Below are 223680 nucleotides of genomic sequence, written 5' to 3' on the forward strand. Positions count from 1 at the left end.
AAGCGGAACGCCTCACGGCTCCCCGGGTGCATCTGGCTATGAAGCAGCGCAAGGCGGGCCCGTCCGTCCATCGGCTCCGAGGGAACGCCCAGTCGCTTAAAGTTTCCCATGACATCGGCCTCCACACGCTCCAGACGGGGCCGTGCCTCCGCAATCCCCTCGGCGGGTATGCCAAAGGTGATGTATTTTGAGCGTTCAATGCCGTTATTGCTTTTGGCAATCTGATTTTTCAGCATCCCGGTAAACTCATCCCGGACGCTGTTATAGTTGTCATCCGCTTTCGGGATATTGACTTGATAGCGGCTGCGGGAATGGGAACGACGGTTGATAAAGGAAAGCTGGAACGGCAGCGAACTGTCAAAGTAGTTGAGAAATGAACTCCATCCGCTGAATATGGCAGTCTGATCCTCGGTGGATGCCACGGAGTAATTGATGTCCTCATATTCCACAGTTTTTGTATAGAGCCCACCCGGGAGCTTGCACACACCGTCCGGGTGCATGGACAGATACGGGATTGTCTGTTGGGCAGACAGGGCCGCCCGGCCTTTACCCTTGGCGGCGGCTCCGTTTTTTTTCTTTGCGTTTTTCAATCACATCCTCCTTTCCAGCGCCCGGCCCGGCAAAGGGCGCATAAATGTTTTCGGTTCGGTAGGCCCTGATCCCCGACCTTAGAAACTTGGCCCGGATGATATTCCGCACCACCTTTTCAAATGGTAAGCCGTCCTTTTCATACATGGCCAGCAGGAACGCCGGGAGCATAATTCCCAGCATGAGAAACATCGCCCCGGTATTGCCGAGGGTGCCACGGGTTAGCAGATAGGCCGGAATCCCCACTGCGCCCGCGCTGCCGAAGCAGACAAGCTGGCGTTTGGTGAGGTTGAAAGCCATCTTTGTTTTGATTTTGGATAAATCGTTTGGTACGTTTACATAGGGCATAGATCACACTCCTTTCTGTACTTCGGGACAATGTGTCCCAAAGTCCGGGATGGTTGGTGTTACTTCATTTCCCCATACAGCCCAGCCGGGCGGGGTCTGCCTGGCAAAGAGCTCCACGCGGGGCAGATCGCCCATCAGGGAAATGATTTTGGCGCGGGCCTCGTCCGGCTTTTTGCTATGGGCTTCAATCGGGGAAATGATGAATTGATGAATGTTGGCAGCCTGCCGCTTTGGATGTCCCTTGGTTGCCAGCAGGCAGATTTCCGCGTTGCCCCTTGTCCAGAAGCCAAGGCCGTAAAACCAGCTATCCGCCTTCTTGTTCTTTTTCAGCCAGACGAAAGCAACGCTTTTGTAGGTGAAGCCCCAAGCCTCGATCAGCCGGAGCGCCTCCGGGAGCTGCGGGAAAGTGGCCCATAAAAAGAGTGCGCTGTCCGGGGCTGCAAGATCAGCCACAGGCAACGCACATAACTCCTCAATGCTCATAGTGGGATAATGATTTTCCGCCGCGCCCTGTACTTTCTTAGCCGAGTAGCGCCAAGGGGGATCGGCGTAAATGATAGAATACTGCTGGATAATTACACTCCTTTCTCGCCAGAGCTTTTTACTGCCTGCGCCGCACGGATGCGCTCACTGGCGGCGGCATAAAAGGACGGGGCCGTTTCAAAGCATACAAAGCGGCGTTCTGTGTTGATGGCTGCAATCGCGGTTGTGCCGGAGCCAACGCAAATGTCCGCGACCAGTTCTCCGGGGTGGGTATAGGTGCGGATCAGATACTCGCAGAGCTCCACGGGCTTCTGCGTGGGGTGGATGCCGCCGGACACCGTAGGCACAAAAAGTACATTTCCGGGATAGCGGCGGCCATCGTTGGACTCCGATCCCTGCCGTTCAAATTTCCCATAGTTGGAGCTTGTACCGCTTCGGGAATGTACGCGGGTATAAGGCTTGCCATAAGTAAACTGCGGATTGTAGACCGGGGACTTCTGGTAAAACACCAAGATATTCTCGGACTTTTTCAGTGGAGCCCGGTTTGCATTGAGAAAACCTGTTCCGCGCTCCTTGTACCAAATCCACTCATAGCGGAGCATGGCGAGGTTGGATGCGCCCAGCACCTTGTCAAAGGGGCACTGTGCGAAGAACAGCACCGCGCCATTCGGCTTGACCGCCCATTTCACCGCTTCCCACAGCTCTGGGAGCGGCAGGGGCACATCCCAATAATTCCGGGTTGTGCCGTAGGGCGGATCGGTCAGCAGCATATCCACGCTATGTTTTGGCAAAGACCGCAGGCCCTCGATGCCATCCATGAGAAACAAGCCCTCCTTCGGGACACTTTGTCCCAAAGTGCGGCTATCGGTCATTGCGGGCCTCCTTTGCCTTGGCAGGCGCAGGCCGGGCGGCGTTTTCCTTTCCTGCCTGTTTTGCGGCTTCGGCCATCTGCTCTTTGATCGGGGCAGGCCGTACCGCCTGGGCCCGTGCAACAAGCTGTTCCACCGCTGCATGATACGCCTCCACACCAGCCGCATTGATCCGTTCCTGTGTGGCGCGGTCAGAAATCCGAACCGTAGCCCGGTATCCCGTCCGGCTGGCGGGATCGGGCTTAGATGGAGCACCGAGGAAAATCCCGTTTTTCCCGTCCACAACCTTAAAATCGTCGATGACCACACCGCCAAAATTGACGCTGGCGAAGCCGATCAGTTTTCCCTGCGGCTCAATCGGGCGGACAGATACCGTGATCGGAACAACCGCCTCCTGCAAGACAGCATCTGTCCGCATTTTTACTGCCTCATCAATGCTAACACCCTTGACTTCTGCAAGCTCCGCGATGGGAGCATCAAACAGCCAGCGCCGTTCCTCCGCAGCAATCTGCTCCGGGGTCAGCAATACATCGTCTTTCTTACTCAGATAAAATTCCTCCTTTCCGCTTGCCGGAGCAGGCTGGGCGGGGTCGTCCATCAACTCTTTTCTTTGCAGGACGGCCTCTGTTTCCGCCATAAAGCGGTAAGCGTCTGCCTCAGTAAACTCCTCCGGCGTTTTTCCATTCCATAAGCGCGTTCCGTCTGCCCCGTATCTTCTCGGCATAAGCACCACCTCCTGTTAATGAGCGCCAAAGATACGCTGGGCAATGCTCCCGGTCTTAAAGAGCATGAAGCAAAGCAGAACCGTGTAGCCCACAGTTCCCCAAATCGCCCCAATGGGATCGCCGCCTGTTGCGATGCCTTGAATGAGCACTGCGTAAATTGCAACACATACAAGAATCAGCAGTCCTTGAAAGCCCACGGCAAACAGGGACTTGATGTAGTTTTGCCCGGTGCTGCCAAGCTCCCGGTTGGAAAGCGTAGCAACGGGGATGGGGGCCAGACTGGTCAGCAGATAGATTTCCAGCATCCTGCCATACACCAAAACGAAAATGATAATCCCCATCGCCTTCATCGTAAATCCAATGAGCGCAGACTGCAGCCAAAGCCCCAAAAGCGGCCCTAAGTCCATCGCCTCCAGCGAGGTTTCCAGTTCGGCAAGCATATCCGCCGAAACATCGGTAGAGCCTTGAATGAGCCCGCCTGCCTGCGCGATAACGCTCTGCGACACATCGAACACAGCCATGACGATATTGAATGTATTTGACAGGATTAAGATTGCACAGGCCGTTTTGAACATCCATTTATAGAGGTTCGCAACGTCAACCTCGTGCATATTGTTCTTTTCCAAAAGCATCTGTATGAGCTCATAAGTGGCAACAAAGGTCAGCACCATTCCGGCAATCGGCAGGATTACCGTTTCGGAAAGCTGTCGGATCAGGGAGAAAACCCCGGCGTGCCACGCCGCCGGGGTAGTCCCTACCTGTGCCGCAATCTCTCCGACTTGGGTATTGACGGTATCAAAAAGCCCTTCGAGGTTTCCCATGATCCCGCCAATCAGAAGCTCTTTGAGCCAGTTTGTGAGCCAGTCGGTGAGAAAATCCATAAGCGCCTACCTTAAAACAGGCCAGACAGCAGAGGGATCAGTGTGGTGCCAATGACGATGATGCCGCCGCCCGCCATGAGCTGCTTCATGCCCTGGGACTTGGAGCCCGGGTTATCCGAGCCGTAGCCCTCCAGCAGATTGACCACACCCCATACGCCAAGGCCAGCGCCGAGCGCGATAACGAGGGTCTGTAAAGTGTCGATTGCAGATGAGAAAAATGCCATATAAGCCTCCATTTCTCCGGGATTTTCCCGGTAACAAAAAAGCCGCCCATGCAGGCGGCAGGTTACAAACTTCGGGACACTTTGTCTCGAAGCGTTTATGCAAAGGCGTCTGGATCGTCGATGTCATCATAGTTGAGGATGTCCTCGTCCTCTTCCGTGAGTGCATCGTCCGGCACAGCCACCTCATACATCGTACACGCCTCGTTCAGCCCGGGCCGCCTGCGGCGGTTAATGAGCCTGTCGAGGTCAAAAGCGTTTTTCTGTTTATCGGCCTCCGCCGTATAACGGTAGTTCGGATGCCGTTTCAGATCATACTTGGGAGAGAAGAACGGGGGCAGGCCCCGAAGCTGCAAAATACATTTGTCTCCCGGCATGGTTGCAAGCTCGGCTGGGGTCATCAGTTCCCGGCCCAGCCGCTGGGTGTTTTGGCTGTAGCTTTCCGACTGGCCACGGGAGCGGCTGTCGGTCTGCATACTGATTGTGGCTTTTCCCAGCCAGTTCTCGGAGATTTCCTTGATAGTGCTGGCTTCGCGGCCACCGAGGAACACCACGCTGTCCATGTTGCCGAGGATTGTCTCGGCGTGCTTATCGTAAATGGCCTTGCACTGTGCCAACTGTTGATACAGCAGGCAAAGACTCACCTCGCGGGAGCGGATAACCGCGACCAGCTTTTCGAGCTGGGGCACCTGTCCCGTGTTGGCTGCCTCGTCCCACAGCACCCGTACATGGTGCGGCAGGCGGCCACCGTGAACATTGTCCGCCCGTTCACACAGGAGGTTGAACATCTGCGAAAATGCAAGTGCCACTAAAAAGTTGTAGGTCTGCGTGGTATCGGAAATAATGAAGAATACCGCCGTTTTCCGATCTCCGATGCGGTCAAGCTCCAATTCGTCATAGGCCATGACCTCACGAAGCTGCGGGATGTCAAAGGGAGCCAGTCGCGCACCGCAGGAAATCAAAATGCTTTTTGCCGTCTTGCCGCTGGCCAATTTGTACTTTTTATACTGTTTGACCGCGAAGCAATCCGGCTTGCGCTTTTCGAGCCCGGCAAACATATAGTCCACCGCGTTCATAAAATCCTCGTCATCCTCCTTGACCTCCATGCCAGAAATCATATCCACAAGGGTGTTCATGTTCCGATCCTCGGCAGGCCCCTCGAAAATGATGTAGGCAATCAGGGCGCAGTACAAAAGCGTTTCCGATTTCGTCCAGAATGGATCGCCTTCCTTGCCTTCGCCCTTTGTGTTGGAAATCAGGGCATCCACGAATTTCAGAATATCGGCCTCATTGCGGATATACGCCAGCGGGTTATAGTGCATGGATTTTGAAAAATCTATGCTGTTGAATACCTTGATTTTGTACCCGCGTTTTTGCAGGAAACCCCCGACCTGTCCCAGCACACCGCCTTTGGGATCGACCACCACATAAGAGGAATGAGCCTGTAAAAGCTGGGGCGTGAGCCAGAAGCGGGTTTTGCCGGAGCCGGACGAGCCGATAATACAGCAATTCAGATTTCGGGCATTTGCGGGAATTTTCGGGCGGGTATTCATCGTGAGAAACTCCGTCCCGGTCAAAATCACGTTGTTTTCAAACTTCGGATCGACAAACGGTTTGATGTCTTTTTCCGTTCCCCACCGGGCGCTGCCGTATTCTGCATCCCGCCGGAACTTCTTAGCGTTCTTGCTTTTGAAATAGATCAGCAGCCGGAAACCAACGGCTCCTACAATACCGATAAGCCAATCCAGTGGGGCAAGACCGGGTGCAAAGTCAGCAAAGGCCGGGCCAATCGTCTGGCCCAGCCCGATGAGCTTATGTGCAAAATCGTTACCCGCCGCCAGCCGGTAGGCCGTTCCCAGCTTGAGGAACGCCCACAGGATGAACAGATAGGGAATGTTCAGAATGAGATATTTTCTAATCTTATCTGTCCTCATGGGCCACCTCCTTTGCATGTTCTTTCTGTTTCGGCTTTTCTTTGGAAAGCTGATCCGCCGCCTGTTGCAGTTGTTCTCGGATGGGAACTCGGTTCGATTTTGCTTTGCTTAACACCTTCCGGGAATACTCAGAAAAGCAGGCGGTCATTGCGTCTGCCTGTCCAGCCTTGAAAAACAACAGGTATTTGTCCGGCCCGGTTTTATAGAACGCATAGTCTACATTCCATTTCCGGGCCACACGGTCAAAGGACTTGGCATCCCCGGATAGCTCGATGCTGTTTGTGGATGTACCGTGTGCCATGAGCTTTCGCACACTTTGCTTGCCGTGTGGTGTTTGCCGCCCACGGTATGCCTTGCGGATCTTCCGCCCCACCATACCCAGCACATACGCCAGTCCCCGCGCCGTCAGCTTGGTTGTTTTTACGGATATGGCTATCGTGCGCCGGGAAATATCTTCATCAATCAGTTACACCGCCTCCTTCCTTGGGACAATTTGTCTCGAAGTACCGTCACCGATCCCCACGGTCTTTTTTCTGCATTTGACGGTAGCCCTCCAGCGAAGAACCGTCTATGATTTCCTGATAGGCGGCCATTTGCTCCCGGATAGAGAGCTTCGGGAAAGAGAATACCTTATGTTCCTTGGGAATATCCTGCAAGCCGTGATATACTTCCACGAAATGATCGCTTTCTTTGACAACATAGCCGCCCGGGGCAAAATGGCCGTTTTCGTGGATGCAGGCATCCCGGCCATACGCCTCATAATCGAAATACGGTTTTACCTGATCCGGCACATCCAACATTTCCAGATCGTCCACATAAATGCGCCCCAGCGTTTCCTCATCGGATACGCCGGGGTAAAAGCCGTAACAGTCCAGATTTTGTGTCAGATTGATGATGTCCCGCACCGAAGAACAGTGATCGCCGCTGTCGAGGACGGCCTCCAGTGTTTCCAGCTCCGATGAGGTAAGCTCGGAAAGCAGGCAGGCCAGATGATTAAGCTCGTCCAGATTTTCATACTCGCTCAAATGGTCATAGAGCCCCAGCACATCCCCATCGAAAGAGGTAATAAAAATTTCCTGATAGCGGACGCCATCCACGCCGATCCGTTTCAAAAGAGCCTCCACCTCCTGGGCGGTTGTGGGAAATTTCAGTGTTTCACCCACAAGCTGGCCCTCGCTGTACTTTCCGGCGTTGGTAACGTAGGCTTCAAACAGGGTTGCCATTAGCGGCGGCCCTGTCCCTTGACGGTCAGGATGCCCTCAAGGGTTGTTGCCGTAATTCCCAGCCGCTGGGCCACGGCAATATCATTTTTCATGGCTTCGGTCATACTGTGCCCGCAAACAACCAGCACATGAGAACGGCGGAGCAGGTCACGGCTCATGTCGATGCCGCTTTTATGCTCCTCGGGAACAGCATCATTGAGAAACAGGGGCAAGTACAAAGGCGGACAAATAGGAGAAAAGCCTGCCTCATACACGGTGCGGCAATACTGCGCCGCCAGTTCTGCGTTTTCGCTATCGCCGCCGAGCCATGCAGCGGTGATATAAGCAAGGGGTCGTTTCATCGTTCATACCTCCGATATTTTAATAAGAAAGTTCAACCCAAACCCCACGCCCTTTCCCAGTCTTGGGAAAGGGGGCGGCTCTGGAGGATATACCCCCGCCGCTTGCCGGGGAAATAGCACAGCCGGGGGCAGACCGTCAAGGGCGAGCCGCCGAAAACGGCGGTGCGCTGCACCCTTGACGGCCCACTCCCGGCTGTACTAAAAAACAGGCGGCGACGGGGGATATATACCACCAGAGCCTCTGCGCGAGGGCGGGGTCCTCGGGACAAAGTGTCTCGAAGTTGTTACTTGTCAAGTTCCTGCTTTTTCGGGGCTTTTGCCAGCTCCGGCGGCTGTTTTTCTTTCCAGTCATCCAGCAGGGACATAATCTGTTCTTTCATTTTGGCGGGAGTGACCTCCTTGCCAAAATACTTTTCCAGTTCCGCAGTAGAAATAATCACGCCTCGATCCTCCTTTTTCTGTTCTGATAAGATACCGTCAATGACATCGCCGTTGAGCTTGCCTTCCTTATCCAGCTTCCGGAGCCGTTTGGCCTGGGCCAGCGAGGGCGAAGCCTGCTCCCCGTCAATGGAAACAGCAATAAGCCTCTGATTTTTCGGTTTGATGTAGGAAAGCTCCACGGCAGGCATGAAGCCCATCTTTTTATCGTCTACCTTATCCAGAAGCTCCGGCACAAGGGAGTTGAGCCGCAAGTAGCGCATGACCTTTTTATAGTTCATTTCATGCGCCTCGCCTACAATCTCAACCGAGCGTTTCCCGACATCGCCTTCCGCAACACCTTTCAGCCGCCCGCCCTGATGCTTGATGTCCTCAACCTCGAGTTCCAGCAGCGCGGCCAATTCGCTGGGGAGCATCCCGTCACGCTGCTTGTTGCTGTCCTTCATGGCCTGTACCGCTTCGTGGTCGGTCATTTCACGGACGATAAAGGGCATTTCCTCCAGTCCAGCCAGCTCACTGCCGTGGGTACGGCGATGGCCCGCTACAATTTCATAGCCGTTTCCATCTTTCTCCGGGCGGGCAAGACCGGGAACCATTACACCGTTTACGCGGATAGAAGCAACGATTTCCTGCATCTTCGCATCGTCCCGTACCTTAAAGGGGTGCGGACGGAATGTGTGAAACGGATGAACCTCGGAAAGTTTCAGATAAACCAGCTTGCCTTCCTCAACCGGGCGGGGCGGTGTAGTCGGCTCGGGAGCCGTCTGTTCCACAGCAGCAGTTTCCTTCAGTGCCGTATCCTGTGCGGGCTTAATGGGCTCCTTGGCATCCGGGGCCTTTCCATCGCTTCGGGACACTTTGTCTCGTTTGGACGGCTTGGGCTTGTCAGGGGCCGCCTTATCCGCCTTGGGTGGGCGGCCCTTGCGGGCCCCAGCCGATTTCTCCGCTTTCTGATTTTCAGTCGCAGCCTTTTCCGCTTTCGGCGGACGGCCACGGCGCGGCTTTTTCGGTTCCTCCGTATTGGCGGGCTGCGGTGTTTCTCCGGGGGCTGCCGCCTCCGGCGCTTCGGGGGTTTCCGCCTTTTCGACTTCGGCGCGGGCGTTCTGTCTCTTTTCTGCCATAAGCTCATTGATTTTGTCAAAGGACACAACCACATCGCCGGGCTCAGGTATGGCAGGCCCGGTCTGTTCCTGCTGGGGTTCAGATGCTGCGGCCTGTTCGAGTGTGGCGATAGGCTCGGCGGCCTCCGTGAAAATATTCTCCGCAGGGCCAGTATTCAATTTTTCATCGGCCATTTACGATCCTCCTTTTCGTTAAAGTTGCACAAATTAGAGCGCTAAAATTTTGTAGTTATTTTTGTGCCTCCTTTCCGTCTATCCACGCAAAAAAGCCGCCCGTTTCTCATGCCGGACGGCTTTTTGCGTAATGTGATAGATCAAATATTATTTTTTCTGGTTTGCAGGCTCCGAAAAGCCTTGTATTTACAGTGTTCCTAATAGGAAGTAATCATATGCTGATGGTAAGTGACCCCTGCGGGTCAGCGTCCACCAGTAGGACTTTTTTACCTTCCATCGCCAGCCCGATGCCTAGATTTTCACAGGTGGTGGTCTTGCCAGTGCCGCCTTTCTGGTTGACGATGGCAATTGTGGTTGCTTTCTTTGAAATTTTTATCACCCCCGCATCGCTAAGTCGTGATTAGTTTGGTTTTGATAGGAAAGCTGCATCGTGGTGGGTGCGTTGTACAGAGAAGCGAGCAGGTATTGTTTCATGTTTCGGATCGGGCTGCTGTTCTCTGCAAGGCACTTCAGCACAAAGCGGATATGGTCAGCGTTCAGCTTCATAAAGCGACTGCGTACCACCTCGGCGGGCTTATCGTCCCCGGCAATGCGTAGCGTCTTGCGGTTGGTGGCACAGGTGTCCACCAGCAAATCTACGATCTGATAGATGGTATCCTCATCGTCCGGGCAGAGCCGGAGCAGAAGGTCTACCTCCAAAGACTGCGAAAAATATTCTTCCAGTTGGGCGCGTTTGCTCATCCAGTCGTTTTCATCGGAATAGATAGGATCAGTATCGCTTACCTCTGTATTATTTCTCTCAGTCTTATTACATCGTAGTTTGGCCGGGTCTTGAAGCGTATTCTGGACGGTTCCAGAATCGTCATTATCACGATTCATGTAGAGCGTTTTTGACGATTCTGACGAAAAATTCTTCACATAGATGAGGTCGGGCTTGCCCAGCCCCCTCCGTTTGCGTTCAATCAGGCCGTACTCTTCCAGTTCTCGCAGCAGCTTGGTGGCCTTTTTATCGGCACAGCCCAGTGAATCCTGCACCTCCTGCACAGTATAGATGATGAACACCCGCCCAGCTTTGTCCAACCAACCATTCCGGGCTGACAGGCTCATGCGGTCCAGCAGGATACCGTACAGCGTTTTGGCATCTGTGGAAAGCGGTTGGAAGCGGCTATCCTGAAACAACAGCTTGGGAATCCGGTAGAAGGAGAACAGCTCGCTGGACTGCCCATAGAAGTAATCAAGGTCTGCGGTTCTTGTCGGCTTTTTTTCGGGCATAGAGAATATCCCATTTTTCAGGTGTGGAACGGAATACATTGACCTGCTTCTTATAAGGGCAGTGGGCATACAGGCAGGTGCGGAATTTGAAATCAGGCCGATAGTACGGACACAGCTTGCAACTGTCCGGGGCACGGTCGGAACCTTCGCCAGCGGCGATCACATGGTGCATGGAGTGCTGAACATGGCGCAGAGCTTCGTTTCGCTTGTGGCTCACTTGGCATCACCTCGTTTCTCCAGCGGTGCCATCAGGTCTTTGTAGCAGGGAATCAGCACACAGGGCTTTGCCCGCTTGTAGGGGCACCCTTCGCACTTGCTGGGGCCTTTGGGCGGCTCGATCAGATAGTAGCAGTTCTCTTTGCCGAGAACGCAGCCCTTCTTTCGGTTCTTCCAGAAGAAGCAGTGCCGGCAATCTGCCGGGCGGGAAGCATGGTAGCGGATACCGTCCATCGTGACGGTCAGAACTTTTTTCATTGGTAAACCCTCCTTTGATGGATTCGGGAAGTTCAGCCCGAAAACAAAAAAGCGCGTTCCTCTTTCTGTTCCGAGAGAACAGCGAGTGAACGCGCTATGTATGGAGAAAAGTGTTTTGCACGGTTTCTGGTAGGAATGTGAAAAATAGATTTACACAGTTTATCTTGTATTTACATGGATTTACAGGAAAGCGGCTACCAATTTTAGCAGAGAGCCGGAAAACGGAGTTCAAAAGGTGCTTTATGGGGCTTCATTAGCTGGAAACCGGATTTTATTAGCTGAAACCGAAAATTCTGCTAATGGCATTAGCTGGCTAATTTTGGTGATAGGTTCAAAATGAAAAATGCGAAGATCGTCTTTCACATGGAAAAATGACCTTCGCATTTCTTAAAAGGATGTCCCTACCCGGGTTCGAACCGGGGGCGTTTCGCTTAGGAGGCGAACCCTCTATCCAGCTGAGGTATAGAGACATATATGTATTATCGTTGATTTTTGACTTTTCTGCACTTTGTATGGAATGCTTTTCACAACGAAGTGACCGACTGCGTTGCAACCGGAACGGTGTTAAACTTGTTGCATCAAAAATTGTTGAGAAAACTTCGATTCCCGGTCTTGCTTTTGATTAGAGCAATCACTTCTGCCCCCAAGGTATCAGGTTGACCGAATTCTTAGGAGGCGGACGCTCTATCCAGCTGAGCTACGGAGACATGGGTCTGCATCCTTAGGGCACAGAAAAGCCCCCAAAAATACAGTACCATATTATAATACCGCAACCAGGCTATAAAATCAAGTTGAACCTGCGGGCAAAATGGTGTATGCTATAAGGGAATGCAAAGCGGCTGCGTGCTGCGCAGGGAGGATGCTATGGAAAAGATAAAAAATATCCGCAAAAAGCTGCGGCACCAGAGGTCGGTCCGGCGGAGAAAGCTGGGACTGAGCACCCCGACCCAGATCATCTGCGTCAGCTTTATTATCGTGATCGCGCTGGGCACGCTGCTGCTCACCCTGCCCATTGCCAGCAGGCACGGACGTCTGGATGTGCTCAACGCTATGTTCACAGCAACCAGCGCCACCTGCGTCACCGGTCTGGTGGTGCGGGATACATGGACGCAGTTCACATGGTTCGGGCAGGCGGTGGTGCTGCTGCTTATTCAGGTGGGCGGCCTTGGCCTTGTTACCCTTACCAGCTTTTTTGCGCTGGCCATGCGCCGGCGCATGGGCTTTCGGGATCTGCGTCTGCTGGGCGAGAGCGTCTCGGCAGACGGCTACGATCAGGCCAAAAGCGTGCTGAAGATCGTGGTGGGGCTGGCAGCGATGTTTGAAGGCATCGGCGTTCTGCTGCTGCTGTTCGCCTTTGTGCCGCAGTTCGGGCTGGAGGGCGTCTGGATCAGCGTGTTCACCGCCATTTCGGCCTTCTGTAATGCGGGCTTCGACCTGTTCGGACGGTTCGGCGCCTACTCCTCGCTGGTGCCCTATGTTAACAACTACTATGTGCAGGCGGTGATCATATTCATGATCATCTCCGGCGGTCTGGGCTTTATGGTCTGGGTGGAACTGTGCCAGTGGTACAAAAAACGCCGCCTGTCCCTGCACGCCAAGGTGGTGCTGTCCTTCTCGGTGATCCTGTGGCTGGGCGGCGCGCTGGGGCTGGGACTGATGGAGTGGAACAACCCCGCCACACTGGGCGGGCTGTCGGTGCCCGGCAAGGTGATGGCTTCGCTGTTCCAGTCAGTATCCACCCGTACCGCCGGCATGAACACCGTGGATCTGGCCTCCTGCGGCACCCTGAGCAAGCTGCTCATGAGCGTGCTGCAGTTCATCGGCGCAGCGCCCGGCTCTACCGGCGGCGGTGTGAAGGTGACCACCTTCGCGGTCATCATCCTGACCATCCGCAGCGTGGCGCAGGGGCGCGACGATTGCGTGATCGCGGACCATCATATCGAGTCCAAGACCGTCTACCGTGCGCTGACCATTATCGTGCTGGGCGCTGTGGCGGTCATCGGCTCGGCTATCGTGGTGTACTACAACACCTCGGACGTCGTGTCGGTGGTGGATGCCATCTTCGAGTCCTGCTCGGCCTTTGGCACGGTGGGTCTTTCCGTGGGCGTGACCAGCCAGCTGAACAACGGGGCAAAGATCCTGTATATGCTGGTCATGTTCATGGGCCGTGTAGGCCCGGTGGCCTTTGCTATGAGCCTGACCGCAAAACCGGACGACAACAAGCGCAAGATTATGCCGGTGGGGCATATCAATGTAGGTTAAATGAAAAAGCGGCGGCTGCACAGTGCTTTGTGCAGCCGCCGCTTTTATGTTATAGGGACAGACCGTTTTCACGCAAAAAGTTTTTCACGGAAAAAGGCGAATTACTCTGCGTACAGAGAGATGATATTCAGCACGATCTCGGTGCAGCGGTCCATCCGCTCCACGGTGGTGCACTCGCACACGCCGTGGAAGTTGAAGCCGCCGGTGCCCAGATTGGGGCAGGGCAGACCATTCCAGCTGAGGGTAGCGCCATCGGTGCCGCCGCGCACGGGCACCTCCACCGGCTCCAGACCGGCCATGCGCACAGCCTTGCGGGCGGTCTCGATGAGGTGGAAGTGGGGCTTGATCTTTTCCAGCATATTGCGGTAGCTGTCCTTGATCTCCACTTCCACGGTACCTGCGCCGTACTTGCCGTTCAGGTAATCGGCAATGTCCTGCATATTGTCCTTCTTGAACTGCAACTTGGCGGCATCGTGGTCGCGCAGGATGTAGCCCAGCTTTGCGGTGGTAACGTCGCCGTACATCTGGCACAGGTGGTAGAAGCCCTGACGCCCCTCAGTGGTCTCGGGACGTGCCATCACGGGCAGAGCGCCGTGGAACTCCATGGCAACGTTGGAAGCGTTGATCATGGTGTCCTTGGCGGAGCCGGGATGCACCGAGAAGCCGTGGATGGTCACGGTGGCGGCAGCGGCGTTGAAGTTCTCGTACTCGATGTCGCCGGCATCGCCGCCGTCCACTGTGTAGGCAAAGTCTGCACCAAAGCCGGGGATATCGAACAGGTCGGCACCCTCGCCGATCTCCTCGTCCGGGGTAAAACCGATGCACAGCTTGCCGTGGGGGCGGCCCTCGCGGATGACGGTCTCCACAGCAGTCATGATCTCAGCCACACCGGCTTTGTCGTCTGCACCCAGCAGGGTGGTGCCGTCGGTGGTGATCAGGGTCTCGCCCTTCATGGAGGCAAGGAAGGGGAAGGCGGAGACCTTCATCACCTTGCCGGTGGCGGGCAGTACCACATCGCCGCCGTCGTAGTTCTCGTGCAGGATGGGGTTCACGTTCTCGCCGCTGGCATCCGGGGCGGTGTCCATGTGGGCAATCAGACCCAGTGCGGGCTTTTCCTCGCAGCCGGGGGTGGCGGGCAGGGAACCGTAGACGTAGCAGTGCTCGTCCACATGGGCATCCTCCACGCCCAGAGCCTTCAGTTCCTCCACCAGCTTGTGAGCCAGATCAAACTCCCGCGCAGCGGAAGGATGGGTACCGGACTCCGGGTCCGAGGTGGTGTAGACCCTGACGTAATCAAGCAGTCGTTCATAGGCGCGCATAACAAAGCACACTCCTTTAGCAGTATTAAAGGATCACAGTTTTGCGATCCATCTCCTATCATACCCTGTTTTTCCTGTTTTGACAACCTTTTTTGCGCACATGGGGCAGAAAGCACCGCTTCAACAACAAAATGAACAAAATTCACTATGAAAAAGCTGTCCTCCATCCGTAAACGTGCTACAATAAAGACATACTTACAAAGATGCAGGTTGCGCCGCACAGGCACGCATTCCGGTAAAGAAGGACCAGGAGGAGAATTTTATGGCAGTCAAAGTGTTTTTCTATACTCTGCGCCCCTACGATGAGCAGGGCATCTTGGAGGATCTGGCAAAGCAGCGGGGCATTGAGTACGGCTATACCGAGGCGTATCCTACCATGGAGAACGCCCAGTTGGCCGCAGGCTACGATGCGGTATCGCTGACACCCTGTGATATGAGCGCACCCATGCTGCAGCGCTTTCATGACCTTGGGGTGAAGGCCATCTGCTGCCGCTCCATCGGCTACGACCATGTGGATCTGGAAAAGGCGCGGGAGCTGGGCATGAAGGTTTCCAATGTGGATTATCCCCCCAACGGTGTGGCGAACTTTGCCATTATGCTCATGCTGATGAGCCTGCGCAAGGCGGGGCATATCCTCAAGCGCGGTGAGCTGCAGGACTACTCCCTGAAGGGCAAGATCGGCCGGGACATCTCCAACTGCACCGTGGGCGTTATCGGCACGGGGCGCATCGGGCAGACCGTGCTGAAGCACCTGTCCGGCTTTGGCTGTGAGCTGCTGGCCTACGACCTGTACCAGAACGATGAGGTGAAGAAGATCGCAAAGTATGTGCCGCTGGAGACCCTGATCGCGGAGAGCGATGTCATCACCCTGCACACTAACGCTACCGAGGAGAACCACCATCTGCTCAACGCCGATGCCTTTGCCAAGATGAAGCCCGGTGTGACCATCGTGAACACCGCCCGCGGCAAGCTGATCGACAGCGACGCTCTGCTGGCTGCGCTGGAAAGCGGGCAGGTGGGTGCTGCCGGTCTGGACGTGCTGGAAAACGAGAACGGCCTGTACTACTACGACCGCATGGGCGATGTGATCCCGAACCCGGAGCTGGCTGCCCTGCGCGCCATGCCCAACGTGATCCTGACTGACCACACAGCCTTTTACACTTACGAGGACGTGAAGAGCATGGTGCGCGGTGTGCTGGAAAGCGCCGCCGCCTTTGCCGAGGGCTCGCCCAGCCGGCACGATGTGACCAACCGCTGAGGAAGCATGAAATGCAAAAATCGGACAGACCACGGTCTGCCCGATTTTTGTTTGCGATGATTTTTGCCCTAAAGCAGCAGCTTACTCAGCCAGAGCGGCGGCAACAGCTTTCAGGAAAAATGCCGTCCTCTGCCTGTAAAAATAGGACACAGGGGCAACTATGCTGCTCCGGTGTCCTGAACAGATCGATAAAAAACTCAGCCCAGACAGACGCCCATGCGGCGTGCCACGCTCAGCAGCTCGCAGTTTTCAGGCACATTGCGGGTCTTACCGGCAATGTCTGCCAGACGGTTCTCGGTCACCCGGCGGTTCACCATGGCTACGGTCACGCCGTAGCGCTCCACTTCTACCAGCTGTGCGGCATAGCTGCCGAACTGGGTGGCCAGCACACGGTCGTAGGCGCTGGGGCTGCCGCCGCGCTGCATGTGACCCGGGATGCACACGCGGGTCTCCATACCGGTCTTTTTCTGCACGGCTTGTGCAATGCGGTTGGTGGCGGTGGTGCCAAGACCGGCTTCGGCACGTTTGGCCATCCAGTCCTTGCGCTTCATGCGAGCTTCCTCGGTGTTGATGGCACCTTCGGCCACGGCAAGGATGGAGAAGTTGGAGCCCTTCTTGGCACGGCGCTCCACGGCCTCGCATACGCGGTCGATATCGTAGGGCAGCTCGGGCAGCAGGATGATGTCGGCACCGCCGGCAATGCCGGAGTACAGGGTAAGCCAGCCGGCCTTGTTGCCCATGATCTCGATGCACATCACGCGGCTGTGGCTGCCGGCGGTGGTGTGGATGCGGTCGATGACATCCGTGGCGATATCCACGGCGGTGTGGAAACCGAAGGTCACATCGGTGCCGTAGATATCGTTGTCAATGGTCTTGGGCAGGCCGATGATGTTCAGCCCTTCCTGCGAAAGCAGGTTGGCGGTCTTGTGGGTGCCGTTGCCGCCCAGACACAGCAGACAGTCCAGCTTTGCCGCCTTGTAGGTCTTTTTCATGGCGGCGACCTTATCAATGTTGTCGTCCTCCACCACACGCATCAGCTTGAAGGGGGTGCGTTTGGTGCCCAGAATGGTGCCGCCCAAGGTCAGGATGCCGCGGAAGTCGTCCTCGTTCATCTCACGGTAGTCGCCGTTGATCAGGCCGCTGTAACCGTTTGCGATGCCCACGATCTCCACGTTATCCCCCATGCGGGCGTACAGTGCTTTTGCAACGCCGCGGATGGTGGCGTTCAGGCCCGGGCAATCGCCGCCGGAAGTCAGGATACCAACACGTTTTTTCATTCAAATACCCTCTTTCATTATCATTCAGGCAAAGCCGAACGGTCCGGCAAAGGGTGCCGGGCTGACCGGGGTCCTACCTCTTTATAGTATTAGAGTATTCCGAAAGGGGAGTGCTGTCAAGAGAAAAACCAAAAATTTACAAGCCTGTGTGCAACGGAAAGCTGCTGTAAAAACTTTTACAGAAAAACTGAAAAAATGGTTGACAAGCGGCCTGATGGCGTGTATAATATCCATTGTCAGCGACGCACGGCGCGGCTGACAAAACCGAATATTGGGGATTTGCATAGTGGTAGTGCGGTAGACTCTGACTCTACTTGTGGGAGTTCGATTCTCTCATCCCCAACCAGTTACCGCAGCCGAATAAGCTGCGGTATTTTCGGGGCATAGCGCAGTTGGTAGCGCGCCTCGTTCGGGACGAGGAGGCCGTGGGTTCAAATCCCGCTGCTCCGACCAAAAAGACCAGTACACATTTGTGTACTGGTCTTTTTTTGCTTTTGCGCGAACAGGCTGTAAAAACAAGTGGCTCAGAAACGCCGACAGGTATTTCTGAGCCACTAATATTATATCGTTTCCAGCAATGCGGGCAGCTGGGCGAGGTCGTCGATGACGTAGGGACTGGCCTTTTCCAGCCGGGCGCGGGACTGATGCCCGCCGGTGTACAGCACACAAGTTGCACCGATGGCAGCAGCCACTGCGGCATCGTGGTCGGTGTCGCCGACCATCACGCAGGCAGCCGGATCGATGCCGGTGCGGTGCAGATAGTCGGTGCCAAGCTGTACCTTGCTTACGCCGTAAATGTCCGCAAGGCCGAGCAACTCGGTAAAAAAGCCTTGCAGACCCCGGGCGGATACCTGCTCGATCAGGTAATCACGGCGGGAGGCGGAAAGCACAGCCTGCTGCCAGCCCATGCGGGCCAGCGTTTGCAGGGTGTCAACGGCGTGTGCCGTTACAGCGCAGCCGGGCACACCGGCGTTGTAATGCTCCATAAAGCGGGCGGCAAGCTCCGGGTAGGGGTGCCGCGCAAAGTCGAACCCGGCGCAGCGGTAGTAGTCCTCGATGGGAAAACCGAACAACTCCCGGTAGGCAGCCAGATCGTACCGCTGGGGGTAGCCGTGGGTCTCCAGCATCCAGTTCAGGCAGTTGTGGGTAAAGTCCACATCGTCCATCAGGGTACCGTTCCAGTCCCAGAAGATCATACCGTTTGGCTGCATGGAAACCTCCTTGTGTTATTCCGCTGTAAATACCTTGCGCAGTGCGGCGTTGCTCTCGATCAGCTTTACCAGCGCAACGCCCAGCACCGTGCAGCTGATCAGCTCGCCGATGCCCACCGAGATGCCGTTGGTGATGCAGGCCAGCCAGATGGGTGCGCTGGACGTGGGGTCCGGGAACATGACGGCAATTTCAATGCCGATGATCACGGCGTTGAACAGCACCGGAGGCAGGCTGGCAGCAATGGCCAGACCCTTGAAGCGCACATTGCGCAGCTTGTAGGTGACAAGGCAGGCCAGCAGGGTAGCCAGCGTGCCAAAGATCACATCCACGATGGTGGAGCCCAGCAGGTTTGCAAGGAAGCAGCCCAGCACAACACCCACGATGTACTCTGCACCGAACACGGGCAGCAGGCACAGAGCCTCGGCCACGCGCACCTGCACAGCACCATAGGAAAGGGGCTGCAATGCCAGACATAGCACTACATAGATAGCTGCCACTACACCGCAGTGCACCAGCTTACGGACGGAAGAATTCTGATTCATGATAATACTCCAGCGGTTTGATTTTGACCGCACAGGAACCGCCAGCTCCTGTGGGTTTTGCCCGGCACCGCTCGAGTGGTGCCGGGGAGCCTAAAATCCTAAGTTGCTCTAAAGGAGCTGTGAAAAAACACAGCACAAGGGAGTATATCATAATTTTGGGCGGATTGCAATGAATTATTGTAGAATTAGGAACAGATGTAGGGTTTGGCTTGGACCCTTCCGGTAAAAAAGAGGTTTCGAAAAGCCCGCAGGCTTTTCGAAACCTCAAAGTAAAAATAGAATTACCGCTGAAATAGCCAGAGCGAAGCGGAGGCTATTAAAATCGTGTGTTACCCTCTGGGGTGACCGGTATATGTCAGCGCTATGGTGTCGGGGCCGGTGTTAGCAGAGACCACGCCGCCCAGCTCAAACACGGCCAGCGGCGGCTTGCCAAAAGCCTTGCGGCAGGCCTTTTCCAGATCTGCGGCCTGCGGGATGTTGGTGTGGCCGATCATATACTCAAAGTCCTCCACATCCCCGGCACGCTTCTGGCACAGATCCACCATGGCGGGCACGACTTTTTCATCGCCGCGCACCTTGGCCTCTACCTTGGTCTTGCCGTCAATCAGGGTAATGATGGGACGGATGCCCATCAGCTCGCCCATGACGGCTGCGGCGGCGGAGATGCGGCCGCTCTTTTTCATCTGCCTCAGGCTGTAAGGCCCCAGCACGACCTCCATGCAGTTCATCTGCCGCTCAAACTCGTGGATGACATGGCGGATCTCTGCGCCGTTCTGCAGCTTGCGTGCCATCTCGCACAGATACCAGCCGAACACCATAGAGTAGGTGTGAGGGTCCAGCAGATGGATGTTCAGATGGTGCTCCGGGCGCTCCTCCCGCAGCATACCCTGCGCCATCAGGGCATTGTTGTAGGTGGAGGAGCCAGACTTGTTGATGGGCACATGGATGACATCCGTGTAGCCCTCGTCCACATACTGGCAGTACTTTTCACAGAACTGGATGGGCGTAATGGCGGCGGTAGAGGGCACACCCTTTGCCGCACGCATCTTGTCGTAGAACTCGGTGTTGGTGCAGTCCACACGCTCAACATAGTCCACATCATCCAGCAGGATGTGGAAGCTCATGATATCAATGCCGTACTTTTCGGCCATCTCCTGCGGGATATCGCAGGAGGAATCGGTCAGAATTGCAATCTTGCTCATAGTGTCCCTCATTTCCATTCATAATCTCGTAGGTGGCCGTGGTCCAGCAGCTCCGGAAAATCCCACTGCCGCAGCACCTCGTACACGCCCACCGCCACGCTGTTGGAAAGGTTCAGGCTGCGGCAGGTGTCCCGCATGGGCATGCGGATGCAGTGCTCCTGATTTTCCGCAAGCAGCGCCTCCGGCAGACCGGCATCCTCGCGGCCAAATACCAGATAAGCCCCGTCCGGGTACTGTACATCGGTGTAGCGTTGGGGTGCCTTGGTGGTAAAGTAGTAGTAGGGGCCGTTGTTGCGGGCAAAAAAGTCCGCAAGGCCATCGTAATAGGTAATGTCCAGATAGTGCCAGTAGTCCAGCCCGGCGTGTTTGAGCTTTTTGTCGTCAATGGCAAAGCCCATGGGGCCTACCAGATGCAGACGGCAGGCCGTGCAAGCACAGGTGCGCGCCACGTTGCCGGTGTTCTGGGGGATGCGGGGCTCTACCAGAACGATATTCAAAGTCGGTTTGTCCATCATAAGATGCCCTCCGGTTCCTCCCGCAGGGGGCACAGGCGGGGCAGCAGCGGCTCGAACCACACGCCGAAGCGGGTGTCCTGCGTGCAGGGCGTGCCCTGAATGGCCAGCGAAACAAACTCTGCGGCGTTATCGGCAGCAGCGCTCAGGGCGTTGCCCTGCAGCAGCGAGCCGATGAGCACAGCGCCGTACAGATCCCCCGTGCCGGGGAAGCTGCGGCTGATGTGCAGCTTTTTGATGACGAAGCGGTCTGCGCCGGTACCGGCACAGCCGATGTACTTACCCAGCGGCAATCCGGTGACCACCGCGTTGGGGGCCAGCGGCTGCAACGCATCTGCCAGAGCCTGCGCAGCGGCATCGTCCAGCTGCTCGGTGACGGGCTGCTGCTGCAAAAGCAGCTGCGCCTCGGTGTAGTTGGGTAAGATCAGGTCTGCCGCACGGCACAGGCTGCGGATGCGCTCGACCAGCGCCGGGGTGACGGTGGAGTAGGCCTTGCCGTTATCGCCCATCACAGGGTCCACCACCTTGTAGGCGGCAGGCCACAGGGCAAAGGCTTTTTCAGCCAGCGCTACCTGTGCTTCGCCGCCCAGATAGCCGGTATAGATACAATCAAATTGCAGCTCCAGTGCCTGATAGTGCTCCAGCGCGGCCATGCCGTAGGCACTGCCGTCCATCCGGGCGGGGGTGCCAAGGCCGCCGGTGTGGGTGGAAAGCACCACCGTGGGCAGTGCCACCGGCTGGAAGCCCATGACCGACAGTACAGGCAGGATCACCGCAAGGCTGCACCGGCCCACGCCGGACAAGTCGTGGATGCAAAGGATCTTTTTTGGTTCAACGGGTTTTTGCAAATAGGAAAACCTCCTTGCTGAAAAGCCGCACGCAGCGGCTTATAAAAAGCATCATGCAACAGTATACCACAAATTGCTGCATAAAAAAAGCGTATACCAGATTCTTTTACGGAAATAATAGCACTGCAAGCCCTGTCATGACAGACTGAAAGGAGAAATTCAGAATGAAACAGCGAGAAAATTCCGCCGCAGGCATGGTAGTGGGCATGGCCGCCGGTGCAGCCCTCGGGGCTGCCGGTGCCATGATGGCCACCCAGAGCAAGCGCCAGATGCGCCGCAATGTGCGTAAGGTGATGAAGGGTGCGGAAAATGCGGTGATGCAGCTGGATAAGATGGCCACCGACTTTGTGGAAAAGCACATCGACTGCTGAACAGCAAAAAGCGCCGTCCCGGGTGGAACGGCGCTTTTGATATTGTGCGTCTTATTTTGCCCAGATGCACATCCGGGCGGTGGTGTTGATCTCGCCCAGCAGGCTCAGATCCATCTGGATGTTGCAGGTCACGGTCAGCGACTTATTCACATCGCTGCCGGTCAGCACCGAGGCAGGCAGGTTCTTGATGGTCAGGATGCCGTTGCCCTTTTCAATCTCGCCGGTCAGGGTGCCGGTGTAGGTCACATCGCCGATGGTCAGGCCGGACAGGTAGCCGGTCACATTGAGCTTGGTCACCTGCTTGACGGGCAGCGTCAGGGTATAGGTGCCGTTGGACTGGCGGGTAAGGGAGGCCTCTCGGTCGGAATCAATGCCGGAGTTGGCCATGGATTCCTTATCGGACTTTTCCTTCCAGAATTTGACCCCCACGGGAGTGTTAGCGGCGGCAGAAGCACCCAAGGTGAGCACACAGAACATCAGCAGTGTCAGCAGGGCAGCGCCGGTACGTTTTAAGGCAGTAGTCATGTTTTATCCTTTCTGCCGCAATTGCGGCATGACGAAACAGAGTATATGATGCCCCATAAGGTACTGATTTGTCAATGCTAACATAACATGACCGGACGGCCTTGTCAATGCACCTTGGCAGTCTTTCACAAAAATGTTTCGAATTCAACACAAAATGTGGAAAGTATGATAAAAAGGACACTGCTGCACGCCTTGCGGTTCGTGCTGAAGGCTTCCCCCGGACGGGGGAAGCTGTCACCGCAGGGGACTGATGAGGGCGCTGCTGCTTGCCTGCACCCTCATCCGGCGCTGCGCGCCACCTTCCCCCGACTGGGGGAAGGCTTTTACTCCGGCAAACTTTCAGCCAAGAGCAAAAACGTCTACAATAAAAACTGCTGAGTGGAATCAAAAAAGGGGCTGCTGCGCAGTGCAGCAGCCCCCTTAGAGGGTCAGGTTACAGCGGCTCAGACCTCAAAGTTGGGGTCGTCCTTCAGCATGTGGATGTTGGACATAAAAGCGCTCTGCTCGGGGTCGGTGAACTCGGCATCTTTCACATACTTGTTCAGCACAGCTGCGGTGCGCACAGGATCGGCAATGGTACCGGCACCGCCGATGCAGCCGCCGGGGCAGCCCATGCCTTCCAGCAGGTAGCCGTTGTACTTGCCGGCCTTGGCCAGCATCAGCAGCTTCTTGCAGTCGGCCAGACCCTGTGCGGAGGCGATCTTCACCTCCATGTCGGGACGCCATTCCTTGATCTTGTCGGCAACGGCCTTGGCAACGCCGCCGGACTGTGCAAAGCCGCGGCCTGCAGCAGAAGCGTAGCACAGATCCATCTCGGCGGGATCCACTTCCAAACTGTCCAGATCCAGATCCTTTGCCTCGATGATACCGGCCAGCTCCTCAAAGGTCAGCACGAAGTCAACGTCAGAGCGGACGGTGCGGCGGGAGGCCTCCAGCTTCTTGGCGGCGCAGGGTCCGATGAAGCACATACGGGCCTCGGGGTCGGCCTGCTTCATCATGCGGGCGGTGAACACCATGGGGGTCATGGTCATGGAGATGTTTTTGGCAAGGCCGGGGAAAGCGGTCTTTGCCATCATGCTCCATGCCGGGCAGCAGGAGGTAGCCATAAAGTCCAGCTTCTCGGGCACTTCCTCAAGGAAGTCGTGTGCCTCGTCCACGGTGCACAGGTCGGCGCCGATGGCAACCTCCACCACGTCACAGAAGCCGATGGCCTTCAAGGCAGCCTTCAGCTTGCCGGTGGAAGCCAGAGAGGGGAACTGGTTGATAAAAGCGGGAGCGACCAGTGCATAGATGCGGTCGCCGCGGTTGAAGCCCTGAATGAGCTGATAGATCTGGCCCTTGTCGGCAATGGCACCGAAGGGGCAGTTCACCAGACACTGACCGCAGGATACGCACTTGCTGTAATCGATCTCGGCACGGCCCAGCTCGTCAGAGTGGATAGCGCCCATGCCGCAGGCAGCGGCGCAGGGGCGCTCGGTCTTGACGATGGCATTGTAGGGGCAGACAGTGACGCAGCGGCCGCACTTGATGCACTTATCCTGATCGATGGTGGAACGTCCGCTCTCCCAAGTGATGGCCTTCTTGGGGCACACTTCCATACAGGGGTGTGCAAGGCAGCCCTGACACAGGTCGGACACCTTGACCAGCTTTTCCGGGCAGCGGTTGCAGGCAAACTTGATCACGTTGACCAGCGGGGGATCATAGTACTTATCGGCGATGGAGGCGTCCTCCAGACCGGAGACCACGCTGTTGTGCTCGTCCATGCGGCGGGTGGGCAGACCCATAGCCAGACGCACGCGCTCCTCAACGATGGCACGCTCGAGGAAGATATCCTTGCGCAGTTTGCCCTCCTCACCGGGGATGATGGTATAGGGGATCTTGCGCATCAGGTGGTTGGCCTGCTCGCCCTTGACGTTGGCGTAAGCCATGCGGGCGACCTCGGTAAACACCTGACGGCGGATCTGGATGACCGTGGTATTGATTCCTCTGAAACTCATTCCAATCTCTCCTTGCTCAGAAACAGCCAAAAAACGGAGCCGCCTGCCCTGTGTGCAGAGCATAAAAACGGCGCTATACGGGCGCGGATGGTACCGTGCTGGTTGCTTACAGCACGCCGGACCCGATAAATCCATCTTCATTTTAACATAAAGACGTGCGTATGAAAAGGGCAAAACACAAAATTTGTTAAAAATTTATTGTATTCATTCGGATGCACAGAATGTATAAGTAAAATGAAAAATTTTCAGCAAAGTGCTGCACGCACCCGCTCGCCGTCGTAGCGGCCAAGTTTTACCCGCACGATCTGCCCGCTCTCGCAGCCTGGGGCAGAGACCACCACCGGGATGTACAGCCGGGTGTAGCCGGTAAACAGCGTGCCGGACAGGGGGGTCTCCAGCAGTACCTCGTCCTCGGTGCCCTCAAAGGCGGCCAGCGTCTCGCAGCGCACCTGTTCGGCTACGGCGTTCATGCGGCGGCTGCGCTCCTGCTTTTCCCGCTCGTGGATCTGATCCGGGAAATCATAAGCCGGGGTGCCGCTGCGGCGGGAGTAGGGGAACACATGCACTTTGAGGAAGCCGATCTTTTTCAGAAATTCGCAGCTTTCCTCAAAGTCGTCTGCTGTCTCGCCGGGGAAGCCGCAGATACAGTCGGTGGTAAAGCTGACCGGTCGGCTGCCGTAGGCGGCGCGGATCTGCTCCACCACCTGTGCATACTCCTGCGCGGTGTACACCCGGCGCATCCGGCGCAAGGTGGCGGTGCAGCCGCTCTGCAAACTCAGGTGGAACTGGGGGCAAAGCTTGTCCACCGCTGCCAAGCGGGAGATGAATTCCGGGGTGAGCATATCGGGGTCAAGGCTGCCCAGACGGATGCGCTCGATGCCCGGCACCTGTGCGCACTTTTCCACCAGCTCCACAAGGTTCGTGCCAGTGTCCAGCCCGTAGCTGGGCAGGGAGATGGCGCTGAGCACCACCTCGCGGTAGCCTGCAGCGGCCAGCTGGTGCAGCTCGGCCAGAATGCTCTCCTCGGCACGGCTGCGCACCGGCCCGCGGGCGCGGGGGATGACGCAGTAGGCGCACTGCCGGTTGCAGCCGTCCTCTACCTTGATAAAGGCGCGGGTGTGGGTCTCGAACCGCTCCACCGGCAGCTCCTCGAACTGCTCGCCGCGCTGGTGCGGGGCGATGGCCACAATGCGCTCGTGGCCGTCCAGCAGCTTTTGTACGTTCTCCAAGATGGCCTTGCGGTCGCCGTTGCCGCACACAAGGTCGGCTTCCATGAACTGTGCGGCCTCCTCCGGGAAGGCCTGCGGGTAGCAGCCGGTCAGCACCGTCACCGCACCCGGATTCTCGCGCTTTTTGCGGCGCAGCCACTTGCGGCTCTTCTGGTCGCCGAAGTTGGTCACGGTGCAGCTGTTCACAATGAACACGTCCGCTGCTTCGCCTTCCTGCGCAATGGTAAAGCCGTGGGCGCGGAACAGCTGTTCCAGCGCGCCGGTCTCGTTCAGGTTGACCTTGCAGCCCAAGGTATAAAAACAAACTCGCATGAGAGGGGTTCCTTTCCACAAAATGGGATAAAATAGGGTCTACTCTTCATTATATAACAAAACAACGGCAGCACGCAAGACCGGAATTGCACCGCCCGGCGGCAGCGGGTGGAAAAACGGCAGCAAAAAAGGGATGGACAAATGTCCATCCCCGGGAAAACCAGAATATCAGCCCTTGAGGGCAAGCAGCGCAATGGTAACCTTGCCATTTACGACGGTCAGGTTGTCGGTATAAGCCTTATCGATCTCAAGCTTAACTTGATTGTACGGCGGGTAGTTCAGCTTACTGTTGGCCAGCTCCAGTGCATCCTCTTCGGGAATCTTCGTCACGCCATTGGGGAACTTCTGCTTGCCGGAGCTGACGCTCTTGCCGTTAACCAATACTTCGTAATCGACCTCGACCATGGCAAGCTTGACGGCGATGATCAGGCTCTCCTTGCCGGTCTTTTCGTCTTTGATAAAGGTGAGGGAGTTCGGGTAGCTGCTGTCAACAGACACATCGGCGCCGCGGTAATCCTCGGGGCCGTACTTCTTGGCCAGATCCAGAGCCAGATTGATGTTGCCCTTTACAAAGTTGACTGCAATGCGAGGCAGAGTCTTGTGGAAAACCTCGTTATAGGTTTTGCCATCATCAACGCTGCCCATGATCACCAGCTCAATATTATCAAACCAGGAGCAGCCAGTCAGCATAGAAGCACCGGCGGTGGCAACCGCAGTAGCGCCAGCCAGCTTCAGGAAAGAACGGCGAGAAATCGTGCTCATAAAAATCCCTCCAAAATAAAATCAATACATCCAAAATGCAGAAGGTCTCTGCTACATACAGAATACCGCAGAATAAAGCGTTTTGCAACGGACGTGTTCACACTTTGTATATAAACACAGAATTCATGCGCCAAAACTGAACAAAATGCCTAGCGGCATACCGGCGCGGGCGGCGGCATACACTGCAAAAAGAGAGTTTGCGCGGGGAGGTATGAGGAATGGAACGGAGAAATCTGGCGCTGCTGTGCGCGGGGGTGGTCTGCTTCTGGTTGTTTGCACTGGCCTTTGGCACGGCGCAGGGCAAGGGACTGCGCATCCAACCGGCGGTGCAGGCGCAGGCGGAACCGGCAGTGCAGACCCTGACAGTCACCCCGCCGCAGCTTACCCTGCCCTGCCGCGCGGCGATGCTCATTGACCAGACCAGCGGCGCGGTGCTTTACGAGATGAATGCAGACCAGACTATGCCCATTGCCTCCATTACCAAGGTGATGACCCTGCTGCTCACCTTTGAGGCGGTGCACGCCGGGCGGCTGACTATGGACACCGCCGTGCCGGTCAGTGAGCACGCCTACCACATGGGTGGCAGTCAGATCTGGCTGGAGCCCGGGGAGCAGTTCACGCTGGACGAGATGCTCAAGGCCATCTGTGTGTCCTCGGCCAATGACGCAGCGGTGGCGGTGGCGGAGCTGGTGGGCGGCAGCGAGCCCGCCTTTGTGCAGCAGATGAACGCCCGCGCCGCAGAGCTGGGCATGGAACACACCACTTTCCGCAACGCCTGCGGGCTGGACACCGAGGGACATCTTTCCACCGCACGGGATGTTGCCATCATGAGCCGCACTATCCTGAACACCTGCCCGGAGGTGCTGCACTATACCGGCATCTGGACGGACACTTTGCGGGGCGGGCAGACCCAGCTGGTGAACACCAATAAGCTGCTGCGGCGTTACAACGGCATCACCGGGCTCAAGACCGGCACCACCGGCGGAGCGGGCGTGTGCATTACCGCCAGCGCCACCCGGGACGGGCTGAACCTCATCGCCGTGGTGCTGGGTGCACCTTCCAGTAAGGAACGGTTCGAAGCCGCCACCACCCTGCTGGACTACGGCTTTGCGGCTTACCGCGCCGCACCGGTGCCCCTGCCGCAGGAGCGTCCGCTGCAATTAAAAGTAAAGGGCAGCACGGAGGAGACTGTTCCGCTGGATTACGCTGCCCTGCCGCAGACCGCGTTGCTGCCCGCCGAAAGCGCCGGACAGCTGACCGTGCAACTGGAATTGCCCGACACGCTGGAAGCCCCGGTGACCCGGGGGCAGACGGTGGGCAAGGCACAGCTGCTGTGCGGCGAAGCCGTACAGGGGGAGTACCCGGTGTGCGCCGCCGCCGATGCGCCGTGCATGGATTTTGGCACCGCCTTGCGGCTGCTGTGGGACAGCCTGCGGGGAACAGCAGCCTGACCCTGCACCGAAAAAGGCGCTTCAGCGCACAAAAGTGCGCCGGACGCCCGGCGGGACTGTTGGATACCTGAACAAATCTGGATGAAGAAACAAAAAAACACTATTAAAATTGTATGAAATCTAAGGAATTTGACCTTGACTTTACCCGGAGGGAACGGTACACTTATACCAAGATATTTCCTCGCAGGGCAAAGGCCCGGCAGATCGTTTGGAGGTTTTAATAAAATGAGTGTCGCACTGAACACGAAACACCTCTCCAGCTTCATCAGCGAAGAGGAATATGCAGCCATCTACCCGCAGGTGGAAGCCGCCCACAAGCAACTGGAAGCCAAGAACGGCCCCGGCAGCGATTTTCTGGGCTGGATGACCCTGCCCCGGGATTACGACAAGGAAGAGTTCGCCCGCATCAAGGCAGCTGCTGCCAAGATCCGCGAGGACTCCGACGTTCTGGTCGTGGCCGGTATCGGCGGCAGCTATCTGGGCGCACGCGCTGTTGTGGAAGCCGTTAAGGGTATGTACCACAATGAGCTGGAGGATGGTCTGAAGATCTACTTCTGCGGCAACAGCATCAGCCCCACCTACCTGAACAATATCATCAGCCTGTGCAAGGGCAAGCGCTTCTCCATCAACGTCATCTCCAAGTCCGGCACCACCACCGAGACCTCTCTGGCCTTCCGTGTGCTGCGCGAGCTGCTGGAAAAGGAGATGGGCGTGGAGGAAGCCAACAAGCGCATCTACGCCACTACCGACCGTGCCAAGGGCACCCTGAAGCAGCTGGCTGACGCACAGGGCTGGCCTACCTTTGTAGTTCCCGATGACGTGGGCGGCCGCTACTCCGTGCTGAGCGCCGTGGGTCTGCTGCCCATCGCCGCTGCCGGCATCGACATCGACGCTTTGATGCAGGGCGCTGCCGACGCTATGGAGCGCTTCTCCGTACTGAGCCCCGACAATGACGCCTACAAGTACGCCGCTATCCGCAACATCCTGTACCGCAAGGGCAAGGCTGTGGAGATCCTGGAGTGCTACGAGCCGGACTTCACCCTGATGAACGAGTGGTACAAGCAGCTGTTCGGCGAGAGCGAGGGTAAGGACAACAAGGGTCTGTTCCCCGCAAGCTGCATCTTCTCTACCGACCTGCACTCCATGGGTCAGTTCATTCAGGAAGGTGCCCGCATCATGTTCGAGACCATCGTGGACGTGAAGAAGCCCGCACAGGATCTGTTCATCGACCCGCTGGAGGGCAATTTTGACGGCCTGAACTTCCTTGCAAACCAGAACATGAGCGTGGTCAACCGCAAGGCTATGGAAGGCACCATTCTGGCACACACCGACGGCGGCGTGCCCGAGGTGCTGATCGAGGTGGACGACCTGTCTGCCTATAATGTGGGCTACCTGATCTACTTCTTCTGGCGTGCCTGCGCCTGCAGCGGCTATCTGCTGAGCGTGAACCCCTTCAACCAGCCCGGTGTGGAAAGCTACAAGAAGAACATGTTCGCCCTGCTGGGCAAGCCCGGCTACGAGGGTTTGACCGCAGAGCTGGAAGCAAAGCTGAAGTAAAAGCTGAACGTAAAAAATGATCTCCCGCCGCAAGGCGTGGAAAATACAGGAGGACTGAACTATGATTAAACTGATTGTTGGTACCAAGGGCTCCGGCAAGACCAAGGCTATGATCGACCAGATCAACGACGCGGTCAAGACCTCCAAAGGCAACGTGGTCGTCGTGGAAAAGGGCATGAAGCTCACCTACGACATCGCTCCTGCAGCACGTCTGATCGATCTGGACGAGTACAAGATCTCTGGCGGCGAAATGCTGTACGGCTTTGTGGCCGGCCTGATGGCAAGCAACTACGACATCACCGACCTGTACATTGACGGCATCCTGAAGGTGCTGGATCACGATATCAACCGTCTGGGCGTTGTACTGGACGAGATGGCAGCCATTGCCGGCGACAGCGTCAAGGTCACCGTGACCGTCAGCGCAGACGAGGCCGCACTGCCCCATGATGTGAAGAAGTACCTGTAATTTGATAAAAGAACAGGGCTAAAGGCTTTTCCAACAGGCAGAAGACCGGAGAAAAATAAATTTTTTCGGTTTTCTGCCTGTTTTGGTGTTGACAAAGGGTTGCTTTGGCGCTATACTAACAAAGCAGCCTTTTCAGAGGTGTACTATGCAATTTGACCTGAGAAAGTTTATCACGACCGGCGTAAAACCGTACCATGCAGAGTTTCAGTGTGATTTATCTGCGTACGATTATGCCGGTGCAAGGATCCCGCAGCCGGTCACAGCCGTCTTTGATGCGCAGACCGATGGCGACGAGGTCCAGATAACGTTGCGGGCAAAGGCATCGGTGCACGGAGAGTGCGCCCGCTGTCTGGACCCGGTCATCCGGGAAGAGACAGTCGATACGGAGTGGATCGTCAAGGAGCGGGATCTGGATGACCCGGATTTCGATCTTCCGCTGGATGAAAAAGGGCGTTTGGATGTAGACGAATGGCTTAATCAGGAGTTTATGTTCCAGATCCCTACGGTGCTGCTTTGCAGCCCCGACTGCACAGGGCTTTGCCCGCAGTGCGGTAAGAAAAAAGCGGAATGCACCTGCCCACCGGCAGAGCAGACCGATGCCCCCGTAGACACTAGGCTCGCGATCCTTAAATCACTGCTGAACAGATAAACCCATCAAGGAGGTGCAAAAATATGGCAGTACCTAAGAGACATCTTTCCAAGGCCCGCCGCGACAAGCGTCGCAGCAATGTTTGGAAGCTGGAGGCCCCCGCACTGGTGAAGTGCAGCAACTGCGGCTCTCTGAAGCTCCCCCACCAGGCATGTGGCAACTGCGGTTACTACAAGGGCGAGGAAGTCATCAAGAAGGCCTAATTTGCGCGTAATTGGTGGCATAATGGTGTTATGTACAGAAGGGGAGGGCGCAAAGCCTTCCCCTTCTTGTGCTTTAAAGGAGGTGGATGCAGATGGCGATTCGGATCGAGCAGGTGGATGCCGGCAGCGAGGCCGAGGCTCTTGGCCTTGCCCCCGGTGACGAGCTGCTGAGCGTGGACGACAACGAGCTGAACGACACGCTGGATTACGATTTTTATACCGACAGCAGCAGCTTCCACCTGAAAGCCCGGGTAGCGGACGGCATCCGGGAGTGGGAGGTGCAGCGGCCGCAGCGCGGCCCCTTTGGCTGCGGGTTCAAGACCTATCTGGGCGATGCAAAGCATTCCTGCTCCAACCACTGTATGTTCTGCTTCATCGACCAGCTGCCCCCGGGTATGCGCGAGAGCCTGTATTTCAAGGATGATGACGAGCGGCTGAGCTTTTTGTTCGGCAACTACATCACCATGACCAATATGCAGGATCACGAGATCGACCGCATCATCAAGATGCACATCTCGCCGATCAACATCTCGGTGCACACCACCAACCCCCAACTGCGGGTGCGCATGCTGGCCAATAAGCGCGGCGGCGAGGTGCTCAAGTACCTGCCCCGTCTGGTGGAGGGCGGCATTGCCGTCAACTGCCAGCTGGTGCTCTGCCGCGGCGTGAACGACGGCAACGAGCTGCGCCGCACCCTTGCCGACCTGCTGGAGCTGACCCCCATGGTGCAAAGCATTGCAGCCGTGCCCTGCGGCATTACGGATTACCGCAAAAATCTGTACCCGCAGGTGCCCTACGATGCAAAGACCAGTGCCGAGGTCATCGACATTATGGAAGAGTTTGGCGATGAATGCAAGCGCCGCCACGGCAAGCGCATCATCTACCCCAGCGATGAATGGTACCTCAAGGCAGGCCGCCCCATCCCTGCGGCGGCGTTCTACGAGGACTACGACCAGCTGGAAAACGGCGTGGGCATGATGCGCCTGTTCGAGGAAGAGTTTCTGGCAGAGCTGGACAAGCCCCACCGGATCTACGGCACCAAGGAACTGGACGTGGTCACCGGCACCATGGCAGCGCCCCTCATCACCCGCATGATGGAGGAGCTGCACCGGCAGTACCCCATGATCACTGTGCACGTCCACACCATCCAGAACCGCTTTTTCGGCGGCAATGTGGGTGTGACCGGCCTGATTACCGCCACCGATATCATCGCTCAGTGCGATGGCAGGCTTGCCACCAAAACGCTGGGCATCCCGGCTGTGATGCTGCGGGAGGAAAAGGATACCTTCCTTGACGATATCACGGTGGAGCAGCTGGGAGAGCGGCTGGGCGTAAAGGTGGAGGTGCTGCCCACGGCAGGCGGGGACGAAGCCCGCGCCTTGCTGCGCAGCGGCCTGCACATTGCCCGCAGAAGAAAGAGCGGCAGCTGATAGCGCCATTTTTGTTGTATTTTACCCCTTTTAAGAAAGGAGGAGACCCCATGAGCAAACCGATCGTAGCAGTGGTGGGACGCCCCAACGTGGGCAAATCCACCCTGTTCAATAAGCTGTGCGGCCAGCGCCTTGCCATTGTGGAGGATACCCCGGGCATTACCCGCGACCGCATTTTCGCCAACTGCGAGTGGAACGGCCACGAGTTTTTGCTGGTGGATACCGGCGGCATTGAGCCAAAGGCTACCGAGGGCATTCTGGCCCACATGCGTGAGCAGGCGCAGATCGCCATTGACACCGCCGACTGCATCATCATGGTCACGGACGTGCGCAACGGCCTGACCGCAGCGGACGAGGATGTGGCGCACATGCTGCGCCGCAGCCACAAGCCCATCATTCTGGCTGTGAACAAGTGCGACAAGGTGGGCGAGGCTCCCATGGAGCTGTACGAGTTCTACAACCTCGGCTTTGACGAGGTGATGCCCATTTCTTCCGTGCACGGTCACGGCACGGGTGATCTGCTGGATGCCGTGTGCGCCCATCTGGACTTCAGCGAGACCGTGGTGGAGGAGGATCGCATCCCCGTTGCCATCATCGGCCGTCCCAACGTGGGCAAGTCCAGCCTGACCAACCGCATTCTGGGCGAGAACCGCATGATCGTGGCTAATGAAGCCGGCACCACCCGTGATGCCATCGACACCCCGGTGGACAACGCCTACGGCAAGTTCATCTTTACCGATACCGCCGGTCTGCGCAAGCGCAGCAACATCAGCGATGGTCTGGAGCGCTACATGGTGGTGCGTGCACTGGCCGCTGTGGAGCGCAGCCGCGTGGCGCTGATCCTTGTGGATGCCACCGTCGGCTTTACCGAGCAGGACAGCAAGGTGGCAGGCTACGCCCACGAGCAGGGCAAGGCCTGCATTATTGTGGTGAACAAGTGGGATGCCGTGGAAGGCAAGGAGACCAACACCATGGAGCTGCAGCGCCGCGGCTATGCCGAGTGTTTCAGCTTTATGGGCTACGCACCCATCATCTTCATCTCTGCCCAGACCGGCTACAATGTGAACAAGCTGATGCAGCTGATCCGGGATGTGGATGCCGAGAACGGCGCCCGCGTGCCCACCGGCGTTTTGAACGAGATGCTGGCCCGCGCTACCGCCCGGATGCAGCCCCCCAGCGACAAGGGCCGCCGCCTGAAGATCTACTACCTGACGCAGGCCTCCACCCGTCCCCCTACGTTCGTGGCCTTCGTCAACGCAAAGCACCTGTTCCACTTCAGCTATCAGCGGTATCTCATTAACCAGATCCGCGAAAACTTTGGTCTGGAGCATACGCCCATCCGTCTGGTCGTGCGGGAGCGCGGCTCCGGCGAAGTGGGTGCCAAGGACGTATAACACGTCAGGGAGGCTCAGATGATGAAATCTGTTCTCATCGCGGTGGTGTCCGCTGTGCAGGCGTATCTGCTGGGCAGCATCGACACCGGTATCCTCGTCAGCAAGTTTTTGTACCACGATGACGTGCGCAAGTACGGCAGCGGCGCTGCAGGCATGACCAATATGCTGCGCACCTTCGGTAAAAAGGCAGCGGCACTTACCGCCTTTGGTGATGTGCTCAAGGGCGTGCTGGCGGTGTGCATCGGTCGTTGGCTGTTCACCCAGATGCCGGAAAGCACCACGCTCTCGCCGTATCTGGCGGTGTACCTTGCCGCCATCTTTGCCATTATCGGCCATTTGAAGCCCCTGTATTTCGGTTTCAAGGGCGGCAAGGGTGTGCTGGTGGCGGGCGGCACCATTCTGGCCATCCAGCCGGTGCTGATCCCCTTTCTGGCGGTCATCTTTCTGGCCTGCCTGCTGCCCACCGGCATGGTATCGCTGGGCAGCGTGACCATGGCAGCACTCTACCCGGTGCTCACCATCCTGTACGGTGTGTTCCGGGGCTACTCTGCCGCCGACCTTACCGTGTGCACCATCGGCTCGGTGATCATGGGTGCGATGGTCATTTACATGCACCGCTCCAACATCCAGCGCATCCGCGAGGGCAAGGAGTACCGCTTTGGCCGTCACGGCAAAAAACAGGACAAATAACACAAAACAACAAACCACCCTGCAACAGCCTTTTACCGGCTGCTGCGGGGTGGTTTTTGTATATGCTTATTCCTTTGTCTCGGTCTCTTCCTCAGGCTTTGCTTCGGAATGCCGCCGACGGAACCAGTCGGCGGGGATGCCGCTCTGGGCGGGGGTAAGATCCGGCGCAGGATGACCGTCCGGCAGGTGCGCGCCAAAGGCCGGGACAAAGAAGAACTTGCGCACGATGAAGATCAGCGCGATGGCGCCCACGCTGAGCAGGTTCTCCACGGCGGAATCGTGTCCCACCACCAGATGGCGGGCAATGGCGTAAAGCAGCACCTCAAGGCTGCTGCCGGGGCTGTGCTTGGCCAGCATCTTGATGAACTCAATGCCGATCACAATGTCCAAGCTGCGCTCCAGAAAGGTGCGGATCTCTGCCTCGTTGCCATCGAACAGCAGGCCGGGCATCCAGCGGATCAGAGGCACAACGCTGAGCAGCAGACCAATCAGCACCAGCCCGGATAACAGCACTTCCAGTAGACTGGAAGCCTGAATAATGCGGTTGCGCAGGGAGGTACGCCAGTGGCTTTCTACCGGGTGAGAGGGATGTTCCATAGTAAGACCTTCCTTTCGGCATTCTGCTAAACAGGATTCGACAAACTTCTGGTTAGATTGTAGCAGAATGCGGGCGGGCTGTCAATTCATGGAAAAATCAATTCTCCTTGGCGGCAGACTGTGCCGGAACGTACCCGGCCTTCTGGATGCAGGCGATGCCGTCAGCGGTGTCCAGCCAGTCGTACAGGCGGCGCTCCGGGCTGTCGGCGGCGGTATCCGGGTGGATGACGGCGTAAAAATCGTTGCACAGGGGGTAGCTGCCATCGGCAAGGGTGTCGTTGCTGGGGGTCACGCCGTCCACCGCCAGCAGCCGCAGCCCGGGCTTGGAATACATCTGGTCGATGTAGTAATACACGGAAAAGCCGATGGCGTTGGCGCTGTTGTTGTAATCGGCAATGCTGTCCACCAGCTCACCCATGGCAGCAGGTGCCAGCTCAGAGGGCGGGGTCATCAGTTCGCCGCCCTGAATGAGCAGTTTTTTGAACAGGGTCTGACTGCCAGAGTCCTCGCCGCGCTGGAAGGCAACGATGGCCTGATCTTTGCCGCCCACATCCTTCCAGTTGGTGATCTTTCCGGCATAGATGTCCCGCAGTTGCTGCCGGGTAAGCGCCTGCACGGGGTTGTCCTCGTTGACGATGAACACCAGCGCGTCCACCCCGATGGGTTTCTGTTCCAGCTGCACATTGGCCTTTTGCAGCTCTTCCTTTACATAGTCCGGCGCTTCGTATACCACCAGCATCCGGGTGGTGGTGTCGTACAGGCCAAAGTTCTCCCATGCGTAGGCGGTGGTGCTCACCGTAATGCTGCTGCGGGCTTCCTCCAGGTCCATGCCAGTGGTATCGGCCAGCATCTGCGCCATCAGCGGGATGCAGGCGGTGCTGCCGTCCAGCGGGGGAAACTCCTCCACGGTCAAAAACGGCTCTGCCTGCTGCACAGCCGAGGATGCCGCAGAGGATGCGGGCTGTTCTACCACAGAGGAAGCGGTGCTGCCGGAGGGCGCATCCGTGCCCTTGCAGGCGGTCAGCACCCCGGCAGCGGAGCAGGCAGCCAGCCCCAGCAGAAAGCTGCGGCGGGAAATTTTAGTGTTTTTCATAAAAAAGCCCTCCTAACTCAATAGCCGTAACTCGGTTCATCGTCCGCAGCGGCAGACGAGAAAATGCTCTGGCAGTACAGCCAGTTGCCGCTTGTGTCCATCCAGCCCACATAGAAGCCCCGTTGTGCGGCAAACACATGGTCGGGCAGGGCGTTCAGGCTGTTGGAATAGTACCCGGCGCAGCTGGCAAGTCCTTGTAATACTACCTTGCCGTCTGCATCCAGCACATCGCATACGTTGCCGTAGGCGCTGCCCGCAGCATCGCGGCTGCCGTAGAACATGGGTCTGCCGTCAGGGTCGGTGGTCAGGTAGTTGACGTAACTGTATTTGCCTTGCAGGGCGGTCAGGTCACTGACAAGCCCCTGCGGGCCGTACAGTCGGGTGGCGGTGGTCTCGTAGCGGTCGTTATCCTGCAATTTCAGCCAGACATAGCCACTGCCGCAGTTGCTCATCCGTACCCGCTGCTGGTGCTCCACCGGCTCTACGGTGGTTTCGGTCAGCAGCTTGCCGTTATCCTTGCTGTAAACCCGCAGGCTGCCGTCCAGCGCGTAGACGGCTATGGTGCTGTCGGTGGCGTCCACATCATACAGCGGGGTCTTTGTACCGGTCTCCAGATCATAGAGTTCGTAGCCATGATCCTCGCCGCTGTGCCATGTTACCACATAGCCCGGGAAATATTGGCTGGGCTGCTCGTCAAAGGCGGCGATCAGCCCGCGGTCCTCGGTGGTCATATCCCGCAGCTCGTACCGGCCGTCGCCGGTGGAAAAGCTGACAAGACCGCCCGGGTAGACCTGTAAAAAGCCTGTGCACTGCTCGCCGGTCAGGACGTTGTACAAAATCCGGTCGGTGGTTTCTTCCCCGGTGGCAACGTCCAGCTCCACCCAGTCGCTCAGGGTGTCGCTGTCGTAGAAAAGGCGGTAGGCCGAGGCGGCATCGGCGCGGTAGACAGGGGTGCCGTCCTTTTCCTGCACCACCACCCAGCTGTTCTGTTGGTAATCCGTATCCCAGTCGTAATCGTCCAGCCCTTCCGGGCGGGCGTAGCAGCTGAACACCAGTTTATCGCCGCATAGGGTGCAGCTGTATGCGCCCTCCGGCACCGGCAGTGCTGCGCCGGTGGCAAGGTCGATGACCTGACAGGTGCCGTAGCCGGACTCCGGGACGTATCCGCCGTCGATCAGGCGGCTTTCCTGCAGCACCAGCAGGCCGTTTTGCAGGGTGGCGTTCTGCTCGCCCTCAAAGGACATCACTTCGGTGCCGGTCTTATCGTACAGGGCGGTGCGGCGCCCGCCCCGGCCGGTGGGGTCGGACCAGCTGCGCAGCCAGTAGTCTGCGGTGCCGGTAGTGCTGTCCTGCACCAGCGAGACGTTTTCGCTGCGGGCAGACTGGTGCAGCGGGGTGCTGCCGCACAGGATGGTGGTGCTGCTCCCGGAACGGCCATAGCAGTACAGCACCCGCAGACGGCCATCGTTCAGCACGGCGGGGTCGTACAGGGGCTTGCCGCTGTCGTCCGTGGGCACGGAAACGGCAGAGCTTGCAGCGCCCGGCACGCCGGTGGCGGGCGGCAGCAGGGCACAGCCGCAGCCTAAAGTAAGGGCAAGGGCTGCGCAGGCCGCCCCGCAGCCGATACGCAAGACAACACGCTTCATAAAAAACACTCCTTTGCAAAAACAGGGAGGAAAATTTTTCCGTTCACTCAGAATACGAAACAGCCGCATTTTTCATTGCAGAGTTTGCAGAAAAATGCGGCTAAAAATGGTTACAATTGCATTACAGCTGTGCCGGGGCATGGGACGCTTCTGCCTTGTTCATCTGCTCCAGCTGCCGCAGAAAGGCCAGCAAAAAGGGCAGAGAAATGAAGAAGGTGAGCGCATCCGCAATGGGCTGGCAGAGCTCCACGCCCACAAGACCCAGCACCCGGGGCAGTACAAGGATCAGCGGGATAAAGCACACGCCCTGCCGGCAACAAGCCAGAAAGGTGGCGCGCCCGGCCTTGCCCACGCTTTGAAAGGTCATATTGGCCACTACGATCACTGGCTGCAAAAGGACGGCAAAGCACTGGTAGCGGAAGGCAGGCAGCGCCACGGCGGTGACTTCCGGGTCGTCCCGGAACAGCCGGATCAGAGCCTCATCGTTCCACCAGCACACCGCGATCAGCACCACCAGCAGCGCAAAGGCGGCTTTCAGGGTAAAGATGGCAGCCTGCCGTACCCGGTGGTATTTGCGTGCACCGTAGTTAAAGGACGCCACCGGCTGCAAGCCCTGTCCCACGCCGATGGCCACCGAGAGGATGAACATAAAAATGCGGGACACGATGCTCATGCCCGCCACGGCGGCATCGCCGTAGCTGCGGGCGGCAATGTTCAGCAGCATCCCGCCGATGCTGTTCAGCCCCTGACGGCCAAAGCTGGGCGCGCCGCCTGCAAGGATCTGCAAAAACTCGCGCGGCTCCCGGGTGACGGCAGAAAGCCGGAACTGGCTGACCGTTTTGCCCCGCAGGAACATATACAGCAGAATGCCAAAGCTGATGGTCTGGCTGAGGGCGGTGGCAATGCCGGCACCGGCAGTGCCCAGCCCTAAAGCGAACATGAACAGCGGGTCCAGCGCGATGTTCAGCAGTCCGCCGGTGACCAGCCCGACCATGGCAAGGTTCGCCTTGCCCTCATACCGCAGGATGTTGTTCATCACCAGACTGGAGATCATCAGCGGGGCGGCAAGCAGGATAGGCCGGGCGTAGGCGCAGGCGTGGGGCAGAATGGTCTCGGTGCTGCCCAGCAGCATCATGAAGTCCGGCAGGGTGGCAAGACCGACCACTGCCAGCACTACGCCAAAGGCCAGCGCCGTAAAAAAGCTGGTGGAAGCAAAGCGGGTGGCGGCGTGGGTATCCTGACTGCCCAAGCGGCGGCTGATGATGGTGCCGGAGCCGTGCCCCAGCATAAAGCCCAGCGCCTGTATGATAGCCATCAGGCTGGAAACGACACCCACCGCGCCGGAAGCGCTGGTGGAAATGCGCCCCACAAAAAAGGTATCGGCCAGATTATAGATGCTGGTGATCAGCATACTTAAAATCGTGGGCGCGGCCAGACTGAGGATCAGCCGGGGGATAGGGGTCTCGGTCATTTTGTGATACTGCACCGCAGTGCGGTCCTGCTGGGTCATGGGCAAATATCCTCCTTCAAAAACGAGAAAGCCGCCCCTTCCAGAGCGGCAGATAGTCCTGATAGAAACAGTATAACGCAGTTGCGGCAAAATGTCGAGAGAAAGAAAAAACGGCCTTTCTCCCCTGCGAAGGGGCGAAAAAGCAGGCGAAAACAGGGTGCTTTCTATATAAAATGCTAAAGAATTGTCGAATTGCTTGTGAAAAATCACGATATGTGGTATTCTTTATAAGAAGGAATTGGAAAAATCTGTGCATTTTATGATTGGGAGGGATTTATACATGAAATCCGTAGCACAAACCGTGATCGAGGCCGACCGCTTTTATACCATTGCCGCACACACCGGCAATGTCATTCAGGCAGTGGAAGGCAGCAAGGACGGCGGTACTGTCCGTCTGGGCAAGTATGACCACAAGCCCGAGCAGGAGTGGAGCTTTGTCCGCGAGGGCGATGGTGTGTACCGCATCCGCAACCGTGCTTCCGGCAAGTTACTGGATCTGACCATGACCGGCACTGCCAACGGCACCTGGCTGCACCTGTGGGAGGACGTGGGTGGCACGTCCCAGATGTGGAAGGTGGAGCACACCCCGGAGGGCACTGTGCGTCTGCGCTCCTCCTGGGCAGGCGGCAAGTGCGTGGACACCGTGGGCATCGGTGCTGAGGTGGGCGCTGTGCTGCAGATCTGGCAGGAAGTACCCGGCGGTGGCGACCAGCTGTGGGTCATCTCTGAGGTAAAGGATCGCGTAAAGCGTGCTGCTAAGGTCGAGGAAGCACCCGCTGCTGAGACTACGGCAGCACCGGCCAAGGAAGCCGCTCCCGCCAAGAAGCCCACAGCCCGCAAGCCCAGCACCACCAAGAAGGTGGAGGAGAAGCCCGCTGCGCCCGCAGTAAAGGCCGCAGAGCCGGTCAAGGAAGAAAAGCCCGCTGCGAAGAAGGCTGCTAAGGCAAAGGCTGAGCCTGCTGCCCCCGCCGCAGAGGTGAAGGCTGCCCCCGCCGTGGAGACCAAGACCGAGACTGCTGTCCCTGCAACTAAGGCCGCACCTGCCGCCGCAAAGCCCAAGGCAAAGCGTGCACCCTGCAAAAAGACCGCAAAGAAGTAAAAAGCTTTAAACAGCAAAAAATCGGACAGACCGCAGTCTGTCCGATTTTTTGCGTTTATAGAAGCTTTTTATGCAGCAGGGGCGGCAGCATCGTCGCTCTGGGCGGCGGTCTGCACGAACTGCACAATGCTCTCGATGGTCTTGCGCAGCTGCACAAGGCTTTCCACGTCAGAGTCCTGCATCCGGGAGGTGGGCGCGGTCACCTCGGTTTGGGCGGCAGTCACGGTGCCGGAAAGCTCCGCATGGATATGGTGGGCGGGCACGTCCAGAAGGATGTGCACCTTAGGGGACTGGGTCTTGAGCAGACCCTGCTTTTCGATGCCCAGAATCAGCTGCGGCGCATCCTCACCGGCGGCGAGGTTCGGCAGCTGAAGGTAAAGGTAGCCTTCCTTGGCGTTGGCGGGCTGCACGGTTTTGAGCTGCTTGAGATCCAGCTGAAAGTCGTTTACCTGCTGCAAGCTGGTGGCAGTGGGGTCTACCCCCAGCAGGGTAGCCAGCTGGTCTTGGGAGATGTAGCTGCCCAGCGACCAGCCCGGCAGCAGCAGGCTTGCCAGCGGATACTCGGCTACAACCGTGCTGCGCAGCTTGTTGTACAGCTGTCCGGCGTCGTACAGGGTCTCTTCCTCGCTGATGTACATCCGGGTCAGAGGGGCATCGTTGACGGTGCTGGTGCCCGTTGGGTACAGCGCCAGCTGCACCGCCCGGGGGGTGTACTGGCCGGTCAGACTGCCGGTGGTGCCGCCGAACTTGTCCAGCAGGGCGTAAAGGGCAGGGGGCTCGGCCTCGGTGGAGGTGATGGTGTAGTCCAGCGCAAAGCTGGCACCGCTCTGGAATGCCTTGATCTTGCGGCTGACGAAGCTGTACAGCACTGCCGCAACCACCGCGCACACCAAAACCAGACACAGCAGAACGATCAGCGCCGCCCGCAGACCAGTGCGCTTTTTGTGGGAAGATGCCATGGGAAACCTCTCCTTCCGGTAAAACGTATTTGTTTCAGCATAACGGAACTGCACGCAAATGTCAAGCGCCGCAAACTGCGGACAAAACAAAAAACCTGAAACATTTCTGTTTCAGGTTTCTGGCGGAAAGATGGGGATTCGAACCCCAGAACGCTTTTGACACGTTACACGATTTCCAGTCGTGCGCCTTAGACCAACTCAGCCATCTTTCCACATCTTTTGTTCTGCCTTTGGGCGGGTGCCCTTGGCGCTCCACTATAATACCTGAAAGCAGGCTTTTTGTCAAGGATTTTTTTGAAAAAAATCAGACTTTTTTAAAAATGACGAAAAAACGCGAGAAAGTATTCTGCCGCATGGATGGAAAGCACAAAAAGCCCTTGACGCACCTTAAAAATAGGTCTATATTGAGGGCAAAGAGCACTGCGGTGGGTCATTTTGTGCCGCAGCGGCGGGAAATATAAGGAGGATGCTTTTATGACTTATCCTGAAGTGCTTGCCAATGCCCGTACCTGCATTGGTCAATACTGCAAGGCCTGCCCGGTGTGCAACGGCGTGGCCTGTAAAAACCAGATCCCCGGCCCGGGTGCCAAGGGCGTGGGCGATACCGCTATCCGCAATTATAATAAGTGGGCCGATATCCGGGTGAACATGGATACCCTGTGCCCCGGCGGTGCACCGGACACTACGCTGGAGCTGTTCGGCAAAAGCTTCCGCTATCCCTTCTTTGCAGGCCCTGTGGGCGCAGTGAACCTGCACTACTCCGATACTTACACCGACATGACCTATAATGACGTGCTGGTGCGCGCCTGTGCCGAAAACGGCATTGCGGCCTTTACCGGCGACGGCACCAACCCCACCGTGATGGAGATGGCTACCCGCGCCATCGGCGCTGCGGGCGGCTGCGGTGTGCCCACCATCAAGCCGTGGAACATCGACACCATCCGCGAGAAAATGGCACAGGCCAAGGCCAGCGGCTGCTTTGCCGTGGCTATGGATGTGGATGCGGCGGGTCTGCCCTTCCTGAAAAACATGACCCCGCCCGCCGGCAGCAAGAGCGTGGAGGAACTGACCGAGATCGTGCAGTTGGCCGAGCGTCCCTTCATCGTCAAGGGCGTGATGACCGTTAAGGGCGCACTGAAGGCGAAGCAGGCCGGTGCCGCCGCCATCGTGGTGTCCAACCACGGCGGTCGTGTGCTGGATCAGTGCCCCGCCACCGCCGAGGTGCTGCCAGAGATCGCCGCAGCCCTCAAGGGCACCGGCGTGAAGGTACTGGTAGACGGCGGCATCCGCACCGGTGTGGATGTGTTCAAGGCGCTGGCGCTGGGCGCAGACGGCGTTCTGATCTGCCGCCCCTTCGTGACCGCAGTTTACGGCGGCGGCGCAGAGGGCGTGAAGTGCTACATCGATAAGCTTGCCGGGGAACTGACCGACACCATGCAGATGTGCGGTGCCCATACGCTGGCGGAGATCACCCCGGATATGGTGCGGGTCTGAGCGTTCTATTGTAAGTAACAAAAAGGAGATGCCCTGCAGGGCATCTCCTTTTTGTTACTTCAAAGTGCCGTCCAGCACCTGCTGGTAATACCACGGCTTCGGGGCGTGGAAGGTCTTGCCGCTGAGGAAGGCAAAGTCCGGCTGGGTGAAGCGGGGCATGGTCAGCTCCCATGCGCACAGCGCCTGATACTTCAGCTTCAGCTCCCGGTTGGCGCTGTTATTGCCGTACTTGCTGTCGCCAAGGATGGGGCAGCCGATGCTTGCCATGTGGGCGCGGATCTGGTGGGTGCGTCCGGTGATCAGCTGCACCTTCAGCAGGGCCAGACGGCCGGAGACGGCGATGGTCTCGTACCGGGTCTCCACCTCCTTGGCACCGGGCTGCTTGTCCTCCACGATCTTCACGATGCCGCGGTCAGCATCCTTCAGCAGATAGCCGCCCAAGGTGGCGTCCGGCGGCATGGGACGGCCAAAGGTGACGCAGAGGTAGGTCTTTTGCACCTCGCGGTTCTTGATGGCAGAAAGGAACAGCTCCTCGGCCTCCGGGGTCTTGGCAATGATCACAAGGCCGCTGGTGCCGGTGTCCAGCCGGTGGCACAAGGCGGGGGTGTACAGGTCGTTCTCCTTGTACTCGCCCTGCTTGTTCAGGTACAGCAGCGCACGGTTCAGCAGGGTGTCGTCCTCCGGGCCGTCCACCGCAACGCCGGCGGGCTTGTTCACGATCAGGATCTGCGGGCAGTCGTATACCACCTGCGCCGGGGTGCGGGCGTTCTTCCACGCGGGGCCTTCCACCCGGCGGTCGGCGTCCAGCACGTCATCCAGAATGAACAGCTTGATCTCGTCGCCTGCCATCACGCGGGTGGAAAGCGGCTGCTTTTTGCCGTTCAGCTTGATCTTGTTCTCCCGCAGTGCCTTGTTCAGGCGGCCGGGGGTCAGGGCGGGGTACTGCTGGGTCAGATAATTGTCCAGCCGGGTAGGGGCAAGACACTTTACTTTTAAAATTTTCACGGGAAATTCCTCTCTATACGCGATAATAAGAATAAGCTTTACGTTGTTTTTATTGTAACGGAAGTAAAACCGCGCGTCAAGCACAGAAAATCTTATTTTTATGGCAGAACAGAAAGGGGGTAAAAAGCAACAACGAAAGCTTGAATGAAAAAATACAGTAGTAAGGTCAGCAACTCCGCTAAAGGGCAACTGCAAGACAAAAAGGAGAAACAAAAATGATTTTTAAACAGGATACGGAAAAAAATGAACTGAATCTGATTTTTACGGAAACGGATGAAGTGGGCACTGTGAAGCTTGTAGAGGATTTCTGCGATGGAATGGCATGGTTTTTTATCATGTTTGCGGCGAGAGTGGGCTGTCAGTCTGAAAATGCAAAGGTACTGAAAAAAGTTTGCATGGAACAGATCGAAAAGACTGTTGATGCTGTCATCGATGACGGAAATCTGGAGAAGTTGCAGAAAGTGCTGGAGGAAAGCATCCCGGAGGAATATGCTGAACTCGCGCAGAAGATGGAAGAGGAAGGCTTTGATGAGGACTGGATTCGGGGAGCGATCCGTTTGGCTCAAGAATGCGGCAGCGTGGAGAATGCAATCGATTTTCTGAAGGATGAGTTCGGAGAGCTGGGGTGTGAAGATGATGAATGACCGCGATGCGGCGTGTTAAACAGGTCTTGACAAACGTTTTGCGTATGCTATAATTTAGCTGTACGCAAAGAGACATTGTGTCTGCTTTGCGGAATGTAAAATTATGACAGATGGCAATGATGGGGTCAGAAATGCACACACCACCGTCCAGAGAGAGCGCCCACGGCTGTAAGGTGCTCCGGTCGGGATCATTTCGCGCCACCCCGGAGCTTCCGGCGAATGTAAACCGGACGCTGCGCAGCGTTAACGCGCCGAAAGCGGCAGGGGACACGTAATCCTTTGCAATTTGGGTGGTACCACGGAGTTTGATGCACAAGCAGCCTTCGTCCCTTTTGGGATGAGGGCTGTTTTTTGTTTTTTCTCCGTGCCGCCCCTCTGCCATAACAGCATAAAAACGGCGCCTGAGCGCCAAAGACGATTGAGGAGAGAAAGATCTATGCAATGGACCGGTTTGAATGAACTGCGCGAAAAGTACCTGAGCTTCTTTGAAAGCAAGGGTCATCTGCGTCTGGACAGCTTCCCCCTGGTACCCAAGAACGACCCCAGCCTGCTGCTGATCAACAGCGGTATGGCACCCATGAAGAAGTGGTTTCTGGCACAGGAGGAGCCGCCCCGTCATCGCGTGACCACCTGCCAGAAGTGCATCCGCACCCCGGATATCGAGCGCGTGGGCATCACTGCCCGCCACGGCACCTTCTTTGAGATGCTGGGCAACTTCTCCTTCCAGGATTACTTCAAGGAGGAGGTCATCCCTTGGGCATGGGAGTTCCTGACCAGCGATGAGTGGATGGCGATTCCCAAGGATCGTCTGCACATCTCTGTCTATGAGGAGGACGACGAGGCCTACGATATCTGGACCAAGAAGGTTGGCATCGCCCCGGACCACATGGTGCGTCTGGGCAAGGAGGACAACTTCTGGGAGCACGGCTCCGGCCCGTGCGGCCCCTGCTCCGAGATCTACTTTGACCGCGGCCCCGAGTACGGCTGCGGCAAGCCGACCTGCGGCGTGGGCTGCGACTGCGACCGCTATATGGAGATCTGGAACCTCGTGTTCAGCCAGTTCGATGCCGATGGCAAGGGCCACTACGAGCGTCTGGCACGCCCCAACATTGATACCGGCATGGGTCTGGAGCGTCTGGCCTGCGTGATGCAGAACGTGGGCAACCTGTTCGAGGTAGATACCGTGCAGAGCGTGCTGCACCATGTGGAGCATATTGCAGGCAAGACCTACAAGCAGGACCCCAAGACCGATATCTCCATCCGCGTCATCACTGACCATATCCGCAGCTGCACCTTTATGGTGTCTGACGGCATCCTGCCTTCCAACGAGGGCCGCGGCTATGTGCTGCGCCGTCTGCTGCGCCGTGCCGCCCGCCATGGCCGGATGCTGGGCATCGACCACCCCTTCCTCGTGGATCTGGTGGAGACCGTCATCCAGTCCAGCGAGTCCGCTTACCCCGAGCTGCGCGAGCATGACGCCTACATCAAGAAGGTCATCGGCACCGAGGAAGCAAACTTTGCCCGCACCATCGATGCCGGCATGAACATCCTGAACAACATGATCGACCGTCTGGAGAAGGCACACCAGAAGCTGCTGAGCGGCATGGACGCCTTCAAGCTGAACGATACCTTCGGCTTCCCGCTGGATCTGACCAAGGAAATCGCCGCCGAGCAGGGTCTGGAGATCGACGAGGACGGCTTCCACGCAGAGATGAAGAAGCAGAAGGAGCGCGCCCGTGCTGAGCGTCTGAAGAAGAACATCTCCGGCTGGAGCGAGGATCTGTTCGGCGCACTGGAAGCCGAGCCTACCGTCTTTACCGGCTACGACACCCTGACCGACAAGGGCACCGTTGTGGCGCTGAGCGATGAAGAGACCCTGACCGATGCCATTGCCACCGATGAGGAGGCAAAGGACGGCGTGCTGGTGGTGCTGGATAAGACTCCCTTCTACGCCGAGATGGGCGGTCAGGCTGCCGACCATGGTGTGCTGAACGGTGCTGAGTGCAGCCTGCGCGTGCTGGACGTGAAAAAGACCCCCAAGGGCTACTACGTCCACACCTGCGTGCTGGAAAGCGGCATCGTGAAGGTTGGCGATGTGCTGACCGCACAGGTGGACAAGGGCTACCGCATGGCCATTGCCCGCAACCACACCGCTACCCACCTGCTGCAGGCTGCCCTGCGTGAGGTTCTGGGCGACCATGTGCATCAGGCAGGCTCCTATCAGGATGCCTCCATCACCCACTTCGACTTTACCCACTTCAGCGCCGTGACCCCCGAGGAGCTGGCACGGGTGCAGAAGATCGTCAATGATAAGATCTTCGACTCCATGAACGTCACCGTGCAGGAGATGCCGGTGGAGGAAGCCAAGAAGCTGGGCGCAATGGCTCTGTTTGGCGAAAAGTACGGCAAGGTGGTCCGCGTGGTGGATATCGAGGGCTGGTCTACCGAGTTCTGCGGCGGCACCCATGTCAAGAACACCGCCCAGATCGGCGGCTTCAAGATCGTCAGCGAGTCCTCTGTGGCTGCCGGCATCCGCCGTATCGAGGCTGTCACCGGCCGCAACCTGCTGATCCGTGCAAACCTGCAGGAGGCCATGCTGCATGATGTGGCCAGCACCCTCAAGGCCAACAACGTGGCTGCTCTGCCCGCCCGCGCCGAGGCTGTGATGGCTGAGAACAAGGCCATGAGCCGCGAGCTGGAGGAGATGAAGGCCAAAATCGCCGCCTCCAAGGTGGACAGCCTGTTCGACAATGCCGAGGAAGCAGACGGCGTGAAGATCGCTTCTGCATACTTTACCGGTACCACCGGCGACACCCTGCGCGGCATGTGCGACAGCATCCGCGACAAGGCCGTGAACCCCGTGGTGGCTGTTCTGGTGGGCAAGGCCGAGGATAAGATCACCATGGCTGTTACCGTGAACAAGCTGGCACAGGAAAAGGGCCTCAAGGCCGGTGTGCTGGTCAAGGAATTGTCCGCTATCGCAGGCGGCAAGGGCGGCGGCAAGCCGGACTTTGCAATGGCCGGTCTGAAGGACGAGACCAAGATCGACGAGGCACTGGCTGCTGTGAGCGCCATCGTCAAGAAGGCTCTGGGCTAAAAAAGATCCATGTCCCGCGCCCGGTGCCGGATGCGCGCCGGGGCGGCGGGCTTTTGTAGAAGCAGGAAGGAGTGTTTCCCCCATGGAAGATTGTCTGTTTTGCATGATCGCAGAGGGCAAGATCCCCTCTAAAAAGCTGTACGAGGATGACCAGGTAGTGGCATTCTACGACATCAATCCGCAGGCAAAGGTGCATTTCCTTGTGGTTCCCCGCAAGCACATCTCCTCTGCCGCTGTGCTGACCGAGGAGGATGGTGCCCTGCTGGGCCACATCTTTACCGTTATCGCAAAGCTGGCCAAGGAGCAGGGACTGGAAAACGGCTACCGCATCATCTCCAACGTGGGCGAGGACGCAGGCCAGACCGTGAAGCATCTGCATTTCCATGTTCTGGGCGGCGAAAAACTGCCTGTCTGATTCCAATACGAAAGGGAGATTTTGATTATGGCTGAAACTTATACCCTGCATGTTGCAGGCCTGACCCGTGAGCTGACCATCTGCAAGGTGAACGACCACATGGACATTGCCGCATTCATCATGCTGGGCGATGCCGAGCTGACCGTAGCTGCTGCTGCGGAGCTGCTGAAGAAGTGCCCGGATTTTGATATCCTGCTCACCGCCGAGGCCAAGGGCATTCCGCTGGCACACGAGATGAGCCGCCAGAGCGGCAAGCCCTATATCTGCGCCCGCAAGGGTGTCAAGCTGTATATGCCGGACCCCGTTGTGGTGGAGGACCAGTCCATTACCACTGCCGGTAAGCAGAAGCTGGTCATCGACCGCAAGGAGCTGGAAAAAATGAGCGGCAAGCGGGTGCTGGTGGTAGACGATGTCATCTCCACCGGCGGCTCTCTGAAGGCGCTGGATGCGCTGGCTGAAAAGACCCAGTGCACCATCGTGGGTCAGGCCGCTGTTCTGGCCGAGGGCGACGCTTCTGAGCGCAAGGATATCATCTTCCTTGAGCCGCTGCCCCTGTTCTTCCACTAAGCTGGGATGCGCCGCCCGCTCTGCGCGTTCTGCGCCGGAATGATGGGCCTTAGTTTCCTGTGGACTTTTTTGCCGCAAACGGAGCTTTTTATGCCGTTTGCGGCATTTTTTGTTGCCTTTTTGCTGCTGCTTTGCATCCCGCGCCGCAGCCGCAAGCTGGCGGTCCGCCTGCTGCTGGGCGCGCTGGCCGGACTTTGCGCGGTGTACACTACAAACGCCCGGCTGGAGCGTACCCGGGCAAACTACGCTGGGCGCACCGTGCTGCTGACCGCCGAGGTGGAGCGCGCGGACAGCACCTATTTTTCGGACACAGTGGACGCGACCCTGTGGGTGGAAAGCGTGAACGGTAGCCCGGCGGGCTTCCGCATCACCTGTGCAGAACTGCCCACCTGTGCGGCAGGGCAGCGGGTGCAGGGCTGGTTCACGCTGCAACACCCGGACATGGAAGAACGGACGGCGCAGTACGCTGACGGCATCGCCTTGCAGGCAGAGCCCTTGGCCGAAAAGCCGCAGCTCACCGTACTGGGCGAGAGCGGCAGCTTCCGCGCCCGCACCCACCGCTTGCAGCAAAAACTGAGTGAGAGCCTGCGCCGGGAGATGCACCGGGACACCGGCGGCGTGCTGGCTGCCATGACGGTGGGCGACCGCAGCGGGCTTTCGGCGCAGCTGCGCAGCGCCTACCGGGGCGCAGGGCTTTCCCATGTGCTGGTGGTCAGCGGCATGCACGTTTCCATCCTGTGCGGGGATATCCTGAGCGTTTTGCTGCCCTATCGCTGGGAGCAGAGCTACCGCCGCCGCAGACGGCGCACAGTCTGGAAAAGCCTGCTGGCGCTGGTGCTGATGGGCGTGACCGGCTTTACGCCCTCGGTGCGCCGCGCCGCCGTGGCGGTGTGGGTCAGCGCCTTGGGCGTGTGGGTGTGGGGACCTCCGGACGCCCTCACCTCGCTGGCGGCGGCAGGTATCCTGATGACTGCTGCCAACAGCTATGCGGTGTGGGATATCGGCTTTGAACTCTCTTTTGCGGCAGTGGTGGGCACGGTGGCGGGTTCTGCCTGCATCCGCCGGATGCGGGACGCCCGGGACAGGCGCTTCTGGGGCAAAGCAGGGGAGAACCGGCAAAGGCCGGTCAGACGTCCGTGGTACAGCAAATTGCCGAAGGGGGTGCAAGGTCTTGCAGAAAGCGCCTGCATTGCCGCCTGCGCCTCGGCAGCTACCTTCCCGGTGCTGGTGCTGCGGGGGTTGAGTGTCAGTGCGTGGGCGGTGGTTTCCAGTATCGCAGTGCTGTGGATGGTGCAGCCGCTGCTTTTGCTGGGGCTGGCGGTAGCTTTTGTGGGACTGGTGCCGTGGCTGGCACCGGTGCATGGGGTGCTTTCCCGGGCGGCAGACCTGCTCACCGGGCTATTGAATGGCTGGGCGGTCTGGCTCAGCACAAAGCCCGGGGCGTCCATCTACTTTGACACCGCCTACGCGGCGCTGGTCTGTCTGCTGCTGTGCGGGCTTGGGGTGCTTGCCTTCCGCTGGCGGGTGCGTCTGCGGGTGGCAGTGCCGGGCATTCTGCTGGCAGCAGCGGTGGGCATCGGGCTGGGCAACGCCCTCAGCCGGGACGTGGTGCACATCGACCTTGTGGGCAGCGCACAGGCACCTGCGGTAGTGGTTGCCCAGAACGACCGGGCAGTGGTGCTGTTCCGGGGCGGCAGCGCTGCCCGGCGTGCGGTGGAAAACCAGCTGGCGCGGCGGGGCGTGCGCACCGTGGAGCTGGTGGTAGACCTGCGCATGAACGCAAAAACCGCCTGCACCCTGCCCGCGCAGCAGGGTATACGGGCAGAGCGTCTGCCGGTCAATGCCAGCCGTAAGCTGCGCTGCACCCCGGCGGCGGTGGAGCTGCTGCGCACCCGGGAAGGGTGTCTTGTACGGCTGAGCATTGGCAACCGGCAGTTTGTGACCTTAAGCGGAAAGGCAGAGCTGGTACAGCCGCTGCAAACGGAGTGGCTGATTGCCACACCGAAAAAGCCGGAGGTGGTGCAGTACCAAAAGCTGCTGGCGCTGCGCAGTTACAGCTGGATGACGCCGGAAACGCAGTACACTGCCTCCCTCAGTCTGCGCCGCACCGGCGGTGAAAGGCTTGAGTGATGCTTTGCAATCCAAGCCGAGTGTGGTACAATACAAGGAGCAATTTATAACAGGAAAGGGGCATTTGCATGGCCACGGAAGCAAAACTCCGGCAGCTGGCCGACAAGGGCTGCCCGGTCTACTATTTTTATTCCAGCGAGCGGTATCTGGTGCGGCAGGCAGTGGCGGCGGCGGTGCGGGTGCTGTCGGCAGACAGCGACGAGGACGCTACCATCCTGGACGGTGCCGCCCCGGAGCTGGAACAGCTCATCATGGCAGCGGGCACCATCTCTTTTTTCGGCACCCGGCGCGTGGTGGTGCTGCCGGAAATAGACCCCGCTGCCTACGGCAGCAAGGATTTGGACGAGCTGTGCAGCACCCTTTCCAGCTTGGAAAACGCCGTGGCAGTGCTGGGCAGTGTGTTCCCGCTGGAGCGCAGCAAGCTCAAGCTGGGCAAGCAGGCGCAAAAGCTGCAAGCCCAGTGCAAGGCCATTGGCTACACGGAAGAACTGGCAAAGCCTCGCCCCTTTGAACTGAAAAATCTGATGATGGAGCGCGCAAAGGCGCAGGGCGCAACCCTGCCGGACGGCGCAGCCACCGCATTGCTGGAGCGCTGCGGCGAGGACCCGTTTCTGCTGGAAAACGAGGTGGACAAGCTCTGTGCTCTGTCCGGCTACCAGACCGTGAGCGCCTCCATGGTGGCAGAGATGGGCACGGTGAGCCTTGAAGCGGATGTGTTCGAGATGATCCGCATGATCACAGCCAAAAACGCCACCGGAGCCTGCAAAAAGTTACAGACTCTGCTGCGGCTGCAGCAGGAGCCCATTGCCATTACAGCGGCGATGATCGGCAGCTATGTAGATTTGTACCGGGTCAAATTGGGGGTGGCAAAACGGAAAAATTACAGTGCAGTGCACAAGGATTTTGGCTATAAGGGCAGTGACTACCGGCTGAAGCGCTCGGCAGAGACTGCCGCCCACTACACCCTGCCCCAGCTAGAGGCCTGCTTGCAGGTGCTGCTGGAGCTGGACCAGAGCCTGAAAAGCCAGCCTGTGGCGGCGCAGACACTGCTGGAAACAGCACTGTGCCGTCTGGCGCTGGCGGGGAGCGGAAGATGATGCAAAGCGAGATGATCCATACCGACCGGGTGCTGATCGTGGAGGGCAAATACGATGCCGTCCGTCTGGCGCACCTGACCGATGCCATGATCCTGCTGACGGATGGTTTTGGCATTTATAAAGACAAACAGCGCCAGCAACTGTTCCGGGCGCTGGCGCAGAAAAACGGCCTGATCTTGCTCACGGATTCAGACGCGGCAGGCTTCCGCATCCGCAACTACATCACCAATATGGTGGGCGCGGAGAACGTGGTTCAGGCCTATGTGCCCGCCATCCACGGCAAGGAAAAGCGCAAGGCGCAGCCCGGCAAGGAGGGTCTGCTGGGGGTAGAGGGCGTGGATGACGCCCTTGTGCGGCAGGCACTGCTGGACGCCTTGGGCGCAGAAGCCGGAGCCGCGCCGGTGCGCCCGGCGGGGCGGCAGATCACCTATACCGATTTATACGAGTGGGGGCTTTCCGGTAAGCCCGGCAGCGCCGAGCGCAAGACTAGACTCTTGAATGCACTGGGGCTGCCGCCGCGCCTTTCCAAAAAGGAACTGGTGGAGGCCTTCAACCGGCTATACACTTTTGAACAACTGGACGAATTACAGTTGAAAATTTTGCGGGAGTAAAACCTAGCCGTTTTTGCCCCACGCTTGCCGTAGCAGTTCCAGCGCGTGGGTCTCCAGCCGGGAAACATAGCTGCGGCTGATGCCCAGCAGCCCGGCGGTCTCCAGCTGGGTCAGGGGCGGCTGCCCTGCCAGCCCGTACCGCAACAGTAAGATCTGCCTCTCCCGGGCAGGCAGAGTGTCCAGCAGCTGCCGAAGCCGTCGGACATCCTCCTGCCGCTCACAGCTGTCCTCCATGCAAAAGCCGTCCTGTATTACGTCCGCTAAGGTCAGCGCCGAGTCCCCGTCTGCCTCCAAGGCTTCTTGCAGGGAGACGGTCTGCCCGCTCTTGCGCTCCCGCCGGAACTGCATACGGATCTCGTTTTCAATGCAGCGGCTTGCATAAGTGGAAAACCGCGCCTTGCGTGTGGCATCAAAGGTATCTACCGCTTTCATCAGCCCGATGGTGCCGATGGAAACAAGATCCTCTTGGTCGCCCGGCAGGGCGTAATATTTTTTTACGATGTGCGCCACCAGCCGCAGATTGTGGCGGATCAGCTTTTCCCGGGCGGCGGCATCTCCGGCGCGCAGGGCGCTGAAGGCGGCGGCTTCCTCCCGGGCTGTGAGCGGACGCGGAAAGCAGCCGCTTTCCAGATGGAGCGCCAGAAACAGAAATTTTGTGGCGAAAAATTGCAGTAAGGTCAGCAGCACACGATATCCCTCCCGGTACATAGTTGTTAGATTGTATGAGCCGGGGCGCGGATAGTTGCCGGAGAAGCCTTTTGTGCGCAGCAGCTTTTCTGCGAGGGAAAAGCGTGGTATACTGAGGGGGATAACTCGGAAGTTATGGAGGTACTTTATGAACGAGAGAGAAAAAATTATCCGATTATGGTTTGATATGTGGATTAAGAAAGCAGATTTAGGAATTGACAATATTTTTACAGATGATGTTGTATATACTGAGAGTTGGAGTCCTAAATATGAAAACCGCAAAACGGTAAAGCACTGGTTTGACGAATGGAATACACGCGGAAGTGTTCTTGTTTGGGAGATTAAGCAATTTTTTCATCAAGGCAATCAAACAATCGTGGAGTGGTATTTTAAAAACAAAATGAATAATGGAAATGTTGAAGAATTTGACGGAATATCTTTAATTGTATGGACACAGGATAACAAAATAAAATCATTAAAAGAGTTTGGTTGCAATCTTCATAATTACAATCCATATCGAGATAGTGATATTCCCGTATTTCAAGAAGAAAAAGCAAATTGGTTTTGAGAGGACTATAAATTCCCATTTATCGAGTGACGAAAACAATACATCCTTCTGCGGACAACCCCAAAACGGTTGTCCGCTTTTTTATACGCTGAAATCCGAAAAAAGACAAAATGCCAAGCAAAACTGAAAAATATCTCATCCTTGCCCGTTACTTTTGGTAGCACAACATGCTTTTAAATATGTACGTTTTTCAATGAATGCAAAGTGAGCAACAATTTCTCACTCTAGTTGACTTGTCCACCGATGCAAAGACGCTGTACGGCATCCTGTTGGACCGCATGGGGCTGTCGGTGAAAAACGGATGGCTGGATGAGCAGGGAAGGGTGTATATCATTTTTCCTGTGCAGGAAGTGATGGATGCACTGGGCTGCGCAGACAACAAGGCAACCAAACTGTTCCGGGAATTGGAAAAGTTTGGACTGATTGAGCGCAAACGGCGCGGGCTGGGAAAACCCAATCTGATTTACGTCAAAAACTTTGCAGACCCACGATGCCGCAATCGTGGAAAGAACGATTCTGGGAACGCTGATTCCGAGGTACAGGATGCGGCAAAACAACGAAGAAATAAGACTGAGTGGAATAAAACCGAGGGGAGTGAACCTGATCCTTTCTCTTCCGACGCGGAGGACGAACCGGATGAGCGCACACGGCTGGAAGCGTATTTTATGCAGTCGTTAGAGGTGGGCTTGCTGCTCCGGGTCTGCCCGGATGAGGAGGACACTATCGATCAAATCGTGAATCTTCTCTGGACGAGGCTCAATAGCGGGATTTTTTGCAGGCCATGGACGAGACCCAAAACGCGCCGTCCCTGTCGCAGGCGCAGCGAATGAAAAAGCTGGCGCAGGAAGGAAAGCTCACCTATGAAGCCGCCTTTGCCATTATGGGGGAAACCAAAAAGGATGAACTGGACAAGGTGGTCATCAAAAACGATACCCTGAAAAAGTATTTTCCCCGCAGCTACACGCCCCGGCAGATGGAAGATGTCATCATCAAGCTGCTAGAACAGTGGCAGCGCAGACAACAGCGTCAGAACGAACGCTGACAAAATCGGAACCGGAAGACCCATGAGGTCTTTTCTTTTTTGCAAAATTTTGGAGGACAACGACTATGAATACCACGATTGATTTCAAGACCGCAAAGACCATTGAGAACATGAGCCGCAAAATCGACGGCATGGAGCGTGCCGTTTCCGGCTTCTTCAACAAGATGAGCGACATTGCAGAGCGCAAGTACGGTGACCCGCAGGTTTATCTGGCGGCAGTCGGCCCGGCGAGGGACCTGAGCGCCATTCTGCTGGAAGAAGCGCCCGGCATTCTGCCCTGCTTTGACGAGACGGATGACACCTTCGGCATTTCCAAGGAGCTGCCCGTGGCGGGCTGCTACAACCCCAAGCAGGTGCTGGAGCTGTCGGGCAAGCGCTACCTGACCGGTCCGGTCGTCTTCGTCCGCTTCAACATGGAAGGCGGGTATGTCTCCCTGACGATGGGCGACCTGCACTGCATTCAGGAGTATCTGGAACAGCACAGCACGGCGCTTATGGCCGACGGCAAGAACCTGAACTGCATCTGCCTGGACTGAGGAGGCCGCAATGATGAGCTTTTTTGTGGGCTTTGCTTTCTTTGAACTGGGCGTTTTCTGCGGTTTTTTTGCCGCTTCCCTGATGCAGGCGGCACGAACCGGAGAAATTGTGATTACGGTAAAGGAGGATACGGATGGAACAGGAAAAGAATACCCTTTCGGTGCTGCAAATCGCACCGGGGCAGCATCCGAAGCCGATTGAGATTGACAATGACCTGAAAGCGCTGCAGCAGGCGGTTGGCGGCTCGATTGGTGCAAGCTATCCCTTTGAAGACCCGGTGGCTATCGTTTACAACGATGACGGCAAGCTCATGGGGCTGCCGCTGAACCGCGCTCTGCGGGATGAAAGCGGCGAGGCCTATGATGTGGTTGCCGGAACGTTTCTGGTGGTGGGTCTGGGCGAGGAGGATTTTGCATCCCTCTCCCCGGAGCTGACGCAGAAATACGAAGAGCTCTTTCATCAGCCGGAAACTTTTATGCGCCTGGGCCGTCAAATGCTGGTGCTGCCCGTTCCGGACGAAAATGTGCGGACGGAAACGGCAAAAGCAAAGCCCCCGGCGGCGCACGAACGATGAGGAGATATTCCTGCAGAGGGGGTGGTATAAATGCAGGAGGAAGTTGAACACAAGACAGTCAACTTTGCCATTTCAACCACAAAGCTGACGGCCCGGACTTTCCTGAAAGGTGCGCAGTTTCTGCTGCGGCAGTACGACAAGAATGCTTCGCAGGGAAAACAGAGCATGAAGCGCCTGATTCGGCAGAACCGGGGTGTGACCAATGTGGAAATCGAGAAAACCGGCATCAAAGGCTTTGCGAAATATGCCAAGCGTTGCCACATTGACTATGCGGTTCAAAAGGATATTTCCTGCACACCGCCCCGCTATATGGTCTATTTCAAGGCGCAGGACACGGATGCGTTGAGCGCGGCATTCAAAGAATATTCGGCTTCGGTTTTGAACAAAACCAAGCGGCCTTCTGTGCTGGCAAAACTGCAGGAACTGGTGCAGGCGGTGGCGGCGATTCCCGATAAAGTCCGCAACAAAGATCAGGAGCTTGGCCTATGAAAAAGAATTTTTCCAAGCTGCTGGCTCTGTATCTGCCCTACCTTCTGCTGGGACTTGCGGCAACGAATTTCGGTGAGGCATGGCGGCTGGCTGAAGGCAAAGAGATGGGAGATAGGATTCTGTCTCTGATGGGCACGATTCCGGTGGCCTTTGCAAATCCGCTGCCGAGCCTTCATCCGCTGGACATTCTGGTGGGCATCTGCTGCGGTGCCGGGCTTCGGCTTGCAGTTTACCTGAAAAGCAAGAATGCAAAGAAATACCGGCATGGCATGGAGTACGGTTCAGCCCGGTGGGGCAATGCCAAGGACATTGAGCCGTTTCAGGCTCCGAAGTTCGAGGACAACATCATTCTGACGAAAACTGAACGTCTGATGATGAGCAACCGTCCGCCCGACCCCAAGAATGCGCGGAACAAAAATGTTCTGGTAGTGGGAGGTTCCGGCAGTGGTAAGACGAGATTTTTTATTAAGCCGAACCTGCTGCAGTGTGATTCCAAGGCCTTTCCGGTTTCATTCGTGGTTACGGACCCGAAGGGTTATAATTATCGAGGATAAAGCAAAGATGCGTTTACAAAATCAGAAAAGTATCGTATCTTTGTTACATATCGTATTCCTACTAAAAATAAAAGAAGGTGAAACTATGGCAAAATCCAACCAAGGAAAAATCACGGCACTGTACGAAAGGCTTTCCAGAGATGATGAGCTGCAAGGTGAATCTAACAGCATTCTGAATCAGAAAAAGTATCTGGAAGATTACGCTCGCAAAAACGGCTTTAACAACATCCAGCATTTTACGGACGATGGATACAGCGGAACGAATTTCAATCGTCCCGGCTTCCAGTCCATGATTGCCGAAATTGAAGCCGGGCATATTGCAACTGTCATTGTAAAGGACATGAGCCGCTTTGGAAGAAACTATCTGGAAGTTGGATTTTACACGGAAATTCAGTTTCCATCAAAGGGTGTTCGGTTCATCGCTATCAACAATAATGTTGACAGTGCCAATCCCACGGACAATGACTTTACTCCGTTCCTGAACATCATGAACGAGTGGTACGCCAAGGATACCAGCAATAAAATCCGTGCCGTTTTCAAATCGCGGATGCAGGATGGCAAACGGTGCAGCGGCAGTATTCACTACGGTTATAAGCGGGTTCCCGGTGATAAGCAAACCCTTCATATAGATGCGGAAGCCGCTGCCGTTGTCCGCAGGATCTTCGATATGGCAGCCAGCGGTGCCAGTCTTGCGCAAATCGGTCAGACGCTTTCGGACGAAAAAGTGCTGATTCCGTCTGCATACGAAGAACGGCATCATCCCGAAGCTGCCCGAAACCATTCGTACCACGACCCCTATCGGTGGAATACGACCACCTTGACCTATATTCTTGACCGGCAGGAATACCTCGGCCATACAGTGCTATGTAAAAGTATCCGTGAGAACTTCAAGTTGAAAAAGCGCCGTGCTGCAACCCCGGAAGAAAGGATTATATTCAAAAACACTCATGAGGCTATCATCGACCAAGAAACATGGGATAAAGCACAGAGGCTGCGCAAGAGGAATCCGAAAAAACTTCCGAGCGGAACATACTCGCACCGGTTAGCCGGAATGGTATTCTGTGCTGACTGTGGCTCCCGAATGAGCTTTTCCAGCCCCGAATCCAAACATCGGGATTCTGATGTAGTGTATGATTCGGATTCTTCATGGCAGTGCAGCAAATACCGTAATATGTACGTTTCCTGCACATCCCATTTTATCAAGACCTCAACCATTGAAACCGCTATTCTCAATGCAATCAAAGCGATGACAAAAGAAATTATTGAAAATGAGGATGAATTTGCCAAGCAGCTTCAAGCTGCATGGGAAAACCAAAACACACAGGTATCTTCCGAGAGTAAAAAAGAACTGCATTCAGTTCAAAAAAGAATGGACGAGTTGGACGCTTTGATTCGGAGCCTATATGAAAACAGCGTCTTAGGAAAAATCCCCGAACGACAGTATCAACGTTTGATGGCGCAATATGATGATGAACAAACTGTCTGCGAAGCTCGCATTGCCGAGTTGAAGAAAGAACTGGACAACGCTGAAACAACGAAGGTTGATCTGAAACGCTTTATCAAACTGATTCGGAAATACAAGGACTGTGACACGCTGACAGATGAAATGCTGTACGAACTGGTAGAAAAAGTGGTGATTCATTCCGCATCCGGCGGACGGACGATCTACCGTCAGCAGCAAATCGACATCTACTTCAATTTTATTGGTGATACGTTCCCTAGTCAAATTGAGATCAGCCGCAGCGACAAGAAAAATCTTACAGAACAGCAGCTTGCCAAGCGTAAGAAATATCAGAAAACTGCCGGGGAAAACCGCAAAAAGAAACGTGCTGCTCTGCGTGAAGCAGCTAAAACCGATCCACAGGCGGCAGCAGAGTATGAAGCCCTCTTACAGAAAGGCCGTGAACGATGCCGCAAGTATGCCCAAAATAAAAAGCTGGCTCAACAGGAGCCTGCTGATACAGTCCCCATTCAATTTGAACCATCTGAAGAAATGAAAGGAGAATCCGCATGAACGAACTGAAGAAATCCATCCATGACAACACTACCGGCCTGGACTACACCCTTGTCAATGACCACTATCTGCCGAACCTGACCGCAGCAGCCCCGGCAGAGCACCCCACCGGGCGGTGGGGCCGCTTACATAAGACGTACCTGAAGGAGCAGCACCCTGTCCGGTACAACCAACTGCTCCTGTCCGGTGAACTGGACGGCTATCTTGCCAAGCTAGACAAGCAGGTCGAGGAACAGCTTGCATTGACCATCCGGCAGATGCAGGAAGCCGAGGGCGTGACCGAAGCCCTGAAAGCTGCCGATCAACTGGAGTGGGTGCGCCGGATGAACAGCATCCGCAACCGTGCCGAGAAAATCATCAAGTCTGAGCTGATTTTTGTCTAATACAATATCGCATCTCTGACCGCCCTGCACAACGCACGGCGGTCTTTTTTGTTACATCGGGTCTGCACAGGGCAGGCCCTTTTTTGATACGGAGGAACAAGCCTATGAAACTGACGTTTGAAGAAAAGAAGCTGCTCTACACCTATGGCTGCGCCGATCTGGAGCTGACCCGCAAGCGGCTGTACGGAGTCGCCGGGCTGACGGTTGACCCAGACCAGAACAAGCAGGTGTATGACTTCTGCCGGAAGCTGGAGAACGAAACGCTGGCAGACTGGTACGGCCAGATGTTCTACTTCGTCCGTTCCGAGATGGAGCATTACACCATGATGCAGAAAATGTCACGGGACATCGAGGAGGACGAGGACTGGGGCCCGACCATCTTTGACGAATCCGAGGAGGAAGAACTGATTGACGATGTTTAAGCTGGAAACCATGATCTACGCCAGCGAGGACGGAACAAGCAGCGTGTTTACGCTGAATCCCGCCTTGCAGAAAAAGCTTGACGCCCTTGCTACACAGCACCCGGAGGTGTGCCAGAGAAAAGCAAGGGGTGAAGCTGGCGGGGTGACGTATCAGATCAGGGGTGCTGCGCTGGCTATCCAGCCCGTGCGGGTCTCCTGAAAACGATAACTGATCTGCTATGGTAAAACAACTTCCAATCGGCTACCGTATCCCTGCAAGTCATCATTGGTTTGTGTAAACACAAAGAAGCGGCGGCTCTGAAAATTGAGCCGCCGGTTCAAAATGGGCGCGCGGATATGTCTGCTGTACGACGGCTTTTTTCTTTTGCCGTCGTGCGGCAGGTGTTTTTACTTTTTATTCTTTTGTGCTACATGGACGATTATAGCAACTAAAATAATTCCGGCGACCATACCAATTAAAGGGAGCCATGTGTCGGTGATGCTTTGCAATACGGCATTCCAGTTTACATTTTCGGGCAACATAGTTTAGACCTCCAATTCTCGCTGTTCTGTGACAATACGTTTACAGGAAAGATACGTTGCAAGGAAATAGCTTCCGTAGACAAGCAGAAAAAGAACGATTGTCAGTCCGATATTGGTTGCGATATGGATATTCATAAATTCTTCTACCACAGCCATTGCTTTGTCAATCAGGAAAGCAGAATACACGCCAGCGACGACTAGCGGAATGGCAAAGAACACGGCTGTCTGCACAAAAAGCGTATGATCGATTTGCCAGCGGCCTGCACCCAGCTTTTGCAGCAAGCCATAACGATACACATTGTCGGTCGTTTCGGTAAGCTGTTTTAACGCTAGAAGTGCGGCGCAAATCAGCAAAAAGACCAACCCGGTATAGCAGCAAAGGAAGCTCACCAAGGCATCAAGGCCGTAGAACGTCTCATACATCATGTTCTTCTCGGCATACCGATAGCCGTGTGTACTATCCAATCCAATCGGAATCATCTTTTGCAGAACTTCATTGGAATCTGCATCTGGTTTATATTGCACCAAAAGCACATTTACGTCTTTTTCAAGAGAAGCGGTGACGAAATCGGGAACGATCAAGGTGCCGCGGTCATTATTGCCAACCGAAGTCATAACGTATGTTTCCTGCAAAACGTTATCTTCTGCACGCTGTAAAGTCGCCCCGCCAACCGTGATTTCCGGGTGGCTCTGCAATGCAGCAGCAACATACTGATACGTTCCATTGTAGTTGCAGTTCAACAGGTATTGGCCATCGTTCAGCGTGATGGGTGCTTTGTTCTGCATGGATAAGGCACGATTCAAGTCCGAAATGGAGATTACGGAAACCTTGCTGTCAGGAACTTTTTCATCAATCGGCCAAAATTTGACTTTCTGTCCTTCAAATAGTTCAGAGTAGGTCATATCGGCCTCGTAAACACTGATTTGTTCTGTGACTTTGGCGTAGTTGCTTATGGTAATATCGTGTGCGGCGAGGTAGGCAGCAATATCGCTGTCCCCATCAACAGAAACATTGGAAAGCACGTTCAAATCATAGGGCGTTGCAGATTGGGACATTTTGTTCATAGCAAGCGCTGTGCTTGCGCCAATTGACACGGCGCAGATCGTAATGGTCAGCAATCCGCATACAACCGTTACCACAAGATAATTGGTTCGGATTTTGCTGCCAATCTGACGGACAAGGAACGTATTCAGACCTTTCAGGTAAAAGCATTTCCTTGCACTTGCTGCTTGCATGAAAACGGCTGACAGCGAGTAGAACAGCAGAAAAGTTCCCGCGACCAATGCCGCCGCTGCCAACTGGAACAGATTATTTTCGTGAGATGGCAGAATCCCGTTTTTGTTGAACAGCGCGGCAGAAATTCCGATGCAAAGCAGCGAGAGCAGGAACAGACAAACCGGCAAGATACGGTTTTCAGTCTGCATACTTTCGTTTTTTCTGCTGTCCGTCAATAGGTCGATCAATTTAACATTGGTGACAGACCGAATATTGAAAAGCATGACGATAAAAAAGATGATTGTGAAACACAACACGGTCTGGCGAAGCGCTCCGGCTGAAAACACGATCCGAAACTTTTCAAGATTGATTGCAAAAAGCCGCAATGCAATCAAAGAAAACCCTTGCGAAAAGAAAAAGCCCAAAAGCAATCCTGTGCCCAGCGCAATGATGCCAACACAAAGCGTTTCGCCTGCAAACAACCGGGAAATACGCCCTTTTTTCATGCCGAGCATCATATACACGCCTAATTCCTTTTTGCGACGTTTCAATAAAAACTGATTGGCATAAAGAATCAGAAAAGCCAGAACAACCGCAATCATAGTGGAAAGCGTAGAAAGCATAATGCCGAGCTGACGATATAAGAGCGTGCCGGTCATGCCCATGTTGGAAAAAGCCGGCTGGTCAGAAATGGAATTGAACGCATAGAACAAACTGACCGAAAGGGTCAGCGTAAGAAAGTAAATCAGATAGTCACGAATGTTCTTGCACACATTTCGGAAAATCAGCTTACATGTGTTCACTCTGTTCACCTCCCAAGACGGAAACTACTTCCAGAATTTTTGTAAAAAATTCTTTGCGCGTATCCGTCCCACGATGCAGTTCGTTGAACACCTGCCCATCTTTGATAAACAAAATGCGATTGCAATAGCTGGCAGAAAAAGCGTCATGCGTTACCATGAGAATCGTTGCTGAAAGCCGTTCATTCAATTCGGTCAACATTGTCAACAGCATTCGGGAAGAATTGGAATCCAGTGCGCCGGTCGGTTCATCTGCCAGTACGATGGCGGGATTTGTCACCATTGCTCTTGCGGCCGCTACTCTCTGCTGCTGACCGCCGGACATCTGATAAGGATATTTCCCCAATACATCCTGAATGTTCAGCGCTTGGGCAATCTGTGGAATACGCTGCTCTATTTCACTGGGTTTGGCACCTGCGATGGAAAGGGCCAGAGAGATATTTTCATAGGCGGTCAAGGTGTCCAGAAGATTGAAATTCTGGAAAATAAACCCCAGCTTTTTTCCTCGAAAGTCTGCAAGCTGTGCCCCGTGAAGCGCCGTGATGTCCTTTTCTTCTACATAGATATGACCGCTGGTGACGGTATCAATCGTGGAAATGCAGTTCAGCAAGGTGGTTTTGCCAGAGCCGGAAGCACCCATGATGCCGAGAAATTCTCCTTTGCGAACAGAAAAAGAAATGTGGTCGATGGCTTTTGTCAGGTTGCCTTTGTTACCGTAAAATTTTTGGATGTCATCCACCCGTAAGATCGTATCGCCCATAGGTCAGGCTCCTTTCTCAAAAGCGCCTTGCTTTTGTGCTTTTACTCTACCACAAGGAATTTTCCGATGCCATTAAGTTAGATTACATTTGTATTACCAAAATGTAAGGTTGAAAAAAGCGAGGCTTTACAGCCCCGCCGCCTGCAAATAGCTTTCCGTAGGAAAAACCATCGTCACAGTCGTTCCCTGTCCCGGAACGCTGGAAATAGAAAGTGAGATATTCATTTTTCGACACAGCCTTTGGCTCAAGTACAAACCAATGCCGGTTGATTTGGAATAACGGCGGCCGTTTTCACCGGTAAAGCCTTTGTCGAACACGCGCGGCAAGTCAGCAGCAGAAATACCAATGCCATTATCGGAAATGAAAAGAGATACCGTGTTTTTCTCTGCTCTGGCTGAAAATTCAACTTGTAAATTATCTTTCCGATACTTAATGGCGTTGGACAGAATCTGTCCGATCACAAAGGTGCAGCTTTTGCTGTCTGCGGACACAGGAATATCCAGTTCCTTTAGAACCGGCTTTCCACCGACCTGAATCAACGACTTTGAGTACGTTTTTAGCGCAGCGTACACCAATGCCTGCAAGGTGGTTTTCTCCACCTTAAAGTCCTTTTCCACATCGGTACTGCGGGCGTAATATAGCACCTGCTCCACATAAGCATCAATTTTCCGCAGTTCATCGTCAATTCGCAGTGTGGTGGGATTCTTTTCATTTTCAACGATCAGCCGGGCAGAGGTGATAGGCGTTTTGATTTCATGCACCCATGAATCAAGGTATTCCCGATATTCACGGTTCTCCTGTTCTGCACAGGCAAGCTGGTCGTTCTGGTATTTGTTGCAGCACCGCAGAACGTCCACCAAAATCTGCCCCTCTAAAAAATGAGGCGGCACCATTAACTCGCCTAAAAGAGTTTTTATGTCCATCTGCTCTGTCATTTTTTGAAGCAGATTATAAAAACTCTGCTTGCGGAAAAAATCATACAGCAGCGCTGTACTGTACGCTGCAAGTAAAATCACCTCGGCAAACAGAATAAACACAGCAGGTGTTTCAATCAGCCAGAGGAGCGCAAGCAGCACGAGTGCAGCCACCAGCATACAAATCAGGGAAAAGATACGGTCAAGCAGATACTCGGATAACTTCATACGCAATACCCTAAACCACGTTTCGTTTCCAGATAGTCCGGCAGACCGATTTCGGTCAGTGCTTTCCGTAACCGAACGATGTTGACATTCAATGTGTTTTCGTCTATAAATTGTTCACTCTGCCAGAGTTCATCAATAATAGCGTCACGGGGAATAATGTTGCCCTTATTCACCATAAGCAGGCGCAAAATTCCAAGTTCATTTTTGGTAAGTGATTTTTTGTTCCCTTGATAGCTGATTTCCGCCTTGAGCAAATTTAAGGTCAAGCCTTTGTGCGTGAGAACGATGTTGTCCTGTACTTCATAGGTCCGAGCCAGAAGTTTTTGGATTCGCGCCAAAAGAATCTGTGCATTGTACGGCTTTGCAATATAATCATCTGCGCCGATGTTCAAGCTCATCAACTCGTCAAAATCGCTGTTTCTGCTGGTAAGTACAATGATAGGAAGATTGGATTTCTGTCGGATTTCTCTGCATACTTGGAAACCATCCTGATAGGGCAGATTGATGTCTAAGAGAATCAAGTTGGCTCCTGATGAAAGAGCAGCTTGCACAATGTGGTGAAAATCATCGCTGCTGTCGCATTGGTAGCCGTACTTTTGAAGAAGCTGAACAAGTTCCTCGCGGATTGCCGGTTCATCTTCTATAATGAAGATTTTCATGCTCACACCTCCTAGACGTATTATATTCGTTATCTCAAAGAATACAAGGCGGTAAATATGAATTATAAAATGTTTGTAACCGAATAAAAACTTTTGAAAAAGGAGAGCGATGCCATGACCCAACCGAAAACCGATCTTGCCTATCTCCGCAGCGAAAAAGCCAAAGCGGAGCAGAAGCTGCGCTCTTGTCAGCACCGGGAGAAGTTCCTTGAACGCCAGATGTCAGAGCTGAATCGGAGAGAGCGTGTGCATCGTCTTTGCACCCGTGCGGGAATGCTGGAAAGCTTTCTGGTCTGTCCGGGAGAACTGACCGATGATCAGGTGATGGAGCTGCTGAAAATTTCATTCCGTCAGCCGGAAGTCGTGCTGGCGCTTGCAAAGATGGTGCATGACGTTCACGAACGCAGCAACGTCCAAAACCCTTTAGAATAAAGGGCGCAATTATACACCGTTCCGGTGAAATTGCGGTCTTGCAGACGGCTCGATGAAATCGAAGCTGGCGTTTGTGCGCCAGCCCGATTTCATCCCAAGGAAAACTGTATTTTCCTTGCGCTGCTTTGCAGCTATCCTTTTGCGGCTCCCGCCTGAGACCGAAGCGCACAGCACTCCGTTCCAAGGCGGCGAGCACAACCGAATATGATTCCAGACCGTTCATCAAGAGCAATCTTGCTGGGCGGTCTTTTTGTTTGGGGGTGATGCCTATTCCGTGTCCGCATTTCAAAATTACCATCGTGAAACGCAGCCAAGGGCAGTCCGCTGTTGCCGGGGCCGCTTACCAGAGCGGCGAACGGCTGTTCAGCGAATACGACCAGAAAACAAAATTCTACAACAAGAAAAAAGAACTTGTCCACACCGAAATTATGCTTCCACCTAATGCGCTGCCCGGATATGCAGACCGTGCCACCCTCTGGAACGCCGTGGAAGCCGTGGAGAACCAGTGGAACTCCCAGCTTGCCCGGCGTATCGTGCTGGCGTTTCCGAGAGAAGTTCCAAAAGACCAGTATCTTTCCATGATAAAAGAATTTTGCAATGAGCAGTTCGTTTCCAAAGGTATGATAGCCGACTTTGCCATCCACGACAAGGGCGATGGCAACCCACACGCCCACATTCTGCTGACGCTCCGGGCAATAGATGAACACGGCAAGTGGCTCCCGAAAGCCCGAAAGGTTTACGACCTCGACAAAAACGGTGAGCGCATCCAGCTCCCCTCTGGCAACTGGAAGTGCCACAAAGAAAACACGTTGGACTGGAACGACCAGAAGTACGCCGAGGTCTGGCGGCATGGTTGGGAAACTATCACCAACCGCTATCTGGAAGCCGCTGGCAGACCGGAACGTGTTGACCTCCGCTCGTTTGAGCGTCAGGGAGTTCAACAGATTCCGACCGTGCATCTCGGCCCCGCTGCACACCAGATGGAAAAGCGTGGAGTGGAAACCTTTCTCGGAAACCTGAACCGGGACATTCGAGCCGCCAACAGCCTGATGCAGTCTGTCCGCAGTGCCATCCGTGGTCTGCAACGCTGGATCGCAGACTTGAACGAAAAGAAACAGCTTCTTCTGGACGCTCTGGAAAAGTCGAAGGAACCTACGCTGTCCGATCTTCTGGTGGACTATTTCAATCTCCGCAATGAGCAGCGCAGCGATTGGTCTGGCAAGGCAAAACTGAAATGCACTGTCCGGGACTTTGAGGAGATTCGGCAGGCGGTGGACTACCTGAAGGCTCATTCTCTGAACACCATCGAGGATTTGGACACCGCAATTTCTAACTTGAACCAGACTGCCGCCCCTCTCCGCAGACAGTTGAAGCAGAACGAGAACCGGATGCGGGCAATCGCCCAGATCAAGGATGCTGCCGCCGTCCATGCCAAGTTGAAGCCCATCCACGATACCTTCATCAAAAAGAACTTCAAGCTGACCAAGGACGCTTATGCCGCCCAGCACAAAGAGGAGCTGGACACCTTTAATAAAGCTGTCCGCACCCTGATGAAGCTGAACGGCAGCACAGCGGTGGATTTTTCGGCATTGTATGCCGAATTTTCTGCGCTGCAATCTAGCAGCGCAGAGCTGCGCACCCAACTGGAAACCTTGCAGCCGGACATCTCCGCACTGAAAAATATCCGCAAGTATATCGACATGGTGCTGAATAAGCAGCAGCTTTCCGTACCGGGCGGCAAGACCCCGGAAAAGGAATCGGTGCTGAAAAAGCTGGAAGAAGCCAAGACCGCACAGTCTGTAATGAAAACGGAAGCGAAAAAACACACACAGGAGCTTTAAGGAGGAAGCAGCATGACCTACACCCAAGCCCAGATCGACAAAGCCAATGCGGTGGATCTGGAAAAGTTTCTCCGGGCACAGGGCGAAACGCTGGTGCGCAGCGGAAAAGAATACCGCTGGAAAGCCCACGACAGCCTGACCGTCTGCGGAAACAAATGGTTCCGGCACAGCCAGAGCAAGGGCGGCTTTCCGGTGGATTTCGTGATGGAATTTTACGGCAAGTCCTTCCCCGAAGCGGTGCAGATGCTGACCGGAGAGCTGAGCGAAGCTCAGCCGGAGGCTGACCCCGCCCCCTCTCCGGCGTTTCGCTTACCGCTGCGGAACGTCACCAACGCCAACATCTTGAACTATCTGACGCAGGAACGAAAACTCAGCCCGTCACTGGTGAACTTCTTCATCGCTGCCGGAGATATTTACGAGGAAGCCGCCCACCACAACGTGGTCTTTGTGGGACGGGATGCGGACGAGCATCCCCGTTACGCAAGCAGCCGTGGGATTCGGGAGAAGTTTCGGCAGGATGTAGCCTGCGCAGAAAAGGCGTTTGGCTTTGCCCATCGTGGCACCGACAAGCAGTTGCTGGTCTTTGAAGCGCCCATCGACCTGCTGTCCTTCATTGAGCTGTTCCCGAAAAACTGGCAGCAGCACAATTATCTGTCGCTAGGCGGGGTGTCGGGCAAGGCGCTACAGCAGTTTCTTTCTGAACGCCCAGACGTGGAGCGGGTGTTCCTCTGTCTGGATGCTGACAAAGCCGGAGAGGACGCCTGCAAGCGTCTGGCTGCTCTGTTGCCGGACACCGTGAGCGTGACCCGCATCCAGCCCTGCATGAAAGACTGGAACGATGTTCTGGTGCACCGAGCAGAAATCCCGAATCGCAATTATTTCAAGAGCATCGTGCTGAAAGAGCCGTCAAAACCGAAAGTGGTGAAGATTATCCGCATGAGCGACGTGGAGCTAACCCCGGTGGAATGGCTTTGGAAGCCGTATCTGCCCTTTGGAAAGCTCAGTGTTCTGCAAGGCAATCCGGGCGAGGGCAAGACTTATTTTGCCATGCACCTTGCAGCTGCCTGCACCAATGGAAAGCTGCTGCCCAACATGGAGCGCATGGAACCTTTCAACGTGATCTACCAGACTGCCGAGGACGGTCTGGGCGATACGGTCAAGCCCCGCCTGATCGAAGCCGGAGCAGACCTTGACCGGGTGCTGGTCATTGATGACAGCGATGTGCAGCTGACGCTCTCCGATGAACGAATTGAAAAAGCCATTGTCGAGAACAACGCCCGACTGGTCATCATCGACCCGATCCAGGCGTATCTCGGTGCCGATGTGGACATGAACCGGGCAAACGAAGTGCGCCCCATCTTCATGCGGCTGGGACAGGTAGCGCAGCGAACAGGCTGCGCTATTTTGCTGATTGGGCACCTGAACAAAGCCGCCGGAATGCAGAGCCTGCAGCGGGGCCTCGGCTCCATCGACATTGCCGCCGCCGTGCGTAGCGTCATGTTCATCGGCAAGCTGAAGCACGACCCCACCATGCGCATCCTGACCCACGAAAAAAGTTCCCTTGCCCCGCCGGGCGTGTCGTTGGCGTTCTCTCTGGGGGACGAGAGCGGCTTCCGCTGGGTCGGCGAGTACGACATTACCGCAGACGAAATGCTGTCCGGCATCGAACCGCAGCGTGAAACCAAGACCCAGCAAGCCAAAGATCTGATCTGCACCCTGCTTGCCGGAGGAAAACAGGTGCTCAGCGAGGACATCGACAAGGCGGCGCTGGAAAGGGGCATCCCCGGTAGAACTGTCCGGGATGCCAAGCGGGAACTGGGCGATGCCCTGAAAAGCAAGATCGTGGAAGGCCGCAAGAAGGTCTTTTGGATGGAATAAGCCATTTGACTGGCAGAAAAAATTTGGCTGGCAAGAAAATCATGGTACACCCACAGTTGCCAGTCTGCCAGCCAAATTCAAAAAGTGACGATAAAAGGAGAAATTCAATGGAAAATCAGAATTCGAGTTATTCGGTGCAGATTGGTAAAACCACCTTTATTGTGTGCGTGAAGCAGTCCGAAACTGCAAAAAAGCCGATTGAAAAGATGTTCAAGGATATGTGCAGACACGAAATTACAAGGGACTTCCTTGCGGACAACCTGATGAATTTAGAAAAATTACCGAAAACCTCTTGACGAAGTCCAGCCCGAGGGCACGGGCTACCGTGCACGCACCCGGTTTGCCAAGTTTTTTAACCTCCCGGAGCTGATGGCCATGTTCAAGGAGGTTGCGGACATTAAAACCTCTGACCAGCTTCATCTGCCTGTGCCCGAAGCAAGGTTTGAAACCGTGGTGGCAAAACCCTCGGAGATTCAAAAGGAAATGGTGCAGGAACTGAGCAAACGTGCTGAAGAAATCCACTCCGGCGCCGTGGATGCCTCCGTGGACAATATGCTCTGCGTCACCAACGATGGGCGCAAGATTGGCTTGGATGTTCGTTTGATGAATCCCATGCTGCCAGACGACCCCAACAGCAAGTTGAACGTCTGTGTGCAGAACGTGTTGAAGATCTGGGAGGAGGGCAAAGACCAGAAGCTGACCCAACTTTTGTTCTGCGACCTCTCGACGCCGAAAAACGATGGGCAGTTCAATGTTTATGATGACATCAAAACAAAGCTGCTGGCCGCAGGCGTGCCGGAAAGTGAGGTGGCCTTTATCCATTCGGCGGACACTGAAGCAAAAAAGACGGCACTGTTCTCCAAAGTGCGCTCCGGCGATATGCGGATTCTGCTGGGCAGCACTGCAAAGATGGGTGCAGGCACCAATGTGCAGGACCGGCTTGTGGCGGTGCATCATCTGGATGTTGGCTGGAAGCCCAGCGACATGACCCAGCGCAACGGTCGTATCATCCGGCAGGGAAACCGCAACAAAGAGGTGAAGGTGTTCAACTACGTCACGGAAGGAACTTTTGACGCGTACCTTTGGCAGACACTGGAAAATAAACAGCGATTTATCTCGCAGATTATGACCAGCAAATCCCCGGTGCGTTCCTGCGATGATGTGGATGAGCAGGCGCTCTCTTACGCCGAAGTCAAGGCGCTGTGTGCCGGAAACCCGCTGATTAAGGAAAAGATGGACCTTGATGTGCAGGTGGCTAAGCTGAAAGTTCTGAAAGCTGACCATCAGAGCCAGAAATATCGTCTGGAAGACAAATTGCTGACGCAGTTCCCGGCAGATATTCAGCAGCAGAGAGCGCATATTTCCGCACTGAAAACCGATGCGGAAACGGCTGCGGCCCATCCGCAGGACAAGGAAAACTTCTGCGGGATGACCATCAAGGGCATGATGTTCGATGACAAAAAGACTGCCGGTGAACGGTTGATTCTGGCGGCAAAAGAACTTCCCGACACAGAGCCAGTTGTGCTGGGCGAGTACCGCGGCTTTGAGCTTTCGGTGCGCTATGAACCGGTCCGGAACGAGCAGCAGGCGGTGCTGAAAGGCAAGGCGATTTATCCGGTGGCACTTGGTGCCGACCCGCACGGCAATATCACCCGACTGGACAACCTGCTGGCCGGTTTTGATGAGCGCATTGCCAATGCAGAAAACCGACTGGAGAATCTGCTGCAGCAACAGACGGCAGCGCAGGCAGAAGTGGAAAAGCCCTTTCCGCAGGAAGAAGAACTGGCACAAAAATCTGCACGGCTGGCTGAACTGAATGCACAGCTGGATGTGGACGAAAAACATCACGAGCCGGAGATGGAAGAAACGCCGGATGAGGAATCTGCGCGCCCTTCCGTGCTGGCCGCCCTGAACGAAAAGTCGGATAAGGAGGAACCGGTCAAGCCGTTCCGCAGCTACTCGGACCGGGATGGTGATGCCCGATGAGAGAAAAGAGGGACGAGATTTTGATCCTGCGCATCACAAAAACCGAAAAGAATCGGATTTACGAAAAGATGTATGGCATGGGCATCCGCAGTCTGAGTGCGTATATCCGCAAAATGGCATTGGATGGTTATTGTCTGAACCTTGACCTGCCGCAGTTGCGCCGGATGTCGTACCTGCTTCAGAATTGCAGCAACAATCTGAATCAGGTGACAAAACGTGTGAATGAAAGCAATCAGCTTTATGCTGCAGACATTGAAGATTTGCGGCATCGGCTGGACGAGCTGATTGGCATCGGAAAACAGATTCTTTCCAAACTGTCTGAACTTTAACTTTTTTCCGCAGAGGGGAGCTGCGGATTACATATCGATTGACATCCTTGCAATGGATGCGGAGATACCTTTATAATAAGGGCGAAAGGCAGGTGCTCGATATGAGGTTCATTTTTAAGATGGTCATTCTTCCGTTTTCGCTGCTTACGGCTTTCCTTGCACTGATGCTGAAATTGACATTGAATCTGTCGGCATTTGTGCTTGCGCTGCCGATGCTGTATATTTTTGGCTGCGGACTTTATACTCTTTATTATAGGGAATGGACGCAGTTCCTGATCCTTTTTGTGGCAGAGTTCGGGTGCTTTTTGCTCATCGTGGCAGGAACGGCGATTGTGGAAGCCGTCAAGCGATTCAGCGAATGGCTTACGGAACTGTAATGGAGAAAACGATGGATAAAGATAAAATGCTGGATTATTTCAATGACCGTGAGGCAACGCTTTTTCGGGATGAATTGGGAAGCAATGCACGGTATCACGAACTCCTGCGGAAAAAACTGGCAGCGGAAGACGCACACCGGAAAATGGTGGGCGAAGCAGCATGGAAGCAGTATCTTCAGCTGGATGAGATCTGCAATGAGCTGGAAAGCGTACGATATCAGGCAATGTATCTGGCCGGTGCCGCTGATTTTGAAAAGTTGTTCCGTCAATCCTGATGGATGATGTGCCGCCTTCGGGCGGCTTTTTCTTTATGGGGGTGATTTGAGGTGGCAGCAACACGGCTGATTGCGCTGCATAAAAACAAGGGAAAGTCTGTTGCGGTCTGTTTGAAGAGCCGCACGGACTATGCACAAAACCCGGATAAAACGGAGCAGGGGCAGCTTGTAAGCAGTTATAAATGCAGTTCCTTGACTGTAGACGAAGAATTTATGCTGTCCAAGCGGCAGTACGAACTTGTGAACGGACGCAGACAGAAAAATGACGTGATTGCATCATCAATTATGCCAAGACCCGTCCGGTCTATGATGCCTACCGCAAGGCACGGAACGAGATGCAGGAGTTGATGAAAGCACAGAGAAAAATGTGGAGTTGTTCTTTGCGGAGGACAAGAGCAATCTCCGACCGCAGCATACCCGATAAGCGAATACCGTCGAGGACTCTTCCCATTGTGGAGGTGTCCTCGGCGGCTTTTTTGTATATAGGGCAGCAATTCTTGACCGTTTTTTATGGAAGAGTTTCTGAAAATTAATCTGTCATAAACGCTGCAAGGGCATCCCTTCTAACTTCATGTGATATTGTTTCAGCACATCTTTCAGCGTGATCTCTTGCATTCTTTGTTCCGCTGTTTTTTGAATGTCCAAGTAAAAATCCCGCAGCACCAGTTGGATATTTACGCCCACGCCACAAGCGGGGTTGGTGTGGATGTCCTGATGGAGCAGGGGCTTGTTGCCCTCTACTGCCCGATAGGCATCCAGCAGAGTGATTTTCTCCGGCTCACGAGCCAGAGCGGGTCGAGGATGTCCCTTCACGCTGACCAGCAGTCCACCCTTCCGCAGGGCGGACATGAGCTGGCGCACATAGGCAGGATTCGTCTGAATGCTCTCTGCCAGTTTGTTACTGGTCAGGTCGCAGTCTGGGTACAGAGCGATAAAAGCCAGAATATGAACAGCATCGCTAAGGCGGGTGGGATATTTCATGGCCTGATCTCCTTTTTTGCTTTGATGTTATTTTTATTATAACAGCATATTGACATTGACGCAAGAGGATGCTAAAATGTTTTGAAGTAAGAATAAAAATAACACCCGCTCGAAAGGAATGGTGACAATGAACTTCTATGATGATCTGGTCATGCAGACCCAGATGAATTATTCCAGGCACTATCCTATCTATGCTTCCGGCAGTACGCCTTATCAGCTGACTGACAAAAAGCCGCTGCCGTATAGTGAACAGATTCATCGTTTGGTACAGGAGGTAAAGGAAGTTGACTGTGTGGTAGTGGGCGGGGCCTCCGGCCTGTCCGCTGCCGGTGGTGGAGATTTTTACTACGAGGACAACGACTCCTACCGCAAATACTTCCGGCCTTTTGCTGAGAAGTACCACTTCAAAGGTGCTTTTGCAGGGATGATGCACCCCTGGAAGACAAGGGAAGAGTATTGGGGGTATCTCGCCACCTTCCTTCACACCACCCAGACCGCACCGGTGCGTCATCCCTATCTGGATTTAGACGCTTTGCTGAAGGGCAAGGACTTCTTCATCCTCACCACGAACCAGGATACCCAGTTTGTCAAACTCTACCCGGAGAAGGTGGCAGAGATTCAGGGGGATCACCGCTTCTTCCAGTGTGCCGCCTGTTGTACCGATGACACTTGGGATGCGGTAAAGCCGGTGGCTGATATGGTAGCCGCTATGGGGAGTGACACGAAGATTCCCACGGATCTCATTCCCCGGTGCCCCCACTGCGGCGGAGAGGCATTCCCTTGGGTGCGAGGATATGGGAATTTTCTGCAAGGAAAGAAATACGAAGAACAGTACGAAAAAATTTCTCGCTATGTGCTGGAACACAAAGACAGCAAAATTCTGTTTCTGGAGTTGGGCGTTGGTCGAATGACTCCCATGTTTATCCAAGAACCTTTCTGGAACATGACCCTCAGCTTTCCCCATGCTCGATATATTGCTATCAACAACAAGTATGACTTCCTGCCCAAGCAGTTGGAGGACAAGGGCATGACCATTGTGGCCGACATTGCTCAAGTGCTGCGGGATGCACGGGATACCATGGAAAGCGGAGATAACGATCGATGAGGGGTGGAAACCAAGCGACGCTTCAGAAACTTGCCGAGCGTATTGATCAAGCAGATGCTGTTGTGATCGGAGGTGGCTCCGGCCTGTCAAGCGCGGCTGGATACGACCACTACCATTGGTCCCCGGCACTTTCGGAGGCATTGGCTCCCTTTCGCGAACAGTATGGCTTTACCTCTCCGCTGGCTGGATTCTACCATTGCTTTTCCAGCTATGGAGAGCAGTGGGGATATTACAGTCAATATATCCGCTTCATGTGGGAAGCCCCTACTGGGCAGCCCTATCTGGACCTGCAAGCGCTTATTGCGGACAAACCTGCTTTTGTTCTGACCACCAATGTGGATCAGCAGTTTTTTCGAGTATTTTCCCAGAAACAAATTTGCGCCTTTCAGGGAGACTTTAGCTACTGCCAATGCAGCCAGCCCTGCCGGGATGATATTGGGGAAAACCGCGAGCTGGTGAAGGAACTGACTGGTTGCTTGGTAGGCGTTCGCCTGCCGGAGGAGTCTGTTCCTCGTTGCCCGGATTGCGGACGGATGCTGGTGCCCTGGGTACGAGATGATACCTTCCTGGAGGGAACCTTCTGGCAGGATAGTCTGCATCGCTACCATAGATTCCTGCGACACTGGATAATGGATCAGTCCGACAAAAAAGTCCTGCTGTTGGAACTTGGCGTGGGTGAGATGACACCCAGCATCATCAAATTGCCCTTCTGGGAACTTACTGCCAAAAACGAAAACGTCTTTTATGCATGTCTTAATCGAGAGGCATCTCATAGTCCAGAGCATCTGCGGGAACGCAGCCTGTATCTGCAAGGAGATTTGGCGGAAACCCTAGCTGCCCTCCGACAGGTGCGATCCATCGCAGCAACCATAAAATAGAAAGGAGCGAACGAATATGATTGATTGGAACCCTATTGCGGAAAAATTCAGAGAAGCGGACGCTATCTTGATCGGGGCCAGTAACGGCCTGTCCATCACCGAAGGATTGCATTTGTTTGCAGATAATGCAGCCTTTGATGAATTGTTTGGAGATTTCAAACAAAAATACGGCTTACGTTGTATTTTGCAGGGCATGATGGCCGGATGGCCCAGCGAGGAGGAAAAGTGGGCCTTCTGGGCCCGGCTCATCCATCATTACTGCGGGCAGTACCAGCCTACGCCGGTGATGAACGATTTGAAGGCCATTGTGGGAGAGAAAGATTACTTTGTCGTCACATCAAACGGAGAAGGTCACTTTGAACTGTGTGGCTTCGATCCGACGAAAATCTATGAGATTGAGGGCAACTGGTTTACGATGCAGTGTGCCCGCCCCTGCCACGGCACCCTCTATTCAAGTTTAGAGGTGGCCGAAAAATTATCGGCTGCCGAACAGGGCGGCCATGTGCCTACAGAGTTGGTGCCGCGCTGTCCCAAGTGCGGAAGTCCCATGGATATCCACATGGGCGCGGGTCAGAGAATGATTCTGGATACCGCTGCTCAGGCACGGTTCCAAAACTTTCTGAAAACCTACCACGGGAAGAAACTGGTGGTTCTGGAGCTGGGCATTGGCTGGCGTAATCAGGCTGATCAAGGCTCCGATGATGCGCTTGGTGGCCAGCGAGCCAAACGCCACTTATGTGACCATCAATCTGGGGGAGATCTACATTGTGGACAATATCAAAGAGAAGTCCTTCGGACTGGACGGGCGGCTGGATGAGCTACTGCCTGCTCTCCGGGAGGCGTGCGAGGCATGACGATTTCGGAGCAGGTTCAAAATGACTATGAAGTTTGTGGGGACCATAATCATCTATGCCTATTTGCAGGCAGTGGGAGTTATCAACTCTCATGAATCAGGTTGCTTCCTGAATCCTTCGCAGCAGTAGAGAATGCATAAAAAAGCCGGGAAGTTGACTCAAATCGTCAATGCCTCCCGACTATTATCATGCAGATATTAATATAGTTAGAATCATGGTATATATTTCATTCCCCATTGGGAAATTGCGTAAAAGACCGGCAGCAGGTCCCGCCCTTTCTCGGTGAGGGAGTACTCCACTCGCAGAGGCATTTCATTATATTGGATACGCTGAACCAATTCGTCCGCTTCCAGTTCCTTCAGGGCGTTGGTCAGGGCTGTATTGGTAATGGGTTTGAGAACTTTTTTCAGTTCCCCAAACCGCATGGGGCACTTGATGCACAGTTCATAGAGAATTTGGAGTTTCCATTTGCCCTGCAGCATTTGAACCACCGGCGTGACCGGGCAGTTTCCCTCGCCGGTTAGAATGACACTGCCAACCTTTTCTTTGAATTCTTCATAAGTCATAATTGGAGCTTTCCTCATCTTTTGCGGTATATTTTTTGATACCAGGTACAAATAATTTGCGTACTTGAACAAAAATTGCTATCAGATATAATAAATATATCACTGGTTGACCATGCAGTCAACGACTGAAATTTCTTGGAAAGGTCTGAATTTTATGAAAGAACTGAACATTATGGAGGCTACTGTTCTGACCTCCCCCAATCCGCTGACACTAATCTGCTCTAAAAAGGAGGATGGTTCTACGAACCTGGCTCCCATTTGCTTTGTGTCTTACCTCTCCTTCAATCCGCCTATGGTGGGCTTCGCCACTGGCAAACAGTCCCACACCGGCAAGCGTGTGCGTGAGACCGGCAAAGTCATCGTCACTGTTCCCGGTGAGATTCTGGCTGGCGCAGTAATGGCCTGCGGAGCGTCTACCGGTGCCGAGACCGACAAGGTGGCCGCCAACAACATCGAGATGATGGCTGTGGAGGGCAGCGACATCCAGATTCCGGCGGACACCCGGCTGGCGATGGTGGCTACCTTGCAGCAGTCGGTGGAGGTGGGCGACCATATCCTGCACATCTGTCAGGTGGACAAGTTCCTGGGCGATGAGGACAAGAAGGGCCTGTATGCCTGGAACGGCTTCGGGAAAGTTGCACCTGCGGCAGAAGGCTAAATCTTAAAACGGTAAGGAGGCATCAGCGGTGGCTGTTTGTATTAAAGACTGTATTCAGAACATGAATCTGGTGATCGGCTGTACAATCGGCTGCAGCTACTGCTACGCCAGAAATAATGTCCGCCGGTTTCACATGATCGACGACTTTGAAAAGCCAGAGTTTTTTCCAAATAAGCTGCGGCTGATGGAGAAAAAGCGCCCACAGAATTTTCTGCTCACCGGCATGAGCGATTTTTCCCACTGGAATACAGAGTGGCGGGAACAGATATTTACCAAGATGACTGAAAATCCGCAGCATCAATATCTGTTTTTGACCAAGCGACCGGAAGATATTGTGTTTTCCACTACCCTGGAGAATGCGTGGTTTGGTGTAACTGTTACCTCCAGTAAAGAGAAAAACCGTATCCAGACTTTGCGGGAGCATATCCATGGCGGACACTATCATGTGACCTTTGAACCTATGTTTGATGAGGTTGGCATGGTAGACCTTACCGGAATTGAGTGGATCGTTATTGGGACTGAGACCGGACATAGGAAGGACAAAGCCGTATCGAAACCGGAATGGGTGTGGAACCTGACACATCAGGCCCATGCGCTTGGCATCCCTGTATTTATGAAAGAAGATCTGCTACCTATCATGGGAGAGGCACAGATGGTACAAGAATTTCCCCCGGCTTTTTACCGGGTATTGGAGGAGCAGAAGACATGGCGGAAGTAAAAGAGAGCAGCATTCTGATTCAGGATGCAGAAACCAAAAATATTATGACAAAATCCACCCTGCCGGTGGGAGGCTATTCCGTCAATCCTTATGTGGGCTGTACCCATGGCTGCAAATACTGCTACGCCTCGTTTATGAAGCGATTTACCGGGCACACCGAACCGTGGGGTACATTCCTGGATGTGAAACATTGGCCAGCAATCAAAAATCCGCAAAAGTACAAAGGGCAGCGCGTAGTTATCGGTTCAGTGACCGATGGCTATCTGCCCCAGGAGGCTCAGTTTCAGAACACCCGAAAGCTTCTTGAACAACTCCGGGGCAGTGAGGCAGAAATTCTCATCTGTACCAAGTCGGACTTGGTAATCCGTGACATCGACCTTCTGAAAAAATTGGGAAAGGTCACGGTCTCTTGGTCGATCAATACATTAGACGAAGGCTTTAAAAATGATATGGACGATGCCGTCAGCATCAAGCGACGGCTGGAGGCCATGAAGCAGATCTATGATGCGGGCATTCGCACCGTCTGCTTTATTGCCCCTGTCTTTCCGGGTATCACGGATTTTGAGGCTATCTTCCATCAGGTCAGAAATCAATGCGACCTGATATGGTTAGAAAATCTAAATCTGCGAGGCGGATTCAAAAAAGACATCATGGACTATATTTGTAAAAAATATCCTGACTTGGTTCCGCTGTACGACGCTATCTACAACAAGGGAGACAGAAGCTACTTCCGTGGTTTGGAGGATCAAGCGGAACGGCTGGCGAAAGAAAACAACTGTCCCTTCGTGGACAACGAGCTGCCCTACGGACGAGCAGAGCCTGGGCACCCGGTCATTGTGGATTACTTTTACCATGAGGAAGTTCGTGGCTCGGAAAACACCGGGCGACGCAACCCCAAAAAATAATTTGTGAAATAAATGGGTTCTGACATGGAGTTGTGCTTCAATGTCAGAACCTTTTTTAGCACTGTTTAAGCATCAACATGATCATCATTCAGAGTATGCCATGGTCTATTCCGATGAGATTGAGGACAAGATCGACCAGATCATGTTGGAGCTGAAGCACTGTTGTCCTAATCTGATCAACTGCCGCTGGCACGCATTGAAACTGCTGGAAGGAGATACCCCAATGCAAAGCTGCTGGTCACCAGCAAAAAAGATTTTGAACCCGGTAATCGCAAAAAATTCTGTGCGAGAATTGCGACCGGTGATTATGATGCGGTTACAACATCATTATTGACCTTGCCCGAAAGTACAGCCGCAAGGTGCGGTATTTTGCCTATGCCAGTGCAACGAAATGCGCGGAACAGGTCGTTGTGGAAGAGGAAAACGCAGTTAAATGAAAACAGGAGCCAGCTGGCGTAGTGTGATCTACGCTGGCTGGCTCCTTTATTATATTGTTATAGCGAACCGTCGAGGAATCTTCCCGTTTGGGAGGTGTCCTCGGAGGCTTTTTAGTTTATATAGCAGCGGTCCTGTTTTACAAGCCAATCTTCACACAGCCGTTGCGCTTCATCCTTTGTGCAGCAGGTGCAGTTGAAAAGCCTGCCACGGAAAGAGCAGTAAGTGTAGTGTACCTTCGGGATTCCATTGACATCTCGAAAATTAACGCAGCGTTCCTCACCGGGCAGCAGACAGATCGTATCCACGTTCAGCAGCTCCTATCTTTTATCTTCGGTCATGTGCAAACGACACAACGCTTGTTATTGTACCATGTGCTGCCTCAAAAGACCATTGCCTTTTTGACCAAAGATAAGCACAGAAATTTTCTGTCTTAAAAGCGCCCGACTGGCGTTGAATAAATGCTGACTGATTGTGTATAACAAAAAATGCGACAGGTATGCTATTGGTGTGCAACAAACACAATTAGAATGTGAGGTCGCTATGAATACGCTTTTGGGTCAACGAATACGAGAACAGCGCAAGGAAAAAGGCTGGACGATCGAGCAGTTTGCAGAACGGGTCGATTTGTCAGCAAATTATGTTGGAGATTTAGAGCGCGGAGTAAAAATCCCCAAACTGGAAACCTTTATCCGAATCGTAGAGGTGTTGGACGTATCCGCAGACGTGCTTATCCGGGATTCCGTTCCATCCGCATCCCATGTGGCAGATGACGAACTGAGCAAAAAGTTGAGCCAGCTCACGCCGGGGCAGAAGAAAGCCGCTATTGACATCCTGAATGCATACACCGACAATATCCCCTATATCACAAAATAACACCTATGTCAAGGAGCGCAGCAAACATGCTGACGCTCTTTCTTTTTGCCCTCAAATAGTCTATAATCAACACTATAAGCGTGCACATAACGCTAATAGCGAGCATTTGAGGTGAACGACATGACAATCCTACCCAATATCGAAGAAGCAATGGAAGATGCCCGGAATGGAAAGCTGAGTCCGTATTGGCAGAACAATCTAAAACGTGAATGCCTGCATAGGAAGTTATCGGCTGAAGAACGGCAGGCTCTTTCGGAACTGAATCGCATTTTGTCTGAGACTCCGCAATGGAGCAGCGAAGAAGAACTGCGCCATGACGTAGAAAATATCGGTGGCAAGGTGCGTTTTTGCCACTTTTGGGATGAGCACTACTCCATGGTGCAGTTGACGGAAGATCGCAATGGAAAATACTCTACAGCCTACGTTCTGGATACAGAACCCACCCCGGATGTGCGTAAGGCTGCGGCATTGCAGGCGCAGAAAGAACTTGCGGACTGTATGCAGGTGTGGGGCGTTTCGCTTCTGGATACGTCAGTTCCCGAACAGATGAAGTATGCTTCTTTAGCAGAGGCTGCTTCTCACCTCATGCAAGTTCTGAACGACCCAGAACACGTCACTGGGTAAAAAGCGTCCCGCAGGGATGCGCAGCCTGCATTGGGAAAAATGCAGATCATAGGGGCTTGGGGTGTTCCCCAACAAGCGTTTTGCAACGCAAAATAAGCAGATGTATATACGTCTGCACTGCTTGCACCAGCTATGCGTCCTTTCAGGCCGTATTCAACTGCTTTCAGTTCTAGTTAAACATGAGTGCTATCAGGAAGAAAATCATAGCAATCCCCACGAGCCAAGAGATAATTTTCTCTTGATGAAACTCTCGGAATCCCAATGATCTTATAAACAGAACACCCAATAGTGTTTATCTGGAGATTACCAAAGGATAAATACCAGCACGCATTCTACCGCAATGAACTTCAGAAACACGGAAGCATTCTCCAAAGCTATTGCTGATTATATCGACTATTACAATAACAGCAGGATCCAAGCGAAAACAAAATGGATGCCTCCCTCTAAATTCAGGGAAGCATCCATGATGGAAGCTTAATTATTCAATTTTGAACCGGTATCCAGAAAACCGGGTACATATCATTTCATAGAAAGCTCTTTTGCATTTTCACAGTCCAGCTGTAAATAATTTTTTCCGTCTTTTTGGAAAAGCATGCTGCTTTGTTCCATAAATACCCTCCTTGCTGCAAGTAATAAAACCATCTCTATATGGTGATATTCTCAGAATTTCATCTGTCTGCATATTCTGGCACCATTGACATAAATGTCATTTGCCAGTTCTGTAACAAGCCGCATATCCTGCCAGGTTTCACACTTATTCCCCATAAAAGTAATGTTATCAAAATGGACATCATGGACACGTACTTCTTCTGTCGGTGTCTGATACCCCCGGATCATGGAGACCGGGATATCTCCGTTCAGCACCTGGATATTATCAAAATAGATATCATTAATCTCTCCTTTGGCAAGCTGTTCCGTATATCTGCAAAGCAGAACCTTAATATCGAACAGTTTCTGTTCTGCCTGCTCTACTCTGATATTTTTATAATGTATATCATGAACATGGCCGCCATCTGCCTGATGGATGGAAAGCGCCGCACCACCCATGTTTCCTTCATACTGGCAGTGTATAATATCACAATCCTCAAATACTAGGTCGTGGATTTCGCTCTGGAGGGCATAACCAAGCTCTATGGCATTACCGGGTTCTGCATTCCAGATCACGTTATTGTGAACACGCACTTTTGTTACGTCACGTACCGTTGACGGATCTTCAAACAATCTTTGGGATTTGATGCAGATACTGTCGTCCGTGGAACGGATAAAGCAATTTTTTACCTCTACGTCCTGGCTGCTCGTAATATCAATACCGTCTCCCGTTACAATCCTCGACATAATATTCATATCATCAATCACAACATGGTCACACGCCGCAGGAACTACATGCCAGGAAGGACCGTCTACAGCAGTAAAGCCTTTTAAGAGTACATTATTACACCACTTGGCATAGATAAAGAAACGGTCTGCATTACTGTCCGGCAGATGCCAGCAGGCTCCGTTGATAATTCCGTTTCCTACAATGGAAATATTGTCACAATGGTCTGCGTATACACAACCTGATACAACAGCGCCTTCCTCTATGTAAACCGTATCATTGGACTTTAAGGTAAGAACTCCTACATTATATACCTTGCCCTTTTCAAAACAGATGGTGGTATCTGCCGGCTTCTCAATCCTGTGCGAGCAAAGCACAAACAATGCATCATGAAGACCACCATCTGTCTCTACAGTAAACTTTCTCGGTTCATCAAGATGGATATGGACTGTTTCTCCTTTTACAAAAGGAACTATGCCAAAGCTGGACGGACGGATTTCAAGTTTTTCATATGGTGTATGGATTGAAATCTCCAGATCATACGCTTCGTTATCTACTACTACAACATAGTCAAACGAATCTGTATGGTATACCACACGCTCTGTTCCATTGCAGGTAACACTGTATTTTGTTGATTTTTCCAATTCATCTACAGATTTTAAAATAAATCTCGGTTCCTTGACCGGGTCCGGATTAGGATAATAAATCAAATCATTTTCAAAATCCTTCATATCTCTTTTCTCCTCGCTCCATCATAAATACTTATGATTCATACTGCCTATAATCAATTACCAGAGCTATTATTTAATTCTTCGTTAATCTCTTTGAGAATCTGGTCACCACCCTGATTCTTCCAGTTCTCAACAAAAGTATCAAATTCGCTGATATCTGCTTTTCCCATAATAATCTTTGCAAATGTTTCTTCTTCCATTTTTTCAGGTTAGCCCATTTTGCCTGCATGGTTTCTGTCTGACCGCTATATGCATTGTAAACCGGTATATATTTATCATTTAATATAAGTATATTCTTTCTGTCTCGAAATGGCAATGCTTTCTTAGACAATAAGAGCGGAGCCTTTTGCAAGGCCCCGCTCTTATTCATAGAGAAAACCACAAGCTATGCTTGTGGAAGAAAAGAGCCGTAGCGTTGAAACGGTAGAAAAAGAACCTCCTTTTGCTATAATTAGAAGCGGGTAACGCCAACCGCATAGGGCCTTTGGCTCGGCCTACTTTTTGGAGCTGGACCTCTCGTGCCAGCAGCTCGAACAGAATATCCCGGCCCTCTTCACCGACCCCGCGTGCGGCCATGTGCTGCGGGCGAAAGGCTTCGTACAGGACGAGAACGGCTGGGTGGAGCTGAACGCCACCGCCGACGGCCTGACGGCAAACGCTATCCCCAAGGGGCAGGAAGTACTCATCGTGATCGGGGAGGGGCTGGAGAAAGAACGGATTGAGGTGAGATTAAAGGGGTAAGGCGGATCCCCCGTATATCGTTGTATCTTTCCATAAATAGTTTGTCTCCCGCCCAAAGTAGGCGTATAATAGGGGAAAAGAAACGCTAAAGGAGAATCCCCTATGAACGGCACCGCATTGCGCAAACCGACTGCCCGGCGGGTGGTGGGCATGGTGGCGGGCATCGTCATCATCGCCCTTGGCATTGCGCTTTTCAAGCAGTCCCACCTCGGCAACGACTCCATCAGCGCCCTGAACATGCGGCTGGCGGAGCTGCTCGGCATCTCGCTGGGCACCCAGAACCTGTGCACGAACATCCTGTTTTTCCTGTTGGAATTCTGGTTCGGGCGCAAGTACATCGGCCTTGGCACCTTCGTCAACGGCATCTGCATCGGGTACATCGTCACGGCGTTCTATGACCCCATTCACGCCCACTTCGGCGACGCGCCGTCGCTGGCGGTGCAGTTGGCGTGGGTCATCGCGGCGGTGCTGGTCACGGCGCTGGGCGCTTCGCTCTACCAGACCGCCGACCTCGGCATCGCGCCCTACGATTACCTTTCCCTCGGTCTGCGGGACTACACACCCTGCCCGTACTTCGGGTGCCGCATCTTCACCGATGCGCTCAGCGCCCTGCTGTGCTGGCTGCTGGGTGGCCTTGTGGGCCTTGGCACCTTGATCTGTGCGTTCTGCCTTGGGCCCTTCATCCAGTTCTTCGATCGGACGTTCTCCCAGAAGGTGCTGCAATACAAACCGAACAATTGAGAAACCCCGCGGCGTCAAATCATACGCTGCGGGGGTCTTTTTTATTGCTGCCGTTAAGCAGAAAATGAAAATGAAGGAGATTTATCTTTCAAAACCGCCTGTGGACTGCTGCGGCGATGGGGAGCCATAACAAACCCATGAGACAGGCTTTGGAAGAAGTAAATTTTTCGAATCTGCTTGTAGAAAACGGCGGTCTATGGTAGCATGAAATCAAAGAAAAACAGGAGGGCTTACACATGGTTTTACTGGTTGTGGATACACAGAAAGGTATCGTGGATGAACGCCTGTATGCGTTTGAAAAGTTTGTCAGCAACATCAGGAAACTAATCCGGACTGCCCGCGAACAGGGAATCGAGGTCGTCTATGTCCAGCATGACGATGGGCCCGGTACAGGCTTTTCCATCGGGGACGATGAATTTGAGGTCTATTCCGGGTTTGCGCCACTGCTGACTGAAAAACGGTTCGTCAAGACTGTATGCAGTGCGTTCAAAAAAGAAAGCGGTCTGCTGGAATATCTGACGGAAAAGGGCGAAAAAGATGTGATGGTCTGCGGCATCATGACCGACTTCTGCATCAATGCAACGGTGGAGGCGGGCTTTGAGCATGGCCTGCACATGATCGTTCCTGCCTATGCAAATTCCACGCAGGACAACGAGTATATGACAGGGGAGCAGAGCTACCACTATTACAATGAATTCCTCTGGCCGGACCGCTATGCCGATTGTGTGCCCATGGACAAGGCGCTGGAGCTGCTCAAAAAGTGAGGTGTTTACAATGATTTCTGAAAAAGTAAAAAATCAGATTCAAGTGGTGCAGGGTGATATTACCAAACTGGACTGTGACGGCATCGTGAATGCGGCCAATCGCAGTCTGCTGGGTGGCGGCGGTGTGGATGGTGCCATCCACCGGGCAGCAGGGCCGGAACTGTTGGCGGAGTGCCGCACGCTGCACGGCTGCCGCACCGGAGAAGCAAAAATCACTAAGGGCTACCGGTTGAAAGCAAAGTATATCATTCATACAGTAGGGCCGATTTATTCCGGCACAGCAGAGGATGCCGCGCAGCTGGCGGACTGCTACCGCAATTCGCTGAACCTTGCCAAAGAGCATGATGCCCATAGCATTGCGTTCCCGGCAATTTCGATCGGCGTGTATGGCTACCCGCTGGAAGATGCCACGGAGATTGCAGTCAAAACAGTGGCACAGTGGCTGGAAGATCACGCGGATTACGCCATGCAGGTGATTTTCTGCTGCTTCGATGCCCGGACGGAGCGGGTGTATCAGGCAAGGCTGTAACCGGAAGAGGTGTGAGAGATGGGCTTTTTCAAAAAGCTGTTTACAGGGATTGGTTTTGCGGCAGGATTTCTGTTCTTCGGATGCTTGTCAGTGATTGTGTATGCGTCCCGTGGACGGCATAAACCCTGCCATCGGCGCAGCAGCTTTTGGAACACATTGGAGCGCTACCTGATTTTTTCGTGGATCTGTGAAGGTGTGCGCAGCAGCCGGAAACGAGCGGAGACGTCCTATTATCAGCGCACCGGCAGCGATTTCTGGCAGACTCAGAAACAAGCCCGGCCGGAAAGCGTTAAAAATACTGCTCCTGCGGAGAAAAAGTCAAAGCCGGAAGCGAAAAACACGAGCACAGGTGCAACGCGGTCGGTAAAACCAAAGAGAACGGAGCGTCCTTCTGCGGCACAGAAAGCATCGGCAGCACAAAGCGGTGCCAAAAGCGTGTCGGTGCCGACTGTACTAGGGCAAAACGTTTCGGAGGCTGACGCAGAAAAGCACAGCGAATGGTCAAAGCCTAAGCCAGAGCCCAAGCAGGAGCATGCTGCGCAACAGTCAGAAGCCAAAGAAGTACATCAAAAGTCCGCACAGCAATTGGAAGCAGAACGGCAGCAGAAACTGGAAACTCTGCGCACTGCGATGCAGAAACAAATTTGCGCCATCCATGCAGATGTAGAACTCCCGGCCAACGGTCAGAATGACAGTAAAGCGGCGGAGCAGAAACTGCATATCCTGCTGTATAAATCCACACTGCCTGAGAATGACCTGAATCAAGCGCTGGATGAGCTTCGGACGGAGCGCAGACGGCAAAAGGCAGAGTATCAGGGCGCACCGTTCGCAGACGTGTTTTTGGTCAGTCTGATTTTGTCCGATGAGGATAGTGAGCGGGCCTGCATCGTGGATGTGGGGGATACGGGCATGAGCTATGTCATTCCGTGGGGCAGCATCCCGAAAGACCTGCAGAAATCGCTGCACCGCTACGTATCGGAAGCGGAAGGAAAACTCTGCGGCTACTGCAAGGAAGAACTCTGCAACAGTGAAAGCGGCAGGATGGTCGTGGAACTGTATCTTGGTAAACAGGATGGGCATGGCTCCCGAATCCTGTACTGAAAATGGAGTAAAGATTGAAATACAGAGAAATCGCAGACGGCATTTTTGTTGACCGTCCCAACCGCTTTATTGCCCATGTGGGAGTGAATGGAGCAGTGGAAACCGTTCATGTCAAGAACACCGGGCGGTGCAGGGAACTGCTGCTGCCCGGTACGGCGGTTCGGCTGGAAGTGTCAGATAACCCGAAACGCAAAACAAAATACGACCTTGTGGCGGTACATAAGCAGGGGCTTGGTTGGGTCAACATGGACAGTCAGGCACCCAATAAGGTGGTAGGGGAGTGGCTTGTAAAACAGGGCTACGACTATATCAAGCCGGAATTCACCTATGGGAAGTCCCGCATCGACTTTTATATGGAAAAGGGCGAGCAAAAGTATCTGATGGAAGTCAAGGGCTGCACACTGGAAGTGGACGGTATCGGCTACTTCCCGGATGCACCTACCGAGCGCGGCGTGAAGCACCTGCACGAGCTGGCGCAGGCACAGCAGGCAGGGTATCGGTGCGCAGTGGCTTTCGTGATTCAGATGGAAGGCATCACCGAGGTGCGGCCAAATGTCAGCACACAGCCGGAGTTTGGTACGGCACTGGCCGAAGCCAAAGCCGCTGGTGTGCAGGTGCTGTTTTTGCTCTGCCATGTAGGGCGGGACAGTCTGGAAATCGTGGAGCAGAGGGAAGGGTGAAGACGGCAGAAAAACGCTTTGCGTGATTCAGTCACAGAAATCATAAATAGGAAATGTTATCATATAGATACAAGAAACACACCGATAACATTCCGATGGAGGATTTCGATATGAAGGCAAAGTTTTACATCTGCAATCACTGCGGCAACCTCGTCACTACCATCCATAACGCAGGCGTTCCGCTGGTCTGCTGCGGGGAGAAAATGAAAGAGCTGGTTCCCAATACGGTGGAAGCCAGCGGCGAGAAGCATCTGCCGGTGGCAGAGCTTTCCGGCAGTCGTCTCACGGTCACAGTGGGCGCGGTGGAGCACCCCATGGCGGATGTTCACTATATTCAGTGGATTTTTGTGGAGACTGAGAACGGCGGGCAGATCCGCTATCTGAATCCGGGGCAGGCTCCCAACGCGGTGTTTGAACTGGGAAGTGAAAAGCCGGTGGCCGTTTACGCATACTGCAATCTGCATGGGCTCTGGATGACGAAACTCTGATACAATCAATGCAAACGGGGAGTGATTTGATGTCACTCCCTGTTTTTTGATGAGAATTTACAGTAATGAAAGTACTTGCTATAATATCGCCATGGCGCAAGTTTCAGTTGCGCAAGAGGGAAAATTGCCTGAAATGCATTAAAGGCTGATAATACTCCGTGAGCTGCTCACAAGAGCAGCTCCATCGAGTCGCGGTCATTGTGCATTTTCAAGCTGAAAACAGGCCGGGACTCGGAAAAGGAGTCTCGGCCTGTTTGTGTTTTCGGCGCAAAGGAAAGGATTGAACAATGCGATTTGATGCAAAAGAATTCGGCGGACGTATCCGCGATTTGCGGAAAAAGAAGGGGATTACACAGGAACAGTTGAGTATAATGCTGAACGTTAGTGCGAACCATCTTGCAAAAGTTGAAACGGGAAGCCGCTGCTGCTCGATTGAGTTGCTGCAGGATCTTTCGTCCTGCCTGAATGTCAGAACGGACTATCTGCTGAACGGAGATGCACCGCATAACAACCATCTGAGGGAAAGACTGACGTTTCTTGCACAGGAATTAGAAAAGATTACGGCGGACCTCCCGGTATGGGGATAGGAAAAGCAAAATCCTCTTTTTCAATGCCCAAAAGCGTGGTAGAATAGGTAAAAGATTCAGTATCTGAAAAACGGAGCGCGCAACAATGAAGATTCTGGTCAGCGCCTGCCTGCTGGGCGAAAACTGCAAATACAGCGGCGGAAACAATTACAATCAGGCGGTCTGTGATTTTGTGCGGGGACATCAGGTGGTTCCGGTCTGCCCGGAGGTTTTGGGCGGTCTGCCCACACCGCGGTGCCCGGCGGAAATCGTGCAGGGCGTTGTCACGAACAAAGAGGGCATCGATGTGGACCGGGAGTTCCGAGCGGGCGCAGCCAAGGCCCTTGCCATCGTAAAAGAAAATGGGGTGGAGCTTGCCATCCTGCAATCCCGCAGCCCCAGCTGCGGCGTGAAGGAAATTTACGATGGAACGTTTTCCGGTACAAAAATCTCCGGACAGGGCGTTTTTGCGAAAATGCTGATGGACGAAGGTGTCCGTGTTCTGGATGCCGGGGAATTGCCTAAAATTATCTTGAAAAATGAGGACGGAAAATGTCAATCAGACTGATTTGCAGCGATATTGACGGTACGCTGCTGCAATACGGCAGGAAAGAGCTGGAAGGCGAGATCTTTGAACAGATACGGGAGCTGCATCGGCGCGGTATTTTGTTCTGCCTGGCATCCGGCCGGCAGTATACCAGCCTGCGCAAGCTTTTTGCACCGGTGGCAGACTGTTGTGTGTTTCTCTGCGAAAACGGCGGTGTGATTTATAAGGACGAGCAGTGCATTGCCAAGAATCCGATGCCGCGCGCGCTGGCCGAAGAAATCGCCAACGACCTGTGGATCCGCAGCGACGGGCAGGGCGAAGTGATGCTCTCCGGTCAGAATACCGCCTACCTGATGGAGCGGGGTCTGGGAATGCTCAAGCGTATTCAGTTCATCGGGAACAATTATCAAATCATCCATGACCCTTCCGAGGTGCCGGAGGAGATCACAAAGGTATCGGTGTATCTGCACGAAGGCGTAGAATCTTACACGGAACGGTTTGTCCCACGATGGAAAGAGGCGAACTGCGCTGACAGGAGAATTTTATGACAGAGCGTTATTGTGAAGGTGAACGGTTTGCTGACCTGTCGTTCACCGAGGAGACTTTTGAGGACTGCGACTTTACCGATTGCGTATTTGCGGATTGCTCTTTTACCAAGTGCGAACTGGATCATACCACGCTGAACGAGTGCAAATTCGTGCGGTGTGAGATCACAGGTCTGCGCAGCACCCATTCTTCGGTTCAGTCGCTGGATTTTGAGGACTGCCGTTTGCAGGAAATCGAGTGGGCACCACTGATGTCCAATGGTGCCTTCCCGGACCCTATCCACACGCTGAAAGAGTGCAGTCTGAAATATAACACCTTCACCGAAATGAACTTTAACCGCTTCGACTTTTCGGACGGCAACGAAATTGTCGGCTCCATGTTTGCCAAATGCGAGATGCAGCTGGCGAATTTCAAGGGCACAGAGCTGCACGAGACGGAGTTTTACCAGTGTGATCTGCGCAAGGCGGATTTCCGGGATGCTACAGGCTATAAGGTGGACATTCTGGGCAGCCGCCTGAAAGATGCAAAGTTTTCCCTGCCGGAAGCGGTGAATCTGCTGGCAGATTTGAAGATCAAACTGTCGTAAGAAGGAGAAAAAATGCGTCAACTCATCATTGCACGAAAAGATCTGCAGATGTCTCCCGGTAAGCTGGCGGCGCAGTGCTGCCACGCTTCGCTGGCATTCTTCACCGACCCCATCGGCATGGGCCAGGGCGTGGAACCCATCGAGAAAGACGGAGAAATTACCGGCTATCGGGCAGAAATCATGTTGGAGAAAGCAACCTATGAAGAATGGTTCGATGGCTCTTTTACCAAAACTATCTGCGGGGCAAAGAACCGAAATCAACTGCTGAAAGCAAAGACAATTGCCGAGGAATTGGGCCTTGTGGAAAACAAAGACTTCTTCCTTATCCGGGATGCCTGCCACACCGAGCTGGAGCCGGAAGAATTTGATGAAAACGGAGAAGGCATGACCCTGACCTGCATCGGTTTCCGCCCGCTGCCGGATGAAATTGCACATCAGATCAGCCATAAATTTCATTTGTATTGATAGAATTCCTTTATTTTATAAGCATTTTCCACAGTCACTGCAGCCGTTGCAGATCAACTTGCTGCCGCAGGTCTCGCAGTTTGCGCGGAAATGGGGCACATAGAGATCTTCCTGCGGGATGGGGTAGCCCCAGTCGTCCACGAGGTCAAAATGAATGGGCCTGCCCTGATAGTTCATGCCGGATTTACAGGCCATTCGGCTTTGCAGCTGCTTGCTGGGCAGGTGGTAGCGTTTACCGTCTTTGATGAACACAGTGCCGGTCTCGATAAAGCAGAATGTCACGTTGGCATCCACACATTCCTGCCGGAGCGATTTGACCCAATCAAAATTGCAGGGGCGGGCACCATCGTAGTTTTCGCCGCCGCAGATGACCTGCTCGATTTGCCCGGCGGTAAGGTACTGCCGGATGCTTACTGGCCCGATGAAGGGCGCGCACATGATGCCCTTGTGCTTGAAGGGCAGGTCAAACAGAATGGGAATGCGCTCATCGGCGCGGCGCTGATTTTCACAGGTGACGTTGAAAAAGATGTTGTCCCAACCGCTGCCCCAGTCCGGCGGCAGGCACTCCCGTACCCGCTGCGGCCGTTTGGTGAGCAGAAAAAACACCACATCGCTGCGCTGGCGCATGATGTCCCACGCCTCAACCCGCCACGGGTCGGCTTCTTCCAAGAAGAAATCCGAGGTCATGCAGACCCGGATCTGCTCACCACTCTGGATTTTGTAGTGTCCGGTGCGGTCTTTCTGGAGCGGATAGGAAAAGCCGCTTTTCGTTTTGTAGATCTCGGCTCCGTTCTGGTCCCGCATCCGGTCGAGAAAATACATGTAGCAGTTCTGGCAGCCCTCGCTGCACTTGACGCAGCCGTGCCATGGATTCCAGATGTCGTGCAGGAAGCTCACCTTCTTTCTGTACCTATTATAATAGCTGCGCGGACAGGAAACAAGAGCACCCCTTGCACCGCCCCATCGGATGTGATAAGATTAAACAAAATTTAATAACGCTTTGTATGAAAACAACTTTAGATAGAATTCCAGGATGATACAACAGAAAGGAATTTGACTATGGCACGATATAGCGTGAACAATTATACGGTGGATGTGCTTTTGGCGGATATAAAATCCGGTAATATTGCGATTCCGGAAATGCAACGTCCATTTGTATGGGACGCAACGCAAGTGCGTGATTTGATGGATTCGCTCTATAAGGGCTTTCCGGTTGGATATATTATCGTATGGCAAAATCCAAGTGTAAAGTTGAAAGACGGAACAGTTGCAATAGGGAAAAAAGTTCTGATCGACGGGCAACAGCGTATTACTGCTATGGCGGCTGCAATTGTGGGACAGGAGGTTTTAGACAGCCACTATAAATGGAAACGGGTCTGTATTGCGTTTAACCCCATTGACGAAATATTTGAAGTGGCAAATTCCGCAAACCAAAAAAGCAGTAAATGGATTCCGGATATTGCAAAAGTGCTGGATGTGTCCTTTGGTTCTTTTTCTTTTGTGATGGAATATTGCCAGAAAAACGGAATTATGGACAAAGCACAGGAAATCAATGACACAATCAATCGGTTGAGGGCAATACAAAATAATAGCATTGGTGTTATTACGCTGGCAGAAGATTTGGATATTGACAGTGTAACGGAAATTTTTATTCGAATCAATTCTAAGGGTGTGGTTCTGTCGCAAGCAGATTTTGCAATGTCTAAGATTTCTTCGAATGAAATATATAATGGAAATGTGACCCGAAAAACGATTGATTACTTCTGTCATTTGTTGGAGTCTCCGGAGGATTTGAAAGAAATCAAGAAAAATGATGCTGAATTTGCGGCGAGACCGGAATTCGAAGCTATAAAGTGGGCAGCTGCAAAGAATGCACCGATTTATCGCACATGTTATACGGATATTCTTCGTGTTGCATTTACATATAAATTCAAGCGAGGAAAGCTAGCAGATTTGGTTAGCTTGCTTTCAGGTCGAGATTTTGAAACGCGTGAATTTAAGATCGAAATAGAAGAAAGGTCGTTCAATCAATTACATGAGGCAGTTCTGCAAGCGGTGAATCAGACAAATTACGAACGGTATTTGATGATTGTGCGCTCAGCGGGAATTGTGAAAAAATCGCTGATTCGTTCACAAAATGTTTTGAACTTTGGCTATGCACTTTTTCTTGCACTTCGTGAACGAAAAGTGGATAGTAATCAAATTGAAAAGATTGTACGCAAGTGGCTGGCTTTGTCTATTTTGACGGGAAGATATTCTTCTGGCTCGCCAGAGTCTGCATTTGATTACGACATTAAGAGATTCTTTGCTTATGATGATCCGATGCAGTACCTGAATATCACAGAGTCGGGCGAATTATCTGAGGCGTACTGGAAGGTAAATCTTGTTCAACGGCTGAACACATCGGTTGCGAGCAGTCCATATTTTAATATGTTCCTTGTGGCACAGGTCAAGGCACACGATAAAGGCTTTTTGTCGATGGAAATTGATATTGAGTCCATGTTGGAAAACAGAGGCGATATTCACCATTTGTTCCCGAAAAATTACTTGATAAAAAATGGAATTGTGCAAGCACAATACAATCAAATTGCGAATTATGCTTTTATTCAACAGGAAATCAACATTAAAATTAAAGATAGTTCGCCAGCCCACTATATGACTGAAGTGATAGGGCAATGCAATACGAAAAAGCCTGTTTATGGTGGAATCATAGAACAAGATAGGCTGGCTGAAAATCTTAAACAGAATTGTATTCCAGACGGATTTGAAAGCATGGAGATTGGCGACTATCAGGATTTTCTACAAAGGCGTCGGGAACTGATGGCCGAGAAAATACATCAATACTATGCTTCTCTCTGATTTCAAAGGCGAAACTTGATATAAAGGGATGCACTTCGCAATGCGGTCTCTCTGGGCGGTGACAGTGACACCCTTGCCTGCATCACCGGCGGCATTGCCGAAGCTTTTTACGGGATGCCGCAGGAACTGCGGGACGAGACTTTGAAACGTCTGCCGGAGGATATCTGGGAAGGATATGGGCTGTTTCGGTGGAACATCGGCCAGAGATAAGACATTCGGAGAACCAAGGAGCAGATACAACACACTCGTGATGTGAAGTATCTGCTCCTTGGTTTTTAATAAGACTCGATGGAGGGCGTCTTGCATCGGCCTGAAAAATCCGATATACTGAACCCAGAGAGTATATCGAATTTTTTGGGAAAAGGAGAGAACGGTATGGAACATCTTTATGAAAAGGCACTGGAAAGTGCGGAATATATCAAGACGCACACGAAAAAGCGCCCGAAGATCGCGGTGGTGCTGGGCTCCGGCCTTGGCAAGCTGACCGCGGACTTTACGGACACGGAAGAACTGTCCTACAAGGATATCCCCAACTTCCCGGTATCCACGGTGGCAGGACACAAAGGCGCATTGTTGGCTGGCAAGCTGGGGGACACGGAAGTCTACGCCATGGAAGGCCGCTTCCACTTCTATGAGGGCTACTCCATGAAGGAAGTCTGCTACCCGTTCTATGTGTTCAAGCTGTTGGGCGTGGAAAAGGTGGTGTTGACCAACGCCTGCGGCGGCATCAACCGGGAGTTTGCGCCGGGCACCCTGATGCTCATTACCGACTTCATCAACATGATGGGCACGAACCCCCTCATTGGCCCCAACGATGAGCGCTTCGGCCCCCGCTTCCCGGACATGACCGAACCTTACAGCCTGGAACTGCGGAACCTTGCCAAGCAGACCGCCGATGAACTGGGCATTGCCTACAAGGAGGGCGTTTACATGGGCTTTATGGGCCCTTGCTATGAAACGGCGGCTGAAATTCGCGCCTTTGCGGGGATGGGAGCCGATGCCGTGGGCATGAGCACCGTGCCGGAAACCATGGTATGCAACTACATGGGCATGAAGGTACTGGCCGTCAGCTGCATCACTAACATGGCCACCGGCATCCAGACGGTCAAGCATAGCCACGCCCGCGTGCTGGAGATCGCAAATCAGGCAGGCGATACCCTGTGCCGATGGCTGGGTGCGGTGATTCAGAGAATGGAGTAAAAAAGATATACCGTGAATGATTGAAAGCCATCGATCAAAATTTCCGGGCATCGCTGCGGACGGCAGAGGAACGCTCCGTAGCTGGTACAGGCAGTCAAGGAAAAACGCGGTGCGACCATCTGCAAAGACCTGAAGGGCATCAAGGCCGATACGGTGCTGTGCCCCTGCCCGGAGTGCGTCCGCAATGCAGTGCTGGCCTTGGGTGCTGGATGAGCAGTCGAAAATATGAAACAGGCGTGCAGAAAACAACCCTTCTGATCACTTTTTGCTGAAAAATTGCTGCGAAAAGCAATATACCTATTGACATGGTATGTAAATGGGTATATGATACAGGCAATTCGTCGAACAAAAAAGTGAAAGGAAGGGTTTTGTTATGCCCAGAATCAGCGAAATCAACCCGGAAACTGCACCGGAAGCGATCCAGAAAATCATTGCAGACCATCTGGCGGACGGCCACGCTCTGACCGCAGAAAAGCGCACATTGCTCCACAATGCAGCGGCATTCAATGCTGTGGAGGCCGGTTCTTATGCGCTGGATGATGAACTGCAGCGGCTCATCGGCAAGCGTGCAGCCGATTTTTACGAATATGCTATTTCCCAGAAAAACGGCTGCCTTGTGTGCAGCATTTACTTCCAGAATCTGCTCAAGAAAAACGGCATCGACTTTGAGAATTTTGCATTCACTCCCAAAGAGGAGATCCTGATCGAATACGGTCAGGCCATTGCAGAGGACCCCAAGCATGTGCCGGAAGAGCTGTTTGCAAAGCTGAAGGCAAACTTTACGGAGGAAGAGATCGTGGTCATCACGGCGATGGGCGTGATGATGATCGCCAACAACTACTTTAACGACATTCTGGATGTGACGCCGGACAAGCTGGTTTGAGCCGAAGATCGGGAGGGAAGAGCAATGGCAGGACTGGTGCATTCCATCGAGGAACTGGTGGGGCGCACCCCGCTGATGGAGCTGGACCGCTTTGAGCGGCAGCAGCAGTGCGGGGCGCACCTGCTGGCAAAGCTGGAGTTCTTCAACCCAACCGGCAGTGTGAAAGACCGGGCTGCGCTTTCCATGCTCAATGCTGCGGAAGAAGCCGGACTGCTGAAACCCGGCGGTACCATAGTGGAGCAGACCAGCGGCAACACCGGCATCGGTCTGGCCGCGTTTGCAGCAGAGCGTGGGTACAAACTGGATATTTTTCTGGAGCGGGGTGCCTCGCTGGAGCGGCGGCTGATGCTGCTGGCCTACGGGGCACGGCTTCTGGATTACAAAGATGCCACCGGGGAGCGTCCGGAGACGAAGCGCACCCACCCCTGGCAGGAGCCAGAGCGGGAGGCGACGCTGGATGAGATCGCAGCCTACTGCCGCCGCACCGGAGCTTACTTTAACAATCAGGCGGCAAACCCGGCGAACCCCGAGGCGCATTACCGCACCACTGGGCCGGAGATCTGGCAGGATACAGAAGGCCATGTGGATATTCTGGTCTGCATGGCGGGCACCGGCGGCACGGGTTTTGGCACAGCAAGTTATCTGCGCAGCCGCAACCCGAATCTGCAAGTGGTTCTGGTGCAGCCCCATCCGGACTCCCGCCTGACCCCGGAGCACCCGGATGCGCAGATCATAGATGGCGTTTTGCCGGCGTATGATGTGCCGGAAAGCGCACTTTCCGACTATCTGCGGCCAGACTGGAGCGATGCGTGCATCAATGTCCGCACCGAGGAAGCCTACGAAACGGCCCATGAGGTGCTGCGGGCGGAAGGACTGTTTCTTGGCACATCGGCAGCAGCGGCTTTGCACGCAGCGGTGCAGGTGGGCCGCAGACCGGAGAATCAGGGAAAGAACATCGTGGTCATCGTCCCGGACAACGGCATGAAATATCTGTCTACGCCGATGTACCGGCAGAAATGATAAAAACACGATGATGCGACTGAATTTTGAAAAGATTGCATAGGATTTTATAAAAGTATTATTCTTTCATGAATTTTAGCACTCTTCTATTGACACTGCTAATGAACGGTGCTATAACAGTGGCGTGCTCAGGAGGAAGGGCAAAAGGAGAGCAGCGAGGCTCCCCGGAAAGCCCTTCTGAATGGACGCTTCAGATTTTTTGCCCCGACCCGAACGCCGGGATTGGAGGAATGATTTATGCTTATGCCGACTGTTTTCCATGAAAACCTGTTCGATGATTTCTTCGATCCGTTCTGGAATGACGCTGCACTGGAACGTATGATGAACCGTGAGGCTCGTGATACCTTTGGTAAGCGCGGTGCAAACATGATGAAGACCGATGTCAAACAGACGGACAACGGCTACGAAGTAGCGGTTGATCTGCCGGGCTGCAAGAAGGAAGACGTTCAGATGGATCTGAACGACGGCTACCTGACCATTCAGGCAGTGCGCAGCCACAGCAACGACGAAAAGGATAAGAAGGGCCGCTATCTGCGGCGCGAATCCTTCTCCGGCACTTGCGCGCGCAGTTTCTACGTGGGCGATGTGAAGAAGGAAGACATCCACGCAAAGTTCGAGGATGGCATCCTGCACATCGAGCTGCCTGCTCCTCAGCAGACGAAGGCTTTGCCTGAGAACCCGAACCTGATCGAGATCGAGTAAAACGCCGGTCGTGTGCGCCAAGGCACAACGCACATAAGGTGGCCCCGGAGAGCTGTAACAAGCCCTCCGGGGCCATTTTTGTTTCCCGACATCTTTTCCGCAGCGGCAAGGCGTGGTAGAATAATGGCAGAACCAATCCACAGGTGAGAAAATCGAACTTCAGCCTGAAATGCGGAGCCGTTGCATCGAGCATCGCACATGATTCCCATAACCTGATTGTGGCAGGGGACAACGATACCGATATGATGCTGGCCGGCAACACTGTGCGGAAAAACAAAGGCGGACTTGCGTTTGTGGCAGATGGACAGGTCGTGGCAGAACTTGCGCTTCCGGTGGCCGGATTGATGAGCACCGAAAGCGCAGAGAGTGTTGCGGCGAAAATGCAGGCGCTGAACGATGCCCTCAAGGCACATGGTGTAGCGGAAGATATCGGCATCTTTATGACCCTCGCCTTCGTCAGCCTTCCGGTTATTCCAAAACTCAGACTGAATACATACGGCATCATCGATGTAGCGCAGCAGAAAGTCGTTCCGGCTGTTTTTTAATAGGCGATAACAAAAATACTGCCGGAGACCGACCCGAATGGTCCGTCTCCGGCAACAGAACAGTTCGTTTCTACTCTTAGAAACGAGCCGCATCAAGAGAAAAATTGACGGAAATTCTTATTTGATAAATTGGAATTTGTAGAGGGGGTGTGATTATATGAAAAACAATAGCCCACAAAAGCGGGCTGCCATTTCTTGGATCATTTTGATGATAGGAATATTGCTCGCAGTAATAGGAGCAATGACGGCAAAGGAGTACAGAGTAAACCTATGCCTGCTAATCGGTGCAATGGTTGTTGTTGGTGGTATTGTATATCATCTCACCATGATGAAATGTCCTTATTGCGGTTGCTCGCTTGTTGGTTATAGGCCGATCCCTAAAGAATGTCCAAAGTGTCATAAAAAATTTGAAGAATAAGTTCGCGTTTATCAAGGTGAACATTTAAGTATTAAAAACGGGAGTGAAAACAAATGATGACCATTGCACAGATCATGGAAAAGATGATCGCCTTTTCCGAAGGGAATATCCATGACATCACGCACCTGAGCTGCGTGTGGACCTATGCCAAAACCATTGGTGAGCTGGAGGGGCTGGACGCAGACACGCAGTTTATTCTGGAGGTGGCGGCCATCACCCACGATATCGCCTGCCCGCTCTGTCGCAAAAAGTACGGCAACACCAATGGTAAATATCAGGAGCAGGAGGGTGCCCCGCTGGTGCGGGAGTTCTTGGCGGATACTGGCATGACAGCAGAACAGATCGACCGGGTGGCCTATCTGGTAGGGCACCACCATAGTCCGGCGCAGATCGACGGCATTGACTATCAGATTCTGATTGAGGCAGATTATATCGTCAATGCGTCCGAAAGCGGGTACGACCAGCAGGCAATCCGAACCTTTATGGAACATACGATGAAGACGGCAGCAGGTATCCGGCTGACGAAAACAGTGTTTGGAGTGTAAAAATGATTCAGAAGCATTGCTTTGAATGCGGTACGGCATTGATTGAAAAAGAACTGGAAGAAGAGGGCATTGTGCCTTATTGCCCGAAATGCCAGCAATACCGGTTCCCGATGTACAATGTGGCAGTCAGCATGATTGTTGTGGATGAGGAAACCGGGAAAATTCTGCTCATCCAGCAGTACGGCAAGCCCTCTTATATTCTGGTGGCCGGGTATGTGAACCGCGGTGAGGCAGAAGAACACGCTGTGGTGCGGGAAGTCCGGGAAGAAACCGGGTTGGAAGTAAAGCACCTCCGGTTCAACCGTACCAAGTTTTTTGAGCCGTCTAACACGCTGATGTGCAACTTTACGGCTTTCGTCAGAACCGCAAAGGCGCTGCATATCAACCACGAAGTGGACCGCTGCAAGTGGTTCACCCCGCAGGAAGCCAGAGAAAACATCCGTCCCAACAGCCTTGCAGCGGAATTTTTGAATGCGTATCTGGACGAAGTGGGGAATAAGCCGATGGAGATGTGATTCGTGGCTGTACCACGGGAATTTTGACGGAAAGTATGGAAAAAAGTTGGTTCGGCCTGTTTCGGTTGACCTTTTTATAAAGAATCGATATATTGATACTATATAGTATTAATAAGTATCAACTGCGAGGTGGACAGAATGGATGGGGCACAGTTTGCCAAAATGCTTTCAGATAAGCATTTGTTTGAACTCAATCGGATGGAATACAAGTACTCGACTGTCAGTGTCAAAGAATTTGCCGAATTGCTGCGGCAAAACTTTGCGCAGCCTCTGCCGTTGACTGATTTTTCTGGAAATAAGCTGTTTTACCTGCCGAACCTCGCGCAAATTTCAACAAATGGTATGAAGCAGTTGCTCTCTGTCCCTGTCAGTGGACAAAACTTCGGTTTGTCGGCGATGACCGAGGAAATTTATGCTACTTTTCAAATTGAAAGTATCCGCTCGACCCGCAGCAGTATCCGTTATATCCTCGATGGTTATGCCCCTCGTGATGAACAAGAAGCTCGCATCTATGGTATGAAGCGCGGACTGGAGTTTATCGCGAATCGTCAGAATACGATCACCGAGGAGAATCTGCATCACCTGTATCAGATCAGCACAGGGGATTATCTCCCGGATGAAGATCGATTACTGCCAAACCACTTTTATCGGCATGGCGAGGTTTTTATTGTGGGCGGTGAAGAACCCAGACCGGGACTTCCGGCAGAGCGGCTTCCCGGTGCCATGAAATGTCTTGTCGATTTTGCGAATGCCAATGACGGCATCAATGAGCTGCATAAGGCTGCCATTCTGCACTTTGCCTTTGCGTACTACCACCCCTATTTTGACGGGAATGGACGCACTGCACGGCTATTCCACCTCTGGTATCTTGTTCAGCAGGGCTATCCTGCGGCACTATTCACGCCGTTTTCCCGATACATCGCTGAAAACAAGGACGCATATTACAAAGCCTACAAACGCGTGGAGAGAAATGCTCTGATTTCCGGCTATACGGATGTGACTCCCTTTCTGTTCTACTTCTGCAATGAGGTCTATAACCGCCTGCAGGTGGATGCAGTCCCGCCGAAAACTGATCTTGAGGTATATCAAACTGCTCTTGCGGAAGGAAAAATCACAGAAAAAGAACGGCTGCTCTGGGAGTATGTTCTGTCTGCTTATGGTGCAGAGGAGTTTACCACAAAGCAGCTGGAAAAGGATTTCCGAAACGCTGCGTATGCAACCATTCGGACGTTTGTGATGAAATTCCATGAGATGGGGCTGCTTACTGCAAGAAAAGCAGGAAACAGGGTGTTCTATCATGTCGGTGGGACTTCTGACGGTCGGCCATTATAATGAATCCAAAAGGAGAACGTTATGAAAACGATTCGTGTTGTGGCCGCTGTGATCTGCGACTCCATGCAGGCAAAACGCAAAATCTACGCCACTGCCCGTGGTTATGGCGACTACAAAGGCCAGTGGGAGTTTCCGGGCGGCAAAATCGAGCCGGGCGAAACCCCGCAGCAGGCTCTGAAGCGGGAAATCGAAGAAGAACTGGACACGGAAATTGCTGTGGGGGATTTAATTGGTACACTCGAGTACGATTATCCGACGTTTCATCTTTCCATGGACTGCTTCTGGTGTGAAGTGGTTTCCGGCGAGCTTGTGCTGAAAGAAGCGGAAGCTGCGCGGTGGCTGACGAAGGAGGAGTTTGATTCCGTTCCGTGGCTCCCGGCGGATCAGACCATTTTGGATGTTATCAGAAGCTCAATGCAGCCAGTGAAACCACTCCATACCAGCGAATATGACAAAGAACCTCTGCAGAGATGCTGAGTGTTTACGGCATGAAGGATGAACTGCGCCGTCCTATGATGCTGCTGGTGAAAGCCGCTATTCCGAAAAAATCTAAAACAGAGGCCTCCGAATCTTTTCCTAATAAGAAAGAGATTCGGAGGCCTTTATTGGTTGATTTAGCTAACAGTCGTGTCGAAAGACATCCCGTCTGAGGGCAAAGCGAAGGTTTTGCTTTTCAGGCGGGATTTTTTTGCTTTTTGGGACTGTTATATACAATATATGGACTAAGAGGGTGGGTGACTTGGACTACGAGTCCATAAACTTTTGCTCGAAAGTACGATACACTATTGTCACGGCAGCGGCCCAGCTCCGAAAGGGAGCGGGAGCCGCAGCCGGGCGGACCTTGAAAATTGAATATGCAGCTTCAGGTACTTCCAGATAATGATACTTCCGTAATTCGCGGCCCGGTCATAAAGAAGACGGGGTGGCCGAGAGGCCAATGGAGTGGTGCAAATCCAACGCCTGAATGTTTCCATTTCTCAGGGGTGCCGGGGGCAAATTAAGAGAAACCATACAAAACCTTTTCCAAACGCCGTTCGAGGGTAACCACGGACGGCGTTTTTATATATCAGCGAAAAGGAGTACGCAAATGAACCGTAAGACCACAAAAAAGGTGGATGAATCCACCCTGACAACTTTGTGCGCCGTCTGCCGAGGGGCATTTTTGGACGCAAAGGGCGTCCGTCTCCGCAGAGCCGACCCCAGGCAGCTCGTCAAGGATGTCTGCACGTATTGCCAGACACGATATGGGTTTGACTACTACGTTCAGCCCATTGTCCGTAAATCGAAAATGACCGGAAAGGAGAACCGACGTGAAACTGAGCCAGCTTAAAATTGACCCGGAGTTCCAAAACAAAATTCCGCCGCTGCAGTTTGAGGAAGAACAGCAGCTTGAGCAGAACATCATTGCCGAGGGTCGTCTTCTGAATCCCATCATCACATGGAATGGCTATATTTTTGATGGACAGAACACGGTGGAAGCCCGTCGAACCTGCAACGGTGGCAAGGATGTGACGATTCGCTGCAAAGTCTTCTACGGCCTTACCAAAGAAGACGAAGCAACGCTGTTTGCGATTCAGACGGGCAATGCTACCTGCCTGACGGCGGGCGAACGCCTTCGTGCAAATCTGGTGGCCGAAAACCCGGATGCACTTTACTTTGTGGGGATCACGTCGAATGCCGGTGTGGAATTTGCCTATGACGGCATCCGGGCACCCTGGAAAATCTACTGCATCGAAACGGCATACGAGCTGTACAAGCAGTATGGCTGTGAGCGCTACGTCGAGATGCTTCACATCATCAACGAGGCGTGGAAGGGCAATGTGGATTCCTACCTTGCCGGTGTAATCCGTGGTGTGGCCCGCTTCATCTCCGTATACGAGGGCGAGTACAGCCGGGAGCGCCTGGTGCAGCAGCTGGCAAGGACACATCCGAAAACCATCACGCAGCTGGCTCAGAAAGACACCGGCAGTTCTGCAAACCGCCACATGCGGCAGATTCTCCGCATCTATAACGGTGCCAGCCGTGAGATGAGTCTGCCGCTGAAAAACTGACAGTTTCGTTTTACCTCCTGAACAACAGCCGTCGTGGTATCCGTCTGCGGCGGCTGTTTCTTACATAAAAAGGAGGTTGATTTTTATGTTACCGAACAATTGGAGATATCTCAGGGGGGGACATCTACTATGCAGACATGGAGCCGCATATCGGCTCGGAACAGGGCGGGAAACGCCCTGTGGTAGTTCTGCAGAACAACATTGGAAACCGTCATTCGCCTACATTGATCGTTGCAACTGTTACCACCCGGACGGAAAAGAAGAAAAACCAGCCCACCCATGTGCTGGTGGATTCCAACCCGGCCTTTGAAGAACCGTCCATGATTCTTCTGGAGCAGATCTTCACGATCGATAAATCCCGCATCGAACGCTTTATGGGCTATGCCAGCAAGGCTGAAATGCTCCGCATTGATATGGCTTTGCTGGTCAGTCTGGCTCTGAACGTTCTGAGCGGAAACCGCAGCGAATAGCGGACAACCAGTAACCCGTAAAAATGAGGTGATAGCGATGTAATCGGAGGTGAGTGAGCCATGCGAAAGAGTGCCCCCATTGAAGTGGTGGTACATTACCCCAAAACGAAAGAGGGATTGGACGAACTCGGAAAACGGGTCGCAACCGCCCACGCCAACTATGTGATCGAAAAAATCGACCGTCTGAACTGCCCCACATGGCAGAAGCTCGAATTGCTGCAGGCGGTGATCGATACTACCAAAGGAACTTACAAACCCAAGGAACACCAAAAGCCCGGCTGGCAGCCGAGCCGATAAACAAAGCCCCACGCTCAACACTGCCTCTGAATCTGACCAGAGACGGTCAGATTCAGAGGCAGTGTTGAGCGTGGGGCTTTTTGTGCTACATAAGTTTTTGGAATTTTGTTGACAAAATAAAATCATTGATTGTTGGCGGCCAATATGGTATTCTTTTTGCAAGGGAAGGTGAAGTGCATGAATCGTCGCAGCGTGAAAATTATGAGAAGAAAAGCAGGGGGAACAGCAGGAAAGAATGCAGAAAAGTATTCGGTCAATCTCCCGGCAGTGTGGCTTCGTGCGATGGGAATCCAGAAAGATAACCGGGTAGAACTTTCTTTTGACGGTGAAAAAATCACCGTCCGACCGCTTGCATCAACAGACTCGGAACTGTTCCGCAGAAATGCAGAACAGAAAGGACATCAGCTGAAAGAATATCGATATTATGACGGAGATACGTTGTGTACCGTGATTTTGGCAGATCTTACAGCGGAGCAGATCTGCATCGAAAACAAAGTTGACGAAATACTGGATACTGCGTTTGGTGTGAACGAAACGCCCTCATGGGAAGACTTCCTGGCCTTTCTGGCAGACCGATGCATTCCGAAAACACGAAAGGGCTTGGATTACTATCTGGATGCTGTTGGCGTTCCGGAATATGACCCGGTTCTGCTTGTTGAAAAGACGCAGGGAAGAATGGCGGAGGATCACAAATGGCTGGAAATTATTTGACGCTGCATATTACCCAAAACAGTTTCGCTTTTTGCTGAAAGAGCGTATCGAAACCGTCCTGATGGGGCAGCAGAAAAAGCTTTTTGAAAAGTAAAAGCTCTTGCGTCCCGTGAAAAAAGAAGGTAATATAAATACAGAGCAAGACACAGAACGCAGGGAGGGATGAAAATCATGTTTTACGAGATCATGCACCGGGAAAGCTGTGTGGCACAACTCAGCACGACAGGGGAATGCAAGATCTGCCTCGAGGATTTCATGCCCTATGATCTGGTTCTGGTGGAATCGGATGATTTTGACGAGCGCATCAATAATGTAACGAACTTTTACTATTGGTGCGCCTCCCGGATGTTGACGTTGGATCGCACCTACGCCAAGGAAATCCTGAACAGTATCGGTGCATCTCAGAGTGTTACGGACAGGGAACGAGCACAGATTGCATTATCCTACCACTGTCTGTCTTTGCTGGATGTGTTCTGGGTGAAAGAAGAAAACGAGAAGATTCGATTCGAGGATATCAACCTTTTTGCACACTCCTTAAGCAATGCGCTTGTGGATATTGCGCTGCGGGGGCACCAAATGACGGTGACAAACGCCCATCTTCTGGCAAATGACCTGTCTACGGGCGGCTTGTACCCCAAGGCGTGGGTGCGAAAAGAGGATGGCTTCTATCTTTACAAGGATGGTGGCAGGGAAGCGGTGGAACGTGAAGTGCTGGCAAGCAAAATTTGCCGGTGCTTTGACTGCCATCAGGTACTGTATGAGCAGGGGATGTTTGAAAATGAGCCGGTTTCTATCAGCAAAATCATGACATCTCAGCGATACAGTCTTGTGACCTATGCAGCCTATGACGTCTACTGCACGAACCATGATTGGAACACGCTGGATAAGATCTTAGAGTTGGATGCTCCCAGCTACTATATGATGAACATTCTGGATTATCTGGTGGGCAATACCGACCGTCATTGGGAAAATTGGGGTCTGCTGGTAGACAACGAAACCAATCAGCCCATCCGTCTGCATGACCTGATGGACTTCAACCGGGCGTTTCAGCAGTACGACACGCCAGAAGGCGCAAACTGTCTGACCGTGGGAAAACGCCATCTGAGCCAAAAAGATGCTGCAGTGGAAGCGGTGCGGAACATCGGACTGAACCAAGTCCGTCAGGTGGAGCACACCGTATTCTCCGAGCATCTGGCATGGAAAGCAACGTTTGAAGAACGACTGCGTGTTTTACGGAACGCCATGTAAGTCAGAGCGAATATCAGAATAATTGAAACAGAATGATTCCATAACGAAAGCCCGTCTGCGCTGCCACATATCGTGGCTTGCAGACGAGCTTTTTCGTTTGACCGGAGAAAAATTACCATACCTCACATGCGAAGCATAGATGGAAAATCGGAACCAAGGTTTTCCACCAGATGGCAAAAGCACTTCTGACTGATGGTCTTTTGTCCGCTTTCCCAGCAGCGGATGCTTGTCCGGCTGACCTTCGCATGGTCGGCAAGCTGCTGACGGTTCCATCCCTTTGCCTCCCGGTACATAGTTGTTAGATTGTATGAGCCGGGGCGCGGATAGTTGCCGGAGAAGCCTTTTGTGCGCGGTATCTTTTCCGCAGGGAAAAAGCGTGGTATACTGAGGGGGAACAATCGAAAGTTGGAGGATACACGCATGAAAATTGTAATCATTAATGGAAGTGCCAGAAAAGGAAATACGCTGGCAGCAATCAATGCATTTATAAAAGGAGCGTCAGAAAAGAATAAAATTGAAATCATTGAACCCGACAAACTCAACATTGCACCATGCAAGGGATGTGGTGTCTGTCAATGCTCTAAGGGATGCGTCGATAAGGATGATACAAATTCTACAATTGATAAAATTGCTGCCGCAGATATGATTCTTTTTGCTACACCAGTTTATTGGTGGGGAATGTCAGCACAATTGAAACTTATCATTGATAAGTGCTACTGCCGTGGATTGCAGTTAAAAAACAAAAAAGTTGGCACAATTGTTGTAGGTGGTTCTCCCGTAGGCAGTATCCAGTATGAGCTGATTGATAAGCAGTTTGACTGTATGGCAAAATATCTTTCATGGGATATGCTTTTCAAAAAATCATATTACGCAACAGCCAGAGATGAACTTGAAAAAAATAAGGATTCCATGAACGAACTTGAGTGGATCGGGAAAAATTTATAAAGCACACACCAAATTCCCGTTTACCGAGTGACGAAAACAATACATCCTTCTGCGGACAACCCAAAACAGTTGTCCGCTTTTTTGCAAAGGAAAAGAACACCACCGAGAAAACCCGGACACGATAAACGAATACCGCCGAGGAGCTTTCCTTTTTTGGAAAGGCACCCTCGGCGGATTTTTTCGTTTTTGCAAAGCCTGATTTACTCGGCGTTCTCCGGTTCCTGCTCTGCGGGCTTTATGGTCTTGACCCGCAGGGCGAAGTACAGCAAATGACCAACCCACACCACTGCAATGCAGACCCTGCCGATGGGGGCATTTTTCATGCAAAGAAAGCCGATTGCCATAACAACGGTGACCATTGCGATGATTTTGCATTTTGTTCCGGCTGTCATGGCTTTTTTCTGAACAAAGCTGTCCAGATGCTTTTTGTATAAGTTCGTACCTACGAACCAAGCGTGCAGTTTTTGGGAGCTTTTTGCAAAGCAGAGCAGGGTAGCCATGTAGAAGGGGACCGTGGGCAGAATGGGAAGCACGATCCCCACAGTGCCCAGAACCATGCAAAGAAAGCCCAGTACGATCCAAAATGCTTTTAATAGTCTTTTCATCATCTTCTCCTGTTGATTTTTGGTGCTGCTGCAAGGCAGAAATTATTTAGAATGTTAGCTGCAACTAACTCCTTGCTTTGTGAAAAGCCGCCCATTGGCGACTTTTCTGGAGAGATAATACGATATTCCGGAAACTTTGTCAAGATACATTTTGCGGAGCAATGCACCTGTTACCCGTATATTTTCCCCACGATCTTTCCGCGTGCTGCAGCAGGCTCAGGAATTTATACTGTTGCCAGAGCGTAAGAGTAAGAAGAAACGGCGGCTTTGCTTGCAGAGTAGAAGGTCTGGAACGGAATGTGCGCTACGGCAGCAACGGAGCTTCCTCCGGTAACAATGATCACCTTGTTGTTTTCTCCCACCATGATTTTCCTCCTGAAAATGTTGATCTGGTTCGAGTATACCGCATCGCAGGGCGGCTGTCTATACGGATAGCCGGATCGTGGAAAAGTACAGGAATCAACTTGCGTAAATTTTCACGCAGATTGGCCTCTCTTTTTTACACAGCCAACGTCTGGCAGGACTTGAAATGACAGTGTGGGGGGAGGTATAATATAAAATATTGCAGTGTGCCTTGTGAGATACAACGGAAGCGCTGGAATGGAAGGAAACAGCGGAATCAAAACCCTACGAGGATGAAAATGAAATTCGATAGAAGACTTACAGATGAAATCTACACTTCCGATACGGTAAGGCTGGGAAAAAATGCATTTCAGGCCATGCAGGAGACGCTCTATCATAATGGCGGTGTCGGAACCATTACCGGGTACTATGATGCCGAATTGTCGATCCTGTCGGTCAGTAATCTGTTGCTGCATAATCTGAACCACAGCTATGCATCCCTGATGGAGCAGACAAAGGGTTCGCTGAAGAATCTTTTCTATAAGAGAGATGCCGCATTCCTCGACAATGCGCGCTTTCGTCAGATTCAGGGCGAAGGGGAAGGCCGGATCCTCACGGCAGATGGCTCTCCCGTCTATGTGCGTCTCTACAAAAAAGATGCAGTCGATACGGATGGAACACCGATCTGGATCATGTCAGTACAGATGAACTGGGCGTATGAGAACCTTGCGCTGGTCAATGAATCCATCCATTCTGCACTATGGTATTTTGAGTGTAATGAAAACGGTGAGATCGTTCATGTAAACTGGAGCCATGCGTTCCGGCAGATCCTTGGATATCATGACATTCTGGATTTTCCGAACAAACTGGATTCATGGTCGAATCTCCTGCACCCGGAGGACTATGACCGGGTAATGCAGCTGCTTTTGGAAACGATTGCGGACAAAACCAATACTACAAAATATAATGTTGAGTACCGACTGAAAATGCAGGATGGCCAATACCACTGGTTCCGGGCATCGGCGGAGGTGATACGCCGTCTGGATGGCTCGGCCAATCGAATTGCCGGAATCATCAGCAACATTGACGCGGAAAAAAGAAGCCGGATGCAGGCGCAGCGGGCAGCGGCATTTCACCGTGCATTTACCAGCGCAAACCTCTGTGAATACTATGTAAATCTGGAAAAGAATACCTTTGATACTTTCAAAGTGGAGCCTTCTTTGATGACGGCCTTTGAGCAGAACCACACATGGGATGGATTGGTCAGATTCCTTGTGGATAACTATGTGGTGGAAGAGGACAAAAAGTCTGTAACGAATTTCTATAATCGCGCCTACATCACGGAAAAATTAAAGGGGCTTGAGACGGAGCTGCGTCAGGAGTGCCGCATCGTTCTGAATGGAGAGGAACGATGGGTCAGCAACGTGGTCATGCGCGGCGAGATCGAAGATTCCGAATATGCGATGATTTTTCTGCGGGACATCACAGAGTCCAAAGCAGAGACGGCACGGCGGATGCAGATGGCCTCAGATAACGCATCGATGGATCTTTTGATCAAGAGTATGGTGCATCTGCTGGACCGCTTTGTCGTCTGCGATCTGGAGAATGACCGGTATCGGTTCTATAATCTGCAAGGTGAAATGATATACGCGCCGACGGGAACCTACCATGATTTTGTGGAGCAGGTGGTTGCAAAGTATAAGACACTGGAACCGCTGGACGCATTGGCTGCTTTGATTTCACCGGAAAATATCCGCAAGAATTTGCAGGATGAGAACGACATCTACAAATTTGAATACTGCTCCATAGATGAGAACACCTATAAGATCGCTTCCTTCATTCCGCTGGAGTGGGATGGCACAAAGCTGGTCAAAGCACTGTTGGCATCTATGGATGTGTCACAGGAGAAAAAGGCCGAGATTGAATCCCATAAGGCACTGAAGGATGCGTACCGGGCGGCGGAAAACGCAAGCCGCGCCAAGACGGAATTCCTCTCCAATATGTCCCATGATATCCGTACACCGATGAATGCAATCGTTGGCTTGACCGCCATTGCGGGTGCGAATATCGAGAGTCAGGACAGGGTGGTCGAGTGCCTTGGCAAGATCACAAAGTCGAGCCGTCATCTGTTGGGACTGATCAATGAAGTGCTGGATATGGCCAGAATCGAGAGCGGGCGAATGAGCCTTGCCGAGGAGGATTTCAGCCTGCCGGAGCTGGTCGATAACCTGCTCACCCTCACAAAACCGGCAATCGACGAGCACCACCATCAGCTCGAAGTCCATATTGAGCACATTGAGCACGAAGCTGTCTGCGGCGACAGCCTGCGCATCCAGCAGATCTTTGTGAACCTGATGAGCAACGCCGTCAAGTACACCCCGGATGGAGGAAACATCACCCTTACGATCAAGGAAAAACCGAACGGCTTCTCGGAGCTTGGCTGCTACGAGTTTTCCATCGAGGACAACGGCATCGGTATGACGCCGGAATTCCAGAAGATCATGTTCGAGCCGTTCAGCCGGGCAGACGACCACCGGACGACCAAGGTGCAGGGCACCGGTCTTGGCATGGCCATTGCAAGAAACATCGTTAACCTGATGAATGGTGACATTCAGGTCGAAAGCGCTCCCAACAAGGGAACGAAGATCACGGTCACGGTCTATCTGAAGCTTCAGGAGAACGAGAAGGAACAGGAAAAAGAACTGCTCGATCTGCCGGTACTGGTCGTGGACGATGACAAGACCTGCTGCGAAAGCACCGTTGCAACCCTTCAGGAGATCGGCATAGCGGGCGAATGGGTTCTGACCGGCAAGGAAGCCGTGGAACGTTGCGCGGCGCGGCACAAGACCGGCCGCGACTATTTTGCGGTGATCCTGGACTGGAAAATGCCGGCAATGGACGGCATCGCAACGGCCAGAAGGATTCGGGAATGCGTCGGGGAGGACGTCACGATCATCATCCTGACTTCCTTTGATTTCAGCGAGATCGAAGAAGAAGCCAGAGCAGTGGGCGTGAATGCGTTTATGGCAAAACCGCTGTTCCGCTCCCGTCTGACGGCAACTCTGCGGCAGTTTACATCCGGGAAGAAGGAGAAAAACGCCCGGAACTATCTGGAAGACTTTGCGAAGGAAAACTATGCGGGTAAGCGGATTCTTCTTGTGGAAGATAACGAGCTGAACCGTGAGATCGCAACCGAGATCATAGGCATGACGGGCGTGACCATTGACATTGCCGAAAACGGAAAAATTGCAGTCGAAAAGGTGATGGAAGCACCAGAAAAGTGGTACGATCTCATTTTTATGGACATCCAGATGCCCATCATGAATGGTTACGAAGCCACCGCTGCGATCCGTGCGCTTACCGGCAGCCGGGGCAAAGTGCCCATCATTGCCATGACGGCAAATGCCTTTGCCGAGGACGTACAGCTGGCAAAGAACACCGGCATGAACGAGCATATCGCCAAACCGCTTGATTTGAATAAGCTGAATGATGTGCTGAAACAGTGGCTGTGATCTGTGTATTGCAGTAAGGCGCGTGATAAGGCTGAAGCCCCAATTGCTCCAGCCAATGTCAGAGTTTTTTAATTGTTCATCAAAAATACGTTGGTACGTTTTACACTGTGACGATTCAAAAAACAAAGGAGAGGTGTTTTGCTATGATCTACAAAAAGCAATACGGTCAACCGTTTGATACCGAAAGTGTAGTGGGTTCTTTTTTGCCCATGATGGAAACGATACCCTATCTGACCAAGGAGCCGGATGGTTTCTCCTATGCCATGGAGCCGCAGGATGTTCTGTATGGTCTTGGCGAAAACGTCCGTGGTATCAACAAGCGCGGGTGGGTGTACGAAAGCAAATGCTCCGATGACAGCAACCATACCGAGGGCAAATCCTCGCTGTACGGTGCTTATAATTTTATGATCGTGTCCGGCAAGAATACATTTGGCTTTTTTATCGACTACCCGGGCAAGGTCACCTTTGACTGCGGCTACACCGACCCGGATACCTTACGCATCACGGTGACCGAGGAAAATTACGATTTCTACATCATTGAGGGCGAGAGCCTGACCGATATTGTGCACCAGTTCCGCCAGTTGGTGGGGCGCAGTTATATTCCGCCCAAATGGGCTTTTGGCAACGCCCAGAGCCGCTGGAGCTACATGAACGAGGACGAGGTCCGCGAGGTGGTGGCAAATTACCGTGCCAATAATATGCCGCTGGACGCTGTGGTTCTGGATATTGATTACATGGAGCGTTACAAGGACTTTACGGTGGATGCGCAGCGTTTCCCGCATTTTGCAGACTTTGCCGCCGAGATGAAAGCGCAGGGCATCCGTCTTGTCCCCATCATCGATGCAGGAGTCAAGGTCGAAGAGGGATATGATGTGTACGAGGAGGGCGTGAAAAAAGGCTATTTCTGTACGAATCAGGATGGCACCCCCTTTGTAGCCGGTGTGTGGCCGGGGCTGGTACACTTCCCCGATATGCTCAACCCGGAAGCCCGTGCTTGGTTTGGCAGTCAATATAAAGTTCTGCTGGATCAGGGAATCGAGGGCTTCTGGAATGATATGAACGAGCCTGCGATCTTTTACTCCGAGGAAAGGCTGAAAAAGACCTTTGCCAAAATTGAGGAATACAGCAAGCAGAGCCTGGATATTTCCAGCTTTTTTGCCTTTACCGGCATGGTGAGAGAGCTTTCCAACAACGAAGACGATTATAAGCTGTTCTACCACAACACCAAACAGGGGCGTATGCGGCACGACAAGGTACATAATCTTTTTGGTTATAACATGACCCGTGCGGCAGGCGAGGCTTTTGAGCGGCTGAAGCCGGACAAGCGCATTTTGATGTACTCCCGTTCTGCCTGCATCGGGATGCACCGGTATGGCGGCATCTGGACCGGCGACAACCATTCTTGGTGGAGCCACATTCTGCTTGCGCTGCACATGATGCCCTCCCTGAATATGTGCGGCTTCCTGTACGAAGGCCCCGACATTGGCGGCTTTGGCAGCAATACCACAGAGGATCTGGTGCTGCGCTGGTACGGCTTGGGCATCTTCTCTCCGCTGCTGCGGAACCACTCTGCCAACGGCACCCGCCGGCAGGAACCCTACCGCTTTAAGAACAAGGCCGCCTTTGCTGGTATTTTACAACTGCGCTACCTGCTGCTGCCCTACATTTACAGCGAGTACATGAAAGCTGCCCTGCACGACGGCATGTATTGTATGCCGTTGGCGTTCGCCTTCCCGGAGGACGACTTTGCCCGCCGGGTGGAGGATGAGGTGATGATCGGTGAAAGCCTGTTGATCGCCCCGGTATACGAGCAAAATGCCCGAGGCCGGTATGTTTATCTGCCGGAGGAGATGCTGCAGGTGCGGGTAAAGTACAGTGAAAGCAACCGCATCGAAACCAGCGTGCTGCCTGCAGGCCATCATTACATTCCGGTGGAGCTGGATGAAGTGGTGTTCTTTTTGCGCAAGGGACACCTTCTGCCCCTTGCCAAGGACGGCAAAAAGATCCAGAGCGTTGCCGATGTGGACTTTGCAGATCTGCGCCTGCTTGCCTATGCTCCCGATGGTGCATCCTATGAATACTATACCGATGACGGCGAGACAAAGGATTATGATAAGCCGGAACATTTTGTGCACATCACGCTGGATGCGGATGGAAACGCAAAGTGCGATCGTGCTACGGTCAAAGTAGAAGGATAATCGTCAGTCATTACGCAGTTCCTACAGAGTGACAGCGTTTCAGCTTGAAATGCTGCCACTCTTTTTTGTTGTCTATATCACAGATAAAATAGCGTTTCATCTTGAAAACAGCGTAAAGATTTATTATAATAAAATAAATAGTTGTTACTCTTGCAAAGGAGGGCTGAAGTATGGCAGCACAGCGCACCTATCTGGCAATCGACCTGAAAAGTTTCTATGCCTCGGTGGAGTGCGTAGACCGCCATCTGGACCCCCTGACCACCAATCTGGTGGTGGCAGATGCTTCCCGCACCGAAAAGACCATCTGCCTTGCGGTGTCGCCCTCCCTGAAAGCCTACAAGATACCCGGCAGAGCACGGCTGTTTGAAGCCGTTCAGCGGGTGAAAGAGGTCAACGCCCAGCGGCTGCAAACTGCCATCCGGCAGAAAAAGGCGGTGTGTGGGGAAGATGACAAATACCACTTTGCCGGCACCTCTTTCGATGCCAACGCCCTGAACGCAGACCCGGCGCTGGGGCTGAGCTACATCGTTGCGCCGCCCCGGATGCAGCGATATCTGGACGTTTCCACCCAAATCTACAAGACCTACCTCAAATATGTGTCCCCGGCGGATATTTACCCCTACTCCATCGACGAGGTTTTCATTGATGTGACGGGCTATCTGCCCTATTACCACATGAGTGCCCGTAAGCTTGCCATGACCATGGTGCGGGATGTGCTGACCAACACTGGCATCACCGCAACGGCGGGTATCGGCACCAACCTCTACCTTGCAAAGCTGGCCATGGACATTGTGGCAAAACACATCCCGGCAGACAAGGATGGTGTCCGCATTGCGGAGCTGGACGAGCAGTCCTACCGGTATCTGCTGTGGAATCACCGCCCTCTGACGGATTTCTGGATGACTGGCCCCGGCACTGTCAAGCGGCTGGAAGCCCACGGCATTTATACGATGGGGGATTTGGCACGGTTTGCCATCCACGGAGAAGATCGTCTGTATGAGATTTTCGGCGTGGATGCGGAAATTCTCATTGACCACGCATGGGGCTATGAGCCCTGCGGTATGGCTGAGATCAAAAGCTACAAGCCCAGCACCAACAGCATCAGCGAGGGGCAGGTGCTGACCTGCCCTTACCCCAACGACAAAGCCAAGCTCATCGTCCGGGAGATGGCGGAGATTCTGATGTTCCGGCTCACCGAAAAGAAGCTGGTGACGGAATCCATCACCTTGGAGATCGGCTACGACCGGGAGAACGTGGACAAGGGCGGCTACCGTGGTCTGACCCAGACCGACCGCTACGGCAGAACCATCCCCAAGGCAGCCCACGGCACTATCCGGTTCGATGCCCCTACCAATCTGGGCAGCACGATTATCAACGAAAGCGCAAAGCTGTTTGAGCGCATCACCGACCCGGCGCTGACGGTGCGGCGCATCACCATCAACGCCAACAAGGTCACGCCGGACGAGGGTATCTATCAGGTGGACTTTTTCACGGACACCAAGAAACTGGAAAAGGAGAAAAAACTCCAGCAAGCCATGTTGGGCATCAAGAACAAGTACGGCAAAAACGCCGTGCTGAAAGCCAGCAGCTACGAAGAGGGTGCCACCATGCGCCAGCGCAACGCACAAATCGGCGGTCACAGCGCAGGAGGTTCGGATGGAAAACTACAAAAATAGCAAGATCGGGCGGGAGACCGCCCAAAAGTACGGGGACATCCTAGAGATGGAACGCCCCCAGACCGAAGAATCCCTCCACAAGCACCCCCGCATGACCCTTCAGAATCGTGCCAAGATCTTCTCGCCCTTCTCTCCGCTGCGGGGCTACGACGAGCAGCTTGCCGCAGAAAAGCAGCGCACTGAGCGGGTGACCAAGCGCATTTTGACCGAGGAAGAAATGTCGGCTCTGTCCGATCGGCTGATGCAGGTCACCAAGGGCATGACCATCATGGTGCGGTATTTCAAGGAGGACACTACCCACCCGGAGGTTCCGGCGGTGGGCAACTACATCACCCTGACCGGAAAAGCAGACCGCATCGACCCGGTGTTCCGCACCTTGCAGGTGGGCGACACTGTGGTGCCCTTTGAAGATCTGGTGGAGGTCAGCGGGAAGGGGATCATGGACATTGATGTGTATCTGGGCATCGGGGAAGAATGAGATGACAAAAAATGCTGAAAGAGATGTTTATAGGACAGCTCTTTCAGTAAAATGACCTCAGAAGAAGCAAAACGCACTTCAGACGGAGGAAAATACAATGGCAAACGGTGATTACGGCTATTTCGGCAAAGGGGACACAGGCTATGCCCAGTACATGACGGCCTTCAACCGCAACTTCGGCGGCTCGTCCGGCGGCGGTGGCGGCGGCAGCCACAACAATGGCGGCGGCGGTGGCGGAGACGGAAGCGGCTGCGGCTGCCTTATCGCCATTGCGGTGGTGGTCGTGCTGGTGCTCCTCGGCATGGGAAGCTGAGGGCAGCCCCACGGTGCAGAGCCGCTTGTGGTAAACGGCGGAAAAAACTAAAAAAGCACTTGACCCTGACGTTGCGTCATAGCGTATACTGAGCTTGTCGCAAGGGAGGAAAACGAAATGATGACTGTCAAGGAAGTGAGCAATCTGACCGGGGTGAGCATTCGGACGCTGCAATATTACGATAAAATCGGTCTGCTGCATCCGGCGCATCGAACGCAGGCAGGCTATCGCCTGTATGATGATGCTGCACTGGAACGATTGCAACAGATTTTGCTGTTCCGAGAACTGGAATTTTCACTGGAGGATATCCGAAAAATTCTGAAAAACCCGGAGTTTGACCGGGAAAAGACACTGGAACAGCAGATCACATTGCTGACCCTGAAAAAACAGCATCTGGAAAAGTTGATCGCTCTTGCGGAAAAGATTCGGACAACAGGAGGAAACGTTATGGACTTCGACGCATTTGACACACAGAAGATCAAGGAATACGCAGAACGTGCAAAGAAAGAGTGGGGCGAAACCACAGAGTATCAGGAATTTGAGGCAAAAAACGCCCGGCGGACGCAGAAGGAATCTGGCAGCATCAACGAGCAGTTGATGGGGCTCGTAGCGGCATTCGGAACGCTGCAAACCAGAGAACCGGCAGACCCCGCAGTACAGGCACAGGTGAAAAAGCTGCAGGACTTTATCACCGAGAATTACTATACCTGCACGAAGCCCATTCTGTATCAACTTGGACAGATGTATGGTGCCGGCGGCGAGTTTACGGAGAACATCAACGCTGCCGGGGGAGAAGGTGCGGCAGAATTCGCACAGAAAGCCATTGAAATTTATTGCCAATAAGCAAAATTGCCTTACGTGACCCGGTCACAGAAAATCTAACTAGGAAATGTTATCATATAGCCACAGGAAACACCAACAATATTCCGATGGAGGAATTGAATATGAAGGCAAAATTTTATATCTGTGAGCACTGTGGCAACCTGGTCACCACCATCCACAACGCAGGGGTTCCGCTGGTCTGCTGCGGCGAAAAGATGAAGGAGCTGCTCCCCAACACGGTGGAAGCCAGCGGCGAAAAGCACCTGCCGGTGGCAGAGCTTTCCGGCAGCTCCCTCACCGTCACGGTGGGTGCGGTGGAGCATCCCATGGTGGATGTGCACCACATCCAGTGGCTCTTTGTGGAGACCGAAAACGGCGGACAGCTCCGCTACCTCGCCCCCGGGAAGGCACCCAAGGCGGTGTTTGAGCTGGGCAGCGAAAAGCCGGTGGCGGTCTACGCCTACTGCAATCTGCATGGTCTGTGGATGACGAAGCTGTAAGAAAATAAACAGGCTCCTGCCAGTGGTTGACGCTTGCAGGAGCCCGTTTTGCGTGCAGACGCTTTTCTGTGGAAAGGAAGCATGACACCGTTATTATGAAGAAAAATCTCACAGAGCTTGTTTTTATCCTTGACCGCAGCGGCAAGTCCTCGTCAAAACTCCGGGTGCCATTCATCCCGGATGCCAATGTCGGCACAGACGATCTTTCCGCACAGCGGCGCAGAAGCTTCTGCGATATGCAGCGGTTTATAGCTGTCGAAGGTTACGGTCAAATCTGCATGGGCAGCACCCTCGGCAACCTCCCCGGTATCCGTGTTGATGCCGCTGGGCAGGTCCACGGCCAGCACAAAGGCACCGCCCTTGTGCAGACGGCGTATCAGCCCGCAGGCAGCAAGGCCGGAAGGCCGCAGTTCACCATGGAACCCGGTGCCGTAGAGGGCATCCACAACGGCATCAAAGTCCTGCGTTTCCAGTACAGAACCATCGGCGCAGATGTGCACCGGCAGGGAGTGCAGACGCTCAAAATTGCGGATGGCGTCAACGGTTTTCGGCTCGCCCTCGGCCAGAAGAACGGTTACGTTCCAGCCATCTTTTGCCGCAGCGCGGGCAATCACAAACCCATCGCCGCCGTTGTTGCCCTTTCCGCAGACCACCAGCAGCCTGCCGGGATGCGGGAGCTGCTTTTGCAGTTCAGCGTAAGCCGCCATTCCGGCATTTTCCATCATTTGCAGGTAAGGCAGACCGTGGGCATCCCCGGCCCGTTCGATTTCCTTCATCTGCGCAGCCGTCACAATGCGATGTTTCATGTTGGCACCTTCTTTCTATCTCTATTATAATGGATGAGAATGTTTGGAACAAGATGAAAGATACCGGTGCATAGAATCTGTCCCCGGAGAGTTGGAACAAGCCCTCTGGGGGCATTTTTGCTTTTCACTATCTTTTCCGCAGGGGAAAACCATGGTATACTGAACGCAACGAATCCAAAGTAATAAACCGGGAGGTACAATTATGAAGTGGGGAATTTTAGCGACCGGCACCATTGCCAAAAAGTTTGCATCTACGGTGGAACAGATGGGCGCAGAGGGAGAGCAGCTTGTTGCCGTGGGGTCACGGCGTCTGGAAAGCGCACAGGCGTTTGCGCAGCAGTACGGCATCCCCCGCTGCTATGACTCCTACGAAGCCCTTGCTGCCGACCCGGAGGTGGAGGCCATCTATATCGCCACCCCCAACACCCTGCATTACGAAAACTGCAAGCTCTGCTTGGAGCAGGGCAAGCACGTTTTGTGCGAAAAGCCCTTTACCATCCGCCCGGAACAGGCGCAGGAGCTGTACTGTCTGGCAGAGGAAAAGCACCTCTTTCTCATGGAGGCGTTCTGGATCTGGCTGCTGCCGCTGTACGACCGCCTGCGCGAGATCCTTGCGGCTGGCACCATCGGGGAGCTGAAGCAGATCACCTGTCAGTACGGCTTTGTGGCCTCCGGTGCCCGGAAGGACCGCAAGTTTGATTCCGGTCTGGGCGGCGGTGCGCTGCTGGATATCGGCATCTACAATCTGGGCTTTCTGCGCATCCTCACCGGGCAGGACCCGGAGAAGGTGGAAACCAAAGAGGTGCACATCAACGAGTACGGCACCGACGATTACAGCCGCCTTGCGCTGACCTACCCCGGCGGCTGCAAGGCAGAGTCTGTCCAGACCATCGGGCAGGAGCTGGAGCGCAATGCCCGCATCCTTGGCACCGAGGGCAGTATTTTCCTGCCGGATTTCCAGCACGCCGAGACCATGACGCTGGAAGTGGAGGGCAAAGAGCCGGAGGTCATCCGCTGCCCGGTGGACATCAACGGCTTTGAGTACGAGATCCGGGAAGCAAGCCGCTGCGTCAAGCTGGGGCGTACCGGCAGCGACCGCTACACCCCGCAGGACAGCCTTGCCCTGACCCGCCTGATGTACGACACCCGCATGAGCTGGGGCATGAAGTTTGCGGGCGAGGTGTAAGCGCACACCTTGCCGCAAAGGGCTTTTTTGCGTGCGGAAACCATGGGACACTAAGAACGACAGCTTGGAATTTGGCGAAGGAGTGTGAATGGATGAAAAAGAAAATAATTCTATCAATAGCGTTTCTGATCAGTTTATTACCAATGTTATTTAACCAATATGGCGGATTAAAAGGTGTACAGGAAATTACCGGCTTGATAAATCTACTCAATCCTATTGGAATAGTGTCTGTCATTTTGTTTGTTTTAGGAGTATGGTTTCCCGTCAAGAAACGAGTTGTTAGTAAAAGTTTAGGCGCATTAGGCGTGATTGGGATTGTAGTCTCCGAAATATATAAATTCCTCACCTGGCATACATTGACTGTCACCGGTGAAGTCAGTTTACAGAATAGCATTCGATTAGCATTCCCCGAGTTTTATATAGGATTGACCATTTCTTTGGTAATGGTGATTGCTTATTTTGTGATTGACAAGTAAACTTGGCATAAGGACAACTTCCAGTCTGCCGGGCAGACAGGCAACTGAAAACCACACAAAAAACGAAGGAGCAGCCATGGTACTTTATTTTACGGGAACCGGCAACAGCCGGTATCTGGCGCGGCGCATTGCCGAAGGGTTGGAGATGCCGCTTTACGACCTGAACGCCTGCATCAAGGCAGGGGATACCGCCCCGGTGCAGACCGGGCGGGACGTGGTGCTGGTGACGCCTACCTACGCATGGCGCATCCCCCGGATAGTGTCGGAGTGGCTGGGCAAGACCGCGCTGACCGGGGCAGAGCGCATCTGGTTTGTGATGGACTGCGGCAGCGAGATCGGCAATGCGGCAAAATACAACCGGCAGCTTGCGGCGCAAAAGCAGCTGCAGTATATGGGCACAGCCCAGATCATCATGCCGGAAAACTACATTGCCATGTTCAATGCGCCCCAAAAAGAGCAGGCACGGAGCATCGTGGAACAGGCAGAGCCTGCACTTCAGAAGGTGCTGACCCAGCTCAGTGCCGGGCAGGAACTTCCCCCGCCAAGAGACAACCTCTATGACCGCTTTATGAGCGGCCCGGTGAATCCGGTGTTCTATCGATTCTTTGTAAAAGCCGATGCCTTTCGGGCAACGGACGCCTGCATCGGCTGCGGCAGGTGTGCAGAACTGTGCCCCCTGAACAATATCCATCTGGAAAACAGCAAACCGGTCTGGGGCAAGAACTGCACCCACTGTATGGCGTGCATCTGCTACTGCCCCAAAGAAGCCATCGAGTACGGCAAAAAGAGCAAAGGCAAGCCCCGGTATCACTTTGAAGCACTGGAAAAGCAGCGGGACGTATGAAGGAAAAAAGGAAAAACGACGATGGTGAAAAACAGATGAAGTATTTATACTTACATGGATTAGGACAAAAACCAGACAGTTGGGACAGAGTAATAAAAGAAACGAAGGTCTCGGACAGCAGCGTCTGCTTGAGTCTGGCAGAGATGCTGGAAGGAAAAGCGGCCACCTATGGGGAGCTGTATACTGCATTCTCAGGAGAGTGTGATCAGGAATTTTATGATAATGTCGAATAAACTATGATTCATCAAAGAAAGAGGACTTTAAAATGAACATCGAAGAACGGGCGGCACAGGCTGCCGCATGGAAAGCTACTGGACAGTGCAACTGTGCACAGGCGGTGCTGAAGACATTTGAGGACAAGCTGCCGGTGGATGCCGACACCCTGATGAAGCTGGGCGCAGGCTATGCCGCCGGCATGGGCTGCATGGAGAGCACCTGCGGCGCACTGATCGGCGCTGTGATGGTGGCGGGCATCGTCACCGACGGTAAGGGCACACCCCGCATTTCCAAGGAACTGCTGCAAAATTTTCAGGAAAAGTGCGGTGCTACCATCTGCAAAGATCTGAAGGGGATAGAGAACGGCGCACCGCTGTGCCCGTGCCCGGAGTGCGTCCGCAACGCTGTTCTGGCACTGGGCGAGGTGCTGGGAGAGTAAGATGAAGAAGATCTTGTTTGTTTGCCACGGCAATATCTGCCGCAGCCCTATGGCGGAATTTGTGATGAAGGACTTAGTGGAAAAGGCCGGGCTTTCCGGGCAGTTTGAAATCGCCTCGGCGGCCACAAGCACCGAGGAAATCGGCAACCCGGTCTATCCGCCTGCCCGGCGCAAGCTGGCTGAGCATGGCATCTGCTGTGCAGGCAAGACCGCCCGGCAGATGACCCGGCGGGACTATGAGACCTACGATTATCTCATCGCCATGGACCGCAACAACCTGCGGAATATGGTGCGGTTTGTGGGCAGTGACCCGGAGCATAAGGTCTCATTGCTGATGGATCACACCAGTCGCCCCGGCGATGTGGCAGACCCGTGGTACACCGGGGATTTTGAAGCCACATGGCAGGATGTGCTGGAGGGCTGCACCGCCCTGCTGGAAGAGCTGCGATAAAAGGGAAAGGGGATGACGAAACGTTATTGCAAGGGCGAACGGTTTGCTGACCTGTCGTTTGCCGGGGAAGTCTTTGAAAGTATAAACCTATTGACATTGTAAGAAAATGGGTTTATACTATTCCCAACACAAGGAAGGGAGCACAGGCAGATGAAACATACAGCAGATGCCCGGCACAGACTGTCCGGGCGAATGCGCTACTCCCAGACAAATTCCCGGCAGACAGACTGAGAAAAAACAGGAAGATGCCGTTGTCTGGGAGAAGTGCCCGAACATACATCGTCACAATAAAAGGAGAACCGACAATGGCTGATTATAAACTGTGGAACGCACTGAAGGATGCTAAAAAATATCGCTGGGTGGAACTTTCTCACTCGCTGAACAACGAAAGCCCCTACTGGTCCGGCATCCCGGAAGGCTCTGTGGAGCTGGCAAAGACCGTGTGGGACTGGGGCAAGCCGGAACTGGAATGCCTGATTCAGACCTTCAAATTCCCCGGACAGTTTGGTACCCATATCGACTTCCCGGGGCACTTCATCAAGGGCAAAGCATTGTCCGAAAAGTACGATGTGAACGACCTGATCTTCCCGCTGGTGGTCATCGATATTTCCCAGCAGGCCAAGAAAGACCCTCGCTACGCTGTGACGGTGGAGGACATCAAGGCCTATGAAGCAAAGTACGGTCCTATCCCGGATGGCGCGCTGGTGGCTCTGCGCAGCGACTGGTACAAGAAGTGGCCGGATATGGATGCACTATCCGGCATCGACGCAGAGGGCAAAGAAAATGCCCCCGGCTGGTCGCTGGAAGCATTGGAGTATATCTACAAGGTGCGCAACGCCGCCGCCAACGGCCACGAAACGCTGGATACCGATTCCTCTGCGGTGGCGGAGGAAAAGGGCGACCTTGCCTGCGAGCGCTATGTTCTGGACAACGACAAGCTGCAGGTGGAGGTGCTTGCAAATCTGGATAAAGTTCAGCCTGCCGGTGCGGTGGTCATCGTTTCTTATCCCCGCATTGAAGGTGCAACTGGTCTGCCCGCACGGGTCTGGGCCATTACTGAATAAGAGCGGAGAAGTGGGAAAATGTCCTTTGAAAAAGCAAAAGCAGACCTGGAAGAAAAAGGTCTGGGAGACCATGTCATTGTGCTGAACGAGTCCTCGGCAACCGTGGCAGAGGCAGCCCACGCATTGGGCGTAGAGCCTGCCAGCATCGCCAAAACGCTGTCGGTTCTGCAGGGCGAAAAGCCGGTGCTCATCGTCACCGAGGGCACGGCAAAGCTGGACAACCACAAGTACAAGAGCCTGTTCCACATCAAGGCCAAGATGATCCCCTACGATGAGGTGGAGGCCTATGTGGGTCATGCACCCGGCGGTGTGTGCCCCTTTGGGGTGAACGAGGGCGTGGCGGTCTATCTGGACGAGAGCCTGCGCAAGTTCGACACCGTCTACCCGGCAGCGGGCAACGGCCACACCGCCGTCAAGCTGACCTTGCAGGAGCTGGAAGCAGCCGCCGGAGCCGAGGGCTGGGTGGATGTCTGCAAGGAGCCGGAAGGCGAGTAAGGTATCATAAGATAAACGCAAAGGGAGCTCTGCCCGGACCTTCGTCCGTGACGGAACTCCCCTTTTTTAGCTTTATAGAAAAACCATAAGTCATCTGCCACGGTCAACGGAGCAAAAACCACACACCCAGCAGGATCGCAAGGAAGATCAGGTTGGACAGGGTGAACAGCCCAAAATACTGCTTCTTCCCCTGTGGCAGCTCCCGTGCGATCTGTCGGTAGGAAATAAGACTGGCCATGGATGCGATCAAAGTGCCAAGACCTCCCAGATTGGTGCCGATGATGAGGGCTTGTGTCTCTGCCGTGAACCCGGACAGCAGCAGGGCGGCGGGAACATTACTGGTGACCTGCGAAGCAAGAACTGCCACCAGAACTTCCCGGCCGGTCAGAAACTCCTGCAGCCAGCCGGAAAAGGCCGGAATGCGCCCCAGATTGCCAATGAAGATGAAAAAAGCCACAAAGGTCAAAAGCAGGGAATAGTCCACTGCCCGTAAGGTGTGCGGGTCTGCAAAAAGAACGCAGACGAGCACAGCGGCAAAGGCAATGCCATAGGGCAGCACCCGGATCACGGACAGCAGGCAGACGGCAAACAGAACCAGATACAGCAGGATGATCTTCTGATCCCCCTGAGATACAGAAGAAGAAACAAGCTCGTCCACGGAAAGGGCGGCAGAGGCTTTCCGGCAGACCAGCGCTGCCCAAGCCAGCAGCAGGAGCAGAGAGACCAGTGTGTAGGGCAGCATAAGAAGCACAAATCCCTCGATGCTCATGCCACTTTTTCCGTAAAGATAGAGGTTCTGTGGGTTGCCGATGGGGGTCAGCATACTGCCAAGGTTTGCCGCAATGGTCTGCATACAGACCACCGGGATCAGAAGGGAGCGGCGGACATCCGCTCCCAGACGGCTCAGAACCACGAACGTAAAGGGAACGAAGGTCAGCAGGGAAACATCGTTGGTGATGAGCATGCTTCCGAAAAAGCACAGCCCGACCAGTACCAGCGTCAGCTGAAAGGTGCTGTGGGTGCGGGACAGCAATGCCCGTCCCAGTCCATCAAAAAAGCCCTGCCGCCGCAGCCCAGCCATGACCGTCATCAGGGAAAACAGGATCGCCAGCGTGCGCAGGTCGATGTAGCCGAGATACTGCGCATCCGGCGGAACAAAGAAGGCAGAGACAACGGCCAGCACAGCGGCTGCGGTGAGGACCGTTTCCTGTTGAATGAATTGCTTGAGTTTCATAGAGACACATCCTTGTAGTTGTAAAGGCTGCCCTGCTGCGATGCCGGGCGGCCTTTTTCCGTATTTCAGAGCAACAGCTCAAACAACCCGATCATCAGCGGCATGGTCAGGATGGAAAGCAGCGTGCTCAGGACATAGATCGCGCTGGAATGAGAAGCATCCCGGTCATAGAGCTGTGCCATGGAGGTGACTGTTGCACAGGCGGGGGTAATGGCAGAAAGGTAGACCGTCATCAGGATGGACTTGCCGTCCGGTATCCAAAGGGATGCGTGAACTGCCCAAAGCAGCAGAACGATGACCAGCGGAACACCCAGCAGACGCAGAAATACCGGCAGATAGTTGCGCGAGGTGCAGAAAACCTTTTTCAGGGGCACTTCCGCAATGGCCATGCCTGCCAGCAGCATTCCCATGGGGCCGATCATATTGCCGACACTGCTCAGTGTGCTGGTGATCGGGGCAGGCAGCGAGATGTGCAGCAGGTACAGCAGAGCACCGGCTGCAATGGCAATCAGGTTGACATTGGTAAGGAGCTTGCGCCATTCCAGCCGGGCAGACCCCTGCAGGCAGGCGCTTGCATGGGTCCAGAGCAGTACCAGCTGTACAATGACAAAGGCGCAGGAGTAGACAACATATTCCTCCCCCAGCAGGGCCTGCACAATGGGAATGACCAGCGCGGCGGCATTACTGTAAATGATATTGACCTGCTCCACAGCGTCCAGCTTGAGAAATTTGCGGAACAGTGCATTCAGAAGCAGAAATACAACGTGCATTCCAACGGCGATGCCCATGGAATAAAGCAGCCCGGTGCGGATCTCCGGAGTATCCTTGATCTGAAAGGCGTTCAGAACGACACAGGGCATGACCAGATAGACAAAGACCACAGACAGCACCTTACTGTCCGATGCCTTCAACAAGCCGGTTTTTACAACGGCATATCCCATCAGCAGAATCAGAAATAGCTGCGCGATCTGCTGCATCAATAAAAGGCTGATTTGCATTTAGAACTCCTCTTTTGCAATTCGTTTTTGCAGCACAATCCTACTCCATTAGCGGGGCATCGTCAAGAGAAAACAGAAAAAATGCAATCTGAATAAGAAAAAACGGATGGCTTCGCAGAACCATCCGCTAAAATCTGAGATCCACCCAGCAGCAAAAGGATGCACCGCAGATAAAATAAGGACAAAGAGCGGAGAACGGGATAAAAGCAGCTCTCCGCTTTGCTGAATGGAGACGTGCAGTTGGAGCAGGATGGTGGTTCCTTTAAACGAATGCTGCCGAGGAATCTTCCTGTTTTGGAGGGCTTCCCCGGCGACTTTTTTGACAAGCACTAATGATTGCTTTTTTGCCTGCCTTTTGCAAAAAGACGCATTCACTGCCGCAAAGAAATCGGACGCGCGTGTTTTTTTGTGAATAAATATGTGAAAATTGATTGAAAATTCTTCCTGATAATGGTAAAATATTTTTATGTCTCTCTTGTGCTGTGCCTTTTCGCGGGAAAGGGGCAGTGCAAAACAGGAAGCACGCAAAAATTGCGGCATCATTTCCGTGGACGGGTTTTACAGCGCACACTCTTGCGGGCGGTGATGTATAAGCAGCAGGCCATAGCAGCTTTGCCGCAAAGCGGCAGCTGCCCGAGAGTTGTGAGGAAAACGATTTTGACGAACAAAAGAACACTGCACCGCCTTGTTTCCATGCTTGCGGCACTGGTGATGGCGGTCTGTCTGCTGACCGGCTGCGGCACAAAAAGCCCAGAAGAGGTGGAAAAGCAGGAGGACGCCCAGACCATTCAGGTGTATCTGTGGAGCAATAGCCTGTACGAGACCTATGCACCTTATGTCCAGTCCCAGCTGCCGGATGTGAACATTGAGTTCATCGTGGGCAACAACGATTTGGATTTTTACAAGTTTTTGCAGCAGAACGGCGGTCTGCCGGATATCATCACCTGCTGCCGGTTCTCGCTGCACGACGCTGCACCCCTGAAGGACAGCCTGATGAACCTTGCCATGACCAACGAGGCGGGCGCTGTGTACAACACCTACCTCAACAGCTTTAAAAACGAGGACGGCAGCGTGAACTGGCTGCCGGTCTGCGCCGATGCCCACGGCTTTGTGGTCAACCGCAGCCTTTTTGAGCAGTACGATATCCCGCTGCCCACCGATTATGCAAGCTTTGTTTCCGCCTGTCAGGCGTTTGAAGCGCTGGGCATCCGCGGCTTTACCGCCGACTATACCTATGATTACACCTGCATGGAGACCCTGCAGGGGCTTTCCGCTGCCGAGCTTACCACGACGGAAGGGCGCAAGTGGCGCACCGCTTACAGCGACCCCGCCAGCACCGCGCGGGTGGGTCTGGACGATGCCGTGTGGCCGGGCGCCTTTGAGCGGATGGCGCAGTTCATTCAGGATACCCACCTTACGGCGGACGACCTTGCGTTGAATTACGACGGTGTGACCGGGATGTTCCGCAACGGGAAAGTTGCCATGTATTTTGGCAGCTCTGCCGGCGTGAAGATGTTTCAGGATGTGGGCATCGACACCATTTTTATGCCCTTCTTCAGCCAGAACGGCGAAAAGTGGATCATGACCACCCCGTATTTCCAAGTTGCCCTGAACCGAGATCTCGAGCAGGACACCGCGCGCCGCGAAAAAGCCATGAAGGTGCTGAACGTCATGCTCTCGGAGGATGCGCAGAACCGCATCGTTGCCGACGGGCAGGACGTGCTGAGCTACAGCCAGAACGTCCCCCTGCGCCTGACCGAGTACATGAAGGATGTGCGCGATGTGGTGGAAGAAAACCACATGTATATCCGTATTGCCTCCAACGATTTCTTTGCTGTCTCTAAGGATGTTGTCTCCAAAATGATCGCGGGCGAGTACACGGCAAAACAGGCGTATCAGGCGTTCAATGCAAAGCTTCTTGCCGAAGAAGAACCTGCTGCGGACGAGACCGTGTTGACCAGCGGGCAGAGCTATTCCAACGTGTTCCACGCAAACGGCGGTAACGCTGCCTTCTCGGTTATGGCAAACACGCTGCGCGGCGTTTACGGCACGGATGTGCTGCTTGCCACCGCAAACAGCTTTACCGGCAGTGTGCTGAAGGCAGACTATACCCCAAAAATGGCGGATTCCATGATCATGCCCAACGGCCTGATGTCCCGCCAGCGCACCATGACCGGCGCAGAGCTGAAGGAAACTGTCCGCGCCTTTGTGGAAGGCTGCGAGGGCGGCTTTGTGCCCTTCAATCGTGGTTCTCTGCCGATCGTCAGCGGCATTGCCGTGGAGGTAAAGGAGGCAAGCGGCAGCTATACCCTGACCGGTATCACCCGCAACGGGCAGCCGCTGCGGGACGACGACACCGTTACCGTGACCTGCCTTGCAGCGGAAAAGCAGATGGAAGCCATGCTTGCCAGCGGAAGCGGCGTATCTGCGGGCGAAGATACATGGGTGAAAAACACATGGCGCGATCATGTTTCCGGCGGCGGCGCAGCGCTTGCAGAGCCTGAAAACTACATGACACTGAGGTGAGCGGAATGGCAGACGAAAAGCGTAAACCAAAACGGAGCTGCCATCCCCGGCAAAAGTGGCTCCCTGCTGCTGCCGCTATCCTTCTGCTGGTCTTACTGGCAGTCGGGCTCAGCGTGCGGTACATCTCGTTTGTGTCGCAGACCATCTATCAGGAAAGCACCTCGCATCTGGAAGAAGTGCTGCATAAATCCAACAATATGCTAAAAGAGATGGTGCGCAAAAATGTGACCTATCTGCATCTGTACAACGGCTTTTTGGAAAACACCTCGAATGAGGACGAAATTCAGGCGTATATCAAGCAAGCACAGAAGAATACCGGATTTGCCGACTTTTACTTTCTTACCTATGACGGCAACTACATCACCGTGACCGGGGAGACCGGCTATCTTGGTCTGCAGACCAATCTGGACGAAAAGCTCGCCCATGATGAGGATGTCGTTGTGAACACGGCACTGCCCGGCAGACCCCAGATGCTTGCGTTCATCTGTCCCGAAACGCAGGGCAGCTACCGGGGCTTTGCCTACGATGCCATTGCCATCTCTTATTATAATGATGCGGTGCTGAGATTGCTGGACAACTCTGCCTTTAAGGGCAATGCCAGCAACTATGTCATCTACCCGGACGGGCGGGTGGTCATCGACAACTCCGTAAACCGCAAGGAGACCATTTACAACTTTATTGCAATGCTGCGCAGCTATTCCGATCTTTCCGAGGAACAGATCACGGAGCTGTCCAATGCCTTTGCGCAGGGCAGCAGCGGAAACCTGAGGGTCAAACTGGGCGACACCAGCTATTATCTGGTCTACGAGGGCGCAGCTGTCCAGAACTGGACGATGGTGGGGCTTGTGCCGGTCAGCATTGTCAATGCTAATCTGGACGAACTATGGTTCCATACGGCGCAGATCGTGGCGGGCATCGTTGCAGGTCTTGCGCTGCTGGTCATTCTGCTCATCGTGCGCAGAAGCCATACAACCCTGCGCCGGAAGAATACCGAGATCTCGTACCGGGACGAGCTGTTCCAGAAGCTTTCGCTGAACGTGGACGATGTTTTCCTGATGCTGGATGCAGAGACTTCCAAGGTGGATTACGTCAGCCCGAATATTGAGCGGCTGCTGGGAATCCCGTGGAGAGAAGTCCGGCAGGATGCCCGTGTTCTGGCAGCGCTGCACCCGAAGGATGACCCGGACCGCGACAAGAACTTTCTGGAGGGACTTCTCAGCGGGGAACAGCGCGAGTGGGATACGGAGTATGAGCATCGGGAGACCAAGGAGCGCCGCTGGTTCCATAACATCGCTATGGGCAGCGAGGTGGAGGGCAGAGCCAAGTATATCCTTGTTATGTCCGACCGCACCGCCGACAAGCAGGTAAATCAGGCGCTTTCCGACGCCGTTGCAGCCGCCGAGACCGCCAACCGCGCCAAGAGCACCTTCCTTTCCAATATGTCCCACGATATCCGCACCCCCATGAACGCCATCATCGGCTTTACCACGCTGGCGATTAGCAATATCAACGATACCGAGCGGGTAAAGGATTATCTTGGCAAGACCCTTGCATCCAGCAACCATCTGCTTTCCCTCATCAACGATGTGCTGGATATGAGCCGCATTGAAAGTGGAAAGATCCATCTGGAAGAGGTGGAGGTCAACCTTTCGGATGTGCTGCACGATTTGAAAACCATTGTCAGCGGGCAAATTTACGCAAAGCAGCTGGAGCTTTACATGGACGTTATGGACGTGACCGACGAGGACGTCTACTGCGACAAGACCCGGCTGAACCAGATTTTGCTGAACCTGCTGTCCAACGCCATCAAGTTTACCCCGGCGGGCGGCACAGTCTCGGTGCGGGTGCGGCAGCTTGCCGGTAAGGTGCATGGCTGCGGGCAGTACGAGTTCCGCATCAAGGATAACGGCATCGGCATGAGTCCGGAGTTTGCCAAAAAGATCTTTGAGCCCTTCGAGCGGGAGCGCACCTCCACGGTAAGCCGCATCCAAGGCACCGGCCTTGGCATGGCCATTACCAAAAACATCGTGGATATGATGGGCGGCACCATCGAGGTGCAGACAGCGCAGGGCAAGGGCACCGAGTTTACCGTCTGCGTGCCCATGCGCGCACAGACCGAGCAGCGCCCGGTGGAAAAAATCACCGAGCTGGAGGGCCTGAAAGCACTGGTGGTGGATGACGACTTCAACACCTGCGACAGCGTGACAAAGATGCTGGTCAAGGTGGGTATGCGCGCCGAGTGGACCCTTTCCGGCAAGGAAGCGGTGCTGCGTGCGCGGCAGTCTATCGAGATGAGCGATGCCTACCACGCCTATATCATCGACTGGCGCCTGCCGGATATGAACGGCATCGAGGTCACCCGCCGCATCCGCAGCCTGAACGACGATACGCCCATTATCATCCTGACCGCCTACGACTGGTCGGATATCGAGGTGGAGGCAAAGGCAGCCGGCGTGACCGCCTTCTGCGCCAAGCCTATGTTCATGTCCGACCTGCGCGAGACCCTGATGAGCGCACTCGGCCAGAAACAGACGGATGCGGCGCAGGGGCTTCTGCCGGATAAGAACGCCGACTTCAAGGGCAAGCACATTCTGCTGGTGGAGGACAATGAGCTGAACCGTGAGATCGCGCAGGAGATTCTGCGGGAGTACGGCTTCCTTGTTGATTCGGCAGAAAACGGCGCAGTAGCGGTGGAAAAGGTAAGCACCGCCGCGCCGGGCAGCTACGATCTGGTGCTGATGGACGTGCAGATGCCGATCATGGATGGCTATACCGCCACCCGTCAGATCCGCGCGCTGGACGACCCTGCGCGGGCAAAGCTGCCAATCCTTGCCATGACCGCTAACGCCTTTGACGAGGACCGCCGCAACGCGCTGGAAAGCGGCATGAACGGCTTTTTGTCCAAGCCCATCGTGATCGGCGACCTTGTGCAGGAGCTGCACAAAATTTTGTGAACCGGATGAATGAAGCGAACCCTGAAAGCTAGATAAAAATAAGAATTTAGCAAACTGAACGGTCTGAATCCTGTATTGTACAGGGCTCAGACCGTTTAGTTTTCATTTGATTCGGCGGTTGTAGTAGTCGATATACGCAACAACGGCCTTTTCGAGCTGCGTCCGGCTGTCCCGGTAGGCGTAGACAGGGGAGAGGGGGGCGTCTTTCAGCAGCACATAGTCCACCGCCGTGGCGCTCAGCACCGGCCAGGCGTTGCTGCTGACACCATTACTGGGCGCATCTGGACGGCGCAGGGGTGACCGCCATGGAGCCGCTGCTGCCACCGGGCAAAGCCCCTGCAATACCGCAAAAGTGCGCTGAGGAGTGCTTCTCAAGAATAAGGCTTGATAAAAACAAAAAATCCCGGAAGCCGAAGCTTCCGGGAATCTTTTGGAGGTGACGACCAGATTTGAACTGGTGGATGAGGGTTTTGCAGACCCTTGCCTTACCACTTGGCCACGTCACCATATAAGGGAGTGATGAATACCACTCCAATGGAGCGGCCGACGAGGCTCGAACTCGCTACCTCCACCTTGGCAAGGTGGCGCTCTACCAGATGAGCTACGGCCGCATATTCGGTGCATTTGTCCCTGCACCCTCCCGTTCTTTTTAACGGGGCCCCCGCGAAAGCTTGCGAAGCAAGATTTTGTGGGGAAGAGGAGGAATTTCAGAGTTTGTTACGGCGATCTTACTTGTAAGACTGCCAGACAAACGACTGACATTCCGACGAAGCGACCCGGATCGGGCTCGAACCGACGACCCCCAGCGTGACAGGCTGGTGCTCTAACCAACTGAGCTACCGGGCCATACCGGAGCAACTATTGCTGCTCCTTAATGGAGCGGCCGACGAGGCTCGAACTCGCTACCTCCACCTTGGCAAGGTGGCGCTCTACCAGATGAGCTACGGCCGCATATTGGGAAACCCTGACGGGTTTCCTTTGCTGGTGCCTCCGATCGGAATCGAACCAATGACACGGGGATTTTCAGTCCCCTGCTCTACCGACTGAGCTACAGAGGCGCACCGGACGATGATTATTATACCTGAAATTTCGATTTTGTAAAGGGGTAAATGCAAACTTTTTTGAAAAAATTGAAAAGTTTTTGCTTTTTGACGGCTCTGCGCGCAAAATAAGAACGACTTTTTTCGCGGTTTTCGTGTCGGAGGGCTGCGCCGGAAAAGAGAGAAAGAACATTTGACAAGTTTTACAACCTATGGTTTAATAAAAGAAAAGAACACAGGCGCCGAGGCCCGCAGAGATGCTGTTATATATCTTATATAATAGAAAGGGCAGGCGCTTGCTTTGATTACAGGACGTCCTGCACAGCACAGCTGCGGCGGGACGGGAGGAGCAGCATGGCAAAAAAACAGGAATATGGCAACGAGAGCATTACCTCGTTAAAGGGCGCCGACCGTGTGCGTAAGCGCCCGGCAGTCATCTTTGGCTCAGACGGTGTGGAGGGCTGTGCCCACTCGATCTTTGAGATCGTGTCCAACTCCATCGACGAAGCCCGTGACGGCCACGGCGATACCATCAACGTGACCCGCTGCAAGGACGGCAGCGTCATCGTAGAGGATTTTGGCCGCGGTATGCCCGTGGACTGGAACAACGGCGAGGGGCGCTTCAACTGGGAGCTGCTGTTCTGCGAGATGTACGCGGGCGGCAAGTACGGCGAGGGCGAGGATAACTACGAGTTCAGCCTTGGCCTGAACGGTCTGGGTCTGTGCGCCACCCAGTACGCCTCGGCGTGGATGACCGCCGATATCTACCGTGACGGCTATCACTACCATCTGGACTTTAAAAAGGGCGAGAACGTGGGCGGCTTGCAAAAGGAGCCCTACAAGGGACGCCGTACCGGCAGTATCATCCACTGGAAGCCGGACGATGAGGTGTTTACCGATATCGATGTGCCCGGCAGCTACTATAAGGATGTGCTGCGCCGTCAGGCGGTGGTCAACGCGGGGCTTACCCTCAACTTTACCGATGAAAAGGAAAAAGACCCTGCCACCGGCAAGCCATGGCATGAAAGCTGGTGCTACCAGAACGGCATCGCGGATTATGTGGCAGAAGTAGCAGGGGAGGACACCCTGACCCCGGTGTTCAGTTGCGAGAGCGAGGCCGTGGGTCGCGACCGCGAGGATCAGCCGGACTACAAGGTGCGCATGGGTGCGGCTTTTTGTTTCTCTAATAAGGTGCAGCTGCTGGAATACTACCACAACTCTTCCTGGCTGGAGCACGGCGGCAGCCCGGAGCACGCGGTGCGCACCGCCTTTGTCTACCAGATCAACAAGTACCTGAAGGAAAAGAACCTGTACAAAAAGGGCGAGAGTGCCATTAGCTTTCAGGATGTGCAGGACTGTCTGGTGTATGTGTCCTCCAGCTTTTCCACCCGCACCAGCTACGAGAACCAGACCAAAAAGGCCATCACCAATAAATTTGTCTCGCAGGCTATGACCGACTTCCTCAAGCATTATCTGGAAGTGTATTTTCTGGAAAAGCCGGAGGAAGCCCAGAAGATCTGTCAGCAGGTGCTGGTGAACAAGCAGAGCCGCGAACACGCGGAAAAAACGCGCCAGAGCATCAAAAAGACGCTCTCCACGCAAATTGACTTAGCCAACCGTGTGCAGAAGTTTGTGGACTGCCGCACCCGGGATTCCGCCCGCCGTGAGCTGTATATCGTGGAGGGCGACTCGGCTATGGGCGCGGTCAAGTCCAGCCGGGACAGTGAATATCAGGCCATCATGCCCATCCGCGGCAAGATTTTGAACTGCCTGAAGGCGGATTATGCCCGCATCTTCAAGTCGGACGTCATTGTGGATCTTATCAAGGTGATGGGCTGCGGCGTGGAACTGGGCGGCAAGCACAACAAGGAACTGGCTACTTTTAACCTCGACAATCTGCGGTTCAATAAGATCGTCATCTGTACCGATGCCGACGTGGACGGCTACCAGATCCGCACCCTTGTGCTGACCATGCTCTACCGGCTTACCCCCACCCTGATCAACAAGGGCTATGTGTATATCGCAGAGTCGCCTTTGTACGAGATCTCCACGAAGGATCGCACCTATTTTGCCTATACCGAGCCGGAAAAGGCCGCTTTTCTGGAAAAGATCGGGGACAAAAAATACACCATCCAGCGCTCCAAAGGCTTGGGCGAGAACGACCCCGAGATGATGTGGCTGACCACCATGAACCCGGAGAGCCGCCGCCTTATTAAAGTGATGCCCACCGATGTGGTGCAGACCGCGCAGGTGTTCGATATCCTGCTGGGCGACAATCTGGCAGGCCGCAAGGAGCATATCGCCCAGCACGGCGCAGAGTATCTGGATGATCTGGACGTGTCCTGATAAACAGAACGATACCGTGCCAAAGCCTTCCCCCGGCCGGGGGAAGGTGGCGAGTTTACGAGCCGGATGAGGGCGCGGGCGGCAGCAATGCTCCCCAAAAGCCCACAACACGGCCTCTGGACAGTATGAGGAAACACAATGGCAAAAAAATCGACCAAGAAAACCTTAAAGCCGGTGCGCCCGCAGCTGGGCGACGGCGTTGAAATTTTAAACGCAGGCAGCGTGCTGGAGGATCCCATTACCCGCACGCTGGAAACCAACTATATGCCCTACGCCATGAGCGTCATCGTCAGCCGCGCTTTGCCGGAGATCGACGGCTTCAAGCCGGCGCACCGCAAGCTGCTGTACACCATGTATGAGATGGGTCTGCTCAAGGGCGCACGCACCAAATCTGCCAACATCGTGGGCAGCACCATGCACCTGAACCCCCATGGTGACGCCGCCATCTACGACACTATGGTGCGCATGGGCCGCGGCAACGAGAGCCTGCTGGTGCCCTTTGTGGACAGCAAGGGTAACTTTGGCAAGGCGTACAGCCGGGATATGTCCTGCGCCGCTGCCCGTTACACCGAGGCAAAGCTGGAAGGCGTGTGTGAGGAGCTGTTCCGGGATATCGACAAAGAAACCGTGGACTTTGTGCCCAACTACGACAGCACCACCACCGAGCCCACTCTGCTGCCGGTTACCTTCCCCACCATTCTGGCCAACAATACGCTGGGCATTGCGGTGGGCATGGCCTGCAACATCTGCTCCTTCAATCTGGCAGAGCTGTGCGCCACCACCGTGGCGCTGATGAAGGATGAGCACCACGATATCGGCACCACCATGCCCGCCCCGGACTTTGTGGGCGGCGGCCAGATTTTGTATGATGAAGCGCAGATGCGTGAAATTTACGAGAACGGCCGCGGCAGCGTAAAGGTGCGCGCCCGCTACAATGCGGTGCCCGGCGAAAATATGATCGAGGTCACCCAGATCCCGCCCACCACCACGGTGGAGGCCATCATGGACAAGATCGCGGAGCTGGTCAAGACCGGCAAGGTCAAGGAGATCAGCGATATGCGCGATGAGACCGACCTGAACGGCCTGAAGCTGACGCTGGACCTCAAGCGCGGCGTGGATGCCGACAAGCTGATGGCGAAGCTGTTCAAGGCTACCCCGCTGGAGGACAGCTTCAGCTGCAACTTCAACATTCTGGTGTCCGGCCAGCCCCGGGTCATGGGTGTGCGGGAGATTTTAAAGGAGTGGACGGCCTTCCGCGTTGAGTGCGTGCGCCGCCGCACCTACTACGACCTGCACGGCAAGGAAAAGCGGCTGCACCTGTTGCAGGGTCTTGCCGCCATCCTGCTGGATATCGACAAGGCCATCCGCATCATCCGCACTACTGAGGAGGAGACCGAGGTGGTGCCCAACCTGATGATCGGCTTTGGCATCGACGAGGTGCAGGCGGACTATGTGGCAGAGATCAAGCTGCGCCATCTGAACCGGGAATACATCCTCAAGCGCACCGGCGAGATCGAGCAGCTGGAAAAGGATATTGCCGACCTGAACGATGTGCTGGCAAAGCCTGCCCGCATCCGCCGCATCATCATCAACGAACTGAACGATGTAGCGAAAAAATACGGCAAGCCCCGCTGCAGTGAGATCTTGTACGACCTGCCCGAGGAGGACGCCGCCGCCGAGGAAGAAGCTGTGCCGGATTACCCGGTGACTGTGTTCTTTACTAGGGAGGGCTACTTTAAAAAAATCCCGCCCCAGAGCCTGCGCACCGCCGGTGCGCACAAGCTGAAGGAGGGCGACGAGATCATCCAGCAGCTGGAGACCCGCAACAATGTGGAGGCGCTGTTCTTTACCGACAAGCAGCAGGTGTACAAGGTGCGTCTGGCAGAGCTGGAGGACGGCAAGGTAGCCCAGATGGGCATCTTCATCCCGGGGCGGCTGGGCATGGACGAGGGCGAAAACGTACTGAGCATGGTCATTACCGGCGATTACAGCGGCTTTATGCTGTTCTTCTTTGCCAGCGGCAAGTGCGCAAAGATCCCCCTCAGCTCCTACGCCACTAAGCAGAACCGCCGCAAGCTGCTGAAGGCGTACAGCGATAAAGAACCGCTTGCCATGATGCTTTACCTGCCGGAGGAGACCGAACTTGCCATCCGCACCAGCGCCAGCCGGATGCTGCTGGTGGGCACGGCACAGATCGCCGCCAAGACCACCCGCGATAGTCAGGGTGTGGCGGTGGTCACCCTGAAAAAGAACCAGACCATCGCCTCGGTGGTACCGGCCGACACCTTAGAGCTGGCCAACCCCCACCGCTATCGCGTGCGCAGCCTGCCGGCCACCGGTGCGCTGATCCGCGCCGAGGACGAGGGCGAACAGATGAGCCTGCTTTGATTGGCGGGCAGCGGGGAGCTTTCCTTCGCAAATGAGCCCGGAACCCCCTGTTCCGCCCCAGTGCTGCGCACCGGGGCCCCACTTCGCCGGAATTTGCTCAGGAAACTCCCCGCTGTCTTTCCGAAAAGTCCCCTCTTGTGAAAATAGGGAAACGGAGCACCCGCAGGTGTGCCGTTTCCCCGAAAACAAAAATATTCTGTCCACTGTTAATGTCAGAGCGAAGCGGAGACAATTTTAAATTGTTTATCCTGAAAAGAGGAAGCTGTTATGCAAAATATCGACCTGATCTGTGTGGGCAAGCTGAACGCCAAATATTTTGCCGAGGGCGTGGCAGAGTACCAGAAGCGTCTGGCGGCCTTTGCCGCCTTCCGCATCATTGAACTGCCGGAGGAAAAGATCGAGGAGAAAAACGCCTCGGACGCCGTGGTGAAAAAGGCACTGGATAAAGAGGGAAAAGCCATCCTTTCCAGTGTGCGCAAGGGTGCTGCTATTGTAGCCATGTGCATCGAGGGCAAGCAGATCTCCTCCGACGAGCTGGCGCAGTTTCTGGCACAGCGCGCCGGCAGCGGGGCAGGGGATGTGGCCTTTGTCATCGGCTCGTCCCACGGCCTGTCCGACGAGGTGAAAAAGGCCGCTGCCCTCAAGTTCAGCATGGGGCGCATCACCATGCCCCACCAGCTGGCACGGCTGGTACTCACCGAGCAGATCTACCGCGCCTGCACCATCAATGCGGGTATGAAATACCACAAGTAAAATGTGTTTTTTGGCTCCCGGAGCGTTCGCAGGCGCTCCGGGAGTTCTTTTTACAGAAACATGTAAAATCTGCCGGAAAAACAATTTTTTGCTTTTCTTTTGGAACAGTTTTTATTATACTGATAGCGTGGAGCATTCTATTACAAAAAGCAGAAAAAAACACAGGACGGAAGAACCATGAAAAAATACAGAAGAGGACTGCGGCGGGCAGCCTGTCTGCTGGCACTGGCAATGTGCGCGGCGCTGCTTTGCGGCTGCACCGGAAAAGCCGACAGCTATACGGCTGCAATGCCGGTCATCGTGGTGGGCAGCGATAACTACCCGCCCTTCAACTATATGAGTACGGACGGTACGCCCACCGGCATTGACGTAGAACTGGCCACCGAGGCGTTCAGGCGGCTGGGCTGCCGGGCAAAATTTGTGACCATCGACTGGGAAAAGAAGAAGGAACTGGTGGAAAACGACACCATCGACTGCATCTGGGGCAGTTTTACCATGGACGGCCGCGAGGAAGAATACCAATGGGCAGGGCCTTATCTGTACAGCCGTCAGGTGGTGGCAGTGCGCTCCGACAGCGACATCTATACCCTGCAGGATCTGGCCGGCAAGGTAGTGGCGGTGCAGTCCACCACAAAGCCGGAGGAGCTGTTTTTGAACGCAGAGCAGAACGGACTGCCCCGGCTGCGCAGACTATATTCGTTGCAGAACCGGGACCTGATCTACACCACCCTGATCAAGGGCTATGCGGATGCCCTGGCCACCCACGAAAGCGCCATCCGGCAGTTCATGAAGGATTACAGCGTAGAATATCGCATTCTGGACGAGCCGCTGATGACGGCGCGGCTGGGCGTGGCTTTTTCCAAAAATCGCAGCGATGACCTGCCGCAGCAGCTGACGGAGGTGTTTCAGGAGATGCTGGCGGACGGCACCGTCCGGCAGATCGTGAGCCGCTATCTGGACGACCCCGAGCACTATCTGGATGGACTGGAGGACAGCACCCATGCATGACGGAATGGAAAAAGGAACACCGGTCATCAGCCGGAAGCAGTACATTCTGGTGTGTGCACTTGCGGGACTGTTGCTGCTGGGCGGCGTGCTGGGGCTTTCGGCACACAGTGATCTGCAAAATGCTGAAAAGCAGTTTGAGGATACCATCAGCTATGTTAAGGAGCAGTGCACCGACTACGATAACCTGAACCTTGCCACGGAGACCAAAAGCCTGATGCGGATGATGGAAAACGCCCAGCATCTGTGCAGTGAGATCGCTCGGGACCAGCAGGAAAACCACGGGCGGGTGCTGGACGATGCCGCCATGGAAGAATATTTGCAGGACTATACCCTCAGCGGCATCCTTGTGCTTTCGGCAGAGGGCAAAATATTGTGCGGTGCCTCACAGGATGGCCGGGTGGCTGACCCGCAGGTCCGGGAACAGATGGAAAAGGAGCTGGCCGGTTCTATCGTGCTGAAGGTGGCCGACCACCCGGAGCAGGTCTACGCCGGGCGGACGGAAAAGGAGGATAGCTCCTATGTAGATACCGCAGCCTGCGCCCGGAAGGACGGGGACGGGGTGCTTGTGGTGTACTACCGCACCACGGCAGAATATGTGCGCAATTACAGTCTTTCCTACCAAAACTGCGTGCAGGGCTATAACCCCGCTGTGGACGGAACCATCGTGGTGACCCGTGGTGACCGCATCGTGGCCAGCAACGATACCGCCCTGCTGGATACCACCGTGGACGAAAACCCCACCCTTTCTGCCCTAAAGGCGCGCAGCACCGATGGCGGTGTGATCCATGTGCACAGCACCACCGGGCAGCAGTACGCCTACGGCATCGTAGGGCAGGGACGCAGTTTTTATATCTATGTTTACCGCCCGGAGCAGGAGGTATATGTCTCTACCATGCGCAATGTGAGCATGGCTGCCTTTGCTTACATGGTCGTTCTGTTCCTGCTGCAGTTGCTGCGCGGCAAGACCGACCAGCGCTACCGGGAACAGCAGCTGCGCCGGGAGCAGGAGTACCAAAAGACCCTCAAGGCAGCCGCACTGAAAGCGGAGAGCGCAAACCTTGCCAAGACCGAGTTTTTGCAGCGCATGAGCCACGATATCCGCACTCCCATCAACGGCATCCGGGGCATGGTGGAGATCGGCGACCGCTGCCCGGAGGATATGGCACGGCAGGCCGACTGCCGCAAAAAGATCTGGGAGGCCTCCACCCTGCTGCTGGAGCTGGTGAACGAGGTGCTGGACATGGGCAAGCTGGAGTCCGGCGAGGTGGTGCTGGAAAACGTGCCCTTTGATCTGCCCGAGCTGATGAACGAGATCACGGACGTGCTGGAAAAACAGGCGGCAGAACGCGGAATCGTTCTGCACCGGGAATACGGCAGGCTGCCGCATCCACGGCTGGTGGGCAGCCCGCTGCACGTCAAGCGGCTGCTGATGAATGTGCTCAGCAATGCCATCAAGTATAACCGGGAAAAGGGGCGTGTGATGCTGGACTGCTTTGAATTGAGCAGCAACGGGGACAAGGCGCAGATCTGTTTTGTCTGCGCGGACACTGGCATCGGCATGAGCGAGGAGTTCCAGAAGCGGATGTTCGAACCCTTTGCACAGGAGAATGCCGGGGCACGCTCGGTATACGGCGGCACCGGCCTTGGCACGTCCATTGCCAAAAGTCTTGTGGATAAGATGGGCGGTACCATCGGGGTGGAAAGCAAGCAGGGCGTGGGCACAACCTACACCATCACCCTGCCTTTTGCCATCGACAATACTGCAACGGAAGAGCCGGAGTGGCAGCAGACAGACCTTACCGTGCTGCAGGGACGGCGGATGCTGCTGGCCGAGGACAATGCCCTGAACATGGAGATCATGGAATTTTTGCTGAACGATGTGGGTGTAAAAGTGACCAAAGCCGCCGACGGACAGCAGGCAGTGGAAGCCTTTGCGGCCTCGCCGGTGGGCGGCTTTGACGCCATTCTGATGGACGTGATGATGCCGGTGCGGGACGGCCACGAGGCTACCCGCGCCATCCGCGCCATGGACCGCCCGGACGCAAAGACCATCCCCATCTTTGCCATGACGGCAAACGCCTTTACAGAGGACCGCCGTAAAGCGCTGGAATCCGGCATGAATGAGCACCTGCCTAAGCCAATTGATCCGGATGCCCTGTACCGCCTGCTGGTAAAATACCTGACAGAGCGCAACTGAACTGTTTGCCGGGCTTTACAAGCGGGGCAAAACATGGTACAGTAAATATACTGTGCTTGCGCAAGCCACAAGCACGCCCGGCGGTGGGAAAGCCGCCGGCACACAACACGATACGACACGGCAAACCAGCCGCGGACGGAAAGGATGTACTACAATGGAACAGAGCGAAAAGACCCTTGACATGATCGTCAATCTTTGCAAGAACCGTGGTTATGTGTTCCCCGGTTCCGAGATCTACGGCGGTCTGGCCAACAGCTGGGACTACGGCCCCCTTGGCGTGGAGTTCAAGAACAACGTCAAAAAGGCATGGCTGAAAAAGTTTGTGCAGGAAAGCCCCTATAACGTGGGTTTGGATGCTGCCATCATCATGAACCCGCAGACATGGGTGACCACCGGCCATGTGTCCAGCTTCTCGGACCCCCTGCTGGACTGCCGCGCCTGCAAGGCACGCCACCGCGCCGACAAGCTGATCGGTGAGGAGCACCCCGAGGTGAACGTGGACGCCATGAGCTTTGACGAGATGGACGCTTTCATCGCAGAGCACGAGGATATCGTCTGCCCTGTGTGCGGCAAGCACGATTTTACCCCCATCCGCAAGTTCAACCTGATGTTCAAGACTGCCATCGGCGTGACCGAGGATAGCTCCTCCACCTGCTATCTGCGTCCCGAGACCGCACAGGGCATCTTTGTCAACTTTGCCAACATCCAGCGCACCACCCGCCGCAAGCTGCCCTTCGGTGTGTGTCAGGTGGGCAAGGCCTTCCGCAACGAGATCACCCCGGGCAACTTCACCTTCCGCACCCGCGAGTTCGAGCAGATGGAGTGTGAGTTCTTCTGCAAGCCCGGCACCGATCTGGACTGGTTCGCTTACTGGAAGGACTACTGCGAGAACTGGCTGCTGAGCCTTGGCATCAAGAAGGAGCACCTGCGCCTGCGTGACCACGAGCCCGCAGAGCTGGCCTTCTACAGCCGCGCTACCACCGATATCGAGTATGCCTTCCCGTTCACCGACTGGGGCGAGCTGTGGGGCATTGCAGACCGTACCAACTACGACCTGACCCGCCATCAGGAGGCTTCCGGCAAGAGTCTGGAGTACTTCGACAGCGAGACCAACGAGCACTACATCCCCTACGTCATCGAGCCCTCTCTGGGCTGCGACCGTGTGGCGCTGGCTTTCCTGTGCGAAGCCTACGATGAGGAGCACCTGACCGACAGCAAGGGCAAGGAGGATGTCCGCACCGTGCTGCATCTGCATCCGGCTCTGGCTCCCTACAAGTGCGCCGTGCTGCCCCTGAGCAAGAAGCTGGGCGAGAAGGCCATGGAGATCCGCAACGAGCTGAGCAAGTACTTCATGGTTGACTACGACGATACCGGTTCCATCGGCAAGCGTTACCGCCGTGAGGACGAGATCGGCACCCCGTTCTGCATCACCGTGGACTTTGACACCGTGGGCGACGAGGCCAAGGGCATTGCTGCCGACAACTGCGTCACCGTCCGTGACCGCGACACCATGGAGCAGGTGCGTATGCCCATCAGCGAGCTGAAGAGCTACATCGAGAGCAAGATCGAGTTCTAAAAATACACTATCATGCACAAAAGCAGCCCCGCCGGAGCACCGGCGGGGCTGCTTTTTAGTATTATGATGGTTGAAAAAAGTGGCTCAGAAACGTCCGCAGACGTTTCTGAGCCACAAAATCTAAAATCGTCAGGCGGGCGGTTTACTGCTGGGCGAAGATCTTGACCTCGTCCTTGTCCATAAAGGCAGCGCCCGCAAAGCCTGCTGCTTCCAGCTGACCCAGCTGCTTGCCCAGCTTTTTGCCCTGCGGCAGCACGGTGACGTTGTACTGCTCACGCAGCGCAGCAGCTTTGCTCAGCACGGCGGGGAAGTCGGTGCCTTTGCCGTACAGCAGGGCGATCTTCTGCTTTGCGCCGGGAATCTGGTATCCCTGCTCCAGCAGGATGCCGCACACCCGCTCGAAGCCGATGGAGAAGCCCACGGCGGGCACCTGCACGCCAAGGAACTTGCCCACCATGTTGTCGTAGCGTCCACCGCCGGCCACAGCACCGCTGAACTGCGGGCAGGTCACCTCGAACACCATGCCGGTGTAGTAGCCCTGACCGCGCACCAGACTGGGGCAGTAGGCCACCTGATAGCGTCCGGCAGCCAGCGTGTTGGCGGTGGCCAGCACATACTTCAGGTCGTCGGCGATGGCAGGGTCGGCGCAGCGGGCAGCTACGGCGTCCAGCGTCACGTCCCCGGCGGCAATAAAGTCTGCCAGTGCTTGGATGGCGCTTTCCGGCAGCTGTTTCTCGGTCAACTCAGCCTTCACGCCCTCGGCACCGATCTTGTCCATCTTGTCAAAGGTGATGCAGACGGAATCCAACGTGTCGGCGGCAAAGCCCATGCTTTCCAGCATCCCGCGCAGGATGCGGCGGTCGTTGATGTTGACGGTAAAGCCGGTAAAGCCGATGTTCAGCAGCGCGCGGGTAGTCACGTCGATCAGCTCCACCTCGGCGTTGGGGGAGGCATCGCCCAGAATATCGATATCACACTGTACAAACTCGCGCAGACGGCCCTTCTGCGGACGCTCGGCGCGGAACACCCGGTCGGTCTGGATGACCTTGAAAGGGTTGGGCAGCTTATCCTTGTTGGCTGCGTAGTAGCGGCTCAGCGGCAGGGTAAGGTCGTAGCGCAGACCCATATCGGACAGCTGCTTGGGGTCGCCGGTGTTCAGGGCAGCGGTCAGCTTATCGCCGCGCTTGAGCACCTTGAAGATCAGGTTCAGGTTGTCGCCGCCCTCGGATTTATCAAGATTTTCCATATCCTCCAGCATGGGGGTAGAGATGCGCTCAAAACCGGCAGAGCGGTAGGTCTCCAGAATCTTGCCCTGAATGTAGTCGCGCAGGGTCTGTTCGGCGGGCAGCAGGTCCCGCATACCCTTCAAAGCCTGTGTTTTCATAACAGTAATTCCTCTCTATCTGTAAATTGTACCCGCCCTCGATGCCTGAAAAGGGGCGGGAGCGTTTTTAACTCAGTACTTTACCATTATAAAGGATAATGCCGGATTGTCAATCCAAATGGGCACACTATCGCAAATTGCACAAATCTTTGAGGTGAAAGTATGAAGCAGCAGTTTGCAGCAAAACACCCGTGGACGATTCTGGCTGCGGGGGCAGCCATTCAGGTGCTTACCGGCTTACCGGCGGCTTGGGGCGTCTTTCAGCAGCCGGTCATGGAGGAATACGGCCTTTCGGAGCAGGGGGCGGGCTACGCCTTTGCCCTGCTCATTGCCGCCTTTGGGGTGGGGTGTGTGCTGGGCGGTTTTTTGCAGGATAAAAAGGGCCCGCGCTGCGCGGCGTTGTGGGGCACAGCCCTGCTCTGCGGCGGCTTTTTTGCAGCAGCCTTTCTGCCGGGCTGGGCAGGGTGGGGATTCTTTCTGGCCTTCAGCATCCCGGCGGGGCTGGGCACGGCCTTTTTGTATCCCTCTATCCAGTCCTGCGCCCAAAAGTGGTACGCGGGGCGCAAGGGACTGGCGACCGGGGTCATCGGCGGAGCGGTGGGACTTTCCGGCGCGTTCCTTACCCTGTTCGTCCGGGCGGCGCTGCGGGGCTTTGGCCCGGTGCAGGGCATCCGGGGCGCGTTCTGGGCGCTTGGCGCGCTCACTCTGCCGGTGTGCCTTGCGGGCAGTGCGGTACTCAGCGACCCACCGCAGAAAAAGCAGCAGCCAAGCGGAAAAAACACCCTCGACCTCTCCCCGGGGCAGATGCTGCGTACAAAGCAGTACTGGCTGTGCGCGGGCGCGGTGTGCTTTTCAACACCGGCGGTGCTGCTGTTCAGCCCCATCATCCTAAAGTTGGGCATGGAGCGCGGGTTGGACGAGACTGCTGCGCTGTGGAGCATCGTACTGGGCAGCGTGGGCAGCGCTGCGGGACGGATGCTGATGCCCATGCTCAGCGACCACATTGGCCGCCGCGCCACCGACCTTGGGCTGTTTGCAGCTTCGCTTGGGCTGTCGGCGGCGTTCTGGGCAGCGCAGGGCTGGTGGGTGGTGGTGTGCTACGCCGGGCTTACCTTCTGCTACTCGGCACTGGCGGCGGTGCTGCCCGCCCTTTCCACCGACCTGTTCGGCCTGCCCCATGCCGGGGTGAACTACGGCTTTCTGGCACTGGGGCAGAGCGTGGGCAGCCTTGCGTTCCCTTTTGCGGCTGATCTGCTGGCGTTGGAAAACGGACGGCACCTGCTTGCCATGGCCGGTGCGGCAGCGGGTTTTGCAGCCATTTGGGCGCTGCATCCGGTGCGGAAAGACCCGCGCTGAAACGCGCAAAAAGAAAAGACTATAAAAAGTTTGCTGATGCTTACGGCAGAATTGACAAAAACTTGACGACTGTTTTGTATAAAGCGGTGGAAATGACAGTTAGTGCCGGATGACCGTAAAACCCGGCTGTACTTTTTGCAGGAAATGACTTGCAAAATTCGTCCGTTTTCTCTATAATAAAATCATGCGTGGTAGTACCGGTGCAGGCGCTGAAAGAGAGCAGCGCACCCGGTTCGGATGCAAGCAGTATGGAGCAGCAGCTGTGCCGGCAGGGCGCGGCGGCGGTTTTATGCTGCCAAAGCGACATTTGTCAAAAGGAGAGTATGATTATGACCTATTCGCAGCAAGTACAGAATATGTGCCCGATCACCAAAGGTCCTAAGCATGGTCCGGCTCCCATCCCCGAAGAGGGCGCATGGGTCAAGGCCTATGAGATCAAGGACATCAGCGGCTACACCCATGGTGTGGGCTGGTGTGCACCCCAGCAGGGCACCTGCAAGCTGTCTCTGAACATCAAGAACGGCGTCATCGAAGAGGCTCTGGTGGAGACCATCGGCTGCTCCGGCATGACCCACTCTGCTGCTATGGCAGGCGAGATCCTGCCCGGCAAGACCATTCTGGAAGCTCTGAACACCGACCTGGTGTGCGACGCCATCAACGTGGCTATGCGCGAGCTGTTCCTGCAGATCGTCTACGGCCGCAGCCAGACCGCTTTCTCTGAGGACGGTCTGCCCATCGGCGCAGGTCTGGACGACCTGGGCAAGGGTCTGCGCTCCATGACCGGCACCATCTTCTCCACCAAGGAGAAGGGTGTGCGTTACCTGGAGCTGACCGAGGGCTACATCAACAAGCTGGCAGTGGACGCTAACGATGAGGTCATCGGCTATCAGTTCGTTAAGTTGGGCAAGATGATGGAGGATATCCGTCACGGCAAGACCCCCAACGAGGCTTACGAGAAGAACGTGGGTACTTACGGCCGCTTCAGCAAGGAGCAGGGCGCTGTGAAGTACATCGACCCGCGTGAGGAATAAGAGAGGAGGAACAACTCAATGGCAACTTTTGAATCTATGGATCGCCGTATGCCTAAAATCGAGGCATGCCTGAAGGCTAACGGTCTGGAGTCTCTGGACGCTTGCAACGAGATGCTCCTCGCTAAGGGCATCGACTGCGACAAGATCGTCCGCGGCGTGCAGCCCATCTGCTTTGATAACGCTGTCTGGGCTTACACTCTGGGCACCGCTATCGCTGTGAAGCGCGGCCTGACCGACGCTGCCGAGTGCGCAGCTGCTATCGGTGAGGGTCTGGAAGCTTTCACCATCCCCGGCTCTGTTGCTGAGCAGCGTCAGGTCGGTCTGGGTCACGGCAACCTGGGCGCTCGTCTGCTGAGCGAGGACACCACCTGCTTCGCTTTCCTGGCAGGCCACGAGTCCTTTGCTGCTGCTGAGGGTGCTATCGGCATCGCCCGCACCGCAAACAAGGTCCGCAAGACCCCCCTGCGCGTCATCCTGAACGGTCTGGGCAAGGACGCAGCTTACATCATTTCCCGTATCAACGGCTTCACCTATGTGCAGACCGAGTACGATATCCCCACCCAGACCCTGACTGTGGTCAAGGAAATCCCCTTCTCCGAGGGTGAGCGAGCAGCCGTTAAGTGCTACGGCGCTAACGACGTTATGGAAGGCGTTGCCATCATGAAGAAGGAGGACGTGCAGTGCTCCATCACCGGCAACTCCACCAACCCCGTCCGCTTCCAGCATCTGGTTGCCGGTACCTACAAGAAGTGGGCTATCGAGAACGGCAAAAAGTACTTCTCCGTTGCTTCCGGCGGCGGCACCGGCCGTACCCTGCACCCCGATAACGTGGCTGCAGGCCCCGCAAGCTACGGCCTGACCGACTCTCTGGGCCGCGTGCACGGCGATGCTCAGTTCGCAGGCTCCTCTTCTGTGCCCGCACACGTTGAGATGATGGGTCTGATCGGCATGGGCAACAACCCCATGGTCGGCGCTACCGTTGCCTGCGCTGTTGCTGCAGCTCAGGCTAACGCCTAAGTCTTTCCTAAGTTTCAGCGAGGGGGAGCTGCTTTCCGAATGAGCAGCTCCCCCTTTTTTGCTGATAGATATCCGAACACAAGCAACCCAAAATAAGAAGGATGAAACAATGAAAAAGAATCAGATCCGCAAGAGCGTGGCTGCGCTGGCCATGGCGGCTGTTGTAAGCGTCAGCCTGTTGGGCTACGGCTGCGGCAGCAAGTCTGCCTCCTCCACCGCAGGCGTGTCCGGCGAGTTCACCGGTACAGCCAAGGGTATGGGCGGCGATGTTACCGTCACTCTGACTTTGACCGACGGCAAGATCACCGGCTGTACCGCCGAGGGCAAGGACGAGACCCCCGGCATCGGCACTATGGCTTTGGAACAGCTGCCCGGCGCGATTGCCGAGAGCGGCAGCATTGCCGTGGACGGCGTGGCTACTGCAACCATCACCTCCGACGCCATCAAGGAGGCTGCTGCTGCCGCTCTGGTCGCAGCCGGCCTGAACGCTGATGACTACAAGACCGAGGTCAAGGCCGACACGACCAAGGCCGAGGACTCCACCATTGATGCAGACATTGCCATCGTGGGTGCAGGCGGTGCAGGTATGACTGCTGCCATCACGGCTGCTGCCGAGGGCAAGAGCGTGGTCATTCTGGAGAGCCAGCCCATGGTGGGCGGCAACTCCGTGCGCGCTACCGGCGGCATGAACGCCGGTGACACCGTGTATCAGGACGAAAACGAGTTCGGCGAGTCCGCAGGCGTGGAAAAGACCCTCAAGACCGCTGCTGAAAAGTATGCCGACAACGCCACCATCACCGCTCTGGCTAAGACCGTTTCTGAGCAGTGGGCAGCTTATCAGGCAGACCCCAAGGGCTACTTCGACTCTGTGGAGCTGATGGAACTGGACACCATGATCGGCGGCAAGGGCATCAACGACCCCGCTCTGGTGGAGACTCTGTGCTCTAACAGCGCTGACGCCATCGACTGGCTGGACGAGCACGGCATCACCCTGCACAGCGTTTCCAGCTTCGGCGGCGCATCCGTCAAGCGTATCCATCGTCCCGTGGATGCCGAGGGCAAGACCCTTTCTGTGGGCTCCTACATGATCCCCCTGCTGCAGGAGAACTGCGACAAGGCCGGCGTGCAGACCCTGCTGAACACCACCGCTACCGAGCTGCTGACCGATGCAAACGGTGCCGTTGTGGGCGTGAAGGCTACCGGCTCCACCGGCGAGACCATCACCGTGAATGCCAAGGCTGTGGTGCTGACCACCGGCGGCTTCGGCGCAAATCTGGAGATGGTCACCGAGTACAAGCCCGAGCTGAAGGGCTTTATGACCACCAACGCCGCAGGCGCACAGGGTCAGGGTATTGAGATGGCTACCGCTGTGGGCGCTGACACTGTGGACATGGATCAGATCCAGATCCACCCCACCGTGGAGGCTAACACCGCTGCCCTGATCACCGAGGGTCTGCGCGGCGATGGCGCTGTGCTGATCAACGCCGAGGGCAAGCGCTTCATCGACGAAGTTGGCACCCGTGACGTGGTTTCCGCTGCCGAGATCGCTCAGACCGGCAGCTACAGCTGGCTGGTGGTGGATCAGGCTATGGTCGATGCTTCCAGCGTCATTCAGGGCTACATCAAGAAGGGCTACACCGTGACCGGCCAGACCTACGAGGAACTGGCAAAGGCTATGGGCGTGGACGAGGCTACTTTTGCCGAGACCATGAAGACCTGGAACGGCTACGTTGAGGCCAAGAACGACCCCGACTTTGGCCGCACCAGCTTTGCAAAGGCTCTGGATAACGCGCCCTACTATGCTATCAAGGTCACCGCAGGTGTGCACCACACCATGGGCGGCCTGAAGATCAACACCAACACCGAGGTGCTGAAGGCTGACGGTTCCGTGATCCCCGGCCTGTTCGCAGCAGGTGAGGTGACCGGCGGCGTGCACGGTGCAAACCGTCTGGGCGGCAACGCTGTGGCCGACTTTACCGTCTTTGGCCGCATTGCCGGTGCTGCTGCCAGCAAGTATGCTGCATGAGCATAAAACAAAAAATCTCTGACACCGCCGCCCCCAAGGGCAGCGTGTGGAAGAAAAATGTGATCTTTGCACTGGTGGTACTGGCGCTGGCCGCAGGTATTTTTCTTGCGGCGCGGGCGCAGCACCCCGCAAAGGGCAGCGGCTTACAGGCCGTTGTGGATTTCGGTGACGGCGTTACCGAGACCTTGCCCCTTGCGCAGGATCACGATTACCTGTACGAGGTAGGGGACTACATCGTGCACCTGCAGGTAAAGGATGGCGCCATCGCGTTTTTGGACAGTCAGTGCCCGGATCATGTCTGTGAGCAATTCGGCTGGCTGGACAAGGACGGCGCATGGGCCGCCTGTGTGCCCGCAGGGGTGTATGTGGTGGTAGAGCCCACCGCAGACGCAGGGTAAAAACAAAGGAAACGGCACCCGGAGGGAAACCTCCGGGTGCTGTTTTTTGCTTGAATAAAAGCCATTCTTTGTAAAAAAAGTCTGAAACTTTGTGGAAATGCCGTGAAACGAAAATTGGACGCTTGTTTATCGGGGCAAAATGCGATACACTACAAATATGAGTTTCTGATGGATGCTTTTTACAAAAAAGCATCTTGTCATAAAAGAACCTAGGAGGAACGGCAAGAATGATCTGGAAAAAGTCTAAACAGCCCGCCGACTCGCAGCAGGACGCAGCGGCTGCACCGAAAAAAGGCGGCGCGGCGGCATTTGCCAAAAAGAACTGGAAGTGGCTGGTGCCGGTAGCCATCGTGGTGCTGGCAGGCGGCTGGTGGCTGCTGAAGCCCAAGAGCGCAAAGCCCGCAAACGTGGATACTTCCTATACGGAAGCAGCGCCCGAGACCCGGGATGTCTCCAACACGCTCAGCGGCACCGGCACGTTGAAGCCCGCCAATACTTACAGCGTTAAATCGCTGGTGTCCGGCAAGGTGCTGACCGGCAGCTTTGAAGAGGGCGATATCGTGGAAGAGGGTACTGTGCTGTACACGGTGGATTCCTCCGACGCTACCACCAAGGTGGAGCAGGCAGCTATCACCCTGCAGCAGGCGCAGCGCAGCTACGATAAGACCGCAGACCGCCAGTATGTCCGCGCCGAGGTGGCGGGTGTCGTCAGCAGCCTGAAGGTGAACAAGGGCGATGAGGTAAAGAGTGGTCAGGAAGTGGCTGTGGTGCGGGACAGCTCCAAGATGAATCTGGTGCTGGAGTTCCCGGCTGCGGATGCTGCCAACTTCTCGGTAGGGCAGACCGCCGAGGTGACGCTGGATGGCACCTTTGAGGTGCTGCCCGGCACCATTACCGCCGTGACCGGCACCGATGCCCTGAGCACCGGCAACCTGCTTACCCGCACTGTGACCCTCTCGGTGTCCAACGCAGGCGGTCTGACCACGGCACAGGCGGCAACGGCTACTGTCAACGGGGTCAGCTCCATTGCAGCGGCAAACTTCCAGTATCAGGCCGAGCGCACCCTGACTGCGCTGTCTTCCGGTACTGTCACCGCCATCAATGTGCGGGAGGGTGGCAGCGTGAACAAGGACGATATCATCCTGACCCTCAGCGGTGAGGACCTGACCGAGTCCATCCAGTCTGCCTCCGAGACCCTGCGCGGTGCGGAGCTGTCCATGCAGAATATGCAGGACGCTATGGATAACTACACCATCACCTCACCCATCAGCGGCACCATCATCGAAAAGAATGCCAAGGTGGGCGATGCCCTGAGCACCGGCAGCGACCTGTGCACCATCTACGACCTGAGCTATCTGGAAATGACCATCAACGTGGACGAGCTGCAGGTCAGCAGCCTGAAGGTGGGGCAGACCGTACAGGTGACCGCAGACGCCGTGAAGGATAAGACCTACGAGGGCGTGGTCACCCGTGTGTCCATGAAGGGCGATACCAGCGGCGGCACCACCACCTACCCGGTGACCGTACGCATCGACGAGACCGATGGTCTGCGCCCGGGTATGAACGCCAACGCCGAGATCGTGGTGGCGCAGGCGAAAAATGCGCTCACGGTGCCTAACGCCGCCATCGTGCGGGGCAATTATGTGCTGGTGCGGCAGGACTCGCCCAGCGCCGTGAACGCCGATGCCTCCATGAGCGCACCGGAGGGTTATGTGTACGTCAAGGTCAAGACTGGTGTCAGCGATGACAACTATACGCAGGTGACCAGCGGCCTGTCCGAGAGTGATACCATCGCCTACGACCCCAGCTCCGTGAGCAGTGACAGCTACTACGACTACGGCTCTGGCGATATGGACGGCGAAGTGATCGGCGGCGCCGGAAACGCCGCAGACCTCACCGAAGGCGGCGAGGAGACGCTGCCGGAGGAGACGGAAAACGGCGAAGAACCCGCAGCGGACGCTGAAGAGCCCGCAGAGGGCATCGACCCCGCCGAGGCCGGCGCGGTCGTGGTGGATTGACGCAGGAGGGATGAATGAGCGCTCTGATCGAGTTTGATGAGGTCTGCAAATATTACCAGATGGGCGATACCACGGTAAAGGCTGCCGACCACATCACTATGAAAATCGAAAAAGGCGAGTTCGTGGCCATCGTGGGCCAGTCCGGCTCGGGCAAATCCACCTGTATGAACATCATCGGCTGTCTGGATGTGCCCACCCACGGTACCTACCGGCTCAACGGCCGGGACGTGGGCAAGATGAACCGCAACGAGCTGGCCGCCATTCGTAACGAAATGCTGGGCTTTATCTTCCAGCAATACAATCTGCTGCCCAAGCTGAACCTGATGGAAAACGTGGAGGTGCCGCTGGTGTATGCGGGCATCTCCCGCGCCGACCGCCACATCCGCGCCCGGGAGGTGCTGGAGCAGGTGGGGCTTGGCGACAAGCTGAAAAACCGCCCCAACCAGCTTTCCGGCGGCCAGCAGCAGCGTGTGTCCATTGCGCGGGCACTGGTGCGCAACCCGCCGGTCATTCTGGCGGACGAGCCCACCGGCGCGCTGGACTCCCATACCGGCCGGGAGGTGCTGGGGCTTTTGCAGCAGCTGCACAAGCAGGGACACACCGTAGTGCTGATTACCCACGACAACTCCATTGCCGTGCAGGCCGACCGCATCATCCGGCTGGAGGACGGTCAGGTGGTGTATGACGGCGACTCCCACGCACCGGAGGCCATGGTGCAGCCCACCCTGCTGCCCGAAACGCCGGAAAAGGAGGAACAGGCATGATCTTTGAAACCTTCCGGCAGGCCATCCAGAATGTGTGGAGCAACAAGCTGCGCACCTTTCTGACCATGCTGGGCATCATCATCGGCGTGATGGCGGTCATCGTCATTGTGGGTCTGGGCAACGGCATGACCAAGAGCATGCGGGACAGCTTTTCCGCACTGGGCACCAACACCCTCAGCATTCAGGTGTGGGGCTACGGCTCCCGTACCGTGCCGGTGGAGGAGATGTACGATATATGCCAGCGGCATTCCGACCTGATCAAGGCGGTGTCGCCCCAGATCGAGTTCAGCGGCAATGCCAGTGGTACGCTGAAGATTGGTACCACCAGCTACCGCTGGTCCAACATAAGCGGTGTGGACGAGAACTACACTGAAATGAAGAACTACCAGCTCGCGCAGGGACGCGGCCTGCAGTACATGGATATGCAGGACAACAAGCAGGTCTGCATCATTGGCGATTACCTGAACCGGGTGGCCTTTGGCGGCAACGGTGTGGGGCAGACGCTCAAGATCGGTGCCAACAAGTTCCGCATTGTGGGCGTGCTGGCGGCCAAGGTCAGTGACCCCACCATGCAGCAGGGCAGCGATGATGACTGCGTTTACCTGCCCTACACCACCGTGATGCGGCTCTCCAGCCAGAGCTCGGTCAACAACTATACGGCGGTGATGACCGACGAAAACTTTGCCAACGAGGCCAAGACCACCATGGAAGAGGAACTGATGTCGATCCTCAAGACCGAAAACGGCTACTATGTGTACAGCGCCAGCGAGTGGCTGGAGGAAATGAACAAGATGATCAACATGGTCATCGTGATACTTACCGGCATTGCCAGTATCTCGCTGCTGGTGGGCGGCATCGGCATTATGAACATCATGCTGGTGTCGGTGACCGAGCGCACCCGCGAGATCGGCATCCGCAAGGCACTGGGCGCAAAAGAACGCACCATTCTGGCGCAGTTCGTGGTGGAAGCAGCCACCACCTCTGCGCTGGGCGGCGTTTTGGGCATTGCGCTGGGCTATGCGGTGTCCATGGCGGCCAACCGGGTGCTGCCCATGTTTATGACCGATACCACCGTTACGGTAAGCCCCTCCTTCAACTCCATCGTGGTGGCCTTTGGCATCTCGGTGGGCATCGGCGTGCTGTTCGGCTACCTGCCGGCGCGGCGCGCAGCCCGGCTGAACCCCATTGAAGCATTGCGCTACGATTGATCGCGGCGGCGTGATAAACAAAGAACAAGAGGTACGACCAATGAAAAAACGGATTCTCGCATTTCTGCTGGCGGTCAGCATTGCGGTGTCGGTGCTGGTGCTGCCGGTCTCGGCGGCCAGCATCAACAACACGGCTCTGCAGACGGCCATTACTCTGGGCGCTGTGCCCACCGGTCAGGAGCTTAGCGCCAACATTACCCGCGGCGCTTTTGCCAAAATGCTGGTGTCCTTTTCCACCTACCGGGAGAGCGTAGGCGCGCAGGGCACGGTGGGCACCCTGTACCGGGATGTGCCCGGCACCTCCCAGTGGGCCCCCTACATCCGCATTGCAGTGCAGCAGGGCTGGATGAACGGCTACACCGATGGTTCCTTCCGCCCGGACAACACCGTCACGCTGGAGGAAGCCTGTGCAGCGGTGCTGAAGATGCTGAGCTATAAGACCACCGACCTGACCGGCTCCTTCCCGCAGGCACAGCTGAACAAGGCCCAGCAGATCGGTCTGCGGGACCAGCTGACCTGCACACAGGGACAGGCCATGACCTACGAGCAGTGCACCTTGCTGCTGTACAACGCCCTGCGAGCCAACACTGCCAGCGGCAGCGCCTACGGCAGCTCGCTGGGCTTTACGGTGTCCAACGGTCAGGTGGATACCTCCTCGGTGCTGCTCAAGAGCCGCAAGGGTCCCTTTGTGGCAGAGGAGGGCACTCAGCTGCCTTTTACGCCGGTGAGTGTTTACCGCAACGATAAGGTCTCTGCCTCGGCAGAACTGAACAAGTACGATGTGTACTATTACAGCGAAAGCCTGCAGACGGTGTGGATTTACACCCGCCGCGCCGCAGGCCGCATTACCGCGGTATCGCCCAGCGCCAGCGCACCCACCGCACTGACCGTGGCGGGCAGCACTTACAGTCTGGGCAGCTCTGCTGTGGCATCCAAGATCTCCTCCCTGAACGGCGGCGGCGTGGGCGAAGTGGTCACCCTGCTGCTGGGCATGGACAACGAGGTAGCCGATGTGATCACCGGCGAGGAAGCCGACAGCGTGTTCTACGGCGTGGTGCAGACTGCCACCCGCAGCCTTGTAGAGGACAACGGCGCAGACGTGCTGCAAAAGATCTCGGTAATGTGCACCGACGGCATCATCCGCACTGTGAACATCGACAAAAGCCTGAACTACCCCACCGGCTGGCTGGTGGAGATCAGCGTGACCCCCGAAGGGGAGCAGGTGACCGCTATCGAGTCCAAATCGGTCAGCGGCACCATCAACGACACCGCCACCGCGCTGGGAGACTATGCTCTGGCCGATGACGTACAAATTCTGGATACGACATCGGAGGGGTTGGCTGGGACGGTTCGTCCCAGCCGAATAGCGGGGACAAAGCTGAACGCACTGGCCGTGCGCTACTATACGCTGAATGAGCAGGGGCAGATCGACCGTCTGGTTTTGAACGATGTTACCGGCGATCTGTGGAAATACGGCGTGCTGGACGATGTGAAGAATCTGGCCGTCAATGCCGGTTCCATTCTGGGCACCCTGACCGGCAGCGGCTCCTCCGGCTCAGGGAATGGTTCTTCGGGAAATAGTTCTTCTGGTTCCGGCAGCGGCTCTAAGGGGGACAGTTCTTCCGGTTCCGGCTCTACCGGCGGCACCACCACCACCACGGTGGTGGATGATCTGCGCAGTGTGCTGGTGCCCACCACCAGCGAGATCTTGTGGGGCGTCATTGACGGCTCGCTGCTGAGCACGGTCTGGAACCGCATCACCAGCAGTTCCGGCTCGCTGCTGAGTATTGGTCTCAAGCAGCTGGCCAAAATCACCGGCCAGCCCATGAGCACCATCCTCAACTTTGTGGGCGGTGGCGCTACTTACATCTGCTACGTCAACGGCAGTCAGGCCAGCTTTTCCACCTCCATCAAGTACCCGGTGCTGGCGGGCGGTCTGGCAGTGCGGCAGAACGTGAACGGCACGGTAAAGGCTATGATCCAGCTGATGCCCATGAAGATCGACAAGGTGGGCGCAGCCTCTGTGATGAGCAACGGCACCCGCTACGAAACGGCTGACGATATGCAGGTGTACCTGTGGTACAAGGGGCAGTATTACGCCACCAAGCTTTCGGAGGTGAACTCCGAGGGCTACTACCTGACCGGCTGGTACGATAACTTTGGCTGCGCAGCAGGCAAGCGCGTGCGGGTGATCGTGGCGGTCAAAAAGGACTGATGGACTACTATGCCCCCCGGCGCAGGGCGCTGCGGGCGGTGCGGCAGCTGCTCTACCCGCGCGAGTGCCCCTTCTGCGGCCGGGTGCTGGGAGATGTACGGGATTGCCCGGACTGCGCAGAGCAGCTGGAAGTGCTGCGCCGCAAGCCCGGCATCCGGCTGGACCCGGCGCAGCACTATATCGGCAATCTGACCGGTGCGGCTGCGCCCTACCGTTACAACGGCTGTGTGCGGCGCGGTATCCTGAACGCAAAGTATCAGGGCAAGCCGTGGCGGGCAGTAGAGATGGGCAACCGTCTGGTGCAGCTGGCCTTTGGCGGGGAGCTGACCGTGCAGTACGGCGAGCTGCTCCCGCAGCCGGTGCCGTGGGCGGCCATCGGGTACGATCTGATCGTGCCGGTGCCGGCCTCCGGCAAAAAGCGCGGATATAACGTGCCGGAGCTGATGGCGTTGCCGCTGGCCAAGGCCATGGAGGTGCCGCTGGCACCGCAGGCATTGGAGCGTACCCGGGCAAAACGGCATCAGGCCGGTCTGCCGCTGGAGCAGCGCATGGCCAACGTAGCAGGTGCTTTCCGGGCGGCACAGCCGCAGCAGCTGGAGGGCAAGCGCATCCTGTTGGTGGATGACGTCATCACTACCGGCACAACGGTTGCCGCCTGCGCACAGGCACTGCTGCACGCCGGGGCAGACAGCGTGTTCGCGCTGGCCTTTGCCACGGTGGAGTTTGACACACCGCCGGACGACACCACCCCCATCTGCGAGGACGACGAGGAAGAAGCGTACAGCGATTTTTGAAAATAACGCTCTTTCGCGCATCCTTCCCGCGGGCAAAAGCCGGGATAATAAAATGTAAAAACCGTATCAGAAATTTGGAAAAAGCGCTTGACAAAACGGGAAAAGTCGGGTATACTAATCAAGCTGTGAGCGACAAACGCAAACAGATATCCGGGTGTAGCGCAGTTTTGGTAGCGCGCTTGAATGGGGTTCAAGAGGCCGTGAGTTCGATTCTCGCCACTCGGACCATAAATCCAACGATTTCACGTTAGAAATCGTTGGATTTTTTTGTTTGTGGGCTGACCTCATTTGGTTTTGACCACAATTTTGACCACAATGCCAAAGATTTTATCTGGTCTAATTAGTGCCGTTCTGTCTAACTTTTAGGCCGAAAAAGCCTCATCAAAAAGCTGAATCGCGTTCTGCCGAATGGATTCCTGAACATGGAGATAATGCTCAGTCATCTCGGTATCGGCATGGCCTACGATGCTCTGGATGGTCTGAATATCCACGCCCAACGCCTGCATCTGCGACACATAGGTGTGGCGGCAGCTGTGCGGCGTGAGCAAGCGGACATCGCCCGCTTCTTCCAGAGATTTGCGGAACACATCCCGGAAATGGGTGGGGTTGTAGGGCAAGCCGGTCTTGGGGCTTTCCCAGATGAACTGGTCGGTGGTATCCCGCAGCTTGATGGCACACGGGCGGACATTCAGCGGCACCGGAATATCCCGGATACTGTCTTTGGATTTCGGACTGCCGATGCTGACCGTACCTTTTACGACCTTTACTGCCTGCCGGATGTGAATGACAGAGCCATCTTCTTCAATAAACTGCGGCTCCAAAGCCAGAAGTTCCTGCATTCTCATTCCAGTGCCGAGCAAAAGCCGGATGCTCAAGCCCATGCGGTCATCGGGGAGAACCTTCATTAAGTGGGCGACTTCCTCTGTGGTGAAGGCTTCTTTGCGCTTTGCGGTGCCGGATGCCCGCATTTTTTCAGCAAGTCGAACCGGGTTGCGGCGCACAAGGTCATTGGCTTCTGCCTTTTGAAAGATCTGGTAGAGCATCCCTCGTGCCTTGCTGATGTAAGAATCCGAGCGGCCATCGCGCCGCATCCCTTTCAGGAAGTTTTCAATGTCGATGGGGCGTATGACGGTCAAGGGGCGATGATAAAATCCCTCTTTGAGCATTTTCAGGCAGTATTTGTAGCTTTCCTGTGTCGTGGGAGCGATATTATCCTTGTGACCCTCGAACCATGTATCAGCCCAATCCTCGAAGTACAGGATCGTGTCCAGCTGGATACCGCTGATAAGCGCATCCTGATACTCTTTCAGTTTGAGCTTGACCTCCTTCTGAGTCTTGCCATAGAAGGTCTTGAAGCGCGGCGAACCATCTTTCTGGTAGCCGTCCATCATACGTAATTCCCAGCGACCATCGCTGCGGTGGCGAAGCGTACCCTCGCCGTGTGAACGTTTGCTTGGCATATTGCCTCCTTCCTGATGTCAAGTCGTTTCGGGAATAGTATAGAAAAAGAAACCTCTTGAATCAAGGATGTCAAATCAGCCATTTACGCTGTCCGTGATCCACTGAAGAAAACGGTCTTTGGGTACGACCATCCGCTTACCGATGTGGAGCGTGGGAAAGCCGTCCGAACGGAGCAGGATGTAAGCGTTGGCGCGGGAGATGCCCAGCGCAGCAGCGACATGATCGGCTGTCAGGGTGATGGGAAGCTGCTCATACGAAGTGAACTGAGAGCGCATAGAATACCTCTTTTCTCTATATGTTGTGTTAAGTGAATACAGGAACACTATATATTGCACTTTGATATGTAACAAGGGGCATCTGCGGTTTGCGGATGCCCCTTGTGTATATGGGAGGTATGCCTGAAAATGTCAGAATTTCATCGGCAGTGCGTCTTTTCTGCACTTGCCGTTGTAGGCGGTGTAGATGGGAAAAACGTATTTTTTCCATCCGCGCAGCTTTGCAGGGTCGTCCTGTCCGATGCGGTAAATATCGACCGGGTGGATGCTGCGCAGCGCACGGAGCAGCCGTTCCTCGCTGAACTCGCCGTGGTACAGTTCCACAAAGTGCATCATGCCTTTCAGAACAGAGGCCCGGAACGAATCCGGTTTGCCCTCCCATGCTGCCACGATGAGCCGCATCGTTTCACAGTAGAGCGGTTCGCCCATCTGCTTGTAGAGCCGGAAAGCCGTACCAACGCAGCCGATGCGGTAATCGGTCAGCTGCTGGCTGTCATAATTGAGACTCAACCCCACCCGGTTGGTGGCTGCGAGAAACGCCTTGGAAATAGCATCGCCGCCCACCACCTTGGCACGGAGCTTGATGCCTGCCGTCAGCGGCGCAGAGAAGCCGTTCTGCTCGGCAAAGAGCAGGGCTTCCTGCTCCACGGTCATGCCCGTGTACACCTTGCAGAGGATCGGCAGATCCTTGCCGCCGTTGCGGAGGATGCGCCCCTCGATGGTGTGCTGCCCATCCGTTACGATGAACTGACCGTTACGGAAACTGACCTTCGGCTCATTTGCCACATATTCGTTGAAGTGGGCGGCGATCAGTTCCACACGCTTGCGCTCCACACCACGCTGATACAGTTCGCGGGGATAGACCAGCTTGCTGCTGTGGATGACCATGAGCTGGTACGGCGGGTTGACATGGATGAAGGGATTGTTACTGTCTTTCAGGCGCATCGCATTTCCTCCTTGATCCTCCAGATGTACGTTTCGGCTTCTTTCAGGATTTCAGCAACCTGCTGCTTACGCTTCGGGATGGTGAGCAGGCTGGGGTTGAACGTGAAGCTATATTCCAGCCGCTGGATCATTGCGTGTACCGCAGCTTCCAGTTCGGTGTACAGCATCATGTCCTCAACGCTCCCAGCGTCCTCAAAGGACGATTTGATGGGTGTGTAGGGATAGAGGGGCGGCTTGCCGTCAACCACCTCAGGCGGCGCGTAAGCCGCCGTAGAGCGGATGATGGGTGGAAGCCGCTGAATGCTCCCCATCGGGTTCAGGGCAAGACTGGCACGGACAGCATCATCCACCCGGCTCATTTCTTCCGGGGTGAGGTGTCCGAGAAATTTCAGCACCCTGCTTTTGTCTACGGTAAAGATCTGCTCTGCCTGAACGATGGACGGAACGGAGAGAAAATCGTTCACCAGCATGCAGTGGGTCGGCTGGGTATACTTTTTTGCAGCCTTGCTTGTCAATGTGGCCACGATCAGCGTAGGCGAGTAAAAATTTCCCACATCGTTCTGGAGAACGACTGCCGGACGATTCCCGCTTTGCTCTGAACCGGTGGCGTTGTCGAAACGGGTGAAGAAAATGTCTCCACGCTGGAATTTCCAGTTTTGAATCAAAAGCTGCCCTCCTTTTGCAATATGTACACCGCCCGCTGCACCTCCTTGGCAGTGGACGGTGTGTTTGTTCAGCGGTTCATCACAACGTAGTCATGACCGCGCCGGGTCTGGCAGACTGTGCAAGTGTCCATGCTCCGGTCTGCGCTGGGAACAATGGCGATTTTGAACGCCTTGGATTCTACAAAACTACAAAGGCAGACACCGCAGAGCGTGCGGATAGACCGGATCATTTCCGGGGTCAGTTCCATTTCCTCGTAGATCGCTTGCTCTAAGGTGGTACGGTCGTTCTCGTTCATAAAACCTCCTATGTAGGACGAAAATGTGGATATATGGAATAAGTAAAAAGAACAGGCGTGGACGAAGACCGAAAACAGCATTCGGCCACGCCTGATTTAATAAGTTAAGGTCTCGCATATTCGCCCTCGGCTCCCTGCGAGTGGGGCATAAACATCTGGCAGCGGACTTGTACCGCTCCATTGGCATTTCAGCCACCCCGTCTGCTTTGTGACCGGGCCGCGAATTACGGAAGTATCATTATCGGAGTACCAGATGACGGAACTATTCAGTTTTCAAAGAACATGAGTGCAGACATTTCGTTCAGCGGCTTTCGCCGTCTGGTGAATTGTCCTTTCACTTGGTAGGCATCGAAAACGCCTTTCAGACAACCTCAATTTGAAAGTTTTTGATAAAATTAGTAATTCTGCGGATTTTCTTACTAATATTCTGCTTTGTTGTGCCAAATACTTTAGAAATTTCAACGGTGTCATATTCTTCATAGGCGTACAGAGTAATCAGCTCAAGGTCTGCATCCGACAAATTTTCCAGCGCAGACAGCAGTCGTTCGTCCTCGATCTCACCAATCCATGTGAAGCGGCTCTTGGTTTCACGATAGTGTTCGGTAATAGAAATGGCTTCCTGATACTTGTTCATAAGGGGCGAGTAGGCTTCTTCGCCCTGCTCAAAGGACGGAGCGGCGATTTCCTGCGTGTGGTTCTGGTAAGAACGTGCAGCATTGAAAACAGACCAGTCATACTCATACATTGCCTGAATCACTTCAATGCTCATGCCAGCGTCCTCATACTGCTTGCGCATGATAGCCCACTGACGGTCAAAGTTCTTCTTTTCCAAACCATAATTAAAGCCCATGTGTAACCTCCAAATTTTCGATAAAACGTGAAATGTCGAAAATTTGGAGATACTACGGATATTTCGCCATCTGGGGCAGCCACGAAAAGAGGGCAAACATAAAACCTGCTCCTTTTCGGGAGCAGGCCATCTGAAGCTATAAAAAATAGCCGGACAACAGCCAACCGAAGGATTTTCAAGCGAAAATCTTTCAGTCAAGCTGCTGCCCGGCCATTTGGTGCTACGTTTCATACATTGCCTTATGGCAATGGCCCGTTGCTCGGTGCTAACAGTCCATATTCAGAGTGCAGTGCACCCGATTGTTTTATAAAACTGATGTTTACTTGGCCCGAATGGAAAGGTCGAGCCATAACATTTTCCGGCAACGCCAGCATTTTATATGGATGAATCCAGTGCAGTCGGCGGTCATTCGATAAAGTTTTAAGTTGCACTTGGGGCAAAACTGCCAGTGTTCCGTAATTGCTTTCTTCTTATGATCGAGCATGACTTTCCCTCCCAAATATAAAGTTTGCTGCTATATCATAGGAGAAACGGTGGACTGCGGCACTTTGGCTCCAAAAGCGCAAAAACGCCAGCCTCCCATGGCGGGAAGCTGGCGCAATATAACACATCGGCACGATTGTGGAGGGTGGAACGGAACGATTGTGCTTGCTTTGGGGCGGTCTGGCTTACGGCAGCAGACAGGCTTTTTTTGATGCGTTACCCCAATAAAAAATCACAGTTACCTCCACAAACGGCAACTGTGATCAGATGGCGCGTAGAATCGCCCAGGCGAGTTACCGTTTTTTTATAACTCGACCGGGAAATGTAAAAATCGGCACGATAGGACAAAATCACTGGAATGATGATGTTATACCGTTCTTTCCGCAAGAACGATACAATACTATTGAGGTGATGATGATGCCGAATGCGGATGCGATTGCTTTAGGAAAGCAGATAAAGGCTGTCCGAAAAGCGATGAAAATGACACAAGAGCAACTGGCACTGAAAAGTAATGTTTCGGTGAAGTATATCGCCAATATTGAAAATGGAAAACAGAATCCTTCTTTTGACATTTTAAGTTCAATTCTCCATGTTCTGCCACTTTCCTTGGATTCGGTTATCAACCCGAACTTATCAGAAGCAGAGCGCGAATGTCGAGAGTTAGAATCGATTTATTTTGCTTGTCCGCCAGAAATGCGAAAAACTCTGTTGGATGCCACAAGGTCACTCGCAATCCATTTGACAGAACTTTCAGAACAGAACAAAAACACCTAAGCTGCCAGAGTGGACGTTACGCTTCTCTCTGGCGTTCTTTTGTCTGAATACGCAATATTCTAACAGGTCATTCAATAAAATCACGTGAAAAGCAAACGAATTACACAATAATTTTCTCGTAATCAGTCTCGTTGTGGATTTTGAACCTCTTTTTCAATGGCAAGATCATTTTCTAGCGTATCATATAGTTCTTGTGGGGTACGGCATAAGACTGCGTAGAAGTTGATAGGAGCACCCTCATTAAAAAGCCGTACATACCCCCATCGACATGGGAGAACCTCTAAATAGGATGCCGTTTGCAAAAAATCTTCAAACTCTCTCAGAACATCTTCGAAGGATTGCATCTTACCGCCTCCTAAAATCTTTTTTCTATATTTTAGAAAAGATTATTTCCGATTGCAAGGATGTCAATTTTTATCTATCCAGCTAACGATAAAAGCCATACTCAAGGTCTAAGTTACCCATTGAGTATGGCTTTTATCGTTATAAGGAATCTTTTTTCACTGAAATGTTCGGCATAAATTGGTAGCCGAGGTTGGAAATCGTTCGAATATAGACAGGTACAGCTCTATCATCCTCGATTTTTTGCCGGATGCGTCCAATTGTATTGGTGACAGCAGTCAGGCAGCTTTCACTATCCTGATGCCACACGGCTTCAAATATCTGCTCTTTTGTAAACAATTGCCCCGGATGCCGTGCCATTAAACTTAAAACGCCATATTCGTAACGGCTCATGTACACTTCCTGTCCGTTTTTGAAAACACGACGGTGTTCTAAGTTTATTTCCAGACCGGGATAATTCAAAGTGTCTGGCGCAGCACGGTTCATTTCAATCCACTCAAAAATCGTCTGCTCTTGGGGAGGGCAGTGGCCCTTCGTGATACGAACAATAACTTCAATTTTTTGCATAGAATTCTTCTAGAATCTTTGGTGAACAACTTCTCACAGACATTTAATGCTCCGCATCGCATACGCTGAATTTTGTTAAGCAAGGCTCCATCCAGCCGCATTCTTTCGGATGTTGACAAACTCCTGATAAATGCCGGGCTGCTTCAAAAGTTCTTCGTGCGTGCCCTGCTGTGCAATCTGGCCGTTGTCAATGACCAAAATCTGATCGGCATTCTGGATGGTATTCAGACGGTGGGCGATTACGAGAAGTGTCTTGCCCTTTACCAGTTCCGAGATGGCCTCCTGAATATAGCTTTCGTTATCAGTATCTACGCTTGCGGTAGCTTCATCCAAAATGATGATAGGGGCATCTTTCAAGATGCAGCGTGCAATCGAGATGCGCTGCTTTTCACCGCCGGAGAGTGTAGCACCGCCTTCACCAACTACGGTCTGGAATCCATCAGGCAACGCCATGATGAAATCATAGCAGCGGGCCTTCTTAGCAGCTGCATAGACTTCTTCCTCTGTGGCGTCCGGTTTGCCTATGCTGATATTGTTGTAAATGGTATCTTGGAATAAGTACACTCGCTGGAATACCATGCTGATCTGCTCCATCAGCTCTGCCAAAGGCACGTTCCGAATGTCCATACCTCTTATTATTATGCTGCCAGATTTTACATCCCAAAGCCGAGCCAGTAAATTGGCAATAGTAGACTTTCCGCTGCCAGAAGGTCCGACTAAAGCAGTCATAGAATCTTTCTTCATGGCAAAGCTGATATGATGCAGAACTTCTTTGTCCTGATAAGCAAATACAACATCGTTAAACTGAACTTCTGGCTGTCCCGGCTGTGCCTGTGCAGGAAGATGCTGCTTGCCCGTGTCGGGAAGTTCAGGCTCATTCAGGACTGCTTCAATGCGGTCAAGAGCTGCATTCATAACGGTAAGGCGAGATGCTTCCCCATAAAGAGCTTTCAGCGGTCCAAAGAGGTCAAACACAAACAACAGAACACCAAGCACATAGGACAGCGGAAGTGCGCCGCGCTGTTCCAATACAATCGACAAGCCGAAAATCGCCGCAATACCAATGCCGTAAAGGATATTCAGACTCATTGTCCATGGTGTCATTTTCTGCTCAAAAGCAAGGGAGGTGTTTCTGGAACGCTGGAAATTGTCAGTCAGTTCTTCTGATTTTTCGCCCAGCAGGTTGTAGCTCTTGATGACGCCAATGCCCTCCACAAAGGATAGCACCGCATCGGTCAGCCGTTCGCTCTGTTCCTGCCGCTCTGCGGCTTCCCGCAGGGAAACCTTGTTCATTCCTTTTGACACCAGCCATGCCAGAACCGTGACGGCAGCAGCAATCAAACCAAGCTGTACGTTCAAATAAAACATGAATACCAGCAGAATCAAGGAGGACAGCAGATAGCCCATCATGTTGCCCAGCGTACTCATAGCGACTTCTTCAATGAATACCATATCCGTGCTAAGAACAGAGCTGATTTTGCCAATGTTGCCGGAAGTAAAATAGCCCATCGGAAGTTTCCGCAGATGGCTACCCAGTTCCATGCGTTTATCCGCAAACATCAAATATCCTGCGGCACTTTGCAGGCTGTCGCTGAGGTAATGAACAAGAATTTGCACCAACACTGCTGCGGCAAGTCCAAGGCCGATATAAAGGCAAGTCTGGCTGGTCAGTGTGTCAGCTGCAAAGCGGCTTAAAACTACAAAGGCAAGAACGATTGGCATTTTTGACAAAATGGATTCCAAAAACGCACAAACGAATGCACCTTGAATACGGCCTTTATAACGGCCGGAAAGTTTCAAAATTCTTGAAAACATCGCAAACATTTAGGCTCCCTCCTTTGCAGTGTGTACTTTCCATTCGGCACTGTCCTGTGCGGCTTTCCACAATTTCTGATATTCAGGGCAGGAGCGAATCAAATCCTGATGCTTACCCGCTGCTACCAATTTTCCGTGGTCGATGACACAAATTTGATCGGCATTCATAATGGCGGGCAGTTTGTGAGCAATCACCACGAGGGTCTTGCCTTTTACAAGTTCTGCAATGGCTGCTTCCATCTTTTCTTCATTTTCGGGGTCAGCATAGGCTGTTGCTTCATCAAGAACTACAATGGGGGCATCCTTTAAGATTGCTCGCGCCAGAGAAATACGCTGACGCTGACCGCCGGAGAGCATTTTTCCGGCATCGCCTGCCATGGAGTGAATGCCCTGCGGAAGTTTTTCAATGAACTCCATGCACTGAGCTTTCTTTGCGGCCTCTATTACTTCTTCATCCGTTGCAGTCAACCGACCGAGCCGGATGTTCTCCAGCAGAGAAGTATTAAACAAATACTGATCCTGCGCCACATAGGAGATACGACTGTTCAATGCTTCAAGGCTCATATCGCAAAGTTTCTGTCCGCCGATGGAAATGCTGCCCTTTTGCGGGTCATAATAGTGAATCAGCAGTTTTGCCAAGGTACTCTTGCCGGAGCCAGACTCACCGACAAGAGCAGTTTTTTGTCCAGCCTTTGCCGTAAAGGAAATATCATGGAGAACTTCATCCTCAATCACCGCGGGCTTTCCATCCGGGCCGGGCTGTGTTGTCTGGTAAGCGAAAGAAACATGGTCGTAAGTAACGGTGTCATCTATTCCATGGAATCTATCATTCGTCTGCTGAAGTTCCGGCGCATCCAACACCTGCTCCAATGCGGAGATTTTATAGTTGAGCTGGGGCATGGTTGGCAGAAAGCCAAGAGATTTCAGCAGCGGCATACCGATACTCAAAGAAAGACACAGCACCAAAATCAAATTGGGCAGAGCCGACCAGCCGCAGAGGACAAACCATGCACCCACAGGCAGGGTCAGGATGATGGTACAAGGAAGCAGGCTGCTGTAAATCGCCATCCACGGCCATGCCGCCCTATACCATGCCAGTGTATAGTTCCGATAATCTGATATATCTTTGCGGAACCGTTCGTAAGAATCTGCGTCTTTATTGAAAACCTTGACGACTTCCATACCGTTGATGTACTCAATAATGGTATTGTTCATCTTTTGCCCGGCCATATAGTAAGGTCCCATTTTCTTCATACCAACGGAATACATCGTCATCATGGCAACTAAGCTAAGCGGAATGGATGCCAAAGATAACAGTGCCAGCTTCCAGTCTACAAAGAACATTGCCACATAAACTGCAATGGGAACCATCAGGTTGGCGATGCCCTCCGGCATAGAGTGTGCCAGCAGAACTTCCAGACTGTCTACATCGTCCACGAACAGCTTTTTCACGGTGCCAGTGCCTTTGTCCTGAATAACACCCAGCGGCAGTTTTTCAAACCGTTTTTGCAGAGCCGTCCGCAGGCGGAGCAGCGTGTCATAAGCTGCTTTATGAGAGAGATTCAGGCCCCAGCCATAGAAAAGAGCTTGCAGCACCAGACATACCAAAACCAGTATGACATGCTGGATGATAAAGGAAGCAGTGATTGCCTCCCCCATGACCAGCGGTGCAATTACCTGATATGCCAGCACAAAGGGAAAAACACCCAGCAGAACACTGACCAGCACGATGGCTGTTGCAGCATAGAGGCCTTTTTTATGAGGTCCGGCATATTCAAATACTTTTTGGAACATAAGCCCTCCTTATATTGAGCCGTACTGTCTGTGCTTCAAAAACAAGAGGCCGCCAAAGTAAAGCGGCCTCTTATCATTATCTTTCTGTCCAGTCAAGGCGGCCCTGACATTCATAATTTCTAAAATTCACTGGCGGATTCGGAAAAAATCCAAAACCTTTTTACTGCCGGATTCGTCCAATGGATAGCTTTCTTTTATTTGCCCTTTTTCCATATGGACTACATACGAACATCCCGCCATCACCAACTCCGGATCATGCGTAATAACAAGAAGCGTTTTGCCCTGATCCGCGAGTGACTTCAAACTCCGCGCAACTTCCCGCATATGTTTGAGATCAAGCCCGCTGGTTGGTTCGTCAAACACAATGATCTCCCGGTTACTCACAATGGCAGATGCGATCGCTACCCGCTGTTTTTGCCCGCCGGAAAGAGAAAGCGGGTGCCTGTCTTTATATTCCAGCAGATCAAACTGTTTAAGGATTTCATCTGCAACAGTTTCATCCTCGTTGTCCATGCTCAGAAGCACTTCATCCGTCACGCTTTCGGTAAATAGCTGATGGCTGGTATCCTGCATTACCATGTAGCAATGTTTGAGCCGGGCTTTCCAATCAAGGGTTTTCCCGTCAACCTGCAAAAGGCCACACTTCTTTTCCAGTCCGCAAATACAGCGGGCCAGAGTAGATTTTCCAGCGCCATTCAGGCCGATAATGGCAATCGTTTCTCCAACAGGCAGTTCAGCACTCGGAATATGGAGGCTTTCCGGTTCCCGCTTTTTATACGCAAAGCAGAAATTTTGAAATTCCATCAGTTTAGCTGTATGCGCCTGATACTGATTCGCGGGTTTCAACTTCGAGAGAGAAAACGGCCGCAGCCCCATTTCTTTTCGAGTGCTATCCGATAAACTGTCAAATTCAGCAGGCGTGTATTCCCGTTCAATCTCCCCATCTTTTACATACAGCACACGATCTGCAAGATCGTGAAGGTAGTAAAGGCGGTGTTCTGCAATCAGAATTGTTTTGCCCTGCTTTTTCCAGAGGCTCAAGACCTGCCGCAGGTCATCAATAGCAGCCATATCCAGATTAGAAGATGGTTCGTCAAGGACCATAATTCCCGGCAGCAATACACTTGATGAAGCACAGGCTATTTTTTGCTTTTCGCCCCCGGACAGAGCAAACACGCTTCGCCCCATCAAATCTTCAATATGATAATCGGAAACTGTACGGTCAATCCTTTTCAGGATATCTTCCTGGGGATAGCCTAAATTTTCACAGGCAAAGGCTAATTCACTATCCGTATCCACGTTGAAAAACTGACTTTTGGGATTCTGGAATACAGATCCCACCATAGCAGCCAAGTCATAAAGCGGCGTATCTGATACGCTTTTTCCGTCCAGAAGGACATCGCCCTCTAAATTACCTTCGTAATAATGAGGCACCAGCCCGTTTACCAAACGGGTAATCGTTGTTTTCCCGCAGCCGGATTCTCCCGTGAGTAAAACAAATTCCCCTGTGTTTATGGTGAGATTGACATTTCTAATCCCTCCGCCGCTGGATTCTTCACCATAAGAAAAAGAAACATTTTGAAAATCTATCATGGCAAAATCCCTCCTGCGGAAATTATCGGGGAAGCAATCGCCCAAACCACTACAAAGCAACAAAACAAGATCAGCACCACATCGGCAAAACTGAATTTAAGCTGGCAAATGTTTGTGCGTTTGACAGGAGCGCCGAGGCCACGGGTAATTGCCGCGGCGGAAAGTTCCTCACCGATTTTCACGGAGCAGGTAATCATCGGGATCAGCTTATACTCCAATATTTTTGAAGGTTTTTTCCCTCCAAGTTTAATCCCACGCATTTTCATAGCGTCACTGATTGCTTCTGACTCCTGAAAGACAGTTGGAAAGAAGCGGAACATGACCGTTAAGGGAATCGTCACTTCTTTAGGCATATGGATTCTTTCCATGCCGGAAATCAATTCACTGACCGTTGTTGTTTTCACTGCATAGGCAGCAATCGCAACACTGGGAAGGATTCGGCAGAAGAATCCTGTTGTAAACAGAACGAGGAAATTCAATATTCCCGTAAGGTGCGGCAAAACATAAATTTGAACAGCATAAAAAGCAGAAAACATAGCAATATAGCCCACAGCTTTTGCACATTGTTTCGAGGTAAGCAGCAATATAGCCGGAACCGTACAAAGAACAAGGCGGATCAGCCCCATAGCTTCTCCGCCTGTTCCACCCATGACAAAAATGCTTATGATGAAGATGAGCAACAGTTTTGTACGCGGATCGAGCCGTAGCCCTTGTTCTGTTTTTTTGCTGAGCAGAATTTCCCGCGCCATTATGCAATACCGGCACGCTGGAAGTGCTTTTTGCAAATGGCTTTCCCAATCATACCTCCGACAAGGCCAAACACAAAGCAGGCAACCAGCAGAATAGGCGCAATCCACATAGGCATATATGTATTAAGGGTAGCTGCATATTCAGCGCCGTATCCTTCAGTCAACATTACCATATAGCTTTCACGGTTCAGGAAAATGGGAGCAAAGTTGCCAAACACCCAGATGCTGAACACGCCGCAGGAAAGAACTGTACTCTTTGCACTTTTGTAGTCCGCCTTTTTCAGGATCACGTCGGCCAACAGGCCGCCAACAAGACCAGTTACCATAGTAAGATAGCCGTTGCCGAAGAACACCATGATTAGGCCAATCAGGAAACCCATGATTGCAGTCATCCCGAATTTTTTAGCCTTTGTAACATACAGCATATAGGGGATGCCGCCAATCAAAGGGCACAGCACCGCCATCAGCGGAATAAAAACGGGGATAAAGCCAAGCATCGCCACCAGCATAACAATCACGACATAGATGACGGTGTAGATGCCGATAGTAATTAAATCTTTTCCCTCAAGCCGGGAACTTTTTTTCTGGGAACTCATACCAGTATCCTCCTTATCTCTGAGAAAATGAAAATGCGATGTAGTTAGCTTTTTCTAACCACACCACATATAATAGCAATTTGCGCCCACGATTCCAACCCAAAACCAATTTTATTCTACCCAAAATCAGTATTTTTGCGTTTATCCAATCGTAGCTTCTGCTTTATAGTTTTTCGGATTCACTCCGTATTTCCTTTTGAACGCCGCTGCGAAATTGCTTGCTTTTGAATATCCCACCAGTATAGCCACCTGGCTGACATTCAAATTACTTTCTAACAGCAGGCTTGCCGCCTTTTCTAACCGCTGGTCGATGACATACGCATGAACCGATGTTCCGAACAGGGAGGAAAAGCCCTTCGTCAATTTTGAAGTGCTGATATTGACCTGCCGCGCCAATTCCTCGCAGCTCGGAGCCAGGGCAAGCTGGCTGTCAATAATTCGCTTTGCCTCTATGATGGAATCCCGGTCACTTCTGGAAATTGCAACGTAGGTTGACGCGAGAATACTCAGCTCCAGGACCTCGCTCAAATATACCGACAGCAACTCAAAGACCTTGCTTTCCAGAAACAGGTATCCCAACCCGCCGCGATATTGCGTGAAGTCTTTCAGCTCCGCAAAAATGTGTTCCATATAGGGCGTGATATTCACCTTTGATATGCCGTCCAATAATTTTTTCTGATAGACCTCAATCTCACCGGCCTCAAAGTAGTCATTCAGAATCTTATAGAAATAGGATCGAGGTATTTTCACATTTTTGAAAAGGAAATCGCTCTTTTTAGAATAGCACAGATATTCCATTTTCCCGTGGCCGCGATAAATACAGGATTCACCCTTTTGTATACTGGCACTTTGCCGGTTGTCTGCAATATTCCAGGAAACGCCGTCATTGAAGCAGAACAGCATTTGTATGTATTCTTCACTGCTCACTCCCTGCACGTTCATATCCGAAAAGTAATTCATTCTCCAGTCTGAAACAACTGCTCCCTGTTTCGTGACGATCTGCGAAATCTGACCGGTTCCCATGTCTGTCGGAATATCTATGGTGATCGTCTGCGGTGAATTAGAGAGCAGATCACGATAAAGATTATTCATGTATTGATTTGTCATGTATGAGTGCCCTCCTTATGGTTAGCTAAAGCTAATAACAGTTTACAACACCAACCCGGAAAAGTCAATTTGTATTCCTTGTGTAGCCAGAGCCATGATGGATCACACCATGAATGGAGGTTCAGCCGTGGCCTTTTTCTGTTTTTCTTTGCGGATACAGCCATTTTACCCTTTCCAGATTGTAGTATTAGTAGAGGGAGAAATAGAAGGTAGGGTTTCGATAGCAAGCAGTGCAGACGTATATACATCTGCTTATTTTGCGCTGCAAAATGCTTGTTGGGGAGTGCCCCAAACCCCTTTGATCTGCATTTCTCAATGCAGGCTGCGCGTCCCGGCGGGAAGCTTTTTACCCGGTGATGCTCTCCGGGTCGTTGAGGACTTGCATGAGATAGAAAGCGGCTTCTGCAAGAGAATCGTACTTCATCTGGTCCGGGACAGGCGCATCCAGAAGCGTAATGCCCCATTCCTGCATACATTCCGCAAGCTCCTGTTGTGCTTGCAATGCAGCCTCCCGGCGCACCTCCGGGGTCACTGCGTCGTCCAAAACGTAGTCAACATTAAATTTTCCATTGCGGTCCTCGGTCAACTCCACCATGGAGTAATGCTCCTCCCAGTAGTGGCAGTACCAGACCCTGCCGCCAATTTCCTCCATGTCGGAGCGCAGATCTTCTGCATCGTTCCATTGCGAAATCTCGGAAAGAATGCTTTGCAGCTGCTCATACGCTTGCTGTTCGGCGGGGGTGACTTTTTTGCAACGGTATTCCCGCTGGATGGTGCGCTGCCAGTACAACGCCAACTTTCCCTGTTTTGCCCGCTCGATCGCATCCTGAATGTCGGCTAAAATGCTGTACCGTGGTTCTCTCATCTTAACACTCCCAAAATCAACTCTTTAGGAAACAATACATCCTATAAGAATGATTATAGCCGAAAGGAATGCAAAAGAAAAGCGCATCGGCCAAATTTCAGCCGATGCGCTTGCAAAGTTTGTGATTTATTCTTCGTTTGTGAGGTAGGGGAGATTGCTGATATAGGTATCCAGTAAATCGAGGGCTGCTTTTTTCTGGATGGGGGTCAAGCCTTCCAGTCGCTTGCGGATCTCGTCGTCGGTCACATGAGATGCACTGGGCACCAGATCACACAACAATGTGTCTGCGGAAATATTCAGAGCGTTCAGAAGTTTAACAATGGTGGCAAGGCCGGGTTCCTTTAAGCCGCGCTCTACCATGCCGATATAGTTGGAGGAAAGCTCGGATTTTTCCGCAAGTTGTTCCAGCGTCAACCCATGCTTTATACGCTGCTCCCGCAGTCTCTGTCCAAAAAGCTCTTTCATAGTGCAACCTCATCCTATCGTGTTCTTTACACTCCATAGGATACCTGTTAAACGCATTAACATACACAATCGAAAGAGATGAACAATTCCGCTAAAGATTGAACTAACGAAAAAAAGATTGCCAGAAGCGGACCTCTTACGGTCAACTCCCGGCAATTTGTTCTTATCGAGCCTGTTCGTTCTCCTGCGCTGGCTTTTCTTCCGCAAAAAATCGTTCCACGTTTTTCTGTGCCCGAACCAGTTCCTGCATCTCGTCCCGTGCTTTGCGGTAGTCCGGGTAGGCAGCTTTCTTTTTTGTCAGCAGTTCTGCAAACTCCGCATCCAACTCCTTGACCTTCGGCAGCTTTTGCAGCCCGGCTTCGTCAAAGGCAGCTTTCGCTGCCTTGTGCAGGGTGATCTCCTCCCGGTGGGCTTCCAAAAACTTTTTACTGTACCCTGACTTGCGGTACGCATCATAGACCGGGCGGGTCTTGGCATAGTTGATGATGTGAGTTTTCAGCACGGCGATTTCGGTCAACCTCGCTTCTGCCGCTTTGATGGAATCCCCCATAGCATGATAGCGTTCCGTTGCAGCTGCTGCACGTTCCCGCAGTTCCTCGGCACTGCTGATTTTCTGTTCCTGCAAGAACAGCAGCGTCTTGGACATCTCTTTCAGGTTGAATTTGGTTGCCCACTTTTTGTAGCCGACACTTTTGCCCTCTGCCATTTTCCCCTGAATATCCACCAGCAACTGGAAGGGCTGCTCTTTGGGTGGCTTCTTCTGGTACGGTTGGTGTTTCACCTTGCCCTCCAGCACCGCCTTGATCTCATCCTCGCCATAGCCGGTGCCCAGTGTACGGAACCGGATAAAACGTTTCTGCCCCTTGCTCTTTACCGCCGTGTGCTTGCCACGCTTCACCTCATAGCCCTGCTGCTCCAGCTTTTGCAGAAACGCTTCGTAATCTCCCGGCTTTTCTGCGAGAATAGTGTCGATGGTTCCGCACAGGCGGTCACGATTGCTCTCCTTGGGTGGGTAGAGAACACGCTTCTGCCGCTCCCGGTAGGGTTTCTTCTCAATGACAGACAACTGGTGCTCTAAGCAGATCAGGTCGCTCAACCGCTGCACAGCCAACGCCGAAAAGAAAAAATCCCGGAACTTTCTGGTGCCATCCAACGCTGTGGAGTTGAAGATTACATGGTTGTGGATGTGCTGCCGGTCCGTGTGCGTTGCCACCACAAAGGCGTGTTTGCCCTTGGTAAAGCGCATGGCCAGTTCGTAGCCCACTTTGTTGGCTTCCTCTGCGGTGATCTCGCCCGGACGAAAGGACTGCCGGATCTGATAAGCGATGACATCGCTTTTTTGCCTGCGTCCATTTACAAGGTCGTACTGCCGCTTGGTGAGCATAAATTCTTCATCTGCCGTCAGGGTGCTGCAGGCATAGCTGCTGACAAACTGCCCTTGCTCAGTCTTGTCTGGGTTTTCGATATAGTCTGTGCGATTTTTCAGGCAGGCCGCAACGGTCATGCCCTTGTTTTTGTGCAGCGCAATCAACCGTGTTGCTGCCAGTGTCATCACCCCCTACAAAAAGAAAATGCCGCACATTGGCGGCATCAAGATCATTTGGATAATTTTTCGTGATCGGCAGCACCTGCCAGATACATGGCTTCCTGCCGAACACTTTCCAATTCGTTGCTGATTGCATCCAATTCCAGATAGAGGCTCCATGCTTCTTCGCTGATAAGAGCTTTCAACGCAATCTCTGCGGCAATCTTTTTCTGGATCAGTGCACGATATTCATCATCGTCTGCAAGTTGTCGTTGCAGAATATCTTTCAGATTTTCCCAATAATAGTCGGTCATAGCATCTGTGTCCATCGAATCCCTCACAATCCGGCAACCCAGCCATTAAAACGCTCCGCCGCATCCACGATCAAAGCCCCCATGAAGATCAGCGCAAAGCAGCCAAACTCTGCCACCAGCAAGATCAAAAACTGCAGCCACTCCTGACAATAGAGAGTATAGAGGCCGCAGCCGAAAATATACAGCATGGGCAGTGCCAGCACAAACGCCGACAGGTTCAGCGTCCATTTCAGCATCAGTACCAGAAATGCACTCAGGAGAACCACAGGAAATAGGAGAACCCTTGCTACAAATTTCATATTGACACCGCCTTTCTGCTTTCAGTATATGGATAGAGCATGAGCCTGTCAATGGTGTTGCCGCCTATGTACCCCCGCAGCCCTCCAACTGCGGGGAGAAATTTAGAGATCAGCCAGCCGGGAAAGGATCTGCCGACCAATCTCAATCAGTTCATCCAGCCGCTGCCGCAGGTCCTCCATGTCGGTGGCATAGACCCGACCATTTTCATTGGCGGCTTTGGCGTACTGGTTCAGGTTGTTGCTGCACATCTGCAAGAGATATGCCATGCGTTGCAGTTCTTTCAGGTCGAGATGCAGGCAGTAACCATCCAGTGCCATCTTGCGGATATACGCACTCAGGCTGCGGATGCCCATGCCCAGCATCTTTTCATAAATGCGGTTCTTCTCGGCTTTTGTGGTTCTCAGGATGATGATCTCATCCCGCTTTTCTTTCACCGGGCATCACCGTCCTTGTCGTAATAACTGCGGAAGGGCTTCACTGGCTCCGGCTGATTGGATTTTTCTCCCAGCGCAGCCAGCACGGACGGACGAGTTGTGGGAGTTTCTTCTGTTTTTTCGGGAGAATCCTGTGCCGAACTGCGATCAATGTTCAGCAAGGCGTTCAATTCAGCAAGTCGGGCAGACTTTTCAGCCAGTTCTTCCTCCTGTACGAAGGGCTTTGCCACTTCAACCTCTGCGGCCCGCTTTTGCTGTTCAAGGTTTTGCAGGGCATTTTCGGCATCTGCAATACGGTCAGCGAAATTGTCGATGGCATTGTCCAGACGAGTGATATTGCCGCGCGCATCATCGCCCAGCGACACCGGGTAACTCAACTCTGCCCGGAGTACGGCCTGATGCTCATTTTTGAAGCTGTCGAATCGAATGTTCAGTTCAAACCCACGGTAGGTGCCCAGCAGCATCATATCAGCATTGGGCATCTCCTGCCGAGCCAGCAGCAGCCGTTCGCCTGCAGCCTTTTTGTCATCGTACACCATGCCCTTGATGGTCATGCCGCAGAAGTTTTCTTTGTCCTGCGGGTGTGCTACTGCAATCTGTGAATCCTGTTGTAAAGCAGCAATGCGGGTTTTCTGTTTCTGGATCTCCTCCGGGAAAGTTTTGAGCAACTTATCCTCCAGACGATATTTCTGATTCTGGAAGTCTCCGCGCAGCACCTTCAATTTTGCTACCTGCACGTCCAAGTCCATCTTTTCCCGGATGCGAGGGTCGCCTGCACACAGAGCCTTGATTTCTGCGTAAGATAAAGCCTGTTCGTCAATATCATCGCAAGATCGCATAGGCGATTTGCTCGTCATGATCTGCGAGATAAACTTCTGTTTATTCTCAAGGGTCTGATAGAGGTAGGCGTCAAATGTCGATTCCGTGACGTAGTTATAGACGTAGACTTGTTTGTTTTGATTGCCTTGGCGGATGATTCTGCCGTTGCGCTGGGTCATATCAGACGGACGCCAGCCTACATCCAGATGATGCACCGCCACAAGCAGCGTCTGGACGTTGGTGCCAGCTCCCATCTTTGCAGTGCTGCCCAGCAGCACACGCACCCGTCCGCTGCGTACCTTGGAGAAAAGTTCTGCTTTCTTGTTCTCCGTATCTGCGTTGTGGATGAACTCGATCTCCTGTTCGGGCACACCGGCGTTGAGCAGCTTGGTGCGAATATCATCATAGACGTTGAACGAACCGTCCCCCTTGGGAGTAGACATATCGCAGAAAATCAGCTGGGTCAGCTTCTGCTCCTTGGTGTCGTTCCAGATGCGCAGGACGTTGTTGACGCAGGCATTTAACTTGCTGTTGGGGTCATCGGGCAGAGCGGAATTCATCAACCGCTGATCAAGACCGATTTTGCGGCCATCCGACGTAATTTTCAACATATTATCCACAGAAGGGTCAACAGAACCGCTGTGGACTTCGGCTGCACGTTCGCTCAACGCCTGCACCATGTCCTGCTGGATTTCCGAAGGCTTGACCACTACGGTTTCAAATTTAGCTTGGGGCACTGGCAGGTTCAACTGGTCGCTGGTCTTGATATCCGCCGCTTCTTTGAACATCGCCATCAGTTCAGGAAGATTGAAGAACTTAGCGAATCTTGTTCTTGCCCGGTAGCCGGTGCCTTCTGGGGCAAGTTCGATGGCGGTAGTAGTTTCGCCAAAAGTCGATGCCCATGCGTCAAAATGGGTCAATCCTTTCTGTTGCAAGGTGTTGTACTGGAGATAGCGCATGAGGGTGTACATCTCGGTCATGCTGTTACTCAGGGGCGTACCCGTTGCAAAAATCACGCCACGGCCTCCGGTGATTTCATCCAGATAGCGGCACTTGCCGAACATATCGCTGGATTTTTGCGCCTCGCTCGTACTCAAACCTGCGACATTACGCATTTTCGTGTACAAGTAGAGGTTCTTAAACGCTTGGCTCTCGTCCACAAACAACCTGTCTACGCCCAATTGTTCAAACGTAACCACATCATCTTTACGGTCTGTGCCTTGCAGCTTTTCCAATTTCTGTTTCAAAGACTTGCGCAGCTTTTCCAGCTGCTTTACCGTGAAATGCTCACCAACCTGTGCTTTCGCTTCTTCGATGGCCTCCTCGATTTCATCCATCTGTTCCTGAATCAGACGCTCCTGTCGTTCTGCGGACAAGGGTATCTTTTCAAACTGGCTGTGTCCGATGATAACCGCATCATAATCACCGGTCGCAATTTTCGCACAGAATTTTTTGCGATTACCCGGTTCAAAATCTTTCTTGCTGGTAACCAGCAGCTTTGCATTGGGGTACAGGCGTAAAAATTCGCTGGCCCATTGTTCCGTCAAATGGTTTGGCACAACAAAAAGACTTTTCTGGCACAAGCCCAGACGTTTCAGTTCCATAGCGGAAGCCGCCATCTCAAAACTCTTGCCGGCACCGACTTCGTGCGCCAAAAGGGTGTTGTACCCATACAGCACATGGGCAATCGCATTGCGTTGATGCTCTCGCAAATTGATCTCCGGGTTCATGCCCACAAAATGAATGTGGGAACCATCGTATTCACGGGGGCGGGTGCTGTTAAAAAGCTCGTTGTACTTCTTCACCAATAAGGCACGCCGCTGAGGGTCTTTCCAGACCCAGCCAGCGAACGCATCCTTGATGGCCTGCTGTTTCTGCTGGGCGAGGGTGGTTTCGTTTTGATTCAGCACACGCTTTTCTTTCCTATCCTCCTCGATGGTATCATAAACGCGGCTATCACGCAAATTCAAGGTGTCTTCCAAAATCTTGTAAGCATTGGCCCTGCGGGTACCGTAGGTTTCGGTGGCCATAATGTCACCAAAGCCAGTAGCAGATTTATTGCTGATTCGCCATTCGGAAGTGTAAGGGGAGTAGCGAACGGTGATGGCATTGTTGTAGCGGATACGATAGGGCGGCTGAAAAGTTTCCATCATAAACTGCTGCACGATGGAGGGGGCAAGCCAAGTGGCACCCAAACGCACATCAATTTCAGATGCCTCCAGATCTTTGGGCTGTGCCTTGGTCAGTGCGTCCACATTAACCTTGAACTCCGGGTGACTTTCCGCAGCGAGCTGTGCCATCCGCAGCTTATCGCGTACATTACCCGAAAGGTATTCGTCCGCTGTTTGCCAGCCGGCTTCCGGGTCGTCAGCATCCGCAGCAGGGTCTTTGAAGATCACGCCGGAGAGTTCGGTGGTGATGCGCTCATAGTTGCCGGGAGTGCCCAGCAGTTCTGCCATATAAGGCAGATCAACCTTACCATGCTCCCCGATTGACACTGCCAACGCTTCGCTGGGGGTATCCACGCTGGTGACAACACGCTCTGGTCGAATCGTCCGCTTGGTGAACATATCTGCCTTGGACTTGAGATTTTTATTCTCGTCCAGATTCTCCAGTGAGCAGAGCAGATAGTAGGAACTGTCATCATCGAACAGGCGGGCATTTTTCTTGTCGTTGATCAGCCCGTATTTTGCGGTAAAGGCATCATAGGCGGCATTCAACTTGGCCTGCGATGCCTTAATGTCCTCGTCCGGGAAGTCATTCAACTGCTGCTGAATCAGTTCGTTGACGATCTGCCGCAACTCCACCATACCAGCTACACGGCCTTTGGCGTTGTCGGACAGTTCGATCTGCGTCATGATAGAGTTCTCTCGGTAGTAGATCTCGCCATCAACAACCGTATAGCTAAAATTCTTCACAGTCGGGTCTGCGGGCAGCGTTTTGCGCTGTGCTTCCGCATCTGCGACGTCCGGGGCAGCAATCTCCACTGCAGTGTAATTGCCCTCGATGTGCTGCACCGCCTCGGCAAGCTGGTCTGCAAGGTTTGCACCCTCGATGGGAGCAACGGTCAGGTCGTGACCGTACTGGGTGCTTTCCAGTGTCAGCTGTCCCAGCACCATCTCCGGGTGGTCTACGAAATACTGGTTGATGGCAAAGCCATCTTCGGTCTTACCGAGCTGCACCCATGCAGGTTCGATGTCCGCAGGGCGGTCACGCTTCTGCAAAAAGATAATATCGCTGACAACATCCGTACCAGCGTTGGCACGGAAAGCGTTGTTGGGCAGACGAATGGCCCCCAGCAAATCGGCTCGTTCTGCCATGTGCTTGCGGGCAGAAGAATCTTTACTGTCCAGCGTGTAACGACTGGTGACAAACGCCACCACGCCGCCCGGACGCACTTGGTCAATGGCCTTGGCGAAAAAGTAGTTGTGGATAGAAAATCCCAGCTTGTTATATGCCTTATCGTTGACCTTGTACTGACCGAAAGGCACATTGCCCACCGCCAAATCGTAGAAATCACGGCGGTCGGTAGTCTCAAAGCCAGCCACGGTAATGTCGGCCTGCGGGTACAGTTTTTTCGCAATGCGCCCGGTGATGCTGTCCAGTTCCACGCCGTACAGCCGACTGTCTGCCATGCTGGAGGGCAGCATTCCAAAGAAGTTGCCCACACCCATAGACGGTTCCAGAATATTACCGGACTTAAAGCCCATCTTCTCGACCGCATCATAAATAGAGCGAATCACCACCGGGGAGGTATAGTGGGCGTTCAGGGTGCTGGAACGGGCGGCGGCGTATTCGTCCTTAGAGAGTAGCCCTTTCAACTCTGCATATTCCTTTGCCCAACTATCTTTGCCGGGGTCAAAGGCATCTGCCAGACCGCCCCAGCCCACATACTGCGCCAGCACCTGCTGCTCCTCGGCGGTGGCACCACGGTGCTCATCTTCCAGCTTGAACAGGGTGCGAATGGCTTCAATGTTCCGGGCATATTTCTGCTTTGCACCGCCCTCGCCCAGATGGTCGTCCGTAATGTGGAAGTTTCCGGCAGGTTCCGGCGCAGGTTCGGCATTTAGGGCTTCATCCAAGGCAGCGGCATCCGGGAATGTCCGAACCTTTCCGTCCATCACGGTAGAGATAGGCAGCTTGTCCAGTTCTTCGTCCGACAGTTCTGGCTCGACCTGCCGCAGACCGTCCTCGAATTGTCGTTTGTTGATAACCTCATTATCCCACGACTGCCCCTGCGCGCTGGTGTCGATGCGAACATCCGTTTCGCCCACATAGCCGATTTTCCCTTCGATGGTTCGTGTAGGAAAATCAACGATAACATTGTCACCGACCTTGTAATCGGGCAGGAGGGATTCCATCGTGTCCTGCTCCTCGTACAACTCCCGGACAAGCGCCAGCGGTTTCTCCCGGAAAATTGGCATCCGCATTTCTGCCAGAGCCACATCCTGCAAGGTAACGCTGTCCTTATCGAAGTTGACCGTATCCACCCGGAAGGCGCGCCCCTCCATGTGGACGGTAGCACCCAGCGGCAGATAATCCTCCCGGCGCAGATACTTGGTCTGGTGGTGGGTGCCGTCCTCGTTCAGCCCGGCAAGGTAAATATTTTCACCGCACTGCCACAGCTGCTTGGCACGGTATGCCCACTGGTCGCGGGGAAAGCCGGTGACCGGGACGGTGCCCAGTGCCGTTTCCTTTTCCAGCAGTTTGCCGTCCAGAAGTTCGCAGATTTTTAGGGCATCCTCGCCGTAAAATTCAAACTGCCCGTTCTGCTCAAAGCCTACCAGCGCATCCGGGTACTGCTCTTTCAGGGCGTTGTACTCGGTGGCGGCATCCAGCGGCAGCAGTGCCGGGCGTTCTTCCGCTTTGCTGTGGTAGTGCTCCAGTTCTTCGTCCGTGACGCTGACCAGTTCCGAGAAATCCAGAGCTTCCAACTCGGTTTCGGTCAGATCTTCCAGACTTTCGTACTGCCGCTCGTCGATCAGCACCTCGCCCAGATACCGCTCTACCCGGTATCCCACCAGATCTACGTTGACCTGAATGGGAATTTCCTCATCGGTGGCGTTGGTGTAGGCAATACCGATCTTGGACAAATCAGAAAAGTCCGGCTCTGAGTCGTATTCCTCCTGACAAAATTTCCAGATCAGGTTTTTGGCACGGGTCAGGTCGGCATCCGGTTTTACGCTGACGGGCGAAAGGGGCGTGTAATGCTCCTTTTCTCTATCCGTCAGATAGCGGTCGGACTGGACCATCAGGTCGATATACCGTTCCACCTGCGTCCAGCTTAACGTGAATTTCTTGTGTTCGGGGTAATGGTCAAATTCCATTCCTCTCCCGTCGTGGTTCACAAAGCCCCGGCTTCCGTCCAAAAAATCGTGGGAGTGCCCGCCGATGCCGTACTCTTTTGCCAACGCTTTGGCACGGAGATTACGGTCAGGCTGGGTCTGGTACAGCGCCATAATGCGCTGTTTACCACCCATAAATCCCGAACCGTGCTTGCACAGTTCGTTCTCAATTTCCGCTTGAGATAACGAAAAAGCGGAGGGCGTTTTTTCGCTCTCCGCTTGGTCGATTTTTTTAATTTGCTCAGCTTCGGTGGGGATGTGGGCATCGAAGAAACTTAGCTGTAGATCAGTTCCGTCAACACCAGTTCCTCGGTCTGCGCTTTCAGGCTGTTCATGTGCTGTACCCACGCCAGCTGATTCTGCTCCTTGTCCGGGGCAGGGGTCTGTTTCAAGAGCTGTGCCATGGTCTGCTGCATCTGGCTCTCTGCCGTCTGCTCCACCTCCATCAGATGCGGGTACAGGCTCCCGTTCAGGAGCATCGAGTTGTACAGTACCGGGCGATGCTCCTTCAGGTACGTCCGGCGCAGCCTGCCGTACTTGCCCAGCGGCTTCCGGGGCTGGTTCAGGGTCAGGTTCGGGAGAAGGTAATCCCCGACGGTCGAGTAGGTCACGTTCCTGCTGTTCGTATTCATATTGGCTCCTTTCTGCATTGCGGCGGCGAATGGTGGTTTTCACGGTGCGCTCGATGTTCCGCAGCACCTCCCGGCTCATGTCGCTGACGGCTGCGCCGAGGGCGTAAACGGCATCCGGGGTGGAAAACTCGTGGATGGCTCGGAAATCGTCTTTATCGAACCACCCGGCAGGCTCAAAACCGCATCGTTCCAGCAGCGTGTAGGTGACACTGATGGTGGCGGCGCTTTTGAACTGCATCTCCACTCCGGCTTCATCATAATCCATCAGGAGCGAGCCGTCAACGATGGCGCGGATGTCGCCGCCGTTGTTGTCCCAGTAATCTGCCACCAGTTTCCCGGCAACATCTGCGAGCTGCTGACTGACACGCTCCCCACTGATACCGTAGGTGTCGGCGAGCATTTCCGAAACCGGCTGCACCAAATCGGGACCGAGCTGCCACACCTCCGGGTCACGTGAATTGCGGCGCACCCCGGTGTCCGACACATCGAAAACGTAGTGCAGGCGCGGGAATCCGCTGGATTCGTCCAGCAGGGCGATGCCCTTAGAGCCACGCCTGACATAGCGGTTCATCCGGTTGCGCCAAATGTCAAATTCGGCGCAGGCGGTGGCATCGGGCCGCTGGGCGTAGATCATCAGCTGGTCTGCAAAGGGGTACTTGTACAGCCGGGATGCGGTGATCAGGTAGTCCGTCCAGCTTTCCCAGTATCGGGTCAAGCCGTTGGCTGTGCGCTGGGCAAGGGCGAGATATTCTTCGGTTTTGCTTGGCATTTTGGCCTCCTTTTTCAGATTTTAGGGTATAAAAATAGCGGGCAACCGGTTTGTGGTTGCCCGCAGAGGGTATGTAGTGATTTGGTTATTCGTCAAACTGGAAGTTGTCTCAATCGAACAGCGTTGCCGCATTTGGATTTTCATACGAGTCAAAACACATCAAAATTTGTTCTTTTGTGCATTTTTCTACAGCAAGGTCAGATGGGAGATTGTTTTTATCAAAAAATCTAATTTCTGTAGTTTCAATATTTTTTTCAAACTCTCCACCTTCATACCTGCACAGAACAAAAATCTTCACTACTCCATAAGCATAATTCACCACATTATGCTTTCGCCAATCTTGAACTGCAATTATTTTTTCGGATATTACCGAAAATCCTGCTTCTTCCCGCACTTCTTTTTCCGTATTGGATATAACAGACTGGTCTACATCGCACCACCCTCCCGGCAATGACCATGTACCATTATTTTCATGTACAAGCAGAATTTTACCGTCAACAAAAACTGCAGCCCGTGTATCTACTTTTGGTGTCTGGTAGCCAGATTCATTACAAAACAAATCGAAAATTTTATTTACCGGAATATCCGTTTTCAGGGACAGCATTTCTGCTGCAATCTGTCTCAATTCCTCATAACGCTCTCTGTCATATTTATCTTTCCCATACTGAAGCCCAGCCTGAGCAATACTTTGAATACGAATTGCAAACTCAACCCATTTATCATTCATATAGTTTATTACCTCCACAACTTCCGAGTTGTCGAGTTCAGTATACCACACTGAACTGCATTGGAAAAGAGGATATGTACGCCGCCCGCAGGCGGCGAAGATCAGTCCAGTGGAAATTCCAGTTCGGCAAACTCTGTATCCGTCAGAAGTTTCAGCTTTTCAATAACGCCCTCCGACAGTTCCCGCAGAGCGGTCTCGTCCGGCATCAGGTAACACTGCATGAGCCGCAGTTCGTGGATAAGCCCCAGCCGGGTGCCGGTGTTGTAGAGCATCATCAGCATGAGTTCCTCGTGATTAAAGTTCATGCGCATCCCTCACTTTCCGGCATCCGGTTGGGTTGCACTCCGGGGCATCACACTTCTCTTTGAGCGTTTGCAGAACAGAGGTACGTTCCGGCTGCTTGTCCAGAAACCCCTGTAAATCTTTGAAGCCGATGCTGTCCACATAATGCACAGACACCTCGCCATTGCGTTTGAGTGCGATCACATCGCTGACCGACAGGCTGTGTCCCTCAAAATCCTGCGGACGGGAGAGGTTGAACATCTGAAACAGTTCTTCCAGAACCTCGTCGCTCGGCACATCCTGCCACATGGCGGGCAGATCAGCATAGTAGGTGAGCTCGTAATGCTCCGGGTCGGGTGTTTTGCCTCGACGATTCAACTCCCGCATAGAAGCAAATCTTTCATCGAAGATTTTTTCGTCATGCCGCAGCTGCATCACCATATAAACATCGCACCCTGCGTTCAGAAATTTCTGCGGGATGTCCGCCATGGGTTCGCCGTCAAAATTCTGGTTCCATTTTTGCTGCATCGCCCACCTCACAGTTCCGGCGCAGAACGTACAGACGGTTTTGGCACAGACGTATCGCTTGCCAGTTCTGCCAGCTTTTCCAGTGTGGAAGAGCGATGGTCTGCACTCCGTTCCTCGGCTTCCGCAACTTTATCCATAACGGCATCGTAGTCCTGCAACAGCCGCCGCCCCTTTTCCATGTGGTGCGCTTCCAGAATCTGCTCACGAGCTTCCTGAATGGTCAGTTCCGGGGCATCCAGCTGCCCACCGTCCATTACGGAATAATCACTGTGGTAAATAGTGTAGTCCCATCCATCTTCACAGGACTGGATTGCAAGGTAGCCTTTGCCGCCCAGTTCCCACGCCGCCTGCTCGTCCTGTGTCTGAATCTCCGGGTAGAAGTCGGCATGGTTCCGCTCCATGACCTCGGCAAACTGGCAGATGTGGAACACATTGCCCAAACCGCCCATGTCAAAGTGGTAATCATCCAGATGCTCCACCCGTGCCGTAAAACTGCGCCCATCCGGGTAATCCACCTGAATCACGCCGCCATCTGGAATGCGATAGAGGTCATCATAGTGGCTGTTGATGAGACGAATATCCTTCGGCAGCGTTTCCGGCTCCCAGATGCACCGCCTGCCGATGCCCGCCTGCGGGATGTTTTCGAGGATTTTTACGCTTTCCTGTTGGATGGCCTTACGGTCATCGTCCGAAAGTTCAAACAGATACCAGTTCCGGGCGGCAGGGATGGTGTTTTGTCCGCCTGGCGGCAGATTCTTTTCCGAGATCTGCCCACTTTCCAGCGGCTCGCCAGTTACCTTGTTATAAGTGGCAAAGCCGACCCCTGCGCCATTCTCTCGCAGATGCAAGTATTTGTCGCCATTGATGAGATAAACAGCTTCTTTGGTTTGTTCCATCAGCACCCACCTTCAAATTCCAGAGAAAACCTGCTGCGGCCATCAGCTTCACAGGACAGCAGGATGGTGGCATTGTAGGTCTTGCCCTTGGCGCTCTTGCAGTCCTTCAGGCGGACCCGACCATCCCGCAGCAGCTTGTCTGCCACATGAGTGTCCAGACGCTTGCCCAAACGCTTGAAGAACGCATTGTCCTTCCACAGCACGAAACGGCACTCCCGGTTCTCGCAGAACCAGCCCTTTTCGCGCTCCACGACAGGCTTCCCACAGTTCGGACAGACACCAATAATCTTGCTTTTCATAAGTACATTCGCTCCTTTTTTCATTTCCGTGTTCTTTACCAGTTCGGTAATCATCGTATTGATCTCAGTCATAAATTCACCCGGCTCCATTTCGCCACGCTCGATTTGCAGCAGTTTCGCTTCCCAGTCAGCCGTCATATCCGCAGACTGAATCTCTTCGGGCATTACGGTGATGAGGGCTTTGCCCTTGTCGGTGGGCAGAAGCACCTTGGTTTTCTTGGTACCTTTCCGTTCCAGAAAGCCCTTCTGTACCAGTTTTTCAATGGTGGCGGCTCTGGTTGCCGGAGTACCGATACCCTGACGCTCCACGCCCTCCGGCATACTGTCCGCACTTGCGGTTTCCATAGCGTGCAGCAGGGTGTCCTCGGTAAAATGCTTCGGTGGGGACGTTTGGCCCTCCTTTAGCTCGGCGTTGAGAATACCGCACTCGTTTTCTGCCGCATTGGGCAGGGCGGTGAGTTCCTGTTTTCGATTTAGAATGTCTGCCAGTACCTTGCGTTCCACCGCTTTCCAGCCTTCCTCCAGAACCTCCTTGCCCTTGGCGGTAAATTCCTCCTCGGCACATTCGGTGGTCAGCAGGGTTTCCAGATAACGGAAGGGCTTGCTTACCGCCATCAATGTCCGGGCGATGATGAGTTTTAAGACGTTCTGCTCCCCTTTGGGCAGAGCATCCAAATCGGCTTGCAGCATACTGCGGGTGGGCAGGATGGCGTGATGATCGTTGACTTTCTCCCGGTTAATGGTGCGCCGTGTCCGGGGCACAGCTTCGTCCACATCTTCCGGGGTAATGTCGAGAAAAACCTCCAGTGCCTCGGTCAGTTCTTCCAGCATTTCCTCGTCATCGTCGGTGATATAGCAGCTATCAGTTCGGGGATAAGTGGTAAGTTTCTTCTCATAAAGGCTCTGCACATAGTCCAGCGTCTGCTGTGCGCTGTATCCCAGCAGGCGGTTTGCATCCCGCTGAAGGGTGGTAAGGTCGTACAGCGGCGGTGGATTCTCGGACTTTTCCTTGCGGGTGATGCGCTGGATCGTTGCCACCATCTCCTTTCGACAGGCTTCCAGCAGGTTCTCTGCAACGGTTTTTTCAGGAATGCGGCGGCTGGATGCCGTGCAGCCACTGGTCAGTTCCAGATCCACCGTGTAGAATTTCTCCGGCACAAAGGCGGCGATGGCGGCTTCCCGCACCACGGTCATAGCGAGCACCGGGGTCATAACACGCCCCACTGCCAAGGGCTGGTTGTACAGACACGAAAAAAGCCGGGAAGCGTTGATGCCGACCATCCAGTCGGCACGTTCCCGGCAGAGTGCTGCGTTGTACAGCGCATCGTATTCAGTTGACGGTTTCAGGTGGGCGAACCCTTCTCGGATAGCGTTTTCCTCCATGCTGGACAGCCACAGGCGGGAAACAGGCTTCTTACATCCAGCCTGTTCATAGACCAGCCGAAAGATCAGTTCTCCCTCCCGGCCGGAATCGCAACTGTTCACCACAGTATCAACGTCTGCCCGGTGCATCAGCTTTTGCAAGATGCCAAACTGCTTTTTGGTGGACGCAGACACCAGATACTGCCACTTTTCCGGCAGGATGGGCAGATCTGCGATGCTCCACTTGACGTATTTGGCATCGTAGATGTTGGGCGGTGCCAGTTCCACCAGATGACCAACACACCAGCTGACGAGATAGCCGTTGCCCTCAAGGTAGCCGTCCTGCCGGTTGGTCGCACCGAGAACTTTTGCATAGGACATGGCCACCGATGGCTTTTCTGCTACAACTAGAATTGAAATAAGCGTTCCCTCCAATCTGTTTTCATTTGGATATGTACGGCGGCAAAATGCCGCCTTAAAATCAGATGGGTTCGGTATCTTCCTCACCGGGTTCCTCCGGCTCGTCCTCGGTGGGAATCTCAAAGTCGCCCTTGTCCTCGGTGTAGTTTGCATCAGGGTCAAGGGCTTCTTTTTCGGCCTGCTTTTTCTGCTTCTGCTTGGCGAAAGCGTAGAAGCCGCCGCCTGCCGCCAGTGCGATCAGCACGACCACACCCAGAAAGCCGGATGCGATCTTTGTGACCTTGTTTTCCTTGGGCTGTTCCTCGCCGGATGCTGCCGCTTCTTCGGCGGCTTTTTTCGCTTCTTCCTCGGCTTTCAGCCTGTCCTGTTCCGCCTGCGCCGCTGCTTCTTTTTCAGCGGTGTAGGCATCGGCGGCATCCTCTTCCATCAGAGCCAAAAGGTCGGCTTCGTCCACCAGATTCATAAAGTGGACGGTCTGTTGCCCTTTGGCGTTGCGGTCAATGACCAGATAAAAGGTCGCACCCGACTTCGACACCAGCGTGATGAACTGCTGACCGCTGCCATCGGAATAGTCGGTGTGGTAGTCGTCTACCAGCGTCAGATTGCCCTCCGGGGTCAGGGCACCAGAGGTTTCGTCCGTGACGGTGACAACATCTTCCTCCACGACTTCCGGCAGAACCGGCTGCTCCACCGGGGCAGCTTCGCCTTCAAAAGCAAAAGCAGGAGCCGCCATGCCAGCGCACAGTGCCGCCGATACCAGCAGCGCGCCCAGTTTCTTAATCTTCATCTGCATCGACCTCCTTCTCGAAAGTTGCACCCACGGCAGACAGCGCAGCCGGGTTCGGGGTGGCGGTAGCTGACTGCCGCAGCAGAGCAGCAAGCTGTTCCGGCGTGACTTTTGCAGTCCGCACCATCTCGTTGACCTCGGCGGAATCCTCCTCCTGAATGCGCCGCTCCAAAATCTCGATACGATTGTTCAGTTTGATGCGGCGTTCCTTCTCTTTTGCCAACATCGCCCGCAGCTTATCCGATTTTTCGCTCATAAAACTCCTCCAATCATTTTGAAAGCCGTCCGAACCCGGCGAGATGCTTCTCCCAGTAGGACGAATGAATGTTTGCGTACTTGATGGGGTCGCCGGCACTGACCATCATGCCGTTGCCGAGATATATCCCGGTATGGCTCATACCGGGAGTGTCATAGGTTCCCTTGAAAAACACCAGATCACCGGGTTTTGCTTCGGCTTCGGAAATTTTCTGGCACTTGTTCCATAAGCCATTTGCGGTCGTGCGCCCTACATCGTAGCCGTTCTGATTGTAGACCCAGCAAACGTAGCCGGAGCAGTCGAACCCGGTTTCGGGGGAACTGCCGCCCCAGACGTAGGGTGTACCGACATATTTCTTTGCTTCCTCATAGATGGCCGCAAATTCGCTGTCGGTCAGGGCTTCTGCCGGAACCTGATAGTCGATGCCCGGTGTACCGGAGCCATCCGAACCACCGGGCGGTAATCCGCCGTTGAACAGGTAAGGTCTGCCACCCAAGGTGTCCTGAAAGATCTCGTAGCGTTTCCATTGGTCAGAATCCAATTCTTCCCGGATGACCACCTCCAAGCCACGGTTCACCAGCTTGGTGTGGAAAATCTTGTACTCATACGGCACTTGGGTAGGAACAGGGATACCTGCCGGACTGATGACCCAGACCGTCTTGTACCGAATCTGCACCTCTACCCATGTGGTCAGCTTGTACTGCTTTTTGAAAATCTCCTGCAATTTTGCCTGTACTTCCGACCGGGTATAATCGTCATAGAGCGTAGTCAAAAAAGAAGTGAGCTGCCACGGGTCGTGCTCGATGGCATCCAGATGGTACTGGTACTCGTTGTAGCCGGGGTGGTCGATGGGGGTGCGCTTGATCTTTTTGTCCAGTTCCTTTTCCAGCTTCTTGTAGTCCTGTTCTGCGCCCCGGATGTCCCGATCCTCGGCAGAGTATATGGTCTGCCCGGACACCTGTGTGCCGCCCGAAAAGAGGATACTGCAGGAGGAAAAGCCCGACATCACCATGAGCAGGAGCAAAAGAAAAACGCCCACGATCACCAGAACGTGTGCGTTGCCTTTGGCGGCATTCATCAGCCCCTTCACGGCAGTGCTGACGGCAGCTTTGCCTTTCTCCACCGCCTGTTCCACGCCGGACCGGGCAGCAGATGCGCCGTTGGATGCCGCCTTACCGCCTGCGGTCTGCGCCGCTGTGCCCGACCGGGCGGCAGCATAATAGCTCTGCCGGATATCCTGTTTCTGCCGCCACCGGGAAAGCCAGTTGGAACCGCCCTCACTGGTGCTGGATGCGCCTGCATCTTGTGCCGCAGTCGGCTCCGATGCAGAAGATCTTGCGGTTTTGGAGCATTTCTTGCCCTGCATCTTGGTTTTTTTCTTGAGTTTGCGGGCGTATCTGCTCTTGGAAATATCCCGGACATTTCCTGCCGCTTTTTCGCCCTCGCTCAACGCCTGCACACCGACGTTTTCATCCTCATACTGGTCAACTTCGTGATGCACCGCAGAGCGGGCGGCATGGGCGGCGTACATTTCACGCTTCTGCGCCTTGCTCAACCGGCTCAACTCGTCCGGGGTCAGTTCCGCCTTGCCAAACCGCGGATGCTGTGCCTTTTCCGCAGCCTTATCTGCATCCAGTTTCAGCTTTTTCTTTTTGGGCACCGACTGTTCCACCCTCGCTTTCTTCGGGGGAGAACGGGTCTTTTTTGCGGACGATTCCTCTTTGATGTTCAGTTTCGGTTCACTCATTTCTGTGCGCCCTCCGAGATCTCGTTGAGTTTGGTCGTGAGGATGCGGTAGAGTTCAAGGTCTTTCGGGAAGTGATCAACGAACGGCAAAATGACATTGCCGAAAAACAGCAGCCCTTCGCCCTCGCCGGAGTGGGTCACATAGGAAAGCTGATGGGGCGAGATGTTGAGCTGCTTTGCGAGAATCTGCCGGTCTCCGTTGGCCTGATTGAGCATATACACAAAGTCCGAGTTCTCAAAAATATTCGATACTTCGGGACTTGCCAGCAAATCTTTGACGTTCTGCGTTAGGGCTGTCGGGATGCCGCCCCACTTACGGAAACGCTTCCAGATCTCCACGGAATAAGCGGCAGTCTGCTCTTCCTTCAAGAGCAAATGGAACTCGTCTGCATAGTACCGGGTGGATTTTCCGGCACTACGGTTGGCGGTCACACGCCCCCACACGGCATCCTGCACGATGAGCATACCCAGCTTTTTGAGCTGCTTGCCCAGCTGCTTGATGTCGAAGCAGACGATGCGGTTGTGGATGTCCACGTTGGTGTGGTGATTGAAAATGTTCAAACTGCCCTTGACGTAGATTTCCAGCGCAGCCGCTACATGGCGGGCTTCCGGTTCGTCTTGCGTCAGCAGGGCGTTGTACAGATCTTCCAACAGCGGCATATTTTCTGGGGTGGGATTCTCGAAATACTTGCGATAGATTACATGGACGCAGCGGTCAATGACCGTCTTTTCCACCGGCTGCAACCCTTCTTTGCCGCCCACCACCAGCTCACACAGCGAAAGAATAAAGTCCGCTTTCAGAGCCAGCGGATTGTCCTCCTCGCTGTAATTGCTGTTGATGTCCATGGGGTTGATATACTGGGTGCTGGCGGGACCGATGTGGATAACCTGTCCATGCAGACGCTCCACCAGCGGAGCGTATTCTGCTTCCGGGTCGCAGATGATAATATCATCATCCGTCACCAGAAAAGCGTTGGTGATCTCACGCTTTGCCGAGAAACTTTTGCCAGAACCGGGAGTGCCGAGGATCAGGCCGTTGGGGTTTTTCAGCTTTTTGCGGTCCACCATAATCAAATTGTTGGACAGTGCATTCAGCCCATAATACAGGGACTCCTTGCCAGACTGGTACAGTTCCTGCGTGGTAAAGGGGATGAAGATGGCAGTGCTACTGGTGGTCAGCCCTCGCTGAATCTCGATCTGGCAGTCAGCCAGCGGCAGGCTGCTCATCAGCCCCTGCTCCTGCTGGAAATCCAGTCGGCACAGGTTGCAGTTGTGTTTCTGGGCAATGGAGCTGGCCTGAAAAACATTGTTTTCCAGTTCCTGCTCAGTCCTGCCCGTGTTCAGCACCAGAAAGGTGACAAGGAACATCCGCTCGTTCTGGCTCTGCAATTCTTTCAGCAGAGCCTTGGCATCTCTGCCGTAGGTCGCCAAATCCGACGGAATGATGTCAATATCATATCCGGCACGGATTGCCTTCTTCTGTTCCTCGATCTTGCTGCGATCCAGTTCCGTGATGGTGCGCTTGACGGTCTTGATGGCACGGTTCTGATCGACACTCTGAATGTGCATGGTGACGATCTGGGACGAATCCATGTCCAGAAAATCCTTCAAAAGCTGGTCGCTGATGTCGGAGGCCGTGATGCTCAGAAAGCTGGCGGCGCAACAGATGCCGCCCATCTGGAAGGTACGGCTGTTCTTGAAAGCAAAGGCGGTGGGCGCAATGGCATCCTTCACAGACAGCCCGCTTTTCACAAGGTCTTTCCAGTCAAAGTGAAACTTGGATGCGCCGTCCATGTTGAACATATCGTGCATGAGTTTCAGCCGCTGGGCACCATTCAGGGGTTTTGCCTGCACACCCAACCGGTGGAAGTTGTTCAGCAGATCGTTCTGGATGTGGTCGAGCCGGGGCTTGACCTGTGCCATGCTTTCGCCCTCCACCCCAAAGGTGATGAATTTGGTCTTGGTCAGACCATTATTGCCCTTGGCAAGCTGCTGGCGCAGCATCTGGGAATACTCGGCACGAACATCGTCAAAGCCGTCCTTCTGGAACGGAATGCGGATGCTTTTCTCAAACTCGGTGCTGTCGGTTGCCATGTTCACAAAGGACAGTTCAAATTTGATGGAGCTGTCGAAAAAGTTGAGGAAGGAACACCATTCCTCGAAAATGGCGGTCTTGTCCTCCTGCTGGGCGAGCTGGTAATTGATGTCCTGATACTGGATGGTGCGGGTGTAGTAGCCGGGACGGACACGGCAGGTGCCGTCCTCAAACATCCGCTGCATGGGGATGGACTGTTGGACGGTCCGGGGCACAGCAGGCTTTGTGTTCTGCCTGCGCTTCTGCGCAGACTGCGGCTTGCTGTGCTTACCGGTCTTTTTCCAAAATGGGATCATGGGTCACGCCTCCCTTCATCAAAATCGCATAGTAGTTGTTGGTCTTGTAGGGGCGAATTTTCGGGCGGAGAAACCGTGACTGCACATAGTACGACAGCAGCTTTTCCATGGGCTGGCCGTTCTTTTCGTACATCCCAAGGAAGAACGCCGGCAGCATCACCGCCATCATGCCGAGGGTGGCAGCAGTGTTGCCGCCAGAGTCCCGGAGAACAAAAAACAGCGGCACTCCAATGAGAGCCGCTGTGCCAAAGCAGACAAGCTGCCGCTTGGTCAGGTTGAATGCGACCTTTGACTTCACTTTCGTCAGGTCACGGGGAACGGAAATATACGCAGCCAAGTGAACACCTCCTTTAATGCGCTCCGAGAACGGATTTTGTCACGGAGCTGGTCTTGAACAGGCTGAAACAGAGCAGAACGGTGTAGCCCACAATGCTCCAAATGGAGTTGATGGCATCCCCGGAAATCGCCACCGACTGTATCAGCACCGCATAAATCGCCACGCAGATGAGGATGAGAAAGCCCTGAAAGCCCAGCGCAAACAGGCATTTCAGGTAGTTCTGCCCCATGTGCGATTGCTCATGGTTGCCGAAAGTCGCCATGGGGATGGGTGCAAGGCTTACCATGCAGTAGATCTCGATCATACGCCCGTAGACGATGACAAAAATGATGATGCTCAATATCCGCATGGTGATGCCGATGAAGAAGGACTGCAAAAACAGCCCGAATAATGGGCCGACATCCATCTGCATCAGGCTGGATTGCAGCATGGACAGGCCAATGTCGTTGACACGGGTGTTTCCGGCAATGATACCGCTGGAATCAGACACAACTTTCTGCGTAAGGTCAAAGACTGCCATCACAATATCAAAAGTATTGCTGATGAGCCAGACCGAAACAGCGGTCTTAAAAATCCAGCGCATGATGAGCGCAGGCTCAAACTGTGCCATGTTGTTGTGCTGGGTGATCATCTCAATCAATTCGTAGCAGGCGATGAAGGTCAGGATGATGCCTGCAATGGGCAGCACCACGTTCCGGGAAAGGGCTTCGATCATCGCAAAAACGCGCGGTTCAAAGGCCGATGGCTTGGTGCCCACCTGCTGTGCGATGTTGCCCACCTGCGTGTTCACATCATCGAACAAGCCGGAAAGGTTTGACATAATGCCTGCCGTCAGGATGCCTTTGATCCAGTCGGCAATGGCTTTGAGAACGGTTTCCATTCAGCAGTCACCGTCCTTAGCTGAAGTGGTTGATGAGGGTCTTGAGAAGGTTCAGAAGAAAAATAATGTGGGTCAAAAACTGCATATAGCACCGCCTTTCGTTGATGGGTGGATAAAAACACGGCTTGGAGCACGGGCAATCAATAAACCTGCAAACCGCAGAGGGCTTTCCGTTTCTGCTCAAGCCGCCGTATGGAATAATCGACTCAGAAGCCGATGAAAACAAAAATGCCGACTGCTTTTTGGCAATCGGCAATGGCAACATTATTATATAAGTTCTTCCCATGGCTCTAGGCCCATTTCTTCCCATGTGACACCATAAGGGGCACCGCCAGAAGTATAACCAGCAATAAAGAAGAAATCATCATTCTGTTCCACGAGTGGCTCGAACACCTGTTTCTTTTTCTTCTTTTTGTTGGACTTTATCGTTTTTACAGCAGGACGATTCAGTTTTTCCTGTCTGCGTTCCTCACGATGAAGCAGATGTTCCGGCAATCCTTTCTCTGTAAGGCACTGTTCTATCGCGGAATGCTTTTTATTATATACGGCATAGAACTCGTCAAAGGAAACATGGTATGGAATGTGCGAAAAAATTTGGCGAGCAAGCAACTCATGTTCATCCGGGGTATCAGGAAACCGTTGATTATCGGAAAAGAACTGATGAAGTTCTTTATACATCCGCTCTACAACTTTAGCTTTCTGTTTCTGCTTGAGCTGTTTGTAAGGCTTGTAATCATTCATTTACTATGCTCCCAGCGGTAAGAAAGTGGAAATCAAGCAAGCATTTTGCCCTCCAGATAGGAGCAGCGGAGATAATCAGGATTGGTGTAGTATACGTTGGAATTGAAATCGGAGATCTCATCCGTGATAAACGACGAAAAAACATCCAGAATTGCCTGTGCAGCATCCTCATCCTTCATGGTAGATAGCACCAGCCCCTGATACAGCATTCCGATGGAGGTTGCAGAAGGGACTGTATAGCGGCACTCTGCAGCGGTGTCGAAATCCCCATCCGGGATGTTGAGATCTTCGATCAGTTCATCCGAAACCTGCTCAAAGGACAGGCAATGGTTCACTTCTGCCAGCCGGAGCTGCCGTTCGATGTCGGCTTTTGTGAAGCGACGGATCACATCCTGCCGATGATTTTTGGTTTTGCGGGCGATGGTCTCGATCAGGCTGCAAACATAGAGAACATCATTTTTCTGCTTTTCGGTCATGGATGGGCTCACTCCTCTCAAAGGTCAGGCAGTGCAAAGCGTTTACGGTGTGAAAGCTGATCTGGTGTGTCGGATGCTTGAACTTCGCCAATGCCCAAAATGCTTCACGGCTGATCTGCCCGGACGTAAATCCGTTGACGTAATCCCAAATGGTGTCATCTGCCATGGGACCCTCCACAATATCGTAGGGATGGGTTTCACCTGCACGACATTTTGCAATAAAATCCAGCCATTCGTCCGACATTTCAGGAAAACGCAGAATCTTCAGGTCGGGATTCTCTACATAACGATAGACGTTCACAAGGCCGTCAGCAGAACGGCGGTCTGCCCAGCGGTAGGCTTGCTGATAGTTGTTCGTGCAGTAGAATCCCCAAGAGAAGTCCTTTGTATACCGTGTGATGCGGATTTCGGGATAGACAACTTCTTCTTTACTGCCGTGATACAATAAAATCTCGCTCATCTGCTTCACCTTCTGTATGTGAGATAGTAACTATGGCTTTCCTTATTATAATATGTACCGGGCGGCAACCGCCGCCCGCTGTTCTTAACCGAACAGACCGCTCAGCAGGGGAATCAGGGTAATGCCGACCAGAGCAACGCCGCCGCCAGCCATGAGCTGCTTCATGCCCTGAGACTTGGAGCCGGGGTTGTCGTTACCATAACCTTCCAGCAGGTTGATGGCACCCCAAACGCCGAGGCCGGCACCCAGAGCGACAACCAGAGTCTGAAGAACTTCGATAGCAGAGTTGAAGAATTCCATAGTCTTTTCTCCTTTATTATAAAGCGTCTTCGATCATTTGTACACACCCGAAATCTTATTGTTTTACACTGCATAACCGCAGCAAGGTTGATTTCCTGGTGCACCTTTCTGACCGGGGTAAAATTAAACCGCCTACCGGGTCAGGCAGGCGGGAGCGAATCAGCGTCCACCACGATGAACTCATCACCGGGGTGAATTTTTTCTTTTCGGTTCAGATATTTTTCAATATCAAAGGTGTTTTTGGGGTCGTAGTCCGAGGTCAGCTTGTAGTTGGGATGCTGCGTCAGGTCGTACTTGTCAGAAAGAAACGGTCTGACGCCACGCAACTGCAAAATACACTTGCCGCCGTCCAGCACCGCCAGCTCGTCCCGGCTCAATAATTCGTGCCCCATCTTTTGGAACGTAGTTCCGTAACTTGGGCTGTTGCCACGGGTGTCCGAGGTGTTGAACGCATCAATGGTCTCCTTACCTAGCATTTCGGACAGGTCTTTCAAGGTGGTGGGTTCCGAGCCGCCGAGGAAAATCTGGCTGTCCATGTTGCCCACAATGGTGTCAGCGTTGTCCTTGTAGATGGCTTTCAACTGGCTTCTCGCCTGCAAAACAAGGCAGGCGGAGATCTCACGGCTGCGGATAGTCGCCACCAGCTTTTCCAGATTGGGAATCTGCCCAATGTTGGCGCACTCGTCGATAAGGCACCGCACATGGATGGGCAGCTTGCCGCCGTACACATCGTCTGCCTTGTCGCAAAGCAGATTGAAAAGCTGCGTGTAGACCATGCTGATGAGGAAGTTGAAGGTGCTGTCCGTGTCTGACATGATGAGGAACAGCGCCGTTTTCTTATCGCCCAGTGTGTCCAGTTGCAGCTCATCGTACATGGTGAGGTCACGCAGTTCTTGGATGTCGAAGGGGGCAAGCCTAGCACCGCAGGAAATGAGGATGGATTTTGCGGTCTTTCCGGCAGCCAGCTTGTAAAGTTTGTACTGCCGCCCGGCAAAGCTGTTGGGCTTCTTTTTTGCCAGTTCTTCAAACAGCAGATCCACCGGGTTTTGGTATTCCTCATCGTCCTCCAGCACCTGCATGGTGTTCAGCATTTCCAGAAGAGTAGCGAAGTTTTGCTCCTCCACCGGGGCTTCATAATGCAGATAGGCAATCAGGGCAGTGAGCAAAAGTCGCTCGCTTTTCTCCCAGAATGGGTCCCCGCCGCTGCCTTCGCCCTTCGTGTTGGTCATCAGGGTCGTGACCAGTTTCAGAATGTCCTTCTCGCTGTGGACGTAGCTGAACGGGTTGTAGTGCATCGACTTTTTGAAGTTGATGGTGTTCAGGATTTTCAGCTTGTAGCCGTTTTTCAGAAGTGCGTTCCCGCACTCGACCACGATACTACCTTTCGGGTCAGTGACCACATAGGAGCTGTGACATTGTAAAAGGTTGGGCTTGAGCCAAAACCGGGTCTTGCCGCTGCCGGAGCCGCCCACCACCAGCACGTTTTTGTTCCGGGCGTTCTTGGGGTCAGGCGGGCGGTTGCTCATCATCAACCGCTCTGTTTTGGTTAAAATGATGTTGTCGGCAAACTTCGGAGCTTGAAAAGGTTCAATGTCCTTGGGTGTACCCCATCGGGCAGAGCCATATTCCATGCCGTGCCGATATTTCTTTGCATTTTTGCTTCGCAAATATACGGCAAGCCGTAACCCTGCGCCGCAGAAAAAGCCGACAAGTAGATCCAATGGGGGCAAACTGGGCAGCGGATTCGCAAAGGCTAAAGGTAGCGTTCCCATCATTGCCATAATTTTATCGCCCAGTCCTTTGCCCTCGGCCAGCCGCCATGCTTCACCCAAGTTCGTTGCTACCAGTCCCAGCAGGATATAGGGCAGATACAGAGCCAGCCATTTTGTGAGCTTTTTCGTGTTCATAGGCCGCGCTCCTGCTCTTTATGCCGGACTTTTCCGGTGAGTTCTGCAGCAGCTTGTACCAGCTCATGCAGCTTTTCCAGTACAGAAGGACGGTTCACTTTGTTTAGCAGGGATGCCGAATACTCTTTGAACGCTGCATTAAAAGCATCTGCATCCGGGGCTTTGAAAAAGACCAAATACCGGGGTGGCACTTCGGAGGTGTCTTTCTGGATAGCGTAGTCGATGCCGTACTTTTTGGCGTACCGCTCAAAATCACGGATGCCTGTTTTGCTGATTTCTACGCTGGATACGCCCCGGTTCTGTCGCAACAAGGTGCGGACGCTCTGCTTACCTTGGGATGTTTTGGACTGGTACAGCCGAACCGCCGCCTTTACCGCCCGCATGACAGTCCGGGCAGACAGCTTGGTGGTAGAGATCATCAGGTTGAATGACTTCTGTTCGATTTCTTCCTGCACTGCCATCACCTCCCGTGCAGCAGGATGCTGGCTTTGATAAGTTTATCAATGACTTCACCATTGGACAGCCCCGGATACATACTCTGGAAAAATTCCGCTCTCGTTGACATAGCGATACCTCAGTCCATGCAGATGCAGGGCAGCTTCTGGTCATCTGCCATCAGGGTGATGCTGTGGCTTGCCAGATACTTCTGGAACAGGTAGACCTCATCAATGGTCAGCGAGATGACCTCGCCGTCCATGTTGGTGCGAACCAGAATCACCGGGCCGGTCAGGTAGTGCTTGCCGCGCATTTTCAGCACCTGCGCCGGGTTGTAGCAGAGCAGCAGCGAGGTGTCAGGAAGGTTCAGGCAGGCATCATCCTCCTCAAAGCAGGGCAGGATGCCGGGAGCCTCATCCAGCGTGATGACAGTCAGCTCCATATCCGGGGCAATGGCTGCGAGGTAGACCTCGCCGCCCCGGTTTGCCGCCAGTGCAGCGCAGATACGCACGTCAATGGTGATCTCCTCGGAGCGGATGGTACGGGTAGCGTTGTTTTTCATAGGCTTTTCTCCTTTTAGTTGCAAAAGAAAAAGACCCCATCGGGTCTTGCGTTACGGTATAAGTCAGCGTTCATTCTGCCGCTGCTGTTTGCGCTGCCACTGTTCCAGCAGCTTGATGATGGTGTCTTCCATCTGTTTCGGGGTGTAGCTGCGCGGGAAATACTTCCGCAGGGTGTCGTTTTTGATGACCACTTTGTCCAGCTCGTCCTTCTTTTCTTCGCCCATGACCGCAAAGGCAACGTCATACGAGAAGTGCCCTTCCTGTGCCAGCTTTTTGAGCCGCTGCGCTTGGGATAAAGACGGTGCGTTCTGGGTGTCTTGCATTGCTTCTAAAAAATCCCGCTGTTGGGCTTCGTCCAGATAGGACAACTCCACAGCGGGATTAAAGGCTATCTTCTTTTCGTCTACCATGTCCAGCAGTTCCGGGACAAGGTTGGTCAGGCGGATGAAACGCTGAATTTGATTGCGGCTTTCTCCTAAATCTTGTGCCACTTTTTCATCTGCTCGCAACTTCGTCCCAATTTGGGACGAAGTTAAATCTGACCTAGCACCTTGATTTTTTAGAGCTTCCAGCTTCATTTTGTAGGCGAAAGCCCTTTCACTGGGCAAGATGTTTTCACGTTGGAGATTGCTATCCACCATCAATATAACAGCAGCATCATCTGACATTTCCCGGACGATGACCGGCAGGGTTTCCAGCCCCGCAAGCTGTGCAGCGTGCTGACGGCGGTGCCCGGAGATGATTTCATAGCCACCCTCCGGGCGTGGGCGGGCGATCAGCGGAGAAAGCACGCCGTACTGTTCCACACTTTCCACCGTGCGCTGCATGGACTCGTCATCCAAGACCTTAAAGGGATGGTCTTTGAAGGGGAACAGCTCTCCGATGGGAATCTGCTGCACCTGCTCCCGCTGCTGTTCCTGTCGGGATTCTTCCGTGGAGAAAATGTCATCTGCCCCTTTCAGCGACACGCTTAAGCTGCTTTTCGGCATCAGCCAGCACCTCCTCGTATCATAAAAGAGTAGTATTTATAGACCGCTCTCCAGCGGTATGCTACACTGTATAGGATGCTGTGGATTGGTGAACACCTCCTACCGCAAAGACGGTTTGACAAAGGCTCCAACCACAGCTTCTTTGTTGAAATGTTAATCAGTTAGATACCGCCAGACGGTTTATTTAGAACGAGGTTACAACTGCAAAGAAGTCTGTGGTCCTAAGCAGCATTAAATACTATAGCGGAGGTATCAAAAGTGATCTGTGTTGGAATTGACGTTGCCAAAGATAAGCATGACTGCTGCATCCTTGATTCAGAAGGAACAACCCTCGCTGACTGCTTTACCATCCCCAACAACCTAGATGGGTTTAAAAGGCTGCTGCAAACGATTAAAGACTGTACTCAAAAATCAGACAAAATAAAAGTAGGGCTTGAGGCTACCGGACATTACAGCTGCAATATCCTTGGGTTTCTTCTTGACAACGACCTGCCCGTCTATGTCATGAATCCCTTGCATACCAACCTGTATCGAAAGAGCCTCAGTCTTCGCAAAACTAAAACCGATCGTGTGGATGCAAAAACGATTGCAACTATGCTATTGTCCGATGTAGACCTTAAGTCCTACACAGATACAGCATATCACAACGAAGAACTAAAGTCACTCACGAGATACCGATTTGATAAAGTTCAGGAACGCGCCAAACTAAAGCAGTCGGTGTCCAGATTGGTTACGATCCTGTTTCCAGAATTAGAACAGCTTGTTTCGTCTATCCACGGCACTTCAATCTATGCTCTTCTCAGTGAATATCCCGGTGCAAAGCAGATTTCAGAAGCTCATCTGACCAGATTGGCTAACATCCTCGTGACAACATCCAGAGGCCATTACCGAAAAGACCGAGCTACTCATATCCGAGATGCAGCCAGAACATCCATTGGTTCTGTTATGCCTGCTAAGTCTTTGGAATTAAAGCACACCATTAAGCTCATTCAAGAACTTACCTCCGAAATCAACGAAATAGAAGATGCCATTCGGAAAATCATGGATGAATTGAAACCGCCAATCCTTTCGATTCCCGGAATGGGATTTTATTCTGCTGCGATGATTCTTGCAGAGGTGGGGGATTTTTCAAATTTCAACTCTCCTGATAAAGTTTTGGCTTATGCCGGATGTTCTCCGTCCACATACCAGTCAGGAAAACTCACAAACTGCTATGCACACATGGAAAAGCGTGGCTCTCGTTATCTTCGATACGCTCTTTACACTGCAACCAAATACGTCTGTTACTGGAATCCTGTTTTTACTGAATACCTTACCAAAAAGCAAGCTGAAGGCAAGCACTACAATGTTGCCCTATCTCATGCCACAAAGAAACTCGTACGACTGATTTACGCTTTGCAGAAGTCCGGTAAAGCATATCTTGCCATCACTTGATTTTCTCCAGAGTTTGAGTTAAACCTAAGAACAACTTAGCTGGCGCAGCGAACCCTTGACAAACCGAAGCATTCAAATGCTATTCTGTTTTTGCGAGGGTTGGCTGGGCTTGCTTTGCTGTTCTCTCCGTCACCCTCGCTACTCCAAGGCCAGCATTTGAATGATGTTTGTCATGGGCAGCGGATGGTTGGCGGATTTTTTCATTTTAGGGCTTGACTTTTAATAGTTAGTCTTCGTCAGAGATTGGTAGGCTTCTGCCACCTTGCCTTTGGGGTCATGCTGGAAAATGCTTTTGCCCACGGCACTGATTTCCGCAGCACGGACAGACCGGGGAATGGTCTGGTCAAACACCTTGATCTTGCTGCCGTAGGCACCCCGAATCAAATTGTCGATCTGCTGTCCGTAGTTGGTGCGGCTGTCGGTCATAGTCAGCAGGATGCCCTCGATTTTCAATTTCGGGTTGATCTGCCGCCGGACCTTCTGCACCGTCTGCAAAAGCTGTTCCAGACCCTTCGCAGACAGGTACTGCGCCTGCACGGGAATCAGGGTGGTGTCTGCCGCTGCCAAGGCATTGACGGTCAGCATCCCAAGGGAAGGGGTGCAATCTAACAGGATAAAGTCGTATTCTCGCTTTGCACCGTCCAACACCTGCTTGAGCATCTTTTCCCGGTTCATGCAGTTGACGAGAGACACTTCCAGCCCTGCCAGTTCAATGTTAGCAGGGATCAGGTCAACGCCCTCTGCATGGTGCAGGATGCCTTCACCGGGCGGAATACTCTGATCGTTCATGGCTTTTGCCATCAGAGTGGAAAGGGTAGTGGGCAGTTCATCGGGCTGCTGCCAGCCCATGCTGATGGTCAAGCTGCCCTGCGGGTCAGCGTCCACCAACAGGACCTTCTTGCCCTCCATCGCCAGACCGATGCCTAGATTTTCACAGGTCGTGGTCTTGCCGGTGCCGCCTTTCTGGTTGACGATGGCTATTGTGGTTGCTTTCTTTGAAATTTTTATCACCCCCGCATCGCTAAGTCGTGATTAGTTTGGTTCTGGTAGGAAAGCTGCATGGTGGTGGGTGCGTTGTACAGAGAAGCGAGCAGGTATTGTTTCATGTTACGAATCGGGCTGCTGTTCTCTGCAAGGCGCTTCAGCACAAAGCAGATATGGTCGGCGTTCAGCTTCATAAAGCGACTGCGTACCACCTCGGCGGGCTTATCGTCCCCGGCAATGCGCAGCGTCTTGCGGTTGGTGGCGCAGGTGTCCACCAGCAAATCCACGATTTGATAGAGGGTATCTTCATCATCCGGGTAAAGCCGGAGAAGAAGGTCTATCTCCAAAGAGTGTGAAAAATATTCTTCGAGCAGTTCACGATTCTTCATCTTCTCCGATTCGTCGGAAAGGATAAGATTCGTATTATTCATCTCTGTTTTATTCTCTTTCTTCTTAATACCTCGTGATTTTACCGGGTCTTGACAAGCGATTTTAGAGCCACAAGAATCGTCATTATCACGATTCTTGACACTCTCCTTTGAAGATTCTGACGAAAAGTTTTTCACATACACCAAACATGGCTTTCCTTGCCCTCGACGTTTTCGTTCAATCAGACCAAACTTTTCGAGTTCCCGGAGCAGCTTGGTCGCTTTGTTGTCTGCGCAACGTAAAGTTCTCTTGACATCCTCAATCGTGAAGATGATGAACACTCGGCCTTTTTTGTCAAACCATTCATTTTTAACAGAAAGGCTCATGCGGTCAAGCAGAATGCCGTACAGAGTTTTGGCATCGGTTGACAGATTTTGAAACCGCTGCTCCTGAAAAAGAGCCTTTGGAATGCGGAAGAACGAAAATAGTTCTCCGGCCTGTCCGTAAAAGTAGTCAAGGGTCATGCGGTTCTGTCAAGGATGAAAAAATGACGATGTTTCATTGACATGGTTGACAAATCCTCCTTATGAATAATTCGTGCAAACAAAAAAGCGCAATCTCGATTTTGAAAAATCGGAATTGCGCCATGTAACTTAATAGGGGAGAAAGGTCATTTGTCGGGGTCGGTTGACCACAATTTGACCACAAAAGGAATGAAACGTCTTGACATCCAATGAAACAGAATGATAAAATAAGTTTGGAATTTGATGATACTGCGTACAAGTGGTATCGGAGTGTCCATTGTGTTTTTGCGAGAAGCACAATGGGGTTCAAGAGGCCGTGAGTTCGATTCTCGCCACTCGGACCAAACAAAAATAATCCGAACTTGTTTCCGATGGGAGACGGGTTCGGATTATTTGTTTTCTACGGAAAACAGACTTGCATTTATTAAAAATAACCGAACCTTGCGGCTGTTGATGGAATGTGCCGCAGAGTTCGGGCAGATCCTGTAAGGAGGGTCATGCTATGAATACCACATTGCGGCGGGATGCGGATGAAATCATTCGTGCCAGCATTCAGGCGGTGCTGCCGGATAAGGCTGTGTGCCGTGCGCTGGAAAACTTTCAGCCCAGAGGCGGCAGAGTGCTGCTGGTGGCGGCAGGCAAGGCTGCATGGCAGATGGCGCACGCCGCCGTGCAGGCACTGGGGCACGTGGACGGCGGCGTGGTGGTGACCAAATACGGCCATGTGAAGGGCAAAATCCCCGGCATAAGCTGTTATGAGGCGGGCCATCCCGTGCCGGATGCCAACAGCTTTGCAGCCACCGAAAAAGCCTTGGCGCTGGTACAGGGGCTGACCGAAGAGGATACCGTGCTGTTTCTGCTTTCCGGCGGCGGCAGTGCCCTGTTTGAAAAGCCGCTTGTCCCCGGCGGGGAATTGCAGGATATCACCAATCAGCTCCTTGCCAGCGGAGCGGACATTGTGGAGATGAACACCATCCGCAAGCGGCTGTCCGCTGTCAAGGGCGGGCGGTTCGCGCAGGCCTGCGCGCCCGCAAAGGTGTTCAGTATCGTGCTCAGCGATATTCTGGGCGACCCGCTGGATATGATCGCCAGCGGCCCGGCGGTGCCGGATGGCTCCACCTGTGCGCAGGCACTTGCCATTGCGGAAAAATACCAGCTGCGCTTATCGGCGCAGGCAAAGGCGCTGTTAGCGCAGGAAACGCCGAAAGCCCTTGACAACGTGACGACCCAGATCACCGGCAGTGTGCGGGAGCTGTGCGCCGCCGCTGCCGAAGCCTGCCGGGAACTGGGCTATGCACCGCTGCTCCTCACCGACCGGCTCTGCTGCGAGGCGCGGGAGGCGGGCAGTTTTCTGGGGGCCATCGCCCGCACCCATGCGGGGCAGGGGAAAAAGCTGGCCTTTATCGCAGGCGGGGAAACGGTGGTGCACCTGACCGGCAAAGGGCTGGGCGGGCGCAATCAGGAGCTTGCTCTGGCCGCTGCTCCGGCGCTGGCCGGACAAAACGCGGCAGTGTTCTCGGTGGGCAGTGACGGCACCGACGGCCCTACCGATGCCGCCGGCGGCTATGCGGACGGCGATACTGCCGCTGCGCTGGCTGCAGCGGGCTGGAACCTGTTCGACACCCTGCAAAACAACGATGCCTACCACGCCTTGCAGGCGGTGGAAGGGCTGATCATCACAGGCGCTACCGGTACCAATGTCAATGATGTTGCCGTAGTGCTGATTGGGGGAGAAGAGCGGGCAGACGCTTGAAACTCTGTCTGCCCGGCGCACCTATAACATTTGACCCCGCTTTGTCCGCAGTGTACGGGCAGGCGGGGATTTTTTGTGGAAGGACTTGACAGATCATTTGCAAAGTGATATGATTTTGATATCACAAAGAAATGCTTCCGACCCTGATAAGGAGGAACCTGTTATGGAAGAAAAAATTTTGAATACCCGCAAAAACGGCATGGCTATGCTGTTGCTCACGTTGCTGGGCTATGTGGTGGCCATCGCCCTGTTCATTTACAGCATCACTCTGCTGAATGCAGACCGGATGCTTCTGGGCGTGCCGCTGCTGATCTTGTCCATTGCGTATTGGATCGCGGGCATTTTCCTGTTCTGCGGTCTTAAGGTGTTAAAGCCGCAGGAGGCGTTGGTGCTCACCCTGTTTGGTGATTACATCGGCACCCTGAAGGGACAGGGCTTTTACTGGGTAAACCCCTTCTGTACCGCCGTCAACCCCGCCGCCGGCACCCGCCTGAGCCAGAGCGGAGATGTGAACAGCAAGGAGAACAGCGTGGCTGCGCTGTTTGGCAATAACGGCCAGAATGCTCAGATGACCGTCGAGTCCATGAGCAAAAAGATCTCCCTCAAGATGATGACCCTGAACAACTCCCGCCAGAAGATCAACGATTGTCTGGGCAACCCGGTGGAGATCGGCATTGCGGTCATCTGGCGCGTGACCGATACCGCCAAGGCCGTGTTCAACGTGGATAACTATAAGGAATACCTCTCCCTGCAGTGCGACAGCGCCCTGCGCAACGTGGTGCGGGTGTACCCCTATGATGTTTCTCCCAACGTGGACACCACCGGCGACGGCGTAGCCGACGAGGGCAGTCTGCGCGGCTCCTCCGAGGTAGTGGCTGCCCGCATCCGGGACGAGATCCAGAAGAACGTGGCCGAGGCCGGCATCGAGGTGGTGGAAGCCCGCATCACCTATCTGGCCTATGCACCGGAGATCGCAGCGGTCATGCTGCAGCGCCAGCAGGCCAGTGCCATCATTGATGCCCGCAAGATGATCGTGGACGGCGCTGTGGGCATGGTGGAAATGGCGCTGGATCGTCTGAACGAGAACAAGGTAGTGGAACTGGACGATGAGCGTAAGGCGGCAATGGTGTCCAATCTGCTGGTGGTGCTGTGCGGCAACCGGGATGCCCAGCCCATCGTGAACAGCGGCAGCCTGTACTGATGGCCGAGCCGAAAAAACAGGTGCCCCTGCGCCTGAACGCCAAACTCTACGATGCCCTTGCCGCTTGGGCAGAGGATGACTTCCGCTCGGTGAACGGACAGATCGAATATCTGCTTACCGAGTGCGTGCGTCAGCGCAAAAAGAACGGGAAATATGTCTCAGACCAGTTGGACGTCCCGCCGGAGCTGGATCTCCATTAAGACACCCGCGGTAAACGTAAATTATGAAATAAGGCCGCTGCACAAAACCGGTGCGGCGGCCTGTTGTTTGTCAGGGAAAGGCGGTGCTTTCCGGCGGGAAAGGGAACAAATAAAGGCCAATTTGATAGATCAGTTGATCGTACAATGCTCCGGTATTTCGTCGGAAAAAGCGACCAAAGTCGCAAAAAAGTCTTGAAGATATAGAAGAAGATGGACAAATATCTGGGCGAAAACGTTTCTTTTTTGGATTTTTCCGGAAAATAACTTGCCTAAAAGTTTGCGGCGTGCTAAACTAACAGCGGGGAATTGTTTTGCGTAAGCAGACAGGGGGTGAAGCTATGAAAATACTGGTCGTGGATGACGGTCAGCTTGCGATCAATTCGCTGATCCGTATCCTGTGCCGGGTGGCACCGGACTGTGATTATATCAGTGCCATGACGACCGACGATGCCCTGACGTGGATGCGGCAGGGCCCGATGGATGCTGCCTTTTTGAACTTGGAAATGCCGGGGATGAATGGCCTTGCCCTTGCCCGCATGATCCAGAAATTGCAGCCCCGCTGCAATATCATCGTGGTCACCGAGCATCCGGAGTATGCGCTGGAAGCATTGCAGATCTTCGTCAGCGGTTTTCTGCTCAAGCCCGCCAACGAGGCCGATGTGCGCAATGTGCTGGAAAACCTGCGTTACCCGCCGGAGACTGCGCCGGTGGGCATCAAGATCCAGTGTTTCGGCAATTTCGAGATCTTTGTGGGCGGACGTCCGCTCTCCTTCAAGCGCAGTAAGAGCAAGGAGCTGCTGGCCTACCTTGTGGACCGCAACGGTGCCACCTGCACCAACGGCGAGATGCTGGCTATTTTGTGGGAAGATAAGCCCGATACCGCCTCGCTGCACAGCCATCTGCGCAATTTGATCTTTGACCTCAGCCATACGCTGGAGGATGCAGGGGTCAACGGGCTGCTGGTACGCGGCCGCAGCACGCTGGCGCTGGATACCAGCAAGGTGGATTGCGACTATTATAACTTCCTGCGGGGAGACCGCTCGGCCTTCAACTCCTACCGGGGCGAGTATATGACCCAGTACTCTTGGGCAGAGGTCACCCGTTCGGCGCTGCGCCAGCAGGCCGCAGCTACGCCCAAAAGCGGGTCGATCCCAAGCTATTACGTCCCGCCCACGGGCTTTTAAAACTGCATAAAACACAAAAGGCTGTTGCGCGATGATGCGCAGTAGCCTTTTTTCCTTTTATGGGTTTGAAAGTGGGGTAAGGGAATGCCCGCAGGCGTGCTGTTATCCTATAATAAATTGCTTAAAATCGCTCCAATTCCAGCAGATATTCCTTGATCTCCAGTCCCTCGGCGTAGCCGGTCAGACTGCCGTCTGCGCCGATGACCCGGTGGCAGGGCACCACGATGCAAAGTGGGTTGCGGTGGCAGGCGCTGCCTACGGCGCGGCTGGCCTTGGGTTTGCCCAGCGCCGCCGCCAGCTGTCCGTAGGTGCGCACCTCCCCGTAGGGAATCTTGCGCAGCTGCGCCCATACCGCCTGCTGAAAGGGCGTGCCTTTTGCCGCCAGCGGCAGGTCGAACTCCCGGCGCACCCCGGCAAAATATTCGTTCAGCTGCTCCTCGGCCTCCTGTAACAGGGGCGTTTCCACCACCCTGCGGGGCAGCGGTTCCAGCTCCGGTGCGCCGTCCGGGCAAAAATGTACCCCGCACAGAGCGTCGTTCTCCTCCTCTAAACAGATGGCACCAAGAATGCTGTTGATGTACCAGACGTTCAAAACCGGCCTCTTCCTTTCCTGTAAGAATGTGCTATACTGGTACTATCTTAACACAAAAGCTTCCATGAGGAAAGGGGCGTTTCAACTATGGTCAAGGCACTGGAAGATATCATTGCAAAAAGCAGCAGCATCGTCTTTTTCGGCGGCGCGGGCGTTTCTACAGAAAGCGGTATCCCGGATTTCCGCAGCGTGGACGGGCTGTACCACCAGAAATACGACTACCCGCCCGAAACCATCCTCAGCCATACCTTCTGGGAGGAAAACCCGGAGGAGTTTTACCGTTTTTACCGCGATAAGCTGATCGTAAAGGGTGCAAAACCCAACGCTGCCCATCTGCGGCTGGCAAAACTGGAACAGCAGGGTAAGCTGCGGGCGGTGGTCACCCAGAACATTGACGGGCTGCATCAGGCGGCGGGCAGCAAAACGGTGTACGAGCTGCACGGCAGCACCCTGCGCAACTACTGCACCCGCTGCGGTAAGTTTTACGATGTGGATTTTATCGCAAACAGCACCGGCGTGCCCCGCTGCACCGAGTGCGGCGGCATCGTAAAGCCGGACGTGGTGCTTTACGAGGAGGGCTTGGACGAGGAGGTGCTGTCCGGCGCAGTGGATGCCATCCGCCATGCCGATACCCTTATCATCGGCGGCACCAGTCTGGTGGTGTACCCCGCCGCCGGGCTCATCCGGTACTTCCGGGGCGACAATTTGGTGGTCATCAATATGCAGCCCACCGGGGCTGATGCCTCTGCTGACCTGTGCATTGCAAAACCCATCGGGCAGGTGCTGAGCGAGGACATTTCGCTGGACTGATTTTTGCACTGTAAGGCGCGCTGTTTCGCGCCGGTTTGCACGCGGTTTTCCGTATGCTGATGGAAAGAACATCAGAACGGAGGAACTGCAAATGATCCAGGTATGCGACCCGCCGCGTCAGCGGCAGGTGCGGCGGCTTTCCGCCGAAGAATTTTTTACATTGGTGCGCTGCGGCGGGGCGGGGTTCTACCGTCCCCGTACCGAGGTGCTACGGATGCTGACCGCAGGCGAGGCGTGGGGGACAGCCGGGGCGGCGCTGCTGGTGCTGCCCCTTACCGCCGATACCGCCGCCGCAGCAGCACTGCGCAGCTGGCTTGGACGCAGGCAGCTGGAAGGCGGTTGTCTGCTCACTCCGCTGGTGCGTACCGGCGAGGAGCTGCCCGCCCGGCTGGTGGAAATTGCCGCCGCCCGGGCAGACCGGCTGCGCCGCAAGGGTACGGCATGGGCAGTGGTGGAGTGCACCGAAACGGCGGCAGCACTGTTGCCGCTGTATTTCCGGCAGGGCTTCGGACTGCGGGCGCTGCGCCCGCTGGAAAGCCTTGCGCCCTGCTTTTTGCTGTGCACCGGCTGCGTGCCCGTTCGCACTGCGCCGGTGTGGGTGCCGCTGGAGGACAGGGTACAGCTGGCGCTGCTGCTGGCAAAGGGCTATGCTGCACTGGACAGCCGCCCCTACGGCGGCAGTCTTGCACTGGCGCTTTATCCGCTGAAAGAAACGGAATGACGTAAACCAGAGAGGGAATGAGAAATTATGAAGGCAGTGATTCTGGAAAGCTATGTGATGGAAGAAGGGGACTTGGACTGGTCCGGGGTAAAGGCACTGGTGCCGGACACCACCAGCTATGTGCGCACCGACTACACCGATATTGCGCCCCGCATCGGGGATGCAGAGCTGGTGCTCATCAACAAGTGCCGCATTGACGAGGCAGTGCTGGCGCAGTGCCCGAACCTCAAGTGGGTGGGCATCATCGCCACCGGCACGGATAATATCGACCTTGATGCCTGCCGCCGCCATGGGGTGGCAGTAGCCAACGTGCCGGGGTATTCTACTTACAGCGTGGCGCAGATGACCTTCAGCCTGCTGCTGGCCATCTGCCAGTGCGCCCAGCGGTACGACCGGGCGGTAAAGGCCGGGTACTGGCAGCTGGGCATCCCGGCAGAATATGGTCTGCTGCCGCAGGTGGAGCTGCTGGGCAAGACCTTTGGCATCTACGGCTACGGCAGCATCGGCCGCCAGACCGCCCGCATTGCAAAAGCCTTTGGCATGGAGGTGCTGGTGTGCACCCGCACGGTGCGCCCGGAGTATGCCGCCGATGGGGTGGAGTTTGTGGACTTTGACACCCTGCTTGCCCGCAGCGATGTGCTCAGCCTGCACTGCCCGGCCACCCCGGAAACCCGCGGGCTGATAAGCCGGGAAGCCCTTGCAAAAATGAAGCCCGGTGCCATTCTGCTGAACACTGCCCGGGGCGCACTGGTGGACGAAGAAGCCGTGGCTGATGCGCTGGAAAGCGGGAAGCTTGCCTTTTACGGCGCCGATGCCTTTGCCACTGAGCCGCTGCCGCCCCAAAGCCGTTTGCGCAGTCTGCCGGGCGCGGTGCTCACCCCGCATATCGCGTGGACTACCAAGGAGGCTTTGCAGCGGCTGATGGACATCACCACCGACAACCTGCGCAGCTTTCTGGTCGGGAAAGGCGAGAATATCGTCAACCCTTGATTTTGGCAGGGCACTGCACTATACTCTTCCATGATTTCAGGCTCTCACGGCAAAGAAACTGCCGTAAAATAACGTATGCACAAGAGCATCCGGCAGCTTTGCCGCTGCTCTGAGGGAGGTAAAAATGAGCTACGCCATCGTATTCAGCAGCAAAACCGGCAACACCGCACTGCTGGCACAGACCCTGCAGGAGCAGCTGCCACAGGCAGACTGCTGCTATTTCGGCGCACCGGACGCTGCCGCATTGGCAGCAGATACCCTGTATGTGGGTTTCTGGACGGACAAGGGCAAGGCCGATGCCGACACGCTGGATTTTTTGAAGCAGCTGCGCGGCAAGCGGGTGTTTCTGTTTGGCACCGCAGGCTTTGGCGGCAGTGCGCCCTACTTTGAAAAGATCCTTGCCGCCACCCGGAAGGCGCTGGACGGGAGCAATACCGTCATCGGCAGTTTTATGTGTCAGGGCAAGATGCCGGTATCCGTCCGGCAGCGTTACGAGGCCATGAAGGCAAAGCCTTTGCACATCCCCAATCTGGACGCCCTGATCGAAAACTTCGACAAGGCGCTCTCCCACCCGGATGCCGCAGATCTGGAACAGCTGAAACAGGCTGTAAAATAAGTGAAAAAGAGCGACCGCACATGGTTTTGTGCGGCCGCTTTTTCTGTATGGGACAAACGCTAGTCAATGGTGGTTTTGGTGCGTCCGATGCCGATGACGGCGGTGGAAATCTTTTTCCAGCTGTCGCAGCCGCACACGCCGTCCACCCGCAGGCTGGTGCGCTTCTGGTAGCCCCGCAGCGCCTGTTCGGTGCGGGCACCAAAGATGCCGTCGATACGGCTGCCGGTCTGGTAGCCAAGGGTGGAAAGTGCGTCCTGCAAGATCATGACATAGCAGCCCCGGCTGCCCCGGCGCAGGGTGGGGTAACCGGCGGTGGTGCCGCTGCATGCCGGGGTGCCGTAGCGGCGGTCAAAGTGCACCCATGTGGGGGTCTGGCTCAGCGGCTCCACATAGCCCCATGCGCCGGTAGCGCGGGCGGCGTTGTAAATGGCGGTGCGCTGGCGCTGGTCAAGGCTTTGCCCTACGTCAAACGCTACCCCTGCATAGTGCTGGCTGCGGGTGCCGTGACCGCCCTCCCAGATGCGGCGGAAGGCATACCCCACCGGGATGCCCCTGCCGTATTTGCGGCGGGTCAGGTTCCACGCTTCCATAGCGGCAATGGTGGTCCACAGGGTAGGGCTGGCCGATTTTCCCCGGAACTCCCGCAGCCGCAGGGTGGTCAGGGTGCTGTAAGGCATGGGGTCGTTCTCGTTCAGGTTTGCGTAGGTGTACACCTTGTTTTCGTAGGCGTCATAGATCAAAAGGCGTGCCATCCCTCATTCCTCCTTCTCGCAGCCGTAGGGGTCGGTGCACTGAGCTTGCAAAGCGTGCCATGTTTCCCGGTACACGATGCCGTTTACCGGGTGCAGCCCCGCCTGCTGCTGGACAGCCCGCACGGCGGCAGCGTCTGCCGCGCCAAAGCGGTTGTTATCGGCCACATAGCCCTCGCCGCAGGAAAGTTGCGCCCGGCGGTTGAGCCAGTACTCCACCTGCCCCACTTCTTGCCCGGCGCTGCCCTCAGCGATAGCACGCCCCGGGTAAGCAGTGCTGGGCGTGGTGCCCCGGTCGGGGTTCGGGGCATGAGCGGCCAGCTGCAAGCTCAGCGCTTCCACCGCCGTCCATGTGTCAGCATCTGCAATGCCGGTCTGCTCCAGCCCTAATAGCTGCTGGGCGCTGCGGGTGGCGGCGGCAGTCTCGTCGGTATAACGGTCGGCAAGGGGCGGAGCTTCCACGCTGGAAAAATAATAGGCGATGCGCTGCAAAAGCAGATTGTAGTACAGCACGGTCTCGCCGCTGCTGCCCACTGTCAGCGGCGTGCCGGGGTAGGGCAGACGCTTTAAGGTGACCACCGGGCCGGAGGAGCGCAGCTGGCTGGCGCGGCCGTAGAGGGAGTTCCATGTGGTGCGCCCCACTATGCCGTCCACGGTAAGCCCCGCAAACCGCTGGTACGCCCGCACCGCCCGCTCGGTGTCCGCGCCAAACTTTCCGTCAATGCTTACCGGCGGGATGCTGCTCTCGTAGGCGCTCATGAGGTAGAGGTAAAATTGCAGTTCCCGCACCGCTGTGCCGGCAGAGCCGGTGCGCAGCACGCCCGGGTACTCGCCGGGGCGCAGGGAAGAGGAGAGCAGCCGGTTGGCGATATCGTTGTACACCTCGTACAGCTTTTGCCATGTGGTGCGCCCCACCACCCCGTCTGCCGTCAGCCCGAAATAGCGCTGGAACCGCCGCACAGCCGCTGCCGTATCCGCGCCGAATTTTCCGTCCACGGTCACGCTTTCAAGGCTTGTGTACACGGTGCGAGCGATCTTCAGCCAGAACTGCACCAGCCGCACATTCTGCCCGGAGGCACCCTCCCGCAGCGGCGTGCCGGGGTAGGCGTTGGGGGTGCCGTTGTCGGACTGGATGCTCAAAAATTCGTCGTACAACTCCTTCCAGGTAGTCTGCCCCACTATGCCGTCTACGGTAAGGCCGTATTTGCGCTGGAAAGCGCGCACCGCATTGGCGGTGGCAGTGCCGTATACGCCGTCTACCGTTACGGAGGGGATGGCACTGTCGTACTGCGCCAGCGTGTTCAGCCAGAACTGTACCTGCTCCACAGCGCTGCCGGAAGCACCGGTGCTCAGCACCGTGCCGTTCCATGTGCCGTTGGACAGGGTGCCGGTGGAAGTCTCGCCCTCGCTGGTCAACTCGGCGAGGTCCTTTACCGATACATAGATGTAGCTGATCTTGTACCATGTCTGCCGCCCAACCACACCGTCGGCGGTCAGGTTGAACTGCTTCTGGAACGCCCGCACCGTGGCGGCCATCCGGCTGCCGAATACGCCATCCACCGTCAGTTTGCCAAGGAAGGGATAGTCCTTGGCGATGCGGTTCAGCTGCCTTTGCAGGGTGAACACCGCCGCGCCGCGGCTGCCCTGTCGCAGCGGTGTACCGGGGTAGCTCTGCGGGATGGAGCGGATATTCTTGGTGCGCACGATCTCGATGCTGCTGCCGTAGTAGTAGCGTAAGATCTGCAAGGCGCTGCGCCCGTTGTTGGCCAGTGTCACCGTGCCCCACTGCTTGAGCCCGGGGCAGGTGACCGACTTACCGTCGCAGTACTCGGAATAATAGGGGTTCACCGTACCGCTTTTGCGCAGATAGGTGTTGAAGATATCGTCTGTAATGCGCACCATCACCTCGAACACCGTGCGCCCGTGGACGTAGTACTGGTCGTAGCTGGTGGAGTTGGTAATGTTGAAGGTGTAGCCCTTGCTGGGGTACCATTCGGTGTAGATGCGGTTCAGCGCCAGCGAAATCTGGCAGTGGATGTTCGCCCGCAGTGCCTGCTCCGGCCAAGTAGGGTACACCTCGCTGGAGGCCACGTTTGCGATATAGTCCCGGAAGGACACCGTCACGTTGCGGGCGGCAGCCGCCGGTTTGCCCAGATGCACTGTGATATTTTTGGGGATAATGACCTGTTCCAGCACCCGGGGCGTGCAGTTTTCCCGCGGCTGCGGGCCGCTGCCGCCGCTGCCCGCAAACAAAGCGTGCGGCGGGATGATGATGGGCGCGTTCGGGATGTCCCGGTCTTCCTCGGTGTCGGGCAGCATCTGGGGCTGTGCCAGCGTTACCTGTCCGGCAAAGATCTGGATGCCCTCAATGCGCACGGTGCGGTAGCCGGGCTTTGCGGCGGTCAGACTGACAATGGCGTAGGGGCGGGTGGTGTTGTCCTCGTCCAGCGAGAGGGTGCAGGCGGGGGCTTCAACGGGAATATCGGCGGCGCTGCCGGTGGCATCAGTGATGCAGTGCAGGGTAAAGCCGTCCCCCTGCACCGCAACGGTCACCCCCTCCACGGGGGCAGACTGGCGTGCCGCAAAGGTCTGGATGCGGAGAGTTCCGGTGTTTTTCATGGAGATACGCTCCTTTGCTGGTAAAAGTATGCTTCTGCCTCAGCGTATTCCGTCCGGCGCCCGGGCGTGCATGGCAATGCCCGCAGCAAACAAAAAAGCCGCCCGTAGGCGGCAGGGGAGAATAGCTTATTTGGCGTTGTCCTTGGCAAGGGCGGCGTCAATATTTTTTTGCAGGGCGGCAAGGTTTTCTTCCTTGTCGATGCCGCCCAGCAGGGGCTGACCCACAACGTTGCCGTCCCGGTCAAAGACGTAGGTGGTGGGGAAGGCCATGATGTTCAGCGCGAACTTGCCGGCGTCGCTGCCGGAGGCAAAGTAGATGTTGCGGTAGCTTGCGCCCGTTGCAGCCAGCAGCTTTTTGGCGGTTTCAATGCCCTGCTGGTTGCCGTCCAGCGTCTCGGTGTTGATGCCAATCACCTCGCCGCCCTGTGCCTTGACCTTCTCGTTCAGGGCGTTCAGGTCGTCCAGTTCCTCTACGCAGGGCTTGCAGCCGTTGAACCAGAAGTTCACCACCGTAAAGGCGTTGCCCGCAAACAGGCTGTTGTCCACCGGGTTGCCCTCTAAATCGCTGCCCTCAAACTGGGGGAAGGCAGTGCCCTGTGCGGCAGCGCCGGAAGCAGAATCCTCTGCGGGGGCAAGGGCAGCGATCTGATTCTCGATATCCCGAATTTTTTCTGCATCGGCGGTCAGGGTCTTGTACTCCTCGTCCGAGAACTGATCCTTTGCCTTTTCCACGGCACTCAGCAGAAAATCGCCGTAGTTCGTGCTGAGGGTGGTTTCGGTCACGTTTTTGTCCATGGAGGAGAACACCTTCTCCCACAGGGCATCGTTTGCAGAAAGGATTTCGTTCTCCTCTGCCAGCAGCTGCTCCTCGGTCTTGGTTTCCGCTGCCGCAGAGGAAGCGGAAGAAGATGCAGAGGATGCAGAGGATGCAGAGGATGCGCCCTGCCCGCAGGCGGCAAGGCTGAAGGCCAGCACAAGGCTGAGCGAAAGTGCAGTTACACGGTTGAATTTCATGGTTTTACTCCTTTGTTGTTTCGGTGTTGGACTTGTCTCCCAGCCCGAACTTGTACTGGATGGCGTCCGTGGGGCAGGCTTTCATACACATCCCGCAGCGGATACATTCGGCGTGGTTGGGGGTCTTGGTAATGTCTACGTCCATCTTGCAAGCCTTTGCGCAGGCGCCGCAGGAGACGCATTTGTGGGTGTCTACGCGCATCTGGAACAGCGAGACCTTGTTCAGCAACGCATAGAACGCGCCCAGCGGGCACAGCCACTTGCAGAAGGGGCGGTAGAACACTACACTGCCCACAATGACTGCCAGCAGAATGCAGGCTTTCCATGTAAACAGCTTGCCCAGCGCGGCGCGGATGCCGGCATTGGTCAGGGAGAGGGGGATAGCACCCTCCAGCACGCCCTGCGGGCAGAGATATTTGCAGAAGAATGGGTCGCCCATGCCCAGCTCGTTGACTGCCAGCAATGGCAGCAGCACCACCATGACCAGCAGCACCGCATACTTTAAATAGCGCAGCGGCTTTAGCTTTTTGGTGGAAAGCTTGGGAGAGGGGATCTTGTGCAAAAGCTCTTGAAACCACCCGAACGGGCAGAGAAAGCCGCAGATAAAACGCCCCAGCAGCACCCCGAAAAGGATGAGGATGCCGGTGATGTAGTAGGAAAAGCGGAATTTGGAAGAGCCCACCACCGCTTGGAATGCTCCCACCGGGCAGGCACCGGCAGCGCCCGGGCAGGAATAGCAGTTCAGCCCAGGCACGCAGACGTATTTTCCGCTGCCCTGATACAGCGTCCCTTTGGCAAAGTTGGGCAGGTGGATGTTGGTCAAAAGGGTCGCCCCAGCCTGTATAAAGCCCCGGAAGCGAGCAAGGGGATTTAGTTTTTTCTTATCCAATGCCTACACACTCCATACACAGCCGGATGGCTTTTGAAAATACGGTGTCTGCCTCGCCCCGCCATACGCCGAACAGCAGCATCAGCACCCCGGCGGCAAGCAAAAGCAGCTGCGCCTGTTTTTTTGTCATGAACATCATAGCCTCCTGTTGTTTGATGGCACCAGTATACACCATGCGGGATAAAATTTCTGCTAAGAAAATCTTAACACGAATCTTAACACCGTCTGCTATAATCTGTTATAATGAAGAAAAACGCAAGAAACGAATTTTTACGGGAAGGGTGGAAAACAAAATGCGCCTTTTGGTGGTAGAGGACGAGCACTCCCTGCGGGAGGACATTGCCCGGAAGCTGCGGCTGTCCGGGTACGAGGTGGACGCCTGTGCAGACGGCGAAGCCGCGCTGGAAGCACTGGCGGCAGAGCGGTACGACCTTGTACTGCTGGACCTCAACCTGCCCAAGGTGGACGGAATGCAGGTGCTGCGCAGCTTACGGCAGCACGACCTTGAGACCTGTGTGCTGATCTTATCGGCGCGCAGCGAAATCGCAGATAAGGTGGAGGGTCTGGATGCCGGGGCGAACGATTATCTTTCCAAGCCATTCCACCTTGCAGAGCTGGAAGCCCGGGTGCGCAGCCTGACCCGGCGCAAGTTCATCCAGCAGGATGTCTGCCTGTGCTGCGGGCGGCTCAACTTCAACACCTGCAGCCGCGTTGCCACGGTGGATGGTCAGACCCTTGCGCTGACGCGGAAGGAGAGCGGCGTGCTGGAATATCTGCTGCTGCATCAGGGACGCCCGGTCAGTCAGGAAGAGCTCATCGAGCACGTCTGGGACGGCAGCGTGGACAGCTTCAGCAACTCCATCCGGGTACATATCTCTGCCCTGCGCAAAAAGCTGCGGGCGGCGCTGGGCTACGACCCCATCCGCAACCGCATCGGGGAAGGCTATGAGATCGGAGGAGAGGTACAATGAAGCGTTTGTCCCTGCAATGGCGCATCACCCTGCTGACGGCGCTGCTCATCGCCTGCGCCTGCGTGTGCATGAACCTGCTTTTATACCGCACCGGCGTTACCGGCATGGATGCCCTCAACGGCTTTATGATGCAGTATCAGCCCGGCAGCGCGGATTCCTTGACCATCGAGATCCCGCAGGAGGAAATGTCCAGCCTGCTGGCGCATTTTTCGCAGGAAGTCTACGATGCAAAGGTGGTTTTTGGCCGCAAGGGCTGGTGCATCACCGCCGTGGTCACCATCCTCAGTGCCGCCATCGCTTATTTTGTCAGCGGCAGAGCGCTGAAACCGTTGCAGCAGCTTGCGCAGCAGGCGCAGCGGGTCGATCAGGACAGCATTGCCACCGCCCGTCTGGATGAAGATACCGTGCAGGAATTCAGGCAGCTGAGCCGGTCGGTGAACCGGATGCTGGATGGCCTGGCACAGTCCTTTGAATTACAACGGCAGTTTGCGGGCAACGCCGCCCACGAGCTGCGCACCCCGCTGGCTATTTTGCAGACGAAGCTGGAACTGTTTGCAGAGGAGCACCCGGCCATGGATGCCGAGACTGCCGGGCTGGTCAGCTCTCTGCGGGAGCAGCTGGATCGCCTGACCGCCCTAGTGCGCACTTTATTAGAGATGAGCAATCTGCAATCGGTCTCCCGTACCGACCAGATCGCCCTTGCGCCGCTGGTGGAGGAAATTTTGACCGACCTGACCCCCCTTGCCCAGAAAAACAATATCTCCTTGCAGCAGGACTGCGCGGAACTGGGCATGGTGGGCAGCGATGCGCTGATCTACCGGCTGGTGTTCAATCTGGTGGAAAACGGTATCAAATATAACCGCCCCGGCGGTGCGGTGCGCGTCACCCTGCGGCGGGAAAAGCAAACTGCCGTGCTGCGCGTTGCAGATACCGGCCCCGGCATCCCCGTAGATTGCAGGGACAGCATTTTCCAGCCCTTTTTCCGGGTGGATAAGTCCCGCAGCCGGGAGATGGGCGGCGTGGGGCTTGGCCTTGCCCTTGTGCGGGAGATCGCCGTGCTGCACGGCGGCAGTGTGACTGTGGAGAGCAGCAGCGAAAACGGCACCACCTTTGCCGTCACCCTGCCGCTGGCACAGCCCTGTTGAAGCAAGCAGAGTATGGAAATCGTGCTTCCGAATAAAGGCTTCCCCCGGCCGGGGGAAATCTGTCCCCAAGGGGTGAAGGCTTTTGCCCAGTGACGATTTGTGCAAGCATGGGAAGGGGCTTTATTTTTGGCACACAGGGGAGTATACTGGAAACAGCAGGCCCCGGAAAATAAGAAGGACAAAGGAGATACTGAAAATGCAGGCAACCATTCGCAACGAATTTCTGACCCTGACTGTGGACACTCACGGTGCAGAGGCCGTCAGCCTGAAGAACGCCGCAGGCGAAGAACTGCTCTGGCAGGCCGACCCCGCCATCTGGAAGCGCCACGCGCCCATTCTGTTCCCGTGGACGGGCAAGCTGGTGGACGGCACCTTTACCGCCAAGGGCAAAACATGGAAGGGCGGTCAGCACGGCTTTGCACGGGATCTGGAGCACACCCTGCTGCGGGCAGAAGGGGATACCATCCAGCTGGAGCTGCGGGCGGACGATGCCATCAAGGCAGAGCGCTTCCCCTATGATTTTGTGCTTACCAGTACCTTCCGTCTGGAGGGCAAGACCGTGCACCACACCTTGCAGGTGACGAACCCCGGCACGGAGGAGCTGCGCTTCGGCATTGGTTTTCATCCGGCGTTCAACATCCCGTTCGATGCCAAGCATACCACCACTGACTACGAGTTCCGTTTTGACCGGCCGGAAAGCCCGGTCATCCTCGATGCCCGCCCCAACGGCCTGTTGAGCGGCAAGAGCTATTACCAGTGGAAGAACCAGCAGGCCATCCCACTGACCGATGACCTGTTTGCCAACGATAGCTTCTGCATGGCAGGCCTGCGCACCAAAACCATCGGCATCTGCGAGAAGGACACCGGACGCAATATCACCTGCCGGGTGGAGGGCTACCCCTATTCGCTTATCTGGTCGGCTCCCGCAAAACCGGTGCGGTTTGTGTGCATTGAGCCGTGGCATAGCCTGCCCGCTGCTGCCAACGACCCGCAGGACTGGGAGCAGCGCGCCGCAGCCGCCTGCCTTGCCCCCGGCGAAAGCTGGCAGACTACCCTCAGCACCACCTTTGAACGGTGAAAAAACACGCAGAAACGAAACGGCGTGCTCTTGACAGAAACCTCAAAAGTGGGTATACTGTAAATAGAAAAGGCACTGCGACAAGCGGTCAGCCCTTTTGATGTAAGTTCTTAAAGACTAAGAACCGTCACCGGCCAGGGTGGCGGTTCTTTTTTTTGCTGAGAGTACCACAGCAGAGAATAAGCAGTTTATCGGCAATAGGGCGGCTGTTTCCCTCTGCGACCCCTCCTGTGGAAAAGGGGACAGCGGAACGCCCGCAGGCGTTCCGCTGTCCCGAACTATAAAATATTCTTTCCGCTGAAGATGGCCAGAGCGCACGCGGCGGCCATTTTAGATCGTCCTGCGCAAAGGCTCAGAAAAGCAGCTGCTTAGTAAGCAACGCCCCAGTAGACCATGGCCTTGGCGGGCTTGCCGCAGCAGGGGCACACATCGCTCAGCTGTTCCTGCTCAAAGGGCATGCAGCGGCTGGAAAGTCCGGCCTCTTCCTTCATCTTCATCTCGCAGGCCAGATCGCCGCACCACATGGTCTTGATGTAGCCGGTGTTGGCCTTTGCCAGCTCCTTCACCTCGTCCATAGTGGTGGCAGCCCAGGTGCGCTTTTCGCGGTTTTCCAGCGCACGCTGGTATAGATCCTTGCGCAGAGCCTCCAGCTGGGCGGGAATAGCGGTCTCCAGCTCGTCCAAGCTTACAAAGACCTTCTCGCGGGTGTCGCGGCGCACCAGAACGCACTGGTTCTTTTCCAGATCCTTGGGGCCGATCTCAAGGCGCAGGGGCACGCCCTTCATCTCCCACTGGGCAAACTTCCAGCCGGGGGCATTGTCGCTGTCGTCCAGCTTCACGCGGGCGTACTTGCTGATCTTCTCGGCCAGCTCGGCAGCCTTCTCGGAGACGCCGGGCTTGTGGGCGGCAATGGGCACCACCACCACCTGAATGGGGGCAATGGCCGGGGGCAGGATCAGGCCGTCGTCATCGCCGTGGGTCATGATGATAGCACCCACCAGACGGGTGGAAACGCCCCAGCTGGTCTGGAACGGATGATGCAGCTGGTTGTCGCGGCCGGTAAAGGTGACATCGTAAGCCTTGCTGAACTTGTCGCCAAAGTAGTGGCTGGTACCGCTCTGCAAAGCCTTGCCGTCCTTCATCATGGCTTCGATGGTGTAGGTGGCCTCTGCACCGGCAAACTTTTCCTTGTCGGTCTTGCGGCCCTTCACCACGGGGATCGCCAGATCCTGCTCGCAGGTGTCTGCGTAGCAGTTCAGCTGCTGCTGGGTCTCAGCCTCGGCTTCGGCAGCGGTCTCGTGGATGGTGTGGCCCTCCTGCCACCAGAACTCGCGGCTGCGCAGGAAGGGACGGGTGGTCTTTTCCCAGCGCACCACACTGCACCACTGGTTGTACTTCATGGGAAGCTCGCGGTAGCTGTGCAACACGCGGGACCAGTGGTCGCAGAACATGGTCTCGCTGGTGGGACGCACTGCCAGACGCTCCTCCAGCTTGTCGGAGCCGCCCATCGTGACCCACGCCACCTCCGGCGCGAAGCCATTGACGAGCTCGCCTTCCTTCTGCAGCAGGCTCTCCGGAATCAGCACCGGCATAGCCACATTCTCATGGCCGGTAGCCTTGAACCGGGCGTCCAGATCCTTCTGGATCAGCTCCCAGATGGCCTGACCATAGGGGCGCAGGATGATAAAGCCCTTCACACTGGAATACTCCACCAGCTCTGCCTTTACGCAGATGTCGGTGTACCACTGTGCAAAGTTTTCTTCCTGACTGGTGATCGCCTGCACGAGCTTCTTGTTGTCTTTTGCCATTTTGTTTTATCCTCCCAAGGCCGTGCGCCAAACGCTGCGCGTTCCGCACGAACCATAATAAAGCCCCGTCTGCCTGCACGGCCGTGTGCCGCACTGCAAAGGCGGGGCTTCTGCCTAAAAAAATCAGTTCTGCGCGTGGCTGTCCACAAAGTTTACCACATCGCCTACGGTGCGCAGGGACTCGATGGCGTCGTCCGGCACCTCGATGCCAAACTCGTCCTCCAGCGTCATCACCATATCCACGATATCCAGACTGTCAGCCTCGAAATCGCTCATGATATCGCTTTCCAGCGTGATCTTTGCCGGGTCAACGTCCAGCTGCTCAGCCAGCAATGCACGGATTTTTTCAAAAGTATCCATTCCTGTGGTCTCCTTTTTGCAGTTGTTTTGCATACGCGTACAGCCCGCCGTGCCCCGGAAAAAGCCTCCGGTATCCGGCACAGCCTTGCCTGCTGTACAAAGCGCTCTCTTTTTTTATATCCCATGCAGTGCGTAATGTCAAGCCCTGTTTTGCAGCAACTGAAGAAAATTGTCTGAAAGCTGCTTTTTCCCTTGACATCTCGTGCCGGTTTTTTTATCATTATAAAGTAATGAGTTTACAGGGACTGACCAGTCTCTTTTATAAGGAGCGATAAGCATGAAGCTTTCATTCACCAAAATGCAGGGCTGCGCCAACGACTATATCTATCTGGACTGCCGCACCTCCGGTGTGCCGGAGAATATCGCAGCGCTTTCAGAGCGCTTGTCCCGGCGGCACTTTTCCATCGGCGCGGACGGCATCATCTGCATCTGCGCACCGGTCACAGCCGGGGCAGACGCCATGATGCGCATCTTTAATGCGGACGGCAGCGAGGGCAAGATGTGCGGCAACGGCATCCGCTGCGTGGCCGAGTGGCTGTACACCCACGGCATGGCAAAGCCGAAGCTTGCCATCGACACTCTCAGCGGCTTAAAGACCGTTACCCGCATGGGCGAAGGGCTGTGGCAGGTAGAGATGGGCACCTACACCGCCATGGCAGCGGCGCTGCCCGCCGTGAACATGGGCGAAGGCCCGCTGGTGGATCTGCCTTTGCAGGTGGAAGAGAACCTGTGGCGGGTGACCTGCATCAGCGTGGGCAACCCCCATTGCGTGACCATTGTGCCGGAGGTGGACAGCCTGAAGCTGGAGCAGATCGGCCCGGGTTTTGAGCACCACGAAAACTTCCCGGAGCGCATCAACACCGAGTTTGTGCAGGTGGTGGATGCCACCCACCTGAAGATGCGTGTGTGGGAGCGCGGCAGCGGCGAGACATGGGCCTGCGGTACCGGCACCTGCGCCACCGTGGCAGCCCTGACCGAGCTGGGCATCTGCCCCGCCGGGGAGGATGTCCATGTGCAGCTGCGCGGCGGCGAGCTGACCATCCGGGTGCTGCCCGGCAAGCAGCTGCTGATGACCGGCGCTGCCGAGACCGTGTGCGAGGGCACGACTGAAGTTTAAATAAGAACCCTCTCACTCGCCTGACGGCGACAGCTCTCCCGAAGGGCAAGCTTTTCTGCATCAAAAGGAAAAGTTTCCCTTCAAAGCGAAAAAGCTCCCCCTCTCGGGGGAGCTGGCATCGAGCGAATGCGAGATGACTGAGAGGGTTCCACAATATAGAAGCGAGGGAAAGTATCATGAAGATGAACAAGCATTACAACGAGCTGAAGGCCAGCTACCTGTTCGTGGACATTGCCCACAAGGTGGCTGCGTATCAGGAAGCACACCCGGAAAAGGAGATCATCCGTCTGGGCATCGGCGATGTGACCCAGCCGCTGGCAAAGTGCGTGGTGCAGGCCATGCGTGATGCCGCCGAGGAGATGGGCACCAAGGAGGGCTTCCACGGCTACGGCCCGGAGCAGGGCTACCCCTTCCTCAAGCAGGCTATTCAGGGCTACTACGCCAGCCGCGGTACCCAGCTTGCCGAGGATGAGATCTTTATTTCGGACGGCGCGAAGAGCGACCTTGCAAACCTGCTGGGTCTGTTCGATGTGGACAATACCGTGCTGGTACCGGACCCTGTGTACCCCACCTATGTGGACGATAACGTCACCGATGGTCGCAAGATCATTTACAGCCGCACCGGGCAGGAGAACGGCTTCCTTGGCATGCCGGACGAGAACGTGAAGGCGGATATCATCTATATCTGCAGCCCCAACAACCCCACCGGCGCTGCCTACACCCGCGCACAGTTGAAAGCATGGGTGGACTACGCCCGCAAGAATGATGCCATCATCCTGTACGATGCCGCCTACGAGTGCTTTATCTCGGATGGCGAGCTGGCCCGCAGCATCTTCGAGATCGAGGGGGCACGCGAGTGCGCTGTGGAAATCTGCTCCTTCTCCAAGATCGCAGGCTTTACCGGCACCCGCTGCGGCTACACCGTCGTGCCCAAGGAGCTGGAGCGCGAGGGCATGAGCATCAACAAGCTCTGGCTGCGCCGCCAGACCACCAAGTTCAACGGTGTGCCCTATGTGGTGCAGCGCGCCGCTGCTGCCGTGTTCACCGAGAGCGGCATGGCCGAAATCCAGTCCAATCTGGACTACTACCGCCGCAACGCAAGGGTCATTGCCGATGCACTGGACGAGTGCGGCGTGTGGTACTGCGGCGGCAAGAACAGCCCCTACATCTGGCTGCGCTGCCCCGGCAACATGAAGAGCTGGGAGTTCTTCGACTGGCTGCTGGAAAACTGCGGCGTGGTGGGCACCCCCGGCGTGGGCTTTGGCGAGTGCGGCGAGGGCTACTTCCGCCTGACCGCTTTCGGCGATGCGGAAAAGACCAAGCTTGCCGCCGAGCGCATCAAGACCGCTATTAAAGCACTGTAAAACCTATAAAAATAGCACCCGCTGTCCGTTTTGGGCGGCGGGTGTATTTTTTTGCGCACCCTCTTGACAAATCTGTATCTACTGTATATACTGTACATATACAGACGAAACGCAAGTATCAAAGGAGCAGCCGATGGAACTGTTTATCAACAACAAAAGCGGCGCGCCCATCTATGACCAGATCTACAACCAGATCAAGCAGCAGATCATCAGTGGGGCTTTGCAGCCGGACGAGGCCATGCCCTCCATCCGGGGGCTGGCACGGGATCTGCGCATCAGTGTCATTACCACCAAGCGCGCCTACGATGAACTGGAAAAAGAGGGCTTTCTTTACGCAGTACCGGCAAAGGGCTTTTTTGTAGCCCCGAAAAACACCGAGCTGCTGCGGGAAGAAAACCTGAAAAAGATTGAAGAACATCTTACCGAGGCCGTCCGCCTGTCCGCATCCTGCGGGCTGAGCAGGGAAGAACTGCGGGAGATGCTGGAACTGCTATGGGAGGGCTGAATATGAACGCACTGGAACTGCAGGGGCTTACAAAGCACTATAAGGACTTTACCCTTGGGCCGCTGGACCTGACCTTGCCCGGCGGCACCATCTGCGGCCTGATCGGCGAAAACGGAGCAGGCAAGAGTACCACTATCCGGCTGATCCTGGACATGGTGCAGCGGGACGGCGGCACCGTGACCATCCTTGGCAGGGACAGCCGCACCGTTTCTGTCCGCACTAAGGAGGAAATCGGCGTAGTGCTGGGCAGCGAGGGCATCCCTCTGTGCCTGAACGCCGTGCAGGCGGGCAAAGTGATGGCGGGCATCTACCGC

The 223680-nt window shown here is 54.3% G+C and carries 231 protein-coding genes, 10 tRNA genes, 6 pseudogenes and 1 riboswitch (2 of these 248 only partly in view); of the genes and pseudogenes, 136 read left to right on the forward strand and 111 right to left on the reverse strand.

From position 1 onward, the window contains the following. From MTP36_RS04755 to MTP36_RS04835, 17 genes and pseudogenes are all read right to left on the reverse strand, one after another. Positions 1-590, reverse strand: partial view of a VirB4-like conjugal transfer ATPase, CD1110 family gene (locus MTP36_RS04755; RefSeq protein WP_370741488.1) — the 5' portion only. It extends 1771 nt beyond the left edge of the window; the window shows 590 of its 2361 coding nt (coding positions 1-590); it begins with the start codon at positions 588-590; its stop codon lies beyond the left edge, outside the window. Next, on the reverse strand, positions 547-936 hold the full coding sequence (locus MTP36_RS04760) for a PrgI family protein (RefSeq protein WP_249253854.1): 390 nt from the start codon (positions 934-936) through the stop codon (positions 547-549). The genes MTP36_RS04755 and MTP36_RS04760 overlap by 44 nt, the downstream gene beginning before the upstream one ends. Before the next feature lie 3 nt (positions 937-939). Next, positions 940-1494, reverse strand: coding sequence for an MT-A70 family methyltransferase (locus MTP36_RS04765; protein ID WP_118544540.1), 555 nt, complete (start codon positions 1492-1494; stop codon positions 940-942). A gap of 17 nt (positions 1495-1511) precedes the next feature. After that, positions 1512-2291 (reverse strand): DNA-methyltransferase, encoded by a 780-nt coding sequence (locus MTP36_RS04770; protein WP_249253856.1) that lies wholly within the window; start codon positions 2289-2291, stop codon positions 1512-1514. After that, the gene (locus tag MTP36_RS04775) at positions 2281-3012 is read right to left on the reverse strand and encodes a septation protein SpoVG family protein (RefSeq protein ID WP_249253858.1); all 732 of its coding nucleotides are present in this window, start codon (positions 3010-3012) and stop codon (positions 2281-2283) included. Before MTP36_RS04775 ends, MTP36_RS04770 begins: the two co-directional genes overlap by 11 nt. A gap of 15 nt (positions 3013-3027) precedes the next feature. Beyond that, complete coding sequence (locus MTP36_RS04780) at positions 3028-3894, reverse strand: VirB6/TrbL-like conjugal transfer protein, CD1112 family (RefSeq protein ID WP_117612914.1); 867 nt, start codon at positions 3892-3894, stop codon at positions 3028-3030. A gap of 11 nt (positions 3895-3905) precedes the next feature. Continuing rightward, complete coding sequence (locus MTP36_RS04785) at positions 3906-4118, reverse strand: Maff2 family mobile element protein (protein WP_044963257.1); 213 nt, start codon at positions 4116-4118, stop codon at positions 3906-3908. A gap of 95 nt (positions 4119-4213) precedes the next feature. After that, complete coding sequence (locus MTP36_RS04790) at positions 4214-6049, reverse strand: VirD4-like conjugal transfer protein, CD1115 family (RefSeq protein ID WP_249253860.1); 1836 nt, start codon at positions 6047-6049, stop codon at positions 4214-4216. Continuing rightward, positions 6036-6425 carry a PcfB family protein gene (locus MTP36_RS04795; protein ID WP_173022035.1) on the reverse strand — a complete coding sequence of 130 codons (390 nt, stop codon included), beginning with the start codon at positions 6423-6425 and terminating at the stop codon, positions 6036-6038. The genes MTP36_RS04790 and MTP36_RS04795 overlap by 14 nt, the downstream gene beginning before the upstream one ends. A gap of 133 nt (positions 6426-6558) precedes the next feature. Continuing rightward, a complete protein-coding gene (locus tag MTP36_RS04800) occupies positions 6559-7272 on the reverse strand; it encodes an antirestriction protein ArdA (protein ID WP_014080243.1) in 714 nt (237 codons plus the stop codon). Then, on the reverse strand, positions 7272-7613 hold the full coding sequence (locus tag MTP36_RS04805) for a DUF7768 domain-containing protein (protein WP_003020223.1): 342 nt from the start codon (positions 7611-7613) through the stop codon (positions 7272-7274). The genes MTP36_RS04800 and MTP36_RS04805 overlap by 1 nt, the downstream gene beginning before the upstream one ends. Before the next feature lie 284 nt (positions 7614-7897). Continuing rightward, the gene (locus MTP36_RS04810; RefSeq protein WP_249253862.1) at positions 7898-9346 is read right to left on the reverse strand and encodes a ParB/RepB/Spo0J family partition protein; all 1449 of its coding nucleotides are present in this window, start codon (positions 9344-9346) and stop codon (positions 7898-7900) included. A 214-nt stretch (positions 9347-9560) separates the two neighbouring features. Continuing rightward, positions 9561-9722: pseudogene (locus MTP36_RS04815) on the reverse strand (ParA family protein); the annotation flags it as partial. Further along, positions 9722-10618 carry a DUF6017 domain-containing protein gene (locus MTP36_RS04820; RefSeq protein ID WP_249253863.1) on the reverse strand — a complete coding sequence of 299 codons (897 nt, stop codon included), beginning with the start codon at positions 10616-10618 and terminating at the stop codon, positions 9722-9724. The pseudogene MTP36_RS04815 and the gene MTP36_RS04820, both read right to left, overlap by 1 nt. After that, positions 10581-10835: a hypothetical protein gene (locus MTP36_RS04825; RefSeq protein ID WP_005924919.1), complete on the reverse strand. Its 255-nt coding sequence runs from the start codon at positions 10833-10835 to the stop codon at positions 10581-10583. Before MTP36_RS04825 ends, MTP36_RS04820 begins: the two co-directional genes overlap by 38 nt. Next, positions 10832-11092 carry a hypothetical protein gene (locus MTP36_RS04830; RefSeq protein ID WP_097770934.1) on the reverse strand — a complete coding sequence of 87 codons (261 nt, stop codon included), beginning with the start codon at positions 11090-11092 and terminating at the stop codon, positions 10832-10834. The genes MTP36_RS04825 and MTP36_RS04830 overlap by 4 nt, the downstream gene beginning before the upstream one ends. Positions 11093-11488: 396 nt before the next feature. Further along, positions 11489-11562, reverse strand: a tRNA-Arg gene (locus MTP36_RS04835). A 394-nt stretch (positions 11563-11956) separates the two neighbouring features. Between MTP36_RS04835 and MTP36_RS04840 the strand changes: the two genes are divergently transcribed. After that, complete coding sequence (locus MTP36_RS04840) at positions 11957-13354, forward strand: TrkH family potassium uptake protein (RefSeq protein ID WP_249253865.1); 1398 nt, start codon at positions 11957-11959, stop codon at positions 13352-13354. A 101-nt stretch (positions 13355-13455) separates the two neighbouring features. Here the strand turns inward: MTP36_RS04840 and pepT are convergent, their stop codons facing one another. Then, a complete protein-coding gene (gene pepT / locus MTP36_RS04845; protein WP_249253867.1) occupies positions 13456-14673 on the reverse strand; it encodes a peptidase T in 1218 nt (405 codons plus the stop codon). 262 nt (positions 14674-14935) lie between these two features. On the opposite strand from pepT, the gene MTP36_RS04850 reads away from it, so the two are divergent. After that, positions 14936-15931, forward strand: a complete 996-nt coding sequence (locus MTP36_RS04850) for a D-isomer specific 2-hydroxyacid dehydrogenase family protein (protein WP_055186504.1) — start codon at positions 14936-14938, stop codon at positions 15929-15931. Between the two features lie 197 nt (positions 15932-16128). Here the strand turns inward: MTP36_RS04850 and MTP36_RS04855 are convergent, their stop codons facing one another. Then, positions 16129-17208, reverse strand: coding sequence for a 6-phosphofructokinase (locus MTP36_RS04855; RefSeq protein WP_005924931.1), 1080 nt, complete (start codon positions 17206-17208; stop codon positions 16129-16131). Between the two features lie 272 nt (positions 17209-17480). Between MTP36_RS04855 and MTP36_RS04860 the strand changes: the two genes are divergently transcribed. Beyond that, positions 17481-17554 (forward strand) — tRNA-Gln (locus tag MTP36_RS04860). A gap of 31 nt (positions 17555-17585) precedes the next feature. Next, positions 17586-17661: transfer RNA gene (locus MTP36_RS04865), tRNA-Pro, on the forward strand. A gap of 107 nt (positions 17662-17768) precedes the next feature. On the opposite strand, the gene MTP36_RS04870 is transcribed toward MTP36_RS04865, so the two are convergent. From MTP36_RS04870 to MTP36_RS04890, 5 genes are all read right to left on the reverse strand, one after another. Next, entirely contained in the window at positions 17769-18419 is a 651-nt protein-coding gene (locus tag MTP36_RS04870) for an HAD family hydrolase (RefSeq protein ID WP_249253869.1), read from the reverse strand. A 15-nt stretch (positions 18420-18434) separates the two neighbouring features. Then, entirely contained in the window at positions 18435-18962 is a 528-nt protein-coding gene (locus tag MTP36_RS04875; protein ID WP_249253871.1) for a QueT transporter family protein, read from the reverse strand. A 7-nt stretch (positions 18963-18969) separates the two neighbouring features. After that, a riboswitch (PreQ1-III riboswitch) is annotated at positions 18970-19071 on the reverse strand. 220 nt (positions 19072-19291) lie between these two features. Next, positions 19292-20182, reverse strand: a complete 891-nt coding sequence (locus MTP36_RS04880; RefSeq protein WP_330220871.1) for a DegV family protein — start codon at positions 20180-20182, stop codon at positions 19292-19294. Continuing rightward, complete coding sequence (locus MTP36_RS04885) at positions 20173-20679, reverse strand: tRNA (cytidine(34)-2'-O)-methyltransferase (RefSeq protein WP_015536909.1); 507 nt, start codon at positions 20677-20679, stop codon at positions 20173-20175. The genes MTP36_RS04880 and MTP36_RS04885 overlap by 10 nt, the downstream gene beginning before the upstream one ends. Then, positions 20676-21524 (reverse strand): bifunctional hydroxymethylpyrimidine kinase/phosphomethylpyrimidine kinase, encoded by an 849-nt coding sequence (locus MTP36_RS04890; protein WP_249253875.1) that lies wholly within the window; start codon positions 21522-21524, stop codon positions 20676-20678. Before MTP36_RS04890 ends, MTP36_RS04885 begins: the two co-directional genes overlap by 4 nt. 164 nt (positions 21525-21688) lie before the next feature. On the opposite strand from MTP36_RS04890, the gene MTP36_RS04895 reads away from it, so the two are divergent. Further along, on the forward strand, positions 21689-21895 hold the full coding sequence (locus tag MTP36_RS04895) for a hypothetical protein (RefSeq protein ID WP_097779496.1): 207 nt from the start codon (positions 21689-21691) through the stop codon (positions 21893-21895). Between the two features lie 51 nt (positions 21896-21946). On the opposite strand, the gene MTP36_RS04900 is transcribed toward MTP36_RS04895, so the two are convergent. After that, positions 21947-22420 (reverse strand): pilin, encoded by a 474-nt coding sequence (locus tag MTP36_RS04900; RefSeq protein WP_097779497.1) that lies wholly within the window; start codon positions 22418-22420, stop codon positions 21947-21949. Positions 22421-22585: 165 nt separating this feature from the next. On the opposite strand from MTP36_RS04900, the gene MTP36_RS04905 reads away from it, so the two are divergent. Then, the gene (locus MTP36_RS04905) at positions 22586-22798 is read left to right on the forward strand and encodes a hypothetical protein (protein ID WP_249253877.1); all 213 of its coding nucleotides are present in this window, start codon (positions 22586-22588) and stop codon (positions 22796-22798) included. A gap of 65 nt (positions 22799-22863) precedes the next feature. On the opposite strand, the gene MTP36_RS04910 is transcribed toward MTP36_RS04905, so the two are convergent. The 3 genes from MTP36_RS04910 to MTP36_RS04920 form a co-directional block, all read right to left on the reverse strand. Further along, the gene (locus MTP36_RS04910) at positions 22864-24417 is read right to left on the reverse strand and encodes a 4Fe-4S dicluster domain-containing protein (RefSeq protein WP_097779498.1); all 1554 of its coding nucleotides are present in this window, start codon (positions 24415-24417) and stop codon (positions 22864-22866) included. A 245-nt stretch (positions 24418-24662) separates the two neighbouring features. After that, positions 24663-25958, reverse strand: a complete 1296-nt coding sequence (gene mtaB / locus MTP36_RS04915) for a tRNA (N(6)-L-threonylcarbamoyladenosine(37)-C(2))-methylthiotransferase MtaB (protein ID WP_249253879.1) — start codon at positions 25956-25958, stop codon at positions 24663-24665. A gap of 168 nt (positions 25959-26126) precedes the next feature. After that, entirely contained in the window at positions 26127-26720 is a 594-nt protein-coding gene (locus MTP36_RS04920) for a twin-arginine translocation signal domain-containing protein (protein ID WP_249253881.1), read from the reverse strand. Between the two features lie 218 nt (positions 26721-26938). Between MTP36_RS04920 and MTP36_RS04925 the strand changes: the two genes are divergently transcribed. The 8 genes from MTP36_RS04925 (at position 26939) to plsY (ending at position 34560) form a co-directional block, all read left to right on the forward strand. Next, positions 26939-28171, forward strand: coding sequence for a D-alanyl-D-alanine carboxypeptidase family protein (locus MTP36_RS04925; protein WP_249253883.1), 1233 nt, complete (start codon positions 26939-26941; stop codon positions 28169-28171). Positions 28172-28396: 225 nt separating this feature from the next. Then, positions 28397-29728, forward strand: a complete 1332-nt coding sequence (locus tag MTP36_RS04930; protein ID WP_005920256.1) for a glucose-6-phosphate isomerase — start codon at positions 28397-28399, stop codon at positions 29726-29728. A 61-nt stretch (positions 29729-29789) separates the two neighbouring features. Continuing rightward, positions 29790-30194 carry a hypothetical protein gene (locus MTP36_RS04935; protein WP_005944262.1) on the forward strand — a complete coding sequence of 135 codons (405 nt, stop codon included), beginning with the start codon at positions 29790-29792 and terminating at the stop codon, positions 30192-30194. Positions 30195-30339: 145 nt separating this feature from the next. Continuing rightward, complete coding sequence (locus tag MTP36_RS04940) at positions 30340-30843, forward strand: YceD family protein (protein ID WP_249253885.1); 504 nt, start codon at positions 30340-30342, stop codon at positions 30841-30843. Between the two features lie 23 nt (positions 30844-30866). After that, positions 30867-31046 (forward strand): 50S ribosomal protein L32, encoded by a 180-nt coding sequence (gene rpmF / locus MTP36_RS04945; RefSeq protein WP_005920250.1) that lies wholly within the window; start codon positions 30867-30869, stop codon positions 31044-31046. Between the two features lie 92 nt (positions 31047-31138). Continuing rightward, on the forward strand, positions 31139-32476 hold the full coding sequence (locus MTP36_RS04950; protein WP_249253887.1) for a DUF512 domain-containing protein: 1338 nt from the start codon (positions 31139-31141) through the stop codon (positions 32474-32476). A 50-nt stretch (positions 32477-32526) separates the two neighbouring features. Further along, positions 32527-33870, forward strand: a complete 1344-nt coding sequence (gene der, locus MTP36_RS04955; protein WP_005920245.1) for a ribosome biogenesis GTPase Der — start codon at positions 32527-32529, stop codon at positions 33868-33870. A gap of 18 nt (positions 33871-33888) precedes the next feature. Continuing rightward, the gene (plsY, locus tag MTP36_RS04960; protein WP_249253889.1) at positions 33889-34560 is read left to right on the forward strand and encodes a glycerol-3-phosphate 1-O-acyltransferase PlsY; all 672 of its coding nucleotides are present in this window, start codon (positions 33889-33891) and stop codon (positions 34558-34560) included. Between the two features lie 66 nt (positions 34561-34626). On the opposite strand, the gene MTP36_RS04965 is transcribed toward plsY, so the two are convergent. The 4 genes from MTP36_RS04965 to MTP36_RS04980 form a co-directional block, all read right to left on the reverse strand. Next, a complete protein-coding gene (locus MTP36_RS04965) occupies positions 34627-35157 on the reverse strand; it encodes a hypothetical protein (protein WP_005920240.1) in 531 nt (176 codons plus the stop codon). A gap of 97 nt (positions 35158-35254) precedes the next feature. Further along, positions 35255-36250, reverse strand: coding sequence for a substrate-binding domain-containing protein (locus tag MTP36_RS04970; protein WP_249253891.1), 996 nt, complete (start codon positions 36248-36250; stop codon positions 35255-35257). Between the two features lie 17 nt (positions 36251-36267). Further along, positions 36268-37896 carry a DUF5046 domain-containing protein gene (locus tag MTP36_RS04975; protein ID WP_249253893.1) on the reverse strand — a complete coding sequence of 543 codons (1629 nt, stop codon included), beginning with the start codon at positions 37894-37896 and terminating at the stop codon, positions 36268-36270. 121 nt (positions 37897-38017) lie between these two features. Next, entirely contained in the window at positions 38018-39406 is a 1389-nt protein-coding gene (locus MTP36_RS04980; RefSeq protein ID WP_249253895.1) for an MATE family efflux transporter, read from the reverse strand. 280 nt (positions 39407-39686) lie between these two features. On the opposite strand from MTP36_RS04980, the gene MTP36_RS04985 reads away from it, so the two are divergent. Continuing rightward, the gene (locus MTP36_RS04985; RefSeq protein WP_249253897.1) at positions 39687-40505 is read left to right on the forward strand and encodes an RICIN domain-containing protein; all 819 of its coding nucleotides are present in this window, start codon (positions 39687-39689) and stop codon (positions 40503-40505) included. Positions 40506-40573: 68 nt separating this feature from the next. On the opposite strand, the gene MTP36_RS04990 is transcribed toward MTP36_RS04985, so the two are convergent. Further along, positions 40574-41464, reverse strand: a complete 891-nt coding sequence (locus MTP36_RS04990; RefSeq protein WP_249253899.1) for a hypothetical protein — start codon at positions 41462-41464, stop codon at positions 40574-40576. Positions 41465-41584: 120 nt separating this feature from the next. Continuing rightward, positions 41585-41676 (reverse strand) — tRNA-Ser (locus MTP36_RS04995). A gap of 262 nt (positions 41677-41938) precedes the next feature. Here MTP36_RS04995 and MTP36_RS05000 point away from each other — a divergent pair. Next, a complete protein-coding gene (locus MTP36_RS05000; protein WP_249253901.1) occupies positions 41939-42958 on the forward strand; it encodes an alpha-hydroxy-acid oxidizing protein in 1020 nt (339 codons plus the stop codon). Positions 42959-43012: 54 nt separating this feature from the next. Here MTP36_RS05000 and MTP36_RS05005 read toward each other — a convergent pair whose 3' ends face one another. Continuing rightward, complete coding sequence (locus MTP36_RS05005; RefSeq protein WP_097782507.1) at positions 43013-43963, reverse strand: RluA family pseudouridine synthase; 951 nt, start codon at positions 43961-43963, stop codon at positions 43013-43015. A 215-nt stretch (positions 43964-44178) separates the two neighbouring features. Here MTP36_RS05005 and MTP36_RS05010 point away from each other — a divergent pair, with 215 nt between their 5' ends. The 7 genes from MTP36_RS05010 (at position 44179) to MTP36_RS05040 (ending at position 52524) form a co-directional block, all read left to right on the forward strand. Continuing rightward, positions 44179-44607, forward strand: a complete 429-nt coding sequence (locus MTP36_RS05010; RefSeq protein ID WP_249253903.1) for a hypothetical protein — start codon at positions 44179-44181, stop codon at positions 44605-44607. A 436-nt stretch (positions 44608-45043) separates the two neighbouring features. Next, positions 45044-47704, forward strand: a complete 2661-nt coding sequence (gene alaS / locus MTP36_RS05015) for an alanine--tRNA ligase (RefSeq protein ID WP_249253905.1) — start codon at positions 45044-45046, stop codon at positions 47702-47704. An 82-nt stretch (positions 47705-47786) separates the two neighbouring features. Next, positions 47787-48119 carry a histidine triad nucleotide-binding protein gene (locus tag MTP36_RS05020; protein WP_097779513.1) on the forward strand — a complete coding sequence of 111 codons (333 nt, stop codon included), beginning with the start codon at positions 47787-47789 and terminating at the stop codon, positions 48117-48119. A gap of 27 nt (positions 48120-48146) precedes the next feature. Continuing rightward, positions 48147-48686 (forward strand): phosphoribosyltransferase family protein, encoded by a 540-nt coding sequence (locus MTP36_RS05025; protein WP_055186529.1) that lies wholly within the window; start codon positions 48147-48149, stop codon positions 48684-48686. A gap of 90 nt (positions 48687-48776) precedes the next feature. Next, entirely contained in the window at positions 48777-50816 is a 2040-nt protein-coding gene (locus MTP36_RS05030; RefSeq protein ID WP_249253907.1) for a ComEC/Rec2 family competence protein, read from the forward strand. 68 nt (positions 50817-50884) lie between these two features. Continuing rightward, entirely contained in the window at positions 50885-51913 is a 1029-nt protein-coding gene (gene holA / locus MTP36_RS05035) for a DNA polymerase III subunit delta (RefSeq protein ID WP_249253909.1), read from the forward strand. After that, on the forward strand, positions 51910-52524 hold the full coding sequence (locus MTP36_RS05040; RefSeq protein WP_249253911.1) for a toprim domain-containing protein: 615 nt from the start codon (positions 51910-51912) through the stop codon (positions 52522-52524). The genes holA and MTP36_RS05040 overlap by 4 nt, the downstream gene beginning before the upstream one ends. A gap of 3 nt (positions 52525-52527) precedes the next feature. Here the strand turns inward: MTP36_RS05040 and MTP36_RS05045 are convergent, their stop codons facing one another. Continuing rightward, complete coding sequence (locus MTP36_RS05045) at positions 52528-53211, reverse strand: sigma-70 family RNA polymerase sigma factor (RefSeq protein WP_242958601.1); 684 nt, start codon at positions 53209-53211, stop codon at positions 52528-52530. Between the two features lie 148 nt (positions 53212-53359). Here MTP36_RS05045 and MTP36_RS05050 point away from each other — a divergent pair, with 148 nt between their 5' ends. From MTP36_RS05050 to MTP36_RS05100, 11 genes and pseudogenes are all read left to right on the forward strand, one after another. Beyond that, a complete protein-coding gene (locus MTP36_RS05050; protein WP_249253913.1) occupies positions 53360-53779 on the forward strand; it encodes a nuclear transport factor 2 family protein in 420 nt (139 codons plus the stop codon). A gap of 233 nt (positions 53780-54012) precedes the next feature. Further along, positions 54013-54525, forward strand: a pseudogene (locus tag MTP36_RS05055) (replication initiator protein A); the annotation flags it as partial. A 17-nt stretch (positions 54526-54542) separates the two neighbouring features. Then, positions 54543-54821, forward strand: a pseudogene (locus MTP36_RS05060) (ParB/RepB/Spo0J family partition protein); the annotation flags it as partial. 65 nt (positions 54822-54886) lie between these two features. After that, complete coding sequence (locus MTP36_RS05065) at positions 54887-55357, forward strand: hypothetical protein (RefSeq protein ID WP_249253914.1); 471 nt, start codon at positions 54887-54889, stop codon at positions 55355-55357. A 134-nt stretch (positions 55358-55491) separates the two neighbouring features. Then, a complete protein-coding gene (locus MTP36_RS05070; RefSeq protein WP_249241543.1) occupies positions 55492-55932 on the forward strand; it encodes a DUF3846 domain-containing protein in 441 nt (146 codons plus the stop codon). 30 nt (positions 55933-55962) lie between these two features. Next, complete coding sequence (locus MTP36_RS05075) at positions 55963-56421, forward strand: PcfB family protein (RefSeq protein ID WP_249253915.1); 459 nt, start codon at positions 55963-55965, stop codon at positions 56419-56421. Continuing rightward, positions 56418-56957 (forward strand): annotated as a pseudogene (locus MTP36_RS05080) (type IV secretory system conjugative DNA transfer family protein); the annotation flags it as partial. The gene MTP36_RS05075 and the pseudogene MTP36_RS05080, both read left to right, overlap by 4 nt. A 103-nt stretch (positions 56958-57060) precedes the next feature. Then, a complete protein-coding gene (locus tag MTP36_RS05085; RefSeq protein ID WP_249253919.1) occupies positions 57061-58989 on the forward strand; it encodes a recombinase family protein in 1929 nt (642 codons plus the stop codon). Beyond that, positions 58986-59372 carry a TnpV protein gene (locus tag MTP36_RS05090; RefSeq protein WP_249253921.1) on the forward strand — a complete coding sequence of 129 codons (387 nt, stop codon included), beginning with the start codon at positions 58986-58988 and terminating at the stop codon, positions 59370-59372. The genes MTP36_RS05085 and MTP36_RS05090 overlap by 4 nt, the downstream gene beginning before the upstream one ends. Positions 59373-59476: 104 nt before the next feature. Next, a complete protein-coding gene (locus MTP36_RS05095; RefSeq protein ID WP_249253923.1) occupies positions 59477-59794 on the forward strand; it encodes a hypothetical protein in 318 nt (105 codons plus the stop codon). Continuing rightward, positions 59787-59993: a hypothetical protein gene (locus MTP36_RS05100; protein WP_249254397.1), complete on the forward strand. Its 207-nt coding sequence runs from the start codon at positions 59787-59789 to the stop codon at positions 59991-59993. Before MTP36_RS05095 ends, MTP36_RS05100 begins: the two co-directional genes overlap by 8 nt. 188 nt (positions 59994-60181) lie before the next feature. On the opposite strand, the gene MTP36_RS15945 is transcribed toward MTP36_RS05100, so the two are convergent. From MTP36_RS15945 to MTP36_RS05120, 5 genes are all read right to left on the reverse strand, one after another. Further along, a complete protein-coding gene (locus MTP36_RS15945; RefSeq protein ID WP_256466537.1) occupies positions 60182-60316 on the reverse strand; it encodes a hypothetical protein in 135 nt (44 codons plus the stop codon). A gap of 3 nt (positions 60317-60319) precedes the next feature. After that, positions 60320-62335, reverse strand: a complete 2016-nt coding sequence (locus tag MTP36_RS05105) for an FtsX-like permease family protein (RefSeq protein ID WP_249253925.1) — start codon at positions 62333-62335, stop codon at positions 60320-60322. Continuing rightward, positions 62322-63092 (reverse strand): ABC transporter ATP-binding protein, encoded by a 771-nt coding sequence (locus MTP36_RS05110; RefSeq protein WP_097784657.1) that lies wholly within the window; start codon positions 63090-63092, stop codon positions 62322-62324. The genes MTP36_RS05105 and MTP36_RS05110 overlap by 14 nt, the downstream gene beginning before the upstream one ends. Before the next feature lie 126 nt (positions 63093-63218). Beyond that, the gene (locus MTP36_RS05115; protein WP_249253927.1) at positions 63219-64235 is read right to left on the reverse strand and encodes a sensor histidine kinase; all 1017 of its coding nucleotides are present in this window, start codon (positions 64233-64235) and stop codon (positions 63219-63221) included. Beyond that, positions 64232-64894, reverse strand: a complete 663-nt coding sequence (locus tag MTP36_RS05120) for a response regulator transcription factor (RefSeq protein WP_097784655.1) — start codon at positions 64892-64894, stop codon at positions 64232-64234. Before MTP36_RS05120 ends, MTP36_RS05115 begins: the two co-directional genes overlap by 4 nt. A gap of 114 nt (positions 64895-65008) precedes the next feature. Between MTP36_RS05120 and MTP36_RS05125 the strand changes: the two genes are divergently transcribed. The 9 genes and pseudogenes from MTP36_RS05125 to MTP36_RS05165 form a co-directional block, all read left to right on the forward strand. Beyond that, the gene (locus MTP36_RS05125) at positions 65009-65326 is read left to right on the forward strand and encodes a DUF3847 domain-containing protein (RefSeq protein WP_249253929.1); all 318 of its coding nucleotides are present in this window, start codon (positions 65009-65011) and stop codon (positions 65324-65326) included. 269 nt (positions 65327-65595) lie between these two features. Then, the gene (gene mobQ / locus MTP36_RS05130) at positions 65596-67167 is read left to right on the forward strand and encodes a MobQ family relaxase (protein WP_442900286.1); all 1572 of its coding nucleotides are present in this window, start codon (positions 65596-65598) and stop codon (positions 67165-67167) included. Between the two features lie 12 nt (positions 67168-67179). Beyond that, on the forward strand, positions 67180-69045 hold the full coding sequence (locus MTP36_RS05135) for an AAA family ATPase (RefSeq protein WP_249253933.1): 1866 nt from the start codon (positions 67180-67182) through the stop codon (positions 69043-69045). Positions 69046-69068: 23 nt separating this feature from the next. Next, positions 69069-69341 carry a transposon-encoded TnpW family protein gene (locus MTP36_RS05140; protein WP_249253935.1) on the forward strand — a complete coding sequence of 91 codons (273 nt, stop codon included), beginning with the start codon at positions 69069-69071 and terminating at the stop codon, positions 69339-69341. A 79-nt stretch (positions 69342-69420) separates the two neighbouring features. Then, positions 69421-71031, forward strand: a complete 1611-nt coding sequence (locus MTP36_RS05145; RefSeq protein ID WP_249253936.1) for a helicase-related protein — start codon at positions 69421-69423, stop codon at positions 71029-71031. Continuing rightward, positions 71028-71360, forward strand: coding sequence for a plasmid mobilization protein (locus MTP36_RS05150; protein ID WP_249253938.1), 333 nt, complete (start codon positions 71028-71030; stop codon positions 71358-71360). Before MTP36_RS05145 ends, MTP36_RS05150 begins: the two co-directional genes overlap by 4 nt. Before the next feature lie 101 nt (positions 71361-71461). Next, positions 71462-71737, forward strand: coding sequence for a hypothetical protein (locus MTP36_RS05155; RefSeq protein WP_249253939.1), 276 nt, complete (start codon positions 71462-71464; stop codon positions 71735-71737). Further along, positions 71737-72012 (forward strand): hypothetical protein, encoded by a 276-nt coding sequence (locus MTP36_RS05160; protein WP_249253941.1) that lies wholly within the window; start codon positions 71737-71739, stop codon positions 72010-72012. The genes MTP36_RS05155 and MTP36_RS05160 overlap by 1 nt, the downstream gene beginning before the upstream one ends. A gap of 51 nt (positions 72013-72063) precedes the next feature. After that, positions 72064-72297, forward strand: a pseudogene (locus MTP36_RS05165) (relaxase/mobilization nuclease domain-containing protein); the annotation flags it as partial. A gap of 252 nt (positions 72298-72549) precedes the next feature. On the opposite strand, the gene MTP36_RS05170 reads toward MTP36_RS05165, so the two are convergent. Further along, positions 72550-72993: an Rrf2 family transcriptional regulator gene (locus tag MTP36_RS05170; protein ID WP_249253943.1), complete on the reverse strand. Its 444-nt coding sequence runs from the start codon at positions 72991-72993 to the stop codon at positions 72550-72552. Positions 72994-73120: 127 nt separating this feature from the next. Between MTP36_RS05170 and MTP36_RS05175 the strand changes: the two genes are divergently transcribed. The 4 genes and pseudogenes from MTP36_RS05175 to MTP36_RS05190 form a co-directional block, all read left to right on the forward strand. Continuing rightward, positions 73121-74098: an NAD-dependent protein deacetylase gene (locus tag MTP36_RS05175; protein WP_249253945.1), complete on the forward strand. Its 978-nt coding sequence runs from the start codon at positions 73121-73123 to the stop codon at positions 74096-74098. Continuing rightward, positions 74095-74976 carry an NAD-dependent protein deacetylase, SIR2 family gene (locus MTP36_RS05180; protein WP_249253947.1) on the forward strand — a complete coding sequence of 294 codons (882 nt, stop codon included), beginning with the start codon at positions 74095-74097 and terminating at the stop codon, positions 74974-74976. Before MTP36_RS05175 ends, MTP36_RS05180 begins: the two co-directional genes overlap by 4 nt. A gap of 16 nt (positions 74977-74992) precedes the next feature. Further along, a complete protein-coding gene (locus tag MTP36_RS05185) occupies positions 74993-75793 on the forward strand; it encodes an NAD-dependent protein deacetylase, SIR2 family (RefSeq protein ID WP_330220873.1) in 801 nt (266 codons plus the stop codon). Positions 75794-75848: 55 nt separating this feature from the next. After that, positions 75849-75959, forward strand: a pseudogene (locus tag MTP36_RS05190) (DNA-3-methyladenine glycosylase I); the annotation flags it as partial. A gap of 83 nt (positions 75960-76042) precedes the next feature. Here MTP36_RS05190 and MTP36_RS05195 read toward each other — a convergent pair. Further along, complete coding sequence (locus MTP36_RS05195; RefSeq protein WP_055187091.1) at positions 76043-76396, reverse strand: winged helix-turn-helix transcriptional regulator; 354 nt, start codon at positions 76394-76396, stop codon at positions 76043-76045. 154 nt (positions 76397-76550) lie between these two features. On the opposite strand from MTP36_RS05195, the gene MTP36_RS05200 reads away from it, so the two are divergent. The 7 genes from MTP36_RS05200 (at position 76551) to MTP36_RS16055 (ending at position 81090) form a co-directional block, all read left to right on the forward strand. Continuing rightward, entirely contained in the window at positions 76551-77054 is a 504-nt protein-coding gene (locus tag MTP36_RS05200; RefSeq protein ID WP_249253949.1) for a flavin reductase family protein, read from the forward strand. A 28-nt stretch (positions 77055-77082) separates the two neighbouring features. Next, entirely contained in the window at positions 77083-77772 is a 690-nt protein-coding gene (locus tag MTP36_RS05205) for a radical SAM mobile pair protein A (protein ID WP_249253951.1), read from the forward strand. After that, positions 77760-78677: a radical SAM mobile pair protein B gene (locus MTP36_RS05210; protein WP_249253952.1), complete on the forward strand. Its 918-nt coding sequence runs from the start codon at positions 77760-77762 to the stop codon at positions 78675-78677. The genes MTP36_RS05205 and MTP36_RS05210 overlap by 13 nt, the downstream gene beginning before the upstream one ends. A gap of 524 nt (positions 78678-79201) precedes the next feature. Continuing rightward, positions 79202-79549 carry a hypothetical protein gene (locus tag MTP36_RS16050; protein WP_055187096.1) on the forward strand — a complete coding sequence of 116 codons (348 nt, stop codon included), beginning with the start codon at positions 79202-79204 and terminating at the stop codon, positions 79547-79549. Positions 79550-79655: 106 nt separating this feature from the next. Next, entirely contained in the window at positions 79656-79988 is a 333-nt protein-coding gene (locus MTP36_RS05225) for a helix-turn-helix domain-containing protein (protein ID WP_207686604.1), read from the forward strand. A gap of 111 nt (positions 79989-80099) precedes the next feature. Beyond that, a complete protein-coding gene (locus MTP36_RS05230; protein WP_249253954.1) occupies positions 80100-80612 on the forward strand; it encodes a hypothetical protein in 513 nt (170 codons plus the stop codon). Positions 80613-80952: 340 nt separating this feature from the next. Next, positions 80953-81090 carry an IS3 family transposase gene (locus tag MTP36_RS16055; RefSeq protein ID WP_442900256.1) on the forward strand — a complete coding sequence of 46 codons (138 nt, stop codon included), beginning with the start codon at positions 80953-80955 and terminating at the stop codon, positions 81088-81090. A gap of 182 nt (positions 81091-81272) precedes the next feature. Here the strand turns inward: MTP36_RS16055 and MTP36_RS05235 are convergent, their stop codons facing one another. Then, positions 81273-82658 carry a glycosyl hydrolase family 28 protein gene (locus MTP36_RS05235; RefSeq protein ID WP_249253956.1) on the reverse strand — a complete coding sequence of 462 codons (1386 nt, stop codon included), beginning with the start codon at positions 82656-82658 and terminating at the stop codon, positions 81273-81275. 53 nt (positions 82659-82711) lie between these two features. Next, positions 82712-82858: a hypothetical protein gene (locus tag MTP36_RS05240; RefSeq protein WP_155515392.1), complete on the reverse strand. Its 147-nt coding sequence runs from the start codon at positions 82856-82858 to the stop codon at positions 82712-82714. A gap of 376 nt (positions 82859-83234) precedes the next feature. Here MTP36_RS05240 and MTP36_RS05245 point away from each other — a divergent pair, with 376 nt between their 5' ends. The 12 genes from MTP36_RS05245 (at position 83235) to MTP36_RS05300 (ending at position 90412) form a co-directional block, all read left to right on the forward strand. Further along, positions 83235-83399 (forward strand): GTP-binding protein, encoded by a 165-nt coding sequence (locus MTP36_RS05245; protein ID WP_223451049.1) that lies wholly within the window; start codon positions 83235-83237, stop codon positions 83397-83399. A 102-nt stretch (positions 83400-83501) separates the two neighbouring features. Then, on the forward strand, positions 83502-84140 hold the full coding sequence (locus tag MTP36_RS05250; RefSeq protein WP_097771470.1) for a YczE/YyaS/YitT family protein: 639 nt from the start codon (positions 83502-83504) through the stop codon (positions 84138-84140). Between the two features lie 236 nt (positions 84141-84376). Then, the gene (locus MTP36_RS05255) at positions 84377-84904 is read left to right on the forward strand and encodes an isochorismatase family protein (protein WP_055191168.1); all 528 of its coding nucleotides are present in this window, start codon (positions 84377-84379) and stop codon (positions 84902-84904) included. 10 nt (positions 84905-84914) lie between these two features. Beyond that, complete coding sequence (locus tag MTP36_RS05260) at positions 84915-85433, forward strand: O-acetyl-ADP-ribose deacetylase (RefSeq protein WP_249253958.1); 519 nt, start codon at positions 84915-84917, stop codon at positions 85431-85433. 18 nt (positions 85434-85451) lie between these two features. Then, positions 85452-86534, forward strand: coding sequence for a hypothetical protein (locus tag MTP36_RS05265; protein WP_249253959.1), 1083 nt, complete (start codon positions 85452-85454; stop codon positions 86532-86534). Positions 86535-86548: 14 nt separating this feature from the next. Then, positions 86549-87214 (forward strand): DNA/RNA nuclease SfsA, encoded by a 666-nt coding sequence (sfsA, locus tag MTP36_RS05270; protein ID WP_249253961.1) that lies wholly within the window; start codon positions 86549-86551, stop codon positions 87212-87214. 110 nt (positions 87215-87324) lie between these two features. Next, complete coding sequence (locus MTP36_RS05275; RefSeq protein WP_055185761.1) at positions 87325-87702, forward strand: desulfoferrodoxin family protein; 378 nt, start codon at positions 87325-87327, stop codon at positions 87700-87702. A gap of 287 nt (positions 87703-87989) precedes the next feature. Further along, a complete protein-coding gene (locus MTP36_RS05280) occupies positions 87990-88289 on the forward strand; it encodes a helix-turn-helix domain-containing protein (protein WP_005932405.1) in 300 nt (99 codons plus the stop codon). Between the two features lie 85 nt (positions 88290-88374). Next, the gene (locus MTP36_RS05285; protein ID WP_249253963.1) at positions 88375-88836 is read left to right on the forward strand and encodes a DUF523 domain-containing protein; all 462 of its coding nucleotides are present in this window, start codon (positions 88375-88377) and stop codon (positions 88834-88836) included. Beyond that, positions 88821-89363, forward strand: a complete 543-nt coding sequence (locus MTP36_RS05290) for an HAD family hydrolase (protein WP_249253965.1) — start codon at positions 88821-88823, stop codon at positions 89361-89363. The genes MTP36_RS05285 and MTP36_RS05290 overlap by 16 nt, the downstream gene beginning before the upstream one ends. Next, positions 89360-89947 carry a pentapeptide repeat-containing protein gene (locus MTP36_RS05295; protein WP_249253967.1) on the forward strand — a complete coding sequence of 196 codons (588 nt, stop codon included), beginning with the start codon at positions 89360-89362 and terminating at the stop codon, positions 89945-89947. Before MTP36_RS05290 ends, MTP36_RS05295 begins: the two co-directional genes overlap by 4 nt. Before the next feature lie 12 nt (positions 89948-89959). Further along, positions 89960-90412, forward strand: a complete 453-nt coding sequence (locus MTP36_RS05300; RefSeq protein WP_249253969.1) for an aminoacyl-tRNA hydrolase — start codon at positions 89960-89962, stop codon at positions 90410-90412. A gap of 15 nt (positions 90413-90427) precedes the next feature. Here the strand turns inward: MTP36_RS05300 and MTP36_RS05305 are convergent, their stop codons facing one another. Next, positions 90428-91309: a DUF5131 family protein gene (locus MTP36_RS05305; protein WP_442900257.1), complete on the reverse strand. Its 882-nt coding sequence runs from the start codon at positions 91307-91309 to the stop codon at positions 90428-90430. Between the two features lie 162 nt (positions 91310-91471). Here MTP36_RS05305 and MTP36_RS05310 point away from each other — a divergent pair, with 162 nt between their 5' ends. The 17 genes from MTP36_RS05310 (at position 91472) to MTP36_RS05395 (ending at position 105208) form a co-directional block, all read left to right on the forward strand. Beyond that, positions 91472-93271 (forward strand): DUF262 domain-containing protein, encoded by a 1800-nt coding sequence (locus MTP36_RS05310; protein ID WP_249253971.1) that lies wholly within the window; start codon positions 91472-91474, stop codon positions 93269-93271. A gap of 375 nt (positions 93272-93646) precedes the next feature. Then, positions 93647-94471 (forward strand): purine-nucleoside phosphorylase, encoded by an 825-nt coding sequence (locus tag MTP36_RS05320; protein WP_097785016.1) that lies wholly within the window; start codon positions 93647-93649, stop codon positions 94469-94471. A gap of 373 nt (positions 94472-94844) precedes the next feature. Further along, positions 94845-95354 (forward strand): carboxymuconolactone decarboxylase family protein, encoded by a 510-nt coding sequence (locus tag MTP36_RS05325; protein WP_097778866.1) that lies wholly within the window; start codon positions 94845-94847, stop codon positions 95352-95354. A gap of 24 nt (positions 95355-95378) precedes the next feature. After that, positions 95379-96374 carry a PLP-dependent cysteine synthase family protein gene (locus tag MTP36_RS05330; protein WP_249253973.1) on the forward strand — a complete coding sequence of 332 codons (996 nt, stop codon included), beginning with the start codon at positions 95379-95381 and terminating at the stop codon, positions 96372-96374. 237 nt (positions 96375-96611) lie between these two features. Continuing rightward, positions 96612-97076: an Hsp20/alpha crystallin family protein gene (locus tag MTP36_RS05335; RefSeq protein WP_249253975.1), complete on the forward strand. Its 465-nt coding sequence runs from the start codon at positions 96612-96614 to the stop codon at positions 97074-97076. Between the two features lie 143 nt (positions 97077-97219). Next, on the forward strand, positions 97220-97621 hold the full coding sequence (locus tag MTP36_RS05340) for an adenine deaminase C-terminal domain-containing protein (RefSeq protein WP_343251943.1): 402 nt from the start codon (positions 97220-97222) through the stop codon (positions 97619-97621). A gap of 157 nt (positions 97622-97778) precedes the next feature. Then, positions 97779-98039, forward strand: coding sequence for a hypothetical protein (locus tag MTP36_RS05345; RefSeq protein ID WP_249253977.1), 261 nt, complete (start codon positions 97779-97781; stop codon positions 98037-98039). 53 nt (positions 98040-98092) lie between these two features. Then, positions 98093-98584: an HD domain-containing protein gene (locus tag MTP36_RS05350; protein ID WP_005922554.1), complete on the forward strand. Its 492-nt coding sequence runs from the start codon at positions 98093-98095 to the stop codon at positions 98582-98584. A gap of 2 nt (positions 98585-98586) precedes the next feature. Next, complete coding sequence (locus tag MTP36_RS05355; protein WP_249253979.1) at positions 98587-99099, forward strand: NAD(+) diphosphatase; 513 nt, start codon at positions 98587-98589, stop codon at positions 99097-99099. A 138-nt stretch (positions 99100-99237) separates the two neighbouring features. Further along, entirely contained in the window at positions 99238-100431 is a 1194-nt protein-coding gene (locus MTP36_RS05360; RefSeq protein WP_249253981.1) for a Fic family protein, read from the forward strand. Between the two features lie 21 nt (positions 100432-100452). Then, entirely contained in the window at positions 100453-100908 is a 456-nt protein-coding gene (locus MTP36_RS05365) for a (deoxy)nucleoside triphosphate pyrophosphohydrolase (protein ID WP_055185777.1), read from the forward strand. 11 nt (positions 100909-100919) lie between these two features. Then, positions 100920-101081: a hypothetical protein gene (locus tag MTP36_RS05370; protein WP_249253982.1), complete on the forward strand. Its 162-nt coding sequence runs from the start codon at positions 100920-100922 to the stop codon at positions 101079-101081. 660 nt (positions 101082-101741) lie between these two features. Then, positions 101742-102482 (forward strand): DUF6551 family protein, encoded by a 741-nt coding sequence (locus MTP36_RS05375; RefSeq protein ID WP_249253984.1) that lies wholly within the window; start codon positions 101742-101744, stop codon positions 102480-102482. A gap of 137 nt (positions 102483-102619) precedes the next feature. Next, positions 102620-102952: a type II toxin-antitoxin system PemK/MazF family toxin gene (locus tag MTP36_RS05380; protein ID WP_112091640.1), complete on the forward strand. Its 333-nt coding sequence runs from the start codon at positions 102620-102622 to the stop codon at positions 102950-102952. Positions 102953-103012: 60 nt separating this feature from the next. Further along, entirely contained in the window at positions 103013-103249 is a 237-nt protein-coding gene (locus MTP36_RS05385; protein WP_249253985.1) for a hypothetical protein, read from the forward strand. A 177-nt stretch (positions 103250-103426) separates the two neighbouring features. Then, on the forward strand, positions 103427-103960 hold the full coding sequence (locus MTP36_RS05390; protein ID WP_249253987.1) for an AbrB/MazE/SpoVT family DNA-binding domain-containing protein: 534 nt from the start codon (positions 103427-103429) through the stop codon (positions 103958-103960). A 162-nt stretch (positions 103961-104122) separates the two neighbouring features. Next, a complete protein-coding gene (locus tag MTP36_RS05395; RefSeq protein WP_249253989.1) occupies positions 104123-105208 on the forward strand; it encodes a hypothetical protein in 1086 nt (361 codons plus the stop codon). 122 nt (positions 105209-105330) lie between these two features. Here MTP36_RS05395 and MTP36_RS05400 read toward each other — a convergent pair whose 3' ends face one another. Continuing rightward, positions 105331-105501 carry a helix-turn-helix domain-containing protein gene (locus tag MTP36_RS05400; RefSeq protein ID WP_249253991.1) on the reverse strand — a complete coding sequence of 57 codons (171 nt, stop codon included), beginning with the start codon at positions 105499-105501 and terminating at the stop codon, positions 105331-105333. Positions 105502-105628: 127 nt separating this feature from the next. On the opposite strand from MTP36_RS05400, the gene MTP36_RS05405 reads away from it, so the two are divergent. Continuing rightward, entirely contained in the window at positions 105629-106153 is a 525-nt protein-coding gene (locus MTP36_RS05405; protein ID WP_055176454.1) for a flavodoxin family protein, read from the forward strand. 200 nt (positions 106154-106353) lie between these two features. Here MTP36_RS05405 and MTP36_RS05410 read toward each other — a convergent pair whose 3' ends face one another. Both MTP36_RS05410 and MTP36_RS05415 read right to left on the reverse strand, forming a co-directional pair. Beyond that, entirely contained in the window at positions 106354-106758 is a 405-nt protein-coding gene (locus tag MTP36_RS05410; protein ID WP_249253993.1) for a YbaN family protein, read from the reverse strand. Positions 106759-106982: 224 nt separating this feature from the next. Then, on the reverse strand, positions 106983-107123 hold the full coding sequence (locus tag MTP36_RS05415; protein WP_249253995.1) for a hypothetical protein: 141 nt from the start codon (positions 107121-107123) through the stop codon (positions 106983-106985). Positions 107124-107399: 276 nt separating this feature from the next. On the opposite strand from MTP36_RS05415, the gene MTP36_RS05420 reads away from it, so the two are divergent. The 7 genes from MTP36_RS05420 (at position 107400) to MTP36_RS05450 (ending at position 116599) form a co-directional block, all read left to right on the forward strand. After that, on the forward strand, positions 107400-110612 hold the full coding sequence (locus MTP36_RS05420) for a hybrid sensor histidine kinase/response regulator (protein ID WP_249253996.1): 3213 nt from the start codon (positions 107400-107402) through the stop codon (positions 110610-110612). A gap of 143 nt (positions 110613-110755) precedes the next feature. After that, positions 110756-112810 carry a TIM-barrel domain-containing protein gene (locus tag MTP36_RS05425; protein WP_249253998.1) on the forward strand — a complete coding sequence of 685 codons (2055 nt, stop codon included), beginning with the start codon at positions 110756-110758 and terminating at the stop codon, positions 112808-112810. A gap of 170 nt (positions 112811-112980) precedes the next feature. Continuing rightward, positions 112981-114486, forward strand: a complete 1506-nt coding sequence (locus tag MTP36_RS05430; protein ID WP_249254000.1) for a Y-family DNA polymerase — start codon at positions 112981-112983, stop codon at positions 114484-114486. Next, positions 114467-114964, forward strand: a complete 498-nt coding sequence (locus tag MTP36_RS05435; protein ID WP_249254001.1) for a hypothetical protein — start codon at positions 114467-114469, stop codon at positions 114962-114964. Before MTP36_RS05430 ends, MTP36_RS05435 begins: the two co-directional genes overlap by 20 nt. 97 nt (positions 114965-115061) lie before the next feature. Next, the gene (locus MTP36_RS05440; protein WP_249254003.1) at positions 115062-115277 is read left to right on the forward strand and encodes an HFLK protein; all 216 of its coding nucleotides are present in this window, start codon (positions 115062-115064) and stop codon (positions 115275-115277) included. 117 nt (positions 115278-115394) lie between these two features. Next, positions 115395-116120 (forward strand): MerR family transcriptional regulator, encoded by a 726-nt coding sequence (locus tag MTP36_RS05445; RefSeq protein WP_249254005.1) that lies wholly within the window; start codon positions 115395-115397, stop codon positions 116118-116120. 101 nt (positions 116121-116221) lie between these two features. Next, complete coding sequence (locus MTP36_RS05450; RefSeq protein WP_249254007.1) at positions 116222-116599, forward strand: desulfoferrodoxin family protein; 378 nt, start codon at positions 116222-116224, stop codon at positions 116597-116599. A 152-nt stretch (positions 116600-116751) separates the two neighbouring features. Here the strand turns inward: MTP36_RS05450 and MTP36_RS05455 are convergent, their stop codons facing one another. Further along, positions 116752-117405 carry an NAD(P)H-hydrate epimerase gene (locus tag MTP36_RS05455; protein ID WP_249254009.1) on the reverse strand — a complete coding sequence of 218 codons (654 nt, stop codon included), beginning with the start codon at positions 117403-117405 and terminating at the stop codon, positions 116752-116754. A gap of 202 nt (positions 117406-117607) precedes the next feature. On the opposite strand from MTP36_RS05455, the gene MTP36_RS05460 reads away from it, so the two are divergent. The 8 genes from MTP36_RS05460 (at position 117608) to MTP36_RS05495 (ending at position 122576) form a co-directional block, all read left to right on the forward strand. Further along, positions 117608-118591, forward strand: a complete 984-nt coding sequence (locus MTP36_RS05460; RefSeq protein WP_249254011.1) for a Gfo/Idh/MocA family protein — start codon at positions 117608-117610, stop codon at positions 118589-118591. 92 nt (positions 118592-118683) lie between these two features. Beyond that, positions 118684-119067, forward strand: coding sequence for a hypothetical protein (locus MTP36_RS05465; RefSeq protein WP_097779536.1), 384 nt, complete (start codon positions 118684-118686; stop codon positions 119065-119067). 76 nt (positions 119068-119143) lie between these two features. Further along, positions 119144-119911: an EFR1 family ferrodoxin gene (locus tag MTP36_RS05470; RefSeq protein ID WP_249254013.1), complete on the forward strand. Its 768-nt coding sequence runs from the start codon at positions 119144-119146 to the stop codon at positions 119909-119911. After that, a complete protein-coding gene (locus MTP36_RS05475; RefSeq protein ID WP_249254015.1) occupies positions 119908-120144 on the forward strand; it encodes a hypothetical protein in 237 nt (78 codons plus the stop codon). The genes MTP36_RS05470 and MTP36_RS05475 overlap by 4 nt, the downstream gene beginning before the upstream one ends. A 32-nt stretch (positions 120145-120176) precedes the next feature. Next, entirely contained in the window at positions 120177-120566 is a 390-nt protein-coding gene (locus tag MTP36_RS05480; protein ID WP_207685221.1) for a C-GCAxxG-C-C family protein, read from the forward strand. A 1-nt stretch (position 120567) separates the two neighbouring features. After that, on the forward strand, positions 120568-121017 hold the full coding sequence (locus MTP36_RS05485; RefSeq protein WP_249254017.1) for a low molecular weight protein-tyrosine-phosphatase: 450 nt from the start codon (positions 120568-120570) through the stop codon (positions 121015-121017). A gap of 305 nt (positions 121018-121322) precedes the next feature. Next, positions 121323-122081 (forward strand): cyclase family protein, encoded by a 759-nt coding sequence (locus tag MTP36_RS05490; protein ID WP_044960096.1) that lies wholly within the window; start codon positions 121323-121325, stop codon positions 122079-122081. A gap of 18 nt (positions 122082-122099) precedes the next feature. Further along, a complete protein-coding gene (locus MTP36_RS05495; RefSeq protein ID WP_055185794.1) occupies positions 122100-122576 on the forward strand; it encodes a YbaK/EbsC family protein in 477 nt (158 codons plus the stop codon). A 103-nt stretch (positions 122577-122679) separates the two neighbouring features. Here MTP36_RS05495 and MTP36_RS05500 read toward each other — a convergent pair whose 3' ends face one another. The 3 genes from MTP36_RS05500 to MTP36_RS05510 form a co-directional block, all read right to left on the reverse strand. After that, positions 122680-123810: an SLC13 family permease gene (locus MTP36_RS05500; protein WP_249254018.1), complete on the reverse strand. Its 1131-nt coding sequence runs from the start codon at positions 123808-123810 to the stop codon at positions 122680-122682. Positions 123811-123875: 65 nt separating this feature from the next. Continuing rightward, entirely contained in the window at positions 123876-124808 is a 933-nt protein-coding gene (locus MTP36_RS05505) for an AEC family transporter (protein WP_249254020.1), read from the reverse strand. A 48-nt stretch (positions 124809-124856) separates the two neighbouring features. Beyond that, a complete protein-coding gene (locus tag MTP36_RS05510; protein ID WP_249254022.1) occupies positions 124857-125351 on the reverse strand; it encodes a hypothetical protein in 495 nt (164 codons plus the stop codon). A gap of 114 nt (positions 125352-125465) precedes the next feature. On the opposite strand from MTP36_RS05510, the gene MTP36_RS05515 reads away from it, so the two are divergent. After that, complete coding sequence (locus MTP36_RS05515; protein ID WP_442900260.1) at positions 125466-127334, forward strand: extracellular solute-binding protein; 1869 nt, start codon at positions 125466-125468, stop codon at positions 127332-127334. Positions 127335-127339: 5 nt separating this feature from the next. Further along, positions 127340-130288: a response regulator gene (locus tag MTP36_RS05520; protein WP_249254024.1), complete on the forward strand. Its 2949-nt coding sequence runs from the start codon at positions 127340-127342 to the stop codon at positions 130286-130288. A 102-nt stretch (positions 130289-130390) separates the two neighbouring features. Here MTP36_RS05520 and MTP36_RS05525 read toward each other — a convergent pair whose 3' ends face one another. From MTP36_RS05525 to MTP36_RS05550, 6 genes are all read right to left on the reverse strand, one after another. Further along, positions 130391-130663, reverse strand: coding sequence for a hypothetical protein (locus tag MTP36_RS05525; protein ID WP_249254026.1), 273 nt, complete (start codon positions 130661-130663; stop codon positions 130391-130393). 56 nt (positions 130664-130719) lie between these two features. After that, positions 130720-130794: transfer RNA gene (locus MTP36_RS05530), tRNA-Cys, on the reverse strand. A gap of 29 nt (positions 130795-130823) precedes the next feature. Continuing rightward, positions 130824-130899, reverse strand: a tRNA-Gly gene (locus MTP36_RS05535). 161 nt (positions 130900-131060) lie between these two features. After that, positions 131061-131134, reverse strand: a tRNA-Asp gene (locus MTP36_RS05540). A 29-nt stretch (positions 131135-131163) separates the two neighbouring features. Continuing rightward, a tRNA-Gly gene (locus MTP36_RS05545) sits at positions 131164-131239 on the reverse strand. Between the two features lie 31 nt (positions 131240-131270). Further along, positions 131271-131346: transfer RNA gene (locus MTP36_RS05550), tRNA-Phe, on the reverse strand. A gap of 336 nt (positions 131347-131682) precedes the next feature. Here MTP36_RS05550 and MTP36_RS05555 point away from each other — a divergent pair. The 6 genes from MTP36_RS05555 to MTP36_RS05580 all read left to right on the forward strand — a co-directional run bounded on the left by MTP36_RS05555 (position 131683) and on the right by MTP36_RS05580 (position 141596). Continuing rightward, complete coding sequence (locus tag MTP36_RS05555; RefSeq protein WP_249254028.1) at positions 131683-133674, forward strand: DNA gyrase/topoisomerase IV subunit B; 1992 nt, start codon at positions 131683-131685, stop codon at positions 133672-133674. A 138-nt stretch (positions 133675-133812) separates the two neighbouring features. Then, positions 133813-136062 carry a DNA gyrase subunit A gene (locus tag MTP36_RS05560; protein ID WP_055185800.1) on the forward strand — a complete coding sequence of 750 codons (2250 nt, stop codon included), beginning with the start codon at positions 133813-133815 and terminating at the stop codon, positions 136060-136062. 267 nt (positions 136063-136329) lie between these two features. Beyond that, complete coding sequence (rlmH, locus tag MTP36_RS05565; protein WP_154265585.1) at positions 136330-136815, forward strand: 23S rRNA (pseudouridine(1915)-N(3))-methyltransferase RlmH; 486 nt, start codon at positions 136330-136332, stop codon at positions 136813-136815. 177 nt (positions 136816-136992) lie between these two features. Further along, positions 136993-137823, forward strand: coding sequence for a substrate-binding periplasmic protein (locus MTP36_RS05570; protein WP_249254030.1), 831 nt, complete (start codon positions 136993-136995; stop codon positions 137821-137823). Continuing rightward, a complete protein-coding gene (locus MTP36_RS05575; RefSeq protein WP_249254032.1) occupies positions 137816-140020 on the forward strand; it encodes an ATP-binding protein in 2205 nt (734 codons plus the stop codon). The genes MTP36_RS05570 and MTP36_RS05575 overlap by 8 nt, the downstream gene beginning before the upstream one ends. 154 nt (positions 140021-140174) lie before the next feature. Continuing rightward, the gene (locus MTP36_RS05580; RefSeq protein WP_212792579.1) at positions 140175-141596 is read left to right on the forward strand and encodes a glycine--tRNA ligase; all 1422 of its coding nucleotides are present in this window, start codon (positions 140175-140177) and stop codon (positions 141594-141596) included. Between the two features lie 142 nt (positions 141597-141738). On the opposite strand, the gene hisS is transcribed toward MTP36_RS05580, so the two are convergent. Next, the gene (hisS, locus tag MTP36_RS05585) at positions 141739-142980 is read right to left on the reverse strand and encodes a histidine--tRNA ligase (RefSeq protein ID WP_249254034.1); all 1242 of its coding nucleotides are present in this window, start codon (positions 142978-142980) and stop codon (positions 141739-141741) included. A gap of 162 nt (positions 142981-143142) precedes the next feature. Here hisS and MTP36_RS05590 point away from each other — a divergent pair, with 162 nt between their 5' ends. From MTP36_RS05590 to MTP36_RS05640, 11 genes are all read left to right on the forward strand, one after another. Then, complete coding sequence (locus MTP36_RS05590) at positions 143143-144336, forward strand: MFS transporter (RefSeq protein ID WP_249254036.1); 1194 nt, start codon at positions 143143-143145, stop codon at positions 144334-144336. A gap of 329 nt (positions 144337-144665) precedes the next feature. Then, on the forward strand, positions 144666-145367 hold the full coding sequence (locus tag MTP36_RS05595; protein WP_015537775.1) for an iron-sulfur cluster assembly scaffold protein: 702 nt from the start codon (positions 144666-144668) through the stop codon (positions 145365-145367). 18 nt (positions 145368-145385) lie between these two features. Beyond that, entirely contained in the window at positions 145386-146384 is a 999-nt protein-coding gene (locus MTP36_RS05600; RefSeq protein WP_005935035.1) for a GGGtGRT protein, read from the forward strand. A 109-nt stretch (positions 146385-146493) separates the two neighbouring features. Continuing rightward, positions 146494-148410 carry a flavocytochrome c gene (locus MTP36_RS05605; protein ID WP_249254038.1) on the forward strand — a complete coding sequence of 639 codons (1917 nt, stop codon included), beginning with the start codon at positions 146494-146496 and terminating at the stop codon, positions 148408-148410. Further along, positions 148407-148808: a NusG domain II-containing protein gene (locus tag MTP36_RS05610; protein WP_249254040.1), complete on the forward strand. Its 402-nt coding sequence runs from the start codon at positions 148407-148409 to the stop codon at positions 148806-148808. Before MTP36_RS05605 ends, MTP36_RS05610 begins: the two co-directional genes overlap by 4 nt. Positions 148809-149035: 227 nt before the next feature. Further along, positions 149036-150826, forward strand: a complete 1791-nt coding sequence (locus tag MTP36_RS05615; protein ID WP_249254042.1) for an HlyD family efflux transporter periplasmic adaptor subunit — start codon at positions 149036-149038, stop codon at positions 150824-150826. Positions 150827-150840: 14 nt separating this feature from the next. Beyond that, entirely contained in the window at positions 150841-151590 is a 750-nt protein-coding gene (locus MTP36_RS05620; protein WP_249254044.1) for an ABC transporter ATP-binding protein, read from the forward strand. Further along, on the forward strand, positions 151587-152798 hold the full coding sequence (locus MTP36_RS05625) for an ABC transporter permease (protein WP_249254046.1): 1212 nt from the start codon (positions 151587-151589) through the stop codon (positions 152796-152798). The genes MTP36_RS05620 and MTP36_RS05625 overlap by 4 nt, the downstream gene beginning before the upstream one ends. 40 nt (positions 152799-152838) lie before the next feature. Then, positions 152839-155013, forward strand: a complete 2175-nt coding sequence (locus MTP36_RS05630) for an S-layer homology domain-containing protein (RefSeq protein ID WP_249254048.1) — start codon at positions 152839-152841, stop codon at positions 155011-155013. After that, positions 155013-155807 carry a ComF family protein gene (locus MTP36_RS05635; protein ID WP_249254049.1) on the forward strand — a complete coding sequence of 265 codons (795 nt, stop codon included), beginning with the start codon at positions 155013-155015 and terminating at the stop codon, positions 155805-155807. The genes MTP36_RS05630 and MTP36_RS05635 overlap by 1 nt, the downstream gene beginning before the upstream one ends. Before the next feature lie 150 nt (positions 155808-155957). Further along, positions 155958-156035: transfer RNA gene (locus MTP36_RS05640), tRNA-Pro, on the forward strand. 134 nt (positions 156036-156169) lie between these two features. Here the strand turns inward: MTP36_RS05640 and MTP36_RS05645 are convergent. The 6 genes from MTP36_RS05645 to MTP36_RS05670 form a co-directional block, all read right to left on the reverse strand. Beyond that, positions 156170-157267, reverse strand: a complete 1098-nt coding sequence (locus tag MTP36_RS05645) for a tyrosine-type recombinase/integrase (RefSeq protein ID WP_249254051.1) — start codon at positions 157265-157267, stop codon at positions 156170-156172. 75 nt (positions 157268-157342) lie between these two features. Beyond that, positions 157343-157543 (reverse strand): helix-turn-helix domain-containing protein, encoded by a 201-nt coding sequence (locus tag MTP36_RS05650; protein ID WP_005927005.1) that lies wholly within the window; start codon positions 157541-157543, stop codon positions 157343-157345. A gap of 132 nt (positions 157544-157675) precedes the next feature. Then, positions 157676-158488 carry a DUF6551 family protein gene (locus tag MTP36_RS05655; protein ID WP_249254053.1) on the reverse strand — a complete coding sequence of 271 codons (813 nt, stop codon included), beginning with the start codon at positions 158486-158488 and terminating at the stop codon, positions 157676-157678. Next, positions 158479-159153 carry a type II toxin-antitoxin system PemK/MazF family toxin gene (locus MTP36_RS05660; RefSeq protein WP_249254055.1) on the reverse strand — a complete coding sequence of 225 codons (675 nt, stop codon included), beginning with the start codon at positions 159151-159153 and terminating at the stop codon, positions 158479-158481. The genes MTP36_RS05655 and MTP36_RS05660 overlap by 10 nt, the downstream gene beginning before the upstream one ends. 68 nt (positions 159154-159221) lie before the next feature. Further along, positions 159222-159449, reverse strand: a complete 228-nt coding sequence (locus tag MTP36_RS05665) for a hypothetical protein (protein WP_015538297.1) — start codon at positions 159447-159449, stop codon at positions 159222-159224. Between the two features lie 361 nt (positions 159450-159810). Then, on the reverse strand, positions 159811-160299 hold the full coding sequence (locus MTP36_RS05670) for a sigma-70 factor (protein WP_015564160.1): 489 nt from the start codon (positions 160297-160299) through the stop codon (positions 159811-159813). 750 nt (positions 160300-161049) lie between these two features. On the opposite strand from MTP36_RS05670, the gene MTP36_RS05675 reads away from it, so the two are divergent. Next, positions 161050-161556, forward strand: a complete 507-nt coding sequence (locus MTP36_RS05675) for a helix-turn-helix domain-containing protein (protein WP_015564161.1) — start codon at positions 161050-161052, stop codon at positions 161554-161556. Positions 161557-161678: 122 nt separating this feature from the next. On the opposite strand, the gene MTP36_RS05680 is transcribed toward MTP36_RS05675, so the two are convergent. The 16 genes from MTP36_RS05680 to MTP36_RS05755 all read right to left on the reverse strand — a co-directional run bounded on the left by MTP36_RS05680 (position 161679) and on the right by MTP36_RS05755 (position 180818). Further along, a complete protein-coding gene (locus MTP36_RS05680) occupies positions 161679-161900 on the reverse strand; it encodes a hypothetical protein (protein ID WP_015564162.1) in 222 nt (73 codons plus the stop codon). Positions 161901-162039: 139 nt separating this feature from the next. Next, a complete protein-coding gene (locus MTP36_RS05685) occupies positions 162040-162465 on the reverse strand; it encodes a winged helix-turn-helix domain-containing protein (RefSeq protein WP_055186317.1) in 426 nt (141 codons plus the stop codon). Positions 162466-162540: 75 nt separating this feature from the next. After that, a complete protein-coding gene (locus tag MTP36_RS05690; RefSeq protein WP_249254057.1) occupies positions 162541-164289 on the reverse strand; it encodes an ABC transporter ATP-binding protein in 1749 nt (582 codons plus the stop codon). After that, complete coding sequence (locus tag MTP36_RS05695) at positions 164290-166074, reverse strand: ABC transporter ATP-binding protein (RefSeq protein WP_249254059.1); 1785 nt, start codon at positions 166072-166074, stop codon at positions 164290-164292. Positions 166075-166200: 126 nt separating this feature from the next. Then, a complete protein-coding gene (locus MTP36_RS05700) occupies positions 166201-167667 on the reverse strand; it encodes an ABC transporter ATP-binding protein (RefSeq protein WP_097776308.1) in 1467 nt (488 codons plus the stop codon). Beyond that, the gene (locus MTP36_RS05705) at positions 167664-168416 is read right to left on the reverse strand and encodes an energy-coupling factor transporter transmembrane component T (protein WP_097776307.1); all 753 of its coding nucleotides are present in this window, start codon (positions 168414-168416) and stop codon (positions 167664-167666) included. The genes MTP36_RS05700 and MTP36_RS05705 overlap by 4 nt, the downstream gene beginning before the upstream one ends. Continuing rightward, positions 168416-169012: an MptD family putative ECF transporter S component gene (locus tag MTP36_RS05710; protein ID WP_097776306.1), complete on the reverse strand. Its 597-nt coding sequence runs from the start codon at positions 169010-169012 to the stop codon at positions 168416-168418. Before MTP36_RS05710 ends, MTP36_RS05705 begins: the two co-directional genes overlap by 1 nt. A gap of 141 nt (positions 169013-169153) precedes the next feature. Beyond that, the gene (locus MTP36_RS05715; RefSeq protein WP_249254061.1) at positions 169154-170119 is read right to left on the reverse strand and encodes a helix-turn-helix domain-containing protein; all 966 of its coding nucleotides are present in this window, start codon (positions 170117-170119) and stop codon (positions 169154-169156) included. A gap of 346 nt (positions 170120-170465) precedes the next feature. Next, complete coding sequence (locus MTP36_RS05720; RefSeq protein WP_249254063.1) at positions 170466-170984, reverse strand: hypothetical protein; 519 nt, start codon at positions 170982-170984, stop codon at positions 170466-170468. A gap of 126 nt (positions 170985-171110) precedes the next feature. Then, positions 171111-171449, reverse strand: coding sequence for a helix-turn-helix domain-containing protein (locus MTP36_RS05725; RefSeq protein ID WP_055191373.1), 339 nt, complete (start codon positions 171447-171449; stop codon positions 171111-171113). A 163-nt stretch (positions 171450-171612) separates the two neighbouring features. Next, positions 171613-172995 carry a relaxase/mobilization nuclease domain-containing protein gene (locus MTP36_RS05730; protein ID WP_249254402.1) on the reverse strand — a complete coding sequence of 461 codons (1383 nt, stop codon included), beginning with the start codon at positions 172993-172995 and terminating at the stop codon, positions 171613-171615. Between the two features lie 50 nt (positions 172996-173045). Next, complete coding sequence (locus MTP36_RS05735) at positions 173046-173288, reverse strand: hypothetical protein (RefSeq protein ID WP_249254065.1); 243 nt, start codon at positions 173286-173288, stop codon at positions 173046-173048. A gap of 23 nt (positions 173289-173311) precedes the next feature. After that, complete coding sequence (locus MTP36_RS05740) at positions 173312-173587, reverse strand: hypothetical protein (RefSeq protein WP_055191361.1); 276 nt, start codon at positions 173585-173587, stop codon at positions 173312-173314. Between the two features lie 102 nt (positions 173588-173689). Then, the gene (locus MTP36_RS05745) at positions 173690-174022 is read right to left on the reverse strand and encodes a plasmid mobilization protein (protein WP_249254067.1); all 333 of its coding nucleotides are present in this window, start codon (positions 174020-174022) and stop codon (positions 173690-173692) included. Next, positions 174019-180300, reverse strand: a complete 6282-nt coding sequence (locus tag MTP36_RS05750; protein WP_442900287.1) for a DEAD/DEAH box helicase family protein — start codon at positions 180298-180300, stop codon at positions 174019-174021. The genes MTP36_RS05745 and MTP36_RS05750 overlap by 4 nt, the downstream gene beginning before the upstream one ends. Before the next feature lie 161 nt (positions 180301-180461). After that, on the reverse strand, positions 180462-180818 hold the full coding sequence (locus MTP36_RS05755) for a TnpV protein (protein WP_249254069.1): 357 nt from the start codon (positions 180816-180818) through the stop codon (positions 180462-180464). A gap of 130 nt (positions 180819-180948) precedes the next feature. On the opposite strand from MTP36_RS05755, the gene MTP36_RS05760 reads away from it, so the two are divergent. Beyond that, positions 180949-181275, forward strand: a complete 327-nt coding sequence (locus tag MTP36_RS05760) for a hypothetical protein (RefSeq protein WP_249254070.1) — start codon at positions 180949-180951, stop codon at positions 181273-181275. Between the two features lie 421 nt (positions 181276-181696). On the opposite strand, the gene MTP36_RS05765 is transcribed toward MTP36_RS05760, so the two are convergent. The 19 genes from MTP36_RS05765 to MTP36_RS05855 all read right to left on the reverse strand — a co-directional run bounded on the left by MTP36_RS05765 (position 181697) and on the right by MTP36_RS05855 (position 198369). Next, positions 181697-182314 carry an NUDIX hydrolase gene (locus MTP36_RS05765; protein ID WP_249254072.1) on the reverse strand — a complete coding sequence of 206 codons (618 nt, stop codon included), beginning with the start codon at positions 182312-182314 and terminating at the stop codon, positions 181697-181699. Between the two features lie 101 nt (positions 182315-182415). Continuing rightward, entirely contained in the window at positions 182416-182619 is a 204-nt protein-coding gene (locus MTP36_RS05770; protein ID WP_249254073.1) for a transposon-transfer assisting family protein, read from the reverse strand. Continuing rightward, entirely contained in the window at positions 182609-183124 is a 516-nt protein-coding gene (locus MTP36_RS05775) for a YodL domain-containing protein (protein WP_249254075.1), read from the reverse strand. The genes MTP36_RS05770 and MTP36_RS05775 overlap by 11 nt, the downstream gene beginning before the upstream one ends. Before the next feature lie 8 nt (positions 183125-183132). Next, a complete protein-coding gene (locus MTP36_RS05780) occupies positions 183133-184020 on the reverse strand; it encodes an LPD16 domain-containing protein (protein WP_249254076.1) in 888 nt (295 codons plus the stop codon). Further along, on the reverse strand, positions 184020-186062 hold the full coding sequence (locus tag MTP36_RS05785) for a DNA topoisomerase 3 (RefSeq protein ID WP_249254078.1): 2043 nt from the start codon (positions 186060-186062) through the stop codon (positions 184020-184022). The genes MTP36_RS05780 and MTP36_RS05785 overlap by 1 nt, the downstream gene beginning before the upstream one ends. A gap of 100 nt (positions 186063-186162) precedes the next feature. Next, positions 186163-186894, reverse strand: coding sequence for a DUF4366 domain-containing protein (locus MTP36_RS05790; protein ID WP_249254080.1), 732 nt, complete (start codon positions 186892-186894; stop codon positions 186163-186165). Then, a complete protein-coding gene (locus tag MTP36_RS05795; RefSeq protein ID WP_097771853.1) occupies positions 186878-187144 on the reverse strand; it encodes a DUF4315 family protein in 267 nt (88 codons plus the stop codon). Before MTP36_RS05795 ends, MTP36_RS05790 begins: the two co-directional genes overlap by 17 nt. 13 nt (positions 187145-187157) lie before the next feature. Beyond that, a complete protein-coding gene (locus tag MTP36_RS05800) occupies positions 187158-188891 on the reverse strand; it encodes a C40 family peptidase (RefSeq protein ID WP_249254082.1) in 1734 nt (577 codons plus the stop codon). Continuing rightward, complete coding sequence (locus MTP36_RS05805; RefSeq protein WP_249254084.1) at positions 188888-191281, reverse strand: VirB4-like conjugal transfer ATPase, CD1110 family; 2394 nt, start codon at positions 191279-191281, stop codon at positions 188888-188890. Before MTP36_RS05805 ends, MTP36_RS05800 begins: the two co-directional genes overlap by 4 nt. Further along, positions 191253-191618, reverse strand: a complete 366-nt coding sequence (locus MTP36_RS05810) for a PrgI family protein (protein WP_249254086.1) — start codon at positions 191616-191618, stop codon at positions 191253-191255. Before MTP36_RS05810 ends, MTP36_RS05805 begins: the two co-directional genes overlap by 29 nt. Positions 191619-191631: 13 nt before the next feature. Continuing rightward, positions 191632-192498, reverse strand: a complete 867-nt coding sequence (locus MTP36_RS05815; protein ID WP_249249571.1) for a VirB6/TrbL-like conjugal transfer protein, CD1112 family — start codon at positions 192496-192498, stop codon at positions 191632-191634. A gap of 267 nt (positions 192499-192765) precedes the next feature. Then, entirely contained in the window at positions 192766-193239 is a 474-nt protein-coding gene (locus MTP36_RS05820; protein ID WP_249254087.1) for a hypothetical protein, read from the reverse strand. A 32-nt stretch (positions 193240-193271) separates the two neighbouring features. Beyond that, positions 193272-193715 (reverse strand): hypothetical protein, encoded by a 444-nt coding sequence (locus tag MTP36_RS05825; protein ID WP_249254089.1) that lies wholly within the window; start codon positions 193713-193715, stop codon positions 193272-193274. After that, positions 193693-194175: a DUF3990 domain-containing protein gene (locus tag MTP36_RS05830; RefSeq protein WP_005943070.1), complete on the reverse strand. Its 483-nt coding sequence runs from the start codon at positions 194173-194175 to the stop codon at positions 193693-193695. The genes MTP36_RS05825 and MTP36_RS05830 overlap by 23 nt, the downstream gene beginning before the upstream one ends. Positions 194176-194259: 84 nt before the next feature. Then, positions 194260-194475, reverse strand: coding sequence for a Maff2 family mobile element protein (locus MTP36_RS05835; RefSeq protein WP_055186938.1), 216 nt, complete (start codon positions 194473-194475; stop codon positions 194260-194262). 140 nt (positions 194476-194615) lie between these two features. After that, positions 194616-196382, reverse strand: coding sequence for a VirD4-like conjugal transfer protein, CD1115 family (locus MTP36_RS05840; protein WP_249254091.1), 1767 nt, complete (start codon positions 196380-196382; stop codon positions 194616-194618). Next, positions 196379-196843 (reverse strand): PcfB family protein, encoded by a 465-nt coding sequence (locus tag MTP36_RS05845; protein WP_249254093.1) that lies wholly within the window; start codon positions 196841-196843, stop codon positions 196379-196381. The genes MTP36_RS05840 and MTP36_RS05845 overlap by 4 nt, the downstream gene beginning before the upstream one ends. 113 nt (positions 196844-196956) lie before the next feature. Beyond that, complete coding sequence (locus MTP36_RS05850) at positions 196957-197379, reverse strand: hypothetical protein (protein WP_249254095.1); 423 nt, start codon at positions 197377-197379, stop codon at positions 196957-196959. A gap of 63 nt (positions 197380-197442) precedes the next feature. After that, the gene (locus MTP36_RS05855) at positions 197443-198369 is read right to left on the reverse strand and encodes a ParB/RepB/Spo0J family partition protein (RefSeq protein ID WP_249254097.1); all 927 of its coding nucleotides are present in this window, start codon (positions 198367-198369) and stop codon (positions 197443-197445) included. A gap of 258 nt (positions 198370-198627) precedes the next feature. On the opposite strand from MTP36_RS05855, the gene MTP36_RS05860 reads away from it, so the two are divergent. After that, positions 198628-199803: an IS110 family transposase gene (locus tag MTP36_RS05860; protein WP_156070816.1), complete on the forward strand. Its 1176-nt coding sequence runs from the start codon at positions 198628-198630 to the stop codon at positions 199801-199803. 219 nt (positions 199804-200022) lie between these two features. On the opposite strand, the gene MTP36_RS05865 is transcribed toward MTP36_RS05860, so the two are convergent. Next, the gene (locus tag MTP36_RS05865) at positions 200023-200811 is read right to left on the reverse strand and encodes a ParA family protein (RefSeq protein WP_249254404.1); all 789 of its coding nucleotides are present in this window, start codon (positions 200809-200811) and stop codon (positions 200023-200025) included. Then, positions 200811-201680: a DUF6017 domain-containing protein gene (locus MTP36_RS05870; RefSeq protein WP_249254099.1), complete on the reverse strand. Its 870-nt coding sequence runs from the start codon at positions 201678-201680 to the stop codon at positions 200811-200813. Before MTP36_RS05870 ends, MTP36_RS05865 begins: the two co-directional genes overlap by 1 nt. Before the next feature lie 502 nt (positions 201681-202182). On the opposite strand from MTP36_RS05870, the gene MTP36_RS05875 reads away from it, so the two are divergent. From MTP36_RS05875 to MTP36_RS05890, 4 genes are all read left to right on the forward strand, one after another. Next, positions 202183-203433 carry a glycerate kinase type-2 family protein gene (locus MTP36_RS05875; RefSeq protein ID WP_249254101.1) on the forward strand — a complete coding sequence of 417 codons (1251 nt, stop codon included), beginning with the start codon at positions 202183-202185 and terminating at the stop codon, positions 203431-203433. A gap of 163 nt (positions 203434-203596) precedes the next feature. Beyond that, entirely contained in the window at positions 203597-204634 is a 1038-nt protein-coding gene (locus MTP36_RS05880) for an SPFH domain-containing protein (protein WP_249254103.1), read from the forward strand. Further along, positions 204634-204834 carry a hypothetical protein gene (locus tag MTP36_RS05885; protein ID WP_015537787.1) on the forward strand — a complete coding sequence of 67 codons (201 nt, stop codon included), beginning with the start codon at positions 204634-204636 and terminating at the stop codon, positions 204832-204834. The genes MTP36_RS05880 and MTP36_RS05885 overlap by 1 nt, the downstream gene beginning before the upstream one ends. Before the next feature lie 338 nt (positions 204835-205172). Further along, positions 205173-206018, forward strand: coding sequence for a response regulator (locus MTP36_RS05890; RefSeq protein WP_055185815.1), 846 nt, complete (start codon positions 205173-205175; stop codon positions 206016-206018). Positions 206019-206139: 121 nt separating this feature from the next. Here the strand turns inward: MTP36_RS05890 and MTP36_RS05895 are convergent, their stop codons facing one another. After that, positions 206140-206610: a methylated-DNA--[protein]-cysteine S-methyltransferase gene (locus MTP36_RS05895; protein ID WP_055185816.1), complete on the reverse strand. Its 471-nt coding sequence runs from the start codon at positions 206608-206610 to the stop codon at positions 206140-206142. Between the two features lie 87 nt (positions 206611-206697). Here MTP36_RS05895 and MTP36_RS05900 point away from each other — a divergent pair, with 87 nt between their 5' ends. The 4 genes from MTP36_RS05900 to bilS all read left to right on the forward strand — a co-directional run bounded on the left by MTP36_RS05900 (position 206698) and on the right by bilS (position 209747). Beyond that, entirely contained in the window at positions 206698-207420 is a 723-nt protein-coding gene (locus tag MTP36_RS05900; RefSeq protein WP_005922053.1) for an NAD-dependent protein deacylase, read from the forward strand. Between the two features lie 91 nt (positions 207421-207511). Beyond that, positions 207512-208141: a hypothetical protein gene (locus tag MTP36_RS05905; protein ID WP_249254105.1), complete on the forward strand. Its 630-nt coding sequence runs from the start codon at positions 207512-207514 to the stop codon at positions 208139-208141. Positions 208142-208168: 27 nt separating this feature from the next. After that, entirely contained in the window at positions 208169-209131 is a 963-nt protein-coding gene (locus MTP36_RS05910; protein ID WP_249254107.1) for a D-2-hydroxyacid dehydrogenase, read from the forward strand. Between the two features lie 124 nt (positions 209132-209255). Beyond that, positions 209256-209747, forward strand: a complete 492-nt coding sequence (gene bilS, locus MTP36_RS05915) for a flavodoxin family protein BilS (RefSeq protein ID WP_055185820.1) — start codon at positions 209256-209258, stop codon at positions 209745-209747. 59 nt (positions 209748-209806) lie between these two features. On the opposite strand, the gene MTP36_RS05920 is transcribed toward bilS, so the two are convergent. The 5 genes from MTP36_RS05920 to MTP36_RS05940 all read right to left on the reverse strand — a co-directional run bounded on the left by MTP36_RS05920 (position 209807) and on the right by MTP36_RS05940 (position 215154). Continuing rightward, positions 209807-210499, reverse strand: a complete 693-nt coding sequence (locus tag MTP36_RS05920; protein WP_249254109.1) for a peptidoglycan-binding domain-containing protein — start codon at positions 210497-210499, stop codon at positions 209807-209809. 3 nt (positions 210500-210502) lie between these two features. Then, a complete protein-coding gene (locus MTP36_RS05925) occupies positions 210503-213115 on the reverse strand; it encodes a peptidoglycan-binding domain-containing protein (RefSeq protein WP_249254111.1) in 2613 nt (870 codons plus the stop codon). Between the two features lie 126 nt (positions 213116-213241). Further along, positions 213242-214129, reverse strand: a complete 888-nt coding sequence (locus MTP36_RS05930; RefSeq protein ID WP_249254113.1) for a TlpA family protein disulfide reductase — start codon at positions 214127-214129, stop codon at positions 213242-213244. 4 nt (positions 214130-214133) lie between these two features. Further along, on the reverse strand, positions 214134-215018 hold the full coding sequence (locus MTP36_RS05935; RefSeq protein ID WP_097779570.1) for a 4Fe-4S binding protein: 885 nt from the start codon (positions 215016-215018) through the stop codon (positions 214134-214136). Continuing rightward, positions 215011-215154, reverse strand: coding sequence for a CD1871A family CXXC motif-containing protein (locus MTP36_RS05940; protein ID WP_333490614.1), 144 nt, complete (start codon positions 215152-215154; stop codon positions 215011-215013). Before MTP36_RS05940 ends, MTP36_RS05935 begins: the two co-directional genes overlap by 8 nt. 157 nt (positions 215155-215311) lie before the next feature. On the opposite strand from MTP36_RS05940, the gene MTP36_RS05945 reads away from it, so the two are divergent. The 3 genes from MTP36_RS05945 (at position 215312) to MTP36_RS05955 (ending at position 218212) form a co-directional block, all read left to right on the forward strand. Beyond that, positions 215312-215989, forward strand: a complete 678-nt coding sequence (locus tag MTP36_RS05945; protein ID WP_249254115.1) for a response regulator transcription factor — start codon at positions 215312-215314, stop codon at positions 215987-215989. Continuing rightward, a complete protein-coding gene (locus MTP36_RS05950) occupies positions 215986-217134 on the forward strand; it encodes a sensor histidine kinase (RefSeq protein ID WP_249254117.1) in 1149 nt (382 codons plus the stop codon). The genes MTP36_RS05945 and MTP36_RS05950 overlap by 4 nt, the downstream gene beginning before the upstream one ends. Positions 217135-217330: 196 nt before the next feature. Continuing rightward, on the forward strand, positions 217331-218212 hold the full coding sequence (locus MTP36_RS05955) for an aldose 1-epimerase family protein (RefSeq protein ID WP_249254119.1): 882 nt from the start codon (positions 217331-217333) through the stop codon (positions 218210-218212). 368 nt (positions 218213-218580) lie between these two features. Here MTP36_RS05955 and proS read toward each other — a convergent pair whose 3' ends face one another. Next, positions 218581-220020, reverse strand: coding sequence for a proline--tRNA ligase (gene proS / locus MTP36_RS05960; protein ID WP_005922033.1), 1440 nt, complete (start codon positions 220018-220020; stop codon positions 218581-218583). 123 nt (positions 220021-220143) lie between these two features. Then, complete coding sequence (gene acpP / locus MTP36_RS05965) at positions 220144-220380, reverse strand: acyl carrier protein (protein ID WP_015537798.1); 237 nt, start codon at positions 220378-220380, stop codon at positions 220144-220146. Between the two features lie 277 nt (positions 220381-220657). Between acpP and dapF the strand changes: the two genes are divergently transcribed. The 4 genes from dapF to MTP36_RS05985 all read left to right on the forward strand — a co-directional run. Further along, positions 220658-221497 carry a diaminopimelate epimerase gene (gene dapF, locus MTP36_RS05970; protein ID WP_249254121.1) on the forward strand — a complete coding sequence of 280 codons (840 nt, stop codon included), beginning with the start codon at positions 220658-220660 and terminating at the stop codon, positions 221495-221497. Between the two features lie 176 nt (positions 221498-221673). Further along, positions 221674-222861, forward strand: coding sequence for an LL-diaminopimelate aminotransferase (locus MTP36_RS05975; protein WP_249254123.1), 1188 nt, complete (start codon positions 221674-221676; stop codon positions 222859-222861). Between the two features lie 85 nt (positions 222862-222946). Continuing rightward, entirely contained in the window at positions 222947-223366 is a 420-nt protein-coding gene (locus MTP36_RS05980) for a GntR family transcriptional regulator (protein ID WP_330220882.1), read from the forward strand. Between the two features lie 2 nt (positions 223367-223368). Next, a protein-coding gene (locus MTP36_RS05985; RefSeq protein WP_249254125.1) for an ABC transporter ATP-binding protein crosses the window boundary here: on the forward strand, positions 223369-223680 show its beginning. The gene runs 534 nt beyond the window's last position; the window shows 312 of its 846 coding nt (coding positions 1-312); it begins with the start codon at positions 223369-223371; its stop codon lies off the right edge, out of view.

This window comes from Faecalibacterium sp. I4-1-79, assembly GCF_023347235.1.
Lineage (GTDB): Bacteria > Bacillota > Clostridia > Oscillospirales > Ruminococcaceae > Faecalibacterium > Faecalibacterium tardum.

What these genes read in the sequence shown, in the direction of transcription:
- MTP36_RS04760 (WP_249253854.1), bottom strand. Translation starts at nt 936, where the DNA reads ATGCCCTATGTAAACGTACCAAACGATTTATCCAAAATCAAAACAAAG.
- MTP36_RS04770 (WP_249253856.1), bottom strand. Translation starts at nt 2,291, where the DNA reads ATGACCGATAGCCGCACTTTGGGACAAAGTGTCCCGAAGGAGGGCTTG.
- MTP36_RS04775 (WP_249253858.1), bottom strand. Translation starts at nt 3,012, where the DNA reads ATGCCGAGAAGATACGGGGCAGACGGAACGCGCTTATGGAATGGAAAA.
- MTP36_RS04780 (WP_117612914.1), bottom strand. Translation starts at nt 3,894, where the DNA reads ATGGATTTTCTCACCGACTGGCTCACAAACTGGCTCAAAGAGCTTCTG.
- MTP36_RS04785 (WP_044963257.1), bottom strand. Translation starts at nt 4,118, where the DNA reads ATGGCATTTTTCTCATCTGCAATCGACACTTTACAGACCCTCGTTATC.
- MTP36_RS04790 (WP_249253860.1), bottom strand. Translation starts at nt 6,049, where the DNA reads ATGAGGACAGATAAGATTAGAAAATATCTCATTCTGAACATTCCCTAT.
- MTP36_RS04795 (WP_173022035.1), bottom strand. Translation starts at nt 6,425, where the DNA reads ATGGTGGGGCGGAAGATCCGCAAGGCATACCGTGGGCGGCAAACACCA.
- MTP36_RS04800 (WP_014080243.1), bottom strand. Translation starts at nt 7,272, where the DNA reads ATGGCAACCCTGTTTGAAGCCTACGTTACCAACGCCGGAAAGTACAGC.
- MTP36_RS04805 (WP_003020223.1), bottom strand. Translation starts at nt 7,613, where the DNA reads ATGAAACGACCCCTTGCTTATATCACCGCTGCATGGCTCGGCGGCGAT.
- MTP36_RS04810 (WP_249253862.1), bottom strand. Translation starts at nt 9,346, where the DNA reads ATGGCCGATGAAAAATTGAATACTGGCCCTGCGGAGAATATTTTCACG.
- MTP36_RS04820 (WP_249253863.1), bottom strand. Translation starts at nt 10,618, where the DNA reads ATGCCCGAAAAAAAGCCGACAAGAACCGCAGACCTTGATTACTTCTAT.
- MTP36_RS04830 (WP_097770934.1), bottom strand. Translation starts at nt 11,092, where the DNA reads ATGAAAAAAGTTCTGACCGTCACGATGGACGGTATCCGCTACCATGCT.
- MTP36_RS04840 (WP_249253865.1), top strand. Translation starts at nt 11,957, where the DNA reads ATGGAAAAGATAAAAAATATCCGCAAAAAGCTGCGGCACCAGAGGTCG.
- pepT (WP_249253867.1), bottom strand. Translation starts at nt 14,673, where the DNA reads ATGCGCGCCTATGAACGACTGCTTGATTACGTCAGGGTCTACACCACC.
- MTP36_RS04850 (WP_055186504.1), top strand. Translation starts at nt 14,936, where the DNA reads ATGGCAGTCAAAGTGTTTTTCTATACTCTGCGCCCCTACGATGAGCAG.
- MTP36_RS04855 (WP_005924931.1), bottom strand. Translation starts at nt 17,208, where the DNA reads ATGAAAAAACGTGTTGGTATCCTGACTTCCGGCGGCGATTGCCCGGGC.
- MTP36_RS04870 (WP_249253869.1), bottom strand. Translation starts at nt 18,419, where the DNA reads ATGCAGCCAAACGGTATGATCTTCTGGGACTGGAACGGTACCCTGATG.
- MTP36_RS04875 (WP_249253871.1), bottom strand. Translation starts at nt 18,962, where the DNA reads ATGAATCAGAATTCTTCCGTCCGTAAGCTGGTGCACTGCGGTGTAGTG.
- MTP36_RS04880 (WP_330220871.1), bottom strand. Translation starts at nt 20,182, where the DNA reads ATGGAAATGAGGGACACTATGAGCAAGATTGCAATTCTGACCGATTCC.
- MTP36_RS04885 (WP_015536909.1), bottom strand. Translation starts at nt 20,679, where the DNA reads ATGATGGACAAACCGACTTTGAATATCGTTCTGGTAGAGCCCCGCATC.
- MTP36_RS04895 (WP_097779496.1), top strand. Translation starts at nt 21,689, where the DNA reads ATGAAACAGCGAGAAAATTCCGCCGCAGGCATGGTAGTGGGCATGGCC.
- MTP36_RS04900 (WP_097779497.1), bottom strand. Translation starts at nt 22,420, where the DNA reads ATGACTACTGCCTTAAAACGTACCGGCGCTGCCCTGCTGACACTGCTG.
- MTP36_RS04905 (WP_249253877.1), top strand. Translation starts at nt 22,586, where the DNA reads ATGATAAAAAGGACACTGCTGCACGCCTTGCGGTTCGTGCTGAAGGCT.
- MTP36_RS04910 (WP_097779498.1), bottom strand. Translation starts at nt 24,417, where the DNA reads ATGAGTTTCAGAGGAATCAATACCACGGTCATCCAGATCCGCCGTCAG.
- mtaB (WP_249253879.1), bottom strand. Translation starts at nt 25,958, where the DNA reads ATGCGAGTTTGTTTTTATACCTTGGGCTGCAAGGTCAACCTGAACGAG.
- MTP36_RS04920 (WP_249253881.1), bottom strand. Translation starts at nt 26,720, where the DNA reads ATGAGCACGATTTCTCGCCGTTCTTTCCTGAAGCTGGCTGGCGCTACT.
- MTP36_RS04925 (WP_249253883.1), top strand. Translation starts at nt 26,939, where the DNA reads ATGGAACGGAGAAATCTGGCGCTGCTGTGCGCGGGGGTGGTCTGCTTC.
- MTP36_RS04930 (WP_005920256.1), top strand. Translation starts at nt 28,397, where the DNA reads ATGAGTGTCGCACTGAACACGAAACACCTCTCCAGCTTCATCAGCGAA.
- MTP36_RS04935 (WP_005944262.1), top strand. Translation starts at nt 29,790, where the DNA reads ATGATTAAACTGATTGTTGGTACCAAGGGCTCCGGCAAGACCAAGGCT.
- MTP36_RS04940 (WP_249253885.1), top strand. Translation starts at nt 30,340, where the DNA reads ATGCAATTTGACCTGAGAAAGTTTATCACGACCGGCGTAAAACCGTAC.
- rpmF (WP_005920250.1), top strand. Translation starts at nt 30,867, where the DNA reads ATGGCAGTACCTAAGAGACATCTTTCCAAGGCCCGCCGCGACAAGCGT.
- MTP36_RS04950 (WP_249253887.1), top strand. Translation starts at nt 31,139, where the DNA reads ATGGCGATTCGGATCGAGCAGGTGGATGCCGGCAGCGAGGCCGAGGCT.
- der (WP_005920245.1), top strand. Translation starts at nt 32,527, where the DNA reads ATGAGCAAACCGATCGTAGCAGTGGTGGGACGCCCCAACGTGGGCAAA.
- plsY (WP_249253889.1), top strand. Translation starts at nt 33,889, where the DNA reads ATGATGAAATCTGTTCTCATCGCGGTGGTGTCCGCTGTGCAGGCGTAT.
- MTP36_RS04965 (WP_005920240.1), bottom strand. Translation starts at nt 35,157, where the DNA reads ATGGAACATCCCTCTCACCCGGTAGAAAGCCACTGGCGTACCTCCCTG.
- MTP36_RS04970 (WP_249253891.1), bottom strand. Translation starts at nt 36,250, where the DNA reads ATGAAAAACACTAAAATTTCCCGCCGCAGCTTTCTGCTGGGGCTGGCT.
- MTP36_RS04975 (WP_249253893.1), bottom strand. Translation starts at nt 37,896, where the DNA reads ATGAAGCGTGTTGTCTTGCGTATCGGCTGCGGGGCGGCCTGCGCAGCC.
- MTP36_RS04980 (WP_249253895.1), bottom strand. Translation starts at nt 39,406, where the DNA reads ATGACCCAGCAGGACCGCACTGCGGTGCAGTATCACAAAATGACCGAG.
- MTP36_RS04985 (WP_249253897.1), top strand. Translation starts at nt 39,687, where the DNA reads ATGAAATCCGTAGCACAAACCGTGATCGAGGCCGACCGCTTTTATACC.
- MTP36_RS04990 (WP_249253899.1), bottom strand. Translation starts at nt 41,464, where the DNA reads ATGGCATCTTCCCACAAAAAGCGCACTGGTCTGCGGGCGGCGCTGATC.
- MTP36_RS05000 (WP_249253901.1), top strand. Translation starts at nt 41,939, where the DNA reads ATGACTTATCCTGAAGTGCTTGCCAATGCCCGTACCTGCATTGGTCAA.
- MTP36_RS05010 (WP_249253903.1), top strand. Translation starts at nt 44,179, where the DNA reads ATGATTTTTAAACAGGATACGGAAAAAAATGAACTGAATCTGATTTTT.
- alaS (WP_249253905.1), top strand. Translation starts at nt 45,044, where the DNA reads ATGCAATGGACCGGTTTGAATGAACTGCGCGAAAAGTACCTGAGCTTC.
- MTP36_RS05020 (WP_097779513.1), top strand. Translation starts at nt 47,787, where the DNA reads ATGGAAGATTGTCTGTTTTGCATGATCGCAGAGGGCAAGATCCCCTCT.
- MTP36_RS05025 (WP_055186529.1), top strand. Translation starts at nt 48,147, where the DNA reads ATGGCTGAAACTTATACCCTGCATGTTGCAGGCCTGACCCGTGAGCTG.
- MTP36_RS05030 (WP_249253907.1), top strand. Translation starts at nt 48,777, where the DNA reads ATGCCGTTTGCGGCATTTTTTGTTGCCTTTTTGCTGCTGCTTTGCATC.
- holA (WP_249253909.1), top strand. Translation starts at nt 50,885, where the DNA reads ATGGCCACGGAAGCAAAACTCCGGCAGCTGGCCGACAAGGGCTGCCCG.
- MTP36_RS05040 (WP_249253911.1), top strand. Translation starts at nt 51,910, where the DNA reads ATGATGCAAAGCGAGATGATCCATACCGACCGGGTGCTGATCGTGGAG.
- MTP36_RS05050 (WP_249253913.1), top strand. Translation starts at nt 53,360, where the DNA reads ATGAACGAGAGAGAAAAAATTATCCGATTATGGTTTGATATGTGGATT.
- MTP36_RS05065 (WP_249253914.1), top strand. Translation starts at nt 54,887, where the DNA reads ATGAATACCACGATTGATTTCAAGACCGCAAAGACCATTGAGAACATG.
- MTP36_RS05070 (WP_249241543.1), top strand. Translation starts at nt 55,492, where the DNA reads ATGGAACAGGAAAAGAATACCCTTTCGGTGCTGCAAATCGCACCGGGG.
- MTP36_RS05075 (WP_249253915.1), top strand. Translation starts at nt 55,963, where the DNA reads ATGCAGGAGGAAGTTGAACACAAGACAGTCAACTTTGCCATTTCAACC.
- MTP36_RS05085 (WP_249253919.1), top strand. Translation starts at nt 57,061, where the DNA reads ATGGCAAAATCCAACCAAGGAAAAATCACGGCACTGTACGAAAGGCTT.
- MTP36_RS05090 (WP_249253921.1), top strand. Translation starts at nt 58,986, where the DNA reads ATGAACGAACTGAAGAAATCCATCCATGACAACACTACCGGCCTGGAC.
- MTP36_RS05095 (WP_249253923.1), top strand. Translation starts at nt 59,477, where the DNA reads ATGAAACTGACGTTTGAAGAAAAGAAGCTGCTCTACACCTATGGCTGC.
- MTP36_RS05100 (WP_249254397.1), top strand. Translation starts at nt 59,787, where the DNA reads ATGTTTAAGCTGGAAACCATGATCTACGCCAGCGAGGACGGAACAAGC.
- MTP36_RS15945 (WP_256466537.1), bottom strand. Translation starts at nt 60,316, where the DNA reads ATGTTGCCCGAAAATGTAAACTGGAATGCCGTATTGCAAAGCATCACC.
- MTP36_RS05110 (WP_097784657.1), bottom strand. Translation starts at nt 63,092, where the DNA reads ATGGGCGATACGATCTTACGGGTGGATGACATCCAAAAATTTTACGGT.
- MTP36_RS05115 (WP_249253927.1), bottom strand. Translation starts at nt 64,235, where the DNA reads ATGAAGTTATCCGAGTATCTGCTTGACCGTATCTTTTCCCTGATTTGT.
- MTP36_RS05120 (WP_097784655.1), bottom strand. Translation starts at nt 64,894, where the DNA reads ATGAAAATCTTCATTATAGAAGATGAACCGGCAATCCGCGAGGAACTT.
- MTP36_RS05125 (WP_249253929.1), top strand. Translation starts at nt 65,009, where the DNA reads ATGACCCAACCGAAAACCGATCTTGCCTATCTCCGCAGCGAAAAAGCC.
- MTP36_RS05135 (WP_249253933.1), top strand. Translation starts at nt 67,180, where the DNA reads ATGACCTACACCCAAGCCCAGATCGACAAAGCCAATGCGGTGGATCTG.
- MTP36_RS05145 (WP_249253936.1), top strand. Translation starts at nt 69,421, where the DNA reads ATGTTCAAGGAGGTTGCGGACATTAAAACCTCTGACCAGCTTCATCTG.
- MTP36_RS05150 (WP_249253938.1), top strand. Translation starts at nt 71,028, where the DNA reads ATGAGAGAAAAGAGGGACGAGATTTTGATCCTGCGCATCACAAAAACC.
- MTP36_RS05155 (WP_249253939.1), top strand. Translation starts at nt 71,462, where the DNA reads ATGAGGTTCATTTTTAAGATGGTCATTCTTCCGTTTTCGCTGCTTACG.
- MTP36_RS05160 (WP_249253941.1), top strand. Translation starts at nt 71,737, where the DNA reads ATGGAGAAAACGATGGATAAAGATAAAATGCTGGATTATTTCAATGAC.
- MTP36_RS05170 (WP_249253943.1), bottom strand. Translation starts at nt 72,993, where the DNA reads ATGAAATATCCCACCCGCCTTAGCGATGCTGTTCATATTCTGGCTTTT.
- MTP36_RS05175 (WP_249253945.1), top strand. Translation starts at nt 73,121, where the DNA reads ATGAACTTCTATGATGATCTGGTCATGCAGACCCAGATGAATTATTCC.
- MTP36_RS05180 (WP_249253947.1), top strand. Translation starts at nt 74,095, where the DNA reads ATGAGGGGTGGAAACCAAGCGACGCTTCAGAAACTTGCCGAGCGTATT.
- MTP36_RS05185 (WP_330220873.1), top strand. Translation starts at nt 74,993, where the DNA reads ATGATTGATTGGAACCCTATTGCGGAAAAATTCAGAGAAGCGGACGCT.
- MTP36_RS05195 (WP_055187091.1), bottom strand. Translation starts at nt 76,396, where the DNA reads ATGACTTATGAAGAATTCAAAGAAAAGGTTGGCAGTGTCATTCTAACC.
- MTP36_RS05200 (WP_249253949.1), top strand. Translation starts at nt 76,551, where the DNA reads ATGAAAGAACTGAACATTATGGAGGCTACTGTTCTGACCTCCCCCAAT.
- MTP36_RS05210 (WP_249253952.1), top strand. Translation starts at nt 77,760, where the DNA reads ATGGCGGAAGTAAAAGAGAGCAGCATTCTGATTCAGGATGCAGAAACC.
- MTP36_RS05225 (WP_207686604.1), top strand. Translation starts at nt 79,656, where the DNA reads ATGAATACGCTTTTGGGTCAACGAATACGAGAACAGCGCAAGGAAAAA.
- MTP36_RS16055 (WP_442900256.1), top strand. Translation starts at nt 80,953, where the DNA reads ATGAACTTCAGAAACACGGAAGCATTCTCCAAAGCTATTGCTGATTAT.
- MTP36_RS05235 (WP_249253956.1), bottom strand. Translation starts at nt 82,658, where the DNA reads ATGAAGGATTTTGAAAATGATTTGATTTATTATCCTAATCCGGACCCG.
- MTP36_RS05240 (WP_155515392.1), bottom strand. Translation starts at nt 82,858, where the DNA reads ATGGAAGAAGAAACATTTGCAAAGATTATTATGGGAAAAGCAGATATC.
- MTP36_RS05250 (WP_097771470.1), top strand. Translation starts at nt 83,502, where the DNA reads ATGAACGGCACCGCATTGCGCAAACCGACTGCCCGGCGGGTGGTGGGC.
- MTP36_RS05255 (WP_055191168.1), top strand. Translation starts at nt 84,377, where the DNA reads ATGGTTTTACTGGTTGTGGATACACAGAAAGGTATCGTGGATGAACGC.
- MTP36_RS05260 (WP_249253958.1), top strand. Translation starts at nt 84,915, where the DNA reads ATGATTTCTGAAAAAGTAAAAAATCAGATTCAAGTGGTGCAGGGTGAT.
- MTP36_RS05265 (WP_249253959.1), top strand. Translation starts at nt 85,452, where the DNA reads ATGGGCTTTTTCAAAAAGCTGTTTACAGGGATTGGTTTTGCGGCAGGA.
- MTP36_RS05275 (WP_055185761.1), top strand. Translation starts at nt 87,325, where the DNA reads ATGAAGGCAAAGTTTTACATCTGCAATCACTGCGGCAACCTCGTCACT.
- MTP36_RS05280 (WP_005932405.1), top strand. Translation starts at nt 87,990, where the DNA reads ATGCGATTTGATGCAAAAGAATTCGGCGGACGTATCCGCGATTTGCGG.
- MTP36_RS05285 (WP_249253963.1), top strand. Translation starts at nt 88,375, where the DNA reads ATGAAGATTCTGGTCAGCGCCTGCCTGCTGGGCGAAAACTGCAAATAC.
- MTP36_RS05290 (WP_249253965.1), top strand. Translation starts at nt 88,821, where the DNA reads ATGTCAATCAGACTGATTTGCAGCGATATTGACGGTACGCTGCTGCAA.
- MTP36_RS05295 (WP_249253967.1), top strand. Translation starts at nt 89,360, where the DNA reads ATGACAGAGCGTTATTGTGAAGGTGAACGGTTTGCTGACCTGTCGTTC.
- MTP36_RS05300 (WP_249253969.1), top strand. Translation starts at nt 89,960, where the DNA reads ATGCGTCAACTCATCATTGCACGAAAAGATCTGCAGATGTCTCCCGGT.
- MTP36_RS05310 (WP_249253971.1), top strand. Translation starts at nt 91,472, where the DNA reads ATGGCACGATATAGCGTGAACAATTATACGGTGGATGTGCTTTTGGCG.
- MTP36_RS05320 (WP_097785016.1), top strand. Translation starts at nt 93,647, where the DNA reads ATGGAACATCTTTATGAAAAGGCACTGGAAAGTGCGGAATATATCAAG.
- MTP36_RS05325 (WP_097778866.1), top strand. Translation starts at nt 94,845, where the DNA reads ATGCCCAGAATCAGCGAAATCAACCCGGAAACTGCACCGGAAGCGATC.
- MTP36_RS05330 (WP_249253973.1), top strand. Translation starts at nt 95,379, where the DNA reads ATGGCAGGACTGGTGCATTCCATCGAGGAACTGGTGGGGCGCACCCCG.
- MTP36_RS05335 (WP_249253975.1), top strand. Translation starts at nt 96,612, where the DNA reads ATGCTTATGCCGACTGTTTTCCATGAAAACCTGTTCGATGATTTCTTC.
- MTP36_RS05345 (WP_249253977.1), top strand. Translation starts at nt 97,779, where the DNA reads ATGAAAAACAATAGCCCACAAAAGCGGGCTGCCATTTCTTGGATCATT.
- MTP36_RS05350 (WP_005922554.1), top strand. Translation starts at nt 98,093, where the DNA reads ATGATGACCATTGCACAGATCATGGAAAAGATGATCGCCTTTTCCGAA.
- MTP36_RS05355 (WP_249253979.1), top strand. Translation starts at nt 98,587, where the DNA reads ATGATTCAGAAGCATTGCTTTGAATGCGGTACGGCATTGATTGAAAAA.
- MTP36_RS05360 (WP_249253981.1), top strand. Translation starts at nt 99,238, where the DNA reads ATGGATGGGGCACAGTTTGCCAAAATGCTTTCAGATAAGCATTTGTTT.
- MTP36_RS05365 (WP_055185777.1), top strand. Translation starts at nt 100,453, where the DNA reads ATGAAAACGATTCGTGTTGTGGCCGCTGTGATCTGCGACTCCATGCAG.
- MTP36_RS05370 (WP_249253982.1), top strand. Translation starts at nt 100,920, where the DNA reads ATGAAGGATGAACTGCGCCGTCCTATGATGCTGCTGGTGAAAGCCGCT.
- MTP36_RS05380 (WP_112091640.1), top strand. Translation starts at nt 102,620, where the DNA reads ATGGAGCCGCATATCGGCTCGGAACAGGGCGGGAAACGCCCTGTGGTA.
- MTP36_RS05385 (WP_249253985.1), top strand. Translation starts at nt 103,013, where the DNA reads ATGCGAAAGAGTGCCCCCATTGAAGTGGTGGTACATTACCCCAAAACG.
- MTP36_RS05390 (WP_249253987.1), top strand. Translation starts at nt 103,427, where the DNA reads ATGAATCGTCGCAGCGTGAAAATTATGAGAAGAAAAGCAGGGGGAACA.
- MTP36_RS05395 (WP_249253989.1), top strand. Translation starts at nt 104,123, where the DNA reads ATGAAAATCATGTTTTACGAGATCATGCACCGGGAAAGCTGTGTGGCA.
- MTP36_RS05400 (WP_249253991.1), bottom strand. Translation starts at nt 105,501, where the DNA reads ATGTACCGGGAGGCAAAGGGATGGAACCGTCAGCAGCTTGCCGACCAT.
- MTP36_RS05405 (WP_055176454.1), top strand. Translation starts at nt 105,629, where the DNA reads ATGAAAATTGTAATCATTAATGGAAGTGCCAGAAAAGGAAATACGCTG.
- MTP36_RS05410 (WP_249253993.1), bottom strand. Translation starts at nt 106,758, where the DNA reads ATGAAAAGACTATTAAAAGCATTTTGGATCGTACTGGGCTTTCTTTGC.
- MTP36_RS05415 (WP_249253995.1), bottom strand. Translation starts at nt 107,123, where the DNA reads ATGGTGGGAGAAAACAACAAGGTGATCATTGTTACCGGAGGAAGCTCC.
- MTP36_RS05420 (WP_249253996.1), top strand. Translation starts at nt 107,400, where the DNA reads ATGAAATTCGATAGAAGACTTACAGATGAAATCTACACTTCCGATACG.
- MTP36_RS05425 (WP_249253998.1), top strand. Translation starts at nt 110,756, where the DNA reads ATGATCTACAAAAAGCAATACGGTCAACCGTTTGATACCGAAAGTGTA.
- MTP36_RS05430 (WP_249254000.1), top strand. Translation starts at nt 112,981, where the DNA reads ATGGCAGCACAGCGCACCTATCTGGCAATCGACCTGAAAAGTTTCTAT.
- MTP36_RS05435 (WP_249254001.1), top strand. Translation starts at nt 114,467, where the DNA reads ATGGAAAACTACAAAAATAGCAAGATCGGGCGGGAGACCGCCCAAAAG.
- MTP36_RS05440 (WP_249254003.1), top strand. Translation starts at nt 115,062, where the DNA reads ATGGCAAACGGTGATTACGGCTATTTCGGCAAAGGGGACACAGGCTAT.
- MTP36_RS05445 (WP_249254005.1), top strand. Translation starts at nt 115,395, where the DNA reads ATGATGACTGTCAAGGAAGTGAGCAATCTGACCGGGGTGAGCATTCGG.
- MTP36_RS05450 (WP_249254007.1), top strand. Translation starts at nt 116,222, where the DNA reads ATGAAGGCAAAATTTTATATCTGTGAGCACTGTGGCAACCTGGTCACC.
- MTP36_RS05455 (WP_249254009.1), bottom strand. Translation starts at nt 117,405, where the DNA reads ATGAAACATCGCATTGTGACGGCTGCGCAGATGAAGGAAATCGAACGG.
- MTP36_RS05460 (WP_249254011.1), top strand. Translation starts at nt 117,608, where the DNA reads ATGAAGTGGGGAATTTTAGCGACCGGCACCATTGCCAAAAAGTTTGCA.
- MTP36_RS05465 (WP_097779536.1), top strand. Translation starts at nt 118,684, where the DNA reads ATGAAAAAGAAAATAATTCTATCAATAGCGTTTCTGATCAGTTTATTA.
- MTP36_RS05470 (WP_249254013.1), top strand. Translation starts at nt 119,144, where the DNA reads ATGGTACTTTATTTTACGGGAACCGGCAACAGCCGGTATCTGGCGCGG.
- MTP36_RS05475 (WP_249254015.1), top strand. Translation starts at nt 119,908, where the DNA reads ATGAAGGAAAAAAGGAAAAACGACGATGGTGAAAAACAGATGAAGTAT.
- MTP36_RS05480 (WP_207685221.1), top strand. Translation starts at nt 120,177, where the DNA reads ATGAACATCGAAGAACGGGCGGCACAGGCTGCCGCATGGAAAGCTACT.
- MTP36_RS05485 (WP_249254017.1), top strand. Translation starts at nt 120,568, where the DNA reads ATGAAGAAGATCTTGTTTGTTTGCCACGGCAATATCTGCCGCAGCCCT.
- MTP36_RS05490 (WP_044960096.1), top strand. Translation starts at nt 121,323, where the DNA reads ATGGCTGATTATAAACTGTGGAACGCACTGAAGGATGCTAAAAAATAT.
- MTP36_RS05495 (WP_055185794.1), top strand. Translation starts at nt 122,100, where the DNA reads ATGTCCTTTGAAAAAGCAAAAGCAGACCTGGAAGAAAAAGGTCTGGGA.
- MTP36_RS05500 (WP_249254018.1), bottom strand. Translation starts at nt 123,810, where the DNA reads ATGAAACTCAAGCAATTCATTCAACAGGAAACGGTCCTCACCGCAGCC.
- MTP36_RS05505 (WP_249254020.1), bottom strand. Translation starts at nt 124,808, where the DNA reads ATGCAAATCAGCCTTTTATTGATGCAGCAGATCGCGCAGCTATTTCTG.
- MTP36_RS05510 (WP_249254022.1), bottom strand. Translation starts at nt 125,351, where the DNA reads ATGATGCCGCAATTTTTGCGTGCTTCCTGTTTTGCACTGCCCCTTTCC.
- MTP36_RS05520 (WP_249254024.1), top strand. Translation starts at nt 127,340, where the DNA reads ATGGCAGACGAAAAGCGTAAACCAAAACGGAGCTGCCATCCCCGGCAA.
- MTP36_RS05555 (WP_249254028.1), top strand. Translation starts at nt 131,683, where the DNA reads ATGGCAAAAAAACAGGAATATGGCAACGAGAGCATTACCTCGTTAAAG.
- MTP36_RS05560 (WP_055185800.1), top strand. Translation starts at nt 133,813, where the DNA reads ATGGCAAAAAAATCGACCAAGAAAACCTTAAAGCCGGTGCGCCCGCAG.
- rlmH (WP_154265585.1), top strand. Translation starts at nt 136,330, where the DNA reads ATGCAAAATATCGACCTGATCTGTGTGGGCAAGCTGAACGCCAAATAT.
- MTP36_RS05570 (WP_249254030.1), top strand. Translation starts at nt 136,993, where the DNA reads ATGAAAAAATACAGAAGAGGACTGCGGCGGGCAGCCTGTCTGCTGGCA.
- MTP36_RS05575 (WP_249254032.1), top strand. Translation starts at nt 137,816, where the DNA reads ATGCATGACGGAATGGAAAAAGGAACACCGGTCATCAGCCGGAAGCAG.
- MTP36_RS05580 (WP_212792579.1), top strand. Translation starts at nt 140,175, where the DNA reads ATGGAACAGAGCGAAAAGACCCTTGACATGATCGTCAATCTTTGCAAG.
- hisS (WP_249254034.1), bottom strand. Translation starts at nt 142,980, where the DNA reads ATGAAAACACAGGCTTTGAAGGGTATGCGGGACCTGCTGCCCGCCGAA.
- MTP36_RS05590 (WP_249254036.1), top strand. Translation starts at nt 143,143, where the DNA reads ATGAAGCAGCAGTTTGCAGCAAAACACCCGTGGACGATTCTGGCTGCG.
- MTP36_RS05595 (WP_015537775.1), top strand. Translation starts at nt 144,666, where the DNA reads ATGACCTATTCGCAGCAAGTACAGAATATGTGCCCGATCACCAAAGGT.
- MTP36_RS05600 (WP_005935035.1), top strand. Translation starts at nt 145,386, where the DNA reads ATGGCAACTTTTGAATCTATGGATCGCCGTATGCCTAAAATCGAGGCA.
- MTP36_RS05605 (WP_249254038.1), top strand. Translation starts at nt 146,494, where the DNA reads ATGAAAAAGAATCAGATCCGCAAGAGCGTGGCTGCGCTGGCCATGGCG.
- MTP36_RS05610 (WP_249254040.1), top strand. Translation starts at nt 148,407, where the DNA reads ATGAGCATAAAACAAAAAATCTCTGACACCGCCGCCCCCAAGGGCAGC.
- MTP36_RS05615 (WP_249254042.1), top strand. Translation starts at nt 149,036, where the DNA reads ATGATCTGGAAAAAGTCTAAACAGCCCGCCGACTCGCAGCAGGACGCA.
- MTP36_RS05620 (WP_249254044.1), top strand. Translation starts at nt 150,841, where the DNA reads ATGAGCGCTCTGATCGAGTTTGATGAGGTCTGCAAATATTACCAGATG.
- MTP36_RS05625 (WP_249254046.1), top strand. Translation starts at nt 151,587, where the DNA reads ATGATCTTTGAAACCTTCCGGCAGGCCATCCAGAATGTGTGGAGCAAC.
- MTP36_RS05630 (WP_249254048.1), top strand. Translation starts at nt 152,839, where the DNA reads ATGAAAAAACGGATTCTCGCATTTCTGCTGGCGGTCAGCATTGCGGTG.
- MTP36_RS05635 (WP_249254049.1), top strand. Translation starts at nt 155,013, where the DNA reads ATGGACTACTATGCCCCCCGGCGCAGGGCGCTGCGGGCGGTGCGGCAG.
- MTP36_RS05645 (WP_249254051.1), bottom strand. Translation starts at nt 157,267, where the DNA reads ATGCCAAGCAAACGTTCACACGGCGAGGGTACGCTTCGCCACCGCAGC.
- MTP36_RS05650 (WP_005927005.1), bottom strand. Translation starts at nt 157,543, where the DNA reads ATGCGCTCTCAGTTCACTTCGTATGAGCAGCTTCCCATCACCCTGACA.
- MTP36_RS05655 (WP_249254053.1), bottom strand. Translation starts at nt 158,488, where the DNA reads ATGCGCCTGAAAGACAGTAACAATCCCTTCATCCATGTCAACCCGCCG.
- MTP36_RS05665 (WP_015538297.1), bottom strand. Translation starts at nt 159,449, where the DNA reads ATGAACGAGAACGACCGTACCACCTTAGAGCAAGCGATCTACGAGGAA.
- MTP36_RS05670 (WP_015564160.1), bottom strand. Translation starts at nt 160,299, where the DNA reads ATGGGCTTTAATTATGGTTTGGAAAAGAAGAACTTTGACCGTCAGTGG.
- MTP36_RS05675 (WP_015564161.1), top strand. Translation starts at nt 161,050, where the DNA reads ATGGCGCGTAGAATCGCCCAGGCGAGTTACCGTTTTTTTATAACTCGA.
- MTP36_RS05680 (WP_015564162.1), bottom strand. Translation starts at nt 161,900, where the DNA reads ATGCAATCCTTCGAAGATGTTCTGAGAGAGTTTGAAGATTTTTTGCAA.
- MTP36_RS05685 (WP_055186317.1), bottom strand. Translation starts at nt 162,465, where the DNA reads ATGCAAAAAATTGAAGTTATTGTTCGTATCACGAAGGGCCACTGCCCT.
- MTP36_RS05690 (WP_249254057.1), bottom strand. Translation starts at nt 164,289, where the DNA reads ATGTTTGCGATGTTTTCAAGAATTTTGAAACTTTCCGGCCGTTATAAA.
- MTP36_RS05695 (WP_249254059.1), bottom strand. Translation starts at nt 166,074, where the DNA reads ATGTTCCAAAAAGTATTTGAATATGCCGGACCTCATAAAAAAGGCCTC.
- MTP36_RS05700 (WP_097776308.1), bottom strand. Translation starts at nt 167,667, where the DNA reads ATGATAGATTTTCAAAATGTTTCTTTTTCTTATGGTGAAGAATCCAGC.
- MTP36_RS05705 (WP_097776307.1), bottom strand. Translation starts at nt 168,416, where the DNA reads ATGGCGCGGGAAATTCTGCTCAGCAAAAAAACAGAACAAGGGCTACGG.
- MTP36_RS05710 (WP_097776306.1), bottom strand. Translation starts at nt 169,012, where the DNA reads ATGAGTTCCCAGAAAAAAAGTTCCCGGCTTGAGGGAAAAGATTTAATT.
- MTP36_RS05715 (WP_249254061.1), bottom strand. Translation starts at nt 170,119, where the DNA reads ATGACAAATCAATACATGAATAATCTTTATCGTGATCTGCTCTCTAAT.
- MTP36_RS05720 (WP_249254063.1), bottom strand. Translation starts at nt 170,984, where the DNA reads ATGAGAGAACCACGGTACAGCATTTTAGCCGACATTCAGGATGCGATC.
- MTP36_RS05725 (WP_055191373.1), bottom strand. Translation starts at nt 171,449, where the DNA reads ATGAAAGAGCTTTTTGGACAGAGACTGCGGGAGCAGCGTATAAAGCAT.
- MTP36_RS05735 (WP_249254065.1), bottom strand. Translation starts at nt 173,288, where the DNA reads ATGACCGACTATTATTGGGAAAATCTGAAAGATATTCTGCAACGACAA.
- MTP36_RS05740 (WP_055191361.1), bottom strand. Translation starts at nt 173,587, where the DNA reads ATGAAATTTGTAGCAAGGGTTCTCCTATTTCCTGTGGTTCTCCTGAGT.
- MTP36_RS05750 (WP_442900287.1), bottom strand. Translation starts at nt 180,300, where the DNA reads ATGGCGCTGTACCAGACCCAGCCTGACCGTAATCTCCGTGCCAAAGCG.
- MTP36_RS05755 (WP_249254069.1), bottom strand. Translation starts at nt 180,818, where the DNA reads ATGAATACGAACAGCAGGAACGTGACCTACTCGACCGTCGGGGATTAC.
- MTP36_RS05765 (WP_249254072.1), bottom strand. Translation starts at nt 182,314, where the DNA reads ATGAATGATAAATGGGTTGAGTTTGCAATTCGTATTCAAAGTATTGCT.
- MTP36_RS05770 (WP_249254073.1), bottom strand. Translation starts at nt 182,619, where the DNA reads ATGAACTTTAATCACGAGGAACTCATGCTGATGATGCTCTACAACACC.
- MTP36_RS05775 (WP_249254075.1), bottom strand. Translation starts at nt 183,124, where the DNA reads ATGCAGCAAAAATGGAACCAGAATTTTGACGGCGAACCCATGGCGGAC.
- MTP36_RS05780 (WP_249254076.1), bottom strand. Translation starts at nt 184,020, where the DNA reads ATGGAACAAACCAAAGAAGCTGTTTATCTCATCAATGGCGACAAATAC.
- MTP36_RS05785 (WP_249254078.1), bottom strand. Translation starts at nt 186,062, where the DNA reads ATGTCCTATGCAAAAGTTCTCGGTGCGACCAACCGGCAGGACGGCTAC.
- MTP36_RS05790 (WP_249254080.1), bottom strand. Translation starts at nt 186,894, where the DNA reads ATGCAGATGAAGATTAAGAAACTGGGCGCGCTGCTGGTATCGGCGGCA.
- MTP36_RS05795 (WP_097771853.1), bottom strand. Translation starts at nt 187,144, where the DNA reads ATGAGCGAAAAATCGGATAAGCTGCGGGCGATGTTGGCAAAAGAGAAG.
- MTP36_RS05800 (WP_249254082.1), bottom strand. Translation starts at nt 188,891, where the DNA reads ATGAGTGAACCGAAACTGAACATCAAAGAGGAATCGTCCGCAAAAAAG.
- MTP36_RS05805 (WP_249254084.1), bottom strand. Translation starts at nt 191,281, where the DNA reads ATGATCCCATTTTGGAAAAAGACCGGTAAGCACAGCAAGCCGCAGTCT.
- MTP36_RS05815 (WP_249249571.1), bottom strand. Translation starts at nt 192,498, where the DNA reads ATGGAAACCGTTCTCAAAGCCATTGCCGACTGGATCAAAGGCATCCTG.
- MTP36_RS05820 (WP_249254087.1), bottom strand. Translation starts at nt 193,239, where the DNA reads ATGAATGATTACAAGCCTTACAAACAGCTCAAGCAGAAACAGAAAGCT.
- MTP36_RS05825 (WP_249254089.1), bottom strand. Translation starts at nt 193,715, where the DNA reads ATGACCGAAAAGCAGAAAAATGATGTTCTCTATGTTTGCAGCCTGATC.
- MTP36_RS05830 (WP_005943070.1), bottom strand. Translation starts at nt 194,175, where the DNA reads ATGAGCGAGATTTTATTGTATCACGGCAGTAAAGAAGAAGTTGTCTAT.
- MTP36_RS05835 (WP_055186938.1), bottom strand. Translation starts at nt 194,475, where the DNA reads ATGGAATTCTTCAACTCTGCTATCGAAGTTCTTCAGACTCTGGTTGTC.
- MTP36_RS05840 (WP_249254091.1), bottom strand. Translation starts at nt 196,382, where the DNA reads ATGAACACGAAAAAGCTCACAAAATGGCTGGCTCTGTATCTGCCCTAT.
- MTP36_RS05845 (WP_249254093.1), bottom strand. Translation starts at nt 196,843, where the DNA reads ATGGCAGTGCAGGAAGAAATCGAACAGAAGTCATTCAACCTGATGATC.
- MTP36_RS05850 (WP_249254095.1), bottom strand. Translation starts at nt 197,379, where the DNA reads ATGAAAAACAACGCTACCCGTACCATCCGCTCCGAGGAGATCACCATT.
- MTP36_RS05855 (WP_249254097.1), bottom strand. Translation starts at nt 198,369, where the DNA reads ATGCCGAAAAGCAGCTTAAGCGTGTCGCTGAAAGGGGCAGATGACATT.
- MTP36_RS05870 (WP_249254099.1), bottom strand. Translation starts at nt 201,680, where the DNA reads ATGACCCTTGACTACTTTTACGGACAGGCCGGAGAACTATTTTCGTTC.
- MTP36_RS05875 (WP_249254101.1), top strand. Translation starts at nt 202,183, where the DNA reads ATGAATACCACATTGCGGCGGGATGCGGATGAAATCATTCGTGCCAGC.
- MTP36_RS05880 (WP_249254103.1), top strand. Translation starts at nt 203,597, where the DNA reads ATGGAAGAAAAAATTTTGAATACCCGCAAAAACGGCATGGCTATGCTG.
- MTP36_RS05885 (WP_015537787.1), top strand. Translation starts at nt 204,634, where the DNA reads ATGGCCGAGCCGAAAAAACAGGTGCCCCTGCGCCTGAACGCCAAACTC.
- MTP36_RS05890 (WP_055185815.1), top strand. Translation starts at nt 205,173, where the DNA reads ATGAAAATACTGGTCGTGGATGACGGTCAGCTTGCGATCAATTCGCTG.
- MTP36_RS05900 (WP_005922053.1), top strand. Translation starts at nt 206,698, where the DNA reads ATGGTCAAGGCACTGGAAGATATCATTGCAAAAAGCAGCAGCATCGTC.
- MTP36_RS05905 (WP_249254105.1), top strand. Translation starts at nt 207,512, where the DNA reads ATGATCCAGGTATGCGACCCGCCGCGTCAGCGGCAGGTGCGGCGGCTT.
- MTP36_RS05910 (WP_249254107.1), top strand. Translation starts at nt 208,169, where the DNA reads ATGAAGGCAGTGATTCTGGAAAGCTATGTGATGGAAGAAGGGGACTTG.
- bilS (WP_055185820.1), top strand. Translation starts at nt 209,256, where the DNA reads ATGAGCTACGCCATCGTATTCAGCAGCAAAACCGGCAACACCGCACTG.
- MTP36_RS05920 (WP_249254109.1), bottom strand. Translation starts at nt 210,499, where the DNA reads ATGGCACGCCTTTTGATCTATGACGCCTACGAAAACAAGGTGTACACC.
- MTP36_RS05925 (WP_249254111.1), bottom strand. Translation starts at nt 213,115, where the DNA reads ATGAAAAACACCGGAACTCTCCGCATCCAGACCTTTGCGGCACGCCAG.
- MTP36_RS05930 (WP_249254113.1), bottom strand. Translation starts at nt 214,129, where the DNA reads ATGAAATTCAACCGTGTAACTGCACTTTCGCTCAGCCTTGTGCTGGCC.
- MTP36_RS05940 (WP_333490614.1), bottom strand. Translation starts at nt 215,154, where the DNA reads ATGTTCATGACAAAAAAACAGGCGCAGCTGCTTTTGCTTGCCGCCGGG.
- MTP36_RS05945 (WP_249254115.1), top strand. Translation starts at nt 215,312, where the DNA reads ATGCGCCTTTTGGTGGTAGAGGACGAGCACTCCCTGCGGGAGGACATT.
- MTP36_RS05950 (WP_249254117.1), top strand. Translation starts at nt 215,986, where the DNA reads ATGAAGCGTTTGTCCCTGCAATGGCGCATCACCCTGCTGACGGCGCTG.
- MTP36_RS05955 (WP_249254119.1), top strand. Translation starts at nt 217,331, where the DNA reads ATGCAGGCAACCATTCGCAACGAATTTCTGACCCTGACTGTGGACACT.
- proS (WP_005922033.1), bottom strand. Translation starts at nt 220,020, where the DNA reads ATGGCAAAAGACAACAAGAAGCTCGTGCAGGCGATCACCAGTCAGGAA.
- acpP (WP_015537798.1), bottom strand. Translation starts at nt 220,380, where the DNA reads ATGGATACTTTTGAAAAAATCCGTGCATTGCTGGCTGAGCAGCTGGAC.
- dapF (WP_249254121.1), top strand. Translation starts at nt 220,658, where the DNA reads ATGAAGCTTTCATTCACCAAAATGCAGGGCTGCGCCAACGACTATATC.
- MTP36_RS05975 (WP_249254123.1), top strand. Translation starts at nt 221,674, where the DNA reads ATGAAGATGAACAAGCATTACAACGAGCTGAAGGCCAGCTACCTGTTC.